This is a genomic window from Pseudomonas sp. SL4(2022) (assembly GCF_026625725.1).
Classification (GTDB): Bacteria; Pseudomonadota; Gammaproteobacteria; order Pseudomonadales; family Pseudomonadaceae; genus Aquipseudomonas.
Genome location: NZ_CP113060.1, coordinates 3,343,565 through 3,572,326, shown reverse-complemented (window position 1 = coordinate 3,572,326; position 228,762 = coordinate 3,343,565). Strand labels below are relative to the sequence as shown.

Here is a 228,762-nt window from a genome sequence, read left to right as displayed (position 1 = left end):
AGGGTTCTCAAAAATGGCCAGATCAATACGTTGCTGGGCAAAGTCACGAAAACGACGCTTGACCGAAGTGGGCACCATGACGAAACGGAACTGCGTTTGTGTCTGGTTAAGTGCAGTCAGCAACTCACTGAGCAAGCCAGGCACATCAGATTGCTCGGTTTTGTAGACATATGGCGGGAAAAACACTGCTGCAACACGCACTTCCTGCACAGCCATCGCCAATTGACTGGCCAGCATTAGCATCAACCCCATGCTGACCCGCCTTGCTGCTTGCCTCAAATATGCCATGGGGTAAAAACTTCCAGAATTCCTAAGCTTGCAGCCTAACCCAGGCAAACCTGACCTAACAGAGCAGTTTCAGTCATTAACAGACACTTCGCTAGCCTGCACATGATGCCTACGCAGCACATCCCCCAGCCGTTGATTACGCCTGAGTTGCTCCAACAGCACAGCAAAATTCTGGGGGGATATTGCCGAGTGAAGAGCAAACAAGGCCTGGTGGCGATAGATCTGATCAACGCGCTGAGACACCAGCAAGGCTTGGCCTTGCTCTACATTGCGTTGTTGAAAACTACGCAGGTAAGAGCGGGTAACCACCGCTATATCGGCACGCCCACGCAGCAGCATGGCCAGATTACTGTCATGGGAATAGGTCAGCACCGCATTGAACTGATCGGTTAGAAACTGTCTATCCGCACTGAAACCAGCAAAGCCATAGTGATAGCCACTGTACAGGGCCATGCGTTTACCCTTGAAGTCATCAAAGTAATGTTCGTCACGACCTGATTGTCGACGCGCGACATACACCTCGGCATCTTCAATTTTCAAATCCAGCGATCGATGGGCACCGCCCTGCCACCCCCACTCCGGTGACTCGAACAACATCAGATCAAATCGACCACTGTGCAGGTCCTGATAACGGCGCATGCTGGAAGTGGCAACCAGCCTGAACCGGTAAGCGTCCTGTGCCTCGTTAAACGCCAGCAACAGATCTGGCAGAACGCCGGTCGGCTGTGCGCTTTCAGGCTTAACGACATAAGGCGGAAAGTGATAGGCACCCACTCGCACATCCTGCCGGCCATAAACCAAGCCAGTGGCGAGCAACAGCGTCAGGAGCAGAGCCTTTGCACTAAGGGACAAGCGGCAGACCTCAATTGGAAGCCAATCAGCGCTGTTCGTCCTTGAGCCACAAACATTCAGCACTTTGACGTCAAAAATACCATCAAAGTGCCATCCTAGCTGATAAGCCTACGACGCGCGTCTAAAGCTGCCGCCGGGAGGCAAAAAAGGCTCTCAAACCTCTTTAATCACCAATGACAAGGCCTCTTCGGCCAGCTGGTCAAGGGTCATCGGCCCTTCCGGGCGGAACCAGGTGGTGGTCCAGCTCAGCGCACCGGTCAGCAAGCGACGCAGAATAAACGGATCGGCCTTAAAGTAACCGGCCGCCTTCGCCTCGTTAAGCACCTGCAACCAGAGCTGCTCGTAGCTATCACGTAAATCGAGAATAAACGCTTGACCGGGCTCTGACAGCGAACGCCATTCATACACCAACACGGCCATGGCCTCACCGGTACCACCCATGATCGATTGCAGCTCGCAGCGAATCAGCGCCAGTACGCGGCCGCGCAAATCCGTTGCTTCGGCCAGCGAAGCCTGCATTAGCGCAGTGTTGTAGCGAATGGTCTCCTCCATCACCGAACGCAGGATTTCGTCCTTGCTCTTGAAGTGATGAAAGATGCTGCCGGACTGAATGCCTACGGCACTGGCCAGGTCACGCACCGTGGTGCGCTCGTAGCCCTTGCTGCGGAAAAGATGCGCTGCCGTTTGCAGCAACTTGCCGCGCGCGCTGTCTGGGTCGGTAATCTGCCCACTGGCCACCAGCTCCCGCATCACCGCCTGCGCTTGTTGATCATCCACGCTAAATGCTCTCCAACTTTTATTGCCTTGCGCTCAACGCCCTGCGCGTTGCTGCCCAAGTGCTTGTCGTTATTAGTGAAATTTATGCTGCGCCAGCCACCCAAGCAAGCGCTTGGCCACACTTTCGGTTAGAAAGATTCGCCGCGGGGCTTTTCAACCAAGCGCTTGCTTGGTAGCCTTCAGATCACCTTATTCATGTGTTGCGGACCTCTTCCAATGACTAAAACCGTACGCATCGGCTGCGCTTCCGCCTTCTGGGGCGATACCAGCACTGCCGCCGCCCAGCTGGTAAAGGGCACCGAACTGGATTACCTGGTATTCGACTACCTCGCCGAAGTGACCATGTCGATCATGGCGGGCGCGCGGATGAAGAAGCCGGATGAAGGCTACGCCCGCGATTTCGTTGAAGTGTTGACGCCGCTGCTGGGCGAGATCGCCGCGAAGAACATCCGCGTGATCAGCAACGCCGGCGGGGTTAACCCGAGCGCCTGCGCTGCGGCCCTCGCCGCTGCCTGTGAGCAAGCCGGGGTCAATCTGAAGATCGCCGTGCTGCACGGCGACAACCTGCAGCCCAAGCTCGGTGAGCTGGCCAAGGCTGGTACCGTGGAAATGTTTAGCGGCGCGCCGTTGCCGCCCTTCTGCGTGTCGGTCAACGCCTACCTCGGTGCACCGGGCATCGTTGAAGCACTCAAGCTGGGGGCGGATATCGTCATCACCGGCCGCGTGGTGGACAGCGCTGTGGTCAGCGCCGCACTGGTGCATGAATTCGGCTGGGGTTGGAGCGACTATGACCATCTGGCTCAGGCCGCCTTGGCCGGGCATATCATCGAATGCGGTGCACAGTGCACCGGCGGCAACTTCACCGACTGGGACAGCGTGCCGGACTATGAACACATCGGCTTCCCGGTGGTGGAAGTGGCCGCCGATGGTGGCTTTGTGGTGACCAAGCCGAAAGGCTCTGGCGGCCTGGTCACGCCTTTTACCGTAGGCGAGCAGATGCTCTATGAAATCGGCGATCCACGGGCCTATTACCTGCCCGATGTGCTCTGCGATTTCACCCAGGTGCAACTGACCCAAGTCGGCGACAACAGGGTTGAGCTGAAAGGCGCGCGCGGCCTGCCGCCAACTGATCAATACAAGGTCAGCGCCACCTACCCGGACGGTTTCCGCTGCACCGCCAGCTGCCTGATGGCCGGCCTTGATGCCGTGAAGAAAGCCCAGCGCGTCAGCCAGGCGATCATCCGCAAGACCGAGGAAATGTTCGCCGAGCGCGGCTGGGGGCCTTACAAGGAAGTCAGCATCGAACTGCTCGGTTCCGAAGCCACCTACGGCCCGCGTGGCCTGCGCACCGACACCCGCGAGATCGTGATCAAGATCGCCGTGCGCCATGCGAAGAAAGAAGCCCTGGTGTTGTTCTCCCGTGAGATCGCCCAGGCCGCCACCGGCATGGCACCGGGGCTGACCGGCATCGTCGGTGGTCGCCCTACGGTTTACCCGGTAATCCGCCTGTTCAGCTTTCTCGCAGACAAAGGCGCCTGCGCCATGGAAGTTGAACTGAACGGCGAACGCACACCGGTCGCACTGCCGCAGATCACGGTGCTGGACAGCGCGCAGATTGCTGCCGATATCGCCGCCCCGCTGCCGAGCGGTCAGGCTGATGTCAGCGTGCCGCTGATCAAGCTGGCCGTAGCGCGCTCTGGCGACAAGGGCAATCACAGCAATATCGGTGTAATGGCCAGAAAGCCCGAGTACTTGGCGTGGATCGCCGCTGCGCTGAGCGAGGGTGCCGTGGCCGAATGGATGCAGCACACGCTGGATGAGCAAACCGGCAAGGTCAGCCGCTGGTATCTGCCCGGCAGCCACAGCCTGAATTTTTTACTGGAGAACGCCCTGGGCGGCGGCGGCGTCGCCTCGTTGCGCATCGACCCGCAAGGCAAGGCCTTTGCCCAGCAGCTGCTGGAATTCCCGATACCAGTGCCCAAGGCGCTGGCCGTTAGCCTCGAACAAGGACAATAACAATGAGCTACGACTCAGTGTTTAAACCCGGCCTGTTCAGCGGCCAGACCATCATGGTCACCGGCGGCGGCAGCGGCATCGGCCGTTGCACCGCCCATGAACTGGCACGCCTGGGTGCCCACGTGGTGCTGGTCGGACGCAAGCTGGAAAAGCTTGAAGCCACCTGCGGCGAGATTATTGAGGACGGCGGCCAAGCCAGTTTGCAGGTGTGCGATATCCGCGACGAAGACGCGGTCAAGGCCATGGTCAAAAGCGTGATCGCCGAGCGCGGGCAGATCCATCACCTGGTCAACAATGCCGGCGGCCAATTCCCCGCGCCGCTGATCGGTATCAACCAGAAAGGCTTCGAAACCGTGGTGCGCACCAACCTGGTCGGCGGCTTTCTCATCGCCAAGGAGGTTTTCCTGCAGAGCATGAGCAAACACGGCGGCTCAATCGTCAACATGCTCGCGGACATGTGGGGCGGCATGCCCGGCATGGGCCACTCGGGTGCCGCACGCGCCGGCATGGAGAACTTCACCAAGACCGCGGCCTACGAATGGGGCCACGCCGGCGTGCGGGTCAACGCCGTGGCACCGGGCTGGATCGCCTCCAGCGGCATGGACACCTACCCCGAATCGATGAAGAACATGATCCGCTCGCTCAAGGATCACGTACCGCTGCAGCGCATTGGCAGCGAATCGGAAGTGGCCGCGGCCATCGTTTTCCTGCTCACGCCAGGCGCCAATTTCATCAGCGGTAACACCATCCGCATCGACGGCGCCGCCAGCCAGGGCACCCGCGCCTGGACCTTGGGCAAGGCGAAAAACAGCGAGACCTATAACGGCTTCCACCGGGCGTATATGCCTGACGTGTTCAAGGGCGAGGAGTAACGCCATGCCGGTTATCCAATCTGAAATCGATTTGCACGGCGAGGACTTCGCCAAGAACCGCGACGCCATGCTGGCCGCCGTCGACAGCTTTCGCCAGATCGAACAGAACTGCCTGAACAAGGCCTTTGAAGCCAAAGCAAAATTCGAAAAGCGCGGCCAATTGCTGCCGCGTGAACGCCTGAATCTGCTGCTCGACCCCGGCGCGCCGTTTCTCGAACTCTCGTCGCTGGCCGGCTACAAGCTGCACGATGACAAGGACGGCACCCAGGCTGGCGGCGGGATCATTTCCGGTATTGGCTATATCGCCGGGGTACGCTGCCTGGTCACTGCCAGCAACAGTGCGATCAAGGGTGGCACCATCTCCCCCACCGGACTGAAGAAAACCCTGCGTCTGCAGCAGATCGCCTTCGAGAACAAACTGCCGGTGGTGGCGCTGACCGAAAGCGGCGGCGCCAACCTCAACTACGCCGCCGATATCTTTGTCGAAGGCGCACGCGGCTTTGCCAACCAGGCGCGCATGTCGGCCATGGGTTTGCCGCAAATCACCGTGGTGCACGGTTCCAGCACCGCAGGCGGGGCGTATCAGCCGGGGCTGTCGGACTATGTGGTGGTGGTGCGTGGCAAGGCCAAGATGTTCCTCGCCGGCCCGCCCCTGCTGAAAGCCGCCACCGGCGAAATCGCCACCGATGAGCAACTGGGTGGTGCCGAGATGCACGCCCAGGTCGCCGGCACCGCCGAATACCTGGCCGAAAATGACGCCGACGGCGTGCGCATCGCCCGCGACATTCTCGCTATGTTGCCGTGGAATGCCCAACTGCCGGCGCGTCCAGCCAAGGCCTACAGCGAGCCGCTGTATCCGGTCGAAGAACTGCTCGGCCTGGTACCGGCAGACGCCAAGAAACCCTACGACGTGCGCGAAATCATCGCCCGCATCGCGGATGGTTCGGCGTTTCTCGACTTCAAGAACGAGTTCGACAACCAGACGGTCTGCGGCCACTTGCAGATCGAAGGCCAGCCCTGCGGCTTTATCGGCAACAACGGCCCGATCACCCCGCAAGGCGCGGCCAAGGCGGCACAATTTATCCAGCTGTGCGAGCAGAGCAATACGCCGATCCTGTTCTTCCACAACACCACCGGCTTTATGGTCGGCACCGAGTCGGAACAACTCGGCGTGATCAAGCACGGCTCGAAGATGATTCAGGCCGTGGCCAACGCCACCGTGCCGAAACTCACCATCGTCGTCGGCGGCTCCTACGGGGCCGGCAACTACGCCATGTGCGGCCGTGGCCTGGACCCGCGCTTTATCTTCGCCTGGCCCAACAGCAAAACTGCTGTCATGGGCGGTACCCAGGCCGGCAAGGTGCTGCGCATCGTCACCGAAGAAAAGCACCTGAAGGACGGCAAAGAAGCCGACCCGAAAATGCTCGACATGCTGGAAACCGTCACCGCACAGAAACTCGACAGCCAATCCACCGCGCTCTACGGCACCGCCAGCCTGTGGGACGACGGCCTGATCGACCCGCGCGATACGCGCAAGCTGCTCGGCTACCTGCTGGATATCTGTGCCGAAGCCGCTGTTCGTCCGCTTAAAACCACCACTTTCGGCGTAGCCCGCCTGTAACCCTTCGGAGAACAAGAAATGATCTTTACCCAAGAACACGAAGAGCTGCGCCGCACGGTCCGTAACTTTGTCGACAAGGAAATCAACCCGCATGTCGAACAATGGGAAAAGGACGGTCGTTTCCCGATCCACGATATCTTCAAGAAGGCCGGCGACCTCGGTCTGCTGGGCATCTCCAAGCCGGAGAAATTCGGCGGCATGGGTCTGGACTACAGCTACTCGATCGTCGCGGCCGAAGAATTCGGCACCATCATCTGCGGCGGTATCCCGATGTCCATCGGCGTGCAGACCGACATGTGTACCCCTGCCCTGGCGCGCTTCGGCTCCGATGAGCTGCGTGAAGAATTCTTAAAGCCGGCAATCACTGGCGAGATGGTCGGCTGTATCGGCGTATCCGAAGTCGGCGCCGGTTCGGATGTGGCCGGGCTGAAAACCACCGCCAAGAAAGACGGCAGCGACTATGTGATCAACGGCAGCAAGATGTGGATCACCAACTCGCCGTCTGCTGACTTTATCTGCCTGCTGGCCAATACCTCGGACGATAAGCCGCACGTCAACAAGTCGTTGATCATGGTGCCGATGAACACCCCTGGCATCACCGTCAGCCCGCACCTGGACAAACTCGGCATGCGCAGTTCGGAGACCGCCCAGGTGTTCTTCGACAACGTGCGCGTGCCGCAGCGCTACCGCATCGGCCACGAAGGCGCGGGCTTTATGATGCAGATGCTGCAGTTCCAGGAAGAGCGGCTGTTCGGCGCGGCCAATATGATCAAGGGCCTGGAGCACTGCATCAACGCCACCATCGACTACTGCAAAGAGCGCAAAACCTTCGGCAATGCGCTGATCGACAACCAGGTCATCCACTTCCGCATGGCCGAGTTGCAGACCGAAGTCGAGTGCCTGCGTGCCCTGGTCTACCAGGCCACCGAACAGTACGTGCGCGGCCGTGACGTCACCAACCTGGCCTCGATGGCCAAACTCAAGGCCGGCCGCCTGGGCCGTGAAGTCACCGACAGCTGCCTGCAGTACTGGGGCGGCATGGGCTACATGTGGGAAAACCCGGTGGCCCGCGCCTACCGCGACGTGCGCCTGGTGAGCATCGGCGGCGGTGCGGACGAAATCATGCTGGGCATTATCTGCAAGCTGATGGGCATTCTGCCGGGTAAGAAAAAATAGCCGGGAGCTATTTTTAACGTCGCACAGCGACGGCCCGAAGGGTGGCCGCCAAGGATGGCAGGCCATAAAAAATAGCCGGGAACTATTTTTAACGTCGCACAGCGACGGCCCGAAGGGTGGCCGCCAGGGATGGCAGGCCATAAAGAAGGGCTAAGAGCGGAAAAACCGTAGGGTGTACGTCGCTTTTTAGGTTCACCGTCATGGTGGATCAATACAGCGTGATCCACCCTACGGACACCCCTTGCGTATACATCAAGGAGCCTGCCATGGCCGACCTACCGAACTGTGAAACTTTGCTGCTGAGCCGCGACGCCGGCGTGCTGCACGTCACCCTCAACCGCCCGGACAGCCGCAACGCCATGAGCCTGGCCATGGTCGGTGAACTGCGCGCGGTACTGGAAAGTGTGCGCCACGACGCCAGCGTGCGCGCCATTGTGCTACGCGGTGCCGGTGGGCATTTCTGCGCCGGTGGCGATATCAAGGATATGGCTGGCGCCCGAGCGGCGGGTGGCGACGCATACCGCAGCCTGAACCGCGCCTTCGGCAGCTTGCTGGAAGAAGCGCAGAACACGCCACAGGTGCTGATTGCCGTGCTGGAAGGCGCAGTACTGGGCGGCGGCTTCGGCCTGGCCTGCGTGTCGGATATCGCCATCTGCCAGCAGGACGCCAAGTTCGGCCTGCCGGAAACCACCCTCGGGATTCTCCCGGCACAGATTGCACCCTTTGTGGTGCGGCGCGTCGGCCTGACCCAGACCCGCCGCCTGGCCCTAACCGCCGCCCGCTTCAATGGCAGCGAAGCCGAACGCCTGGGCCTGGTGCATTTCAGCGAAGCTGATAGCGAAGCCGTCGACGCCCGTTTGCACCAGGTACTCAGCCAAGTACGCCAATGCGCGCCGCAAGCCAATGCCCAGACCAAGGCCCTGCTGCTGGCCGCAGAAAACGAAGCACTCGGACCACTGCTGGACCGCGCCGCCGAGCAGTTTGCTGCAGCGGTAACCGGCGGCGAAGGCATCGAGGGCACCATGGCCTTTATGCAGAAACGCGCGCCGAAGTGGGCTGCTGAATAAGCCCCCTACAACATGACCTGATCGCCAGGCTTACGACCCCAGCAGGAGCACACAGATGCCCGCCTTTAACAAAATTCTGATCGCCAACCGCGGGGAAATCGCCTGCCGGGTGATGCGCACCGCCCAGGACCTCGGCTATCGCACCGTGGCCGTCTATTCGGAAGCCGACGCCGGCGCACGCCATGTGCAGGAAGCCGATGAAGCCGTGTGCATCGGCCCGGCCCAGGTCAACCAGTCCTATCTCGTCATCGACAACATTATCAAGGCAGCGCAGAAAACCGGGGCTGATGCGATCCACCCCGGCTACGGTTTTCTCTCGGAAAACGCCGACTTCGCCCGTGCCTGTGAGGCCGCAGGTATCGTATTTATCGGCCCGACCGTGGAAGCCATCCACCTGATGGGCAGCAAGCGCCTGTCGAAGATCGCCATGCTCGAAGCCGGCGTGCCGTGCATTCCAGGCTACGAAGGCGCAGCCCAGGATGACGACACCCTGAGCCGCGAAGCCGGTCGCATCGGCTACCCACTGATGATCAAGGCCAGTGCCGGTGGCGGTGGCCGTGGCATGCGTCTGGTACACGAATCCAGCGAGCTGCTGGCGCAGATTCGCACCGCCCGCTCGGAGGCACAGAACGCCTTCGGCTCCGGCGAACTGATTCTCGAACGTGCGGTAATTCAGCCACGCCATGTGGAAATCCAGGTATTTGGCGATGCGCACGGCAGCATCGTTTATCTCGGTGAGCGCGACTGCTCGGTGCAGCGCCGCCACCAGAAGGTGGTCGAGGAAGCGCCCTGCCCGGTGATGACGCCCGAGCTGCGCCAAGCCATGGGCGAGGCAGCGGTGAAAGCGGCCGCGTCGGTGAATTACGTCGGAGCCGGCACCGTGGAGTTTCTCCTCGATCAGAGCGGCGAGTTCTTCTTTCTGGAAATGAACACCCGTCTACAGGTGGAGCATCCGGTCACCGAACTGATCACCGGCCAGGATCTGGTCGCCTGGCAGATTCGCGTGGCCGAAGGCCAGCCGCTGCCGCTTAAACAGGATGAGATCCGCCTCACCGGCCACGCCATGGAAGTGCGCCTGTACGCCGAAGACGCCACGCAGAATTTCCTGCCGCAAACCGGCACTGCACTGCGTTGGGAGCCGGCGCTGCGCGACGGCATTCGCATCGACCACGGCCTGGTCGAAGGCCAAGCCATCACGCCGTTCTATGACCCGATGCTGGCCAAGGTGATTGCCTACGGTGCCACCCGCGAAGAAGCCCGGCGCAAGTTGGTGCGTGCGGTTGAGGATTGCGTGCTGCTGGGCGTCAACGGCAACCAGCGTTTTCTCGCCAACCTACTCAGCCACCCCGAGTTTGCCGCCGGCAATGCCACCACCGCGTTTATCGCCGAGCATTTCGCCAGCGACCCGAGCCTGAGCCCACAACCACCAAAGGTGGCCGAGTTAGCCACCGCCGCTGCCCTGCTGTTCCAGCAGTCGGCCAATGCCCGCGCCCACCAACCGGGCCTCTCCGGCTGGCGCAATGCCGGCAGCGCGCCCTGGCGCTTTCTGCTCAAGCAGGGCGAGCAGACCTTCAGCGTGGAGCTGCACGTGCAGGCCGCCGGTCCACAGCCCAGCCTGCTGGCGAGCATTGCCGAGCAGCAGGTCAGCCTCAAACTGCTGGCCAGCGACGGCCGCTGGGTCACTCTGGAGCTGGATGGCATTCGCCAGCGCCTGGCCTACCACCTGGCCGGAGAACAGCTCTGGCTGTACGGCCATAACGGCAACCTGCAGCTCACCGATATCACCCACCTGCCCGTCAGCAGCGCCGCAGGTGCCGGCTCGGGCAGCGTGAAAGCACCGATGGACGGGGCAATTGTCGAAGTGCTGGTCGAAGAAGGCACCACGGTCAGCAAAGGCCAACTGCTGGTGGTGCTGGAAGCGATGAAGATGGAACACCCGCTCAAGGCCAGTATCGACGGCGTGGTACGCCGCATTGGCGTGAGCCGCGGCGATCAGGTGAAGAACCGTCAGTTGCTGGTGGAAATCGAAGCCAGCGAAAGCTGATCGCATCCCGTGGGAGGGGCTTTAGCCACGACTAATTAGTTACTTGTCGCGGCTAAAGCGGATCGCCGCCCGGCACCTCCCACAAAAACCATAAAAAGCGAGAGAACACATATGTCACTGCAAGGCAAAACCCTATTTATCACCGGCGCCAGCCGTGGCATCGGCCGTGAAATCGCCCTGCGCGCCGCGCGTGAGGGCGCCAATATCGTGATTGCAGCCAAAAGCGCCGAGCCCCACGCCAAACTGCCAGGCACCATTCACTCGGTAGCCGCCGAAGTCGAAGCTGCCGGCGGCAAAGCCCTGGCCCTGCAATTGGATGTGCGCGACGAGGACGCGGTAAAGGCGGCCATGGCCAATGCCTTCGAGCACTTCGGCAGCATCGATGCTGTCATCAACAATGCCGGCGCAATCAAGCTGATGGGCGTTGAGCACCTACCGCCCAAACGCTTCGACCTGATGTTCCAGATCAACACCCGCGCGGTGATGGTCTGCAGCCAGGCGGCGTTGCCCTACCTTAAGCAGAGCAAGGGCCATATTCTCAGCCTGTCGCCTCCGCTTAACCTCGACCCCAAGTGGTTCGCCACCTACGGCCCCTATACCAGCACCAAATACGGCATGAGCATGCTGACCTTAGGTATGCATGAGGAATTCAAAAAGTACGGCATCAGCGTCAACTCGCTCTGGCCCAAAACGGTGATCGCCACCGCCGCCATCGAATTCGAAGCCGGCGGCCCGGCCGTGATGAAGGCCGCACGCCTGCCGGCGATCATGGCCGATGCCGCCCATGCCATCCTGTCCAGCAGCGAACGCAGCATCAGCGGGCGCCTGCTGATCGACGAAGAAATTCTCCGAGAGCAGGGCCAGCAAGACTTCGAGCAGTACCGCTTTGATCCGGCCGGCAAACTGATGAACGATCTGTTTGTCGACTGAGGCCTGCTGAATACACACCGGCCTCAAGGTCGGTGTGTGTTTCGCCTCGTACAGGGTTGAGCGTGTGGATAGCGAATACAACTGGAGATTCGGACGCGGCTCAACCCAATGTGTTGGCGTTGCACAAAGGGCTGTTCGCTTGAAGCCCGACTACCGCCCCATCGGCGAGCAGCACCTAGCCTAGCCTCTCCAAGGTTGCCTGAACGGGCAACGTACAGCTCGAATCATACCCGCAGGCCGCCAAACGCAGGCTAAGGCGGAAGCAGATGACCTCACCCCCGCCAAAACTAGTCAGCGTCGCATCGCCACCGTGAAGCTGAGCGATGCGTCGCACCATATACAACCCCAAGCCTGCCCCCGTCGTGCTCTGCGCATGGCGTCCACGGTAATACTTGTGGAAAAACCGACCACGCTCATCCTCGGCGATAAGCGCGCCAGGATGGCTCACACTAATAAGGATTACCCCGCCCTCTTCACGTACCACCAGCCTTACCGGTACGCCCTGGGGCGCATAGCGGTCGGCATTCGCCAGCAGGTTGCGCACCGCCACGTGTAACAGGCCCACATCACACCAGTAAGTCTCGGCGCTCAAACGCTGATCGAACAGAATACGCTCGGCTGGGAAATCGGCCCGTAGACCATTCAGCAGTGCCGCCAGGTCGCACGCTGCGAAGCGGGATATCGGCTGCGGCTCAGCCATACGGTCGTGGGTCAGGTAATCGTCTACCAGCGCCAGCAGGCGCGCGGCAGCATCGCGAATGTTCTGGCAACGGCGCAGGTTCTTTTCTGCAGGTGCATCCAGCTTGCGCCCCAGCTGCTGCGCAGAAGTGGCAATGATCGCCAGTGGCGTACGGAACTCATGGGAAACCATGGCGACGAAGTCGCTCTGCTCTTCACGCACTTGCTGTTCGCGCCTCAGCGTAGCGCGCAGTTCCTGTTCCAGTTGCTCGCGGCGCAGCAACTCCTGATTGAGTTCAAAGGTGCGCAAGGCAACCTGTGACTCCAAATGCGCATTCTGCTGCTGAATCAGCGCAGTGTTCTGCGCCTGAGCCAAGTGCTTGTCCCGCTTGAGACGGTTGTAATGACTGATGATGCGCAGGCTCATTGCACCCATGTGCAACAGCGTGCCAAGTGCCACCGCATGATCTGTCCATAAATTCGCCGGTACCACGCCGAAATTGCGCAAGAAGGCCACCAGGACGCCTGCATAAAAAACGCCGAAAGCCAGCAGGTAAAAGCGCGCCGGTCGATGACCGCGCCACAGCAGCCAGGTAGCGACTGTCACCATGAGAGGAATGCTTGCCAGCGAAACGCTCAGCACCACGGGCACCGCCTGGCGGAAAAAACCGAGCAGAACGGCTATGGCGGCCAAGCCGCCCAGCAGCCAGGATAAAGCGACCAACCCGTTAGCTAATCTGTTGTAAACCTGAGCCAAGGCTAATTGGCGACAGGCAAAAACAGTTCCGATCGGCAGACTCAGTGCCATTGCTACGCCCAGCAAGGGATCGCTCAGCTGAACCGGAATGCCAAGCAATTGCTGGGGCAAGCCTATCGTCAACCCCTCAATCCATACGCAACAGCCCACGTAGGCCAGATACCAGCCGCTCTCTGGCGCTTGAGTCATGCGCCAGAAAATCACATGAAAACCAAACAGCATGAGGTAAATGCCGAAATACAGCCCATAGGCAATGTACTCGCGCCGCCCGGCTTGGCCGAACTCCGTCGCCTCCATGAAGTCCAGGCTGACTGACAAGGCATTCTTGGTCTGCAAACGTAACAGCACCACCTCGTTCTGCTGACCTTGCAGGCGCAGGGGAAATACCGCCGAGCGATAGTCGATGGGCCATAGCTCACGCGCCAGGTTCTCGCCTGAACGCCTTTCCTGCCATGTGCCATCAGCACCGCGCTGATACAAACGCACATCGTCGAGCAAGGCATTGCTCAGGCGCAGCATCCAGCGCTGCTCACCTGCATCGGTTGGCCTAACCTCCAGGCGTAACCAGACATAGCCGCTGGTGTAGCCGGCACTGAGGCTCGATGGCAGTGCCTGCCAGCCTTCGGCTTGCAAAGCCTGCTGCGCGCTCAACACGGCGTGGGGGTCATCCAGACGCTGCAGATAACCGCTGACCGGAATTGCACCGCCCCCCGTCTGCAATTGTAACGCCGCGGCCTGAACAAAACCCGGCAGCCCAAGCAGCCAGAAGAGGAGGAAATGCTGAATTGTTTTCATGGCGGGCGATGCTACCATGCGCCCGCTCAAGCGTTGTCAAGCCACCGACGCCCTGCCCCGAGATGCCTTGCGATGACCGGCCTGATCCTCCTCGAAGACGACCCCATACTGCGCCAGGAACTCTGCGAGTTTCTCGATGATTGCGGTTACACCACCACGGCAGCGGCCGATCTTGAAGCGTTTCAGCGTCTGTTTCAGCCCCAGCAGCACAAGCTGGCCGTGCTCGACCTAGGGCTGCCGGATGGTGACGGTCTGCACTTAATCCAGCGCCTGCGCCAGTCTGGCCACCGCTCGGGCATTCTCGTATTCACCGCCCGTGGTGGTGGTGCTGCCGCACGCATTCAAGGGTTGGACATCGGTGCCGACCACTACCTGAACAAAGGCTGCGACCTCGATGAACTGGCCGCCACCCTGGCTTCATTGCAACGACGCCTGGCGTTTGATGCCGAAGAGCAGTCCTGGACCTTGCAGCTTGGCCCGCGACGCCTTACCCCGCCCAATGCGCCACCGGTGCCACTCTCCCAGCAAGACCTGCGCGTGCTGCACTGTTTGATGGCGCAGGCCGGGGAATGCGTCAGCCGCCAGCAGATCGTCACGGCCCTGGGTGAGGACTTTCTTGCCTATGACCAACGTCGCCTCGACACGCAGATACGCCGCCTACGGCGCAATGTGGAACAGGCCAGCGGCCTGCCGCTGCCCGTCAAGACCCTGCGCAACCAAGGTTATTGCTTCTACGCCCAAGCCTGCCTGCTCGACTGAAAGCGGCCTATTTGCTCAGATTTGCTCAGTTTCGCCCTGTGCACTCACTGATAGCATCGCGCCATCTCAAACCGGTGCCCGCAACCTGACAATGCTGTGGGCACGCCTCTGACTGTCGATGGAATCACCATGAGCCGCACACTGTCTCCGCTCTTTCAATTCAAGAAATGTGCCCTGGCCACAGGCCTGCTCAGCGCCTTGCTGCACGCGTCCATGAGTCATGCCACGCCCAGCGTTTACACCTTCAGCGTCAACGGGGCTACGGCTACCACCGGTACGATGCAGCTCAACACAGGTTCTCTGGGTTCTGGAGTACTTGCCAATCCCAGCGTCCTGACGAGCGGCGCCAATCCCTTCAACTATGCGGTGGCTTATTTCGTTCCGACCCTCAGCAATGCCTCCTTTATTTTCGGTCAGAGCCAGGCACCGACTGACTCGGTGATGATTGTGTACAGTGGTTTCTTCAACCCAAACACACCGGGTGCAGGTGCGTTGGCGGGTAACGACGATACCACTCTGGGGGGCCATGAAAGCATTCTCGGTGCGGGTGCCAACGTCAGTTGCGGAGGCAGCCCTGACCTCTGCCCGCAAGTGGGTCTTAGCGTCACCGGTGGGCAGATTTACAGCATCGTCATTTCCACCTTTGGCACGGGCGATACTCTGGGCACCCCGCTGAACCTGGTCTTCTACACCAATGGTGACGGTCAGTTCTACGCGGCACCGCCAGCACCACCGGCAACAGTCGGCGGGGTACTTAACTCTGCCACCTTGCAGGGTAACAACCCCGCTTTGGCTGGCGCCCGCGTGATTGATGCGACGCCGCAATTACTCGCCCTGTTCAGTGGCCTAAACACCAGTCAGCTGCGCTCCGACGCCGCCAGCCAGACCTTGCCGCTGCTAACCGGTGCCAGTACCAACGCCATCAGCAACAGCCTTGCCGCTATCAATGATGTGATTCAGGCCCGCCAGGGCAGCACCAGCGGCCTGTCTTCAGGCGATTCGCTGCTCAGCGAACAGCAGTTATGGATCAAGAGCTTCGGTTCTTGGGCCGACCAAAATCAGCGCAATGGCGTGGCCGGCTTCGACGCCGACAGCAAAGGTTTGGCGCTGGGTCTCGATACTGCTGTCTCGGACAATGCCCGCCTCGGGTTGGCCTTCGCCTATGCCACAACCGACATCAATAGCGACTCCACCATTGCCCCGCAAAGCGCCGAGATCGACACCTACCAGTTGATCGGCTACGGCAGCTACGCCCTGACGCCTGCCACCGAATTGAACTTCCAACTCGATGTTGGCCAGAACCGCACCGAGGGGCAACGCAGCATCGGCTTTGCCGGCACCACAGCCAAATCCGACTACGACGGCTACAGCGCCCATGCCGGCGTTGGCATTGCTCACGACCTGCGTCTGACCGAGCAGCTGACCTTCACCCCCTCGGCCCGCGTCGATTACACCTGGATCGGCGATGACTCCTATGCAGAAAAGGGCGCCGGACTGCTCAATCTGGATGTCAACAGCCGTGATACTGAAGCACTGCTTATGAGCCTCGACGGCAAGCTCGATTACGCCCTGAACAGCAGTACTGTGCTAAGCGCTAACCTGGGTGGCGGCTATGACGCCATCAACGAGAGCAACTCCATCACGTCTGCCTATGCTGGCGCAGCGACTGCCACTTTCAGCACTGAGGGGCTTGAACTCGAGCCTTGGCTGGCCCGTGCCGGTCTTGGCCTGAGCCACACCCTGCCCGGTGGCACCGAGGTCAGCCTGCGTTATGACGCCGAAGTTCGCAGCGACTTTACTAACCAGGGTGCATCGCTCAAGGCACGCTGGGCGTTCTAGGTCCGGTAACGTTCAAGGCCACTACATAATATGCCGTGGCCTTGATTTCCAAGGGCGTGAGCGAGCATGACTCAACTATCCTGCCGAAACCGGCACGACCTTAAGCCCATCTGGTTACCGGGATTAGCCTCCATAGTACGGTTTACAGAGGCCAGCCCCTCTACACGCCCGGGACTTCGCCTTGCATGGTGCCTGGTGCTTCTGCTCACGGCCTGTAACACACTCCCCAGCCCAGAGGCGCGCCGCCAGAATGCCAATGCGCTGGCCAGCAGCCATCACTGGCAGGCCTCAGAATTGCAGGCTGGCGCCTTCCGCTTGCAGGCCTATACACCGCAGCGTCAAAGTGAAGAACTAACTCTATATCTGGAAGGTGACGGCCTGGCCTGGATCAACCGTCACCAACCCTCCGTCGATCCGACTCCGCTCGACCCAATAGCTTTGCGCCTGGCACTGGCCCACCCTGACGGCAACGCGGCCTACCTGGGTCGGCCATGCCAGTATCTGGGAGCCGCTCATTTACCCTGTCATCCAGATTACTGGACCGGAGCCCGCTTCGCCGAAGAGGTGGTACACAGCATCAATCTGGCCACCGAGCAACTCAAAGCCAGGGCCGGTGCACGACGCTTGGTGCTGGTCGGCTACTCGGGTGGCGGTGCCGTAGCTTTATTGTTGGCGGCACGCCGGGATGATGTCGTACGTGTAGTCACCGTCGCGGGCAATCTTGATCACGCGGCCTGGACAGCTCATCACCGGCTCACCCCCTTGCTGGAGTCACTCAATCCTGCACAGATGCGTCAACGATTAGCCGTGGTAGAACAGATACATCTGCTAGGCGAGCACGATCAGATCATGCCACCCGAACTGGGCAAGGCCTTTGTTGCAGCTTCGTCTACCGCACATAAGTCCCGGATATGGGTACTCCCGCAGTATGACCATCACTGTTGCTGGGCCCAGAATTGGCAAGACCTCTGGCAACGGCTGGCAAACCCGCCCAAGTAAATGCCCCCACACACCCCGAGCACATTTGCGCAACAAGACTAAGGCAGCCTGTGCTGACGGAAGTCCTACTGTCCTATCACCTCAGTCTGCGCTTGCTCATAACGCTGCATATAGCGTTCAGCCGCTGAGCGGGAAAATGCGAATACAGCCGCATGTGTTCCTGGGGCAAAGGCAGCATAAGGATGCTGCCCTGCATACCCAGGTGCTGCACCTGATAGCGTACAGCCAGGCCATCGGGATGATAGAACGCCTCCAGACGCCCGGCCTGAAGCATTTTCAGGCTCTGGCTCAATACATTGCTGCTCAGGGTTTGCACCTATAGGCGCAGGTCTCGCAACATGGGTGAGCGGTAACCATTCTGCCAGGCACCTAAACGCAAGGGCAGCCGTTGTTCGACCGAGTCCACTTGTTGCAGGGGGCTCGCGGGCTACCAGCAACAGCGGCTGAACCACCACAAAGGGCTGCGCCGGTTAGACCAGCGTAGTTCCACGCTCCGGGGTCTTAGCCAGGATCCGTGCCATATCCAGCTGATGACGTTGCAGCATCTGCAACAGACGTGACACGGATAACGCTGATAACTCACCACACTGAGTTGCATGCGCTCGGCAATTTTCGCGAAGTAGGCTATAGCCGCCCCTTCAGTATCGGCCTGCCCTGGCAACCGCGTATGGGGAGGCCGATCGAAGTAGCCAACGCGCCGGTTGTCGGCACTCGCCAACAGGACCAGGGCAACGAAGATAAGTGCAAACGAGGCAGCTGAAATACGGCGAGTTGTTCTCTGCACAGACCTTTGGGTAAACCTGTTGAACTGAATGCAGAGGGGAGGGGCTAGCCGCAGCCCGCCTTCAGTGGCCTGCAAACCAGCCCCCCCGACCTGGCGTGTCAGCTCAGCCGCCAGGGTGGATTCAGACGGTTGGCTCCGGCATGGTAGAGGCACAGCGGATTGCCGTCGGGGTCCTGTAAATAGGCTTCGCGCCACAGCCAGGGCTGATCAGTCGGTGGCATGCTGAACACGATGCCCAGAGCCTGCAGGCGGGCGACGGTCTGGTCCAGTTCAGCGCATTCGAAGTAAATCAGCGTCTGGCTAGCAGGCACCTGTTCGACCCGACTCAGGGAAAAACTGGACTGACCATCCGGGCAGCAGAACCGCGCATAGTCCGGCAGGCTTTCGACGATCAGTTGCAACCCCAGCTGCTGGTAAAAGCGGATCGCGCGCGGCACGTCGCTGACCGCGACAGTGACTTGATTCAGGTTCATCGCCGGTTCCATAAAAATCAGTGTTCGCTGTAATGCCACAACCCAAAGGGCCCGACAACCCGTCACAGTGGTATTTGCCGATCTGCCCTGTATCGCTTGCGCCAGAGTCATGGCAGGGATGCGCCCTGACAACTAGAGTTGCGCTTCGCCCCCGCATAACAACCATAAGCGCGAGAGCCATGAGCCAGACCGACCTGATTTCCCCACTGCGTTTTCTGACCCGCCTGCCCCAGCATCTGCCGCGTGTACCGCGCCTGTTGCGCGGCCTGTATTACGCCGGTATCCGCAACCGCGAGAAGAACCTCTCGCTGGCCTGGGCATTGGAGCGCGCGGCGCAGGAGCACCCGGAGCGCCCGGCGCTGCTCGATGAATCGCGCAGCCTCAGTTATGCGCAATTTAACGCTTGGGCCAACCGCCTGGCCTGGGCCTTCAAGGCTGAAGGTGTGCGCCATGGCAGCGTGGTGGCGGTGATGCTGGAAAATCGCCTGGAGTTGCTGGCCATTCTCGCGGCGTTGAGCAAGCTCGGCGCAGTCGGGGCGCTGGTGAATACCACACAGCGCGGCAAGGTGCTGGCGCACAGCCTGAATCTGGTCAAGCCGGGTTTTATGCTGATCGGCGAAGAACTGCTGGCCGCCTTCAACGAGGTTGCCGAGCAACTCAATAACCCGCAGACACCGCGTTACTGGGTGGCCGATCAGGACTGCCTGCAGGACGCCGGCCAGGCACCCGAGGGCTGGACCAATTTGATGCAACTGGCGCGCAGCCAGGCCAGCGATAACCTGCCCGACAGCGCCAAGGTGCAGATGAAGGACCCTTGTTTCCTGATCTACACCTCAGGCACCACCGGTCTGCCCAAGGCCTCGATCATGAGCCACGGCAAGTGGATCAAGGCCTATGGCGGCTTCGGCCACTCCGGGCTGACCCTGAACAACCTGGACGTGCTCTACCTGACGCTGCCCTGCTACCACAACAACGCTGTCACCGTCTGCTGGAGCGCCGCACTGGCCGGTGGTGCTGCCATCGCCCTGCGCCGCAAGTTCTCCGCCAGCGCCTTCTGGCCGGATGTGCAGCGTTATCAGGCCACCTGCTTCGGCTATATCGGCGAGCTGTGCCGTTACCTGCTTAACCAGCCAGCGACTCCGGCCGAGAAGAACAACAGCCTGCGCTGCATGATCGGCAACGGCCTGCGGCCCTCGATCTGGGCCGAGTTCAAGGCACGCTTCGGGGTCGAGCAGATCACCGAGTTCTACGCCTCCAGCGAAGGCAATATCGGTTTTACCAACGTGTTCAACTTCGATAACACCGTGGGTTTCTCCCCCGCCACCTACGCCATCGTGCGCTACAACTTGGAGAACGACCAAGCGGTGCGTGGCAAGAAAGGCTTTCTGGAAAAGACCAAGAAAGGTGAAGCGGGCCTGCTGATCAGCGAGATCAGCGCCAAATGGCCGTTCGACGGCTACACCGACCCAGCCAAGAGCGAGGCGGCGATCCTGCGCAACGTATTCAAAAAGGGCGATGCCTGGTTCAACACCGGCGACCTGATGCGCGATATTGGCTGCAAGCACGCGCAGTTTGTTGATCGCCTGGGCGATACCTTCCGCTGGAAAGGCGAAAACGTCTCAACTACCGAAGTGGAGAACGTCCTGGGCGCCTTCCCCGGCGTGGAAGATGCGGTGGTGTATGGCGTAGAAATCCCCGGCACCAATGGCCGTTGTGGCATGGCCGCACTACGCCTGAGCGAAGGCCAGCAACTGGACAGCGCCGCCCTCGCCGCGCACCTGGATGCCGAATTGCCGGTGTACGCCGCGCCGCTGTTTATCCGCCTACTCGGCGAGGTGGAAACCACCGGCACCTTCAAATACAAGAAGGCCGACCTCAAGCAGGCCGCCTACGATCCGAACCGGGTGCAAGAACCGTTGTGGGTGCGTCTGCCCGGCGAATCCTGCTTTACGCGGCTGGATCACAGCCTGTTCAATGCCATCAGTAAGCAGGCCTACCGCTTCTGATGGGCTGTGGCCGGCGAGTGTTGGCAGTCGCCGGCTACTGCTTGAACTCGAACTGCAACTGCGCCCCTTCAACCGACTGCCAATAGTCGTCACCGCGCTCGTTGGTGATCAGCTTACCATTGAGCTGAAAGGGACTTTCCGGCTCAGTTTTCTCGACAAACAACGGCGGTAACAACGGCGTCGACAGGTCGTTGAGTGGTTCCAGCGGCTGCAGTGGATCGAATACATCAGGGCGCAGACTCAACTCCAGTGGGGCTCTTTTCTCCGGCACCGGCTCAGCGGGCTTGGCTTTGACGGGAGCGGCAACTGGCTTGGCAGGTGCCGAGTTTTTCACCGGTTTGGGCGCCTCAAACGGTTCAACCTGGGGCGCTGGGCTGACGGGGGCCGGCGGCGTCTGGGTACTCATGGGGGAATCGGGCTGCACGTGCACAGCCGGTGTTTTGGGAAGAACAGGCGGATTGGCAGGCTGCTCACAGGCTGCCAGTGACAGCAGGGTCAGTAGCAGCGCGCAGCGTTGAATAATGGTCATGGCAGATACGAAGGCAGCGTCATAAGCCGCTATGCTCGCCCCTGCCCAGGCCTCTGGCAACCCTGCAATCTGTACAGCAGGTAACCGCACGCGGCAAAAGCCCGCGGCAGCAGCGCATGCACTGGCACCGGGCGATCTGTGACACGGCTCAGTCGGGCGCCTGCAAATGCTGCAATTGCGCGTCGATATCCACTTCGGGGTGCTCACGCATCAGTTGCAGCAACAAGGCATCGGCCTCATCCGTCCAGCCATCACGGCGCAATTTCAACAGCCGCTGTAACTCGCTGCGCAACTGCTGCTCAGCTTGACTGCCAGTAGCGCCAGCCGCTTGCTCGGACGCTGACACCGCTGGCGCACGGGCAGCTTGTGGCTGTAATGCATCAACCGCAGACTCCTCACGCAACAGCTGATCAGGCGCAGCGACCGAAAGTTTTTCCTTCGCCTCGGCGCTATCGCTGCTGTAACCCTGGCTCACCGGAGCGGGTTGCGCCGCACGCGAGCGTTCGGCCTCATCCGCCACCCCAGCAGATTCTGCCAACGGCGCGGACATCGGCGCAGCTTGCGGCGCCGTCCACGCGGCAGCCGGCGACATCGGTGCGCCACTGGGCACGGCATCGAAGGCATCTGGAGCCTGCTCGAAGGTACGCCAGGTCAGGCTTACGCCAATCCCCAGGCAAGCAACCCCGGCCAACGCCACCGACCAGCGTTGCCGACCCCCTGCGCCGAACAGCCAGTTGTGCAAGCGCGCACTCAGGCCAGGTTTGACCTCAGCAGCGGGCACGCTCCGCGCTGCGGCACTGGCCGCCGCGAGAATCTGTGCATCCAGCTGCGCACTGGGCTCGCCGACGCTGTGCTGGCGGAAATGCTCAAGCATCTGCCGTTCCTGCTCATCGAGCCTATGTTGATCGTGGTTCATACGGACAACTCCTCGGCGGCCGAGTCAGCCAGCAGCCGACGTAACTTCTGCAGGGCATAGCGCAAACGGCTTTTCACTGTTTCAGCAGGGGTCTGGGTCAGCTCGGCAATCTCGGCCAACGCCATGTCGCCATGGGCGCGCAACAGAAACACTTCACGCTGCTCTGCCGGTAAATCCGCCAGGGCGGCCTCTAAACGCTGCTGATCGCGGCTCAGGCTGAGCTGTTGCTCAGGCCCCGGCTGCGGGTCGTGCGGGGCATGCTGCTGTTCATCGTACTCAGCATGCCCCGCCTGGTGCCGACCATGCTTGCGCCAGGTGTCGATCAAGCGGTTGCGGCCGATCTGGTACAGCCAGGTCTTGAACAGCACGCTATCGCGCTGTTCGCTCTGGCTGCGGATCAAGCTCATCCAGGTGTCCTGAAACACCTCCTCGGCCAGGGCGTGATCGCCACACAGGCCGAGCAGAAAGCGAAACAGGCCGAGCCGATGACGCTGGTACAACTCGGCGAAAGCCGCCGCATCACCGCGGCGGTAACGCCGCAACAAGGCGGCGTCGTCATCCGTGAGGGGTCGATTCACTGCTCTACTCGTGCGCTGGTTGAACGGTTTGTCGCAGTTTGCAGACTCTGCGCCAGTTGCACCAGCTGTACGAACTCGCCACGCAGGCCGAAGCGGTCATCGCCCTTGGCGGCACGCGCCAGCTCGGCACTGTCGGCCAGGCTGAAACGCCCGATATAGGTATCGCCCTTGAGTTGCTGGGCGAAGGCAGCCACCGCTGCAGCAAAGCGCAGGTCTTCACTGACCTGGCTGATAGCACGCGTATGACTGGCCTGAATCGGTTGCTCCAGCAGCTTGCTGATGTCCTGTCCTGGCGCCTTGTAGCGAATGCGCAGCCAGGCCAGTTCGCCCGCCGGGCTGCCGGCCTTGGCCGCTTGCTGATAGCGCAGCGGCTCCAGCCAACCCTTGCCGCCCACTGGCACCACTTCATACAACGCAGTCACGGTATGGCCTGCGCCGATTTCGCCGGCATCGACCTTGTCGTTGCTGAAATCCTCACGTTTCAGCGCACGGTTTTCATAACCCAACAGCCGGTATTCGCTGACCTCGGCTGGGTTGAACTCGACCTGAATCTTCACATCGCGGGCCACCGTCGCCAGGGTCGAGCTGAGCTGATCGACCAGCACCTTGCGTGCCTCGCGCAGATTGTCGATATAGGCATAGTTGCCGTCGCCGGCATCGGCCAGCTGCTCCATCAGCTGTTCGTTGTAGTTATCAGTGCCAAAGCCCAGCGTGGTCAGCGATACGCCTGTTTTGCGTTTGTCCGCAGCCAATTGCTTGAGCGTTTCAAAATCGCTGATGCCGACGTTAAAGTCGCCATCGGTGGCCAACAGGATGCGGTTGATGCCGCCGTCGATAAAGCCCTGCTGCGCCTGCTGATAGGCCAGCTGAATGCCCGACTCGCCCGCCGTAGAACCGCCCGCCGCAAGCTGGTCGATAGCCGCGCGGATCGTGGCTTTCTCACTGCCGGATGTTGGCTGCAGCACCACGCTGGATGAGCCGGCATACACCACCAGCGATACGGTGTCCTGCGCACGAAGCTGCTCGACCAGCAGCTTCAACGTGCTTTGCACCATGGGCAGGCCATCGCGGCGATCCATCGAGCCGGAGACATCCACCAGAAACACCAGATTGGCTGGCGGCAATTCCTCTACCCGCAGATCCGAGGCCTTGATGGCGATACGCAGCAGGCGGCTCTCGGGGTTCCACGGCGTGACTGCCAGCTCAGTGTGCACGCCAAACGGCGCATCGCCCTTGGGCAGCGGATAGGCGTAGGGGAAGTAATTGACCAGTTCCTCCAGACGCACCGCATCCTGCGGCGGCAACTGCCCAGCATTGAGGAAACGCCGCACATTGGCATAGCTGCCGGTATCCACATCGATGCTAAAGGTCGACACGGGGGCCTCGACCACGGCATGCACCGGGTTGCTCACCAGCTTCTGATACTGCTCGCGGTTCTCATCACGGTAGCCCGGCGGCAAGGCATCGGCCTGCACAGACATCGGCATCGGCGCATAAGCCACGCTGGGCATCACCGCCCTGCCCGCCACCTGGCTTTTACGTTTCAATTCAGCGGGTGCCGCGGCCAGCTGCTCATGCAACTCGGCGCGTTCACGGTTGTGGGCCTCATCGCTGAGCTGCGGGCCGCCAACCTCGGTGGCCGGCGCGTCGGGGTTAGCGGCGCTGCAGGCACCAAGGCTGATCAATACGCCTGCGGCAAAACCGGCAAGCAGAGGACGGGTAAGCAATACGGGGTAAGCAGACATGGGGGCATCTCCTGGGCGAGCGGAACAGACCATTCGCTCAGGTAGACGCAGCCCTGCGGTGAGGCGGGTTAAACCCCGAATTAAAAACTTGCAGCGCCCTCCTGACACAGCTGCCCGGCCAGCATGCCCAAGGTCATCAAGGCACGCTCGGCTTCGCGATTCCACGGAATACCGCAGTTCAGGCGGATACAGTGGTTGAACTGCTCGGTATTACTGAAGATCAACCCCGGCGCAATGCTGATGCCCTGCTGCAGGGCGCGCACGTGCAGGTCCTTGGTGTTGACCCGCGCCGGTAGGCTAACCCACAGAATAAAGCCACCCTTGGGCCGGCTCATCTGCGTGCCTTCAGGAAAGTACTGCTGCACCGCCAGTTGGAAGGCACTGAGATTCTTGCGGTATTCCTGGCGGATAAAACGCAGGTGGCGGTCGTAACCGCCATTCTCCAAATAGGCCGCCACCGCCATCTGCGTGACGCTGCAGGCCGAATGGGTGCTGAACGTTTGCAGGCGCTGAATTTCATCCTGGTACTTGCCGGCGATGATCCAGCCGATACGCACCCCTGGCGACAGGGTCTTGGAAAAGCTCGAACAGTAGATCACCCGCCCTTCACGATCATGAGATTTGAGCGCCTTGGTCGGGCCCTGCTCGAACATCAGTTCACCGTAGATATCGTCTTCAATGATCTGGATATCGTAATCACCGGCCAGGCGCAGCAGCTGGCGCTGACGCTCTTCGGGAATGGTGCCGCCCAGCGGGTTGCTCAGCCGCGCAGTCAACACAAGCGCCTTGATCGGCCACTGGTTGGCCGCCAATTGCAGGGCTTCCAGGCTGATACCGGTGGTTGGGTCGCTGGGAATCTCGATAACTTTCAGACCGAGCAGATCAGCCAGTTGCAGCAGGCCGTAATAGGTCGGCGACTCGGCGGCGATCAGATCGCCCGGCTTGGTCAGCACGCGCAGGCTCATCTGCAGGGCATCCACACAACCATGGGTGATCACCACCTCGGTCGGGTCGACCACCACGCCGGCATCACGCATGCGAATCGCCACCTGACGCCGCAGCGGCTCAAAGCCCGGGCTGAACATATAGCTGAAGGCCCGCGCACTGTGAAAACGGGTGACCTTGGCCAACTGCTGGTGCAATGCCCGCACCGGCAGGTAATCCACATGCGGCACTGCCGCACCAAGGGGGAAAACGCCTTCGCGGCGCGACTCGGTGAGTACCTGATTGATGATGCTGCTGCGCGTCACCAGACCCGGGCGTTCTACGCGGGCGATATCCGGAGTGGGCGCGGTCAGGGCCGGGGTCTGGTGCACGTAAAAGCCGGACTGCGGGCGAGCACGAATCAGGCCCTGGTCTTCCAGGTTGGCATACGCCTGCAGCACGGTAGCGTGGCTGACACTCAACTGCGCGCTCATCTTGCGCACCGAAGGCACCCGCTCACCAGGCTGGTAAACGCCGCGGCGGATGTCTTCCGCCAGTTGCTGAGCAATGCGCTGATAAAGCAACAGATTGGTCATGACCATGTTCCTGCTTGACTGAACCGTAACAGTAAACCGGACACATACAATTGCACCGGTACAGCTCACTGAATTGTGGGCGATACAGTACAAAGCTGCCAGGACTGTAACGGTACAAGCCTACACAGCCCTGCTAGCTACTGAGCATATAAAGAAGGTGATGAAGATGATCGACGGCGTAGCGGGCTAGAACGCAAGCCGCTCTGCAGCAGTCGCTGGCCATAGCAATAAGGGAGCCCAACATGGGCGCCTTGGCAAAGGCGCGCTAGGCGTTACCACTAAGTTTGAGGCGTGCTGCCTGGGTAAAGTCCAGCATGCGCTTGAGCGGCTTGATCGCCTTGGGAATCAGCGCCGGATCGACGAATATCTCGTTGCGGCCCTCGCGTAAGCATTCCAGGGTGCGCTGCAGAGTGTTCATTGCCATCCACGGGCAGTGTGCACAACTACGGCAAGCGGCACCGTTGCCAGCGGTAGGCGCGGCGACGAACTCCTTGCCCGGACACAGCTGCTGCATTTTGTAGAAAATCCCGGCGTCGGTGGCAACGATAAAGGTCTTGTTCGGCAAACGCTGCGCAGCAGCAATCAGTTGGCTGGTGGAGCCGACAGCATCGGCCAGATCGATCACTGCGGTCGGTGATTCTGGGTGAACCAGCACGGCGGCATCCGGATACAGGGCTTTCATGTCCGCCAGTTGCTTGGCCTTGAATTCTTCATGAACAATGCAGGCGCCATCCCACAGCAGCATGTCCGCGCCGGTCTTGTTCTGGATATAGCGCCCCAGGTGCTGATCCGGCGCCCAGATGATGCTTTCACCGTTGTCCATCAGATGCTCGACGATCTCCACGGCACAACTGGACGTCACCACCCAGTCAGCACGCGCTTTAACCGCCGCCGAGGTGTTGGCATACACCACCACGGTACGTTGCGGGTGCTGATCGCAGAACGCCGAAAACTCCTCGACCGGACAGCCCAGATCCAGCGAGCAAGTCGCCTCCAGGGTAGGCATCAATACGCGCTTTTCCGGATTGAGGATTTTCGCGGTTTCACCCATAAATTTGACACCCGCCACCAGCACCGTCTGCGCCGGGTGCTGATTACCGAAGCGTGCCATTTCCAGCGAGTCGGATACGCAGCCGCCGGTCTCTTCCGCCAGCGCCTGCAATACCGGATCGCAGTAATAGTGAGCCACCAACACAGCGTTCTGCTTTTTCAGCTCAGCGGCAATCTCGGCACGGTAAAACGCCTCCTGATCTGGCGTCAGCGGCGTGGGCTGCTTGGCGTCAAGGTGGGCTTGCACCAGCAGGCGTTCGGAAATCTGGGTCATGTCATCAGGCTCTGAATATGCTCTCAGTGCAGCGAGTATACCCGCCTGGATGGTGCCGCAGCAGGCAGCGTGCAACCCCGTACGGCGGTAAAGTTACAGACAAAAAAAAGCCTGAAAATTCCATTGATCAGAACTTTCAGGCTTCTCATACCTTCAATGAAGGTCAATATGGTGGGTCGTGTAGGATTCGAACCTACGACCAATTGGTTAAAAGCCAACTGCTCTACCAACTGAGCTAACGACCCGACGCGGTGCGCATGATACTGATTTAATTCATAAATTCAACAGTGTGCGGAAAAAATTTAGCAGTAGCGGGTCGGATCAGCTAAACCGGCCGCACTGAAGCCCGCAGCACGCAGGCGGCAGCTGTCACATTTGCCGCATGCACGGCCCTGCTGGTCAGCCTGATAGCAGGACACGGTCAATGCATAGTCAACACCCTGCTGCACACCTGCCTGCACGATCTCGGCCTTGCTCATGTTCTGTAGCGGCGCCTGGATGCGAAAGCCCTGCCCCTCGACACCGGCCTTGGTCGCCAGATTGGCCATGCGCTCGAATGCCCCGATGAACTCCGGACGGCAATCCGGATAACCTGAGTAATCCACCGCATTAACGCCGATAAAAATGTCACGCGCACCCAACACTTCGGCCCAACCCAGCGCGAGGGAAAGGAACACCGTGTTGCGCGCTGGCACATAAGTTACCGGGATGCCCTCGGTCGGGCTTTCCGGCACGTCGATGCTGACGTCGGTAAGTGCCGAGCCACCCATGCCGTTGAGGTTCAGACCAATCACCTTGTGCTCGACCACGCCCAGTTGCCGAGCCACCAATTCGGCCGCCTGCAACTCGGAACGATGGCGCTGGCCGTAATCAAAACTCATGGTGTAACAGCTGTAGCCATCGGCTTTGGCTAACGCCACCACGGTGGCCGAGTCCAGGCCGCCTGACAGCAGGATTACCGCTTTCTTATCGCTCATATCAATGTCCCGGCTCATCATTCCAGAGAATCTTGTGCAGCTGCATCTGCAGACGCACAGGCAGGTTGTCGGCAATGATCCACTCGGCGAGCGAGCGTGCATCCAACTCATGATGACTGGGCGACATCAGCACTTCGCTCACCCGCTCAGCCAGGCGGTACTGAATCAGCTTGCTTACCGCCCAGTCATAGTCCTCACGGGAACAGATGACGAACTTAACCTGATCATTGGGTGTCAGCAGATCGATATTTTCATAGCGATTGCGCGCGACTTCCGCCGAGCCTGGCGTTTTCAGGTCAAGGACCTTGCTTACCCGCGGGTCTACCGCCGATACATCCAACGCGCCACTGGTCTCCAGTGACACCTCATAGCCGGCATCACACAAACGCTTGAGCAAAGGAATGCAGCTGGGTTGCGCCAAAGGCTCACCACCAGTCACACAGATATAACGCGGCTTGTAGCCGGCAACCTGCTGGACAATGGCATCCAGCGACATGATTTCGCCGCCACTGAAGGCATAGGCGGTGTCGCAGTATTGGCAACGCAGAGGGCAGCCGGTCAGGCGAACGAATACCGTCGGCAAGCCGGCGGTGCGCGTCTCGCCCTGCAGCGAGTAGAAAATCTCGGTAATGCGCAGGGTATCTTGCATATCAGCCACGGGCGTGACAGCTAAACAGGCCGTCCGCCTCCGTTGCGGGAAAAGGGCCGCGGATTGTATACGAAAAAACCGCCAAAAGCAGTTTTTAACGGCGCAAACGACGGCCCGGTGGGGACCGCCAGAGATGACTAGCCCTAAAACGGAGGAGTTTTTAAACGCTACGCCACAAGGCGAACACATAGGGATGACAGAACGCGTAAGGCGCGCCAGACATTTCCCGGACAAACAAACGACAGATACAAAAAACCCGCGTCAGGCGCGGGCTTCTAGACGGCTTAGCGCCTTACGGCAAGCGCTGCAGATCACGCTGCGCCAGTTGCGCAGCAGAACTGCCCGGATACTGAGCAATAACCTGCTGCAGAATGCCTTTGGCTTTATCGCTATTACCCAGACGCTGCTCGACATCCGCAAGCTTGAACAGCGAATCCGGCACCTTGGCGTGGCTTGGGTAGGTCTGGCTGACACGCGCAAAGGCCTGGCCGGCGCCCTGTAGATCGCCCTTGGCCAGATTCACTTCGCCCAGCCAATACTGTGCGTTGCCGGCATACTGGCTGTTAGGGTATTTGCGCAGAAAAGCTGTGAATGCCTGACTGGCCTTGTCAAAGTCCTTGGCCTTGATGAGGTCAAAGGCCGCTTCGTAAAACAGCTTCTCCTTTGCCGGATCGGCTGGTTCACCGCTTGCCGTTGCAGGCGCTGGCACTTGACCGGCTACTGGCGGAGTCGGCGTACCGTTGGCGTTGATCGCGCCAGCGGTTGAAGAATTCGGGTTGATTACAGCACCTGCTGCACCACCACTCAGACGCTTATCAAGATCCTGATAACGCTCCAGGCTTTCTTGTTTCAGACGCTGAATCTCGTTCTGTTGCTCTTCCAGCGTACCGCGCAATTGCGCGATCTCATCCTGCATCTGCTGCAGCTGGTTGAACAACATGCCCTGCGCCGAGACAGGGGCAGCAGCCCCTGTCACGACAGAGGTGCCGGACGTACCGTAACCAACAGGCGGGTAACTGCTGCCGTAACCGGCATTGTTATCCACCACGGGAACCTCAGCCACAGCCGCAAGGGGCAGGCTGAGCGCCAAAACGGTTAAAGCACGACGGCACGTACGCATATCGAATTACTTACGCAGTTCGACGCGACGGTTTTGAGCCCAGGAGGACTCGTCGTTGCCGGTAGCAATAGCGCGCTCTTCACCGTAGGAAACCAGTTCCAGTTGAGCCGGGGAAACGCCCTGCAGTACCAGGTAGCGCTGAACAGCTTTGGCGCGACGCTCGCCCAGAGCCATGTTGTATTCGCGGGTACCGCGCTCGTCAGCGTGGCCTTCCAGAACTACGCGAGCGCCATTGCCTTGCAGGTCTTTGGCGTGCACGTCCAGAGCGCGCATGGCTTCTGGTTTCAGGTCGGAGCTGTCGTATTCGAAGTAGAAGGTGGTGATAGCACGCAGAGCAGCTTCTTCGCTCAGGCTGCCATCGACGGCACCGTTGTTTGCACCGTAACCGGCGTTAGGATCAGTAGCGCCTTCGCCAGCAGCATCGCCGCCCTTCGAGGAGCAACCAACTGCAACGGCCAGAGCCAGGCTCAGAGCAGCAAACTTACCAAATTTCAGCATTTCCATCATGTAACTCCTAATGAACCCCAATGTGTTAAGCAGTATTTCAAGTAACAACGGTGTAGCGCCGCATCAGTTCAGGTAAGGGGACCAAGAAGGCTCTCGAACTTCGCCTTGAGCGGTAGGAAGAGGGAGCCTGACGCGACCATTGGTGGACGCTAATACCAAGACTCCCCGTCCCTGCTGGCGGGTGGCGTAGATTACCATGGTGCCGTTAGGCGCGACAGTAGGCGACTCATCCAGACTGGTATCTGAAAGTATCCGCAGATTGCCGCGCTGCAGGTCTTGCGCCGCCACTTTGAACACGGTGTAACCATCCTGGCGGTGAATCATGACCAGGGTCTTCTCATCAGCAGAGAGTTTCGGGTTGGCGTTGTAGTTACCGATAAAGGTCACACGCTCAGCCGAACCACCATTGATGTTGGTTTTATAGATTTGCGGCTTACCGGAACGATCCGAGGTGAAGTACAGGGTCTGACCGTCCTTACCCCAGAAGGGTTCGGTATCGATCGACGGCTGGTTGGTCACACGGCGCAGCTGACGCGTGCCCATGTCCATCACATAGATTTCCGGGTTGCCATCACGCGACAGCACAAAAGCCAGGCGATTGCCGTCCGGCGACCAGGCCGGTGCACCATTCAACCCTTCAAAATTACTGATTTGCTCGCGCCGACCTGTATCAATGTGCTGCACAAAAATACGCGGACGCTTCTGCTCGAACGATACGTAAGCAATACGACGGCCATCCGGAGCGAACGATGGCGAGAGGATCGGCTCGCGCGACTGCAGCAGGGTCACTGCACGGGCGCCGTCATAATCGGAACGCTGCAGGGTGTAACGGGTGTTGTTGACCGCAAAACGCTCGGCAGTCACGTACAGCATACGGGTAGAGAACGCCCCCTTCACACCGGTGAGCTTCTCGAAGGACTGATCGGCGATATGGTGCGCCATGTCACGCAACTGATCGACCCCCCCCCACGCTACCGGTCATGACCTGCTGCTGAGTGGTGACATTGAACAAGGCGAACTGAATCTGCAGACGACCGGCGTTCGGCACAATACTACCAACCAGCACGTACTGCGCACCCAAAGCCTGCCAATCGCGGTAGATCACTTCAGTCGCCTGAGTCGGCAGGCTGATCATATTCTGCCGAGGGATAGGCGCAAACTCTCCAGAGTTACGCAGGTCATTACCGATAATCTCGGCCATATCCTCAGGCAGCACGCTACCGCCCTGCCAGCCAAAGGGCACTACGGCAATGGGGGTAGCACTGTTGGTACCTGTGTCGATAAGCAGCGGATCAGCGGCCTGAACGGTACCGACCAACAGGGTCAGACCGAGCAGAACAAGACGCATCAGGGTATTCACAGACCTAAATCCTCCGGTTTGAAGACAGCGCGACGCTGCCGGTAAAGGCGATCAAAAGTGGCGCGATCCAGCTGTTGCATTTCGGCAATACGGCCGACGTTACGCACCGCTTGCACGGCCGAGTTATCAAATGGCGAGTCGCCACTGGAGCGCGTCACGCTGGCATTGGTAATGGTGCCATCGGGCAGCATTTCGATCAGTACTTCTACGCTCATTCCATTACGCGCCGATGGCGGTCGCCGCCACTGCTGGCTCACCAGCATAACAATCAGATCATCCAGGCTGCCGGCGACTTCATCGCCGACCGTATCAGCGATTGCCTGCTGACGACCAACATCATCGGACAGCAACTCAGCCAGTGCAGCAGCCTTCTTATCTTCTACCGCTTTACGCTGGGCCGCTTCTGCCGCCTTTTTCTTGGCGTCATCCGCTTTTTTCTGCTTCGCAGCGTCTGCGGCGGCTTTCTTTTTCGCCTCTTCTGCCGCTTTTTTCTTGGCGTCTTCGGCAGCTTTTTTCTTAGCCGCCTCGTCTGCCGCTTTTTTCTTGGCTACATCCGCAAGCTTCTTCTGCTCGGCGGCCTTTTTGTCGGCTTCGGCCTTTTCCGCGGCTTCTGCTTTCTGAGCCTCTTGCGCTTTCTTTTGTTCCGCAGCCTTGGCCGCTACTTTTTCCTGCTCGGCTTTTTTTTGTTCAAGCTGCTCGGTTTCATACACCGGTGCAGTTGTTTTAGGCTTTTCACCAGCGATTTTTTGATTGGTCTGGGTAGTGGCCTGGCTCTGCGACTGCAATTTGTACAGGGTCGCCTGCACCACCGGTTTGGCCGGCGGCAGATCCGGGGCAAAGGCGAAGCTGACGAACAACATGGCAAACATGATGGCATGCAGGCCTACAGCCCAGACAACCGGCCAGAACAGACTTTCCGAGGGCGAACGCTCGCGCTGGTCGTGCATCAGGGGGCCTCGGTAATCAGCCCGACGTTACCCACGTCAGCTTGCTGCAAGCCACCCATAGCCGCCATGATGGTGCCGTAATCGACGGTTTTGTCACCGCGTACGAACACCTGCACCTGCTTACCGGTTGCCCTGCTCTGGTTGATGATCGCCGTCACCGCGCGGGTCATTTCTTCCAGCGTCAGCGCCTTATCCTGCACCGTATCGACATCAACCTCGGTGCCCATATTCCAGTAATAGGTCTTGTCGGCCTTGATCGAAATGGTCAACACCTGAGCGTTATTGTCCTGCGGCAGGGCTTCACTGCTGACTTTCGGCAGATCGACCTTGACCCCTTGGTTGAGCATGGGCGCGGTCACCATAAAGATCACCAGCAGTACCAACATCACATCGATGTAAGGCACCACGTTCATCTCGGCGACGGGCTTGCGTCTGTTGCGAATTCTGGCCATGGCTTAAAACCTTTCGTAAAGAGTGCCTAAGGCTTAGTCGTCGCTGGTGTGGACTTTGCGGTGCAGAATCGCCTGGAACTCGTCGGCGAAGGTGTAGTAACGGCCAATCAGCATTTCGCCGCGAGCAGCAAAGCGGTTGTAGGCGATTACCGCAGGAATGGCGGCGAACAGACCAATGGCAGTGGCGATCAGGGCCTCTGCAATACCCGGTGCCACAGTGGCCAGGGTTGCTTGCTGCACCTGAGCCAGGCCACGGAAGGAGTTCATGATGCCCCACACGGTACCAAACAGACCAATATAAGGACTCGTGGAGCCCACAGTGGCAAGGAACGGCAGGCTCTGCTCAAGCTTCTCTTCTTCACGGGAAATCGCCACACGCATGGCACGCGCCACCGCGTCCATCACTGCATCCGGATCGACACCGGCCTGCTGCCGCAGACGCGAAAATTCTTTAAAACCGGCACGAAAAATCTGTTCCAGACCAGAATCCGGGTCCGGATTGCTGCCCGCCTGGCGGTACAGCTTGGACAGGTCGATACCCGACCAGAAGCGCTCTTCGAAGTTGTCCAGAGCGCGCTTGGCCGCACGCAACAGCGCAGTGCGTTGAAAGATCATGACCCACGACATGACCGATGCTGCCACCAGGGTCAGCATTACCAGTTGCACCACCAGGCTGGCGTTGCTGATCAGACTCCACATCGACATGTGGTCAACGGCGTTGGCTTCCACGCTTACTCTCCTGCTCTAGATGTACCCGCGCCGCCCTGCCCGGCAAAGGCCGCATGCAGAGTTTGGGGAATGGCCCGGGGTTTCAAATTGTCGGCGCGCACACAGGCCACCATAAACTGCCCTTCACACAGCAACACATCATCCGCTGCCCGCCTGACCTGTTGACGAAAACGCAGGCTGGCGCGGTTCAACTCGATTACTTCAGCGCTTACCAGCAACTCATCATCAAGCCTGGCCGGAGCGTAATAACGCGCCTCGGCCGAATGCACAACGAACAACAGGCCCTCCTCGGCCAGCGTTGACTGGAGAAAACCCAGATCACGCAGACACTCGGTGCGAGCCCGTTCCATAAATTTGAGGTAATTGACGTAGTAGACGATGCCGCCCGCATCGGTGTCTTCGAAATAAACCCGACAACGAAGGGTGAACGGCTTAACTCCGTTTTGCGCGCGCATACTCTAGTGCCAGCTCCTGATCTTGCCAATCGCCTTGGCCAAGTATTTTTTCTCAATCATCGTCACGGGCAAACAGATCGGCAGTAGGCAACTCGCCCATGCGTTTGGGTATATTGAGACCGAAATGCAGGTAGGCATGCCGTGTTACCACCCGCCCACGCGGGGTGCGCATGATATAGCCTTGCTGGATCAAATAGGGCTCAAGAACGTCCTCAATGGTGTGACGCTCTTCACTGATGGCGGCAGCCAGGTTGTCGACCCCCACCGGGCCACCGTCGAACTTCTCGATCATGGTCAGCAGTAGACGTCGATCCTGGTGATCGAAGCCACGCTCGTCGACGTCGAGCAGGTTCAGCGCGAGATCGGCGATGGGACGTGTGATATCCCCCTGCCCGCGCACTTCGGCAAAATCGCGCACACGCCGCAGCAGACGGTTGGCAATACGTGGCGTACCGCGCGCCCGACGGGCAATCTCGAAGGCACCATGGGACTCGATGGACAGGCCGAGAATCCCCGCCGAACGCATGACGATGGTCGCCAGGTCTTCGGTGTTATAGAACTCCAGGCGCTGCACAATGCCGAAGCGATCACGCAGCGGATTGGTCAGCATGCCGGCGCGCGTGGTGGCACCGACTAGGGTAAAAGGCGGCAGATCGAGCTTGATCGAGCGCGCGGCCGGGCCTTCGCCGATCATGATGTCGAGCTGAAAGTCCTCCATGGCCGGGTACAGCACTTCCTCGACAATCGGTGACAGGCGATGAATCTCATCGATAAACAACACATCACCCGGCTCAAGATTGGTCAGCAGCGCCGCCAGATCGCCCGGCCGCTCCAGCACCGGTCCCGAGGTGCTCTTGATCGAAACATTCATTTCCTGCGCAATGATATTGGCCAAGGTGGTCTTGCCCAGACCGGGCGGCCCGAAGATCAGGGTGTGATCGAGCGCTTCGCTGCGCCCACGAGCGGCCTGGATAAACAGCTCCATCTGCTCGCGCACACTCGGCTGACCGATGTATTCGGCCAGTTTCAGCGGGCGAATGGCACGATCCACCTGCTCATCACGGTCGCGGGTGGTCGCGGTAATCAGACGATCGGCTTCTAGCACTAGACCATTCCCTTCAGGGCTCGACGAATCATATCTTCACTGCTCAAACCGTCTTCCTTAATCGCTGAGACGGCGCGACTGGCTTCCTGGGGTTTGTAGCCGAGCGAAATAAGTGCACTGACCGCATCATTCTCCGCGCTTGAGACTGCACTCCCCCCACGAGGTTCAACCACCAGGGTCGACATGCCCGGTAGAGTTTCCCAGGCTTTGAAGCGGTCTTTCAGCTCAACCAGCAGGCGCTCGGCGGTTTTCTTGCCAACGCCTGGGATCTTCACCAGCACCGACGTGTCCTGCGCCTGCACACAACGCACTAACTCATCGACCTCAAGGCCAGACATCAGGGCCAGCGCCAGTTTCGGGCCAACCCCATTAAGGCGGATCAACTCGCGAAACAGCTCGCGCTCACGCTTTTCAAAAAAGCCATACAACAGATGCGCATCCTCGCGCACCACCAGATGGGTGTGCAGGGTCAACGGCTCACCGACGGTGGGCAGACGGTACAGGGTGGTCATGGGCACTTCCAGCTCATAACCCAAACCATTTATGTCAAGAATCACATAGGGCGGCTGCTTTTCCGCCAGGGTGCCACGCAAACGTCCGATCACCGCTGCTTTCCTTAAAAGTTACGTTACAACCGGAGGCGACCCGCGCGCCGCTTGGCCCCAGCCAGGCCATGGGGAATCAGACTCTGCCGGTGGTGCGCATGACAAAGTGCAATCGCCAGGGCGTCGGAGGCATCAATCTGTGGTTTTTGCACCAGTTTGAGCAGGTGCATGACCATCATCTGCACCTGCTCCTTATCCGCCCCGCCCGTGCCGGCAATCGCTTGCTTGACCTGGGTCGCGGTGTACTCGGCGATATCCAACCCCGCCTCCATTCCCGCGACGATGGCCACACCGCGCGCCTGACCGAGCTTGAGCGCGGAATCCGGGTTGCGCGCCATAAACACCTGCTCGATGCCCATGGTCACCGGCCCGTAGGTTTCGATCACCTCGCGCACCCCGCGAAACACCACCTGCAACCGCTCTGGCATCGAACCGTTGCCCGTGCGAATGCAGCCAGAGGCCACATATTCGCAGTTACGCCCGGTATCACGCACCACACCGTAACCGGTGATACGTGAACCGGGGTCGATGCCAAGAATCAAGGTCATGCCTTACGCCCACTCAAGGCACCAGCCACTTAGCCAGCACACTGTCTATTTATCCAGCTCGCGAGTATAGAGCCGGCCTGAGCCTGCGTCACCCAGGCGCAGCCTATAAAAGTGACCGCACATCATTCATATAAGGTCACGGCGGCATACCGCATAGCCGTCATGGGCAGCCTCCATAAAAAAGCCGGAGCGCTCAGGCCAACGACCTGAATACCTCCGGCTCGGATACCCGCACACAATCAGCCAAGCTGCTCCATGAGCTCATCAGGAATCTCGGCGTTGTGATAGACCTCCTGCACATCATCAAGGTCTTCGAGCATGTCGATCAGTTTGATGAATTTCTGCGCCGTTTCCAGGTCGGTAATCGGCGCGCTGATCGACGGGATCATGGCGATTTCCGCCTCTGCAGCCTTGAAACCAGCCGCACTGAGCGCCTCGTTGACCCCATGAAAATCGGCAAAGCTGGTGGACACCAGTGCCGAGCCATCTTCAGCCATCTCAACGTCGTCCGCACCGGCTTCCAGCGCGGCCTCCATGAGTGCATCTTCGCTTACGCCAGCGGCAAAACTGATCTGCCCCTTACGGTCAAACATATAAGCCACAGAGCCATCCGTACCGAGATTGCCACCGCATTTCGTGAAGGCATGACGCACTTCGGCGGCGGTGCGGTTACGGTTGTCGGTCATGGCCTCGACGATAATCGCCACACCACCCGGCGCGTAGCCTTCGTAGCTCAGCTCAGCAACATTGTCGGCTTCGTTATTGCCTGCGCCACGCGCGATGGCACGGTCAATCACATCGCGCGACATGTTGTTGGTCAGCGCTTTATCCACGGCCAACCGTAAACGTGGGTTATCCGCCGGGATCGGGCCACCATGCTTGGAGGCGACCGTCAGCTCACGGATCAGTTTGGTGAAGATCTTGCCGCGTTTGGCGTCCTGACGCCCTTTGCGGTGCTTGATGTTGGCCCACTTGGAATGACCAGCCATAACGCACTCCGGTTTTTCACATTCGGTATCGCGGCGTGAGAACTCGAGCCTCTCCAACCGCCATTAAAGAAGAAGCCTGGTAAACCAGGCTTCTTGTGACGCTTTATTCCGCTTTCGGCTGCTCGCGCAGGCGAATATGCAGTTCACGCAGCGACTTGTTGTCCACCTCACCCGGTGCCTGAGTCATGACGCAGGCCGCGCTCTGGGTTTTCGGGAAGGCAATCACCTCACGGATCGACTGCGCACCGGTCATCAGCATCACCAGACGATCCAGGCCGAAAGCCAAGCCACCATGGGGCGGCGCACCGAACTTCAGAGCGTCAAGGAGGAAGCCGAACTTCTCTTGCTGCTCGTCTTCGCTGATGCCCAGCACACGGAATACGGTCTGCTGCATGGCCTTGTCGTGGATACGGATCGAACCGCCACCCAACTCCGTACCGTTGAGGACCATGTCGTAAGCGCGTGACAGGGCTGCCGAGGGGTTGGCTTCCAATTCAGCCGGCGTGCACTTCGGCGCGGTGAACGGGTGGTGCATTGCGGTCAGGCTGCCGTCATCGTTCTCTTCGAACATCGGGAAGTCGACGACCCACAGCGGCGCCCACTCGCAGGTCAGCAGGTTGAGGTCATGGCCCAGCTTGATGCGCAGAGCACCCAGTGCCTCGCTGACGATCTTGGCTTTATCAGCACCGAAGAACACGATGTCGCCATCGACAGCGCCGACGCGATCGAGGATCACATTAATGTTGTCCAGCGGAATGTTTTTGACGATCGGTGACTGCAGGCCGTCCACACCATTGGCGCGCTCATTGACCTTGATGTAGGCCAGGCCTTTGGCACCGTAGATGCCGACAAATTTGGTGTATTCGTCGATCTTGCTGCGCGGCATGCTCGCCCCGCCCGGAACACGCAGCGCGGTCACGCGGCATTTCGGATCGTTGGCCGGGCCGGCGAAGACCTTGAAATCGACGTCTTTGAGCTGGTCAGCCACATCCACCAGCTCCAGCGGGTTACGCAGGTCTGGCTTGTCTGAGCCGAAACGACGCATGGCTTCGGCCAGGGTCATGTGCGGCAGCTCACCAAACTCGACGTTCAGCACTTCTTTGAAGAGCTGGCGAATCATCTTCTCGGTGATGGCCATGATGTCGGCTTCATCGAGGAAACTGGTTTCGATGTCAATCTGGGTGAATTCCGGCTGGCGGTCAGCACGCAGATCTTCGTCACGGAAGCACTTGGCGATCTGGTAGTAGCGGTCGAAGCCCGCCACCATCAGCAGTTGCTTGAACAGCTGTGGCGATTGCGGCAACGCAAAGAAGCTGCCCGCGTGGGTGCGGCTCGGCACCAGGTAATCACGCGCGCCCTCAGGGGTGGCACGGGTGAGGATCGGCGTTTCCACGTCGAGGAAGCCGTTGTCATCCAAATAACGGCGGATGCTGCTGGTGATGCTCGAACGTAATTTCAGCTTGGCCGCCATTTCCGGACGACGCAGGTCGATAAAGCGGTAGCGCAGGCGGGTCTCTTCGCCGACGTCGGTGTATTCGTTGAGTGGGAACGGCGGGGTTTCCGCCTCGTTCAGCACTTGCAGCTCGTAACCCAGCACTTCGATGGCGCCGGAGGCCATGTTGGCGTTGCCGGCACCGGCTGGGCGCAGGCGCACCTTGCCGGTGATTTTGACAACGTACTCACTGCGTACTTTGTCGGCGGCAGCAAAAGTTTCGGCACGATCCGGGTCGAAAACCACTTGGGCCAGACCTTCACGGTCACGAATGTCGAGGAAAATCACCCCGCCATGGTCACGACGGCGATGTACCCAACCGCAAAGGGTGACTTCCTGGCCGTCCAGGCTCTCGTTCAGTTGGCCGCAATAATGGCTGCGCATCATGGTGGTAGTCGCTTCTCTTGAGTCTTGAATTCGTTGGGCCGCAGTGACTGCGACGCTCGTTGGCCGGACAACCGGCTGGCGCAGGCGCCATTTTCCGCAATTGCGCTGCCTTTCAGGGGCGGTAACGACCAGCGGCGCATGCACAACCGCCCGCCAAACCCCACAAAACGCGGCAAAGCGCGGGATTATATATGGTTAGACCGCCACTTGCAGCCGCCGGCCCACGCGCTTTTGCCAGCCCTTCTATACTCAGGCATGCAGCGCCCTGACCACAGAGATAGGGAGAGGCTTATGGCCACGCCGAATTTGGCTGAAATACCCAGCGACTTATTGGCCGATTTTCGCCTGGAGTCCAGCGAACAGTTCCAGCGCTGCGAGCAGTTGCTGATCGAACTGGAACGCACGCCCGATGACAGCGAACGCCTACGTGAGCTGTTTCGCCTGGTACACACCCTCAAGGGCAACCTCGGCTATATCGGCCTGGACGCATTGATGAAGGTGCCGCAGGCCATGGAAGATGTACTCGCGCGCCTGCGCGAAGCTCAACTCGATTTCGACAGCCTGCTCGGCGATATCCTGCTGCTGACCCTCGACCACCTCAAAGAGCAGATCCGCCACGCCCTTGGCGGCCCCAAACCGCAACTAAGCACCGCGCAAAGCCAGGCACTCAGCCAGGCACTCAGCGCCCTGGCACTCGCCCCCAAAACGCAGCAAATTGGTATTCGCAGCGCTCTGTTGCAGCAACTTGACCCCAGCTCACGGCCGCCCGCACGTATCGTCACGAGCGAAACGGAAGCCACCGAACTGCTCAGACGCTACGGCATCGAGCCAGACGCCGACCTGCTGTTCTTTGTCGACCTGATGCAAGCCAGCGAACGCCGCTCGCATTTCTGGCAAGGACGCGGCCTGCGCCAACTGGACCTGGGCCTGGCGATCAACCAACACGGCGGCAGCCCCGAGCAACCCGCACAGCTGGCCGCCGCCATCTGCCTGCATGATCTCGGCATGGCCTTTCTGCCGCTGGACATGCTGCACAAAGATGCGCATTTCAACCGTGAAGAACGCCGACAGATGCAGTCACACCCGCGCCTGGCCTATGACCTGCTCAAACGCATGCCGCGCTGGGACGCAGCGGCAGAAATCACTCTGCAGCACCAGGAGCATGCCGACGGCAGCGGCTACCCCAAAGGACTCAAGGAAATTGAAACCAGCCCCGGCGCCCTGATCATCAACATCGTCGACACCTTTGACGCCCGTACCCATGAACGCGCGCATCAAACCTTGAACAAACGCCCACTGCTACGCGCCATTCTGGAAATCAACAACCTCGCCGGGCGACAGTTCAGCGCTCATTGGGTTGAGCTCTTTAACCAGACGCTGCAGCAATACCCAGAGTTGGCGCACCGCTGATCCCTAGAACAATTGAACCCATGCCAAGCAATAGCCTCTAAGCATCACTTTCATTGATATAAACCACGATAAAGATCGGTAAAACCCATGGTAGTCTCTACCTATTAGCGGGCAGCCAAGCCCCAAGCCACCTGAGAGGAGAAATGGTATGGAAATCAATATCGGAATTGCCGAGCAAGACCGCGCTGCCATCGCCGAAGGCCTTTCGCGCCTGCTTGCCGACACCTACACCCTGTACTTGAAAACCCACAATTTTCACTGGAACGTCACCGGCCCGATGTTCAACACCCTGCACCTGATGTTTGAAGGCCAGTACACCGAACTGTCGCTGGCTGTCGACCAGATTGCCGAACGCATCCGCGCCCTGGGCTTCCCGGCACCCGGCACCTACGCCGCCTACGCCCGCCTGTCATCGATTAAAGAGGAAGAAGGCGTGCCTGCCGCCCAGGACATGATCAAACAGTTGGTGCAAGGCCAGGAAGCAGTCGTCCGTACCGCGCGTGGTATTTTCCCGCTACTGGACAAAGTCAGCGACGAACCGACCGCAGACCTTCTGACCCAGCGCATGCAAGTCCATGAAAAAACCGCCTGGATGCTACGCAGCCTGCTCGCAGCTTAGGTAAATCATGGAAAAGGCCCGTTTCTACGGGCCTTTTCCTATGCGCCAGGCAGCTGCTGTTCTATGCTTTGGCCAATTGCAACTTGATCTGTGACATGCATGAACAACCCGAAAAAAGCCCCCAGCATTCTTGAGCTGTACCCCGAGGAAACCCGCGATGCTGCGGCACTCCTGAAAAAGGCGGTACCGCTGATGATGCGCCATGACATTCCACCGACCCCCGTGCATTACGCCCTCTGGTACACCTATAGCAAAGGGCTGGAGCCTGAACTCAATCGCCGCCTAGACAAGACCGTCGCCGACTTTGACTGCTTCCCCCCTGAAACAGCAGCCAAACTCTTTCGTGACTACATCATTCACGGCGAACTCGAAGAAGCACGCGCAGGCCAGCAACAGGTCATCGAACTGGTCGATGACATCGAAGGAAACGTATCGCGCAGCATCATTGGCAGTCGCAACTATCAGCTCAGCCTGGAGCACGGCCTCGCCGCCCTGCAGGAACCCATAATTGATGACCTGCCCAACGTACTGACCGAACTGCAGCAAAGCACCCAACTGATGCAGGACCAGCAGGATAAATTCCTCTATCGCCTGAATGCCGCCCAGCAGGAAATCAAAAGCCTGCGCAGCCAACTTGAGCGCGCGCATATTGCAGCCACCCTGGATAGCCTGACCCAGGTATTCAATCGCAATGCATTCAGCCGACTACTGGAACAAACACTGAGCAGCGAACACGATGGCGTAGCCCTCGTCATGCTGGACATCGATCACTTCAAGCAATTCAACGATCAGTACGGCCACCCGCTGGGTGACCGCGTCCTACAACATGTTGGTCAACTGCTGCGCGACTTACTCCCCGCACGTGCGATTGCCGCACGATACGGCGGCGAAGAATTTTGCATCATCCTGCGCGACTGCTGCGATAACGCAACGGCTCATGCCTTTGCAGAACAGCTTCGTTTAAAGATCCAGTCATTGCGCATCAAAGTGCGTCGTACCGACGAGGTTCTTGACAGCATTACCGCCTCATTTGGATATGCACTCGCAATTCCGGGAGACACCCTGGAAACACTGCTGACCAGAGCTGACGATGCGCTCTACCAAGCCAAACGCGAGGGTCGCAACCGAGTCAGCCCTTCGACCGACCAAACAGCGCTAAGGGCTTGATTGAGAACCCCTCTTCTTTACTGTTAAATACGCCCGCGTGACTGGGTTCTGTCCATACCCAAGCGCACGAGCTGGCATCTAGCGTCCTTCTGCAGGCAACATACCGACGCAACCCGCTCTTTTCTGATGGTTATTGAAATTAAGTGAGCTCACTGAACATGTTGAAAATTGTCCACCTTCTGACGGGCGCCTTAGCCCTGCTGCTGTCCTTCGCGCCATCCTTCACTTCCGCTGCCGCATCGTTAGTGCAACACCCTGAAGCCCTCAGTCTTGCGCTGTTCGGCTTCCTTAACCTGCTGCTCGCACCACAACTTCCAATCTGGCATGCAGGACTACGCCACCCCGCACAAAACCTGGTCTCAGCCCTTCTGGTACTGGGCACACTATTGCAAGCACTGATCCTGCTCGCCCCGCTACCCGTAATCGCCGAACACCCGTCAAGCGCCTTTAGCCTCACTATCATCGCAGTTGCAGTCGCAATCCACCTCGCGACCAATCTGCGCCTTAAATCGCGCAGCAGCACAGCCCAGCACGACCTCGGAGACCGCGAGACCGGCACTGTAAAGTGGTTTAACACCTCTAAAGGCTTCGGCTTTATCTCCCGCGACTCGGGTGACGATATCTTCGTGCACTTTCGCGCCATTCGCGGTGAAGGTCACCGTGTACTGGTCGAAGGCCAACGCGTTGAGTTCGCCGTCATGCAACGCGACAAAGGCTTGCAAGCCGAAGACGTCATCGCCGCACTGCCTGCACGACGTTAATCGCATAAACGCAAAAGGCCCGCACACTGCGGGCCTTTTGCGTTTTACAGCTAATCAATAATGGGGCGGCGGCGCCTCATCCTCAGCCATTCCGAACTGCGAACTCACTTCATCCTGACGCTTGATCAACGCAGCCACCTGCAGCTGCAAGCGCTCCAGAAGCCGCTGTTGCGCCACCAGCGCATCATTGAGCGCCTGAATAGTGTCGTCCTGAAAGGCCAAACGGCTTTGCAAGTCGTTAATGCGTTCGTCTATGTCCACCAGTCAGCTCTCAGCAAAAGAAAAATTCCCGGTCAAAACCAGGCGTAAACGGGCTTTCAATACGGCCAATTGCTCAGGCGTGTATGGCTGCGCTGGATGCTTACCCCAAACAGGCGCTGGCCACGCGACATCCTCGCGACGCCGAACGATGACATGCATATGCAGCTGACTCACCACATTGCCCAAGGTCGCGACATTCATTTTGTCCGCTGCAAAACAATCCTTGAGTACTTCGGCAAGACCATTGGTTTCCTGCCATAGCTGCAACTGGTCAGCACCATCCAGCTGGAAAAGCTCACTGACATCTTCACGACGTGGCACTAGGATAAACCAGGGGTACTGCGCATCATTCATCAGCAGCAGGCTGCATAACGGGTAATCCCCGACCCAGACTGTATCTTGCTGCAAACGTGAATCCAGAACGAACATAACCATCCACCTATTAGAAAACCCACTGACTCAGTATTGAACGCATTCGAACCCAGCACACAGCAATACTTGGTCAGCCACCTTACTGCCGCCCAGGCAGTAAGTATGGGCCGAGCAGGATACGCCGAAGCTGAAAACGTGGCACCCGCGAACCAGGCCCACCTCAGCGCACCAATAGACAGCACACCCCAATACCACCCCAAACAAGTGCACCAAAACTGTTCCCTTCGGTAATCCTCACAGAACAGCCTCCTGCCGCCCCACAAGCGCAAGACAGCAAGCAATTGAAAACAGAACAGAATCAGCCCAGAAAAACACCTATCAGCCCCATAAAAAACAGATGGAACCGCTGAAAAACCTGACGTAAACCGACGCAACCCCCGAAAATCTTGATGTGAAAGATCGAATCGAAGATAAAAATTCAGATTTTAGGGTTTTGTGCACGACTATTGCTAAACAAACTGTGACGAATCGACCTGCACCGTTTGGCAGCCCATGCGACCAACATTCAGGCGCAAAAATCCGTCAGCTTTGACTGTGATCACGCCCAGTGCATCTACAAAAATGCGACATGACTCATAAGCTTTTGCGACACAGCCGTGAAGAAATCGTAATGAATAGATTGCAACTATCGCCAACATTGGCAGCGTGCTATAAGTTACCGCCGACACAAAAAGAAAGAGTCGTCCTTATAACAACCAGCCGGACGGCGCAACTTTTCTAAACCAAAGGAGCAATCACGATGCAAGTGATGAAGTGGAGCGTAATCGCCCTCGCAGTAGCAGCGGGCACCACCCAAATGGCAGTGGCTTCCAGCCAGTCCGAATCCAAGGGCTTTGTTGAAGACAGCAGCTTCGACATCTTCAACCGTGCGCTGTACATGAACCGTGATTTCAAGCACGGCGCTAGCTATGAAAGCACTGCAAACGATGCTAAGGGCGATCGCAAAGGCTATCGTGAAGATTTCGGCTTAGGCGTACGCCTAATGTTCGAATCTGGCTTCACTCAAGGCACCGTTGGCGTTGGTGTTGATGCTCACTCCCTGAGCAGCATCAAACTGGACACTGGTGACGGCCGTCAAGGCAATGGTCTTTTCGCTGAAAACGATCTTGGCGAAGCTGAAGACACTCAAAGCGAAGTTGGTGGCGCAGTTAAATTCCGCGTGTCCGACAGCGTACTCAAGTACGGCAACATGATGGTCGACACCCCAGTTTTCTCGACCGATGACAGCCGTATTCTTCCAGAAGTAGCGACTGGCACTTTGCTGACCAGCGACGAAATTTCTGGCTTGACACTTACTGCTGGCCGCTTCACTGCTCTTAGCAGCCAAACCGGCACTGGTCGTGATGGAATTAATGGCCGTAACGACGACGGCGTTAAAAATCCAGGCTTAACCTCCGCGAACATCATCGGCGCTAACTACTCATTCACCGATAACTTCAGCGGTGCAGTATTCTTCTCTGATGTCGAAGAACACTTCAAAAAGCGCTACCTGAACTTGAATTACGGCCAAGATTTGGGCAACGAGCAATCCTTCGGCCTGGACTTCAATTACTACCGTACAACCGATGATGGCCAGAATCGCTCTGGTGTCATCGATAACAGTATCTGGAGTATCGCCCCCTCCTACGCTATCGGTGGCCACAAGTTCACCGTTGCTTACCAGAAATCCAACGGCGACACTGGCTATGTATACGGTATTGATGGCGGCGGCGCTGTTTACCTGAATAACTCAGTACAGATCGGCGATTACGAGCTTAAAGACGAAAAATCTTGGCAAGCTCGCTATGACCTCAACATGGCCACCTTCGGCGTCCCAGGCCTGAGCTTCATGACCCGCTACATCACCAGCACTGACATCGACGGTGTACGTGACGCCGGTGCCGGCGACGGTAAACGTCACGAGCTCAACTTGGAGAGCAAGTACGTCATCCAAGAAGGCGCAGCAAAAGACCTGTCCTTCCGCGTTCGCCATGCTACATACCGCGCCAACTTTGGTCGCGATCTGAACGATACCCGCTTGATCATCGAGTACCCGCTGAGCGTTCTGTAATCCAGACTGCTTAGTTGGTTAAGAAAAGCCCGGCTTGTGCCGGGCTTTTTCTTGCCTGCCAAAACTACAACGGCAAGGCATAAGTCCCCGTGACATGGGCTACCAATTCGTCCTCATTACCCAGTGAGTACACCGACACCTCACAAACAGCCTGCCGGCGACTGAGTCTTAAAATTTGTGCATGCGCCAACAGATCAACCGGTTTGGGCTTAACCAGAAAGTTGATGTTTAAATTTGACGTCACGGCCATTTCCACTCGCCCAAGACGACCCAACACCACCGCATACATCGCGGCATCAGCCAGCGCCATAATGGTTGGGCCGGACAAAGTGCCACCAGGCCTTACCAACTTGCTGTGAAACGGTACGCGCGCCATTGCCCCCGCAGCGTCCAGCTGATCGATACACAGGTTGATATCCTCTGCCATCGGCAATCCTGCGCGAATGAGTGCCTGCACCTGCCCTGCCGTTAAACTCGACACCTTTTATCTCCTTTGGCCTTGCGCCATCAGCATCCTGTACGCATCTGTACAGGCACCGTACAATGCGGGCCATTCAAAATCTCTTGCAACCGACAGAACAGCCAAATATGCGTACCAGCCAGTTCCTGCTCTCGACTCTGAAAGAAACCCCCTCCGATGCCGTGGTGATCAGCCATCAACTGATGCTGCGTGCCGGTATGATTCGCAAGCTCGCGTCTGGCCTCTACACCTGGCTGCCGATGGGCCTGCGCGTGCTGCGCAAGGTTGAAAAAGTGGTGCGCGAAGAAATGGACGCTGCGGGCGCACTCGAAGTGTTGATGCCAGGCATTCAACCGGCCGAGTTGTGGCAAGAGTCCGGCCGCTGGGAGCAGTACGGCCCTGAATTGCTGCGTATGAAAGACCGCCACGGCCGCGACTTTTGCGCCGGGCCAACCCATGAAGAAGTGATCACCGATCTGGCCCGCAATGAGCTGAACAGCTACAAGCAGTTGCCGATCAATCTGTACCAAATTCAAACCAAGTTCCGTGACGAAATCCGCCCGCGCTTCGGCTTGATGCGTGGCCGCGAGTTCATCATGAAAGACGCCTACTCCTTTCATGCTGATCAGGCGTCGCTGCAAATCACCTACGACCGTATGCACCAGGCCTACTGCAATGTCTTTACCCGCCTGGGCCTGAATTTCCGCCCGGTACAGGCCGATACAGGTTCCATCGGCGGCACTGGCTCGCATGAATTCCATGTACTGGCCGAGTCCGGTGAAGACGACATCGCCTTCAGCAACACGTCCGACTACGCCGCCAACATCGAGAAGGCCGAAGCGGTTCCGCGCGAGAACAGTCGCGGCGCGGCAACTGAAACCATGCGCATGGTTGAAACACCGGACACCAAGACCATTGACGCACTGGTACAAGGCTTTGGCCTGGCCATCGAGAAAACCATCAAGACCCTGATCGTCCACGGCGCGAAAGAAGGCACCCTGGTCGCCTTGATTGTCCGCGGTGATCACGAACTCAATGAAATCAAGGCCGCCAATCTGGAACAGGTAGCCAGCCCGCTGGTGTTTGCCAACGAAGCTGAGATACGTGCAGCTGTCGGTGCCGGCCCGGGCTCGCTCGGCCCGGTAAATCTACCGATCACTTGCATCATTGATCGCTCGGTTGCCCTGATGAGCGACTTCGCCTCTGGCGCCAATATCGACGACAAGCACTACTTCGGCGTCAACTGGGAGCGTGACCTGCCCCTGCCGGAAGTTGCCGATTTACGCAATGTGGTGGCCGGCGACCCGAGCCCGGACGGCAAAGGCAACCTGGAAATCAAGCGCGGCATCGAAGTCGGGCACATCTTCCAACTCGGCACCAAATACAGCCAAGCGCTGAACTGCCAGGTATTAGGCGAAAACGGTAAGCCGGTGATCCTGACCATGGGCTGCTACGGCATCGGTGTTTCTCGCGTGGTGGCAGCCGCCATCGAACAGAACAACGACGACCGCGGCATCCTCTGGAATGATGCCCTAGCGCCTTTCCAGATCGCCCTAGTGCCACTGCGTTACGAAACCGACGCGGTGCGTGAAGCCACCGACAAGCTGTATGCCGAACTCACGGCGGCGGGCTTCGAAGTACTGCTGGACGACCGTGACAAAAAGACCAGCCCTGGCATCAAATTCGCGGATATGGAACTGATCGGCATCCCGCATCGCATCGTCGTCAGCGACCGTGGACTGGCAGAAGGCAACCTGGAATACAAGAGCCGCCAGGAAACCGAAGCACAGGCCGTGCCTGTGGCCGATATCCTGAGCTTTATTCAGGCCCGCATCAGCCACTGATCTCAGCCCTTTTAGCAAGAGTCGTCATGTTCAAGCGAAGCACCCTCAGCCTCATCGCCACCCTGCTGGGTGGCTCCCTGCTACTCAGCGGTTGCGCCAACCAGTTGCCGCAACGCAGCGAGCATGAGGAACGCGTCGAGCGTAAGTTGCTCGATCACAGCCTGCAGATTGATGTCGGTGAGCCACGTGTCCTGGAGTTGCCACAACGCCGCGTACGCGTGCATGAGCAGAAAACATTTGAAGTTACTGCCTTTGATGTGACACGCCGTTACGATCGCTACACGCCCTACCAGCCCTGGCGTGAACTGTATGAAGTACCACTCGGGGCACTGGCGATTGTCGGCGGCATTGGCGCCAACGTGCTTAACGTGGTGCTGCTGGGCAGCCTGCCGGATACCGTCACCAAGGACTGGATCAGTTACGGCTTTGCTGGCATCAACCCGGCAATGAATGTCGAATCCAATGGCCGCTCGCAGCAGAACCTCGCCAGCCTCGAAGAACGCCGCCAGGATGCACGCATGGAATACTCCAGCCTGCCCTGGGCGGAACGCCCCGTGCAGGTCAAGGCGGGCGAGCAGACGCATGAGCTGCTCACTGACCGCAACGGCATCCTGCGCCTGAATCTGCTCGACAGCCCATTTGCCGAACAGGATGTCGCACGCATCAGCACGCTACTACTGACCGTCGAAGATGACCAGGGCTCAGCCCGCGCCGACGCCTCCCTGCTGGTCAGCCGCACCTTGCGCGGTAAGCTGCAGGAAGCCCATGAGCTGATCTACGCCGACCTTGAAGGTGACGACGTGGCCCAGTGGGTACACCGGGTCAAACGCCTGTCGGAACTTGGCCTGGAGGAAGAAGCCAGCGAGCTGGAACAGAGCCTGATCGAGCTGACGCGCAACGATCCAGAGCTACAGAAGATCTTCCTGCTAGCTCTGACCAGAGATGCCGGACGCCTGGTCGCCGATCCCGGCCACGACTGACCACTCATGCGGCAACGCTTGATCTGTGCCCTCCTAGGCCTACTGTGGTGGGGGATGAGCCAGGCAGACGTGCGCCAGGCACCTGAACCGGAACTGCGCCGCTTATTGCAGCAGGCAGTGGTGCAGGCCGACAGTTTTCAGGATCGCTTCGATGCCGAAGTCTGGCTGTTGGATATGTCGACGCGCATGCGTCGCTATGTTCCAGATGCAGAGGACCGCTTGAGCCTGCTACGGCTCGTACATCGCGAAGCCAGCAAGGCTGGTTTGCGTCCTGATTTGGTGATTGCCCTGATCCATGCCGAGAGCCATTTCGATCGCTTCGCCATTTCTTCAGTCGGCGCTCAGGGCATGATGCAGGTGATGCCGTTCTGGAAAGCCGAGCTGGGACGGCCGCATGACAACCTCACAGACAATGCCACAAACCTGCGCTACGGCTGCACCATCCTCAGTTTCTATCTGCGCAAGGAAAACGGCGATCTGCATCGCGCGCTGGCACGCTATAACGGCAGTCTCGGCAAACATGCCTATCCGGCCAAGGTGGTCGGTTTCTGGCATGACTTCTGGTACGTCAAACCCTGAGTGGACTAACGCCGCACAATAAACCCGGCAATCCCCTGGACGGCCTGCTCATGCAGTTCCAGACCTGTGACCCGCGCGGCTTGCGGCCCGCTCTGCAGCCAACTGGCCAATTCGCTCACAGCGGCGTCATCACCCTCAAACAGCACTTCAACCCGACCATCCTCCAGGTTGCGCACCCAGCCACTTAGCTCAAGGCGTTCGGCCTGCTCCGCTGTCGTTTGCCGAAAACGCACACCCTGAACATCCCCACTGACATAGCCATGCATGCAAACATGCGCCATCACCTACTCCTCAGCCTTGAGCGCGGCCAGACGTGTTAGCAAACCGGCGGCCGTCTGCTCGCCCAGCAAACGCTCGCGCATCCGCCCTTGGGGATCGACGAGATACGTCACGGGCAGCACCTCTGCACGTGGCAACTGATAACGTTCGGCCGGGTCCCGTGCCAGTACCGTGAAGGTAATGCCCATGTCCTGGGCCGCCCGGCTCAGCTTCTCACCCTGCAGCCCATCGAAATTCACACCGAGCACCTGCACGGATTGCGCCTTGAGCTGCATTTCCAGGGCATTGAGCTCAGGAATCTCGGTACGGCATGGCGCACACCATTGCGCCCAGTAATTAATCACTAACCACTGGCCTTCCAGGCGCTCAACCGCTACCTTTCGTCCATATTGATCGACGCCTATGTCTTCAGCACACCCGGCCAGAATCAGACCCATGCCTACGCCAGCCACAGCACGAATGATCGCCTGGAAACGCATTCCCATGCATTCGCCCCCTGATTCCATAAGGTTGATATGACATTAGATGCCTTGCGCCTGGAAGTGCCAGACATCCTCGAGACCGACGTCGCGCCCCTGGCGGATCTTAACGAGCAACTGGCGCAGGCCCGCCTGCAACCTGCCGAGCAAGCTCTACAACAGGTACTCGGCTTGCTTTTCAGGCTGAACCGCAGCGCCATGACCTTACTCGAAAGGCAACGCGCACTGCAAAGCTTCAGCGATCAATACCGCCATTACAGCAAAGCCTATCAAGGCGAAACACCACCAAGCACATTGTTTGTGCACCTGTGCAGCGAACTGGCTGCAGGTTTCAAGCGCTTGCTGTTGCAAATTCTTCAAGGCCGCCAACCATCACGCCCGCACCTGGCCTGGTGTTTGTATATGGCCCAGCACTTTCTTGCGCAGAGCCTGCTGCGCCACTACCAGCTCTATCAGGAGCCACCACCCAGCCTGTGGCGCGACAGCCACTTGCTGTATTGGATCGGCGAGCACCAGGACTGCCTTGATGAGCCAGTTGCCGCAGCATTTCTGCCGCAACCAGCCTGCACCCTGCGCGGTATCTACCAGCAGATGCTACTCCTGGCATTAAGTAACCCGTTTCACCTGGCCGAAGGTGAGTGCGCCCTGCTGTTTGGCGCCCTCTCCCCTCTATCGGGCTTGGCTCGCCTGTTGCCTTGGGATGAAGAGGAAGATGTCGAGGGTCCGACGATCGACCTGACGGAGTCTCAACCCTGCTTGAGTTACGCCCAGGTTGCCGAAGGCAGCCCGGCCTATTTGCGCCGTTTCGAACTGGGCGCTCTGCTGGTCGCCCTGCATGAGCCCGCGCCGCTGCAAAGCCAGGCTGAGCGCCAGGTACTGGAGCGCGTGCAGCAGCACTGGTTGGGACGCCAACAACGCCGCCATACCCGTGCCGATCACAGCTCAGCATGTGAACTGGTCATAGGCCTGGCCAGCATTCACGCGCAACTGTTAGAGCAAAGACCAATCCGTACTGCTGCGCAGATGCTTGATGGCAGCCCTGGCGGCGCACGCTTGCTGTGCAATGCCGACCAGGCTGCTCAGCTCTCGGTTGGACAACTGATCCTGCTGCTCACCAGCAGTGAAACCCCGACGCTGGCCCTGGTCCGCTGGCGCCACCTGAACAGTGAAGGCCTGCACCTCGGCCTACGTTATTTGAAAGGCCTACCACGCCCCGTGTGGTTGCGCCGTGCGCCCAGCGCACAAACCCACCCAGGGGTTTTGCAGAGCACACCAGAACCAGGAAATGGCTGGCATCACGGGTTGTGGCTGCCCAATGGACAATTCGTCGAAGGAGAAAATGTTTGGCTGCAACTGGCCAGCGCGCACAATCAGGCTATTTTGCCGCTGCCCGCTGCCAATCTGATGACCGCGTCGGTAACCCGCTACCCGATGCAACTGGCCTAGTTACAGTTGTCGTCACGCTAAAACTGCGAGAAAAATCACGCCCAACATCGGCCAAGCGCACAGTTTCATCGGACAGGGCCCACTTATAATTAATCGCACTTACGCTTGATACGACCTGTTATTACCCTGGAACGCAACCATGAGCCAAGCACTGGATAAGTTAGTCGGCCAAGTACCTGCTGGCATCATCAACCTCGCCCGCTTACAGGTCACCCCCTACGAAGGGCGCGTCGCCGAGTTCAACGTAGCCGCCTGGTTGCACTTGCCCGGACTGGCCAACCTGCCAGTATCACTGCTGATCAGCTACCGTGACGGCGCTAACTCGCGCGAAGTAATGGTCGACCACGGCATGCTCAATCAACACAGCAAGATCCTGCTTTCCGGTGTAGCGCGCCTGCCGGTCAAACAGAAAATTGAAGACATGCAGGTACGCGTGCGCTCGGCCGTATCGGCAAGCAGCCTGATCGTCGAAGAGTTATTTGTGCAGGCGGTGGAGCTGGCGCAAACGGATAGCCGCCAAGCACTTGCCTGAGCAACCGCGAAACACCACAGAACCCCGCGCACTGTCGCGGGGTTTTGCATTAGCCTGAGACCACACCACTGGGCGAAGTGGTTATTTGCACCTCAGGTAGCACTAAAGCTGATGAGTCATCGACAGGCGTATCTATATTGACCAAGGACTGTGGCCAGCTGCTGAAACGCAACCCGGTAATACGGTTGAGGCGTTCGAGAGCCTCTTGGGGATCACGTTGATACAGATGAATCACTTTGCCTTTGCTGGCTGTCATAACGTCTTCACACTCCGCCAATCCCTGCCCTGCTGGCAACCTGATTGCTATCTGCCATTGCGATAGCCAGAAGCGTGCCAGCGTCCCTTTAAGCTTATTTGGCGACCTTCATGGTCACCGCTGTGATCATGCGTGGGCAGCACCACGCCGAAAACTGACGTTTTACGTCACTCGACAACGCCTGTCTGGGGCTGCAGCCACTGCGCAAGGTCTTCCGCGAACAGCTGCGCCTGCTCTTCCTGCAAACGCTCCAGACTACTGCGCAGTGCCGGATACCAGGGTTCTTCAAGCTGCGCGGGCAAGAGCTCCACCCGAGGCAGCGGCCACGGGCTGCGGGTCAGCAGTTGCTGCACAGGGTAATGGCTGAGGTCGCGGCTCAGCACCCAAGCACCGGGGCCGGTCGAGGCAACCAGTTTCTGCTGCTCAAGGAATGCCAAAATCTCTTCCCACTCGTGCTCGGCCAATTGCCAGCCTTGGCGCTGCACATCACGTAAACGCACCTTCAGGCCTGATTGCTGACGCTCATAAAACACCCGAAGCACGCCGAAGACAGTCAGCAAGGGGGGCATGGCGCGCCGGCGCCATTGCTGGGAAATTCCCAAGTTGCACACCAACTCCGCGCCAAACAAGACGATCAACCAAGACAGATAGATCCACAGCAGGAAAAGCGGCACCGTGGCAAAAGCGCCATAAATCAGCTGATAGCCCGGAAACAGGCGCACATACAGGCCAAACAGCATCTTCGCCACTTCAAACAGGACGGCCGCAAACAAGCCACCCAATAACGCATGCCGCAGCGGTACCTGAGCATTCGGCACCGTGGCATAAAGCAGGGTGAAGGCCGCCGCGCTGAACAGCAGTGGCATGAATTTCAGCAGTGCCTGCATGCCGAGCAAGGCATCCGGCCCGGAGATCAGCGACAGCGACGTGATATATGTACTGATGGCAAAACCACCGCCCAGCAGCAACGGCCCCAGGCTGAGAATCGCCCAATACAGCAGAAAACTGGAAACGCCACGCCTTGGCTGGCGTACACGCCAGATGATGTTGAACGTTTTTTCAATGGTGACCAGCATCCAGAACGCCGTAGCCGCCAGCACCACTACGCCCACCCAGGTCAGCTGCCGCGCCTGGGTGGTGAAATCACGCAGGTATTGCTGCAGGGTTTCACCAGCTGAGGGCACGAAATTGCGGAAAATGAAGCTCTGGATTTGCTCGCCGGTATCCTGAAATGCCGGGATGGCCGACAACATGGAGAACGTCACAGTCATCATTGGCACCACCGCAAACAGAGTGGTGTAGGTCAGCGCCGCCGCATTGTTGGTACCTTGATCAGCGATAAACCGCTGCAACAGGAAACGCCAGAACTCCAACACATTATTTACGCGCTGCCGCATGCACTCTCCTTAGCCACTCGTACTCAGCAAACCTTTGTAGACGCAGGCGTAAATGCCGTTAGCGGGTAGAATAGCCGCCATCGATGGCTACAGGCGACTCGAACATGACCGATCTGACGCTCTACCATAACCCACGCTGCTCGAAATCGCGCAGCGCCTTGCAACTGCTCGAAGAACGCGGACTCAACCCAGCCATTGTGCGCTACCTGGAAAACCCGCTGAGCACCGCCGAACTGCACGAACTGCTGCGTAAGCTGGGCATGCACGCCCGCCAACTGCTGCGCACCGGGGAAGACGAGTACAAGGCACTCGGCCTGGACGACCCACAATTGACGGATGAGCAGTTGATCGCCGCCATGGTCAGCCAGCCCAAACTGATCGAGCGACCCATCCTGGTTGCAGGCGACAAAGCCGTAGTCGGTCGCCCGCCGGAAAACATTCTGGAGATCCTGCCGTGAGCGCACCCTACATTCTGGTGCTGTATTACAGCCGCCATGGCGCTACAGCCGAAATGGCCCGGCACATTGCCCGCGGCGTCGAAATGGCTGGCCTGGAAGCGCGGCTGCGCACGGTGCCGGCTATTTCCGCCGAATGTGAAGCCACTGCCGCCGAGATACCGTTGGAGGGCGCGCTGTACGCCAGCCTGGATGACCTGAAACACTGCGCCGGCCTGGCGCTCGGCAGCCCGACTCGTTTCGGCAACATGGCCGCACCACTGAAGTACTTCCTCGATGGCACCAGCGGCCTGTGGCTGACCGGCGGCCTGGTCGGCAAACCGGCGGGGGTATTCACGTCCACGGCCAGCCTGCATGGCGGCCAGGAAAGCACCCTGCTGTCGATGCTATTACCGCTGTTGCACCACGGCATGCTGATCACTGGCCTGCCCTACAGCGAAGCCGCACTGCTGGAAACCCGCGGTGGCGGTACACCCTACGGTGCCAGTCACCATGCCGGCGCCGACGGTAAACGCGCCCTGGATGAACATGAAACAGCCCTGTGCCGCGCGCTCGGCCAGCGCCTGGCACATACGGCGATCAAACTGGAGAGTGCCCGTGGCTAGAACCGCCAAACCGTTACCCAGCCTGGAATGGCTGCAACCGCGCCTGAACATCAGCCGCGCCGCCAGTCTGTTGAGCTTCTTCAGCCTCGCCGCCCTGCTGCTGGTGTGGAACCTGCACTACGCCAACATCCCCGGCAAACTGCTTTGGGTCATCCTTGGCCTGCAATTGACACCGCTGCTACTGCTCGCACCGGGCCTGCTGTTGGGCAACGCGCGCGCGCATGCCTGGGCCTGCTTCGTGGTTAACCTGTACTTTATCCAGGGCGTGCTCGCCGCTTTCGACCCGAGCAAAGCGCTGTATGGCTGGCTGCTCACCCTGCTCAGCTTCAGCCTATTCTGTACGGCGCTGATGTTCACCCGCTGGCGCTTTCAGTACGAACGCAAGCTGGCCGGGGAATAACTGTAAATACGCGCTCAACGAACCCGAGCCTCAACACAGCGTAAGCACAGTGATGTTGAGGCTTGGGTTACCAGCCCAGAGTTTCTTTCAGGAAGGGAATGGTCAGTTTGCGTTGGGCCTGCAACGAGGCCTGATCCAGGCGCTCAAGCAATTCGAACAGCGCACTCATGCTGCGCTCACCGCGAGTCAAGATAAAGCGCCCAACCTCATCACTGAGGTGCAGGCCACGCCGCGAGGCGCGCAGCTGCAATGCACGCAGCTTGTCCTCGTCAGAAAGCGACTGCAGCTGAAACACCAGCGCAAGGGTCAGACGCGATTGCAGATCCGCCAACTTGATTGGCAGCTCGCGCGGCGAAGTACCCGCCGCCAACAGCAGACGTCGACCGCTGTCACGCAGGCGATTGAACAGGTGGAAGAGCGCTTCTTCCCACTCACTGTTGCCAGCCACGGCATCCAGATCATCCAGACAGACCAGCTCACACTGCTCAAGGTTATCCAGCAGCGCCGGGCCATACTCGACCACCTCGGCCAACGGCAGATACACCGCCGGCTCGCCACGCTGCTCAAACCGCAGACACGCCGCCTGCAGCAAATGACTGCGGCCAACGCCCTCACCGCCCCACAGGTAGATCAGGCTCTCGGTCCAGCCGGCATCCGCTTCACACAAACGCTCGACATAACCCAACGCCGCAGCGTTGGCTCCGGGGTAATAGTTGGCAAAAGTGGCGTCATCACGCAGACGCACACCTAAAGGCAGTTGTATGGGTGTCATGCTGGGTTGGGCGGCTCGTCGGAACCGCTGGCTGGCTCACCGTAAAGATCGGAAAGTTTATAGCCTTCTTCGCGCTAAGTCATTGATGGATAAAGCTAGTCTTTACTGACGTTCCCAGCCCCCTGCCCGTCCGGCTCTGGGCTATATCGACCAACGCTGGTAAGTGATTTCGGCACATAACTGTGAAACAGCATGGAAAACCCGTTTCAGAACCCTCCCGCCCGATGGAAAGCTGGTCGGGGATCTCGCAGGTGCTTACTCACGCCGCATCAACATTCAGCACCGTCTGGTCTACATGGCGCTGCAAGATGAACAGGTGGTGAAGGTTCCGCGGCTCTGGTCGCACTTCGAATAAACCAGCCTTTTCGACACTTCATCGACACCACCGAACCCCAGAAAGCAAAAAGCCCCGACAACTCATGAGTTATCAGGGCTTTAGCTGTATCAATCTGGCGGTGAAGGTGGGATTCGAACCCACGATACGATTTCTCGTATACACACTTTCCAGGCGTGCTCCTTCAACCGCTCGGACACTTCACCGGGTCTCAACAATCATTGCTGTCTGTCGAGGCGCGCTAATCTAGCCGAACAGCCCGCCAAAGGCAAAATATTTTTTCAAAAGATTCATGTGCTTATACCAGATGCTGGTCCTCGGGCGAGGTCGTGGCAGGAGCCGTGTCAAGGCGCTGCTGGCCGAACAGGATAAAGCCTAGGGAAATGAACAGACTAAAGACGAACAGCCCTAGCACGCCATCCGGACTTTGGCTGTGTGGGTTACTGGCCAGCCAGAGCAACCCGAGCAATAACAGTAAAGCCAATGCAGCGCGCCAGAATGTGCTCAGGTGGATTAAGCCACGCATACCGCCCCTCCAAATGAAGCGGTGACGGTAATCGCGCACCAATCGCTCTGACCAATTGCCGATATTGATCGCCCTCATAGCCGAATCGCCCAACATCACTGACCAGTCAGTCAGCCATCGTGCTTTACCTGATCGATGCGGATGAGTAACGTCTGCTGCACTTCAGCACAAGGAATTCGACCATGAGCGACCTGATCAGCTATCAACTCGACGATGGCATTGCCACCCTGACTCTGAACAATGGCAAAGTAAATGCCATCTCCCCGGATGTGATCACGTCCTTCAATGCCGCCCTGGATCGTGCCGAACAGGACAGAGCGATCGTGATCATCACCGGCCAGCCAGGCATCCTGTCCGGCGGTTATGACCTCAAGGTAATGACCTCCGGCCCGCAGAACGCCATCAACCTGGTTGCCGCTGGCTCGACCCTGGCGCGCCGCATGCTCGCCCACCCCTTCCCGATCATCGTAGCCTGCACAGGCCATGCGGTCGCCAAGGGTGCCTTTATTCTGCTTTCGTCCGACTACCGCATTGGCGTTGATGGCCCATTCACCATTGGCCTGAATGAAGTACAGATCGGCATGACCATGCATCATGCAGGTATTGAGCTGGCGCGTGATCGCCTACGCAAATCGGCCTTCCACCGCTCAGTGATCAACGGCGAGATGTTCGACCCGCAAAGCGCCGTGGATGCAGGCTTCCTCGACAAGGTGGTGCCGGCCGAACAGCTACACGCCACAGCCCTGGCGGTTGCCCAGCAGATGAAGAAGATCAACATGACCGCGCACAAAAACACCAAGCTGAAAGTGCGTAAGGCGTTGCTCGAAGCCCTCGATCAGGCAGTCGAACTGGACAAGCAACACTCGCTGTAAAACACGAACAACACTGAAAAAGCCCGGCCTTACGCCGGGCTTTTGCATTTAATAGCCAATCGGCGGGCAATATTTCCAGCCTGTATTACTTTTAGAGGGTAGGCCACGGAATAAGGCGCCCACCGATCTATTCGATATTGCCGCGGGAGCGTGCCATGAAGATTGTCCACAAGGTTGGCTTGGCGGCAGCCATTGTCCTATTTCTAACCACTAGTCTGTTGTCATTAGCGCAAGTCAGCCAAGTCCGTAGCACCCTGCACAATCAGGTAGCCGCAAGCATCGCTGAATCCAGCAACGCACTGGCGCGACAAATAGAGAACTGGCTCAACGCCAAACTCAAGCTGATGGATTTGATGGCGCAAAGCCTCGACAGCAATTACAGCACCGAAGAAACCCAGCGCATCGTCAACACACCCATGCTGAAAAATGAGTTCATCCTGGTCTTTGGCGCATTGCAAAGCGATGGAAAACCCATCAAGAACAGTGACGATTGGAAACCCGCCCCGGAATGGGACGGTCGTCAGCGTCCCTGGTACGCAACCGGTAAAGACGCTTCACAAGCAGTGCTGACTGAGCCCTATGTAGACTCCACCACTGGAGAAATCCTGATTTCAGCGGTTACCCGCATAACCAATGGCGGCGAGTTTCTAGGCGTAATGGGGGGGGACATTCGCCTGAAAACTGTTGCCGATGCGGTCAACACGCTGGATTTCAACGGCGCGGGCTACGCTTTTCTGCTGACCCGCAACGGCAACATCATTTCTCACCCCAACACCGACCTCAACGGCAAGAGCTATAGCGAGCTGTTCGCCGGTCAGAGCCCTACACTAAACAAGGACTTGCAAAATATCAGCGGTGGCGACAAAGACCTGCTGGTGTCCTTTACCCCATTGCCCAACCTCAAGGGTATGGACTGGTATATCGGTGTGGTGCTGGATAAGAGCATTGTGATGGCCGAAGCCAACGCCCTGAGCTGGCGGGCGGTGATCGGCACCGTACTGGGGGTGATCATCAGCCTGATCGTGCTTGGCGTGTTGATGAACAGCCTGCTCAAACCCCTCGACCACCTGCATAACTCTCTGCATGAGGTGAACAGCGGTGAAGGCGACCTGACCCGTCGTCTACCGGCCACCGGCAACGATGAAATCGCCCTGGTATCCAAGGAATTCAACAGCTTCCTGCAAAGCCTGCAGAACCTGATCAGCGAGGTGATGGGCAGCTCCAGGCAAGTACGGGAAAGCACCACCCTGACCTCCAGCGAAGCCAACCAGGCCGCCAACCGTCTGCAGCAGCAACTGCAGGAGCTTGATCAACTGGCTACCGCCATGCAGGAGATGGCCTCGACTGCGGAAGAAGTGGCGCGCAACGCCCAGGCTGCAGCGCAGGCCGCCTTGGCTGCCAACGAAGAGACCGAAAACGGCGTGCGGGTGGTCTCGCGCTCCACAGAAGCAATCAAGCACCTGGCTGAGGAAATGGACGAAACCAGCCATGCAATCAACGAGCTGGCCAAGCTCAGCCACAACATCGAGTCGATTCTCTCTGTGATCACCAGCATTGCCGACCAGACCAACCTACTCGCCCTCAACGCCGCCATCGAGGCCGCCCGTGCCGGGGAGTCTGGCCGCGGCTTTGCCGTGGTCGCCGATGAAGTGCGCTCACTGGCCTCGCGCACCCAGCAATCGACTCAGGAAATCCGTCAGATGATCGACCAGCTGCAATCCGGGGTGAAACAGGCCGAGTCACGCATGCAGCAAAGCCGTGATACTGCCAGCAAAACAGCCGAGGATGCCGGAGCGGCCAACGATATGTTAGGGCGCATCCGCGATGCGATCACCCGGATCAACGACATGAACCTGCAGATTGCCACAGCCGCCGAGCAGCAGAGCGCCACCACCGAGGAGATAAACCGCAACACCACCAACATTCGCGACATCAGCCATGAGGTCGCCGCAGGGTCCGAAGAACAGGTGCGCCAATGCGCCGTGATGGTTGATCAGGTGGGCCAGCAGGATCACTTGCTTGGTCGCTTCAAGGTCTGACCGGCTTTACATCGGGCCGCGCACCACTGCGCAGCCCGCGCCAACCGATAAGGAGACTGGGCATGCGCATACGCCTAAGGTGGCGACAGTGTGACGCCAGTTACCCGCCCTGCCGCTACGCCGAAACGGTGAAGCCAAAGCCGTATACAGCGACATCCTGCGTGCAGGCTTTGCGCAGATGCCGGATTATCGCGTCAGCATTCACCCGGTTGGCCTGTGCACCGGGAAAAAGGCACAGCGTTGGCCTTGCTCCCGCCTATTACCGCTCCGTGAACACCCATATGGATCGAGTACTCACGGCCGCTCCTGAAACCAGGCGTGGTAGCCTCCAGGCGCAGTGAACTGGCCCTTCAGCGATCCTTCGAAGATTTCCCGGCGGTCTATGCGGTGCTGCGTATTGACCTCAACAGAGGCTTCAACATCATCACCGCCCCGGTTACAAACGCATGCTTGCAACAGAGCTACGCCAACGATAACCGTACCAACCTGCAGCAACTCAAACGTCAGCGCATGGACGTATACATCCATGATCGCCTATCGATCCTCTGGGAGCCGCAACAGATGCGAGAGCAAGGCCTGCTGGCCAACGCTGGGCGGGTCATCTCGGTTATACCCGAATCAATTAACAAGCCCTACAAGCAGGACTTTATGCTGCGCCTGGGTCCGGCCCTACGAAGTCTTGAAGCAGATGGCAGCATTGATCGCCTTGCTGCTCGCTACAGCACCATCAACCTGTTGCCGGCCAGAGGCCTGGGCTACACCAGCGGTAACAACCTCTGATCAGCATCAATTGCTGAAAGCAGTGCACGCCCGTACACTGCGCGCCTTTTTCTTACGACGGGCGTACCAAATGCTATTTATTCTGCGCATGCTGGCGATGGGCGTGCACTTTATCCTCGCCGGTACCCTGGGCCTGCTGCTCGGCATTTGCCGCCCATTCAATCCGGACAACAGCCGCCTGTGCGCGCGCCTCTACAGCATACCGGCACAATGGCTGCTGCGTTGGAAACTCAAGACCGACGCACAACCACTGCTCAACCACCAACGCTCATGTGTGATTGTGGCCAACCACCAATCCAACTATGACCTCTATGTACTCGGCCGGGTGGTTCCCGAGCGCACTGTCAGCATCGGCAAGAAAAGCCTGAAATGGGTGCCCTTCTTCGGTCAGCTCTACTGGCTGGCCGGCAACGTGCTGCTCGACCGCGGTAACGCGATTCGCGCCAAGCAGGCCATGCTCACCACCACCGACACCCTGAAGCACAAAGACACCTCGATCTGGGTGTTCCCTGAAGGCACGCGCAACCTGGGCAAAGGCCTGTTGCCATTCAAGAAAGGCGCCTTCCAGATGGCCATTGCTGCCGGCGTGCCGATCATCCCGGTGTGTGTCAGCACCTACATCAACCATATCCAGCTCAATCGCTGGAACAGCGGCGAAATCATGATCCGCTCGCTGCCGGCCATCCCCACCGCCGGCCTGAGCCAGGATGATCTGCCACAGTTGGTCGAAACCTGCCGCACGCAGATGCAGCAGTGCATCGAGGCGATGGACCAGCAGTTGACACAGCGCGCCTGATTATTGCCCGGTGCAAACAAGCCCAGCCCCGCGCTGGGCTTTTTATTAGCATGCACACCGACCACGGCGAAGCCGCTAAGCTGCGTGCTGAAACCAGCCAATAAGGGACGCATCATGGGTCGAGTTGTTGCCGCAGCTGTTTACAGCAAGGGGCTGAAAGTCAGCAATATCAGCCTTGATGAGGGTAGGCAGTGGGCGAAAAAACCGGGCCACTTTGTCTGGATCGGCCTGCACGATCCCGGCAGCGATGAGCTAAGCAACCTGCAACGGCAGTTCGACCTGCATGAGCTGGCCCTGGAAGACGCCTTACAGCGGCACACCCGGCCCAAACTGGAGACTTTTGGCGATGCACTGTTTCTGGTGCTCTACTCGCCCGTTCGCGCCAACGGCGAGCTGACCTTTGTCGAAACCCAGTTGTTTGCTGGCAGCGGCTACATCATCAGCGCCCGCTACGGTGACTCGGCGCCCTATTCGCAGGTTCGCCAGCGCTGCGAGGCACGCCCACTGCTGCTTGAGCACGGAGAAGATTTCGTGCTCTACGCCCTGCTCAGTTTCGTCATCGAGAACTACCGGCCGCTGATGGACAACTACCACAGCGAACTTGAGGAGGTGGAACAGCATGTGCTGAAACACCCACTCAGTCAGGCCGACGTCGAACGCATCCAGGGGCTGCGCCGCGATCTTCTGCGCCTGCGCCGCTATATCGGGCCGCTGGCGGAAATCTGCCAGGAGCTACAGCGCCTGGAGTTCCCATTTATCGACAAAAACATGCGCCCCTACTTCCGCGACGTGGCGATTCACGTCAACCGCCTGCTGGAAGACCTCACCGCCCTGCGCGAAATGGCCGACCACGCCATCGAGATCGGCCTGCTGCTGGAGTCGTCCCGGCAAAGCGTCACTCAGCGCAAGTTCGCCGCTTGGGCGGCAATCCTCGCCTTCCCCACGGCAGTGGCCGGAATCTACGGGATGAACTTCCAAAACATGCCCGAACTGACCTGGCAATACGGCTATTTCGCCGTGCTCGGCGTCATCACCACCGGCTGCCTCAGCCTGTATGCCAGCTTCAAGCATTACGGCTGGCTATAAAAAATCGCCTGGAACTATTTTAACGGCGCAGAACGGCAGTCCAGGGGGGCGGCCATGGATAGCACGCCATAAAAAAGCCCGGTCATTGACCGGGCTTTTTATCTGCCAACATTTATTCGACTAGACCTGCACGACCGTGAGCGACAAAACGCATCATCCACTCGGCGACCGTATGGCCCTGGTGGTCATGCTGCAGGCTGTCAACACCGCGGGTATACGCCGGCTCGCCAATATGCTGCTGACGCAGGTCAAGCAACGCGCGCGAGTAGTCATGCACAAACTCGGGGTGCCCCTGGAAGCACAACACCTGATCACCAATGCAGTAAGACGCAATCGGGCAGAACTCGCTGCTGGCCAGCAAGGTAGCGTTCTCCGGCAATTGGGTGACCTGGTCCTGGTGGCTGATCAGCAGCGTAAGGTCTTCCAGATCTGGGCTCATCCAGGCCGGTCTGTTCTCCATACGGTACTGATGGATACCCACACCCCAGCCTTGCACGGCACGCTCGGCTTTGCCGCCCAGCAACAGCGCCAATAGCTGATGACCGAAACACACCCCCAATAGCTTGTCGCCACGGGCATAACGCTCCAGCAGGTAGGTTTTCAACGTCTGGATCCAGGCGTCGCTACCAAAGGAATCTGCCTTGCTGCCCGTCACCAGATACGCATCGTAGCGCTCGCTGTCCGGCGGGTAGTGCCCCTCCATCACGTTGTACACCTTGAACTCGGCAGCAATCGGCTGACGGGCGAACAATTGCTCGAACATACGACCATAACTGTCGTATTGATCGACCAACTCAGGGCGAAGAACATCGGTTTCCAGGATGCAGATCTGCAGCGGCATATGGGCGGTTACCTAGGGCGCAGGAGGGTTGTTTTTCCAGCGCGCAAGCGTGCCTGCTGCCAGCCTGCATGGCAATAGTTCTGGGACTAACCCGACCAATTACCCGCTGCTTCTGCGGCCGCTGTAACAACCCGGTGTACGGACCATCAGCGCCCTCGATAGTCACCATAAGCACCATTCACTTCTGTCGATAATGGCACAGGCCGATGATCTGGCCATCGGGCACTGCGCCCCCCCACAGAAGAGGACACCCCCATGACCAGTTTCTCCGCCATCGCCAGCCTGCTGGCCGCCTCAGCCTTCAACAGCACCCAAAGCGCCAGCAGCATTCGTCAGGCGCAACAGGCATTGAACGCACAAAAACGCGCCGCCCAATAACAGCGCCATTCGCTTCCGGAGAATCGCCATGAGCATCGCCCAAACACTGAGCAACCAGAACGTCTATGGCGTGACCTACGCCATAGTCGACAGCAGTGGCATCCACTTCGAGTCCGAGCTGGCCATTCAGTTGGGCGACGGTGGCCTGACCACCCTGCGCATGCCTACCCAGCTGAGCGAACGCCAGGCCATCCAGCAACTGGTTTGCGGCCGTCAGGTGTGCTGAAAATCACTCAGACGCGCTATTGCGCTGGCATCGGGCAGCTGAGGTCGCCCTCTTCACAGACGGCCAGCTGTTCCAGCTCCTTGACCCGCGCGGCGGTCTTTTGCGTCAGGCAACCATTAAGCACCATCGGATAGGCGGAGCCGCCCTCCACCGACGCTGACTCGAACGCGCAAGCCAGATCGCGGAATTTGATCCAGGCCAGTTGCACGTCCTTGAGTTGCTGCTTCTGCCCATCATCCAGACGCTTGCGATAATCGCCGTAGAGCTGATTCAGGCGTTTGTCCTGTGCAGCGTAGTCCGCCGCCGCGCACTGGTTAAGGGTGAGTTGATCCATGGCATTGGCGCAGTCATCGGCCCAGGCTGGTGACGCCAACACCCCGACCAGTACACATGCAAAACCTTTCAGACACTGCACATAGGCTCCTTGAGCGGTTAAACCGCTCCGTTATGACTCAGGTTATGGAACGGCCAGCAACTTCTGGTTGGCCATGGCGCAGTAGGACTGCTGGCGCTTAGCCACCGGCAGCGCCTGAAGCGCAGTACCGCATTGCGCCAGGCTGGCGCTTTGACGCAAGCGCATGCGCGCTGTCGCCTCGATTTCGACCAGATAGGCATAGTCATACCTCGCCTTGTCGTACCAGCCGTCAATGGATTGCTCACTGGTCACGCAACGGTACTGCATCTGCACCGTGTAGCCTTTCATGCGGTGGCTCATGAAAATGTGGTGATAACGCGACCAGTCGCGCTCGCGAATCCCCTGCAAACGCGCTTCTTCACAGCCCTCAAGCTGAGTGATCTGCGGTTCATGGAGAAAGACTACTTGCGCCAGATTAGAGCCGCCTAGGTTAGCCAGGGCGACCAGGTAGACCCTATCCTCGACTGCCTGGGCCTGGCCCATAAACCCAAGCAGAAGTACGACGATCCAGACCTGTTTCATGCAAAACTCCTGAGTAAAACAACAGCCTAAACAAGCCAATCTGAACTGGCCATGCGCAGATACAAAAAAGCCAGCTCATTGAGCTGGCTTTGATGTGACCTGATGTCAGCTTAGAACTGCTGGTTCTTCGCTGCTTTTTCCAGCAACAGTGCCGGTGGCAGGAAGCGCTCGCCATACTGCTCAGCCAGGTACTGAGCGCGGGCTACAAAGTCCTTCACCCCGTACTGGTTAATAAACTGCAACGCCCCACCGGTCCAGGCGGCAAAGCCGATGCCGAAAATCGAACCGATGTTGGCATCGGCCACCGACTTGAGCACATCCTCCTCCACACAACGCACGGTTTCGATGGCCTGGATAAACAGGATGCGATCACGTACGTCCTCCTGTGAAATCTGCGCCTCGGCTTTTTCAAAGCGCGCTTTCAGCTCCGGCCACAGGTGCTTCTTGCCACCCGCCGGAGCGCCGGCCGCCGGGTAATCGTAGAAGCCCGCACCCGCCGCTTTGCCCGGCCGTTTGTATTCGTTGAGCATCATGTCGATCACGGCAAATGCCGGGTGCTCAGGGATGGATTTACCCTCAGTTGCCAGATCCTTGAGGGTCTGCTGGCGGATATGGTTCATCAGGCTCATCGACACTTCGTCGCTGATCGCCAGCGGGCCCACCGGCATGCCGGCCTTGCGCGCTTCGTTCTCGATCATCGCTGCGCTCACGCCCTCACCGAGCATGGCCAGGCCCTCGTTGGTGAAGGTGCCGAACACGCGCGAAGTGAAGAAGCCGCGGCTGTCGTTGACCACGATCGGGGTCTTCTTGATCTGCATGACGTAATCGAAACCACGCGCCAGAGTCTCGTCACTGGTGTGCTCGCCCTTGATGATTTCCACCAACGGCATCTTGTCCACCGGGCTGAAGAAGTGCAGGCCAATAAACTTGTCCTGCTTCTGTACAGCGGTGGCCAGACCGGTGATCGGCAAGGTCGAGGTGTTGGAAGCGATCACCGCATCCGCCAGTGCCGCACGCTCGGCTGCCGCGGTGACGTTGGCCTTGAGGTCACGGTCCTCGAACACGGCTTCGATAATCAGGTCGCAGCCTTCAAAATCAGCGTCACTGACGGTGGGTTTAATCCGTGCCAGGATGCCATCGCGCTTCTCGGCGCTCATCTGGCCACGGCCGACTTTCTTCTCCAGCAGTTTGGCCGAGTAGCTCTTGCCCTTCTCAGCGGCCTCGATGGAAATGTCCTTGAGCACCACGTCGATACCAGCGAGGGCCGACACGTAAGCAATGCCCGCGCCCATCATGCCGGCACCGAGTACGCCGACCTTCTTGGTCACGTAGGGCTCGAAGCCCTGTGGGCGGGAGCCGCCGGCATTGATTTCATTGAGTTGGAACCAGAAGGTGCCAATCATGTTCTTCGCCACTTGCCCGGTGGTCAGCTCGGTGAAGTAGCGTGCTTCGATGATCTGCGCGGTATCGAAATCGACCTGGGCACCCTCGACGGCAGCGCACATGATCTTCTCCGGCGCCGGGAAGCAGCCCTTGGTCTTGTCACGCAGCACACTCGGCGCAATAGCCAGCATTTGCGCCACATTCGGGCTGGACGGCGTGCCACCGGGAATTTTGTAGCCTTTCACGTCCCACGGCTGCACAGCCGTCGGGTTGGCGGCGATAAAGGCGCGCGCCTTGGCCAGCAGGTCGTCGCTATCACTGGCCAGCTCATGGATCAGACCCGCCTTGAGCGCCGCATCAGGGCGTACCTTCTTGCCTTCGGCCAGGTACGGCAGGGCTTTTTCCAAACCGAGGATGCGCACCATGCGCACCACACCGCCGCCGCCCGGCAGCAGGCCGAGGGTCACTTCCGGCAAACCGAGCTGGATGCTGGAGTTGTTCAGGGCGATACGGTGGTGGCAGGCCAGAGCAATTTCCCAGCCGCCACCCAAAGCCGCGCCATTAATGGCGGCGACCACCGGTTTGCCGAGGCATTCCAGGCGGCGCAACTGGCCTTTGATATTGAGGATCATCTGGTAGAAAGCCGGCGCGTCGGCCTTGGTGACTTTGATCAGTTCATTCAGGTCACCGCCCGCGAAGAAGGTTTTCTTCGCGGAGGTGAGGATAACCCCGGCGATGGAATCCTTCTCGGCTTCCAGGCGGTCGACGGTCTTGCCCATGGCTTCGCGGTAGACCGCGTTCATGGTGTTGGCGCTCTGGCCGGGCATGTCCATGGTCAGAACGACGATATTGTCCTGGCCTTTTTCGTAACGGATGGCGTCAGTCATTTCTATTCACTTCCCAAATGTCGGTGGGAGCCTCGTAGGGTGGAAAACCCACACAGGTTTCCACTCACCGGCTGCGCGGTGGATGAGCTTCGCGTCATCCACCATACAAAACGTCAAACTCGCTCAATAATGGTGGCGATGCCCATGCCACCACCTACGCACAGGGTGGCCAGGCCATAGCGCAACTGGCGCTTCTCCAGCTCATCAATCAGGGTGCCGAGGATGGCGCAGCCGGTTGCACCCAGCGGGTGGCCCATAGCGATGGAGCCGCCATTGACGTTGACCTTGTCCTCGCTGACGCCCATGTCCTTCATAAACTTCATCACCACCGAAGCGAATGCCTCGTTGACCTCGAACAGGTCGATGTCATTGACGTTCAGCCCGGCTTTGGCCAATGCCTTGCGCGTAGCCGGTGCCGGGCCGGTGAGCATGATGGTCGGGTCGGTGCTGGTGACCGCCGTGGCGACGATGCGCGCGCGCGGCTTCAGGCCCAGTTCTTTGCCTTTGACCTCGGAACCAATCAGCATCAGAGCCGAACCATCGACAATGCCCGAGCTGTTGCCCGGGGTGTGCACGTGGCTGATTTGTTCAACATGGCTGTAAACGCGCAGCGCGGTGCTATCGAAGCCCATCTGCCCCATCATCTCGAAGCTCGGCTTGAGCTTGCCCAGGCCTTCGAGGGTGGATTCACCACGGATAAATTCGTCGTGATCGAGCAGGACGATGCCGTTCTGGTCGGCCACCGGAATCAGCGATTTGCTGAACGAGCCGTCTTTGCTGGCGCGGGCAGCTTTTTGCTGGGAACGCAGGGCAAAGCTGTCGACGTCGGTGCGGCTAAAACCTTCAAGGGTGGCGATCAGATCGGCACCGATACCTTGCGGAGTGAAATGGGTGTGCATGTTGGTCGCTGGGTCCATCACCCAGGCACCGCCGTCGGAGCCCATGGGAATGCGCGACATCGATTCGACGCCACCGACCACCACCAGGTCCTCGAAACCGGAACGCACCTTCATCGCGCCGATGTTCACCGCTTCCAGACCCGAAGCGCAGAAACGGTTGAGTTGCACACCCGACACGCTGACATCCCAATCGGCGACCATGGCGGCCGTTTTGGCAATGTCCGCGCCCTGATCACCCACCGGCGTCACGCAGCCGAGCACGATGTCATCGACTTGGCTGGTGTCCAGATTATTGCGCGCCTGCAAAGCCTTGAGTAGGCCGGCGATCAGGTCGACCGGTTTGACGCTGTACAGCGCGCCGTCCTTCTTGCCCTTGCCGCGGGGCGTGCGCACGGCATCGAAAATATATGCTTCGGTCATGGCGTCCTCAGACCTCCAGTGGAGGGTGGCTGATGGCGCAGGTAGGCCCGCGCCTGTTTTTGTTGAGTGGGCCTACCATACGCCGCACCGGAACAGGCTCAATGACCGAAGTGCTCAGGCCTATTGACCGCTCAGCTCAGATAAACGGTCAAACGCTGGGTGAATGCGTATAAGCCCGTCTAGCTCAAGGGCTGTTTATCGCTGACCGGTCGCGCTTCATAACCACCGGCAACTAGCCTGCCTTTCTTAGTAATCAAGGCGTCTATTGTCGCTACTGAGCCAGCCCTACAGTTGAATCAGGCCACTGGCGCTTACTCCGCTGGTTGACCACTTTAGGCGTCGTCGCCGGGTTTTGCCGGGACGGCTTGAATGAACAACATGAGACGGGGCGCCGCATCCGCGTAGTACGCAGGAGCGCGACGACCTCGCCGCAAAAAACAACAAGGCCAATCGCCATGTTCAATCCCGTGAAGATGCGCCAGGCAGGCATGATCGTTTTTGCCACCACCCTGATCCTGATCCTTCCCAACCTGACCCGACTGGTCAGCTAACCCTGAATCCTGCTGCGGCTCCATTCCCCACAAATGGTTCGCGTCCAGCCCCTGAAACCCTGCTCTGCCGGCCACCGTAGCGCGCGCCGGCAGCGGCAGCGCGTTTGCCAGCAGCGCGCACGCAAGGGCCTATGCTAGGGTGATTTGCAATCACTTCAAGGAGCCCACCATGCGCCCCCTACTTGCCACCGTCGGTCTGCTGCTTAGCCTGCCACTGCTGGCCGGCGAAGCCGAACTCAGCGCCGCCGTTGTCGCCCTGCAATCACCGGAAAGCGTGCTGATCGATGTGCGTACCGCTGAAGAGTTCGCTGCAGGCGCATTGCCTGGCGCAGAGCAAATCGACCATGAGCAGATCGCCAGCCGCATCAGCGCTCTTGCCCCGGACAAGGACACCCCAATCGTGCTGTATTGCCGCAGCGGTCGCCGCTCCAGCATTGCCGAGCAAAGCCTGCGCGCCATGGGTTATAGCAACCTGATCAACGCTGGCGGCTATGACGAACTGAAACTCGCCCTGGAAGCACAGGATTGAAGACGCGTGCACTCTGTATGGCCCTGCTCGGCTACTTAACCCTCTCTGACCTGACTGCAGCCGAGCTGACCCTGGAGCTGGGCAACGGCAGCCAGCGTCTGAGCAGCGCCCAGTTGCTCACCCACCCAAAGGCGCAAAACATCGAGATCCGCGACGACGTCAGCTACAAACGCAGCATGCACTACCGCGCCGTACCCTTGGCCGCGCTGCTGAACGGCTTACGGCCCAGTGATCACCTGCAGCTGGTGGCCAGCGACGGCTTTGCTGCCGAACTGTCTGCCGCTCCTGCGCTCAGCCAAACCGGCAGCCAGGCCTGGCTGGCCATCGAAGACCCGGCGCACCCCTGGCCTGCACTGGGTAACGGCAAACCCAGCGCCGGACCTTTCTACCTGGTTTGGCAAAACCCAGCCGCCAGCCAGATCGGTCCCGAACAATGGCCGTTTCAACTCGCCAGCATCCGCAAACTCGCCCCGGTGACGCAACGCTTCCCACAACTGCTGCCGGCGGCAGACGCCAGTCCGGCGGTGCAAGACGGTTTTGCCCAGTACCAGAAAAATTGCATGGCCTGTCATCGCCTGAATGGCGCCGGAGACTCACAATTCGGCCCGGATCTGAATATTCCGCACAACCCAACGGAGTATTTCAGCGGCGACTTTCTCACCCGCTATATCCGCAACCCCCAGAGCCTGCGCCGCTGGCCACAAGGCCAGATGCCGGGCTTCACGACCGAGTTGCTGAGCGACGAACAGCTCGGGGCATTGCTCGCGTACCTACGGCATATGGCTCAAAACAAAGTTCAACCTTAGGTTAAATCAGACGTAAACAAGTCCAATTGCTCATGCCTGCCACGCCAATCGTGCAAACGCACGCCAACCCCCAGAAGACGCACAGGTTTGTTACCGCGGGCAAACGCTGCGCTTAGCAAGCGCGTGTAACTGGGCAAGTCTCGGCTGGCTCCAGCCTGCTCCAGCGTGGTTTGGCTAAAGTCGTGGAACTTGATCTTGACGAAGGGCTTGTCAGGACGATAGCTCTCATCCAGCCGCAGCATACGAGTCGCCAACTGTTCCAGCAGTGCGGGAAGTTGCTGCAGGCACGCCGTCAGATCTGGCAGATCCTTATCGAAGGTGTTCTCCACACTGACCGACTGGCGCCGACTGTCGTTATGTACCACGCGCTCATCAATACCACGCGCCAACCCCCACAGCCGCTCGCCAAAGCTGCCGAACTCCTTGACCAACGCCAGCTTGTTCCACTCGCGCAGGTCGCTGCAGGTACGAATGCCCAACCGTCCAAGCTTGTCAGCCGTGACCTTGCCCACACCATGCAATTTAGTCACGGGCAGGCCGGCCACAAAATCCTCAACCTGATCTGGAGTAATCACAAACAGGCCGTTAGGTTTTCTCCAGTCGCTGGCGATCTTGGCGAGAAACTTGTTAGGCGCCACGCCCGCTGAAACGGTGATATGCAGCTCCTGCGAAACCCGCCGGCGAATATCCTGAGCGATGCGCGTGGCGCTACCCGCAAAATGCGGACTGTCGCTGACATCAAGATAAGCCTCATCCAGCGACAGGGGCTCGATCAGCTCGGTGTAATCGCGAAAGATCGCCTGAATTTCTCGCGACACCGCCTTATAGGCATCCATCCGCGGCTTGACGATTACCAGGTCAGGACACAACTTCAGTGCCTGCCCAGAGGGCATCGCCGAGCGCACACCATAACTACGCGCCTCATAGTTACAGGTTGCAATCACCCCACGCCGTTCAGCCGAGCCGCCTACCGCCAGCGGTTTAGCGGCCAGGCTCGGGTCATCGCGCATCTCGATTGCCGCGTAAAAACAATCGCAATCGACGTGGATAATCTTGCGGCTGTTCATCGCCCAATCAGCTGCCGCTTACTGTTCAGCCGCACTGACTGGCGCCGCAGGTTTTGCCTGCGGCGCGCTTTCATCCGGCTTACTGATGTAGGACTGAATGATCAGGATGACAATCAACATAAAAGCCGCAAGGGGTACCAGCTTGGTCTTGGGCGCCACAGCCGTCCCGCAACCGGGACAAGTCTTGTCACCGGTTGTCACCTGGGCACCACAGCTGTTGCATTCACTACTCATGGTGTCGCTCCTCTTCAATGGCCACGGACTCTAGCCCAACCTCTAGGTTGTGGGCTACGCCGATAAACGCGCCAGGCTAACAAGCAGGTTCGCTCTAAACCCCAGCGGGGGCTACCAGGCTAAGCGACTGAATAAAAAAGACTTCCATGAAATTTTAGGTTGACACAAAACTTTTTGCCGCTAGAATTGCCGCCGCGGGATGGAGCAGTCTGGTAGCTCGTCGGGCTCATAACCCGAAGGTCGTTGGTTCAAATCCAGCTCCCGCAACCAGATACTCAAAAAGGCCACTCATTCGAGTGGCCTTTTTGTTTCCGCAGCACAGCTATTTAAGTTATTGATTAAACGCCACTAATCAATTGACAAAAGACCATTGATGTATAGAATGGCCGGCGCGGGATGGAGCAGTCTGGTAGCTCGTCGGGCTCATAACCCGAAGGTCGTCGGTTCAAATCCGGCTCCCGCAACCAGATACTCAAAAAGGCCACTCAATCGAGTGGCCTTTTTTGTTTCCACCAAATAAACAAGCTAAGCATTTGATTAAAAACACTATTTTGTTGACAGCACGCGATTTCCATATAGAATGGCCGGCGCGGGATGGAGCAGTCTGGTAGCTCGTCGGGCTCATAACCCGAAGGTCGTTGGTTCAAATCCAGCTCCCGCAACCAGATACTCAAAAAGGCCACTCAATCGAGTGGCCTTTTTGTTTGTGCGTGATTTAAGTGATCAGGCGCAACAAGGCTTTCGGCCAGCCTGTCTAAACTGGAGCCGATCCTCACTTACCGCCCCGGAGCCCACACCACCATGTCTTGGAAAAATACCGAATCACGTTACGGCAGCCTGTCCATCGCCTTGCATTGGCTGATGCTGATTCTGATTGCCGGCGTCTACGCCTGCATCGAACTCAAAGGCAATTTCCCCAAAGGCAGCGATACTCGCGAACTGCTCAAGCAGTGGCACTTCATGCTCGGCCTCGCTGTCTTCGCCCTGGTCTGGCTGCGCCTGCTGGCCCGTACAATCGCCCCAACACCGACAATCCAACCCGCACTGCCCAGCTGGCAAGCCATCCCGGCAAAACTGATGCACCTGGCACTCTACGGCCTGATGATCGGCGCACCGCTGGCCGGCTGGTTGATCCTCAGCGCAGCCGGCAAACCCATCCCATTCTTTGGCCTGGAGTTGCCACCCCTGGTCGGCAAAAACCCGGACCTGACTGGCACGATAAAGGAATGGCATGAACTGGCCGGCAGCGCCGGATACTGGCTGATCGGCCTGCACGCCGCCGCTGGGTTGCTCCACCATTTTGTCGTGCGCGACAACACCTTGACGCGCATCCTGCCTAGCAAGCAGTCCTGACTCAGCCCCGCAACCGACTCCATCAAGGCGACGCTCAGCGCTGGTCAATTGCCAGCGCCGCCGCTAGAATTGCGCACTTTTTGATCAGAGGCGCCCCCAGCGCCCAGCATCCATCCGTACACGCCCGAGGTTAACGCCATGTCCACCCCCGCCACGCCGAAAGTCGGCTTTGTATCACTTGGCTGCCCCAAGGCCCTGGTGGACTCCGAGCGCATCCTCACCCAGTTGCGCATGGAAGGCTACGAGGTCGTGCCGACCTACCAAGATGCCGACGTTGTAGTGGTCAACACCTGCGGCTTTATTGACAGTGCCAAAGCTGAGTCCCTGGAAGTGATCGGCGAAGCGATCAAGGAAAACGGCAAGGTGATTGTCACCGGCTGTATGGGCGTCGAAGAAGGCAGCATCCGCGACGTACACCCCAGCGTGCTCTCGGTGACCGGCCCGCAGCAGTATGAGCAAGTGGTCAACGCCGTGCATGAAGTCGTACCACCGCGCCAGGATCACAACCCGCTGATCGACCTGGTGCCACCCCAGGGCATCAAACTCACCCCGCGCCACTACGCCTACCTGAAGATTTCCGAAGGCTGCAACCACAGCTGCAGCTTCTGCATCATCCCGTCGATGCGCGGCAAGCTGGTCAGCCGCCCGGTTGGCGAAGTGCTCAGCGAAGCCGAGCGCCTGGTCAAAGCCGGCGTCAAAGAACTGCTGGTGATTTCTCAGGACACCAGCGCCTACGGCGTGGACATGAAGTACAAGACCGACTTCTGGAACGGCCAGCCGGTGAAAACCCGCATGACCGAACTGTGTGAGGCGCTCTCCAGCATGGACGTGTGGGTGCGCCTGCACTATGTTTACCCCTACCCGCACGTCGACGAGCTGATCCCACTGATGGCCGCCGGCAAGATCCTGCCGTACCTGGACATCCCCTTCCAGCACGCCAGCCCGAAAGTGCTCAAGGCCATGAAGCGCCCGGCCTTTGAAGACAAAACCCTGGCGCGTATCAAAGCCTGGCGCGAAATCTGCCCGGAACTGACCATTCGCTCGACCTTTATTGTCGGCTTCCCCGGCGAAACCGAAGAAGACTTCCAATACCTGCTCGACTGGCTGAGCGAAGCCCAACTCGACCGCGTAGGCTGCTTCCAGTACTCGCCGGTAGAGGGCGCGCCGGCCAACCTGCTCGACAACCCGGTACCCGATGACGTCAAACAGGATCGCTGGGACCGTTTCATGGCCCACCAGCAAGCCATCAGCACCGCCCGCCTGCAACTCAAGGTCGGCAAGGAAATGGACGTGCTGATTGATGAAGTCGACGACCAAGGTGCAGTCGCCCGCTGCTATGCCGACGCCCCGGAAATCGACGGCAGCGTGTTTATCGCCAGCACCAATCTCACGCCGGGCGAAAAAGTCCGCGTGCGCATCGTCGATGCCGACGAATACGACATGTGGGCCGAGCGGGTCTAATCCAACCGATATTGGCCCACCTCACAAAAACGCCCCGCATTGCGGGGCGTTTTCATTCAACGGCTACACACGGAAACGGCTCACCATCATCTGCAATTGGTTACCCAAACGCGCCAACTCAACACTGGCACGAGCGGTCTCATCACTGGCACACGCCGTCTGCTCAGACACATCCCGCACGCTGATAATGCTGCGACTGATCTCTTCAGCCACCGCACTTTGCTGCTCAGCCGCCGCCGCAATCTGCTGATTCATCGACTGAATATTCGACACTGTACGGGTAATGCTTTCCAGCGAATCACCCGCGCGACGAGTCAACTCAACACTGCTGTCCGTCAGGGTACGGCTGCTCAACATGATGCTGGCCACCTGTTGCGTACCATTCTGCAGCCCAGCAACCAAGCCCTCGATCTCCTCAGTGGACTTCTGTGTGCGTTGCGCCAAACCACGCACCTCATCTGCGACCACCGCAAAACCTCGACCCGCTTCACCCGCTCGCGCCGCCTCAATAGCCGCGTTGAGTGCCAGCAGGTTCGTCTGCTCCGCCACAGCCTTGATGACATCCATGACACTGCCAATCTTCTGACTTTCTTGCTGCAGGGCACTCATGGCACCCGTAGAGCGCCCGACCTCATCAGCCAGACGCTCAATCTGAGCAATGGCCTGCGCCACCACCTTGTCGCCATTGCGCGCTTCAATATCAGCGTCAGTGGCCGCGCGAGACGCCTGCTCGGCATTGCGCGCAACCTCCTGCACCGTGGCGGACATTTCGTGCATGGCAGTGGCCACTTGATCAGTTTCACTTTTCTGGTTGTTGGCCCCCGCACTGGTCTGCGCGGTTACGGCGGACAGTTCTTCGGCAGCACTGCTGATCTGGCTGACCCCATCGCGAATCCCGCCAATCAACTCACGCAAGGTGCTGCCCATGCGCTGCACACCCTGCTGCAACACACCCAGCTCATCCTGACGCACCACAACAGAACCCGGCGTCAGATCGCCACTGGCAATGCGCTCGACATCCGACAAGGTTGCACGCAGCGGACGAATGATTTGCCGTGTGATCAACCAAGCCGCCAGCAGACCAAGTAACAAGGCCAACGCAGTAGCCGCCAACTGCAGGTAGCGCGCCGCCGCACTCTCGACGGCCAGGCGATCAAGCTGAAAGCTGTATAGCTCATCGCTGATTTTGACAATTTCAGCGCCCTGCACGGTCATTTCCTGACGCGTACGCGCAATGGCCTGCGTGGCATTACGCAGCGCCAACACCGCGTCCCGGTATTGCGCCAGCGTACGCTCAATCTGCAATACAGCGGCCTGCTGCGACCCGGCAAATGCCCGATCCAGATCCGCCAGCCCAGCCATGATCGCCTCAACCCCCTGAATCATTGCCGACTCATTACCGGGATTCGCATTATCACTGTAAAGACTGACCAGATGCTGAACCTGCAGCAGCTCCGCACGGCTATCAGTGATCGCCTGATACTGAACAAAACGCTGCGGATCAAACTCTGGTAACTGCACCACCCCGGCCATGATCTGGCGAATCTGTTCAACAGCCTCATCTGCCGTACGCGCCAACATGGCATTGGCAGCACTGACGTCTTTGTAGGCCGCTTTCATGGCATTCAGGGAAACTTGATAATCATCGTTAATGGCACCCTGCTGCTTGAGTAATGCCAAATTGACCGGGTTCTTGAACGACGCCTGCAATGCCTCCTGCTTGGCGATATAAGTACTCAGGGTCGACTGCAAACGCTCGGCCGTAGGCAAATCACCGTTGGCAATCATGTACTGCAAACGGGCAATGCGCAGGTTAGTGAGACTGCTGTTCAGGTAAGTGATGTCGCTCATCCAATTGGCGCGCTGAATCACGCTGCCCAAACCACTCCAGCCCGTCCAGGCCATCAGCACCGTCATCGCCAGCACAACACCAAAACCTATCAGCAACTTGCGGGTTACGCTGATATTGGCAAACCAGGTATTCATAAACGGCATATCTCCAACGTACGTATCAAAAGCCAAATCAGCAGCTGGAGTTATTGTTGTTGCAGCGCGTCTGGACAGAACCACCGAGGGCTCGGCGGAAAGATAGAAAGGAATCAAGCGCCAGGCTTAACCCGGACTGACAGCATGACGCCCAGCCAAGGCCGGGCGTCACATAAATAGCGCCAAAATTTTAACGCAGCCAATGCACGGAATAAACCTAACCCCCACACACTCGGCTCAACTCAGACCCTATCCAGCGGACTCAACACCGCAAGCCCACCACGATTGAGCACATGGGTATAGATCATGGTCGTTTTCACATCGGAGTGGCCCAGCAACTCCTGCACTGTGCGAATATCCTGGCCAGATTCCAACAAATGCGTAGCAAAGGAATGCCGTAACGTATGCGGCGTTGCCAGCTTCACAATACCGCTGCGCCTCAATGCAAACTTGAACGCGCGTTGCACGCGCTTCTCGTCCAAATGATGCCGACGCGATTTGCCACTGCGCGGATCAACCGAAAGTCCCGGGGCCGGAAATACATACTGCCACCCCCACTCCCACGGACCATTCGGATACTTACGCTCCAAAGCAAAAGGCAGATAAACATCACCACGCCCCATTTTCAGCTCAGCGTTATGACGCGCCCTGACCAACGCCAGGTGCTGCTTGAGCGGCTCAACCAGGCGACGCGGCAACACCGTCACCCGATCCTTCATACCCTTGCCATCGCGGACCAAAATTTCACCGCGCGGAAAGTCGACATCTTTTACTCGCAAACGCATTACTTCCATCAAGCGCATACCGGAACCATAAAGCAGATGCGCAGCCAACCCAACCTCGCCCTCTAAATTGCCCAATATTTGCTGCACCTCGGAAACACTCAACACAACCGGTAAACGGCTTGGCTTCTTTGCCCGCACCACATCACCTAACCAGGGTAAATCCAGTTTAAGGACCTGTTTGTAAAGAAACAGCAACGCCGCAAGCGCCTGATTTTGCGTTGAGGCCGAGACATTCTTCCGTAGTGCCAAATCTGATAGAAATGCCTCCACCTCTACCGCACCCATTTCTTGCGGATGCCGATAACTGTTAAAGCGAATAAAGCGCTTTACCCATTCGCAATAGACGTGTTCCGTACGAATCGAGTAGTGTTTCAGACGAGTCTGCTCACGAACCTGATCAAGCAAGCGTGGCTTTCCATCCATGGTGGATAACTCCCCTTTCAGCCAATTCCTAGCAGCAACCCTCAGCCTAGACGGCACCACCGGACCGGACAAGAATGTTATCCACCAAATCCCAAAACACGTCACGACACCAATTGGTGTCTATTTATAGTTAGGTTTCAAACTCTATGCCTCTAGCAATTCGCGTCCTTTGCATTGCTCTTTCGATACTGCTTGTTATGCATGCATGCCTAGCTCCGATCGTTGAGGAAAGCTTCCTATTTCTTCTTCCCATGGCAATCGACGCATCGCTAATCTGGCTCATCTGGGCTTTCTCTCGGCGTCGTTCAGGTACTTTGTCTTGGCTGTCCACATATTGTGTTGTAGCGGTACTTATCAGCATTCTCTTCAGCCCATTTTCGAGCGAGTACGGTCAATGGACATGGGTTATTCAAACCCAATTCGTTTCCGAGGCATTGGTGTGTTTAGCTCTCTTCTTCGCGCTACGCACGCAGTCCGCCAAGTCTTGGTTTCATGGCTAAACAGAAACCTAACAACTGGTTCAAACCGCTCGCTCCGCTCACTGGGACGGGCTAAAGCCCGCCCCTTAACCAAACGTTAGACGTTCATGTTTCCAAAGCTTGTTTTTTGTAATGCGTACACCCGTAAAGACGCACGTTTACTTTCGAGGTTTTCACGGTTTGAAATGTGCATTTACTGAACTGACGCCCGTTATATTTTGGGCATTGTTTAACACTGCGTTCAGGTCGTTACATTGCAAACATTGGATTTATCGCGTTTCATCCGTTGCGTCATTTTTGTTCGCAAGGCCGCACGATTGCTTTCGGGTCTTTCTCGGGTTTAGTCTTGCGGTTGCTGTGCTTACGCCGGTTGCCATCGGGGCACGTTGAAATTGCGGGTTTTCAGCTACATCGAAACATCAAATTTATTGCGTTTCGCCAGGTTCATCGCGCAACGCGTTACAAGCAAGAATGCGGTGCTTCAAATTATGTGTACATCCGAGCGTCTAACAATTGGTTCAAATCGCTCGCTATGCTCGCTGGGACGGGCTAAAGCCCGCCCCTTAACCAAACGTTAGGCACCAAACATGGAGAGTTCAACGTGACTAAAAAATTATCGGAATTTAAGGCAGTCTCATTACCTGAGGCGAGCTTCAACGACGTAAACCTGCAACTCGCTAAATTCAATGACGTCAACCTTTCTGGCTCAACGTTCACCGACGTTTCGTTAACCGGGGCCAAACTCAATAATGTCGATTTAAGCAACGTTACAATCACAGACGCAAATTTAAATGGCATGGCAATTAACGGTATTCTCGTCACTGAGTTACTTCGCGTCTATGGCGCCTAACAAGGCGCTCAAATCGCTCACTTCGTTCGCTGGGACGGCGTTCCGCCGCCCCTTAGCTTAATCGTTAGGCAGCATATGGAAGACAGTGCAGACCTGAGAGTTAAATGCTCGGAAGCTATTCAGCTTTTACAGTTAGGGCACATTGAGCTGCTGGCTAACCAATATGGCTACGCCTTAGCCTTTGGAAGGCCGGCGCACCAAGCGATCCACGCGGATCTCAGAGCATGCTTACATGAGCTTGGGGCACATGGGTTTACACCTCTGTCCACGCAGCCTGAAATTGAAATTTCTTTCCTCACCGAAAACTCTTCAGGCATAGAGGCTGTCATTGAATGCCTTGTAGAAACAGACTCTGGCGCAAAACTCCTAGTAGAATTTATATCTACCGAGAAAGGTATAAGTCTTGAGCACATCAGTACTGCTGCCTAACAAATGGTTCAAGCCGTTCGCTTCGCTCACTCGGGACCGGCTAAAGCCGGCCCCTTAACCAAACGTTATGTAAAAAGCGATGCGCTCATACGAAGATACAAAAGATGCTATAAATTCACTTTTTGATAACTGCCAATCGGAGAGGGGATTTTCACTTGGGCAATCTCTTTGCTTTATAGAAGAAGAATATTTTCCTTGGAACACAGATGACACGACTTGGCAGCTATGCTTTTATGTTCTTCTTCTTAAGGCAGCCCTCGAAAGAGGCATTAATAAGTTAAGTTGGGATTTGGACTATATTAGCCATAAAGCACGCGAACTCCTAAACAATGAGCTTTTCCTTGATAAGGCTAGGGCAAAACTAAAAAAGTACGAATCTGAGTGCTTAGCTTCTGATATTTATTTGATTAAAATAAATTTCTTTAAATACCAGGTGAATTTTACATAACAACTGGTTCAAACCGTTCGCTGCGCTCACTGGGACGGGCTAAAGCCCGCCCCTTAACCAAACGTTAGGCTCAGAGCATGATCACCAAAGCCCTTACCAACTGGCTCACAAAAGCATTCAATGGAGAAGAAGAGTTTCCGAAGTTAGAGAAACCGTTTTTCTCCAAAGCAGGTGGTCACGGCATTATATTTTTTAACGATGAAACTACACCAATGGACTTTGTTACCGGTGTATTTAGAAAATATTTGAAATTGAACCAATCACAGGCCTTCAGCCTCATGGCTGAAATCCATGAAAATGGTGAAGCCACATGGTTTGGAACAGATCTCGATATAGCGGAGAGCATTTGTGCGTTAATTACATCAGCCGCAGAAGACCAAGGCTTCCCTTTTAAGTGCACTGTAGTAGCACCAGAAAAATTGGACAAAGCCTAACAAATGGTTCAAACCGTTCGCTGCGCTCACTGGGACGGGCTAAAGCCCGCCCCTTAACCAAATGTTAGCCAATCGCTTTCAGCTTGTTTGGTTTTTAATCGCGTACATCCGCAATATCGCTCCACTGCTTTACGCTTCACACAGTTTCAAAATTTGTGTTTACTGAACCATCGCCGCCACCATCGGGGCACGTCTAAATTGCGGTTCGCCAGCAACATCGAAACATAGGATTTATCGCCTTTCGCCAGGTTTATCGCGTAACGCGTTACAAGCAGGAATGTGGTGCTTCAAATTATGCGTACATCCGAGCGTCTAACAATTGGTTCAAATCGCTCGCTGCGCTCACTGGGACGGGCTAAAGCCCGCCCCTTAACCAAACGTTAGCCAATCGCTTTCAGCTTGTTTGGTTTCTAATCGCGTACATCAGCAATATCGCTCCAATGCTTTAGGCTTCACACAGTTTCAATTTTTGTGTTTACTGAACCATCGCCGCCACCATCGGGGCACGTCTAAATTGCGGTTCGCCAGCAACATCGAAACATTGTATTTATCGCGTTTCGCCAGGGATTTCGCGCAACGCGTTACAAGCAGGAATGTGGTGCTTCAAATTATGCGTACATCCGAGCGTCTAACAATTGGTTCAAATCGCTCGCTGCGCTCGCTGGGACGGGCTAAAGCCCGCCCCTTAACCAAACGTTAGGCAAACATGTCGGACATCGAGATAAAGGAAGAAGGCACAACAGGAACAATCATCCTGTACGCTCTACTGCTCCCGCCAATGCTCCTTTTCACATTCCTCGCCTACGCTAGCGGCAACACAGCTGCGCTTCTGGCAACAACACTGTTAACGGCAGCAATTCCGTTTGAAATAAACCGCCACGCCAAACTTAGAAAGCTGGCCAAAGCTCCGCTTATTAGATTTACTGATAAAGAAATATACATCAGGAAAAAACGCAATTCAGAAGCGCGTAATATCGAATACAGTGCCATTTCCGCATTTACAAGAACCCGGAACCGCCACACCACAAAAACAAGCTTCACATTAAAGTTAAACTCTGGTGAATTATTCGAACTCTCAGACTCTTATAGGGATCATGAGGCCAAAGTGATAGCCGAAAATCTTCTCAAGAAATTGCCTCATCTCAGCCCAAAGCATGGGTGGGAAAGCAAAGAATACAGTGAGTACGCCTAACAATGCGCTCAAATCGCTCACTTCGTTCGCTGGGACCGGCTAAAGCCGGCCCCTTAGCTTAATCGTTAGGATGCCACGTTGAATCGCATCATATTATCCATGGAGCTAATTCTTCTTTGCGGGCCAGCGATAGCTCTCCTTGCATTAGGAATAATGTTCTTACCCACTTCTTTGATTGCCTTGATTTTTTCACCATCAAGTAGTGGTGTTCTGCCAATAGCTGCACTTATCACAATTTGCGGAACATGGGGCGCAATTTCATTCGCCAGTTTAGCGCGCTATGCATACAGTAAAGAAAGAAGCTGGCCTGGACGACCAATACAATGGTTTGGAATCATACTGGGTCTTGCTGCTTGCAGTGCCGGTTTACTAACTAGCACGGAGCACTATATGATTTTCACTGTTTTCGCCGGCCCAATAATTGCCACAGCACATCTTCTATACTTATCAAAGCTCGGCAATAAGGCCTCCTAACAACTGATTCAAACCGTTCGCTTCGCTCACTGGGACGGGCTAAAGCCCGCCCCTTAACCAAACGTTAGAGCCCAGAAGATGATCCCGGAAAATATCCACGTGCTTGCGAACAAAAATCGACTGGGTGACATAGAACGCAGCAATGTAGAGACAGCGAAAAAAGCTCTGCAAAGACTAGGTATTGGTGTAGAGAGCCAACTCCACGAATTTTGTGTTGCTTATTGCTTAAGCTCTTTGCTGAGCCCTTTCGCTGAAGAACAACTTGTAGATATCTGTGAGCCAACAGAAGAAGTAGCTGTCAGCACTAATTTTGCACATGAGTTCTGGGGGCTTCCGAATGAATATATATGCTTCACCAGTTGCCAAGGAGAAGGTGGCTTTCTCTATTCTGTGCGCACCCATGCCGTATACGATTTTTCTTTGTCCGAACGTACCCAATTCTTGGTGGCACCAGAGCCAAAATGGCCAAATTTCTATAAGTTCATCGAATGGTATCTTTCGCCAGAGCTAGTGCAATGAGCTCTAACAACTGGTTCAAGTCGTTCGCTTCGCTCACTCGGGACCGGCTAAAGCCGGCCCCTTAACCAAACGTTAGGCACGCATGAAAAAGTTCGGTACTCGACCATGAGTGATGCAAGACTAAAATCGCGAATAAAGCGAATATTTAAAGATGAGATGGAATCAAAAGGTTTTGTGTTGAAGAAACCTAGAATTCCAGAGAGATTTTTGAAGGGGCTAAGGCAAGGCATTGAATTTCAGCCTGGAACTGGACACTTATCCGGCAAATACACTTTAAATGTATTTTGGAGTTTCACACATGCCTTAGATGAGGGCATGTCAATGCATGGTACATCTCGTATCGGAGCGCTCACTGGCGGCGGGGATACTTGGTTTTCGCGGCAAGATGAAAACCTGGAATCCGACTTCAGTGCAGTTAGTGAAATAATTAAAAAAGTAGTTTTACCCTACCTAGACAAATATAACTCAATAGAGAGCATCCTGGCAGGTGTCAAAAGTGGTGAGCTAGATACTTCTCGTGCGCTTGGCGTTGATGCAGGGTGGCGTGAATTCAATCTAGGGTACTGCTTCGCTTCTCTTGGAAATAAGAAGGAGGCAGTGAAGCACTACAGTGCAGTTATAGAAATGCACTCTACCCATACAGTTGAATGGGTGCAAAACCGAAAGCAGGCTGCTGTTAGTGAAATTTCGCGTCTATGTCCCTAACAATTGGTTCAAACCGTTCGCTTCGCTCACTTGGACGGGCTAAAGCCCGCCCCTTAACCAAACGTTAGGCTTACGCTGTAAACCTTGGAGAAAATTCGTGCATCAGGAAGTGCGAAGCAACTACGCAAATCTAATCTTGCTACTTATACTGGGCGCAGTGATGCTCCCTGATACATTAAAATATATAGTTGGCGCTCCATTCGCCTTGTTGCTGTCACTTGCTCGTCCAGGTGTTTTTTTATGGTACCTACTTGCAGGTTATGGCCTATATAGCGCATGGAGCATCGCAATCAGAATGAAAGAATACATAGATTAAGAAGTACCTACCCACATATATGTCGGAGTCATAGCAGGCTTCTTGGCTTTTTTAATTGCGGGACTATCACAGGGCGGGAGGTTTGTATTAGGTGCAGCGCCTCTTATCGCTGCCTGTATATCTATAGCAATTATAAAAATTAGAACAAAATAACATGAATTATGAACGCACCAAACGACAGAGCCTAACAACTGGTTCAAACCGTTCGCTTCGCTCACTGGGACGGGCTAAAGCCCGCCCCTTAACCAAACGTTAGACAATCGCTTTCAGCTTGTTTGGTTTTTAATCGCGTACATCAGCAATATCGCTCCACTGCTTTAGGCTTCACACAGTTTCAAAATTTGTGTTTACTGAACCATCGCCGCCACCATCGGGGCACGTTGAAATCGCAGTTTTTTCAGTTGCATCGAAACATTGGATTTATCGTGTTTCGTCAGGTTTATCGCGTAACGCGTTACAAGCAAGAATGCGGTGCTTCAAATTATGCGTACATCCGAGCGTCTAACAATTGGTTCAAATCGCTCGCTGTGCTCGCTGGGACGGGCTAAAGCCCGCCCCTTAACCAAACGTTAGGCTAATCTTAATGTTCTTCGCAAGCCTTGCAGCCATAGTTACGCCTTCGCTCATCATTGCTCTAACTGCTGTAGCGCTTGGCGGGTCGCCCTCAGATGGTTTAATTCCAACATTGATCTTATATGGTCTAATTATTTCTACTGCTCACTTTATCGTAATGGGGCTACCTACTCTAACCCTGCTAAATAAATTCAACCTTCTCAAATTAAAGCATGTGATATTGGCCGGGTTCTTAATAGCAATCATCCCAACCGGCATCTATAGATGGCCTCTCCCAGATGGCCAGTTCATCGGGACAATAGAAACACAAATATATGGATTCAACGTAGTCAAAAATATAAATGGTGTGCCAACCCTGTGGGGGTGGTTAATATACCTAAAAGAGACATTTACTCCCGGAGTACTATTTGGCATTCCAGCAGCATTTGCTTTCTGGTATTTTTATGAAGGTAATACGGCGCGAGAGCCTAACTAGTGGTTCAAATCGTTCGCTGCGCTCACTGGGACGGGCTAAAGCCCGCCCCTTAACCAAACGTTAGGGTACTCAAATGGCTGCCTACTTCGTACACAATGGCTTCTGTGGCTGGTTGTATGGAACACCCAGTGATCCGCAGCTTATAAGCTTCGAAGACGCGGCAAAGATCATGCAGCAAGCAAAGCTCAGCTCCGAGCAGGTAAAACAAAAAATCCCACCTGCTCAATACGCGACAGAAGCTGATTATCTTTATTATTTAACCGGAAAAAACAGATTCTTATGCTTTGGCAACATTCACGAATGTGCAGACATCAACAGCACGAAAGTCAATTCAGCACTACATGTTGAGTGGGGGGGCACCCTAACAACTGGTTCAAATCGCTCGCTTCGCTCACTGGGACGGGCTAAAGCCCGCCCCTTAACCAAACGTTATGTATCACTAATTAATTTCGAGGCTGGCCGTGAGCGAAGATAGAACAACAAAAGCCGAAGTCATCGCACGTTCTCTCGAGAAAGTCTCGGACAGCAAAGGGCTTGAAGCAATTGGTCACGGCCTAGGCTGGGGAATTGCTGCAATGGCAATAGCGGCAGTTTTCTTAGCGCTAGCACTCTCACCTGCAGCATTGAAGTGGGATGGACACTTACACCCCCAAACAAAATGCTACGAGGTAAAGGAGATCGCAGGCGAACTGGTAAAATTCAACACCTGTACCGGTGAGGCAGAGAAAATATCTATAAAAGCCGAAGCTAGTGCAAAGTGAACATAACAATGCGCTCAAATCGCTCGCTGGGACCGGCGAAGCCGGCCCCTTAGCTTAATCGTTAGCTAACCGCATTCTGCTTAATGGTTTTTTGCACCGCGTACATCCGCAATATCGCTCCACTGCTTTAGGCTTCACACAGTTTCAATTTTTGTGTTTACTGAACCATCGCCTCCACCATCGGGGCACGTATAAACTGCGGTTCGCCAGCAACATCGAAACATTGGATTTATCGCGTTTCGTCAGGCATTTCGCGTAACGCGTTACAAGCAGGAATGCGGTGCTTCAAATTCTGCGTACATCCGAGCGTCTAACAATTGGTTCAAATCGCTCGCTGTGCTCGCTGGGACGGGCTAAAGCCCGCCCCTTAACCAAACGTTAGGCAACTCGAATATGCACGTAGCTATTCACGCAAATATCGTTGATCAATCTACAGCCAAGTTGGCCGATACCCTGCGCCCGATATTCAGAACACTCGCTGACAAGCTGGAGGGAAACTACGGCGGTTCTATGGAGCATCTTTGGATTGATTTGGAACTGATTGAACATCACTCAAAGCCTGACGGTAGTCCTCGCCATCCATTTAGGCTGCAAAAGCGAGTGTCTGGTCGTGGGAGGTTTGGCCTGCCCGCAATAGAGGATCAAATGAACGTTGGGCACTACAGCGTTCGACCCGATTTTCACCATCTTCACTCTCTGCCCATACCCGAGGCCGCTGCGTACGTGATAAAACTAATCCACGAGTCCACGGAGATGCTCCTCTCAAAGCAAAAGCGACTCAACGGCTTCGACGCGCAACTATTCCGCAGCAAGCTCTCCGAAAGCTGCCTTCAACTTGGGTTCAGTGTCCAATGAGCAGCCAAGTTTTCTCTCACCAGCCTAACTAGTGGTTCAAGCCGTTCGCTTCGCTCACTCGGGACGGGCTAAAGCCCGCCCCTTAACCAAACGTTAAATGACAATGGCCTGCTCCGTGCCAAAACGCATAGAAGAATTAACAGTTGCTGATCTAGAAAGTAATCGTTGGTGTGTATACCACAACGACGAAGAAGGCTATGACAGCTTTGAATTTGCCATACCTGACACTCATCTTAACTTTTCAGAGCACGCCATCGAAATCGAGTTGGCACACTTTACCTTTCCTGATGGCAAAATCTTGAAAGGCAGCTTTGATGGCTCAGAGTCTTTTTCAGTTTGCCACAATGACAATTGGTATTCCTTCTGGTTCGGCATTTCAAAACCAAATGAGAATACCATTGCCGAATTCAAAGAATTTCTAACTGTTAATCGCCTTGCATTACCTGCGCATGCAACAGCAACATGGAGTGGCACCTCAAGAACATTCAATGGCTTACAATATCTTGATGACACAGGGGCCATCCGTGAAATTGTCATTTAACAATTGGTTCAAGCCGTTCGCTCCGCTCACTCGGGACCGGCTAAAGCCGGCCCCTTAACCAAACGTTAGGCCACAAGGAAGAACCTTTGAAAGCTCTTGACCTTTTAAGATGCACCATAATCAGCCTTTTGCTCTCTCTAGTTGCTCCAGGCTTAACAATGCAGTCTTCGGCGCCAGAGGAAGGCGAAGTCGTTATGGACCTTTCCGCAATTTCAGAAGAGCAGTTAGAAAACTCCACTACAGAAGAGCTTGAAAAATTAATATCAAGCGCTCCCCAAAAAGAGATAGAGGATTCATGGGAAGGCTCTCTATACGCATTTAGCCACCCTCAAGTCTTGTATTTTTATCTTGAAGCAACTGCCTATATATTCCCTTTTATCTTTCTAGCCTCGGTAGCCTCTTCATTTTTAAGCATCCGAAGCAGGTCGCGCGCGGAGCCAGCCTAACAATTGGTTCAAGTCGCTCGCTCCGCTCGCTTGGGACCGCGTTCCGCGGCCCCTTAACCAAACGTTAGAGTGCAAGTAAATGTCGCGCCAAGGAATGAATGCCGCATTGCAACATGCTCAGGAATTGCCTGCCTTCCAGAGCATTAACCAAGCACAAGAAAGCTTGTTCAAGCTCAAAGATGCAACTCTATCCGCATTTATTGCGGAGCTGGGCACCGCCCTCAATCTAGACTTCACCCCAGAAAGCTTAAAAGCACTGGAAAAGTGGTTTATTGAGTCTGGCTCTCCAGAGATTGGGGCCGGTAGCTATTCAATTCCTCATGCTATTGGCTTCTACTACGGAGAGATCCTCTGCAGGTCCGCTGGCTTCACTTGGGTAGTAGAGGAGTTCCCTTTTCAAAAGGGGCGTTATTCTGTCGGCATCGCGCGCCCCTTGCTTAAGATCATGCTTACTCGCGGCCTTCAACCAAAAACAGAGGGCAACAAGCGCATGCAGAGCCTTTATCGTGAGTGCAAGAGCTATGCACTCTAACAAGTCGCTCAAGTGGGACGTCTTTGGCTTCGCCAAATTCGCCCCTTAGCTCCAACGTTAGGCCTTTGCGAAAAGGAGATTCGCCAACATGAAAGTACTCACGCTACCAGGCATTGGAAATTCGGGGCCAGAACACTGGCAAAGTCGCTGGGAACAACTTAATAATAATTATATTCGCGTCAATCAATTAAGCTGGGACAATCCAAACTGCTCAGAATGGGTCGAATCTCTTGAAGAAAGCGTTAGATCTGCTGGCCCAAGCACTATTCTGGTAGCTCATAGTTTGGCATGTCTGCTCGTCGCGCACTGGGCGGTAAAAACAAATCTACAAATCAAAGCTGCTTTACTAGTCGCTGTACCAAATCCCAAAAATCCAATATTTCCAACTCAAGCAGCAGGGTTCGAGCCATTGCCAATCCAGCGCTTGCCTTTCAAATCTATTATTGTCGCAAGCACCAATGATCCCTACGGTGGTATCTCGTACGCTGAAGAGTGCGCTTCGATATGGGGTAGTGATCTTGTTAACATCGGTGAGGCCGGTCATATCAATAGCTCTAGCGGTTTGGGTGCCTGGCCCGAGGGTCATAAACTCCTACAAAAACTTCAAACGGCCTAACAATGCGCTCAAATCGCTCACTTCGTTCGCTGGGACGGGCTAAAGCCCGCCCCTTAGCTTAAACGTTATGCAAAAATAATATGACTCGATACTTCTTTGCAATTTTCATTACCCTTGTAACGCTAATTTTAAATGCTGCGGTGTTATCCGAGAGCCTTAGTGGTGTCACGCTTATAATTTCACTTCTAGCGATTAACGCATTCTCATTATCTCTAATTTTATTTTGGCTAGGGGGTTATTCAAGAACTCCCAGTAAGGCTAAGTATCTTGTTCTTGGCCATGCAGCATTGTTCTTATCAGTTGGTGTAGGATTTATTACACTTGGATATCATGCAATTGAAGCGCAAAGTTGCCTGTTCCTTATGAATGATGGCGATTCAAAAAATCTCATCCACAAGGCTGGCCTTTGGGCCACAGAAAACAGTTACTGCCCATGGTTAGGGGTTAGCCTCATGGCATTTGGGTTATTCTTGTCTTGGCCAAGCTTAAAGCTATTTATTGGAATCCAAGCAAAAGGCGCATAACAATTGGTTCAAATCGCTCGCTTCGCTCACTGGGACGGGCTAAAGCCTGCCCCTTAACCAAACGTTAGCCAATCGCTTTCAGCTTGTTTGGTTTTTAATCGCGTACATCCGCAATATCGCTCCACTGCTTTAGGCTTCACACAATTTCGAAAATTGTGTTTACTGAACCATCGCCGCCACCATCGGGGCACGTCTAAATTGCGGTTCGCCAGCAACATCGAAACATTGGATTTATCGCGTTTCGCCAGGTATTTCGCGCAACGCGTTACAAGCAGGAATGTGGTGCTTCAAATTATGCGTACATCCGAGCGTCTAACAATTGGTTCAAATCGCTCGCTGTGCTCGCTGGGACGGGCTAAAGCCCGCCCCTTAACCAAACGTTAGAGGTCAAAAGGAGTTTACCTTGGAAGCAACAAAAAAAGACAAGTACATTTCCGCAGCAACCCCAATTATAATTTTCGCCTCCGGCGCTATCGCCCCATGGGCAATGTTAATAACCCCAATAGCTCTTTATTTCATTTATAGGAAAATCGCTGCCAGCCAAGCACAATTGACGGCATTAAAAATATTCGACCTTTCTATTTCCTTGCTAGCCCTAGCATTCACTCTTGGCTTGTTAAATTCGGCTTTATTAATTGTCGCTCACGATGGCGAATTCACTATTCCACTTGTATCAAGCGGACTATCAAAATACATAATTGCAATTAGCCTGCTCGGTTACTACTTGGTTTACCTAATAATTTTCATCATATATTCATTCCGCCAAATAGTCGCTTCACCTTTTCTTTCATTCAAAATCTTTGAATCCCTTAGAGGAAAGCGTGCAATTGCCCTCTAACAACTGGTTCAAACCGTTCGCTACGCTCACTGGGACGGGCTAAAGCCCGCCCCTTAACCAAACGTTAGCCAATCGCTTTCAGCTTGTTTGGTTTCTAATCGCGTACATCAGCAATATCGCTCCAATGCTTTAGGCTTCACACAGTTTCAATTTTTGTGTTTACTGAACCATCGCCGCCACCATCGGGGCACGTCTAAATTGCGGTTCGCCAGCAACATCGAAACATTGTATTTATCGCGTTTCGCCAGGGATTTCGCGCAACGCGTTACAAGCAGGAATGTGGTGCTTCAAATTATGCGTACATCCGAGCGTCTAACAATTGGTTCAAATCGCTCGCTGCGCTCGCTGGGACGGGCTAAAGCCCGCCCCTTAACCAAACGTTAGCTAACCGCATTCTGCTTAATGGTTTTTACACCGCGTACATCCGCAATATCGCTCTACTGCTTTAGGCTTCACACAGTTTCAATTTTTGTGTTTACTGAACCATCGCCTCCGCCATCGGGGCACGTTGAAATTGCAGTTCGCCAGCAACATCGAAACATTGGATTTATCGCGTTTCGCCAAGTATTTCGCGCAACGCGTTACAAGCAGGAATGTGGTGCTTCAAATTATGCGTACATCCGAGCGTCTAACAATTGGTTCAAATCGCTCGCTACGCTCGCTGGGACGGGCTAAAGCCCGCCCCTTAACCAAACGTTAGCCCTCATATGAATATCACAGTGCCAACTTTTGAATTTGTACCACTTCATAGCTTTGGTCCTGCAGTTCTCGGCGCATCACGCGCAGAAATTCGAACTGCATTTTTGCGCGAGGGATTCCCTTTAGAGGACTCTCTCGGATCATCGGATTATTTCTGCGATGCATCTATCCAGGTTGAGTACAATCCAAGCGAGCAAGCCAACTTCATTGGTGTTTCTTCCAGCCCACGCTTTGCAGCCCATATATACGGACTCGACGTCTTCGACATAGATGCTTCTGAACTATTCGCCATAATTACAAGACACGACAACTCAGGCGCGCATATGTTTGATGAATATGAGTATTTATTCCCCAATCAGCTGGTATCCCTTTGGGACGCTGATCAGCAATATGATCGCAAGGGAAATGAACGTCGAGTCATCTGGGCCCAGGTTGGTATTCGTGGTACCCAACATTGCTGACATCTGCGGCAAGGGCTAACAACTGGTTCAAATCGCTCGCTTCGCTCACTGGGACGGGCTAAAGCCCGCCCCTTAACCAAACGTTAGGTATTACACGATGACCTATTGGAATCCTCTTGTTCCTGAATTGACCGTTTCGAACGTGGATGTTTCTCTGGGTTTTTACCTTGCCGCGGGCTTCCAAAGCCGATTCAGACGCTCATCCCCTGAGTTTGTTTACATTGAACTGGGTCATGCTCAACTAATGCTTGAGGAAGACCATCCGGACAACTGGAAAACTGCCGATCTAAATCCGCCCTATGGCCGTGGAGTAAACTTTCAAGTTGAAGTAGAAAGCATTAGTACAATTTTGGAAAATTTTATAAATAGTGGAATTTCACTATTTCGAGAGCCTACAGAGTCTTGGTATGAAACATCTCCTAGCACCGAAGAAGGACAGATAGAATTTTTATCTCAAGATCCAGATGGGTATCTCATGCGTTTCGTAGAAATCCTTGGAAAAAGGTGCAAGTAATACCTAACTAGTGGTTCAAGTCGCTCGCTTCGCTCACTGGGACGGGCTAAAGCCCGCCCCTTAACCAAACGTTAGGAAACACAAGGACGTCATGCGCTACCCTACTAATGAAAAACAGGCAGCTTTATTTTGCGTATTTATAAGCATTCTAGTTGCAGCTACAATTTCTCCATCAGGCTCATATTTTTTTGAAAATTTTATTTATTTCTGGCTACCCCAAGCTGGGGTATTCTTAATTCCTGCAATAATATACTCACGTCCAGCTGTTATCTCCGGTGCAGCATTAGTTTTAGCTTTGTATCTTGCAGCATTCAACTCATGGAATGTTTCTAATGGCCCAGAATCTCTGACATGGCTTGGCTATTTGTTTTCCTTGCCTGGAGCCGCTATTGGGGCCGGAGCAGGTGCGCTATATTTAAAAAGCAAGACTAATAACAAGCCAATTTACGTTGGCGCGGCCATTGCCGTGAGTACATTTATCGGCCTTGCCATTAATCAAACATTTGTATGCAGCACAGTAATGCACTGTGGCTTCTAATAGCGTTTCCTAACAAGTGGTTCAAATCGTTCGCTTCGCTCACTGGGACGGGCTAAAGCCCGCCCCTTAACCAAACGTTAGGTATCACCCCATGCTTATCTTGCGCCGGGTCATCCTTTCAATACTGCTCGTGTCTTTTCTATTGGCTGCCGCATTCCCTGGAATTGTTTATATCATCGGCATATACAGAGTTGACGGCCGCCCAGTCCCTGCAAATCCTGAGAACTACAGTCAGGAGGTCATTGATAAAGTATGGAGCCAATGCAGCGAGAAGCTGCCTGTCACTGTTAAACCTACCAACCCGTGGGCTGTAGCGAGTAAGTTTCTCTTTGGCAATCCAATGCGTACGACACCAGGAGAACGCGCCGCATGGAGAATTGCGAGCACCTATAATGCTGCTCATCGTATGGGCAACAATACTTGGTGGCACACGTCTGGCGCGGCACTAACCATCTGGGTTACTCGCCAGTGGTCTGCTCAACAAATTGCGGCAACTCTGGTGAGGGACAACTTGTGCAAGTGAAACCTAACTAGTGGTTCAAGCCGTTCGCTTCGCTCACTGGGACGGGCTAAAGCCCGCCCCTTAACCAAACGTTAGGTTCATTCATGGCTAGAAGTGCGCGTCTTCAGAAAAAGCTTTTATCTAATGCACTAATAACTGTTGCAGAAGACACAGTCACGGACAGCGAAAATCTGAATAAACTTTGGAACTTAAAACAAGGCGAGAGTATCCTTTTGAACTCTCACATTCTTAAGTCACAACCGCTCGTAAAGTATGGGCTTGAGTACCACGTAGTCCGCGGACCTATTCCAGAACACTGGCTACATCGTGTGTTCGACGCGAAAGAATTAGAAGTTTTCTTCATAGCAAAAAATCATGAAACCATCTGTCATTCATGGCTAATATTCGATGACGAATAAACCTAACAAGTGGTTCAAATCGTTCGCTTCGCTCACTGGGACGGGCTAAAGCCCGCCCCTTAACCAAACGTTAGCCAATCGCTTTCAGCTTGTTTGGTTTCTAATCGCGTACATCAGCAATATCGCTCCAATGCTTTAGGCTTCACACAGTTTCAATTTTTGTGTTTACTGAACCATCGCCGCCACCATCGGGGCACGTCTAAATTGCGGTTCGCCAGCAACATCGAAACATTGGATTTATCGCGCTTCGCAGGTTTATCGCGTAATGCGTTACAAGCAGGAATGTGGTGCTTCAATTTATGCGTACATCCGAGCGTCTAACAATTGGTTCAAATCGCTCGCTGTGCTCGCTGGGACGGGCTAAAGCCCGCCCCTTAACCAAACGTTAGAGCTAAAAGCATGGAAGCAATCCTAAACCTATACAATTCGGTCAGATCACATTTCCCTGAAATCACAGCTAAAGCTGATCGTGAGCACGTCCGGCTTTGGGACGAATTAGACCCTGAACTTGCATATTCTTGGTTTCAGAGCCTTGCTAATGCACTCAATACAGAGATGTGCAAAGGCATAAATCCCAATAGTCATGCAGCGCTTTTCATATTCATCAGCAATAACCTTGAGAACTGCACAAAAGAAATCCATACCTGCATTGATGTTTCATTCACTGAGAACTTGTTCTGGCAGGTTCCAGGTGAGAAGGCAGCGCCCTACTGGCACGCCTTACCTGATCCACTCAAAGAGCTATATTTAGGTTTCCATCGCCGTGCACCGCTCTAACAATTGGTTCAAGGCCACTCGCTTCGCTCGCTCGGGACCGGCTAAAGCCGGCCCCTTAACCAAACGTTAGGGCCAATAATGGGTAGCGCAATAATATTCATTGTCTTTGTGGCAATTGCACTACTAATACCGTTTCTGTTAGTAGTTATTGTAATTAAGCTTACGCAAACAAAAAGACCGACGGGCTACTACAGAAATTACATACTCCTGGCCAGTGGCGCACTAATCGTCGCTGTAGCCATACAGCACCTATTTAGCCAAATTATTTCAGGCGAAATATATTTCAAACCAAGAGGAGCAAGCACTGCATTTATAGCGTCAATAGAAAATGAACCTGTGCAGTTTGCATTTTTATCTGCACTGTACATTGCATTCTGTGGCTTACTAACTATTGCGCTATTCAAAGCGCATCGCGCACTACAAAAGCATCTCGCAAAAGGCCCTAACTAGTGCTTCAAGTCGTTCGCTTCGCTCACTGGGACGGGCTAAAGCCCGCCCCTTAACCAAACGTTAGCCAATCGCTTTCAGCTTGTTTGGTTTCTAATCGCGTACATCAGCAATATCGCTCCACTGCTTTAGGCTTCACACAGTTTCAAAATTTGTGTTTACTGAACCATCGCCGCCACCATCGGGGCACGTCTAAATTGCGGTTCGCCAGCAACATCGAAACATTGGATTTATCGCGTTTCGCCAGGGATTTCGCGCAACGCGTTACAAGCAGGAATGTGGTGCTTCAAATTATGCGTACATCCGAGCGTCTAACAATTGGTTCAAATCGCTCGCTGCGCTCGCTGGGACGGGCTAAAGCCCGCCCCTTAACCAAACGTTAGACACAACAAGGAAGTTATGCGTAAGTCCATCAATATCGCAATCGTAGTCGTAATCTCGATAGCCCATTACTCAATCATGGGTTACTTGGGTTATGACCCTGCGCCTGAGTATGAAAATTTAATGGCTTGGTCTTTTGCCCTCATGGTTGCGTTGTGGTGCCTCGATGACGCAAAGAAATACAATTTCCATCGTCCTTATGAGTTCGGCGCTTTTATTTTCTTCCTCTGGCCCATTGTATTGCCTGCGTATCTCATCCATACGCGAGGCTGGCGAGGTGCGCTATTATTTTTGGCCTTCCTATTTATAGCGCTGTTGCCTTACATTTCCGGCTGGGTTTCCTATTACGCAAGCCCTGCTTACAGCGAGTATGGTGTCTAACAATAGGTTCAAATCGTTCGCTTCGCTCACTGGGACGGGCTAAAGCCCGCCCCTTAACCAAACGTTAGAAGCCGTCGCATGGAATCCGAGAATCCCATGATCGCTCGCCCCAAATTCGTTGGTTACAGCCTGCTATCTTTAGTCATGCCATTAGATATTTGGGCTTTATCAGGCGTCATATCGAGAAGCATTGAAAACTCTTTATTCATTGCACTTCTCTGCATTCCTGCCAGCTATTTTGTAGTCAAGTGCCTTTCAACAGAAAAGCAGGATATCTCCGAACTCATCAGTCTTCGCGAAGCACGTATCATTTATTCCACCTGTATCATCGGTGCCTTAGCTGCATGGTTCTGGTCCGGTTTTCTATTTGCCCTTCCAGGATTTCTAGCTGCACTATTCTTATCAATACGCGAACATAAAATCAGGAAAATTGTGCGAGGCGTCAGCTTCTAACTACTGGTTCAAGTCGCTCGCTTCGCTCACTCGGGACCGGCTAAAGCCGGCCCCTTAACCAAACGTTAGGTAATACATATGAAGTGTCCAATATGTACCGGACCTCTCCAAGAAATTGAAGTAGCACCATGCTATGACTGCGGCCATGAAACTAATGAACTGGAAGATCTCAAAAAAGAAGAGCATGAATACTATTTATTTGAGTTATGGGCTACCGAAATAGCGCTTTGTGATTTTTGCGATTCAGACTTCGGCTCTTACTTTCCTAGGTACTTTGGGCTACCTGACAATGCTTCAACAGACTATCCATTAAAGCTCATAAAAAAGATTGAGGCTCATGAAACCGTTCGTGACTTGTACTGCGAAAAATGTAAGCATCGACTAGCCTTTTTGAAATTCTTAGAAAGTGCACGCAGCCATAATAAAACCTAACAATTGGTTCAAATCGCTCGCTGTGCTCGCTGGGACGGGCTAAAGCCCGCCCCTTAACCAAACGTTAGGCATTCTTCGAATGATTTCTTCAGCTCACATTTGCTACGAATCCAGTGAAGCTCACGTAGAACTACAATCAATTGCTGAGCAGGTTGAAAGCAATACGAATTGGAAGACTATTTCCACCGAATGGAGTGGCTTCGGTGTAGTTGTACCGCAGCTAATGGTTCTAACACCCATCCCTTTTATAATTCAAATCGAAAACGATCCAGAGTGGGTGCCAGAAGAAAATAGAGAATTCGCTGAGTGGGCAGGTCTAAGCGAAAATGACGAGTTATATCGTAAGCTGTCGCGTTGTGATGCAAGGCTTGCCATTCAATCAACAGCCCCAGACCAAATCACTCTTACAGGCCAGGAGATGATCGTCTTTGCCTTTGGCGATACCGTTGACCCCAAGAACAATGAGATATCAGAAGTATTAAAAATAATCGGCAAAAAAATATCGGGCGTTCTGAATGACTGTGTTAATGATGAGCTTTTACAGTACTAAGTTATCATGCCTAACAAGACGCTCAAATCGCTCACTTCGTTCGCTGGGACGGGCTAAAGCCCGCCCCTTAGCTTAATCGTTAGAAGCGGCTATAAATTTGGCGGTATTAATATGCAAGGAAGCATCAAAATCATGTCAAAGTCTCACAATCGCAGTATCCAGTCATATACTTTCATTTTGCAAAACGAACTGAATCCCCTCCTCTTCGGCTCGCAAAATGACTGACATCCGTTCTCTTTTGGGTCGGCACTCGCGTCCCTTCATCGGCGCACAACGCTTTGCTTGCAAGATTTTGCTTTATCGGCAAACGTCAGCACGTTCGTTGCCCACTATTTTGGTTCGACTTAAGGTAAAGTTTTCGTCGCTTACAAAATCAATGTCCGACTTGCCACCGCGTCTAACTACAAGTTCAAGTCGTTCGCTTCGCTCACTAGGACGGGCTAAAGCCCGCCTCTTAACTTAACGTTAGACAATTCACTTTGAAAGTTTGTTTTTTGCACCGCGTCAAACCGCTGCCCCGCTCCACTGCTTTAGGCTTCACACAACTTCAAAATTTGTGTTTACTGAACCATCGCCGCCACAATCGGGGCACATTGAAATTGCGGTTCGCCAGCAACATCGAAACATTGGATTTATCGCGTTTCGCCAGTAATTTCGCGTAGCGCGTTACAAGCAGGAATGCGGTGCTTCAAATTATGCGTACATCCGAGCGTCTAACAATTGGTTCAAATCGCTCGCTGCGCTCGCTGGGACGGGCTAAAGCCCGCCCCTTAACCAAACGTTAGCGCCATAATGAAATCAAAACTCAATACTGCCGCAATATTGCCCACACTGATTTTCTGCACATTTTCAGTCGCTGCTGATGTGCAGAGCCTTGAAAATCCCGAGCTGAAGTCATTTGAATTTCTTGGTTGTAGCGGCGACTGGACTGAAGAAAATCATGAGCCTGAAATTTGGAAGATGGGATCGAACAACGGACTAACATTTCTAGTCCGTCACCCATCCACATGCGGAGCAGATGCAGGCGAAAAGCCCGCGTTCACAATTGAGTCTGGCACTTTGAATTTAACTTATGAACCATACTCGACAATTGGCATGTACGCATCTTGCGAATGTGAGTTCTGGGCAAAGTTCACATTTGCACAAGACCTACCTACGGTTAAATCAGCCACTTTCAATAAAGAAAAGTCTCGTCTTAAAGGTGAGTGGCCAGAGCGCTAACAACTGGTTCAAATCGTTCGCTTCGCTCACTGGGACGGGCTAAAGCCCGCCCCTTAACCAAACGTTAGGTTCATTCATGGCTAGAAGTGTGCGTCTTCAGAAAAAGCTTTTATCTAATGCACTAATAACTGTTGCAGAAGACACAGTCACGGACAGCGAAACTCTGAATAAACTTTGGAACTTAAAACAAGGCGAGAGTATCCTTTTGAACTCTCACATTCTTAAGTCACAACCGCTCGTAAAGTATGGGCTTGAGTACCACGTAGTCCGCGGACCTATTCCAGAACACTGGCTACATCGTGTGTTCGACGCGAAAGAATTAGAAGTTTTCTTCATAGCAAAAAATCATGAAACCATCTGTCATTCATGGCTAATATTCGATGACGAATAAACCTAACAAGTGGTTCAAATCGTTCGCTTCGCTCACTGGGACGGGCTAAAGCCCGCCCCTTAACCAAACGTTAGAAGCGGCTATAAATTTGGCGGTATTAATATGCAAGGAAGCATCAAAATTATGTCAAAGTCTCACAATCGCAGTATCCAGTCATATACTTTCATTTTGCAAAACGAGTTGAATCTCCTCCTCTTCGGCTCGCAAAATGACTGACATCCGTTCTCTTTTTGGTCGGCACTCGCGTCCCTTCATCGGCGCACAACACTTTGCTTGCAAGATTTTGCTTTATCGGCAAACGTCAGCACGTTCGTTGCCCACCATTTTGGTTCGACTTAAGGTAAAGTTTTCGTCGCTTACCATATCAATGTCCGACTTGCCACCGCGTCTAACTACAAGTTCAAGTCGTTCGCTTCGCTCACTAGGACGGGCTAAAGCCCGCCCCTTAACTTAACGTTATGCGTGAGGTGCAACCATGAAAGATAAAGTTCTCTATCTAGCCGTAGCTATGTTCTTTACTCATGAACTAGATGCAATGCGTAATAATGAGTGGCTTGTTCTACCTCTCACAAGTTGGCTCCCTAGTGAGCATGGTGAAATTGTATTTATTTGGGCTCACATCCCAATTTTTGCTTTGCTGGTCGCGGCTCTATCGAGTTCAAACATGAGTATCCGCCAAAATACTCAACTCGGATTTTCAATATTTATTGTTATTCATGGTTTTCTTCACGCAGCATTTATGCAGCATGCAAAATATGAGTTTGAGTCATTAACGTCTAATATACTTATCTTTGGCGGATCAATTTTAGGCGCGCTATACATTGCACTAAACCAGCGTGGCTCAATAAGTAAAATACCTGATCAACCATAAATTAAAAACATAAAAGTAAATCACAAACTTATCGCGCAAAGCATAACAACTGGTTCAAATCGTTCGCTGCGCTCACTGGGACGGGCTAAAGCCCGCCCCTTAACCAAACGTTAGGTATTACACGATGACCTATTGGAATCCTCTTGTTCCTGAATTGACCGTTTCGAACGTGGATGTTTCTCTGGGTTTTTACCTTGCCGCGGGCTTCCAAATCCGATTCAGACGCTCATCCCCTGAGTTTGTTTACATTGAACTGGGTCATGCTCAACTAATGCTTGAGGAAGACCATCCGGACAACTGGAAAACTGCCGATCTAAATCCGCCCTATGGCCGTGGAGTAAACTTTCAAGTTGAAGTAGAAAGCATTAGTACAATTTTGGAAAATTTTATAAATAGTGGAATTTCACTATTTCGAGAGCCTACAGAGTCTTGGTATGAAACATCTCCTAGCACCGAAGAAGGACAGATAGAATTTTTAGCTCAAGATCCAGATGGGTATCTCATGCGTTTCGTAGAAATCCTTGGAAAAAGGTGCAAGTAATACCTAACTAGTGGTTCAAGTCGCTCGCTTCGCTCACTGGGACGGGCTAAAGCCCGCCCCTTAACCAAACGTTAGAGGAAATCATGTTTCGAATTTTTACTATTGCCCTTCTGCTCTGTTCATTTTCTGTAAATGCGGAAAATTTGTGCACAAAAGATTTTGAGGAATACCTTGTAAAATTTCAAGAAAATGCACAATTCCAGAAAGAGCATATGCAGTTTCCACTTAATTACTCATACATAAATACTGAGACCGAACCAGAACCAGCAACTATTAATTTAATAGTATCAAGCCTCGAAGAGGCTAACACTAAGCAGATCCGCTCTTTTCCAAGTAAAAAAGAAATAAAGTCAGTGCCTTTAATTAGGCAAATAACCTCCTCAGATCACGCATCATATACTGTAAAGTTTACAAAGCCAGATACGGACTACATCTTTGAATTTAATTTTATACAGAAGAATACTTGCTGGTATCTTACAGATGTTAATAATTTCTCATTATGAAATTTAAAACTCCCAACAAGAGGCAATCGCGCGATTAACCTCTAACAACTGGTTCAAATCGTTCGCTTTGCTCACTGGGACGGGCTAAAGCCCACCCCTTAACCAAACGTTAGGTGAATAGACAGTTAGAGACCTCAAATGATATTTCTTGATCGTAACAAAAAAGTATTAATACCAATTAATTCAGGCGTGTTTGAGCTGTCACAGTTCAAGTCTCAAAAGAAATTAAATAATGAAAATGTTGGCTATTTGATCCTTTACCCATCAGGCGAGGTAAAGCGCATTTCGAAAATATCAGTTCTTGGTTCTCATGGTGATACTGTTTGGCAAAAAATATTTAGCATACTTAACACCACAAATCGTATTGAAATTCATCTTGATAAACAAGATATAGATATTGGTACGTTAAAGTCGGAAATCATTGAATACTTAAGAAATGATTATTGTAGTGCCGACCCTTTTTTACCACAATCAAGAGGTTTAGATGCCGCAATTAATGGAATCATCGCAGCAGTTACTTTCCAGGATCTCTACCACTCACTAGAAGTTCCAGCAGAAGAAGACTGCCTAGATGTACTATGAGGCCTCACCTAACAACAGGTTCAAACCGTTCACTTCGCTCACTGGGACGGGCTAAAGCACGCCCTTAACCAAACGTTAGGCACAATCAATAATAAATTAGGCTTGCCAAGAATATCGGAAAGAATTCGAGGTGTGACTCTGCCAAAAGATGGCGTGATATACGCATGTGATTATGATGAAGTGTTTAAAATAGTATTCGGCAATTTATCCGAGCCCTAAATTTTAGATAATGACCCTTATGAATTTCTAGAAAAACCACCGCACTCACTAGGGATTTCCAATTATCCACCGCCCCTAGAATCAAACGGAAATTCTATCTCATACAAGTTTTATTCTGCTGCTGATTTCGTTGTGGTAAGTTACGAAATACTTGGCACAACAGGTGAGTTAGAGTTTCGAACATATTCAGGTGATTGGTTTGCGGCATCTTTCCCCAAGTGCGACAAGTACTTAATGCTGGCTGAGCCATACAGTTTCGAGCTATATGTAATAGAGGGATCAAATGCCTAACAACTGGTATATGGACTCTCCTCCGCAAGTAGTGAGCAAAGCTTTTCTTTTGCACTTGTCGTCAGCGCGATTGCATTCGTATATCCGGCCTGTTTTGGGCTGTTCTGCCCTGGCCATTCTGTAGTTCGCGCAGCGGGGGCCAAGCGTTCAATCGATCACGCGGATCAGCAACGTGCGCACGTAGGTGTTGCCCTGCCGGCTGATATGCACCAGTTTGCGGCGCTCGCCGCTGCGGTGTTCTCTCGGGCTCATGCCCAGCCAGGCGCTGAGCTGGCGGCCATTGGTAAAGCGTTCCGGGCGGCCTACTGCGGTTTTCAGCGCACTCGCTGTCAGCAGGCCGACGCCGCTGACTTCGTCGAGTCTGCGTACGATCTCGTCGTAGGCATGCCAGCTGCGCTTCGCACTCGTGCATCGACTGCTCGTACAGGTTGATCGACCTGCAGCGCCCCACGCAAGACACAGACTTCCGGGCGCTCCAGGAACTCACCAGCTGCCCGCAAGAAAGCGGCTGTGCTGGCCGGCGCTTCGGTGCCCATCTCACGGAAGATCCCGCGCAGCTGGTTGATCTACTGAGTACGGGACTTCTTCCACATCTCGCGCAGGTTATGCAGCTGCTGCGCATGCTACGTCATACCTTTGCCAGCCACTTCATTATGAACGACGGACATTTCCTGACCTTAAAGGAGGTGCTGGGGCATTCGTCGCTGACCATTACCATGCGCTATGCCCACTTGTCCCCTTCCCATCTGCGTGGTGCGCTGCGTCTCAACCCGCTGGATGGTTTCGACACTTCTTCGACACACGAAAAACAGCGCGAAATAAACTTCTTATAAATCAATCGTTTTCAGGCGTAGCGCCATAAGTGTCCGATTGTTTATAGAAATCATGTAGATGACGCACTAACACCATGATCACCGCCGCCACGGGCAGAGCCAGAAGGATGCCGGTAAAGCCGAACAGTTGACCGCCCGCCATGATGGCGAAGATCACGGCGACCGGATGTAGGCCGATGCGGTCGCCCACCAGCATCGGCGTCAACAGCATGCCCTCGAGCATTTGCCCGACGATAAAGACTGCAGCAATGCCCATCAGCGGGTAGAAATCCAGACCGAACTGGAACAGTCCCGCCGTCAGCGCGGCACCGATGCCGACCACCACACCCAGGTAAGGCACGATGCTGGCCAAACCGGCCAGCACGCCAATCAGCAGCCCGAGTTCCAGGCCAATCACCATCAGACCGGTGGCATACAGCACACCCAGCGCCAACATCACCAGCAACTGACCACGCAGGAAAGCCCCGAGCACTTCGTGACACTCGCCGAACAGCTGCACAACCAGGCCTTCACGGCCGCGCGGCAGCAGGCTGCGCAGTTTGGCGACCATCAGATCCCAATCGCGCATCAGGTAGAAGCTCACCACCGGAATCAGCACCAGGTTAGCCAGCCAGGCCAGTAGCGCCATACCCGAGGCCGTGGCCGTGGACAGCAGCGTGCTCACGATATCGGTGGTTTTACCCAGTTGCCCGGAGAAAGCCGCCTTCAATTGATCAAAGCGCCAGAAACCATCACTCAGCCCCAGCTTGAGCTGAACCCACGGCAATGCCTGGTGTTGCGCCCAATCGAGCATCTGCGGTGCCAGTTCATACAAACGCACCAGCTGTTTGCCCAACATGGGCACCAATACCAACAGCAGAATGGCCATGATCAGGGTGATCAGGGCAAAAACCACCACCACCCCCCAGGTCCGCGACAGCTTCCAGCGCTCCAGACGGTCGACCAGCGGGTCGCCCATATAGGCCAGCAGCACGCCGATCAGAAACGGCGAGAGAATCGGCGCCAGCAGGTACACCAGGCCGCACAGCAGCAGTGCCGCGACTATCCATATCCAACGGTGCGAATCGATCATGCCCAGCGCTCCATATGCCAACGTTTTATCCAGAAATACTCAAACCGCGAGGCCCGTTACATAAGAAAACCGCAGCTCGATAGCTGCGGTTTTCAAATCAGGGACCGGGGTAATTGCCGCAGTCTACCAGCGAAACCTCAGCACATTCTCAGGCGCTACCACTGCGGAAACGGGCTCAGCCGCAGTAGCCGGCGGCGTAACCGACTGGCTGGCGTCAACCACTGGTGCTTCTGCCGGCACTTCCTGCAGGCGCGCCAACCCCAGTTGCGCACGCAACTGCTCTGCATTGGCATTGACCACAAAGGTCAGCGTATCGCCCTGAACCTTACGCAGTTGCGCCGCGAAGGGTTCGAGAATGCGCTGCAATTCGGCGTAACGCGCCAGGTCAACGCCCTGCACTTCCACATTAAGAGCACTGGCGGCGCCGATTGCGACAATAAAGCGGGGGGCCAGACGCTGGTTAACGTCCAACAGAATAGCATCGGCCAACACGGCTTGATCGGCACCCTGCACAGTGCCCTGCTCACGCTCATCACCCAGCCACAAGCGCCACTCGGCCTGCCATTGACCGCTTGCTTCGCGCGCCACAACTGCCAGCAAGGCATCGGCGGCGTAGCGTTCGGAGGCTTCACGCAAGGCAGCCGGATCATTGGCCATGAGGTTCTCTGGCACCGCCACCAGTTGCTCGGCCAGGTCGGCCAACGGCAAGCGCAGTGGCAGACCGCGGTGATGCGCGGCCTGGTTGAGAGGTGCGGCAGCAGCTTGGCCATCGCCGAGCAGACGGCTGCCGTCGCTGGCATCACTCAGCCACCACAGCAAAATGCTCGGGCGATTGGCGCCCCACAACGCCAGGCCCGCCTGACGCAGGCTGCGATCGGTGCTCAGTGGGTCAAAGTCGACCAGCAGCTGCTCGCCCTCATAGCCATATTGGCTGATGATCTGTTGCGGGTCCTTGCGCAGCGCCGCCAGTGCCGGGTTCTGCGCCGCATCGGCCTTGCCGGTCAGGCGCAGCACCAGGGTATCCAGCGCGCGGCTCAGAGCCGCAGCGCGCTCTTCCGGTTGCTGGCTGCTGACCGCTTCGCGGACTTGGTACAGATCACTCACCGGCGCAGCAAACGCCGGCAGGCCAGACAGCGACAAACAGACTAGAAGCAGGCGAGCGGTCAAACGCATGGATGAATTCTCGACGGACGGAAAGTGGCGCGCAGGCCAGGTTTAACAACAGTTATGGCCAACCCACACCACATAAAGCAGGAGTCGCTGGCTCAAGAGTGCGAGTTTAGGTGCTGTTAAGGCGCATTCCAAAGCCCTTTTCAGTCGCAGGTAGCCAAGAACAACCCCATTTCGAGCTTAAACAGCCGCCCCTACACCGGCAACCTTCGCGGGTGGCCGCTGCCGGGCAAGCCTGATAAAATCGCGCGCCTTCGCAGACCGCCGCCATAAGCGGTGGTGCCAATCCGAATTTCCCCCTAAAGGCCTGGATCTATGAGCAAGCAACCCTCCATCAGCTACAAGGACGCAGGTGTAGATATCGACGCGGGCGAAGCCCTGGTCGAACGCATCAAAGGCGTGGCCAAGCGCACCGCGCGTCCGGAAGTCATGGGTGGGCTGGGCGGCTTCGGCGCGCTGTGCGAGATCCCGGCTGGCTACACACAACCGGTGCTGGTCTCCGGCACCGATGGCGTGGGCACCAAGCTGCGCCTGGCGCTGAACCTGAACAAGCATGACAGCATTGGCCAGGACCTGGTTGCCATGTGTGTCAACGACCTGGTCGTCTGTGGTGCCGAGCCGCTGTTCTTCCTCGATTACTACGCCACCGGCAAGCTCAATGTCGACGTCGCCGCCACCGTGGTCACCGGCATCGGCGCCGGCTGCGAACTGGCAGGCTGCTCCCTGGTTGGCGGTGAAACCGCTGAGATGCCCGGCATGTACGAAGGCGAAGACTACGACCTGGCCGGTTTCTGCGTCGGTGTAGTAGAAAAAGCCGAAATCATTGACGGCTCAAAAGTCGCCACTGGTGACGCGCTGATCGCCCTGCCGTCCTCCGGCCCGCACTCCAACGGCTACTCGCTGATCCGCAAGATCATCGAAGTCTCCGGGGCGGATATCGAAACCACCCAGGTCGATGGCAAGCCGCTGACCGACCTGCTGATGGCACCGACGCGCATCTACGTCAAACCGCTGCTCAAGCTGATCAAAGAAACGGGTGCAGTTAAAGCCATGGCCCACATCACCGGTGGCGGTTTGCTCGACAACATCCCGCGCGTGCTGCCCAAAGGCGCCCAGGCCGTGGTCGACGTGGCCAGCTGGACGCGCCCGGCGGTATTCGACTGGCTGCAGGAAAAAGGCAATGTGGATGAGCACGAGATGCACCGCGTGCTCAACTGCGGCGTCGGCATGGTGATCTGCGTGGCGCAGGATCAAGTCGACGTCACCCTGCAGACCCTGACTGCCGCTGGCGAGCAACCATGGGTGATCGGCCAAATCGGCACAGCTGCCGAAGGGGCCGCCCAGGTCGTGCTGAACAACCTGAAACAGCACTAATGTCGGCACAGTGCAATGTGGTGGTGCTGATCTCCGGCTCCGGCAGTAACCTGCAGGCGCTGATCGACAGCATCGCCCATGACGGCAATCCGGCACGCATCGCCGCGGTGATTTCCAACCGCGCCGATGCCTATGGCCTGGAGCGCGCCACACAGGCTGGCATCGCCACCGCCGTGCTCGATCACAAGCAATTCGACGGCCGCGAAGCCTTCGATGCCGCGCTGGTCGAGGCCATTGATGCGTTTGATCCGCAGTTGGTGGTGCTGGCGGGGTTTATGCGCATTCTCACCCCCGCCTTCGTCAGCCACTACACCGGCCGTCTGCTGAATATCCACCCCTCCTTGCTGCCGAAACACAAAGGCCTGCACACCCACCAGCGGGCGCTGGAAGCGGGTGACAGCGAACACGGCTGCAGCGTGCACTTCGTCAGCGAGGAACTCGATGGTGGACCACTGGTCGTACAGGCAGTGGTACCGGTACAGTCGGATGACTCGCCCACCAGCCTGGCGCAACGTGTACACGAGCAGGAACATGTGATTTACCCGCTGGCCGTGCGCTGGTTTGCCGAAGGCCGTTTGCAGCTGGCCGCGCAGGGGGCGATGTTGGATGAGCAACTGTTACCGAGCACTGGACAGCTAATTCGAACGTAATCAAGGAGACACCATGGGTCGCGCCTTATTGTTCGCACTGACACTTTTGAGCCTGCCGGCACTGGCCGTCGAGCTGAAACCCTTCTCCGCCAGCTACACCGCCGACTGGAAGCAACTGCCCGTCAGCGGCAGCGCCGAACGCAGCCTTGAAGCCCTGGATAACGGCGTATGGAAGCTGAACTTCGAAGCCTCCATGCTGGTCGCCAGCCTGACCGAACAAAGCACCTTGCGCGTGGACAAAGAAGTCTTCCTGCCGCAGACCTACCTGTATGAGCGCAACGGCCTGGGCAAGGGCAAGAAGATCGAGCACGACTTCGACTGGAGTGCCAAACAGGTCATTGGCAGTGATCGCGACACCCCGGTGCGCCTGCCGCTGAATCGTGGCCTGCTGGACAAGTCAACCTACCAACTGGCCCTGCAATACGACGTGGCCGCCGGCACCAAGACCATGAGCTATCAAGTGGTCGATGGTGATGAAGTGGAAACCTACGATTTCCGCGTGCTCGGCGAGGAAACCGTGCGCACCAAGGCCGGTCTTATCGACGCAATCAAAGTCGAACGCGTGCGCGACCCGACGCAAAGCAGCCGCAAGACCATCCTCTGGTTTGCCAAGGACTGGGACTTCCTGCTGGTGCGCTTGCATCAGGTCGAGAAAGACGGCAAGGAATACCAGATCATGCTCAAGGACGGCACCGTCGACGGTAAAGCCGTTGTAGGCCGCCAGGACTGAGTTAACACCAATAAAAAGCCGAGCTACGTGCTCGGCTTTTTATTGGGCTGATGTCCGTAGGTTCGGCTCGGCGCCATTACCACATCAGATCGTCCGGCACCTGATAGGCCGCATAGGGATCATCGGCATCCGGCGCTTCAGTCGGGATATTGAGCAGCACCACACGCTGGGCGTCGCGCTCCTGAATCTTCAACGCCGCTTCACGCGGAATCACTTCATAGCCGCCGCCGTGGCGGACGATGGCAAGCGAGCCACTGCTGAGCTTATTGCGCATCAGGGTGTTGACCGACAGACGCTTGACCTTCTTGTCGTCAACGAAGTTGTAGTAATCCTCGGTGGTCAGCTTGGGCAAGCGCGAGACTTCAATCAGCTGCTTGATCTGCGCGGCACGGGCCTTCTGCTCGATCTTTTCCTGCTGCTGACGGTTCAGCTCCTGATCACGCGCGGCCTTTTCAGCCATGGCCTGCTGGGCGGCAAGCTTTTGCGATTCGTCCTTCTCGGCCTGACCTTTATGCACCAGGCGCTGCTGTTTCTGCTGCTGCTTGCCGGCCTGCTTGGCCTGCTTTTCGTTGACCAGCCCGGCTTTGAGCAGCTGATCGCGTAGTGAGAGAGCCATAACCTACCTTTCCAACCTTCAATATTAACTGGGCGTACCCAGCGCAATCGTGACGCATTATTCGCACAGAGGATGACGCTTCACCATCCTGCGTGTGCCTGCCGACGGTGGATGAGAATAACGTCATCCACCCTAAGGGCTCAGCAACTCGGGGTCTGCTTTTCCAGTTTTTTGGCTTCACCCCAGAGCGCGTCCAACTCATCCAGGGCGCAATCTTCCATGCTGCGCCCCGCTTCGCGCAATGCCTGCTCGATAAAACGAAAACGTCGCTCGAACTTGGCGTTAGCCGCACGCAGAGCGGTTTCTGGATCAACCTTGAGATGCCGTGCCAGGTTGCTGACCACAAATAGCAGGTCGCCGATTTCTTCGCCAATCGCCTCGGGGTCGTTTTCACTCATGGCCTCGAGCACTTCATCCAACTCTTCGCGCACTTTGTCCACCACAGGCAAAGCCTCGGGCCAGTCGAAACCAACCTGCGCGGCACGCTTCTGCAACTTGATCGCCCGGCTCAGCGACGGCAACGCCGTAGGCACATCATCAAGCAGCGAGAGTTGCTCAGGGGCCACAGCCTTCTCGGCACGCTCTCCGGTCTTGATCTCTTCCCAGCGTTGTTTGACCGCGGCCTCTTCCAGCTTGGCCACGTCCACTGCGCCATACAGATCGCCATCGGGGAACACATGGGGATGACGGCGAATCAGCTTGGTGGTGATGGCATCGACCACCTGGGCAAACTCGAAGCGCCCGTCTTCACGCCCCAGCTGGCTGTAATACACCACCTGAAACAGCAGGTCGCCCAGCTCACCCGGCAGATGATCGAAGTCGCCGCGCTCGATGGCATCAGCCACCTCGTACGCCTCTTCAATGGTGTGCGGCACGATGGTCGCGTAGCTCTGTTTGAGGTCCCACGGGCAACCGTGCTGCGGGTCGCGCAGCCGGGCCATCAGGTACAGCAGGTCGTCGAGTTGGTACATGGCAAATCCCGTTAGGTCGTAATCGCCTCAGGAAACCCGATGGCGACGGGCTTCGATGATATTCGGCAACTGCGAAATACGCCCCAACAAGCGCCCAAGCGCATCCAGCCCAGGAATTTCCACGGTGATCGACATGGACGCGGTGTTGTCGTCCTTGTTCGAACGGGTGTTCACCGCCAGCACATTGAGTTTTTCGTTGAGCAGCACCTGGGTCACGTCACGCAGCAGGCCGGAACGGTCGTAGGCCTTGATGACTATTTCCACCGGGTAGGTCTGCACCGGCACCGGGCCCCAGTTGACCTGGATAATCCGCTCTGGCTCACGCCCGGCCAGTTGCAGCACCGAGGCGCAGTCCTGGCGGTGAATACTCACGCCACGACCCTGAGTGATATAGCCGACGATCGGGTCGCCCGGCAGCGGTTGGCAGCAGCCGGCCATCTGCGTCAGCAGGTTGCCGACGCCCTGAATCTGGATATCGCCACGCTTGCCCGGCTTGAAGCCCAGCGCCTTGCGCGGGATCAGCTCCAGCTGTTCGTTGACCCGATCCGGCTCGACCAGTTGCTGCGCCAGGTTGACCAGTTGCACCAGGCGCAAATCACCCGCGCCGAGCGAGGCAAACAGGTCCTCGCTGGTTTTCAGGTTGGCCTTCTCGGCCAGCTTGTCGAAGTCCACATGCGGCAAGCCCAAACGCAGCAGTTCGCGCTCAAGCTGCTGCTTGCCAGCGGCAACGTTCTGGTCGCGGTCCTGCAGCTTGAACCAGTGGACGATCTTCGCCCGCGCTCGACTGGTGGTGACGTAACCGAGGTTGGAGTTGAGCCAGTCGCGGCTTGGCGTGCCGTGCTTGCTGGTGATGATTTCCACCTGCTCGCCGGTCTGCAGGCTGTAGTTGAGCGGCACGATGCGCCCGTTGATCTTGGCGCCACGGCAGTTGTGGCCAATCTCGGTGTGCACACGGTAGGCGAAATCCAGCGGCGTTGCGCCCTTGGGCAGGTCGATGGCGTGACCGTCCGGAGTGAAGACATAGACCCGGTCGGGCTCGATATCCACCCGCAGCTGTTCGGCCAGGCCGCCGATATCGCCCAGCTCCTCATGCCATTCGAGCACCTGGCGCAGCCAGGAAATCTTCTCTTCGTAATGGTTGGAGCTGGCTTTAACGTCGGTGCCCTTGTAGCGCCAGTGTGCGCACACACCCAGCTCGGCCTCTTCGTGCATCGATTGGGTGCGGATTTGCACCTCCAGCACCTTGCCTTCCGGGCCCAGCACAGCGGTGTGCAGCGAGCGGTAGCCGTTTTCCTTGGGGTTGGCGATGTAGTCGTCGAACTCCTTGGGAATATGCCGCCACAGGGTGTGGACGATACCGAGGGCGGTGTAGCAATCACGCACCTGTGGCACCAGCACGCGCACCGCGCGCACATCGTAGATCTGGCTGAACTGCAGCCCCTTGCGCTGCATTTTGCGCCAGATCGAATAGATGTGTTTGGCCCGGCCACTGATGTCGGCCTTGATCCCGGTGGCCTCTAATTCCTCGCGCAGCTGACCCATCACTTCATTGATGTAATGCTCGCGGTCCAGTCGGCGTTCATGCAGCAGCTTGGCGATCTGCTTGTACTGCTCCGGCTCCAGGTAGCGGAACGACAGATCCTCCAGCTCCCACTTGATGTGGCCGATGCCCAAACGGTGAGCCAGCGGCGCATAGATATCGAACACTTCGCGGGCCACACGCTGGCGCTTTTCGTCATCGGCCTCTTTTACCGCCCGAATCGCGCAGGTGCGTTCGGCCAGTTTGATCAGCGCCACGCGCACGTCATCAACCATTGCCACAAGCATCTTGCGCAGGTTTTCCACCTGCGCCTGAGAGCCGAGCACCAGGGAATCACGCGGGTTCAAGGAGGCGCTGATCGCGGCCATGCGCAGCACGCCTTCCACCAGTTTGGCCACCACCGGGCCGAAACGCTGATGCACCCGCGCCAACGGCACCTTGCCTTCGCGCACGCAGCGGTAGATTACGGCTGCGACCAGGGAGTCCTGATCGAGCTTGAGGTCGGCGAGAATTTCGGCGATTTCCAGACCGGAGCGGAAACTCGAGGCGCCCTCGGTCCACAGATTCTTGGCGGCATTGGCCTGCTGTTCGGCCTCGCGGGCGAACTCGCAGGCCTCGCGCAGTGCGTCACGATCCAACGCCGGATCAACACTCAGCACATGCTCGAGCCAGGCTTCAAGGTTGATGCTGCCGTCGTCATTGATCGGCTGATGCGCTCTGACCTGAACCATCTTGTTTACCTTCCCTACGGTGCGCGCCAAGCACACCGAACAGTCGCCGCCTTCTCTGAGCCGGTCGGTTTAACCACTTAAGGCGAAATCCCTGCACGCCCCTGCAGCACCGGGATACGGCGCTTCTATCTACTGCCTGACAAACAGCGCCATCGCTTCGACGTGCGCGGTTTGCGGAAACATATCGAGGATACCGGCACGTTCCAGCCGATAGCCTTGCGCCAGCAACTCGGCGCTGTCACGGGCCAGGGTCGTTGGGTTGCACGACACATACAGCACCCGTTTGACGCCCAACGCCGTCATTTGCTTGACCGCCTGCAACGCGCCATCCCGCGGCGGGTCCAACAGCACCGCGGCAAAACCGCCCTGCGCCCAGCTCGCTTCGACCAGCGGCTTGGACAGGTCGGCCTGGAAAAAGTGCGCATTGCCCAAACCATTTGTCCTGGCGTTCAGCGCGGCACGCTCCACCATGGCCTGCACGCCCTCCACGGCAATCAATTCACGCACCCGCTGGGCCAGCGGCAAGGCGAAGTTGCCCAGGCCGCAGAATAGATCCAGCACCCGCTCATCGGCCTGCGGCGCCAGCCAATCCAGCGCCTGCGCGACCATGGCGTCATTCACCGGCTGGTTGACCTGCACAAAATCACCAGGTCGATACGCCAAGTCGAGAGCAAACGCATCCAGGCGATAACTCAGTTGCTGCGCAGGATCAAACGGCTGCGGCTCCGCCGTGCCATGCAACCAGAGCTGCGCAGCCTGCTCAGTGCAGAACGCCTGCAACCGGGCCAGATCTGTCTCGCTCAATGCGGCGGTATGCCTTATCAGCACAGCACTGGAGCTGCCGCTGAACAACTCAACATGACCAATGGCCTGAGGTTTATCCAACTCACGCAGCACCTGGGGTAATGCACGCAGGATCGGCTGCAAGGGTTGTACCAGCACCGGGCAATCGCTGATGGCAATAATGTCCTGGCTCGCCGCTGCACGAAAACCCACATCCAGGCGCTTGGCCTTGTTGTCCCAGCGCACGGCAATCCGTGCGCGGCGGCGATAGCCCAGCTCAGGGCCGACCAGTGGCGCCGCCCACTCTTGCGGTTCAAGATTGGCCAAGCGGCTGAGCTGCTCGGCGAGCATGCGCTGTTTCAGGGCAAGCTGATCGGCATGGGGCATATGTTGCAAGCTGCAACCGCCACAGACTTTGGCATGTGTGCAGGCCTCGTCACGCCGCTCAGCGCTGGCGGTGAGAATGCGCTCGACCCGCGCCTCGACCACCTTGCCATGGGCACTCAGCACCCGCGCTTCGATCTGCTCGCCAGCCAGTGCGCCGCTGATAAACCAGGTACGCCCTTCGCTGAAAGCGATGCCACGGCCATCGTTGGCCAAACGCTCAATAGCCAGTTTCTGCTTCTTGCCCACTGGCACCTGGGGCGCCCGGGAACCACCGCTGGGTTGAAAGCGCAGACCGCCGTCTTTCTTGGCCATCAGTTGCTCGGGGCGTCGTAAACGCCACTGGACAGGTAACGGTCGCCCCGGTCGCAGATGATCGCCACCATCACCGCGTTCTCCACTTCCTGGGACAGACGCAGCATCGCCGCCACCGAACCGCCGGAAGACACCCCGCAGAAGATGCCTTCCTCACGCGCCAGACGACGCATCACGTCTTCAGCTTCCTGCTGGCTCATGTCGATGATGCGGTCCACCCGCTCGGCCTGATAGATCTTCGGCAGGTACTCCTGCGGCCAACGCCGGATACCGGGAATGGCCGAGCCTTCCATGGGCTGCAAACCGACAATCTGCACCTCGGGCTTCTGCTCTTTCAGGAAGCGCGACACGCCCATGATGGTCCCGGTGGTGCCCATGGAGCTGATGAAATGGGTGATCTGCCCGCCCGTCTGCTGCCAGATTTCCGGGGCGGTGCTGGTGTAGTGGGCAATGGGGTTATCGCCGTTGGCAAACTGATCGAGCACCTTGCCCTTGCCATCCGCCTGCATCTGCAAGGCCAGGTCGCGCGCCTCTTCCATGCCGCCCACCAGAATCAGCTGCGCACCGTAGGCGGTCATTGCCGCCTTACGCTCCGCAGTGGAGTTGTCGGGCATGATCAGCACCATGCGATACCCCTTGATCGCCGCCGCCATGGCCAAGGCAATACCGGTATTGCCGCTGGTGGCTTCGATCAACACATCACCGGGCTGGATGTCACCGCGCTGCTCGGCGCGGGTGATCATCGACAACGCCGGCCGGTCCTTTACCGAACCGGCCGGATTGTTGCCTTCCAGCTTCAATAGCAGGGTGTTGCTGGTGTTACCCGGTAAGCGCTGCAGGCGCACCAACGGGGTGTTGCCGACGCAATCGGCGATGGTTGGGTAATGCAGGCTCATGGCGAACGAAATGATCCAGAAGCAAAGAAGAGCGCCATGATAACGGCAAACTGCGCTCGGCCATATCAGCGAACACCACTACAACGCAGCAAAATTAACCCGCCAGGGCATACAGCAACAGCCAGCACGGCAGCCCCAGCACCGGTGCGTACACCGCCAGGCGCGGTGCATAAGGCAACAGCAGCGCCAGGGCAAAGCCGCTCAGCGACAGCATGCCGAACCAGCCCACCGGGCCCATCGCCCAGCCCCAGGCTTGCGCGCAACCCCACAGGCTGGCCACCAGCAGCAACCAGCCACTGCCACGCAGAATGCGACGTTGCAGCCGCGTCGGCGCCTTGCCCCAGACCTGCTTGTAGTGCCGCTCCAGGCCCTGACACAGCGCCAGCATGCTGCTGTAGGCCAGCAACAAACTGCCCAAGAATGCCGTCATCATCTCAATTCACCTGCGCCTGTGCATGCCGCACCCGCCGCTCGCTGTGTTGCACCTGCGGCTGACGCAAACGCCAGACACTCCAGGCCAGCAGCAGGCCCAGTGCTATCACCGTCACCTCCAGCCACAGGCGCATGCTGTCACCCCAGGCCTGGCCGTCACTGACTGCACTGAGCAGCGGTAAGCCCAGGCACAGCAACGCCGCCAGGCTCAGCTGCTCGCGCCAGGCCTGCAGGCGCGGGCGCAGCCAGGCGTGCAGCAGGCTCAGCAGCCACAGCGCAAAGAAGCCACGCGCTTCCCAAACGGCACGCTGAGCCAGCTCCTGTGGCAACAGGCGGTTGAGCCACAGCAGGCCGATACAGGCGACGGCCAGACCGCTGATCACCGCCACATTGAGGCTTTCCACCAGGCGATAGAGCTGTTGCCCCAGGGGGCTTTCACTGGCGTATTTACGCCGCCGCTTGACGGTAAACAGCACCAGCCCGGTGGCGATCATGGCGCTGCTGAGCACGCCGCAGACAAAGTACAACCAGCGCATCGGGTAGCCGCCGAACTGCGCAAAGTGCAGGCCAAACATCACCCGTTGCGCCAGCACACTGGGGCGCAGCTCAGGCGGTCCGGCCAGCAGCTCACCGGTGACACCGTCAAACACCATGTTGTGGCCTTTGGTCAGGGCAATGCGGTTACCCAGCACCCGGCGCATTTCGATATGCGCATCACTGCGGCCGGGGTGCTCGATCACCACACCGCTCAGCGGTCCCATGCGTGCTTCGGCCTGAGCCAATAGCGGGGCCAGCGCCGTCAGCGGCGCCGGGTGAGTCAACGCCTGACGCGGCGCCTCCATGACCTCGATGTGCTCGCGATAGAACGCCGCAAAATCACCTTTGTAAAGGCTGTCCAGCGCCGCCGGCATGTAGATCAGGGCAAAGATCGACAGGCCTGTGTAGGTGATCATCAGGTGAAACGGCAACAGCAAAACCGCCCCGGCGTTGTGCGCATCCAACCAGGAGCGCTGCCCCTTGTTGGGCCGAAAGGTGAAGAACTCCTTGAAGAATTTCTTGTGAATGATGATGCCGCTAACCAGCGCCACCAGCATGGCCATGGCGGCCAGGCCGACAATCCAGATGCCCGGATTGCGCGACAGACTCAGGGTGTAATGGAAATGAAAGAAGAAGCTGCCACCGGCACTCTCGCGCACCGCCAGCGGCTCGCCCGTTTGCGGGTCCAGGTAGGTGTTGATACCCGAACGCCGATCGCCAGCCGTCACCTGCAAGGCAGGCATGCGCTCGCTGGGCAGGCTGATGTTCCAGGCGCTGGCATCGGCATGCTGGCGTTGCAGATAAGCCACGGCGTGCTCAACAGCCTGAGCATTGCTGACCGACGTCTGTTGGATCTCCGGCTGCATCCAGTGATCAATCTCCTGATCGAACACCGCCAGGCTGCCGGTGAGAAAAATGGCGAACAACAGCCAGCCGAACAGCAGGCCACCCCAGGTGTGCAGCCAGGCCATGGATTGAGTCAGGGTCTGTTTCATGCCAGGCGCTCCAGTAGGTGTGGCCAGAAGCCAATCAGCGCCAGCGGCGCAGCGGCCGGCACCACCGCCCAGGCGCGCCAGACGCTGCGCGCGGCAAACGCCCAGAGAATCGCCAGGGTGTAGACGGTGAATGACAGCAAGCTGGCAATCAGCAGCGCATCCACCCGGTCCAGCGGCAACAGCTGCGCCAGGGCGGCGGTCAATGCGTAGGTGAACACATAGCCGCCCAGCAGCCCGGCCAACACCCGTGAACAGATCGGCCACGCCTGGATTGTTTCTCCGGCCTTACTCATCGCTTCCCTCCTGCGCCAAGCCGGCCGCCATCCGCAGTGCCGGCCGCAGGGACGCGGCCAACATCGGCCCATGGCCCAAGCCGGCAAATTCCTGATACTGCACCTGCAGCCCCGGCCAGCGCGTCAGGCGCTCGGCCATCTGCCGCGCGGCATCGGCCGGAACCGCGGCCATGGCCTTGCGCCGCTGCTCCAGCTGCGCCGGGTCGACACCGGGTCGAGCGTTACCGGGCAAACCTTCGTCACTGCCGCGTAGGATCAACAGCTGGGCAGTGGCCCCGGCAAAGCCGCGTTCGGTCTCCAGCACCAGCCCGGACTGCCACCACAGCGACGGGCTGGCGGCGATGTAGCGGCTAAAGCTGGCCGGCTGGGTGAACAGGGTGTTGAGCACGAACAGCCCGCCGAACGAATGCCCCCAGAGGGACTGTTGCGCCGGATCAACCGGTTGCAGCGCGGCTACCTGCGGCTTGATGCGCTGCTCCAGCAACGCCAGAAAGGCCGCAGACCCGCCACCCTGCACCCCATTGAAGGCCTGCATGGGCTGACCATCGCGACGTGCCGGGGTGTAATCGAGGGTGCGTGCCGGCACATTGAAGGGCTGCTCTCCGGCATGCCCGATAAACACCAGCAGCGGCGGCGTCCCAGCCTTCAGCTCGTCCAGCCACTGCGCGTCCAGCGCTGCCAGCGCGGCATGGCCATCAAGCAGATAAAGCACTGGGAAACCGCTGGCCGGCGCTGCACGCGCCGGTACCAGCAGCTGCACCTGATAGCTGCGCTGGGCATCTGCCGACTGCACCTGAAACGGCTCAAGCCGTTGGTAACCGGGATAATCCGCAGCGTTCACCATGCTCAGCCAGAACAGACAGGACAACCACAACCAGCAGCGCTTCATGGCACGACCCCCAGCACTTGCCAGCGGGGTAAGGTGTATTGCTCGAAGTGCTGTAGACGCTCGGCCGCCTGTTCCACGGCAACACCATGAAGTCGTAGCAGGGCCTGAATGGTTTCACTCAGTAAGACGCCACGTAACGGCGGGTGCTCCAGCACCACGCGAGCGGCCGCCATTTCCAGTTTGTCTGCCGGCACACTCGCGCCCAAGCTGGGCGCAGCCAGGTGCGCGTAACCGACGCCCTGCAACGCGCCCTCAGCCAGCAGGCGGTTGAGTGCCTGACAGCGGGTGACATCCACTGGCGCGTGCAGCAATGGATGGGCATAACCCGTCCACATCAACAGCTGCAAGGCACCGCTGAGTTGACCGACCTGCGCCGCCAGGGCAGGCCGCCTCGCCAGTTCGGCAAAGCTCTGCGGCCCCTCGCCAAGGGCCTGCAGCAGCGGCTGATACAACTCGGCAGCGCCCTGCAGTGGACCGATGCGCGTGGCGAACTCAATCGCACCCGGTGCTGGCGCTGCGGGCAACAATGCCCAACAGCTGTCCAGCAAGGCGTGCCGATGCGCTGTGGCAGACAGGGCCTGATCGCCGCGTTGGTACAGGTCACTGCGCTGGGCCTGGTTACGTGCCAGGTCCTTGGCGGTTTCCCGCAGCAGCGGGTCAGTCAGACGCTGAATCGCGGCCAGGCAGTTACCGGGCAACGACACTGCATCGATGTTTTCCAGTGGAATGGCGCTGCCGATCAGTTGACAGCCAAGGCTGGCAAACTCCGCCATGACGTCGCCCACCGGCAACGGCTGCCAGTGCTCACACAACAGCTCATGGGCCAGATAGTCCAGCCCCTGCTCGGCACTGCGCGCCAGCAGCCGGGCCATCTCAGGCTGCTCAATAAAATAGCCGGCGCCGCCTTGTTGCAAGGCCTGCAATGCCTCCAGCGCCGCCTGCACACGCTGCGGCGGTGAACCTTCGCTGTGTTGTGCGTGCTGCCAGATAAAACGCTGAGCCGCTGCCAACGGCGCCATGCCGGGCTGACACATATAACCCAGGCACAGCAGCCCATTGGCGTTGAGGCGCTGCTCGACAAAGCCACGGATAGCCTCACGCTGCGCGGGTGCCACCCAGCTGTACACCCCATGGGCCACGATAAAGTCGTAACCCTCACCCGGTTGCGCGAGCAGCTCGGTGAAATCGGCCTGCACAAACTCGATATTGCTCAACTGCGCAGCGGCGGCCAGTCGACGGCCATGGGCGATATGTTGGGGGTTTAAATCCACCGCCACGAACTGCCCCTCGGGATTGCTGGCGGCCAGCAACAGGCTGTTCAGGCCCTGCCCACAACCCAGTTCGCAATAGCGAAACCCCGACAACAGGCTGCTTGCGCGTTGCCCGAGGGCCGTCTGCAGCGCCACCAACCAGCTGGGTGCCAACTGCGGCTGCACATGATGGGGATAGGGCAACTCGGCCAGATACCCCTGATTCCACACTTGCATTAAGCGTTTTCCTGCACTGAAAAGGCTCCGCCAGGACAGGCCTGGCGGAGCCGAAACCCGCCGTAGCGACGGGTAAGGAGCACGATGACTTAGAAGGATGCGGTGACCGAGGCGAAGTAGGCACGCCCGGCTTCGTTGTAGGTGTTGGCCCCGGCTTCGGTGGCGTTGCCTTCGCGGTAGAGGCGTTTGTCGAACAGGTTGTTGATCCCCATGCGCACGCTGTACTGCTCATTGAAGGCATAGCCGGCGCTGACGCCCATCAGGCCGTAAGGATCGATGTCCTTCTGTGCCTGGCTGTCGATCGCCACGTTGCGCCGAGCGTTGTAGCTGGGGGACTCCTGGGTACCGTAGTAGGTGCCACTGACCTGCAGCGACAGCTTCTCGGTGGCAGCCCAGTCCAGACTGGTGTTGAGGGTGTACTCGGGGATGATGCTCAGCGGCTCGCCGCTGTCCTTGTCCTTGGACTCGATCATGTAGGTGAAGTTGGTGTTCCATTCCAGCGTCGGGCTGAGGGTGACGAACAGGTTGCCTTCAACCCCCTCGACCACCGCCTTGCCGGCGTTTTCCCAGTTCTGTACACGACGACCGTTCGCCAGGCGGAAGTCCGCCGTGTTGCTGGAAACGATCTTGTTCTTGTAGTCGTTGCGAAAGTAAGTCGCGCTGGTACGCCAGGTGCCCTTGTCCAAGGCCAGACCGATTTCCTTGTTGATACTGGTTTCCGGCTTCAGGTCCGGATTACCGATCAGGTAGCAGCCGCCAGCGTTGGCTTCTGCCGCGTTGCAGCCAAAACCCATGCTATAGAGCAGGTAGTTGGGGTTGGACTGATACAGGTTGGGGGTCTTGTAGGCCCGGGCGATACCGCCTTTGAGGGTCAGCTCATCGGTCAGTTCATGGGAGGCATTGAGGCTCGGGCTCCAGTTGCCGCCAAACTCCTCATGATCGTCATAGCGCAGCCCCGGGGTAACGATGGTGCGCTCACCCGCCTCGATATTGTCTTCGGCAAACAGGGCAAAGCTGTGCGCGGTGGTCTTGGTTTGGCTGCGGTCAAAACCGGGAATCGCTGGCACACCGCCGACACCCGGGTCCCAGGTCTGCGCGCGCATGGAGCCTGGGTCATTCAGGCTTTCATAAAGATATTCGCCGCCCAGGGTCAGCACTTGCGGCGCGCCCACCTCCAGCGGCAGGTTGACTTCGGCATTGGCGCGGGTGTTACGCAGGCGCGACATGAACACCCCGGCCCCTTCCGCCGGCGCGCCCTCACCGCCACCGGCCAGGCCCTCATTGAGGCGCTCGTTGCGGGTGTAGTCGTAGGCCAGCGAGGCGGTGGAGCTGCCCCAGTCGTAACTGCCGTTATGGGTCAGCGCGTAGCTGCTGCGCTGGATGATATTGGTTTCCTTGCCATACAGCTGGTTCACGAATGCGCCACCGCCATTGAGCATGGTGTCGCCGGCATAGATGTTGCCTTGACGGCTGTAGGTGGCTTCCAGGTCCAGGCTGTGATCGGGGTTCAACTGCCAGCTGAGCAGGCCACTGATGTCCTTGTTGCGCACGCCTTCACGACCTGCAACCAACGTATCGGCCCCCACCTGATGCTCACCGTTGATGTCGGCATCATCGGCATTGGTCTTGTTGGCACCGCCATAGAGGCGGAAGGCCAGGCTGTCGTTCAGCGCACCGCTGAGGTTGAAGTTGGCACGCTGGCCGGCCCCTTCGGCATCGTCTTCCGGCTGGATCGCGTACAGGGTGACCGAGCCACGCAACTCCTCGGTCGGCCGCTTGGTGATGATATTCACCACCCCACCCATGGCCCCAGAGCCATAGCGGGCGGCGGCCGGGCCGCGGAGGATTTCGATGCGCTCGACCTCTTCAGCCGGCACCCAGTTGGTTTCGCCACGGGTGTCACGGTCACCGGTCCAACCGTAACGCACGGCGTTGCGCGAGCTGGAAGGACGGCCATCGATAAGAATCAGGGTGTTTTCCGGGCCCATGCCGCGCAGGTCGATCTGGCGGTTGTTGCCCCGGCTGCCACTGGTGCTGTTACCCGTCAGATTGACCCCGGGCTCGCGGCGGATCACATCGGAGAGATCATTGGCCGGCGGACGCTTCTTGATGTCCTCGGCGGTGATGATCGATACGCCCGGCGCCTGCTTGAGTTCCTGCTTAGCGGTGACCACGGCGTCCTTGAGCGTGATCGCATCGGCGGGCTCGGCGGTTGCGCTCAGGGCATCCACCTCAGCATCGACCGCATCAGCGGCAAACAGCGTGCAGGGGGAAAGACCGGCCGCAACAATGGCCAATGACAGATGACTGAGCTTGAATCGCGACTGCATGAACACCCTCTCCTGTGGCGATTAGTCCGCATCCAGGCGCAGGCGCTGACAGCAAAGCACTGCGCCAACCCACCCCGTACGCGGGAACGGCGCAGATGATACTTATTCTTATTTGGCAGTAAAGTTCATTTACAATCTATACACTTTTCAACCGAAAACTCAGGCGCAGTCCAGCCCCGCTATTCTCGGCCCACAGTTCTCCGCCCTGCATCTGCATGGCACTACGGGCAATCGCCAACCCCAGGCCAAAGCCATCACCGCCTGGCCGATCCGCAGACAATCGAATAAACGGCAAGAACATCTGTTCAAGCTGCGTGGCCGCAACGCCGCCACCCTGATCCTCCAGCCAGAACAGCCAATCGCCCTGTTCCAAGCGCCCACCCAGGCTGATCATTGCGCCAGAGGGGGAATGCCGAATGGCATTGCGCAAGCCGTTTTCCAGCGCCTGCGCCAAACCATTGAGGTGTCCGAGCACGCAGCAGTCGTCAGGCAACAGGCAGCGCACCTGCGCCTGCGGCCAGCCGCTTTCAAAGCAGGCATCTTCGACCAACACGGCCCATAGTGATGGCAGGCTGATCGGCTCTAACTCAGGCTGCGGACGCTCCGTCCCCAGCCAGATCAACTCCAGGGTGTCATCCACCAGGCACTGCATGCCGTTGACCTCTCGCTCCAGGCGCTGGCGCATTTGCTCGGCATCCAGGCCACTCTCACAGGCCACCCGCAAGCGGCTCAAGGGCGTGCGCAGCTCATGGGACAGATCGCGCAGCAACTGACGCTGCAGGCTGAGCATGCCCTGCAGGCGCTCGGCCATATGGTCGAAGGCGCGGCCCAGCTCGCCCAGTTCATCCCGGCGCGAACTGATCTGACTGGCCATGCGCACACTCAGTTGCTCATCACGCAGGGCGTTGGCCTGCTCACGCAGGTGCTGCAACGGGGTAATCAGCAGGCGATACAACAAGGCACAGAGCAAAAGCGCCAGCCCACAAGGCAACAGGCCGTGCACCAACAACTGGGCATGCCAGGTAAAACCCTGCGGCAGAAAACGCTCCGGCAACTCGATCACCAGTTGGCCATCCTGTGGCTGCTGCAGAAACGGCAAGGCAATGACCGGCAGGCCACTGGCGCGCTTGCTCATCGGCCAATCGATACGGCGCATGGCCGTCAAACGCTCGCTTTCTTCAAGGCTCAAGGCCTGTGTACCCAGCGCACGCAAATCACGGCCAATCACTTTCAACCAGACAGATTCGCGCTGCTGCATCTGCGTCTGCCAACGCTCGACGCCTTTGGCACCGGCACTGCGCCAGACCTGCTCTGCCTCAGTGGCATAGCCAAGCAGTTGCTGCTTCGCCGCTTCACTGAGCAGATAGCCGCGAAACTCGATACGCCCGCCCCATGACCAGCTGAGCCAGATGATCAGCAAACAAAACGCCATGACCAGCAGCGCCAGTCGCCAGAACAATGAGTGACGTCCTGGCATGGCTCAAACGCCCTCACGGGTGAACAGATAGCCTTTGCCCCAGATCGTTTCCAGACGCGCAGCGGTGTACCCCAGCGCCAGCAGTTTGCGGCGCACATGGCTGATGTGCATGTCCAGGCTACGGTCGTGGCGCGAGAAAGCTCGGCGCAGCACCTGCTGATAAAGAAAGGCTTTGCTCAACAACTCTTCGGGGTGGCGGACAAACAGCTCCAGCAGGCGAAACTCGGTATGGGTCAGCTCAGCCCAGCGCCCTTGCAGCGAGATATCCATACGGACCTCATCAAACTGCAAATGGGGATCCACCCCAGCAGGCAGCCATTCACGCCGCTCATAAGCCACGCGCCGCAGCACAGCCGCAACCCGGACACTCAACTCATCCATGCTGAAAGGCTTGGGCAAGTAGTCATCCGCGCCCTGACTGAAACCGGCAATCCGATCCTGCTCGCCACCCAAGGCGGAAATCAGAATCACCGGCACGCTGCGGCATTGGCGCAACCGCTGTAGTGCCTGCAAACCGTTCAGCCCCGGAAGCAGAATGTCCAGAAGAACCAGATCAAAATGCTCATCCGCCGCCAGCCGCAACCCTTCACCGCCATCGCGGCTATGGCAGACGCTGTAACCGCAGTCTTCCAGGCGGCGCTGCATGTGGCTGGCCAGCAAAGGATCGTCTTCAACCAGAAGAATGCGTGCGATGGAAATTTCACAGCTCAACACGAGACCGACACCATAGCAAATGAGAATTATTCTACATGCTACTCCCCCCACACTCACCTACAGATTCTCACTCGCCGAATCGCTACACTGCCGACATCACACCCCAGGAGGCGTCGCGTGTTAAAGGATCTAGGCATCAAAGGCCGTGTGCTCATGCTCACCCTGCTGCCCACCAGCCTGCTGGCATTAGTGCTGGGCGGGTATTTTACCTGGGTGCAGCTCTCGGGCCTGCAAGGGCAACTGCTGCAGCGCGGCCAGATGATCAGCGAACAGCTCGCGCCCCTGGCTGCCCCGGCCTTGCTGGCGGGCGATGCCCCCCTGCTGCAACGCATCGCCACCCAGGCTCTAGAGCAACCTGACGTACGCGCAGTGAGTTTTCTCAGCGCCGAGCGCGGCCCCGTGGCCCATGCCGGACCACGTATGCTCACCCCATTGCCCATGACCGCAGAATTACAGCCAGTACAGAGCAGCAGCCAGGACGCCACACGCTTTCTCATGCCCGTGTATCAGCAACACCTGAGTCTGACTGGCAGTACATTCAACGAACCCGGCACCCAGTTACTCGGCTGGGTCGAACTGGAGTTGTCGCATCACAGCACCCTGCTCAGCGGCTACCGCAGCCTGCTGGCCAGCCTGCTGCTGATTGCCACCGGACTAATGGTCACCGCCCTGCTCGCCGTGCGTATGAGCCGCACCATCAACGACCCGCTGCGGCAGATCAAACAGAGCGTCGCCCAACTTAAAGACGGCCACCTGGAAACCCGCCTGCCGCCACTCGGCAGTCATGAACTGGACGAACTGGCCTCGGGCATCAACCGCATGGCCGAGTCGCTGCAGAACGCCCAGGAAGAACTGCAACACAGCGTCGATCAGGCCACCGAAGACGTACGGCAGAACCTGGAAACCATCGAAATCCAGAACATCGAGCTCGATCTGGCGCGTAAAGAAGCCCTGGAGGCCAGCCGGATCAAATCCGAGTTCCTCGCCAACATGAGCCACGAGATCCGCACGCCGCTCAACGGCATCCTCGGCTTCACCAACCTGCTGCAGAAAAGTGAACTGACGCCGCGCCAGCAGGATTACCTGGGCACCATCGAAAAATCCGCCGACAGCCTGCTGGCGATCATCAACGAGATTCTCGATTTCTCGAAGATCGAAGCCGGCAAACTGGTACTGGAAAACATCCCGTTCAACCTGCGCGATCTGTTGCAGGACACCCTGACCATCCTCGCCCCCGCCGCTCACGCCAAGCAGCTGGAGCTGCTCAGCCTGGTCTACCGCGACACGCCGCTGTCACTGATTGGCGACCCGTTGCGGCTCAAGCAGGTGCTGACCAACCTGGTAAGCAACGCGATCAAGTTCACCCGCGCTGGCACCATCGTGATTCGCGCCATGCTTGAAGACGAAAGCGCCGACCGCGCACAGCTGCGCATCAGCGTGCAGGACACTGGCATCGGCCTCTCCGATGACGACCTGCGCGAGCTGTTCCAGGCTTTCAGCCAGGCCGATAACTCGCTCAGCCGCCAGGCCGGCGGCACCGGCCTGGGCCTGGTGATTTCCAAGCGCCTGATCGAACAGATGGGTGGCGAAATCGGCGTCGACAGCACGCCCGAGGAAGGCTCGGAATTCTGGATCACCCTGAGCCTGCCCAAGGCCCGCGACGATGCCGAAGACCTGCCGCGGCCACCGCTGCTGGGCCGCCACGCGGCCGCCCTGGAACACCACGACCTGGCGCGTCAGGCTCTGCAACATCAACTGGAAGACTGCGGCCTGCAAGTCAGCGGCTTCGATAACCTCGACAGCCTGCTCAACGCCGTGGCCGAAGCACGACATAGCGCCCAGCCAATCGAACTGGCGGTACTCGGCGTAAGCACCCAGACCTTGCCGCCGGAGCGCCTCGATCAACGCATCTGGGAGCTCGAACGCCTGGCCTGCAAAACCCTGCTGCTGTGCCCCACCACCGAACAATCGCTGTACCACAGCCTGTTGCCGGATGCGTACAGTCAGCTGCAGGCCAAGCCGGCCTGCACGCGCAAGCTGCAGCGTGGCTTGGCCGAGCTGGTCAGTCCACGGCAGAACCGCACAGAAAACATGCAAAGCGCCCCTAGCCGCCCGCCACTCATTCTCTGCGTCGACGACAACCCGGCCAACCTGCTGCTGGTGCAAACCCTGCTGGACGACATGGGCGCACAGGTGAGCATCGCCAACAGCGGCTATGAGGCCGTGGAAAAAGCCGCCGAGCAGACCTTCGACCTGATCTTTATGGACGTGCAGATGCCCGGCATGGACGGCCGCCAGGCCACCGAAGCCATTCGCCAACTGGAGAACGAACGCGGCAAGGGCCCGGTACCGATTGTTGCGCTAACGGCCCACGCGCTCGCCAACGAGAAACGCGCCTTGCTGCAAAGCGGTCTGGACGATTACCTGACCAAGCCAATCAGCGAGCGTCAACTGGCCCAGGTGGTACTCAAATGGACCGGCCTGGCCCTGCGCAACCAAAGCGATGAACACACAGGCATCAGCGCCACGCCTAACACCCTCAGCGTGCTGGATGCCGACGAAGGTTTGCGCCTGGCTGCCGGCAAGGCGGATCTGGCCGCCGACATGCTGAGCATGCTGCTCGCCGGCCTGCCGGGCGACCGTCAAGCCATCCGTCAGGCGCGTGACAGCGGCGAGCGCAACAGCCTGATCGAGCGCGTACACCGCCTGCACGGCGCGACCCGTTACTGCGGCGTGCCGCAGCTGCGCGCTGCCTGCCAGCGTAGCGAAACCCTGCTAAAACAGAACGCGCCCGCCGCCCAGCACGCCCTGGATGAGCTGGATGCCGCCATTGAACGATTGGCGCGGCACGCCCAGGTCAGCGCCTGATTCAGGCGCTGCGAAACCAGACGTCAAGGAGCCCCATGCGCATCCTCCTGTTCAGCAGCAAGCCTTACGACCAACAGAGCTTTAGTGCAGCGGGTTTCCCGTGCGACTGGCAGCTGAGTTTTCAGGAAGCACGCCTGCGCCAGGACAGCGCCGGCCTGGCCGCCGGTTACGAAGTGGTTTGCGCCTTTATCAATGACGACCTCAGCGCCGCCGTACTGCAGCAACTGGCCGCTGGCGGTACACGGCTGATTGCTTTGCGCTCGGCCGGCTACAACCATGTCGACCTGCACGCCGCGCGCGCGCTCGGGCTCACTGTGGTACGAGTAGCGGCTTATTCACCACACGCCATCGCCGAACATGCCCTGGCGCTGATCATGACCCTTAACCGGCGTACTCACCGCGCCTTCAACCGCACCCGCGAGGGCGACTTCTCCCTGCACGGGCTGATTGGCTTCGATCTGCACGGCAAACAGGTCGGCATTATCGGTGCCGGACAGATCGGACTGACCTTTGCGCGGATCATGGCCGGCTTCGGCTGCCAGTTGCTGATCCATGATCCAACGCCTATCGCCGAGCTACCTGCCGGCGCGCAGCAGGTCGGGCTGGATCAGCTGCTGGAAGGCAGCGACATCATCAGCCTGCACTGCCCGCTCACCCCCGCTACCCACCACCTGATCAACGCCGCGCGATTGCAGCAGATGCAGCGCGGCGCGATGCTGATCAATACCGGGCGCGGTGCCCTGATCGATACCCCGGCGCTGATCGGCGCGCTGAAAAGCGGGCAACTGGGCTATCTGGGCCTGGATGTCTATGAGGAGGAAGCCGAGCTGTTCTTCGAGGATCGCTCCGAACAGCCCCTGCAGGATGATGTGCTGGCGCGCCTGCTGAGCTTCCCCAATGTGCTGATTACTGCGCACCAGGGTTTTCTCACCCACGAAGCATTGGCCGCGATCGCCAGCACCACCCGCGACAATATCGCCGCCTGGCTGGCCAATACACCAATCAATCTGGTGCACGCCACTGCGTGATAGCATTTGCGTCCATTTGGAGGACCCATGGCTGAACACGATTTTCGCTACAACCTGCTCAACCCCGAGCACACCCTGATCGAATGCCGCGCGCTGGCACCGGGCCGTTATCAAGTGACCGGCAATGGCGGCTCAATCCAGAGCGGTGACACCCTGCTGGTCACTCTCAAGGGTAGCCGTGAGCTGTCCATGCGCCTGCTGGCCGACAAGGTTCGTCACCTGATCAACCCGCGTGGCCAGTGGGTCGCCGTGGCCACCGGCCCGGCCTTCAAGGAACTGGCGATCTTCAATTGGCAGGCCAACTGCGACAGCTGCAATACGCAGCTGGACTTCGAGTTCGCCGTCGACGCCGCTCTTGGCAAAAAGGCCCAGGCACCAGCCGCCGAAGCGCGAATCAAGGAACTGGGCTGGCAATCGAAAAACGCCAAGCACCTGTGCCCGAAATGCATCAACAAGGAGGCTATATGAAACGCGTACTGACTATCAGCCTGCTGGCTGCCGGTCTCGTGGGCTGCGCCACATCCGCACCGCAGCTGGAAACCGAGCACAGCTACCAGGTGGAATGGATCGGCGAACGTCCACTGATCGACCGCAGTCATCTGACTATCACCCTTGGTGACGACGGCCGCGCCTATGGCAACGCCGGCTGCAACCACTGGTTTGCCGGCTACACCCTGGAGGGCGACAAGCTCAGCTTCAGCGCCGCCGGCAGCACCCGCAAGCTGTGCGCACCGGCGCTGATGGAGCAGGAAGCGCGCTTTCTCGACAGCCTGAGCAAGGTAGAGCGCTGGGACTTCTCCGCCACCGAGCAACTGCAGCTGTGGCCCGCCGAAGGCAAGCCATTACGCCTATGGCCGCAAAGCAAATAAGAGCCCGTCTTGGATCTGCTGCGCGCTGGCCAAACGGCCTTGCAACGCAGTAACAGCTAAAGACTTTTACCTACGTAGCGCCGTGTTTGGTTCCAGCTCGCAAGCGCTGAAACAGACTCTAAGCGCACAAACTTTACGCAAAGAAAAAGGGAGCCCTAAGGCTCCCTTTGTATTGCGGCTGAAACTCAGTGAATGATCTGGCTGAGGAACAGCTTGGTGCGCTCGTTCTGCGGATTGGTGAAGAAGGCGTTGGGCTCGTTCTGCTCCACGATCTCACCCTTGTCCATAAAGATCACCCGGTTCGCCACCGTCCGGGCGAAGCCCATTTCGTGGGTTACGCAGAGCATGGTCATACCGTCTTCGGCCAGGCCGATCATGGTATCCAGCACTTCCTTGACCATTTCCGGATCGAGGGCCGAGGTCGGCTCGTCAAACAGCATGATTTTGGGTTTCATGCACAGCGCACGGGCAATCGCCACACGCTGCTGCTGACCGCCAGAGAGTTGCCCTGGGTACTTATGGGCCTGCTCCGGAATGCGCACTCGCTCAAGAAAGTGCATGGCAATCTCTTCTGCCTGACGCTTAGGCATCTTGCGCACCCACATGGGCGCCAGGGTGCAGTTCTGCAGCACAGTCAGGTGTGGGAACAGGTTGAAGTGTTGGAACACCATGCCAACCTCGCGGCGCACCGCTTCAATGTGCTTGAGGTCTTGGGTCAGCTCAGTGCCATCGACCACGATGCGCCCCTGCTGATGTTCTTCCAGACGATTGATGCAACGGATGGTGGTCGATTTGCCCGAGCCTGATGGCCCGCACAACACGATCCGCTCACCCGGCTGCACGCTCAGGTTGATGTCCTTGAGCACATGGAACTGCCCGTACCACTTGTTCACGCCCTGCAGCAAGATCATCGGCTCGGCGCTGGGTTGCTTGTTGGCTTCACTCATAACTCACTCCTAACGCTTGTGGCCGGTGTCCAGCTTGCGCTCCAGATGCTGGGAGTAGCGGGACATACCAAAACAGAAAATCCAGAAAATCAGCGCGGCAAAAACATAGCCTTCAGTGGCCATGCCCAGCCAAGCCGGATCGGTGGTGGCTTGCTTGATGCTGTTAAGCAGGTCGAACAGGCCGATGATGATCACCAGGCTGGTGTCCTTGAACAGCGCAATAAAGGTGTTGACGATGCCAGGGATCACCAGTTTCAGGGCTTGCGGCAGAATCACCAGGCCCATCATCCGCCAGTAGCCCAGGCCCATGGCCGCAGCGGCTTCATACTGGCCCTTGGGAATGGCCTGCAGGCCACCGCGTACCACTTCGGCGATATAGGCTGACTGGAACAGGATCACCCCGATCAGCGCACGCATCAGCTTGTCAAAGGACAGGCCCTCCGGCAGGAACAGCGGCAGCATCACCGAGGACATGAACAGCACGGTGATCAACGGCACGCCACGCCAGAACTCGATGAAGGTCACGCAGATCACGCGGATTGCCGGCATGTCCGAACGCCGCCCCAGCGCCAGCAGAATGCCCAGCGGCAAAGCCCCGGCAATACCCACAGCAGCGATCACCAGGGTCAGCATCAGGCCGCCCCACTGGCTGGTCGACACGGTCGACATACCGAAGAAACCACCGTGCAGCAACCAGAAGGCCAACAGCGGATAAACCACCAGGAAGCCCAGGCCGTACAGCGCCTTACGTGGCATAAGCGGCACGAACAGCGGTGCAGCACCGATGATCGCCAGCCACAGCGTGGTGTCTACTCGCCAGCGCAGCTCGCTGGGGTAGAAACCGTACATGAACTGGCCAAAGCGTTGCTGCACAAAGACCCAACAGGCCCCACCGCTGGTGCAATCGGCACGGGTAGTGCCCGTCCAGTCAGCGTTGATAAACGCCCACTGAATCAGCGGCGGCAGCATCAGCCAGACCAGATAGACCGCGAACAACGTCAGCAGCGTGTTGAACCAGCTGGAGAACAGGTTGGCACGCAGCCAGCCGACCACCCCGACGCTGAGCGCGGGTGGCGGGAGATCAGGTTTGAATGTATGAGTTTGCATGGCTGCCCCTTACCGCTCGATCAGCGCAATGCGCTTGTTGTACCAGTTCATCAGCATGGAAATGCTGATACTGATCGCCAGGTACACACTCATGGTGATAGCAATCACCTCAATGGCCTGACCGGTCTGATTGAGCACCGTGCCGGCAAACAGCGACACCATGTCCGGATAACCGATACCGGCCGCCAGCGAAGAGTTTTTTGCCAGATTGAGGTATTGGCTGGTCAGCGGCGGAATGATGACCCGCAGCGCCTGCGGAATGATCACCAGACGCAGCGTCTTGCCGGCAGGCAGGCCCAGAGAGCGCGCCGCCTCGGTCTGCCCGTGACTGACGGCCATGATCCCGGAGCGTACGTTCTCGGCGATAAAGGCGGCAGTGTAAATGGTCAACGCCAGGGTCAATGCCATCAGCTCAGGGATGAGCACCCAGCCGCCTTTGAAGTTGAAACCGGTCAATTCCGGCACACTCCATTGCAGCGGGTTGCCGCCCAGCAAAATCGCCAGACCTGGCAGGCCGATCAGCAGCGGAATCGCCCCCAGCGATACCGGGAACAACTGGCCGGTGGCCTCGAAGCGCGCCTTCGACCAGCGCGACAACAGCACCACGCCGATGATCGCCACGATCACCGCGCCAGCAAACAGCGCAAAGCTGTCGGTCGGGCTAGGGGCCGGCATATACAGGCCACGGCTGTTGAGGAAGAACGTTTCACCCACGCCCAGGCTCTGCCGTGGTCCCGGCAAGGCGAGCATCACCGCGAAGTACCAGAAGAAGATTTGCAGCAGTGGCGGGATATTACGGAAGGTTTCGATGTACACGGTGGCCAGCTTGCTGACCAGCCAATTGGGCGACAGACGCGCCACTCCGAGCAGAAACCCCAACAGCGTCGCCAGGACAATACCAATCACCGACACCAGCAGGGTGTTGAGCAAACCCACCACGAAAACACGCCCGTAAGAGTTGCTTTCGTTGTAGTCGATCAGGTGCTGGGCAATGCCGAAACCGGCGCTGTTGTTGAGAAAGGAAAAGCCGGACGTGATGCCGCGTTTTTCCAGGTTGGTCTGGGTGTTGTCAAACAGGAACCAGCCGAGCGCCACAACGGCGATAACGGCAAGAATTTGAAATAGCCAGGCACGCGCCTTGGGGTCGGTCCAAACCGATCCACCTGGGCGCGGGACATTTGCAGTGGTTTGCATAGGAGCCCTCTTGGAACCCTCATGCCCGCATTAGCGGGCATGAGGTTCACATCAATCAGAACAATGCCAGCCACTCAGGACGAGTGGCTGGCAGCGGACGGTCAGCGCACCGGCGGTGCGTACTGCAGACCACCCTTGTTCCACAGGGCGTTGAGGCCACGTTCGATCTTCAGCTCGCTGCCGGTACCGACGTTGCGCTCGAAGCTTTCGCCGTAGTTACCCACTTGCTTGACGATCTTTACGGCCCAGTCTTTCGGCAGTTTCAGATCTTTGCCGAATTCACCTTCAGCGCCGAGCAGACGTGCTACGTCGGGGTTCTTGGTGGATTTGGCTTGTTCTTCAACATTGGCTGAAGTCACACCCAGCTCTTCAGCGTTAATCATGGCGTAGAGCGACCAGCGCACGATGTCGAACCACTCTTCGTCACCCTGGCGTACGACCGGGCCCAGCGGCTCTTTCGAGATCACTTCCGGCAGTACCACGTAGGAATCCGGATCAGCCAGCTTGATACGCTGTGCATACAGCTGCGACTGGTCGGACGTCAGCACGTCGCAACGGCCTGCTTCAACCGACTTGGCGCTCTCATCAGAGGTATCGTAGGTGATCGGGGTGTACTTCAGGCCGTTGGCGCGGAAGTAGTCGGAGAGGTTCAGCTCGGTGGTGGTACCTGCCTGGATGCAGACAGTTGCGCCATCGAGTTCTTTAGCACTGGAAACGCCGAGCTTCTTGTTAACCAGGAAACCTTGACCGTCGTAGTAGTTGACGCCGGCAAAGTTCAGGCCCAGGCCCGAATCACGCGAGCTGGTCCAGGTGGTATTACGCGAGAGGATGTCGACTTCACCGGATTGCAGCGCAGTGAAGCGCTCCTTGGCGGTCAGCGGGCTGTATTTGACCTTGGTCGCGTCACCGAATACTGCAGCAGCAACGGCACGGCATACATCAACGTCGAGCCCCAGGTAGTTACCCTTCTCATCGGCATAGGAGAAGCCAGGCAGACCATCGCTGATACCGCACTGAACAAAACCTTTCTTCTGGATTGCGTCCAGCGTAGCGCCTGCTTGAGCAAAACTGCTGACACCGAGAACAGCGGCGGTGGTCAGTACTGCCAGTGTGGATTTCACCATCTTCATTAAAACCTCCAGTTGCTTTTGTTGTGTTTGGAGTCTCGGCCCTAGCACCGTACCCTTATGGGGCGCGTTGACTGTGTCGGCAGCAACACAATCAGCCGGGATTCAGACCTTGGTCGAGTCTAGTTGCCGATTGCTCCAGCGGCCATAAACTCGTACCCGCCCATTATTTGAATGGGCCAGAGACAGATAGCAAGTGACTTGTCGCACAGCATGCAGCACCTGGCGAACCGGTTGAAAAGCCTGGTACAAGGCGTTTCAGTCTGCTGCGCGTCCGATCAGGTGGCAGTGTTACCACCGGCGGACAACGTCATCAGCCCCTGAGGTGCATAGCAAGGCCCGTACCAGCACCACGCCAGGAGCACCATACGGAGAGGTCAAGAGCAAATCTTGCACCCTGGCGACAACTTCTTTCTAGAATCACCACCCCTAAAATGTAGTCACGCACCAAATCGGCGCAAGCGCACCACAACGGAGCTTCAGATGAGCGAACCCTTGATTCTTCAACCCACACTTGCAGCTGATTCGTGCGTCATTTGGTTGCACGGCCTAGGGGCAGACCGTTACGACTTTATGCCGGTTGCCGAGGCTCTGCAGAAGCGTTTGCACAGTACCCGCTTCGTTCTGCCGCAAGCGCCGACCCAGGCGGTGACCATCAACGGCGGTTATGCCATGCCCAGTTGGTACGACATTCTGGCCATGAGCCCGGCCCGAGCGATCAACCGTGAACAGCTGGAAGCCTCGGCGCAACAAGTGATCGCACTGATCGAAGCGCAGCGCGACAGCGGTATTGACCCAGCGCGTATCGTCCTCGCGGGCTTCTCCCAGGGTGGCGCGGTGGTGCTGCACACCGCCTTCCTGCGCTGGCAATTTGACCTCGGTGGGGTCATGGCCCTATCGACCTATGCGCCGACCTTCAGTGACGAAATCCGCCTGGCAGATACAAAAAAACAACTGCCAGTCCTGTGTTTGCATGGCACATTCGATGACATCGTGTTGCCGGCCATGGGCCGCGCAGCCCATGACTACCTGAGTGCCTCTGGCGTCAGCGTGCAATGGCGTGATTACCCGATGGGCCACGAAGTGGTAAATGAGGAAATCCGCGACATCGCCGACTGGCTGGAGCAACAGCTCACCAGCTGACTGCCTGCGAGTGAAAATATGCCTGTCACCCCTGAAATCAAGACCCAGCACGATATCCAACTGATCGAGCAAACTCCGCTGGCAGAGCGCGACCTGCCTACCAGTACCTATGAGCTGATCCGTCGCAGTGCAGCGCAACTGGGTGACGCGCCGGCGTTGTCCTTCATCCTGCAGGGCAACGTGGACGAGCCGGCATATCGCCTGAGCTACCGCCAACTGCTGGGCAAGATCACCCAGACCGCCAACGCCTTTTACCGCCTGGGCCTGCGTCCAGGTAAGGCGGTGTCGTTCCTGCTGCCCAACCTGCCGCACACCCACTTCACCATCTGGGGTGGCGAAGCCGCCGGGATCGTCAACGCAATCAACCCACTGCTCGACCCAGAACATATCGCCGAGCTTATTCAGGCATCCGACTCCGAACTGCTGGTCACCCTCGCGCCCTTCCCCGGCACCGACCTGTGGGCCAAGGTCGAAGGCCTGCGCGATCAGCTGCCAAACCTCAAGGCGATTATCTGCGTCGACATGGCCAATCTGCTGCCAGAACCGCAGCGCAGTGGCCTCAAGGCCCAGCGCGGAGCCTTGCCTGCCGGCGTACTGGATTTCGATGTGCTGATCGCCAGCTGCCCGGATGATCACCTGGAAAGCGGCCGCGTCATCGCACCCGACGACATTGCCAGCTACTTCCACACCGGCGGCACCACCGGCACGCCGAAACTCGCGCCGCACAGCCATGGCAACGAAGTGGCGATGGCCTACAGCATGAACCTGGTCACCCGCTTCGAGCCCGGCGATGTCACCCTCTGCGGCCTGCCCCTGTTCCACGTCAACGGCGTGATCGTGACCGGCCTCACCGCTTTTATCGGCGGCGCCGAAATCCTCCTGGCCACCCCGCAGGGTTACCGCAACACAGCACTGATCAGCAACTTCTGGAAAATCATCGAGCGCTACAAGGTCAGCTTCTTCAGCGGCGTGCCGACCATCTACGCCGGCCTGCTGCAGGTGCCGAGCGAAGGCCATGACCTCAGCTCGCTGAAATACGCCCTGTGCGGCGCGGCACCGATGCCAGTGGAGCTGATCCGCCAGTTCGAAAGTAAAACCGGACTGACCCTGATCGAAGGCTACGGCCTCACGGAAGGCACCTGCGGCAGCTGCGCCAACCCACCCGCTGGCGAACGCCGCCCTGGCTCCATCGGCCTGCCAATGCCCTATTGTGAGGTGAGCATTAAGGTGCTCGACGAACAGGGCAACTACTTAAGGGATGCGGCAAACAATGAAATCGGCAACCTGTGCATCCGCGGTGCCACGGTATTCAAGGGCTACCTGCAGGCCAGCAAGAATGCCGGCATCTGGGTCGATGGCGACTGGTTCAACACCGGCGACCTCGGCCGCGTGGATGCCGACGGCTATATCTGGCTGACCGGGCGCAGTAAGGACCTGATCATCCGTGGTGGCCACAATATCGACCCACAGATGATCGAGGACGCGCTGCACAAGCACCCCGCCGTGGCACTCGCCGCTGCGGTCGGCAAACCCGATGAGAAAGCCGGCGAGCTGCCAGTGGTATACGTGCAACTCAAGCCCGGCATACAGGTCAGCGAAGCCGAACTGCTGACCCATGCGGCCGAGCACATTCCCGAGCGCGCAGCGATACCCAAGGATGCCTGGGTCATCGACGCAATCCCGCTGACCGCCGTGGGTAAAACCTTCAAACCGGCGCTGCGCTTTGATGCTATTACGCGCGTCTATCAAGCTGCACTGACAGAGCTGGATGCACACCTGCGCGTGGAGGTGCTGAGCGACGACAAGCGCGGCCAGGTCGCCCACATCTACCTGCCCACAGATCAGGCTGCGCTGGCCGAAGCCGTTACCCAACGCCTGGCTGGCTTTGCCGTCGCCATCGAACTGCACCACACCCACTAGCAGCGAATGGCGCAAGGAACGCGCCAGTTTTGTGAACAACCATTCATTTTGTAGACCATTGGTCGCGCCACCCACTGTAAGGATTGTCAGCCCTCAAACAGCGGAATATGGTCAGAGCTGGTGTTCGCCCTTCTTGTAGGGAGCATTAGCGATGCCCATCGGTTCGACAATTCGGCCACAGCTGCACGCGCAATGAAAAATGCCAAGTGGCAGGCTGACCTGCAGCAACTTCGTCATATGCGACTGTTCAATAATGTCGCCGCCAGCAGCATCAACCAGCTGCTTAAGGCATTTCGCGCCTGCGATCTGGATGCCGGTGAAATCCTCCTCTCACCGTTTAACCGCAATCAGTACCTCTATGTTCTGCTCAAAGGGCAACTCAAGGTCTACCTTGGCTCCCTCGACAGCCAAGCTGTCAGCACCCTGAAAGTCGGCGACTGTGCTGGCGAAATCAGCTTCATCGACAATGAACATCCATCCGCCTATGTCGTTGCCACTGAATCCTCCTGTGTGCTCCGCCTGCACCGTGAATCCTTGTTCAACCTATTCCGGCAATCGCCTGAGCTGATGCAAAACTTGCTTGAACTGCTCTGCGACCGCGTACGCAAGGGCAACCGGCTCATCCTCGACAGCGAACAGACCGCCAACATCGATGCCCTGACCGGCGCCTATAACCGGCGCTGGCTGGAGCATATCTTCGAACGCGAAAGTACCCGCAGCGCTTTCAATGAAAAACCGTTGTGCATGCTGATGCTCGACGTCGACCACTTCAAAGCCTACAACGATCAACACGGCCATCTTGCTGGCGACTACGCACTGTGCCTGGTGGCTCATACATTACGCAGCCAGCTGCGCCCCAAAGACAGCCTGACCCGTTATGGCGGTGAAGAATTTGTCATTCTGCTCCCGGAAATTGCCATCGACGAAGCCCGCACAATCGGTGAGCGTCTGTGCCAAGGGCTGCGCCATGTCAACTCCTTCCACTCCCCCATTGGCGTCCTGCCTGGTGTAACCATGTCAATCGGACTGGCCCAGATGCAGCCCAAAGACAGCCTGCAAGGCCTGATCGCCCGCGCCGATTGCGCCTTGTATCGAGCCAAGCAACAAGGGCGCAATTGCCTGTGCTATTAGCTGGTACGCGCTCCACCCAACAGCACGCGCCGCCGAATCACGGCTTGCGACGACACAGAACCACCCCCTAAAGTGCTGCGCATAACAACAACGCCCGGATCACCTTCTATGCGCAAAATGCTGATCACCTTACTGATAATCCTGTTGATCGCTGCAGGCAGCGTGTTCGCCCTCCCCTCCTTGCTTGACCGCAAGATGAACAGCGTCGAATCCCCCGCGCCCTATCCCGCCAGCGAGTCGGCCAACCAGTTGCATCAACAGCTGTTTATCGCCGACCTGCATGACGACGTGCTGCTGTGGGAGCGCGACGTGCTCAAGCGCTACGATTTTGGCCACTCCGACCTGCCACGCATGCTCGAAGGCCGCGTCGGCCTGCAGGTGTTCTCCACCGTGACCAAAACGCCGCGTGGCATCAACTACGAACGTAACAGCGGCGACACCGACAACATCACGATGTTGGCGATGGCCCAGCGCTGGCCCAAAGAAACCTGGAGCAGTCTGCTACAGCGTGCGCTCTATCAGGCGCACAAGCTCAATGACGCCAGCATCAACAGTAACGGCCGCCTGGTACTGATCAAAACCCAAAGCGACCTCACCAGCTTTGTCAGCGCCTGGCAGAAAGACCCGCAGCGTGTCGCGGCAGTTCTCGCCACCGAAGGCCTGCAACCGATCGAAGGCAAACTGGAAAACGTCGACGCGCTCTATGAGGCAGGCTTTCGCATCACGGGCCTGACCCACTTCTTCGATAACGAAATCGGTGGCTCAGCACACGGCCTTGAGAAAGGCGGCCTGACTCCGCTAGGTAGACGCGTGATCAAGCGCCTGGAAGAAAAAGCCATGCTGATCGATCTGGCTCACGCCTCGCGCCCGCTGATCGATGATGTACTGGCCATCAGCACACGCCCGGTTCTGGTTTCCCACACCGGTGTCGAAGGTACCTGCAAAGGCCCGCGCAACCTCAGCGACAAGCATCTGAGAGCCATCGCGGCCACTGGCGGCGTCATCGGGATCGGTTACTGGGATGCTGCGGTATGCGCCACCTCGGTCGAGGCCATCGTCAACGCCATTCGCTATACCGCCAGCTTGATCGGTGTGGAGCACGTAGCGCTGGGTTCAGACTTCAACGGCACCATTCATGCACCATTTGATGTTACCGGCCTGCCGCAACTAACCGAAGGCCTGCTCAAGGCTGGGTTCAGTCGGGCGGACATTACAGCCATCATGGGAGGTAATGTGCAGCGCCTGCTGTTGAGTAACCTGCCTACAAACTGAAACCCCGCCACCGAGCGCAATCCGGCATGGCACTTCGCCGCGCCGGCTTCTTGCTTTACACTGGCGTCCGTTCACTCCTTAACCAATTGATGAGATGACCGTGCTCAAAGCACTCAAGAAAATATTCGGCAAAGCCGAGGGCGAGCAGCCCAGCCTAGCAAGCCCGCACGAAACGCCCAGCGCACCGCGCGCCAAGCAGGATGCACACGCGGACAACGACAGTCGCAACAGCAAACCGCATGCAACAGAAACGACTGAAACACCGTCGCCGCGCCAGGGAAAACCGGCAAAATCGCGTCGCGAACGCCCAGCCAAGCCTGTCGATACCTGGAAGCTGGAAGACTTTGCCGTCGAGCCGGCTGAAGGCAAGACCCGCTTCCACGACTTCAAGCTCTCCCCCGAGCTGATGCACGCGATCCATGATCTCGGCTTCCCCTATTGCACACCGATCCAGGCTCAGGTGCTGGGTTACACCCTCAGCGGTCGCGATGCGATTGGCCGAGCCCAGACCGGTACAGGCAAAACGGCAGCCTTCCTGATCTCGATCATCACCCAACTGCAACAGACGTCGGCACCGAAAGAACGCTATATGGGCGAACCCCGCGCCCTGATCATTGCGCCCACCCGCGAGCTGGTGGTGCAGATCGCCAAAGACGCCGCCGCCCTGACAAAATACACCGGTCTCAATGTGATGAGCTTCGTCGGCGGCATGGACTTCGACAAACAGCTCAAGCTGCTGGAATCGCGTTTCTGCGACATCCTGGTAGCCACGCCCGGCCGACTGCTGGACTTCAACCAGCGCGGCGAAGTGCACCTGGACATGGTCGAGGTGATGGTGCTCGACGAAGCCGACCGCATGCTCGACATGGGCTTTATCCCGCAGGTCCGCCAGATCATCCGCCAGACCCCGATGAAGGGCGAACGCCAGACGCTGCTGTTCTCCGCCACCTTCACCGACGATGTGATGAACCTGGCCAAGCAGTGGACCACCGACCCGGCCATCGTTGAGATCGAACCAGAAAACGTTGCCAGCGACACCGTCGAGCAGCATGTCTACGCCGTAGCCGGCAGCGACAAGTACAAGCTGCTGTACAACCTGATCACCCAGAACGACTGGATTCGCGTGATGGTCTTCGCCAACCGCAAGGATGAAGTGCGGCGCATTGAAGAACGCCTGACCCGCGACGGCATCAGCGCCGTACAAATGTCCGGCGATGTGCCGCAACACAAGCGTATCCGCGCCCTGGAAGGCTTCCGTGAAGGCAAGATCCGCGTGATGGTTGCCACCGATGTGGCCGGCCGTGGCATCCACGTCGACGCCATCAGCCACGTAATCAACTTCACCCTGCCGGAAACCCCGGACGATTATGTGCACCGCATTGGCCGCACGGGGCGCGCTGGCACCAACGGCACCTCGATCAGCTTTGCCGGGGAAGACGACGCCTACGCCTTGCCTGCCATCGAAGCCCTACTGGGCCGCAAGATCGCCTGCGAAATGCCACCAGACGAGCTACTCAAGCCCGTACCACGCAAACCGTGACCATAGCCCCCCAAGCGAAGCCATCAGGCTTCGCTTTTTTATGCTCACGTTTTTTTGATCAGGCACAGCCATGAACACGCCTGCGCAGTCGCAGGCAAGAAGAACGGCTTCGATAAAGGTAGAGAACGGCAAACTGATCTGGCTGAAGCCAGCAAGAGAGGGCAAAACATGCAGCTTTTAAATTAACCGCCCGTAGTACTGCTGAGCCAAAAATCTGCAGCACTACGGAACGGTCTGGCGTACTAATTATTCGCCGTCGACGCAGGCTTAGGCCGGAGCTTTGGCGCGCGACTTGTACTCACCGGTACGAGTGTCGATTTCAATCCAGTCACCGATTTCACAGAAATCAGCCACTTTCACTTCGGTGCCGTTGCTCAGCTTGGCCGGCTTCATCACTTTGCCGCTGGTGTCGCCACGAGCGGAAGTTTCAGTGTAAGTCAGCTGGCGCACGATAGTGGTCGGCAGATCAACGGAAATCACTTTACCTTCGAAGAACACCGCTTCGCAGACGTCAGTCATGCCTTCTTCAATAAAGGGCAGAACGCTTTCCAGATCTTCAGCACGCAGTTCATAGGAGTTGTACTCCGGATCCATGAACACGTAGTCCTCACCGCTGATGTAGGACAGGTTCACTTCCTTGCGCTCAAGGATAACCGGTTCCATCTTGTCGTCAGCTTTGTAGACGGTTTCAGTCTTGGAACCGTTGATCAGGTTCTTCAGCTTCATCTTTACGATGGCGCTGTTACGGCCGGACTTGGTGAATTCGGCCTTTTGAATCAGCCATGGGTGCCCATCGATCAGCGCCACGCTGTTAGGCTTCATTTCTTGTGCGGTTTTCATACGAATATCCGGATTTGGATGGAGTGACAGAATTCTTGGCCGCATATCATAGCCAATTTAGATAAAACTGCACCAGCGCCGTAGCAAGATCAGCCTGAGAGCCCCGTTCTAGGCACCACTTTTCAGCATGCGCCTGCTGCTCTGGCCAGCTCTGCAGCAACTGATTCCAGCTTTGCGCCATCGCACCGCCGCCATTCCAGGCATGCCACAGCCCGGTCAAGGCCACCTGCGCATCCGCCGAAAGGCCCTCTTTATAAAGAGCCAGAAATGCATCGAGCTTCTCCAGATGCACATCATCTGCCTGCTGATAAATATGCCAAAGCAGCGGCCGGCCCGCCCACTGCGCACGCACAAAGGAGTCTTCGCCGCGCACCGCATTAAAATCGCAGCACCACAACAAACGGTCGTATTGATCCTGCTGCATAAATGGCAGCACCTGGACATGCAACTGACCGCGCTGAATGCGATCGCCAACATTTAATGCAGAACCGCCCAGCCATGCTTGTAAACTACCGAGGATGCGCCCCTCAGGCACCAACAACTGAGTTGGCTGCCCTCCCCTCGCCAACACCTCAAGCCAACCGTCCAGCGCGTTATTTTCATAAGCAAACAGAGAAATAAGTCGGGCTCCCGCCACAAACTCAACCCCCAAGCTGCGTAAAAATATCCGACGCGCAGCCTCATCGGCCTGAAAAGCTCGCCGCTGCGCCAACAGCTCGCGCTCACGTAGCAAACCGCCACTGCCGGCCGTAAATCCTGGGAAAAAGAAAAACTTCGACAACCCATTCGACTGCAACGAGGGCAAACCATGGCAACCCTCAACCCAAGCCTCGGCACTGAGGTACTCAAGATTGAGCCACAAAACCTTGCGCCCACGCCCGGCCATTGCTTCGATGTAAGATGCGGGCAACTCACAAGCGAATGCTTCAATCACCACATCGGCCGGCTCAACCACCTGCCAATCAGCGTTCCATAGCCGTATCTCAACACCATGTCGTGCCTGACATAACGCCTGCACATCGGCCTGCGGACACAAGCAGGCAAAAGCCTCGAGGTCATCGACCCATAAACGTACAGCAGCCCCATGCTCAGCCACCAACTGCCGCGCCAGTCGCCAGGTAATGCCAACATCACCGTAGTTGTCGACCACACGGCAGAAAATGTCCCAGGTTGCACGCATGCTCCACTCCAGAAAACACACCATAGAAGTAGCCAAGCCGACCGCTGAATGCAGAAACGAAAAAGCCCGACACAGGGTCGGGCTTTTCGTTAATCAATCTGGCGGTGAAGGTGGGGTGGGATTCGAACCCGTTTCGACACCCCTCCGTAGCTGACCTTTGTTGGATAAAACCAGCAAGCCAGCACAGCTAAACACCACCATTCTGTCCAATGCCGGCCTTCTCTGGCTAGTGATTTCGACACTTATCGACACGCTGGCTAGACAGCCACAACACCGACCAGTAGCCTCTATCACCATTAAAGTATGAGTCCAGCTTGTCTTCAGCACCATGCCGCTTTTCATTTTTGCTGTGTCGTATTTTCTTTTGGGAAATGCAAGGAATTCAAAAGCTTATCGCATGACAAGGAATGTTATCCACCACACCCCATAAACGTTATGACACCAATTGGTGTCTATTTATAGTTAGAGAACACTATGGAAGTCCTCGCTCGCACACTGATCATTGCCTGCAAATACATCAATGATCGAAGCAACTCGGACAACGATGAAGACGTCGCATTGCTAGAAACAATTGCTTCCGAACTTGGCGCAGCATCGGAGGCAGAAAAGCAGTGTTTAATCCAAACTGCAAAAGCATTAGGCGACGAAGCATGGCCCGAAGAGTTAGGTATTCTCTAACAATGCGCTCAAATCGCTCACTTCGTTCGCTGGGACGGGCTAAAGCCCGCCCCTTAGCTTAATCGTTAGACGTCATATGAATACTCAAGAATGGGTAAAATTTCTCGACCTCTGTAATGAGATTCTTGGTGAAGGTAGCCACTCGTTATATCTTTCAGAAAACTGGTGCTCTTGGACAACTTTTGACCGGATACTCAGCGACGCAGGTTATTGGAAATGCGGGCTGCCGCGAAAAGGGGAGTACGGAGACACAGGTGTTTTTGACGGCGGTACATGGGGGCAACCTTTTGAATATTCATCAATTGCTCACCTCATAATTCCAAGTAAATTTGAATTTGCAGACATGTACAAAGGTCAATTTGTATACAAAGAGACAGAGCAAAAAATAATTGATCTTTCACTGAAGCTCCAAGAAGAAAGAATCAGTCATTTCATTTCGAATTGGGCATTAGAATTACGGTTAATACCGGCGAACGTCTAACAATTGGTTCAAACCGTTCGCTGCGCTCACTGGGACAGGCTAAAGCCTGCCCCTTAGCTTAATCGTTAGGTGCCATGAAATACATCGATGTAGCCTGGAATCACGAGTTTGAATCTGAACCAATACGTTTGGTATCGGAGCTTGATGCTCAGCGGTTTGAGACACGTAAGATGGAGTTTTTCCGTAATGGTGAGGTCGGTTACGCCTCAATCATTGGAGCAACTCCTGGCACTGATTTAGGCTTAATGGCCGTACCGGACCTGAAAGAGATAAATTTAGATCCAGAATTTCAGGGTATAGAAATTAGTAGCCACGAATTTGAGTTGCTTTGGGCTAAACATGTGGCCGGCACCTAACTACTGGTTCAAGCCGTTCGCTTCGCTCACTCGGGACCGGCTAAAGCCGGCCCCTTAACCAAACGTTATGCACTAAACCCATGACTTATCTCGGATACCTAAACAAAGAGCAACTCCTCAATTTGGTGGACGAGGCTTTTCCTTTCGTGGGCAAACCATCCGACTCCGAACTCATGTACTTTGATGACTCTGACTGGCGCTGCAAATTTATAAAAGCACACATGCAGGCTTACACAGGACCTTCGCTACCCAAGGACGGAGTCATATATTTACATAGTGAGCTTTCAAATCTTTCTGCAAAAGGCATGCAATGGTTTCTGCCTTCACTTGTCCGTGCAATCATCAGGTGCACGGATAAATATGACACCCTCACAGAATGCTTAATAAACGATCTTGAGTCCGATGAAAGTCGCGTGCAAAATATCGACGTACGATACGGCACACTCAGCAAAGCTCAAATTCAATGTCTAGAATCAACACTAGAATATATCTCAGAGCAGCATGGCCACTATATTTCATTAGCACTACTAACGCTTGAGCGTCTGCATGCATAACAATTGGTTCAAGCCGTTCACTTCGCTCACTCGGGACCGGCTAAAGCCGGCCCCTTAACCAAACGTTAGAGATTAAAAATGAATTCTATCGCGGTTATTTTTCTAGGATCAGCGCTCAACTCTGTAATTCTAAAGTTTTTTGCATATATATTAAAAATCGAAGATCGTAGCTTTACAAAATGCTTCATAGCTTCAATTATCACTATCTGCCTGTATTTAGGCTTATTTTTCTCTGGCATTGTTACAAGCATAATATTTTTAAATACTGTTTATTTTCTACTGATGCTGGCGTGCGCGATATTTATCCTGCGAGCCACCTTTCCTAAGGCTGTTGCTATCAGCCTTATGCTTATCTCACTAACATTACTAAGTCAGTGGTGGTAGTGTCTTTGCCGGGTCTCATGAGAGAGATAAACAGCATGCCACTGTTAGCTCTATTTTTAGCGAGGGTCTACGCTCTAAGGGCCAATTGCGTAATTAACCTCTAACAATTGGTTCAAGTCGTTCGCTTCGCTCACTCGGGACCGGCTAAAGCCGGCCCCTTAACCAAACGTTAGGCCTTCAATGCATCCATCACGTTCAAATGACATATTTCTAGCAGCACTTATTTCGCTAGCAGTTATATTTATTACATCAATAAAAGGAGATGCGCTGTATTTAGGCATTTGGTACTACTTCACTGTTCCGGCTGTCATTTTGAGTTTGTGTGCAGTCATTCGACCTGCACCGCTCTTTCTTACAGGTGCTTCGCTAGGAATTGCCATAACACTACTTTGCGTAATGTCGGTCAACTGGAGCTCATCACACCCTGAAGGGCTGCTAGGTCTGGGTCATGTCTCCTCACTTCCAGGCGCTATTATTGGTGTCCTATTAGCCGCAGTAACAGCAAAGAGAAAAAACATCACATTACCTTATACTTCCTTATCAATGGGGTTAGGCGGCTTACTTATTGGCTACTTAATGAATCAAACCGTTGTTTGCAATACTGTTATGTGGTGTGGGCCGCTCTCAATGCCTATCAAATGAAAAGCCTAACAACTGGTTCAAATCGCTCGCTTCGCTCACTGGGACGGGCTAAAGCCCGCCCCTTAACCAAACGTTAGGCATACAACAGGATCACTGAATGCGTAATATATTCATCGTTCTCTTAGTCATGTTACTTGCAGGTTGCGACGTCGCAAGCAGCATGAAGGATGGCCTTAAATATTCAGAATTGTCTGCAAAAGACCTAGAGAAGAACATAGGAATTAAACCTTTTGTTGGGTTCAATTGGCATAACGGCACTCTAACAACAGTAAGTGTTACCTTTCCAAGCATACCTAGCTCAAAACAATTAGAAGAAATCTCAGAGCTTGTTGAAAAATCAGTTAAATACAACTTCAAGCAAGTGCCAGAACAAATTGTAATTTCATTCACTATCATGCCTCGCACTCAATGAGAGCCTAACAAATGGTTCAAATCGTTCGCTTCGCTCACTGGGACGGGCTAAAGCCCGCCCCTTAACCAAACGTTAGCCAATCGCTTTCAGCTTGTTTGGTTTTTAATCGCGTACATCAGCAATATCGCTCCAATGCTTTAGGCTTCACACAATTTCAAATTTTGTGTTTACTGAACCATCGCGCCACCATCGGGGCACGACTAAATTGCGGTTCGCCAGCAACATCGAAACATTGGATTTATCGCGTTTCGCCAGGTATTTCGCGCAACGCGTTACAAGCAGGAATGTGGTGCTTCAAATTATGCGTACATCCGAGCGTCTAACAATTGGTTCAAATCGCTCGCTGCGCTCGCTGGGACGGGCTAAAGCCCGCCCCTTAACCAAAACGTTAGGTGAATATGGAAATTCGCATTCCGCCCGAGTATCTAGAATTTATTGCCCTGCACGGTGCCATAGAGTCCTTTACAGAAGGCAAACCTGGCTACGTTGAGCTCTGGCTTCCAGAGGATATTGCTAGAAATAGCGAGGACATACAGATTAAAGAGCTTGCCCCCGGCTATCTTGCTTTTGCAGGTAACGGAGGCGGAGAAATACTGGCTTTCAACTCACAGGGAGAGGTATTCATGCTGCCGCTCATAGGCATGGAAGCTCGTTACGCACAAAAAATTGCAAATACCTGGAATGAGCTTGCAGGCTGCATCGAGCTACCCACCTAACTAGTGGTTCAAGTCGTTCGCTTCGCTCACTTGGGACCGGCTAAAGCCGGCCCCTTAACCAAACGTTAGCCAATCGCTTTCAGCTTGTTTGGTTTTTAATCGCGTACATCAGCAATATCGCTCCACTGCTTTAGGCTTCACACAGTTTCAAAATTTGTGTTTACTGAACCATCGCCGCCGCCATCGGGGCACGTTGAAATTGCGGTTCGCCAGTAATATCGAAACATTAGATTTATCGCGTTTCGCCAGGTTTATCGCGTAACGCGTTACAAGCAGGAATGCGGTGCTTCAAATTCTGCGTACATCCGAGCGTCTAACAATTGGTTCAAATCGCTCGCTGCGCTCGCTGGGACGGGCTAAAGCCCGCCCCTTAACCAAACGTTAGGCCAATGACAAAAACTCAGATAATCAGCGCCACTGCGTCGTGCCTGCTCTACTCAATCGGTTTGGTCGCACTGGCCATATTCGCATGGGCGTCAATGGAGTATCTTGCAACGCAAGATGACAGCCTAAAGGGTGAGTTAAACCTAATAGCTTGGGTCGCTTCATGTTGGTCATTAACCACTATCGCAGCGGCATTCTCTCTAACCTACGTGTTCAGAGAAAAAACCAAGAAAATACACAAGACATGTTTGGCATTTCCGCTAGCACTTGCGTCAGCAGCTTTAATGCTTACTATCATCTTTCCAGGATTATCTAAATAAGATGTCAGTACGCTGCTGCATCAAGCCTGCTAACGGCCTAACAATAGGTTCAAACCGTTCGCTTCGCTCACTGGGACGGGCTAAAGCCCGCCCCTTAACCAAACGTTAGAAGCGGCTATAAATTTGGCGGTATTAATATGCAAGGAAGCATCAAAATTATGTCAAAGTCTCACAATCGCAGTATCCAGTTATATACTTTAATTTTGCTAAACGAACTGAATCCCCTCCTCTTCGGCTCGCAAAATGACTGACATCCGTTCTCTTTTTGGTCGGTACTCGCGTCCCTTCATCGGCGCACAACGCTTTGCTTGCAAGATTTTGCTTTATCGGCAAACGTCAGCACGTTCGTTGCCCACCATTTTGGTTCGACTTAAGGTAAAGTTTTCGTCGCTTACCAAATCGATGTCCGACTTGCCACCGCGTCTAACTACAAGTTCAAGTCGTTCGCTACGCTCACTAGGACGGGCTAAAGCCCGCCTCTTAACTTAACGTTAGCCAATCGCTTTCAGCTTGTTTGGTTTCTAATCGCGTACATCAGCAATATCGCTCCAATGCTTTAGGCTTCACACAGTTTCAATTTTTGTGTTTACTGAACCATCGCCGCCACCATCGGGGCACGTCTAAATTGCGGTTCGCCAGCAACATCGAAACATTGGATTTATCGCGTTTCGCAGGTTTATCGCGTAATGCGTTACAAGCAGGAATGTGGTGCTTCAATTTATGCGTACATCCGAGCGTCTAACAATTGGTTCAAATCGCTCGCTGTGCTCGCTGGGACGGGCTAAAGCCCGCCCCTTAACCAAACGTTAGGTGAATATGGAAATTCGCATTCCGCCCGAGTATCTAGAATTTATTGCCCTGCACGGTGCCATAGAGTCCTTTACAGAAGGCAAACCTGGCTACGTTGAGCTCTGGCTTCCAGAGGATATTGCTAGAAATAGCGAGGACATACAGATTAAAGAGCTTGCCCCCGGCTATCTTGCTTTTGCAGGTAACGGAGGCGGAGAAATACTGGCTTTCAACTCACAGGGAGAGGTATTCATGCTGCCGCTCATAGGCATGGAAGCTCGTTACGCACAAAAAATTGCAAATACCTGGAATGAGCTTGCAGGCTGCATCGAGCTACCCACCTAACTAGTGGTTCAAGTCGTTCGCTTCGCTCACTTGGGACCGGCTAAAGCCGGCCCCTTAACCAAACGTTATAAGGCTAAGGAGAGTCTGCGGTGTACCTAAAAATAGTTAACACTGTTGCCGTAAGCATTATTGCTGCCGCCATTATTTTTTATGCTGGTGTCTTTTCAAATTCATTCAGTCAAAACATGTGCTATTCCGATATATTGTCAAAGCTCGGCTCTGATGCGGAAATTGTTGCGAACACTGAAAACCGCGACACCTTTAAAAATTGGGCAAAATTTATAAATAACATGCCTAACCACGGCTACGAATCCGATTGCAAAGAAATACTAAAATACCTCAACACCAAAACATTGCATGCGAAATAGCCGTATAACAATGCGCTCAAATCGCTCACTTCGTTCGCTGGGACGGGCTAAAGCCCCCCTTAGCTTAATCGTTAGACGTTCATGTTTCCAAAGCTTGTTTTTGTAATGCGTACACCCGTAACAACGCACGTATGTTTTCAAGGTTTTCACGGTTTGAAATGTGTATTGGCTGAACGTATGCCCGTTATATTTGTGGCATCGTTCAACACTGCGTTCAGGTCGTAACATTGCAAACATTGGATTTATCGCGTTTCATCCGTTGCGCAATTTTTGTTCGTAAGGCCACACGATTGCTTTCGGGGCTTTCTCGGGTTTAGTCTTGCGGTTGCTGTGCTTACGCCGTTTGCCATCGAGGCACGTTGAAATCGTGGTTTTTCAGTTGCATTGCAAACATTAAATTTATTGCGTTTCGTCAAATTCATCGCGTAACGCGTTATAAGCAGGAAAGCGGTGCTTTAAATTATGCGTACATCCGAGCGTCTAACAAATGGTTCAAATCGCTCGCTGCGCTCGCTGGGACGGGCTAAAGCCCGCCCCTTAACCAAACGTTAGGGCAAACCATGCCGTGCGACTGCGCCAATTTATCTAGCTGCGTTAGCTATGGAGAGTCAGAAAAAGATTTTTGTAGTAGCTTTCACCTTATTTCGGAGCGCCCATGGTTGCGTCTATATCAATGCAGCGAGTGCAAAACATACTGGCAGCTCGATGTAGACGATAGATCTGACTTTGCTATAAAAGTGTCGCAGCCTGAAATTTGGCAATCATTTGATGATCGTCCATATCGAAGAGAGTTCTTCATCCAATTTCATGGTGGCGTCGGCAGCAAAAAATGTACGTGGGCAAGGTGCAATCAGCCCGCATTGAAAAACATGGCCATTTGCGTGGATCACGCTTACCCAGAGTTTTCCTGTACTGATGAGAAGCCCTAACAAATGGTTCAAACCGTTCGCTTCGCTCACTGGGACGGGCTAAAGCCCGCCCCTTAACCAAACGTTATGTGTTTTTACGGGTTTCCCATTGAACACTCAAAATTACTACATGCCACTTATCGTTGGGCTAACACCACCAGAAGTGCGACATCACTATGACGCACTTAGAAAGCAACCATGTCATGATTTAGTTTTAAAACCATTAATCAAGTCATGCGAAAACGCTTATGTATATGGCTTAAAAAAAGACAACCCACTATATATAAAAAACAAAAAAATACTAATTAGCGACCAAGGGAAATTTAAATTTAATCTAGAAATGGAATGCATAGCAGCGCATGAAGAACTATGGAATTCATGCGCATGGAAGCGCGGATCCATTGTCTTTATACTAAAAAATGATAACTTTAATTACATTAATCTTTTCCCACACTGCCATGCTCCGGGATTATCCACTACGCCAAATTCTGGAAATACACCCTCAGCAATAAAAAAATGCAAGGAAGCTGCCTTATCAAATATGACCGCACTGTTGCTACCAGCTTCGAATGGTATTGAGTGGATGCAAATATATTCCACAGAAACAAAAACCAATGAATACTACGATGCAGCAAAGTCGCTTTGTCAAAACACAAATTACTAAATCACGATTAAATAGTGAACAAAACACATAACAACTGGTTCAAACCGTTCGCTTCGCTCACTGGGACGGGCTAAAGCCCGCCCCTTAACCAAACGTTATGTGCCTATGAAACTCATAAAAGCTCTAATCGCACTCACCTTGCTAGCAGTCATTTCGTCCTGCTCAATACCTGTAACCGTTCGCCTCTACAACAATTCAGGCCAAGACGTAAAAATTGAAATTGACCAAACAGCCATCAATCTAGCAAAAGGTCAAACCGAAGAGATTCACGATACTGAGTACTACGCCATTGCAATAACTATAGGCTCGGCACTATACAAATATGAACACCCAACTTACGGACACATACAGGTTGAGTGGTTTGGCTGGGGGCCATTCTCACGCAGAGTAATTTATTTGCAGCTTGAGCCTGACGCTAAAATATGGGTAACCAACTCATTACTACCCTCCCCAACCAAAGCATTCCCTAAGCAGCCGGAGGGGTTTCCACTTGAGCCCCGCACATAACAATTGGTTCAAGTCGTTCGCTTCGCTCACTGCGGGACCGGCTAAAGCCGGCCCCTTAACCAAACGTTAGCCAATCGCTTTCAGCTTGTTTGGTTTTAATCGCGTACATCAGCAATATCGCTCCAATGCTTTAGGCTTCACACAGTTTCAAAATTTATGTTTACTGAACCATCGCCGCCACCATCGGGGCACGTCTAAATTGCGGTTCGCCAGCAACATCGAAACATTGGATTTATCGCGTTTCGCCAGGTTTATCGCGTAACGCGTTACAAGCAGGAATGCGGTGCTTCAAATTCTGCGTACATCCGAGCGTCTAACAATTGGTTCAAATCGCTCGCTGTGCTCGCTGGGACGGGCTAAAGCCCGCCCCTTAACCAAACGTTAGGCCCTAGAGGGAACTATGAAGTATCAAATTATTGCTCTTCTGGCATTACTAGCCACAGCTAATACCTCAGCAGCTGAAACCATAACCGTTGACCCGAATGAAGTTAGCCTTAACGAGCATGTTTACAGCAGTTTACCTCCTGAGCTACTACCAAGAATAAAGGCTACTACAGATGTATTTGAACCAGTTGATGGCATTAGCTACGAGCAAGCAGTGGATCTGTACAAGAGAGATCTAAATCCAGAGAGTAATCTTGTTATCTGGGAAGAGATGGCTAGAGTTTACACCGCATTCTGCGCGGCACGCTGCACAAGCCCAGAAGAAAGAATGGATGTTTATCGCACCTTGCTGCTCCGCTCAATGTACTCTCCAGAAGAAACAATAAATAATTTGCAGCTCAACGTACTAAGCAAAGCTGAAGCATTATCAATAGTCAGTCAGTACAAACTTAAAGCTGAACCTATTCCCGTCATTGTCAAGCAGTAAGCCTAACAATTGGTTCAAATCGCTCGCTTCGCTCACTGGGACCGGCTAAAGCCGGCCCCTTAACCAAACGTTATGTTACAGGAGCAACTATGTTTTTCGCCGCACTAAAACCGAGCTTCGCGAAGCTTGGGGCCACTGTATTAATAATTTTAACAACCATGATATATGGTGTTTTAAACACCGCACTCACGAAAGAAACCTCGAAGCAGATGAATGAGGCTTTTCTTGGCGAGCCACTAGCCACAAAGATAAAACAAATCAGTGAGGCTTTCCCCTGCGAACGTGACCAAAAAATTGCAGATATCAGCATTGAACTTGCAGAGAAGAATTCCGGCGAAATGCTGTCAGTCCGAAACAAATGGCTTGCAGCAAACTTTCTTATTCTTCTCGCATGCGCTTATCTTTCCGCATGCATAATTTTGTCAAAAAAGACATCGCGCCATGCAACATAACAAGTCGCTGAAATCGCTCATTTCATTCGCTGGGACCGCGTTCCGCGGCCCCTTAGCTTAATCGTTATGCACCTTTCTGAGTATCTGAGTCGCCAATGGAAGACATAGTCAGTGAAATAGGGAAAGGCTTCTTGAGAGCCATCGGTTTTTTCCTCGTCGAAGTACTTTTCAACTTCGTCTTTTATTACATCGGATGGCCAATATGCAAAATATTGTCTCTTGGCATCTATCCCAAAAAAGTTACGCATGACTATCTACACACCGATACGCGGCAAGGGCTTTTGTGTAGCTTCGTAGGTTTCACCTTCGTCGTACTTGTTGGCTTATATTTAACCGGTCAATTCAATATAAATGGCGGCGCATAACAATGCGCTCAAATCGCTCACTCCGTTCGCTGGGACGGGCTAAAGCCCGCCCCTTAGCTTAATCGTTAGGCAATATCGCAAGGAGGCATTGTATGGATCCGCTACTTTCAGCACTCATCGGCGCTCTAATCGGAGCCGGAGCTTCCGTTCTTACCGTTTGGATTCAAGCAACCTCTCAAGCAAAACGAGAGCGCATTCGTTTAGTTACCGAAATTGCCATGGCTGACTATAAACACAATATCGAACTAGCACGCGCTAGTGGGAAGTATGGCCAAATACCGCCTGCAACCTTGTACTTTCACTACCATCTAGAACTAGCAAAGTTAATGGAGCGAGGAACCATAACTCCAAACGGCCTCGAAAAGCTCACGAAAGAAAATCAAAAAATCCATCAAGTCATTCAAAAGCTTCATAGTGAACGACAAGCGAATAACGTATAACTGCCTAACAAGTGGTTCAAATCGCTCGCTGTGCTCGCTGGGACGGGCTAAAGCCCGCCCCTTAACCAAACGTTAGCCAATCGCTTTCAGCTTGTTTGGTTTCTAATCGCGTACATCAGCAATATCGCTCCAATGCTTTAGTCTTCACACAGTTTCAATTTTTGTGTTTACTGAACCATCGCCGCCACCATCGGGGCACGTCTAAATTGCGGTTCGCCAGCAACATCGAAACATTGGATTTATCGCGTTTCGCCAGGTATTTCGCGCAACGCGTTACAAGCAGGAATGTGGTGCTTCAAATTATGCGTACATCCGAGCGTCTAACAATTGGTTCAAATCGCTCGCTGCGCTCGCTGGGACGGGCTAAAGCCCGCCCCTTAACCAAACGTTAGACGTCCATCTTTCCAAAGCTTGTTTTTAGTAATGCGTACACCCATAACAACGCACGTTTGCTTTCGAGGTTTTCACAGTTTGAAATGTGTATTGGCTGAACGGACGCCCATTATATTTGTGGCATTTTTCAACACTGCGTTCAGATCGTCACATTGCAAACATTGGATTTATCGCGTTTCGTTCGTTGCGTAATTGTTGTTCGTAAGGCCGCGCGATTGCTTTCGGGGCTTTCTCGGGTTTAGTCTTGCGGTTGCTGTGCGTACGCAGGCTGCTATCGAGGCACGTTGAAATTGCGGGCTGCCAGTTGCATTGCAAACATTAAATTTATTGCGTTTCGCCAGGTTCATCGCGCAAAGCGCTACAAGCAGGAAAGCGGTGCTTTAAATTATGCGTACATCCGAGCGTCTAACAAATGGTTCAAATCGCTCGCTACGCTCGCTGGGACGGGCTAAAGCCCGCCCCTTAACCAAACGTTAGCCAATCGCTTTCAGCTTGTTTGGTTTTGCACCGCGCACATCAGCAACATCGCTCCACTGCTTTCGGGTTTACAACGGTTCGAAATTTGCATTTACTGAACGTCCGCCGCCACTATCGGGGCACAGGTAAAACCCCAGCCGTTCAGTTACATTGCAAACATTAAATTTAATGCGTTTCGCCAGGTTAATCGCGTAACGCGTGACAAGCATGAAAGCGGTGCTTCAAATTATGTGTACATCCGAGCGTCTAACAATTGGTTCAAATCGCTCGCTGTGCTCGCTGGGACGGGCTAAAGCCCGCCCCTTAACCAAACGTTAGGCAAAACAATGACTCCATGCGTTGCCTTAAAGAAAATATGGAACGACGATGACCTCATCGAATTAACGGTGACGGTTTGTAACGGAAAATCTATATTTTCTAACAATATTTATGCTGACCCAGATGCATTGACTCAACTAATTAAAGATTTGAGTATTTTTCGAAATCATATTCATGGCGGCTTGTATGATATAAAACTTGGTGAGTTTGGCGCGGAGTACGCCAATGTTGGATTCCAAGCCCGGCTACACTTCCACAACCAAGGAAAATTACTTATATCCACGTATCAGCAATCGGAGTTTGAGGAATTTCCAAAAACACAGGTGGCTAGTGAAGCAAAAATGTATCTCAGCACAGAGCCGGTACTTCTAGATAACTTTATTACTGATCTCAAAATACTAAATTCCGGATCATCCGACGAAGCAATTTTGGTTTGTGCCTAACAAATGGTTCAAACCGTTCGCTTCGCTCACTGGGACGGGCTAAAGCCCGCCCCTTAACCAAACGTTAGGCAAAAAAGAAAGAGCCGTACCACGAATCGGAAATTTACTGTGAATTTAGAGCTTAAAAAATATGCACTAGTATTAACCTTGCTGCTTTCCAGCATCGCATCGGCCGGAAACCTTCATGAGAAAAAAAATATCCATGAAGATTTAATTGCAGCACAGGAATTAGTGGCGCTAGGGTGCATGGGAAAACTGAAAGTCACACCAAACCCCTCTGGAGCTTACGACGCCGCAACGACGGCAAAAATCCAAGAGTGCGCCGACAACGAAGGTTCGGACATCGCCACAAAGGTTTTGAGCGCTCATAAAGCTGGTGAGATAGAAAAAGAAAGAATGAGAACTTACTTTCTTCATTACTCAGTAATGTTTGCAAAAATGAACAATCCGAATGTAAAAAAAATGCCGTCCGAAGAGCTAATAAAGTCTGCAAGAGAACAAGGAAGAAAACACTACCCCTACGTGAGCAGCCCAGATTAAATATTGGGTAGCCTAACAAATGGTTCAAATCGCTCGCTGTGCTCGCTGGGACGGGCTAAAGCCCGCCCCTTAACCAAACGTTAGCCAATCGCTTTCAGCTTGTTTGGTTTTTAATCGCGTACATCAGCAATATCGCTCCACTGCTTTAGGCTTCACACAGTTTCAATTTTTGTGTTTACTGAACCATCGCCGCCACCATCGGGGCACGTTGAAATTGCGGTTCGCCAGTAATATCGAAACATTAGATTTATCGCGTTTCGCCAGGCATTTCGCGTAACGCGTTACAAGCAGGAATGTGGTGCTTCAAATTATGCGTACATCCGAGCGTCTAACAATTGGTTCAAATCGCTCGCTGCGCTCGCTGGGACGGGCTAAAGCCCGCCCCTTAACCAAACGTTAGGGAAAACATGTCGAACCGCATCGCAGGCATACTTTTCGCAGGCTCGCTGATACTGCTAACAACAGGATGCTCCCCATATCCAGCAAAAATCAGCGACTTTAAGAAGGTCGTGCACTCATGGAAAATTGAAGGGCGAACTGCAGCAGATGCCATTAAAGTCTTTGAAGATAAGGGTTTCTCAGCTAGCCAGCACAAAGCAGAGAAATACTTTGATGATCAACGCGACTATGTATACGCAACACAATCAAAACTCATATTCATTGTCTGTGCGCGTGAATGGCGGGCAATCGCCAAGCTAGAAAACGGGAAAGTAGCAGAAATTGAATCTCACATTTTCTTTAATTGCATATGAATCCCCTAACAACCGGTTCAAATCGTTCGCTTCGCTCACTGGGACGGGCTAAAGCCCGCCCCTTAACCAAACGTTAGCCAATCGCTTTCAGCTTGTTTGGTTTTTAAGCGCGTACATCAGCAATATCGCTCCAATGCTTTAGGCTTCACACAGTTTCAAAAATTGTGTTTACTGAACCATCGCCGCCACCATCGGGGCACGTTGAAATTGCAGTTCGCCAGCAACATCGAAACATTGGATTTATCGCGTTTCGCCAGGTTTATCGCGTAACGCGTTACAAGCAAGAATGCGGTGCTTCAAATTATGTGTACATCCGAGCGTCTAACAATTGGTTCAAATTGCTCGCTGTGCTCGCTGGGACGGGCTAAAGCCCGCCCCTTAACCAAACTTTAGACAACAAGTAATAATGCCAAACAAGCACGTTAGGATTTAAAATTGAGAAATTATATTTTCGTGCTTACGATATTTCTTTCTGCGCCAATTCATGCAAACCCAAGATGTGACAATGACGCTTATACTTTTTTAAACTATTACGCCACAGAACTACCTAAAAAGTTAATATCCGCAACACCAGATCAACTCACGCAATTAGTCGCAACTGAAATAGAAAACGCAGAAGAAAATAGTAGAGTTTTCGATAACGCATGTATAAGTCCGCAAATAGTCAAAGGTAATGACACGCCCGACGAATACAGAGAAACACACAAGTTACTTCTCAACGCAAAGTCTTACTTATCAGTATTTCAAACTTACAAAAATAGAAATGAAGTCAAGAGATACAATGATGATTACTGCGCATTTGTCTCAAGAGGCGTTACAAAATTCCCTAAATGCATGGTTAGAAATGAGGCCGACTGTAAGAGCTTGTGCAAAAATATGTCAGATAATAATTAGCAATTACGTCCTGCCTCAAGCAGGCCAACCGCTTGCCTAACAAGTGGTTCAAATCGTTCGCTTCGCTCACTGGGACGGGCTAAAGCCCGCCCCTTAACCAAACGTTAGGTGTCTTACAGATGAGCAATACATCCGAAAACGATATCTACAATAGAATTGCACTTATCTTAAAAGAAATTACGCCCAGCAATTCAACCCGAACGGTCTGCACAGCAGAATTATCTGTAAATAATGATCACGCCAAAATATCTTATGACTATATCGACAACTCCGGAGTAAAAGACTGGTTCATCCCTGCAACTGCCAGCGTAGACTCGGAATTACTCGATCTTTTTGTTGAGCTAAGAAAAATTTTTATCCATAACAACTACTGCACAGCCGAAAATCCCTGGTCAAGCTGCACAGTGGAGTTCAATTTTGGAAGTAACAATATTGAATTATCAGTCAAGTATTAAATCACGATCGCACCTAACAATGCGCTCAAATCGTTCGCTTCGCTCACTGGGACCGGCTAAAGCCGGCCCCTTAGCTTAATCGTTAGAGGTTTGCGTGAAAATTCGCATCGCCATAATCACGCTCAGCCTACTGCTGGTAGGAACTAATATCTTTTGGCTGTGCACCACGATTGACTCCGCAGTAACTCGCACATATATGAATCAAGAGCTCTATGAGCTGAACGGTTCAAAAACTCAAGCAGTGGGCATGCTAAAAATTTCGCTCATGGGAAAAACAAAGGACGAGGTTCAATCTATGGCAGCGAAATTCACGGATCTTGAGCCCTACGAAAAAGAGGGTTGCTTGTGGGTCGGCTGGTATGGGTTTAAATTTTCAGAGTCGGGGCTTTTTATCGACATAGAAACAGGTAAAGCGCACACCGACAGGCCAGTTTGCGATGTCAACCTCTAACTACTGGTTCAAGTCGTTCGCTTCGCTCACTTGGGACTGGCTAAAGCCAGCCCCTTAACCAAACGTTAGGCGAACAACTCTATGACCGACCTGAACGGAATTAGCGATGTCTCTGTAGTCAAAGATGAAGAGCATGAGTTGCCAGTCCCTTTGATTTGGAGACCTGTGTTTCGTAGGATCGTTAGCGCTTTCACCAAGCAAGATTATCAGGTTGATCTTGGAGTTCTAGGTGTTTTGCCTATCACGTCAGAGACAGCCAATCAGATAGAAGAATATATCCAAGACTATGGCGAGACACTTATCGAGTTACCGGAAGACACATGGGAGACTTCTGTGTGCATTTGGATGGGCACACGATGGGATGTACTCATAGACCTATGGACTGAAGGAGAGGGGCGCAGCGACATGATTCTGAGTGCCAAGGTGTCAGAATCAAGTTCTGGTTTCGTTTTTGAGGTCTATATGGTTTATGTTCCATAACGCACAGAGACAGAAATGCTCTTAACGGTAAAGCGCATTCACGATGCAAACATCGCCTAACCCGGCAGTCGAGAGGGACGGCCACAAGCTGCGCTTGTGGTTCCCTACGCTTCGCTCCGGCCGCCCCTCACTTCTACGTTAGGCATCACATGAAGCTCATCATTTCATCCATAGCTATAACGTTAATTTTAACTGGGTGCATTCCTTTTCCTCGGTATATCACAACCCAACCAGACATAACTATTCAAGTAAATGACCAGACTGGCATGCCTATACCTGACGCAAATATATTAATAATCAGCGCATTTAATCCTCACAGAGTCTTACACAAGAAAAGCACCCTCATCACTGACTCGCATGGAATAGCAAAGCTAAGCAGAGAAGCTGAGTGGGAAATTATGTATCCATTCATGCTTCACGGAGTACGCTACTTTTATTGGTCGTGGTGCATCAGTAAAAACGGGTACATTAGTTCATCAAATGAAACCCGGGAAATTTCCCTAAGCACGACTACCACTCTCAAAAAAGGGGAGTCAACTAAATGCAGCAACGATCAAGGCTATATCCTGATAGGTAACCAGCCTAACTAGTGGTTCAAGTCGTTCGCTTCGCTCACTCGGGACGGGCTAAAGCCCGCCCCTTAACCAAACGTTAGACTGTTGATTTAAATCGTCGTCACGGAGGACCACCACATTGAATCCGCTCATACTTCCTATGGCAGCTCATATAGCTCTCACCTCTTTCCTTTACGTGCTATTAACTATCGCACGCGCACCTAAGGTGTGGGGCATAGGCAAAAAAGCAGATGGAAGCAATCCTTGGGTAGTAGTAGAACCTCGAATTAGCGCAAATCTTTCAAACCAGTTCGAGTGGCCCGTATTTTTCTATGCTGCGTGCATTCTACTAATTCAAAACCAATCAGCTTTAGCTGCTGCAGTCTGGCTAGCGTGGATATTCATTTTGGGGCGTGTGGTTCATAGCTGCGTACAAATACTCACCACAAACGTACGGTTGCGCGGCTTAGTTTTCACAATCAACTTTCTAGCCACTCTTGGATTATGGGTTGTTGTAATTTCCACTTTAGAACCGAGTGCAACAGCCTAACAAATGGTTCAAGCCGTTCGCTCCGCTCACTCGGGACCGGCTAAAGCCGGCCCCTTAACCAAACGTTAGCCAATCGCTTTCAGCTTGTTTGGTTTCTAATCGCGTACATCAGCAATATCGCTCCAATGCTTTAGGCTTCACACAGTTTCAATTTTTGTGTTTACTGAACCATCGCCGCCACCATCGGGGCACGTCTAAATTGCGGTTCGCCAGCAACATCGAAACATTGGATTTATCGCGTTTCGCAGGTTTATCGCGTAATGCGTTACAAGCAGGAATGTGGTGCTTCAATTTATGCGTACATCCGAGCGTCTAACAATTGGTTCAAATCGCTCGCTGTGCTCGCTGGGACGGGCTAAAGCCCGCCCCTTAACCAAACGTTAGGCACCAAACATGGAGAGTTCAACGTGACTAAAAAATTATCGGAATTTAAGGCAGTCTCATTACCTGAGGCGAGCTTCAACGACGTAAACCTGCAACTCGCTAAATTCAATGACGTCAACCTTTCTGGCTCAACGTTCACCGACGTTTCGTTAACCGGGGCCAAACTCAATAATGTCGATTTAAGCAACGTTACAATCACAGACGCAAATTTAAATGGCATGGCAATTAACGGTATTCTCGTCACTGAGTTACTTCGCGTCTATGGCGCCTAACAAGGCGCTCAAATCGCTCACTTCGTTCGCTGGGACGGCGTTCCGCCGCCCCTTAGCTTAATCGTTAGCCAATCGCTTTCAGCTTGTTTGGTTTTTAATCGCGTACATCAGCAATATCGCTCCAATGCTTTAGGCTTCACACAGTTTAAAATTTTGTGTTTACTGAACCATCGCCGCCACCATCGGGGCACGTTGAGATTGCGGTTTGCCAGCAATATCGAAACATTGGATTTATCGCGTTTCGCCAGGTATTTCGCGTAACGCGTTACAAGCAGGAATACGGTGCTTCAAATTATGCGTACATCCGAGCGTCTAACAATTGGTTCAAATCGCTCGCTGTGCTCGCTGGGACGGGCTAAAGCCCGCCCCTTAACCAAACGTTAGAGGCCTTATGCGAGTTATCGTGTTCACCCTAGCAGCTTGTTTAACTTTCAATGCTTGGGCTTGGGAAACGCCTGAACAAGCGGTGGCAGAATATTTAAAATATGACGCGGCTGGCTATCGGCTTGGTGGTAGTGACTGGAAAAACTATGTAAAAACCTACTTAGATGTCAGTGAGTTCTATGATGAATCTGGGTATGACATGATGACAGTTATAACTTCATACGCGTTCTCTGATCCCATTTGTCGCCCTACAGTATGTGTTTCAACGGTAACTTATGAGCTTTTAAATACAAGCAATATTCAAGGTCAGCAAATTGAAAAACACCCTAGCGGCGGTTTTCTGAAAAAAACATTTACCGTTACAAAGACCGGCAGTGAATGGAGGCTGAAATCAGGAATGGGGAATCCATTTGTTCTCAGCGATGTCTACAGCACGCTAATTATTGAGCGACACGGCCTCTAATAATGCGCTCAAATCGCTCACTTCGTTCGCTGGGACCGACTAAAGCCGGCCCCTTAGCTTAATCGTTAAGGGGCGCACGAAAATCGTAGTGAATTCCTCTCCGTATTATCGCGACTGCTGAACCCGATAAAGGAATGAGGAAGAGCAATGAACAAAGAAAGAAATCGAGCTTGGAGGCGTTTTAAAACAAAAATGAAATCTAAAACAAGCGGTCAATCTCAAGACTCCAAAGAAAAGCATGAGAAGAACTGGAAACTGATGTACATACGGTCGGAGAAACTCATTCGAGCAAAGCAACTAGGAATAGACTATCCGATAAAGACATCGCGTCAGATTCTGGACAACGAGCAGCCTTTGGAAGACAAATAGAACCATGAAAAATGTGCTGTTTATCTGTAGTCGCAATCAGTGGCGAAGCCCCACAGCTGAAACAGTCTGGCGTAAACACCCAGATATCAGTGTTCGGTCTGCGGGTACAAGCCCAAATGCTCGAAAAACAGTAGGCCCAGCGGACATCCGCTGGGCTGATGTCATTATTGTCATGGAGCAGAAGCATAAGAACAGGTTAGTTGCGGAATTTACTCGTCTTCTAGATCACAAGCCTATTCATGTGCTGGAAATCCCAGACGAGTACAAATACATGGATCCCGAGCTCGTAGAGATTTTGGAGGATTCTGTGGGTGGTTGCCTTGGCCTTTAAGTGCTTAGCTCCTCTTAACAACTGGTTCAAACCGTTCGCTTCGCTCGCTGGGACGGGCTAAAGCCCGCCCCTTAACCAAACGTTATGTAGCATAATCAATGAATCTACTTAAGCCATCAAAGCAAAAAATAACTACAGCAATAATTTTCATCACTCTCAGTTTTGCTTTCTTTTGCGCTGACGGGCTAATGAAAATGGCTTATCAAAAGTATATGGATCACGTTTTCTTTTCCGGTGATCTTTCATCCGAATATGAAGCTATTCGCAGCAACCTAACCAGCAGAGAAGAACTAGATACAAAACTTCTCACCCTGCTCAAAAAAGTACCTCCAGAGGCTTACGCAAAAGTAGAGGTAGCGGCAAAAATCAGACTCTGGTCAAGTGTTGGCTTAGCTATGATTTTAGCCTATATAGGCGGTTGCCTAGCTCACAGAAAAAGCCAACAGCGCAATGCAACATAACAATGCGTATATGGAATCTCCCCTCAAGTAGTGAGCAAAGCTTTTCTTTTGCACTTGTCGTCAGCGCGGTTGCATTCGTATATGCGGCCTGTTTTGGGCTGTTCCGCCCTGGCCATTCTGTAGTTCGCGCAGCGGGGGCCAAGCGTTCAATCGATCATGCGGATCATGATTGTTATCGGCCTTATTCCGCTGCAGGACTCGCCTGTTCCGACAGTGCTGCTCACCGCAACCACAAGAAAACCATCACTCCCTTCTGATTACCCCCGGCGTCAGACGGGCTTTGTGCTCTGCCAAGTGCCATTGAAACGCCGCTCATGGCACCACACCGCCCAGCAGATCCTGACCAATTTGTTGGCCAGCGCCACAGTCGCTTTGTTGTGGCCAATACGGGCTGCCGTTTCGACTGCCCAGCGTTGTAACTCGGTCAGTTTCTCCGGCGGGCGTGCCTGGCAGCGCTGCGCCGCCAGCAAGGCCGCTCGGGAACCATGGATCAACAGGGTGCGTACATAGACGTTGCCCTGTCGGCTGATATGACTGAGCTTGCGGCGGTCGCCGCTGCTGAACTCACGCGGTGTCATGCCCAGCCAGGCGCTCAGCTGGCGGCCACTGGCAAAGCGCTCCGGCTTGCCGACAGCCGCTGTCAGGGCGCCGGCCATCAGCAGGCCAATACCGCTGACTTCATCCAGCTTGCGCACGATTTCATCGTCAGCGTGCCAACGTTTGAGCTGCTGCTCGCACTCGACCATGCATGGTTCTTACAGGTTGATTTCCGCCAGATCGATATGCAGTTGATGCCGCAAGGGGGCCAATTCTGGGCGGTCAACCAACGCGTGGGCGGCACGGATAGAAACCGCTGTCGATGCTGGGGCTTCGATACCCGCCTCGCGCAGGATGCCGCGCAACAAGTTGATACGCTGGGTGCGGCTTTTCTTCCAGGTCTCGCGCAGCCCGTGCAGTTGCTGCAGCAGTTGATGCTCGTGGGGGTTCACCGGGACGGGATAGATATCCTTGCAGCGCGCCGCTTCCAGTATTGCGTCGCAGTCGTACGGTCGGTCTTGTTGCGCCGGCGATAGGGCCGCACATAGCGCGCACGGATCAACTTCACCCGATGCCCCAAGGACTGCGCTACGCGCCCCCAGTAGTGGGCTGTACCACAGGCCTCCATCACCCACTCGACCGGTTCGGCCTGCTCCTGTATCTATCGCCTATAATGCCTCTCGGTTCAGCCGCTTGCGCTGCACCACCTGGCCGGAACGGACACTCTGGCAACGTGGTAAATGGACTTGGCCAGATCAACTGCAATTCGCTTCATCGCGCCTCGCCCTTTGTTCAGTCACCACGGCTCTGGGTATAGAACTGTGGTGCGGGGAGAGTCCATTACAGCACTCACTGGGACGGGCTAAGCCCACTCCTTAATCAAGCGTTATGTGGGGCCAGAATGAGAAAATTATGTTATTTGCTGTCTGCGCTAATTATTAGCGTTGTTCTATTTTTAATTCTTAGCATGATAAATAAACTTTTTTCTTTGGAGGCGGTATATTTTAGCCTGTGGGGAATTTCCCCTTGGCTTTATGTTTTATTTCTTGCATTTGTAAATAAAAACGTCACCTTTTTAAAAACCATTACTCTGTTAGAGCTAGTGGCTGGCGGGATAGGTATAGCTTGCATGGTTGACATATCATATTATCACCCAGACGCACAAGGCGGCCTCGCCTTCATATTTATACCTCTCTATCAAATATTGTTTTTGGTTATTGCCACTCCACTTGTTATATTTTTTACAAAAAAACAGATAGCTGAATAACCAGACTCATCAACCGTTTATTTATAAAAATTAGTTAAGCTTCTTCTAAAAACACATAACAAGTCGCTCCAGTATCGCGACTTCGTGACTGGACAGCTTTTAGTTCTCAGCTTTATGTTTTTGCTGCGCAAATGCATCCCATAAACCACAATTTAAAAACCACCGCTGAATTCGGCCCTATGTACAATCAAGGATCAATCATGGAATTTCAAACAATACCCATTTTGCGGATTTTCGATGAAGGTAAAGCGAAAGAGTTCTACCTCGACTTTTTGGGTATGAACCTCGATTGGGAACATCGCTTTGAGGAAAATTTTCCGATATACATGCAGGTGTCAAAAGGAAATCTTGTTTTCCATCTCAGCGAGCACTCAGGTGATTGCACGCCAGGCAGTAAGGTTTTTGTCAACGTAAGTGACATTGAAACTCTTTATCATGAGGTAACCTCCCGGCCGTATAAGTACAATAAGCCAGAAATTGAGCAGGCCCCATGGGGTGATCGTTGTTTTACCGTTACGGACCCGTTTTCAAATAAAGTGCTATTTAATGAGCCCGCAAGCACGTAACAACTGGTTCGAACTGTTCGCTGTGCTCACTGAACGTGCCCCCTTAGCCAAACGTTAGAAGCGGCTATAAAATCAGCGGACTTAAGATGTAAGGAAGCATAAAAATATGTGCAGGACACAAAATCGCAACATCCAAGTCAGCCCTTTGCTTTTACAAATTATCTGAGTTCATTTGGTTTCGGCTCGTTATATGACTGACATCCGTTCTCTTCTGGGTCGATACTCGCAATTCTTCATCGGCCACAGCGCTTTGCCTGCATGTTAATACCAGGCCGGCAACCTATTAAAGTTTGCCAGCAACTATTTCGGTGCAACCCAGCATTCAGTTTTCGTTATTATTTAAACCATGAACGGCTAATTACTGACTGGTTATACCACTGATTTTTCTCAACCATAATCCGCTCAATTGCTCCTCCATTCCCCTTGTGATCATTCAGGTGCCTAGGTAACGTGAGCGCACTTTTCAGGAGTGTCACGATGCGTTTCAGCCGTCCGTTCTGCCTTGCCTTGCTGCCACTACTCGCCAGTTGCCAGGTGTTTACCGACAAACCCACTGAAACCGCGCCCACACAGAGCCGTCTGCAGGGTGAGCTGAGCCTGAACGCCGGACAACTGCGCTTTCGCCCCTGCCAGGAGCAGCGCCAGTTTGTGGTTGAGGATGCCGGAGCAAGTGGATTGAGCCGCGATGCGGTCGGCCTTCTGGCTAACGGCCCTAGCAGCTTGTATGTCGATATGCGTGGGCAGTTGCAGGCCAGCTCCCAGAAAGATGTCGACGGCAAATTTCTCCCCAGCCAGGTGTATCGCTTGCAGGCCGAAGGGCATGGCTGTAAGGACATCAACTTTGCCCGCACCCTGCTGCGTGCCAGCGGCCATGAACCGGACTGGAGCATTGCGGTGAGTAACCAGGGACTGGTCCTGCACCGCCCGGGACAAGAGCCTCAGGCGCTGCCCTATCTGGAAGAACAACTGCCGGAAGGCCGGCTGAACCTGAGCAGCGAGGCCAATGGCCAGCGCCTTGAACTCTGGGTAGCCAAACAACGCTGTGTCGACAGCATGAGTGGCGCCATCCAGCACCTGAGTGCCGAGTTGCGCCTCAACGGTCAAATCCTGCGCGGCTGCGGCTACCTGGGCGGCGCACGTAACGACTAACCACACCACATCAATGCGCAGTGAGCTGAGATAGATCAGTTACCTGACAGGCAATTGACCTAAGCTGAGAGGGAAGTCAGCCAAAGGAAGATCACTATGCTGCGCATTGCCATCAATGGATATGGACGTATCGGTCGTTGCCTGGTGCGCGCGTTGTTCGAGCGCAAACTGCAGCAGCAGATCCACCTCACCGCCATCAATGACCTGGGTGAGCAAAGCACCCTCGCCCACCTCACCCGCTTCGACTCCACGTTCGGCCGCTTTCCTGGGCAGATCAGCCTGGACGGCGACACCTTGCGGGTAGACGGTCATCCGATCCAGCTGCTGCGCGAGCGCGAAGTGACACACTTACCCTGGCGTGAGCAAGCAGTGGATCTGGTGCTCGAATGCACTGGCAAGTTGAAGAAGCGCGAACAGGTCGAACAGCACATCAGCGCCGGTAGCCCACGTGTGCTGCTTTCACACCCGCTGGACAGCGCTGACCTGACTGTGGTCTACGGCGTTAATCACCAACTGCTGGGGGATCAGCAGATCGTGTCCAACGCCTCCTGCACCACCAACTGCCTGGCGCCGATGGCCAAGGTGCTGCACGAGGCCGTGGGCATTCGTCAGGGGCTGGTGAACACCATCCATTCCTACACCAATGACCAGAACCTGCTGGACAAGACCCACAGCGACCTCTATCGCGCCCGCGCCGCCGCCCTGTCGATGATCCCCACCAGCACCGGCGCGGCCAAGGCCATCGGCCTGGTCATGCCGGAGCTGGCTGGCCGCCTGGATGGCCTGTCGATACGCGTACCGACCCCCAACGTCTCGCTGGTCGACCTGACGTTTACCAGCGAACGCCCGACCAGCCGTGAAGCGATCAACGTCGCGCTACAAGCCGGTGCCTTGCAGTTACCGCCTGGAGTCATGGAGTGCAACGAGCTGGCACTGGTGTCCAGCGACTTCAATGGTTACCCGGTGTCCTGCGTGGTCGACCTCAGCCACACCCGCGTACAGGGCGATCTGGTCAAGGTCTTGGCCTGGTATGACAACGAATGGGCCTTCGCCAACCGCATGCTCGATGTGATGCTGGCCTGGGTTAAACCTGAAGCACGCTAACCCTCAGCATGCCAAGCCGCTGCCCGAGATCGGTGGCGGCCTTTAACCACCGATCAGGCGTATAATCGCCGCCTTTTAAAAGCTGCCGGGTTGCCTCCGGCCCTGAAAGTGGATCGTCCCTCATGCTTCGTATCACCGAACTCAAGCTGCCCCTCGATCATCCCGACGAGGCCCTGCGCCCGGCCATCGTCCAGCGCCTGGGGATTGCCGACAGCGAGCTGCTCGACTTCACCTTGTTCAAGCGCAGCTACGATGCGCGCAAGAAATCCACTGAAATGCACTTTATCTACACCCTCGACTGCGAGCTGCGCGATGAAGCGGCGCTGCTGGCCACGTTCAGCGATGACCGGCATATCAGCGTCACCCCGGATACCGCTTACAAGCCAGTTGGCATGGCGCCCGAGAACCTCGCAGAGCGTCCACTGGTAGTCGGTTTCGGCCCGTGCGGGATTTTCGCCGCGCTGATTCTCGCCCAGGCCGGACTCAAGCCCATCGTGCTGGAACGCGGCACCGAAGTGCGCCAGCGCACCAAAGACACCTGGGGCCTGTGGCGCAAGAACGTGCTTAACCCCGAGTCCAACGTGCAATTCGGCGAAGGCGGTGCCGGCACCTTCTCCGACGGCAAGCTGTACAGCCAGATCAAAGACCCCAAACATTACGGGCGCAAGGTGCTGCAGGAGTTCGTCAAAGCCGGCGCACCAGAGGAAATTCTCTACGTCAGCAAGCCACATATCGGCACCTTCCGCCTCACCGGCGTGGTCGCCACCATGCGCGAAGAAATCAAGGCGCTGGGCGGCGAAGTGCGCTTCCAGCAACGCGTCAGTGATGTACTGATTGAAGACGGTCAGCTCAAGGGCGTGGTGCTCGACAGTGGCGAGCAGATCCTCAGCCGCCAGGTGATCCTGGCCCTGGGCCACAGCTCGCGTGACACCTTCCGCATGCTGCACAAGCGCGAGGTCTTTATGGAAGCCAAACCGTTCTCGGTGGGCTTCCGTATCGAGCACCCGCAAGGCCTGATCGACCGCGCCCGCCTGGGCAAATACGCCGGCCACCCGAAATTGGGCGCAGCCGATTACAAATTGGTGCACCACGCCAAAAACGGCCGCTCGGTGTACAGCTTCTGCATGTGCCCTGGCGGCACCGTAGTCGCGGCCACCTCGGAGCCGAATCGCGTGGTGACCAACGGCATGAGCCAGTACTCGCGCAATGAGCGCAATGCCAACGCCGGCATCGTCGTTGGCATCACTCCAGAGCAGGATTACCCAGGCGGCCCACTGGCCGGTGTTGAATTGCAGGAGCGTTTGGAGTCGCAGGCCTATCTGCTCGGCGGCAGCAGCTACGAAGCACCGGGACAGCTGGTTGGCGACTTTATTGCCGGCAAGCCCTCTACCGAACTGGGCAGCGTAGAGCCTTCGTACAAACCCGGAATCAAGCTCGGTGACCTGGCTCTGGCGCTGCCGGACTTTGCCATCGAGGCAATCCGCGAAGCGCTACCGGCCTTCGGCAAGCAGATCAAAGGCTTTGACCTGCATGACGCGGTGCTGACTGGCATCGAAACCCGCACCTCCTCGCCGCTGCGCATCACCCGTGGCGCGGATATGCAGAGCCTTAACGTGCGCGGTTTGTATCCGGCTGGCGAAGGCGCGGGTTACGCCGGCGGCATTCTCTCCGCCGGGGTGGATGGCATTCGCGTGGCCGAGGCGGTGATTCGCGACATGCTGGGGATTGCAGAAGCTTGACCCACGGCTGATGCCAAACTTGATCGCCGCTGAAGCGCCGCTCACAAAACGGCGCAGTCCGTAGCCCAGATTGCATCCGGGTTACGGCGGTTCAGTCACTCCAGCTTTGTAGGAGGGGCTTTAGCCGCGAATGGGCTGGCAACTGCTCGCCGCTAAAGCACCTCCCACAGAGCGGCGCACCTTTTTGCGTTAGAGCCCTGCGCTGGGCAGATCGATGGGCAATGGGGTGCCACGCTCGGTGCAGTCGGCCACGGCTTCGATTAGCTCAGTCAGCTCGAAACCTTGAGCGCTGAGCCAGGTTGGTTGTAGTAGGTGTCGGCATAGCGTTCGCCGCCGTCGCAGAGAATCGCCACCACCGAACCGGACTCCCCCGCCGCGACCATGCGTTGCGCCACCAGCAGTGCGCCAATCAGGTTGGTGCCGCTGGAGCCGCCCACTTTGCGCCCCAAACGCTGCGCCAGGTAGTGCATGGCAGCCAATGACAGGGCATCGGGCACCTTGCACATGGCATCAATCACAGACGGCAGAAACGACGCTTCGACCCGTGGACGACCGATGCCTTCAATGCGCGAGCCATGGTTCAAACACAGGCTGGCATCACCCGTGCGGTAATAATCGAAGAACACCGAGCGCTCGGCATCGGCGCACAGCACTTGGGTGCTGTGGCAGCGATAGCGCACATAGCGTCCCAGGGTCGCCAACGTACCGCCGGTGCCAGGGCTGGAAACCAGCCAGCTCGGCTCGGGAAAGCGCTCGCTGCGCAGCTGCTGGAAGATCGACTCGGCGATGTTGTTGTTGGCCCGCCAGTCGGTGGCACGCTCGGCGTAAGTGAATTGGTCCATAAAATGCCCACCCGTTTCACGGGCCAGGCGCTCGGACTCGGCGTAAATCAGCGTCGGGTCGTCCACCAGATGGCTCTGGCCACCGTAGAAGGCGATCTGCGCGATCTTCTCCTTTGAGGTGCTGGCCGGCATCACCGCGATAAACCGCAGCCCCAGCAAGCGGGCGAAATAGGCCTCGGAAATCGCCGTGGAACCGCTGGACGCCTCGATCACCGGAGCACCGGGCTTGAGCCAGCCGTTACACAACGCATAAAGAAACAGCGAGCGCGCCAGGCGGTGTTTGAGGCTGCCGGTGGGGTGGCTGGATTCGTCCTTGAAATACAGCTCAACGCCCGGCAAACCCGGCAACGCCAAGGGAATCAGGTGGGTGTCGGCGCTGCGCTGAAAATCCGCCGCAATGATGCGAATGGCTTCGCGCGCCCAGCTTCTTGAATCGCTCATACCTTACCCCCTAATCCAGAACACCGGCTGGTAACACACGTGCCCCACGCCATTGACTCAACAACACGCCAGCAAATACCAAGACTGCAGCCAGCACCTGCATGCCATTCAGGCTTTCGCCCAATAACAGTATGGCGAACAGCAGGGTGAATACCGGGATCAGGTTGGTAAAGCCCGAGGCCTGGCTGGCCGGCAAGCGGCTGACGCCAAAGTTGTACAACCCGTAAGCGCCCACCGTGACCAGAATCCCCAGGTACGCCACCGCGCCCAGGCCCATCGGGCTGATGTTTGTGGGCAGTGGCTCAGTGACGAGCGCCAGTGGCAGAAAAAACAGAGTGCCGACAAAGGCCACCATGGCGGTCAGCCGAAAGGGCGAGTAGCGCGATGACAGATGCTTGAGCAGCAGGGTGTAACCCATGGCGCAAAGCATCGCGAGCAGCTCGTAGAAGTTGCCAAGAATCGGGTTACTGGCATGCTCGTCGGCGCTACCGGCCAGGCTCAGCCACACCGCACCCACCACCGCGAGCAGAAAACCCGCCAGCATCGTGCGGCTGATCCGTTCGCGCAGGAAGACAAAGGCCCCCACCGCCACCAACAGCGGCAGCAAGGCCGTGACCATACCCGCTTGCGCTGCACTGGTGTGCTGCAGCGCCAGGGCTTCAAAGAGGAAATACAGACAGGGTTCACAGGCGGCCAGGCCGAGCAGGTACTTCCAATCACCGGTGCGGTAGTGCATCTGCCCGCGCCAGCGCCAGGCCAGCAGAAACACCAGGCTGCCCAAAGCCATACGGCCGAAGATCACCCACAGCGGCGGCAATTCGGCAAAGGCCAGTTTCAGCGCAATAAAGGAACTGCCCCACAGCGCCATGGCCACGATCAGGCAACCGATAGCTACGCCTTGCCCTTGCCTTTGCATACCAACCGCCGCTGCGCTTAAAACGCCAGTCTAACCAGGCAGCATCTGGGGCAACAGACACAGTGGCAGAGTAAAGCTGTACCTCAACAAGTAGCAGAACCTGTTTACGAGCTCGCGAGCCAGGAACATGCAAGGCAAAAAAGGTGAGGAAGCGGAGTGTACTTTTGTACATGAGCATTCCAAGTCTGTTTTTAACGCAGCAGGGCCGACGCGCAGCAGATCGTAAAAAGGTTCTCAGGACTCCCAGGGTTTGCCGCGGGTACGCTCGTAGAGCTTGACCTTCTTCTGCATCGCTGCCTTGGACAGCATATGCGCGCTGACCGGCGCAGTGATAAACAGAAACAGGGTAATCAGCAGCTCGTGCAGGCTCAGGCCCGGTACCTGGCTGCTGAAGAAAATCATCGAGGCGATAATCACCCCGCCCACGCCCAGAGTGGTGGCCTTGGTTGGGCCGTGCAGGCGGGTGAAAAAATCTGGCAGGCGATACAGGCCAATAGCCCCGATCAGGGTGAACAGACTGCCCACAACCAGAAACAGCGAAACCAGTACTTCGATCCATAAAGGCATGGTGATTCCTTCAATCAATGATGTCGCCGTGCAGCAAATGCTTGCCCACTGCCACAGTGCTGACAAAGCCCATAACGGCAATCAACAGCGCCGTTTCGAAGAACACATCCGAGTTCAGCCAGATGCCGAACAGCACAATCAGGGCCAGGCCGCTGATGTACAGGGTGTCCAGCGCCAGCACGCGGTCCGGCATGCTCGGCCCCTGAATCAGGCGCAGCACGTTAAGCAGCGCCGCGCTGCCGAGGAGGAAAAAACACAGGGGAATTACGTAGGCAAGCATTCGAATATCTCCAGCAGCGGCGCTTCGTAACGGCTCTTCACTTCGTCGATCAGGGCCTGCTCGTCCGGCACATCGAGGCCATGCAGCAACAGGGTCTTGTGATCGGCGCTAAGGCCAGCGGACACCGTGCCCGGAGTCAGTGTGACGACGCTGGCCAGCACGGCGAGAACGAAGTTGTTGTCGATCGCCATGGGCACCTCGACGAACGCCGGGCTCAGCTGATTGCGCGGCCCCAACACCAGCTTGGCGACATGCAGGTTGGCCACGACGATGTCGTAGAACACCTTGAGCATAAACAGGCACAGCTTTAGCGGCTTGCGCACGCGGGGCACGTCGAGGAGGAAATGCCGGGTCAGCAGAGTTATTCCCCAGCCCAGGAAAGCCCCCAGTAGCAACTGGCCCAGGCTGAAACTGTTGACCAGCAGCAGCCAGATCAACGTCAGCAGCAGGGTCAGGCCCGGATGGGGCAGCCAGCGCTTCATGCTTCACCTCCACGAATAATCGCCAGGTAGGGTTGCAGGTCCAGCAACTGATTGGCGGTTGCCTGCAGGTACGCGGTAATCGGCTGCGCCGCGCCCACCAGCAGCAAACTGCCGAGCAGCAGACCGCAGGCCGCCAACAGGCGCCGCGGATCAGCCTTCTCGGCGCTTGCCGCTGGCTGTTGCTGGCCTGCCCAAAACAGCGCACTGCCCGCCCGGCTCAGGGCAATCAGCAGACCCAAGCCGCCGACCAGCAGCAGCGGCCAGAGCAGCAGGGCATGGCCGTCCAGCGGCACCGCACGCAGCAGCATCACCTTGCCGAGAAAACCGGAGAACGGCGGCAAGCCCGCCACTGAAATAGCCGCGGCAAAGAACAGACTGCCCAGCAGCAGAGGCTGGCGCAGCGCGCGCTGTTGCAACAGCTCACCGCCCGCCTCGCCGCGCTGACGCACGATCAGGTCCGCCAGGAGGAACAGGCCACCGGCCACCAGCGTGCTGTGCAGCAGGTAATACAGCGCCGCGCTCAAGCCTTCAGCGCTGCCCAGAGCAATACCCGCGAGCAAGGTGCCGACCGACACCACCACCAGGTACGCCAGCAACACCTGCAGCTGCCGCGCCGCCAGCGCGCCCAGCACCCCAGCGACAATGGTCAGGGCCGCCAGCCACCAGAGCAGCTCATGCGCCAGGTTGGCCAAGGCACCGGCCGCGCTGCCAAAAATCAGGGTGAACACCCGCAGGATCGCGTACAGGCCGACCTTGGTCATAATCGCAAACAGCGCGGCAACTGGCGCACTGGCGGCGGCATAGGCACGCGGCAACCAGAAATACAGCGGCAGGATGGCCGCCTTGAGCGCGAAGACCACCAACAGCAGATAACCGGCGGCGGCCAGCAACGGGGCCTGCTCAGGGTCGGCAGCGGCGACCTTGGCGGCCAGGTCGGCCATGTTCAGGGTGCCGGTCAGGCCATAGAGCATGCCCACGCCGATCAGGAAGAACGAGGAACCGAGCAGGTTCAGCACCACGTAATGCATGCCCGCCTTGACCCGCGCCGCACCGTTGCCATGCACCAGCAAGGCATAGGAGGAGATCAGCAGAATCTCGAAGAACACGAACAGGTTGAACAGATCGCCGGTGAGAAACGCGCCGTTGATACCGAGCAGCTGAAACTGGAACAGGGCGTGGAAGTTGGGGCCACGCTCATCATCACCACGACTGGCGTAGAGCAACGCAAAGCCGCCCAGCAGCGCCGTCAACAGCAGTAACAGCGCACTCAGGCGATCCAGCAGCAGGATGATGCCGAACGGCGGCTGCCAATTACCCAGCGCGTACACCCGCAACTGACCATCGCCCGCCAGCAGCAACAGCCAGACCGCGACAGGCACCAGCGCCCAGGTGGCCAGCAGTGACAGCAAACGCTTGCCCGGCTTACCCATGCGGTGGGCAATCAGCAGCACGGCCCCGATAAACATCGGCAACAGAATCGGCAGGATCAACAGATGATTCATCGGCGCGGCTCCTCGCCGTCAACATGATCGGTTTTCAGTTCGCCCAGCCCACGCAGCGACAACACCACGACAAACGCAGTCATGGCAAAACCGATCACGATCGCGGTAAGCACCAATGCCTGCGGCACAGGGTCGGCATACTGGCTGCTGCCTGAGCCGATCACGGCTGCGCCGCCGGTCACCAGGCGGCCCATGGCCAACAGAAACAGGTTCACCGCATAGGACAGCAGCGTCAGCCCCAGCACCACCGGATAGACGCGCGCGCGCAACAACAGGTAGGTACCGCTGGCGGCCAAAACGCCGAGGGTGATTGCAAATAGCGCCTCCATCAGAGCACCTCCTGGCTGGATTCGTCCTGACTGACGTGGCCGAGATTGGAAAGGATCAACAAGGTCGCCCCGACCACGGTCAGGTACACCCCCAAGTCAAACAGCATGGCGCTGGCCAATTCGATTTCGCCAATCAGCGGGATATGGAAATGTCCGAAGGTGGTGGTCAGGAACGGATAGCCGAACAACCAGCTGCCCAGCCCGGTCAACCCGGCCAACAGCACGCCGCTACCGGCCACCACGTGATAACTCAGCGGCTGGCGGGTTTGCGTCCAGGTCACGCCGTGGGAGATGTATTGCAGAATCAGCGCCACGGCGGTGATCAGCCCGGCGATAAAGCCGCCGCCCGGCAAGTTGTGGCCGCGCAGGAAGATAAACGCCGAGATCAGCAGCGCCAGCGGCAACAGAACCCGCGAGAGCTTGTCGAGGATCATCGGGTGGCTGTCGGTGGACCACAGGCGGCCATGCACATCGCGCTCAGGATGCGGCAGGTGCAGCCCATGCAGCAGCGCATAGATGCCGACGGCAGCAATTGCCAGCACGCCGATTTCGCCCAGGGTATCGAAGCCGCGGAAGTCGACCAGGATGACGTTGACCACGTTAGTACCGCCGCCACCCGGCACGCTGTTCTCCAGGAAGAACGCAGCAATGCTCTGGTACGGCCGCGTCATCACCGCATAGGCAAGCAACGCGATCAGCACGCCCACCCCGCCGGCCAGACCAACATCACGCAGTATGCGCAGACGGCTGGACTCGACAGGGGTGCGATCCGGCATGAAATACAGCGCCAACATCAGCAGGATCAGGGTCACCACCTCGACGGATATCTGGGTCAGGGCCAGATCCGGCGCGGAAAATCGCGCAAAGCCCAGGGCGACCATCAGCCCGGCCGCGCCGAGAATCATCAAGGCAATCAGCCGCTGGCGATGAAACACCACAGTGAGCAGCGCTGTGAGGCACAAAATGGCCATCCCTAGCGCTGTCACAGCGTCAATCGGCGTCAGGGCCAGCGGCCCCTGCACCTGCTGCAGCGGGCTCAAAGCCAGCACCGTCAACACCAGGGCACTTCCCAGCATCCAGGCCAGGTAGCGCTGCTGCGAGCCGTTTTCCAAGCGCCGGGTCATACTGCGCGCAAACCCTTGCAGCGCCCGCATCGCCCGCTCGAATAACTGCAAGGCATCGAGACTCGGCAAGCGGTCGTACCAGCGAAACAGCGGCTGGCGGCAGGTGTAGACCGCAATCCCGCCCAGCAGGGCAATAAAGCTCATCAACAACGGCAGGTTAAAGCCATGCCAGATGGCCAGGCTGTAGCTCGGCAGGTCGCCACCCAAGGCGGCCGAAGCGCTGACCGCGAGCAACGGAGCCACGGTATAAGCCGGCACAATGCCGACCAGCAGGCAGAGAAACACCAGAATCTCCACCGGCACCTTCATATAGCGCGGCGGCTCGTGAGGCGGAAACTTTGGCAGGTCGATCGGCTTGCCGTTAAAAAATACGTCATGGATAAAGCGCAGCGAATAGGCCACGGAGAACATCCCGGCCAAGGTCGCGAGTGCAGGAATTACCCAGTTGAAGCTGCCAAACAGGCCCTGATTGAGGGTTTCACTGAAAAACATCTCCTTGCTCAGGAAGCCATTGAGCAGCGGCACCCCAGCCATGGCCGAGGCCGCCACCATCGCCAGTAACGCGGTGTGTGGCATGTACTGCCACATGCCATTGACGCGGCGCATGTCGCGGCTGCCCGTCTCGTGATCGATGATCCCCGCGGCCATAAACAGCGAAGCCTTGAAGGTGGCGTGGTTGATGATGTGAAACACCGCCGCCACGGTCGACAGGCTGGTATCCAGGCCGAACAACAAGGTGATCAGACCCAGGTGACTGATCGTCGAATAGGCCAGCAAGCCCTTCAGGTCATGCTGGAACAAGGCCATGCCGGCGCCGAATAACAACGTCAGCAAGCCGGTCATGCTGACCAGGTAGAACCACCAGTCGGAGTCGGCCAGCGCCGGGTACAGCCGCGCCAGCAGGAACACCCCGGCCTTGACCATGGTCGCCGAGTGCAGATAGGCCGATACCGGCGTCGGCGCGGCCATCGCATGCGGTAGCCAGAAATGGAAAGGAAACTGCGCCGACTTGGTGAACACACCCAGCAGCACCAGGATCAGCGCCAGCGGATACAGGGCATGGCCACGAATCAGCTCGCCAGCGGCCAGCACCTCACTCAGCTCAAAACTGCCGGCTATGTGACCCAGCAACAGCACACCGGCCAACAGCGCCAGACCACCACCGCCGGTCACGCTCAGCGCCATACGCGCACCGCGCCGGGCATCCGAACGCGCCCCCCAGAAACCGATCAGCAGGAACGAGGACAGGCTGGTCAGTTCCCAGAACATCAACATCAACAACAGGTTTTCCGAGAGCACCACGCCGAGCATCGCGCCCATAAACAGCAGCAGGAAGGCAAAGAAACGCCCCATCGGCTCCTTGTCGGCCAGGTAGTAACGCGCGTAGAGAATCACCAGCAGGCCGATACCGAGAATCAGCAGGGCAAACAGAAAACCCAGACCATCCAGACGCAGGCTGAGGTTCAGGCCCAGCTCCGGCAGCCAGTCGAGCCGTGCCACCAGGGGCTCGCCCGTAAATACCGCCGCCTGCTGGGAGAGCAGCAGAATCAGCGCAATCAGGGGCGCGACTGCAGTCGCCACGGCACAGGCAGAACGCCCGAGACGCTCAGCCAGCAAAGGCAGAAGGATGCCGAGAAACGGCAAGGCGATGATCAGCGCAAGCGTCATAGAAAAACCCCTTAGTACGAACCAGGTGCACGCACCCGGCTTGCTGACTGCCAAACCTGCTTAGAGGCTGCCCATCACAGGACCTACCTGCAGCGCAGCCGGCACAGAAGTATTGCCCAATAGCGGATGCGCAGCGATGCAACGCGGTAGCGATTATCCATAACTATCGCCTAACCGTCATGGATAGAATTATTACTAAAAATCCGCACGGACTTCGCAGGAACCCGGCAAGCCACTAGACAGGCTCAATAACAGCCATAAAAAAACCGGATCAGCCTCGCGACTGATCCGGTTTTCGGGCGACTTAGTGCGTTACGCGGCTGGTACCGTTCACAGTGAGGATGCGCACACGGTCCCCAACACGAAATACCTGATTCTCCTCAACAGCCTGAACGTATGCGCGCATGCTGCCATCATCTTCACGGATCGTGATTTCCACACCCTGAGTTCGGGTCAGCCCCTCTTCGGTCATGGCACCCAGCAAACCACCGGCTACTGCACCCACGACCGCTGCCACCGCACTGCCGCGACCGCCACCTACGCCACTGCCGGCAACGCCCCCAATCACGGCACCTGCACCAGCACCGATGGGGGTTTTGGTGCCTTCAATTTTCACCGGTCGCAATGCCTCGATAGTACCCATACGCACAGTCTGCACAGCACGCGCCTCATCTCGCGAGTATGTGTCTCCGGTCAGGCTGGAGGCACAACCAGCGAGCGTGGCCATAGTGGCAAATGAGGCAACCAGCAGCAGGTGTTTACGCATGATCAGTTCTCCAATTGGGCAGGTTCTCATTAGAACGCCAGCGGGGCGCATATGTCACTTGTTGTGTGTCCTGCGACTATAGCTACACAGCGCTACAGAGCGATGCCGTGACATTGCGCCACGTACAGTGCAGTGATTGACTTGGCTATGCTACGGCCTGAATGAGGAGCGGTATGGATTACTTTATTGTCGTCATTACCAGTGCTGCCGGGCTGTACTTCCACTGGTGGCTGTACGTCCGGATAAAACGCTGGATCGACCGTGATCTGGCTTTGTCGCTGGCAGGCGATTCGCCCGCCAAACGCGAGTACATGCTTGCCTGCCTGAGCGAGGCACAGGCCGCTGGGGTCAAGCGCAATGCCTTGCCTGCCTGGCTGGAGCAAGTCGCCAGGCAATACACCGGCGACTGAAGCGCAATCAGGGCGCCAGGCGCTCACGTAGCCAGTTCGCGCCCTGCAGACGGAAATTGAGGCGGTCATGCAAGCGACTGGAACGGCCTTGCCAAAACTCGACGCGTTCCGGCAGCAGGCGATAGCCCCCCCAGTGCGGCGGACAATGCGGCGCGCGATCGAGAAAACGCTGTTCAGTCTGCGCCAGCAGCCCTTGCAGTTCAGCACGGTCAGCAATGACCTGACTCTGCGGTGATGCCCAGGCACCTAGACGACTCCCCAAGGGTCGCACCTGGAAGTAGGCATCGCATTCTGCCGCGGTCACCCTCTCTACTTGCCCTTCAATACGAACCTGACGCTCCAGGCTGGGCCAGAAGAAAGTCATGGCCGCAAAGGGATTGGCCGCCAGGTGCTGCCCCTTGGCGCTGTCGTAGTTACTGAAGAAGGTAAAACCACGCGCATCCAGACCTTTGAGTAACAGCACTCGACAATGCGGACGCCCTTGGGCATCGACAGTCGCCAGGGTCATGGCATTGGGTTCAACCGGCAATTGCTCGGTTTTAACCGCATCGGCAAACCATTGCTCGAACAGCGCAAAGGGCTCCAGCGGGGCCTGCGCTTCGCTCAAGCCGTCACGGGTGTAATCACGGCGCATGTCAGCCAGGGTTTGAGTCATCGGCAAATCCTCTGATGAAGGTTTGCCTAGCTTAACTGCGAGCGCTCTGTTTGGCTTGATCTACAGCAACACGCCACTGCGCCAGTGTCTACTGCTGGGTCGCCGGTTTATCAGCTTTAGCCACTGCTTTGGCGGTCTTGTCAGTGGCCGGCTTGGCTGCCGCCACGGTAGTGGCCTGAGCCGGCTGGCTGTACTTGGCAATCAGGGCATTCAGCGTGTCTTTGGATGTCAGCAAAATCTCCACCCGACGATTGAGTGAACGCCCTTGCTGGCTGTCATTGGCCGCACGCGGCATGTCGGAGCCCAAGCCTTTGACCATCAAGCGGTTTTGCTTGAGACCACTGAGACGAAAGATCGAAGTAAAAGCACGGGCACGCTGATGACTCAGTTCACGATTGGCTTTTACTTCACCGCTGCTATCGGCGTGGCCAAGAATCAGCACACCAATGGTTTCATCACTTTCCAGCAACTTGGCCATGCGGCTCAACGGCCCCAGGGTTGTCGGCAGCATCATATGCGGCCGGTCCGGATTGAACGAACCCTGTACGGGCGCGGTAACCACCAGCAGATTCTCCCGGCGTTCAAACTCGAAATGAGTCCCTTTGATGGCTTCACGCACCTTCGGTTCATACACGTCCAGCCACGCCTGAGTCACTGCCGGGGGCGGCATCGGCACTGCCTTCTTCGGTTCAGGCTTGTCGGCTTTATCAAAGGCACTGCAGCCGGTAATTAGCACAGACAAGGCAATAGCGAGAATTTTGTTGGCAGGCATCGGAAATCCACATCGTGATGGGCAAAAAAACGGGGTACGGCCTGATCCATTCAGGCCATACCAGGTTGCGCGCAGTTTAGCCGAGCCCGCTACAAACAATCAGCCAGAAGACGCGCAAGTTTCTGCGCGCGGGGGTCCATCAAGACGAACGGTCCCAGGTTGTTGGTGACAAAACCAAAGGCCACATCCCGCTCAGGGTCGGCAAAGCCAATGGAGCCGCCAGCTCCGGGGTGACCAAAGGCGCGCGGGCCCATGCCATAGGTGGCGTTGGCAACCTCGGGCTGATCCAGCATGCAGCCCAGACCGAAGCGGGTGCGGGTCAGCAGGGTCTTGTCTTCACCTACCGCGTGTTCACGGGTCAGCTCGGCCAGCAACTCGCTTTCAAGCAACTGGCCATCCAGCAGACCGCTGTAGAAACCGGCCAGACTACGGGCATTGCCATGGCCATTCGCCGCCGGCTGCTGCATGCGCCGCCACTCAGGCTTATTGGTACTGGTCATGATCGATGGCGGGTTGGTAAAGGCCCGCGTGCTCATGGCCGCGGGTTCGCTCATCATGGTTTTGAGCAGACGCTGAGCGGCGGCGTCGCCAAAGTTGCCCTTGCCACGGGAGATAATCGCCACCCGGTCGAACTCTTCATCCGCCAGGCCGACATGGAAATCCAGCCCCAGTGGTTTGACCGTGCGCGCGACGATGGACTCGCCAGGCCCGCGCCCTTCGACCCGGCGCAACACCTCACCCACCAGCCAGCCATAGGTGATCGGCGCATAACCATGGCCCTCACCCAATGGCCACCAAGGCTGTTCGGCGGCCAGAGCCGTGGTCATCGCCTGCCAGTCGTACAAGGCTTCGGCCGGCAACATCTCGCGCAAAGCAGGCAGCCCGGCCTGATGGCTGAGCAAGTGACGCAGGGTGATCTTGTCCTTGCCGGCTGCGGCAAACTCGGGCCAGTAGCGTGCGACGGGCGCATCCAGTTCCAGCTTGCCCTCGCCCACCAGTTGCAGCGCAGTCACAGCTGTAAAGGTCTTGGTACAGGAAAACAGATTGAGGATGGTGTCACTATGCCAGGCCTGCTGACCCTCCTTGTCGGCAACCCCGGCCCACAGATCCACTACGGTTTCGCCGCCGATTTGCACGCAGAGCGCCATGCCGCGCTCCTGCGGCTCCTCGAACAACGCCGCAAAGGCGTCTCTCAGCACCTCGAACTTGAGGTCGAAATAACCCTGTATCTGCACCACTCTGCCCCTTCTCTTACTCGGCCAAATGCTTGGCAGATTGTTTCAGCTCTGACGCCTGCGGTGAACCCAGCACAAGGCTGATAATCCTACTATCAGCCCGGCGAATAGCCCTTTACGGCGCGGCAGAGTCTGGCGCGGCTACAGGCTTGAGCAGCGTTTTCGGCACATCCAGGTTGGCTTTGCGTACGGCTTTGACAAAACCGTCCCAAGGCCGATCGGTGATGGCGACCAGTCCCAAATGACCATTTTCACCGTCCAGCAGACGCCCGGTGACCGGCTGATCGAGGTACTGGAACCAGTGCAAGCCGACGATCTGCGGCTCTTCCAGGGCCTTGGCCAGGAAGTGCGCATAGGCCGTGCCGCGCTCTTCTTCCTTGTAAACCTCGGCAACGCCGCCCCAGAACGGCCCACGGTCACGCGAGCCGAAGTGGAACTCGGTGACCATCAACGGCTTGTCCAGCTGGCGAAGTGCTGCAAAGTCATAGCCGTGCTGCGGTTCGCGGGTATAGAAGTTGAAGCTCAACACATCACAGAAGCGCGCGCAGGCATTCACCGCCTCAGGGATGCTGCTGGCAAAGCGACCGCCCAGTAGCAGGTGGTTGGGCGCATGCCAGTCAAGCGAGTCAGCGATGGTCTTGAAGTAGGTTTCAGCGTACAGACGCAGGAATGCCTGCATGTCCTGCTCGATGGCCGGGAACTCAGCACTCGGCAACGGTGCCTGGAACCCTGGGTCTTCCATTAGCTCCCAGGCTTCCAGCTCGATCCCCCAGGCATGGGACAGGCCATTTTGGTTACGGTACTTGTCGCGCAGCTGCTTGAGGAAAGCCCGCTTGGCCGGAATATCGGTGGTCAGTCGCAGCGTGGCATACGCCAGCGCGTAACGGCCATGGGGATCATCCGCCGGGCCGGCCCAAGCCAGCTCGTTGTCCGCGAAATAGCCCAGCAACCAGGGATTATCCCGATGATCGCGCGAGGCAATTGCCACGGCTCGCTCGGTGGCCATGGCAAAACGCGGATCGAATGGATCCGGCATGGCACCCCACCAATCAACACCCGTGCTGATGGTGGCGTAATCACCATGAATCGACAGCGGAATGCTAAAAGGCATCCGTTTGTCGTCTGCCAGGGCCGGCTCACTCCAGTTGCCCAACGTGTTGAACCCCCAGGCCAGCAGGCGATCCTGACTGCGCGAGCCCCAGGCAGCCGGCTCGAATTGACCATAACTGCGCTGCACATTGGCCTTGTAGAAGTCAAACCAACGGCCCGAGGCGTAGGCCCGACCTTTATTCGCACCAGTATCACTGCGGCTGTCAGAGCTGCCGAAATAAATGGCCAAGGCATCACCCGCTGGAGGCAACTCACTGAACATGCCTTCACGGCCCTCAATATAAGTTGCACTCTGCTGCGCGGTGACCGCATTGACGCCCAGCGAATAGAACGGATGACCCTCTGGGGTTATCAAGTACCAGCGGCCATCACGTTTTTCGGTACGAAAAAAACCGCTGGCTTCAAATGGTTGCCCGCCCAGCCAACCGGCAAATTTGTCCTTGGCGGGCCGCTCGGCCAGCCAATCTTGCAGTTGTTTTTGCTCTTGAGCGATGGCGTCTTGCAGTTGCGGATCGCTTTTCACCTTTTCGGGCCAATCGGCACGGGTGAACTGACCATAGCGGTCAACAATACCGGCATAGGCCGCCTGCGAAAGCGGCTCGCTGCTCACGGCGAACTGGCTGATCAGGATTTGCTGCTTCGCTTTCGGTTGCGGGATGGACACTGTGACAGCGCTGACCTGGCTCAGGTCCAGCGCACCGCTGACCGTATCGGCAAGCAGCCATCGCTGACCTGTGTGCGTCCATGGCATCGGCACCCCAGCGCGCATGCCTTGATCACGTGGCGTTGTGGCCTTGAGCGGAATCAGCAAGGTTTGCACCGGCCCTGCTGGTAGGGCAATGCGGGTCTGCAAACGCTGCCCATCCAGACTGTCGATCTGTACATCGAGGGTGAGCGCCCAATCCATGGCGTTCTGCACACGCAGACTGATTACGGTTTGTTGCGACCAATCCCAACTGCCGCTTTGCGGCGATAGACGCAAGCTCGGTTGCTGCGCCGGATGGAAAGCAACACGTCGTAGCACTTCACCCTGTGCAGTCGGCTCACCGATGCGGTTGGGCAGATCAGCATCCTTGGTGGTGACCTGTACCGCATCCAGAGGCCGGACAAAGTTGAATAACTCTTGCCGCTCCGTAGCCAGGACTGTGCTGCCATAACCCAATAAGACTGTTAACAGTACGCCCGCCTGCAGCCTGCACTTAACCTTCACGAACCTCACTCCTCGACTTACAGCTTGATCACGGCCACGACGGGTAGAGCGCCCGCCGCAGCAATCTGGCTTGGTTGTACCGCACGGCTATTGTGGTGTGGCGTTAAGACGTTATCCAGCACGACAGGTTCATCTCTCAGCTGATTTCCCGGCGAAAGGGCGGCAAGGCATTGAGAATCGACTTACCGTAGCGCTGAGTCACCACTCGCCGGTCTAACAGCGTAATGATGCCGCGATCCGCTTCGGTACGCAGCAAGCGCCCGCAGGCCTGCACCAGGCGCAGGGAGGCATCCGGCACGGCAATTTCCATGAACGGATTGCCGCCACGGGCTTCGATCCATTCGGCCAGCGCGGCCTCGACCGGATCATCCGGTACGGCAAAGGGGATTTTGGCAATCACCACGTGTTCGCAGTAGGCCCCTGGCAGATCGACCCCCTCGGCAAAGCTGGCCAGGCCGAACAACACACTTTCTTCGCCGGAGTCCACCCGCGCCTTGTGCTTGTTCAGGGTCTCCTGCTTGGACAGGTTGCCCTGAATAAAAACGCGCTTGCGCCAGTCGCGCTCCAGCCCATCGAACACGTCCTGCATCTGCTTGCGCGAGGAGAACAGCACCAGCGTGCCGCGCGAGCCTTCCACCAGACCCGGCAGTTCGCGAATGATCGCCGCCGTATGGGCCACCGCATCGCGTGGATCGGCGTTCAGGTTGGGCACCCGCAGCACACCGGCATCGGCGTGGTGGAACGGGCTTGGTACCACAGCCGTAACCGCAGCCTTGGGTAACCCGGCGCGCATACGATAACGGTCAAAGGTACCCAACGCAGTCAAGGTCGCGGAGGTCACCAACGCGCCGTAGGCGACGTTCCACAAGTTACGCCGCAGGGTTTCCGCGGCGAGGATCGGGCTGGCGTTGACTTCGATATCGAACAGCGCGCCGCTTTCCGCCAGCGTCAGCCAACGCGCCATCGGCGGGCTTTCCTCGGGGTCTTCGGTGGTAAAGGCCAGCCACAGCTCCCAGTTACCCTGAGCACGCGCCAGCAAACTGCCGAACAGCGGGTACCACTCCTCGGCCTGGTGGCTGGCGATACCGACCGTAGCCTCGCCATCCATGGCTTCTTTAAGCTGCTCGGTCACCCCGGTGAACAGGTCGGTGAGTTTAGAAAAGCCCTTTTTCAACTCGGCGCCCAGCTCGATCAGGTGAGGCGGTACCAGGCCGCCAACAAAGCGATGGCGTGGCCGCTCGCGGCCTTCCATATCTTCACCCGGTTTGAACTCGGCCACCTGCTCGCAGGCAGCGAACATGAACTGCTGCTGGGTTTTGATCTCACGTGCCAGTTCCGGCACCTGCTCGATCAGACGACCCAGATCACCGGGCAGGGGGTGCTGTGCCAACAGTTTGGTAAGGTTCTTGGCGGTCTGCTCCAGCCAGTCAGCCGTCGAGCGCAGCCGAGTGAAATGGGCGAAATGACCGATGGCTTTGTCCGGCAGATGATGACCTTCGTCGAACACATAGAGGGTGTCGCGCGGGTCCGGCAGTACCGCACCACCACCCAACGCCAGGTCAGCCAGCACCATATCGTGGTTGGTGACGATCACATCGACCTTGCCCATGCCCTCGCGTGCTTTGTAGAAAGCGCACTGCTGAAAGTTCGGGCAATGCCGGTTGGTGCATTGGCTGTGATCGGTGGTCAGCTGCGACCAACGTGCATCTTCCAGCTCTTCCGGCCAGCTGTCGCGGTCGCCGTCCCATTTATTACCGGCGAGTTTTTCGATCATCGCGGTGAACAGCTTCTGACTCTGCTCATCGACATCGATCTTGAAGCCTTCTTCCTCGAACAACTGCGCGGTGGCACTCTGCGCCTGACCTTCCTGCAACAGAATATCCAGCTTGGACAAGCACAGATAACGACCTCGGCCCTTGGCCAGGGCAAAGCTGAAATTCAGCCCACTGTTGCGCATCAGGTCTGGCAGGTCCTTGTGCACAATCTGCTCCTGCAGGGCAACAGTGGCCGTGGCGATCACCAGGCGCTTACCTGCTGCCTTGGCAGTGGGAATAGCCGCCAGACTGTAAGCCACGGTCTTGCCCGTACCGGTACCGGCTTCGACCGCCACCACCGCCGGTTCGCCAAGGCGGCGGCCTTCATCGTCCGTGGTGATCGCGCCCAGCACCTTGGCAATTTCGGCAATCATCAGGCGCTGGCCATAGCGCGGCTTGAGCGACTTGGCTTCGAGAAAACGCGAATAGGCGCCCTGGATCTGGGTCTTGAGTTCAGTACTGAGCATGGAGTCTTGACGAGAAAGGCTGGATAAATTTTCAGTGTTTGCAATCGGCGGCTATCATAGCGCGCTAATTGATCCAGCGCTCTGATAGGAGTACCCGCATGACCCCCTATGCCTTTGTCTACAGCCTGCATCTGCTTGCCGCCCTGGTCTGGGTGGGCGGGATGTTCTTCGCCTGGATGATCCTGCGTCCGGCCGCAGTCGCCGCACTGGAGGCGCCAGCCCGTCTGAAACTCTGGCTGGAGGTGTTTCCGCGGTTCTTCTATTGGGTCTGGGCAGCGGTGCTGGTATTACCGGTCACGGGCGTTGGCATGTTGCATCTGCGCTTTAGCGGCTTCGATACCGCGCCGCGCTATGTACACATCATGATGGGGCTGTATATCGCCATGCTGGCGTTATTCCTGCGCATCCAGGCCTTACAACTGCCGGAGCTGCGCCGCGTCGTGGAAGCGCAAGACTGGCCAAATGGCGGCGCCGTGCTGGGTCGCATTCGGCGACTGGTGGGGGTCAACCTGCTGCTCGGTCTGCTCGTGGTCAGCATCGCTGCTGCCCGCCCGACCTTCTGAACTGCAGCAACCGCTGCCCTGACGGCAGCGGTTGCTGATCAAGCCTGCCTAGAAACGCACCACATTCAGCGTACCAGCTGCCCCCACGTCACCAGCGCGCCCAGCCTGCCCCGGTTTGCCATCGCGGGCACCTGCAGTGCTGTAGAGCCAGCAACCTTGGCTAGCGCCGCCTTGGCCGCCTGCACCGGCGGTACCCGGCAGGCCACCTGCGCCCCCCTCGACTCGCACCTGTAACGACTCAACCGGGAAATCCTGCGGTACCTCCAGGCGTACCTGCGCCCCCGCCGCGCCAGGCTGGCCATCACCACCGTCCAAGCCATCATGACCACGGCTAGCCTCGCCCCAAGTGCAGCCACCGGGCTTACCGTCTGCACCGGCCAGACCGGCATATCCGGGAGCACCATTGCCGCCACGCGCATCAACCAACAGGCTTTCGACGGTGACGACCTGCAGTCGCAGGCTCAGATTGCGCCCAGGTAGCGCCGGCTGCTCGTTGCTGCCCTGAGCGCCACGCGCGCTGATCTGCGCACCGCTGGCAATCTCTGCCGTAGCGGCTTCCAGGCGCAACTCACGCCCGCTGGGCGCCACCGACAGGCGCGCGTCACGCCCCAGACGTAACTGCGCCACACGCAGCTCAGTCACCCCAGCCGGTATCAGCAGAGTGCCGTGATCGGCAATGTCCAGACGATCCAGCAACAGCACGCTGGTATTGCTGGGCAGACGCATGAAGGAATTGGGTTCAACTTCGATAACTGCTTCAGCCATGACCAACGGGCTGACCAGCGCAGCAAGCACAAGCCAGTTACGCATTTTCCGCCTCCAGCTGCAGTTTTTCCTGAGGGTGCTCCACGGCGGGCTGCGGCACAGCCGGCTCGGCTGGCAGCCCCAGCAACTGGAAAATCCCGAACAGCATGACCTGCACCCGCTCCTGGGCAGGCTTTGCACTGGCCGCAATGCGCTTATCAAAAAGCCACAGCTCAAGCCCATGCACGAACAGAATAAATGCACCAGCCCCATGCAGCAGCAAAGCAAACGGTTGTACGAAAGGTTGCAGCAGATTTGCCAGTACGACACCCCAGAACAATGCCGTAAGCACTTTTCCCAGCAGTAAAAAGGTCTTCATACCCGCCCCAAGCAGTTTTTATTTTGCTGCACCTTAACTGCTTTGGGAGAGTGCTGCTAGAAGGCCAGTAAAAACCATGAGGAGCAAACACCACACAGCTTTTACTGGTCGATGAAAGCCTTGCCACTGGCAGGCCGTTGAGAAGCGCGAACGCGCTGGTCATAACATCATCAACGACTTGCCAATGCCGCAGCAACTTTAAGGTTGCGCCTCGACCTCAGCCTCAACGCGGCGATTGATAGCTCGCCCGGACTCACTGTCATTGTCAGCAACCGGCCGCGACTCACCATAACCAACGGAAGACACCCTGCTACTGTCAATACCGTGCTGATTGACCAGCACATCGCGCACAGCATTGGCACGACGCTCGGACAATGCCTGGTTATAGGCATCACTGCCCACAGCATCGGTATGGCCTTCAACGGTCGTGGTGGTTTGCGGGTATTGCTTCATGAAGTCAGCCAGGCTCTTGATATCGGCCTGACTGTCTTGTTTGACATCGGATTTGTTGAAGTCGAATTTAACATCCAGCTCCACACGAACAGAGTCGACAACCTCTATGGGGTCTGCGGCAGGCTCAGCCGGCGCGCCTGCATACTCCTTGAGAGGGCAGCCGTTGTGGTGCACAAACGTATTGGGAGGGGTATCAGGGCAACGGTCACGACGGTCAAACACACCATCATCATCTTCATCACCGTCCTGGGCATAACATACCAGCGTACCAATGACCGCTCCGGCCACGGCTCCACCTGCTGCCCATGTTGAACTTTCGATTGCGCCCAGACCTGCACCGGTCAGACCGCCAATTGCACTGCACAGGGGCCAGTTCCCTTGGTTGAGCGGCGCATCTCCCGTACTGGAAGTTGTGACGCAACCGGAAAGAACACTGCTGACCAAGAGAACGGGGGCTACCCCCAGAATGGATCTAACTCTCATGGTAGGAATCTCCTGTAATACCGACTATTGCCGGTACTACAGGAGTAAAGACTCACCCTTTGAGCTGTACAAGCCTGACCCTCGCGGGGCCGGCCTGTTTTCTTCATAAAGCCTGGATTCAGGCAATCAAGGACGTGCTTCTACTTCCGCTTCTACGCGACGGTTGACGGCGCGGCCATCAGCAGAGGCGTTGTCCGCAACCGGACGAGTTTCACCATAACCCACAGCGTTTACGCGATCAGCGCCTACGCCATACTGATTGACCAGCACGTCACGCACGGCACTGGCACGACGTTCGGAGAGTTTTTGGTTATAGGCATCACTGCCCACGGAGTCAGTGTGACCTTCAACCACCGTGGTAGTTTGCGGGTACTGGGTGAGGAAGTCGGCCAGGTTCTTGATGTCACCATAGCTCTCAGGCTTAACCTGGGCTTTATCGAAGTCGAACTTGACATCCAGTTCCACTCGAACAGCTTCAGCAGGCTCGGCCACAACAACCTCTTCGACTACCGCCTCCTCTACCACCACAACTTGCTCTTCGCTGGCACCATGCACCCAGCAATAGGCTGCCGCCATACCCGCACCGACTACGGCACCGCCGCCTGCCCAGCTGGAGCTTTCAATCGCACCCAAAGCAGCACCGCCAACACCGCCAACCGCTGCGCAGGTTGGCCAATCCGTTTTCTGCAACCCGGCACAACCGGTCAAAAAGCTACTTGCGACAATCAGGGGTAATGCTTTTCTGGTGATGCTCATTTATCCATCTCCTATTGGTAAATCGGTAAAAACCGATACTGAGGGAGTAAAGACGCCCGTAACAAAATATGCCAGAGAATGTACAAAGACATTGTTAGCGCGATCCGCACTAGGCCACATCACACATGCACGATAGTCTTTGCGTATCTGAGCGAGGACATCTCATGCCTGCACCCCTGTCACCCCTTACGCCCCAGCAAGCACTTGCGGCCCTGCTGGCCCGCTATACACCGCAACGCCTGTTGATTATTGGCAGCCGCGAACTCCCGGCGATTGACGCCTTTCTCACCGCCCACCCGAACTGCCAGATCGCCCACGCCCCGGCTGCGGCACTGCCGGCGCAACTGGCGGCTCAACGCTTTGACCTGGCCCTGGTGGTCGATTGCCTTGAACATATTGAGAAACGTATTGCTCTGCAGCTGCTGGGCGGGGTTCGCAACCTGAACGCTAGTCGCATCGCCGTACTGGTCGATCTGGACGCCTGCGAGTGGCAGGAAACCGACTTTTTCGCCCTGGCCTTGCAGGCCAGCGAGCGTTTCCAACGGGATGGGCAAACCCTCAACCTGTTTACCTACGACCTGCTCGATTACAAGCAGGTGCCGGACTGGCTGAATGCGAAGTTCTGGGCCAACCCGGAAAACTTCGGCAAGTACTGGTGGTAGCCCATGAGCAGTCCACCTTGCCCATGCGGCAGTGAGCAGTCACTGGCGCAATGCTGCGGCCCTTATCATACCGGCACGCCCGCACCCAGTGCCGAGGCCTTGATGCGTTCGCGCTACAGCGCCTATGCCTTGGGGCTGATCGACTACCTGGTGTGCAGCACATTACCTGCACAGCAGAATGGCCTTGACCGACAGGCCATCCATAGCTGGAGCCAGGACAGTACCTGGCTGCGACTTGAGCTAGAAAAAGCAGAAGATGTCGCGGGTGATCCCGCGCACGCCTACGTCACCTTCACCGCCCACTGGCGAGACAGCAGCGGCGAGCATAGCCACCGCGAACGCTCGGCCTTTGTTACTCATGCTGGCAACTGGTACTTCATCGACCCGACAGTCGAACTTAAGACCGGCCGCAATGACGCCTGCCCCTGCGCCAGCGGACTGAAATTCAAGAAGTGTTGCTCGGCCTACTTCTAGTGCAATGGCAGCAGAACACTGTGCGGTAGCGCCCTGCAGCCTGCTAACTAGTCTTGCAGTTTCAGGTGTGAGATATCCGGTGGCGGCCCTGCTGGGGCTTTTTAAGCTCACCCATGTCGCTACCCGCGGGGGCCAGGCTGAACTGCGACAAATCCAGGGACAGTACGGGTGCCGCCGGCTTGCTGTCCTGCAGGTCATCACCCAGCGGGGCAATACCGAAATCCGGGGCATCTACCTCGGCAAATGCGGCCATGTACTCATCACGCGGGGCCACCTGCAGGCGCCCTGCCGGGCTACTGACCGCCTGTGGCTGTGCTGCCACGACGGGTGCAGGAGCAGGAGCAGGAAAAACAGCTGGCGGCGGTGCCAGTTCAATCTCTTCAATTACCTTGTCCATGTCGGCTACTTCGACCACCGCCCCGGCACGCTCCAGAGTCGAGCGATATTTCTCGGCTCCGGCCTCGTCCAGATTGCTTTTGATCACGATACGCCGACCGGAAAACAGCAGGGCGAGCCGCTGCTCATCTGCTTGGAACAGCTTGGCCACATTGGCTTTTACCAACTCCAACTGAGCCCCCGGAACCAACTGCGCACTGAAGGCCACTTCGTAGCGAGCCATGGTCATACTCCTGTACTAATCGTTGCTCAGTATGGCGCAGGTTTTTTTACCGTCACAACAGGTTGCAGCCAAGCACTTGCTTGTTACACTGATGCGTCATTCGGAGTATGCAATGTTTTATCAGGCGCAAACGATAAGAACTCTCAGCCTACTGATATTTTTTGGCTTCCTGTTAGGCCTTAGCGGTTGCTCCTCTCCTGGCGATCTCAAGTCGCCCGAAGTACGCCTCGTTAAAGTCGACGTCGTAAAAGCCAAACTGCTGGAGCAGCATTTCACGCTGCGCTTTCGCATCGACAATCCCAATAATTTCAGCCTGCCAGTGCGTGGCATGGACTATGTCGTGCACCTTAACCAGGTGAAGCTGGCAGAAGGAGAATCTGACATCTCCTTCAACGTACCCGCACATGGCCATCATAGTTTCTCTATTCCTGTACGAACCAACCTTTGGCGCCATCTGCGCCAGATTGTCAAAGCCTTGGATCAACCCGACCAGCCCATCCCCTATCGCCTGCAAGGCGCTGTAAAAACCGGCTGGATGTTTGGACAAAGCGTGCACATGTCGCGCAATGGCGAGATAATTCCCGGCGATTACATCCCGGAGTAGAACGCATGACACAGCAAGAACACGTCCATGGTCCTGATTGCAATCACGGCCATGATCACAACCATGATCACGACCACGTGCACGGACCGCACTGCAATCATGGCCACCAAGAGCCTGTGCGCAATGCCTTGAAGGACGTCGGCCGCAATGATCCCTGCCCATGTGGCAGCCAAAAGAAATTCAAAAAATGCCACGGCGCCTGAACGGCCGATGAGTAATCCTGGCCTACTCTTACTGTTAGCTGGTGGTGCGTTGGTCCTCGTACTGAGCGGATACGCCCTGCACCTGTGGCTGAGAGTCTGGCACCAGGAGAAAGCCCGTAACGCCGCGTTCAGCGCTCAACGTACCCGCATTGCGGATGACTTGCAGATCCTTGCCAGCAGCCTGCTTGATGGCCAGTTACCCTTAATCGAAGGGGCTATTCGCATCAAGGTGCTGCTGGACAACTGCGATACTGCCTTGAGCCGCAACCCTCGCTGCGCCGTTTTTCATGACCTGTTTGCTGCTACCGCAGAAGTGCCCACACATGCGGCCTGGAAGGCTCTTGATAAAAACATACGACGCCAGCATGAACAGCGCTTCAGTGAACTGGAGTTGCAGCATAAGGCCGCTGCTCGCGCCACCGCTCGCTGGTTACTCGATGAGGCATTGCCACCCTTGCGGCAAAGCGCCTGACTTACCGCAATAGCGGCTTGTCAGGCACATAGCCGCTGGCTAACGTAATGCCTCCGCCTTGTCTACGCGCATGTCGATAAGCGCAAACATCCCGTTGAGCCTTTCTACCCGCAAGGAGCCTGCAGCATGCTAGCGCGCGCGTTACGCCCCGTGAGCCTTTTAAGCCTCTCCGCCATACTTACGGCCATGGTCGCACTCAGTGGCTGCCAATCATTGCTGAACAGCCGGTACGGTGACAGCGTGCACCCGGACCAGGGCATCATGCGGGTCAAGGGCCTGGCGCAAAGCGTGGTGATTCGCCGCAATTCGTTGGGCATGCCGCTGATTGAAACCACCACCTTCCACGACGCGCTGTTCGCCCTGGGCTATGTACACGCCAGCGACCGCCTCAGCCAGATGATTGGCTTGCGCTTGATGGCAGAAGGCAGACTGGCTGAAATGGCCGGCCCAGGCGTGCTGGAAATGGACCGCTTCATGCGCGCGGTCAACCTGAAGAAAAGCGCTGAGGTCCTCTATAGCAATGCCTCGCCGCGCATCAAGAAATTCTTCGAAGTCTATGCCCGTGGGGTCAACGCTTACCTGTTCCGCTACCGCGACAAACTACCGATGGACCTGGCCGAGTCCGGTTATCGTCCGGACTACTGGAAAGCCGAAGACTCAGTGCTGGTGTTCTGCCTGCTGAACTTCGGCCTGGCGGTCAACCTGCAAGAAGAAATCGCCTCGCTGGTGCTTGCGCAAAAAGTCGGTAGTGAGCAACTAGCATGGCTGCTGCCAACCTACCCCGACGAGCCATTGCCGTTTGACGAGGCCGACAAACTCAAAGGCCTCGATCTCAAGGGTCAACTGGCCGGCCTGAACGCCATTAGCTCAGCCGTCAGTCAATTCGCCGACACCCACATGCTCGGCGTAGCGGCCTCCAACAACTGGGCATTCGCCCCGCAGCGTACCCGCAGTGGCAAAAGCCTGTTGGCCAACGATACCCACCTGCCGCTGTCGATGCCATCGGTGTGGAATTTCGTGCAGATCCGCTCGCCGAAATACCAAGCCGCAGGCGTATCGATTGCCGGCGTACCGGCCGTGGTTGCTGGTTTTAACGGAAAACTGGGCTGGGGCATGACCATGGTCATGGGCGACAACCAGGATCTGTTCCTTGAGCAGGTCAAGCAGCAAGGCGGCCGCCTGCACTACCTGGCCGACGGCAAATGGCTGCCCGCGCAGGAACGCCAGGAAACCTTCTTTATCAAAGGTCAGCGACCGATCCGCGAAACCATTTTCGAAACCCGCCACGGCCCCCTGCTGAACTCGGTACTGGGCGAGCGCAAACACATGCTGCAGCCCATGCAGCTGACCAGTCGCTACGGCTTGGCCTTGAAAACCACCCAGTTCGAAGCCGATAAGACTCTCGATGCCTTCTTCGACCTATCGCGGGCGCAATCGGTTGAACAGGCCTTCGAGGCCACCCGCGAAGTCCGCGCCATGCCGTTGAACATTGTCTTCGCCGATGCGCAGCATATCGGCTGGCAAGTTACCGGGCGCTTCCCCAACCGCCGTGCCGGCCTGGGCCTCATGCCCTCGCCGGGTTGGGACAGCCAGTATGCCTGGGACGGTTTCGCGGACCCGATGCTGCATCCGTACGATCAGGACCCGCCGCAAGGCTGGCTGGGCACCGCCAACCACCGCACAGTCCCACGCGGTTACGGCATGCAGCTGTCCAATTCCTGGTTCTATCCTGAGCGCGCCGAACGCATTGCCGAACTTGCCGCCACTGGCCGACATGACACGCAAAGCATGATTGCCATGCAGTACGACCAGACGTCACCTTTCGTGGCCAAGCTGCAGAACATGTTCAGCGCCCCCGGCATGACCGAAGGCCTGCAGGCCGCCATTGAGGCCCTACCAGCGGCCGAACGCAGCAAAGCCCGCGAGGCCTACGGTCGCCTGATGAAATTCGACGGAAAGATGGCAGCCAGCTCGGCAGATGCTGCCTTGTATAGCACCTTCCTCTACCAAAGCGCGCGGGACACCTTCCTCGATGAACTGGGCCCAGAAAGTAGTCCGGCCTGGAAGGCCCTGGTCGATACCGCCAACAACTCCTATTCAGCCCAGGCGGACCATCTGCTGGGCCGCGAGGACAGCCCATTCTGGAACGACACCCGAACTGCGCAACGCGAAGACAAACCCGCCATCCTCGCGCGCAGCCTGGCCGGTGCCATAACCCTGCTGGAAAGCAAACTGGGCAGTGAACGCAGTGCCTGGCAGTGGGGCAAGCTACACACCTACAACTGGACCACCGAAACTACCCAGCTGGCGCAGTACATGAGCGCCAGCCAACGCACCAGCATCAACGCCATCAAGGGCTATCTCGACCGTGGTCCCTACCCAGCCGGCGGTGATCACGGCACGCTGAACGTTGCAGCCTACAAATGGGGGGAAAATTTCGATACCTGGCTGATCCCAGCCATGCGCATCGTGGTCGACTTCGGCCGCGAAGAGCCGCTGATCGGCCTCAATAGCTCCGGGCAATCCAGTAACCCAGCCAGTAAGCATTACGCTGACGGTATCGACGCTTGGCTGAAAGGCAGCTACATGAGCTTCCCATTCCAGTCACAAAACCTCGACAAGGTCTACGGCAGCAAGCGCCTGCTGCTGATGCCGGACAATTGAGCTGAGCAACTGCCAAATGACCATTCGTCGGCAACCGCTGAACCAATTCAGCGGTTGCTGCTCAGATAAAGCGGACTTACTCCACACATCATCGTTTTAGGGCGCCTCTGGCGCCCTTTCTTTTGCCCGCAATTTAGCTCAGCAAACTGCGATCAAAGGTAAAAACTCCAGATGCCTGAGGTTCATGTGCGATGAGCGATTGAGGCCGGCCCATCTTCGGGTAGTTCTTCTCGCCGGTATCACTGATCCAGCCCTGCTGCTTCATTTTTTCCAGGCGACCACGCAGGGTGGTGTGCTGTACTGCCTGCCCCAGGCAGGCCTGAAACGCCAGCAACGCCTCGGTCACGGTAAAGCGCGGGGGCAGCAAATAGAGCGGCAGCGAGGTGTACACCGACTTGCTGGCCAGCCGCTCCAGCGCTTGCGCCACCAAATGCACATGGTCGAATGGCAGCGCGAAGCGCTCGTCGAGCACCTGCGCCAGGCTGACAAAACACAGGTCCTCGCCCAGCAACGCGGTATCGGCGGGCAACAGGGCCAGGTAGAAGGTGCTCAACGACCAGCCACGCGGGTCACGCACCGCGTTGCCCACTGTCGCCACCTGCTCCAGGTGCTGCGGCTGCACCCGCGCCTTTTCCTGCAATGCACGCGTCGCAGCGACATCCAGACTGAGGTCGGCGCAGCGACCGTTGACCAGCACACCGGGCAACGCCCACTGCCCGGCGAACGGTGCCTGGGCACGACGAATCAGTAACAGTTCCAACTCGCCCGCCCCGCTCAGACGCAGCGCAACGATATCCACGCTGGCCAGCACTTCTGCAGATCCCATCATCCCTCCAATTCCTTCGACTTATTTCATCTTGACCAATAACCCGACGAAATTCACGTATTTCGCAGAAAAGCGCTTGACCACATATTACATCAGATGGAATATGTGGTCATGCAAACGCGCAACAAGGAGCGCTACCCATGAAAATCGCCAGCTTCGACGTCGATGCACAGAAAGGCTTTACCCCGCTGTGTCCAGATGAGCTGCCGGTGGCCGGTGGCGAACAGATCGCCCCCGCCCTGAATGAGCTGGCCAGCCGCGCTCACCTGCGCCTGGGCAGCAAGGACGCGCACAGCCCGCAAGCCGCCTGGATCGCACCGAGCCATGCCGAGATGCTCAAGCCGCTGCCGCTGGTCAACGCCGATCTCAGCTGGGTCAGCCACTGCGTACCGGGCACGCCTGGATTCGAGCTGCTGGATGAACTGCCACTGCCGCTGGACTACGACTACTTCGTGTGGAAAGGCGTCGAGCCGGACCTGCATCCCTACGGCGCCTGTTACCACGACCTGGCCGAGAAGCGCAGCACGGGCGCCATCGAGTTTCTCCTGCACAATGGCGTGCAGCGCGTACTGGTGGGCGGTCTGGCCCTCGACTACTGCGTGAAGACCACCGCCCTGCAACTGCGCCGTGCCGGTTTCGAGGTCGGCGTCTATCTGCCGGCCTGCCGCGCCATTGCCGAAGCAACCGCGCAAAACGCCTGCAGCGAGATGTGCGCAGCAGGCATCGAGCTGTACGCCAGCCTGAACGAGCTGGACGCGGCCCTCAACACGGATAAGAGGATCTGATCATGGGTGAAAGCGTATTTGCCGAGCGGATCGTGCAGAACCTGCTGGATACCGACTTCTACAAACTGACCATGATGCAGGCGGTGCTGCACAACTACCCCAACGCCGAGGTGGAATGGGAGTTCCGCTGCCGCAACGCCGAGGACCTGACGCCCTACCTGGCCGAGATCCGCTATCAGATCGAGCGCCTGAGCGAGCTGAGCATGAGTGCTGACCAGCTGGCCTTCCTCGAACGCATTCCGTTCATCAAGCCAGACTTCACCCGTTTTCTCAGCCTGTTTCGCTTCAACCTGCGCTACGTGCACACCAGCATCGAAGACGGCCAGCTATGCATCCGCCTGCGCGGACCCTGGCTGCATGTGATCCTCTACGAAATCCCACTGCTGGCCATCGTCAGCGAGGTGCGTAATCGCTATCGCTACCGCGAAGTGCTGCTGGAGCAAGCCAGCGAGCGTCTTTACCAGAAGCTCGACTGGCTCAAGGGCGAGGCTTCGGCCGCCGAGCTGGAAGGTTTCCAGATCGCCGATTTTGGCACCCGCCGGCGTTTTTCCTACCGGGTACAGGAACAGATGGTGCACATTCTCAAGCACGACTTCCCTGGACGTTTCGTCGGCACCAGCAACGTGCACCTGGCCCGCGAGTTCGACCTCAAGCCAATCGGCACCATGGCCCACGAATGGCTGATGGCGCACCAGCAGCTAGGCCCGCGGCTGATCGACAGCCAAAGCGCCGCGCTCGACTGCTGGGTACGCGAATACCGCGGCCTGCTTGGCATCGCCCTGACCGATTGCATCACTATGGATGCCTTCCTGGCCGACTTCGACCTGTACTTCGCCAAACTGTTCGACGGCCTGCGTCACGACTCCGGTGATCCACTGCGCTGGGCAGAAAAGGCCATCGCCCACTACGAAAAACTGGGTATCGACCCTAAGAGCAAGACGCTGGTGTTTTCCGATGGACTCACTCTAGATAAATCGCTACAGCTCTACCGTGCACTTTACGGACGGATCAACGTAAGCTTTGGCATCGGCACCAAGCTGACCTGCGACATTCCCGGGGTCGAACCAATGAACATCGTGATCAAGATGACCGCCTGCAATGGCCAGCCAGTCGCCAAGATTTCCGATGCGCCGGGTAAGACCCAATGCCGCGACGACAACTTTGTCAGCTATCTAAAACATGTTTTTCGCGTCAGCGACGCCCAGTGAGGACTTTGAAATGAGCAATCGCCAAGCCGAAATCGCCGCCGCCCTCGATGTAGTCGCGTCTTTCGCCGATACCGCTGCGCTGGTGGCGCAGATCGACAAGCGCAAGACCTTTATCAAACAGTGCCTGCAGAACGCCGGCCTCAAGGTGTTGGTACTGGGTATCAGCGGCGGCGTCGACTCACTGACTGCCGGGCGCCTGGCTCAGTTGTGCGTAGAAGAATTGCGGACGGAAACCGGTGATCAGGCCTATCGTTTTATCGCCGTGCGCCTGCCCCATGGCACACAGCATGATGAGCAGGACGCTCAGGATTCGCTGAAATTCATACGCGCCGATGAAGAGGACACAGTGAATATCGCAGACAGCGTAGTGGGCCTCAGCGAGCAGGTGACTCACCTGAAGAAGCTCAGCGATGCCCGCCGCGACTTCGTCACCGGCAATATCAAGGCACGTATCCGCATGGTGGCCCAGTTCGCCATCGCCAACGCCAACAACGGCCTGGTGATCGGCACTGACCACGCGGCCGAGGCGGTCATGGGCTTTTTCACCAAGTTTGGCGACGGTGCCTGCGACCTCGCCCCGCTATCTGGCCTGGTCAAAGGCCAGGTGCGCGCCATCGCCCAACACCTGGGCGCACCGGCAAACTTGGTGTTTAAAGTGCCTACGGCCGATCTGGAGGAACTGCGCCCCGGCAAGCCGGACGAAGAAGCTCACGGCGTCAGCTACGCGGAAATCGATGCCTTCCTGCACGGCCAGCCCGTGCGCGAGGAAGCCTACGCCATCATCGTGCGCACCTATGACGCCACTCGCCATAAGCGCGAACTACCGCTGGTTCCCTGAGTTTCTGAAACCCATGAAAAAGCCGGGCATTGCCCGGCCTTTTTCGTTACCGCGACCGATCAAGCCCTGGGCAGGGTCACACCCAGCTGGCCCTGGTACTTACCACCACGATCCTTGTAAGACACTTCGCATGCTTCATCGGACTGCAGGAACAGCATCTGCGCTACACCCTCGTTGGCATAGATCTTCGCCGGCAAGGTGGTGGTATTGGAGAACTCCAGAGTCACGTGGCCTTCCCACTCCGGCTCCAGCGGCGTGACGTTGACGATGATGCCGCAACGGGCGTACGTGCTCTTGCCCAGGCAAATGGTCAGCACGTCGCGCGGGATGCGGAAGAACTCCACGGTGCGAGCCAGGGCGAAGGAGTTCGGTGGAATGATGCACACATCACTTTTCACATCGACAAAGCTCTTCTCATCGAAGTTCTTCGGGTCAACAGTCGCCGAGTTGATGTTGGTGAACACCTTGAATTCATCGGCGCAGCGCACGTCATAGCCATAACTGGAAACCCCGTAGGAGATCAGCCGCTCAGCCCCCTCGTTGCGCACCTGGCGCTCAACGAAAGGCTCGATCATGCCGTGCTCTTGAGCCATGCGGCGAATCCACTTATCCGATTTGATGCTCATGGCGGTTGTCCTGCTATAGGCGAGATGATGAAAAAGTGAGCGCATCTTACCGGGGCTGACGGCAGGGTTCAAAGGCTGTTGCGCCTGCCCGCGTGCGCAGCGGAAAAACCACCTATTGATCGGTAAATAACAGAAAGATGCACAGAGCATTCGCGCTTAGCGCTAAAAGCGGGTATGGTGAGCTCACTGTGCTGCATGTGTCACCGCGAATCGCTACCTGATGCCTAGATTTCGATCAAACATCGTCCGACTCCTAGTACTCGTTGCACTCAGTCCCGGCCTGGGCTTTTCCAGGGCTGTTATTACTTTTGTTAGGAGACATTCACATGTCCAATCGTCAAACTGGCACCGTTAAGTGGTTCAACGATGAGAAAGGCTACGGCTTCATCACCCCACAATCCGGTGACGATCTGTTCGTACACTTCAAAGCTATCCAGAGCGATGGCTTCAAGAGCCTGAAAGAAGGCCAACAAGTGACTTTCGTGGCCACCCGTGGTCAGAAAGGCATGCAAGCTGAGGAAGTTCAGGTTGTATAACCTGCACTAACCTAGCTTGATAAAAGCCCCGCCTAGTGCGGGGCTTTTTTATGGACGCTGGTTTATCTGCGCAAGGGATAGGGCGCACTGGCGTGCGCCACAACAGAATCAGTCTTCGCTGATCACGATGGTCGGCATGGCCTGCTGCACACCACCTTGAGCAATCCGCGCACCGACGTTGCGCGCCGTTTCCTGATAGATCATCGCAATCTGGCTTTCTGGGTCAGCCACCGTGGTCGGCTTACCGCCATCGGACTGCATGCGAATGGCCATCGACAGCGGCAGCGACGCCAGCAGATCGACACCAAACTGCGCCGCCAGCTTCTCGCCGCCACCCTCGCCGAACAGATGCTCGGCATGCCCGCAGTTTGAGCAGATATGCACGGCCATGTTTTCCACCACACCAAGCACCGGAATATTCACCTTACGGAACATCTCCACGCCCTTCTTGGCATCGAGCAGTGCCAGATCCTGTGGCGTAGTGACGATCACAGCGCCAGCCACCGGTACTTTCTGCGCCAGGGTCAGCTGGATATCACCGGTACCTGGCGGCATATCGACCACCAGGTAATCCAGATCATCCCAGGCGGTCTGGGTGATCAACTGTAGCAACGCGCCAGACACCATCGGCCCGCGCCACACCACCGGAGTGTTCTCGTCGGTGAGAAAAGCCATCGACATGACCTCCACACCATGGGCCTTGAGCGGCACAAACCACTTCTGATCCTTCACCTGCGGCCGCGTGCCTTCAGGGATACCGAACATGATGCCCTGACTTGGCCCATAGATATCCGCATCGAGAATGCCGACCTTGGCGCCTTCACGGGCCAACGCCAGCGCCAGATTGGCTGCGGTGGTGGATTTACCCACCCCTCCCTTGCCAGAGGCCACAGCGATCACGTTCTTCACATTAGCCAGCGCAGGCACCTGATCCTGCGCCTTGTGCGCTTCGATCACACAGTCGATCTGCACCTGAGCCCGCTCAACGCCATCCAGGTTTTCCAGGGCCATCTGCAGCATCTGCGCCCAGCCACTCTTGAACAACCCCGCGGCATACCCAAGCACCAGACGCACCTTGACCTGAGCACCCTGAATATCCACCTCGCGCAGGCAACCGGCGCTGACCGGGTCCTGATTCAGGTGCGGATCGGTGTAGTGGGACAAGGCGGCTTCGACCGCTGCACGGGTAACAACACTCATGGAAGGCTCCGAAAGACTGAGTAAAGCAGGCGGGCATATTACCCCAGGCCAACCCCATAGGTACGCATCGGCAGGCATTGCCCGCGCAAGGATGAAAAAAATCCGCCGCCCCTATATAGTTGCCGGCTCCTCTGAGTTACCAATGCAGCCGATCCCATGAGCCAAGCCCGCAAGATTCTCGTCACCAGCGCCCTGCCCTACGCCAACGGTTCGATCCACCTTGGCCATATGCTCGAGTACATCCAGACCGACATGTGGGTGCGTTTCCAGAAGCTGCGCGGCAACCAGGCTATCTACGTCTGCGCCGATGACGCCCATGGCTCGGCGATCATGTTGCGCGCCGAGAAGGAAGGTATTACCCCGGAACAATTGATCGCCAACGTGCAGGCCGAACACACCGCCGACTTTGCCGATTTCGGGGTCAATTTCGACAATTACCACTCCACCCACTCGGACGAAAATCGCGAACTGTCGGCGGCCATCTACCTGAAGCTGCGTGATGCTGGGCATATCGCCACCCGCTCGGTGACCCAGTACTTCGATCCCGAAAAGGGCATGTTCCTCGCTGATCGTTTTATCAAAGGCACCTGCCCCAAGTGCGCGGCGGAAGATCAGTACGGCGACAACTGCGAGAAATGCGGCGCCACCTACGAGCCGACCGAGCTGAAGAACCCACGCTCGGCCATCTCCGGTGCCGTACCGGTACTGCGCGATTCCAAGCACTTCTTCTTCAAGCTGCCGGACTTCGAGACCATGCTGAAAAGCTGGACCCGCGGCGGCGCTCTGCAGGATGCAGTAGCCAACAAGATCGCCGAATGGCTCGATTCCGGCCTGCAGGAGTGGGACATCAGCCGTGATGCGCCCTACTTCGGCTTTGAAATCCCCGACGAGCCGGGCAAGTACTTCTACGTCTGGCTGGATGCGCCGATCGGCTACATGGCCAGCTTCAAGAACCTCTGCGCACGTACGCCGGAGTTGGACTTCGATGCGTTCTGGGGTAAGGATTCGACTGCCGAGCTGTACCACTTCATCGGCAAGGACATCGTCAATTTCCACGCCCTGTTCTGGCCGGCCATGCTCGAAGGTGCCGGGTACCGCAAACCGACCGGGGTCAACGTACACGGCTACCTGACCGTCAACGGCCAGAAGATGTCCAAGTCACGCGGCACCTTTATCAAGGCGCGCACCTACCTGGATCATCTGAACCCCGAGTACCTGCGCTACTACTACGCCGCCAAGCTGGGCCGTGGCGTGGATGATCTGGACCTGAACCTGGAAGACTTTGTGCAGAAGGTCAACTCGGATCTGGTCGGCAAGGTGGTCAACATCGCCAGCCGCTGCGCCGGGTTTATCCACAAAGGCAACAATGGCCTGCTGGTGGCCGGTAATGCCGCACCGGAACTCACCGACGCCTTCCAGGCCGCCGCACCGAGCATCGCTGAAGCCTACGAGGCCCGCGACTTTGCCCGCGCCATGCGCGAGATCATGGCCCTGGCCGATCGCGCCAACGCCTGGATCGCCGACAAAGCGCCCTGGTCCCTGGCCAAACAGGACGGCAAGCAGGATGAGGTGCAGGCCATCTGCGCCCTGGGCGTTAACCTGTTCCGCCAGTTGGTGATCTTCCTGAAACCAGTGCTGCCGCAGCTGGCCAGCGACGCCGAGACCTTCCTCAATGTCGCTCCGTTGACCTGGGACGATCACCAGACGCTGCTGGCCGACCACCAACTGAACCCGTTCAGCGCTCTGCTGACCCGTATCGAACCCGCGAAAATCGACGCCATGATCGAAGCCTCCAAAGAAGACCTGGCCGCCAGTGAAGCCGCTCCAGCAGCCGCTGGTAACGGCGAGCTGACGAAAGACCCACTGGCCGCCGAAATCGCCTTCGATGCGTTCGCCGCAGTCGATCTGCGCATTGCACTGATCGAGAAGTGCGAATTCGTTGAAGGCGCCGACAAGCTGCTGCGTCTAACCCTGGATATCGGTGACGCCAAGCGCAACGTGTTCAGCGGCATCAAGAGCGCCTACCCAGACCCAAGCAAGCTGGAAGGCCGCCTGACCCTGTACGTGGCCAACCTGGCCGCGCGCAAGATGAAGTTCGGCATCAGCGAAGGCATGGTTCTGGCGGCCGGCCCTGGCGGCGAAGAAATCTACCTGCTCAGCCCGGACAGCGGTGCCAAGCCAGGACAGCGGGTCAAGTAAGCCCCACCAAAGCAAGGATGCTGAAAATGGAAAAAAGGACGGCAACCCGGCTGCTGAGCTGGCTGTGGCGGTGCATCACCGGTAACTGCGCACGAGACATTCGATGAAGAAGTCCGAACTTGTCACCACCTTCGTGCTCTCCGGCGGAGTTCTGCTGGCAGCTCTCCATCACGGCGATGTCTACCGCGATCAGTACCGGACCAAGGCCGAATGCGAAGCCGACTGGGGCAGCTACGCAGGCTACTGCCAGGAAGGCTCTTCGGCTAGCTACAGCGGACGCTACTACTATGGCCCCAGCTACGAGCACAGTGCCCGCCCTGTAACCAGGCAGCCTTACAACGTTGCGAGCCGGGAGACGATCAAACGCAGCGGTTTCGGCTTCAGCGGCGCACGCTATTCGGCGGGCGGTTGATGCGACGGGTCGACTTCGTTCCACGCCCGCACTGGCGCAAGCAATGCGAAGAACTAGGTTTCACCTTCCACAGCATCGACGGTACCTACTGGGACGAGTCGGCCGCCTACGAGCTGAGCCTGGCCCAGGTCGAGATGTTGGAGGATGCCGCCGAAGAGCTGCATCGTCTCTACTTGGAGGCCACGCGGTGGGTGATCGAGCAACGCCACTTCGCCCCCTTCACTCTGCCACCTGGCGCGCAGCAACTGATCATCGACTCCTGGCAGCGTCATGAGCCGGCGCTCTATGGTCGCTTCGACTTTTCCTGGAACGGCCAGGGCGCACCTAAATTGCTCGAGTACAACGCCGACACGCCCACCGGCCTGCTAGAGGCCAGCGTGGTGCAGTGGTACTGGCTGCGCGACATGCGGCCTGAGGCCGACCAGTTCAACTCGCTGCACGAGAAACTGATTGAGCGCTGGCGTCAGATCGGCCGCGGCCGCGTGCATTTCACCGCCATCGAGGGCCATGAGGAAGACACCGGCAACGTCCTCTATATGCTAGATGTTGCCCACCAGGCTGGGCTGTCGACCCAGTATGTACCGATCGAAGCGATCGGCTATGACCAGCAGCGTCGTGGCTTCGTCGACCAGCACGAACAGCCCATCGAACATTGCTTCAAACTCTACCCTTGGGAGTGGCTACTGCAGGACGCGTTCGGCGCTCATGTCGGCGCAAGCGGTATCCGCTTCCAGGAGCCGGCGTGGAAACTCTTGCTGTCAAGCAAGGCCATGCTGCCGATCCTCTGGCAGCGCAATCCCGGCCACCCCAACCTACTGCCAGCCAGCTTCACTGCCGACCTGCCCGAACCCTATGTACGCAAACCGCTGTATGCAAGGGAGGGGCAGAACATCCAGATAGTCGGTGCCGGGCTGACGCTGGAGAGCGACGGGCCACACGCCGCCGACGCCTGCATCTACCAGGCTTACGCGCCGCTGCCGCGCTACGGCGACAGCTACACCGTGCTGGGCTGCTGGATGGTCGGCGAGCAGCCTGCAGGCCTCGGCATCCGCGAGGACGCCACCCCCATCACCCGCGACAGCAGTCGCTTCCTCCCCCATTACTTCATCGAGTGATCGTCATGGCCATACTGCAGAACCTGGGTAACTTCCTCCTTTATTTCGCCGTCGCGTTGGCGCTGTTCGGCCTGTTTGCCATCATCTATCTACGCTTGACGCCCTACGCCGAACTCAAACTGATCCGCCAGGGCAACCTGGCCGCCGCCGTGGCGCTGCTAGGTGCAATGCTCGGCTTCGCCCTGCCGCTGGCCAGTTGCATCGCCCATAGCGTCAGCCTGCAGGACATGGTTATCTGGGGCGTAATCGCCTTGCTGGTGCAGGCACTGGTGTACCTGGCCGCAGCGCGTCTGCTACCGGAATTGAAACACGGCATCGCTAATGGCCAACTGGCACACGGTGTATTCCTCGGCGGCCTAGCCCTGGTCGTCGGTCTGCTCAACGCAGCCTGCATGGTGTATTGATTCAAACGAGCAGCACTGCACCACCGAACACCATAGTGGCCCACTGCACTAGGCTTAGATAACCCGCCGAGCAACTTGTCCGGCATGGGCGCCTTCACGATAATAAGCGCCCCCAATTTCCCCGGCCCCGGCCAGCGCACACGGTGTTATCGATGACCGAACTCGCCTTGATCATGGTCAGCGCCATCCTGGTTAACAACTTCGTGTTGGTCCAGTTCCTTGGCTTGTGCCCCTTCATGGGCGTTTCGAAGAAAATCGAAACCGCCATCGGCCTGTCGTTGGCCACCACCTTCGTCCTGACCCTGGCCGCCATGTGCAGCTACCTGGTGCAGCAGTACGTGTTGAAGCCGCTGGATATCGAATACCTGCGCACCATCAGCTTTATTCTGGTGATTGCAGTAGTCGTGCAGTTCACCGAAATGGTGGTGAACAAGACCAGTCCGCTGCTGTACCGCGTGCTCGGCATCTTCCTGCCGCTGATCACCACTAACTGCATCGTCCTGGGCGTGGCGCTGCTGAATGCCAACAAGGCTGAATTCACCTTTATCACCGCCACCGCCAACGGTTTTGCCGCCGGCCTCGGCTTTTCCCTGGTGTTGGTGCTGTTTGCGGCCATGCGTGAACGCATTGCCATTGCCGACGTGCCCAAATCCTTCCAAGGCGCAGCGATTGGCATGATCACCGCAGGGCTGATGTCCCTGGCGTTTATGGGCTTTACCGGGCTGATCAAGCTATGAGTCTGGTGCTGATTGCGGTGCTCGCCCTGCTCGCCCTGTGCTTGGTGGCCGGGGCCATTCTCGGTTTTGCCGCGGTGCGCTTCAAAGTCGAAGGCAACCCGATTGCCGAGCAAATCAACGCCCTGCTACCGCAAACCCAATGCGGTCAGTGCGGCTATCCGGGCTGCAAGCCTTACGCCGAGGCGATTGCCGACGGCGACAAAATCAACAAATGCCCCCCCGGCGGCGAAGCGACCATTCAAGCGCTGGCGGATCTGCTCGACGTAGAGGCCGAACCGCTGGACGCCGTCGAAGGTGAAAAGCCGCAGATGGTCGCCTACATTCGCGAGGCCGAGTGCATCGGCTGCACCAAGTGCATCCAGGCTTGCCCGGTGGACGCCATCGTTGGCGCAGCCAAACAGATGCACACCGTGATCGTCAGCGAATGCACCGGCTGCGATTTGTGCGTAGAGCCCTGCCCGGTGGACTGCATCGACATGGTCGAGGTCGGCAGCAACCTGCAGAGCTGGAAATGGGAGAAACCCCTGCCGGCTGGGCAGTTGATTGCCACTGATCGGGAGCACGCGGCATGAGTGCGCAGGAACGTATCTGGGATATCCCCGGCGGCATTCATCCGGCCGAGCGCAAGGAGCTGTCCAACCGCACGCCGATCCAGCCGGCACCGCTGCCCAAGCGCCTGACGTTGCCGCTCAACCAGCATATCGGCGCGCCCGCAGAACCTATAGTCGCCGTGGGTGAGCGCGTGCTGAAAGGCCAGCTGATCGCCGCCGCCACCGGCTTTGTCAGTGTACCAGTGCACGCGCCAACCTCCGGCACCGTGAGCTTTATCGGCCCGCAGCCTTACCCGCATGTATCCGGGATGCTCGCGCCGGCCATCGTCATTGAAACGGACGGCCTTGAGCAGTGGTGCCCGCTTGAGCCCTGTCCTGACTATCGCCACCTTGATCATGGCAAATTGATTGAGCGGATCCGCCAGGCTGGCATCAACGGCCTGGGCGGAGCGGGCTTTCCGACTGCGGTGAAACTCAACGCGCGGCCGACGCAAAAAATCCACACCCTGATCATCAACGGCACCGAGTGCGAGCCGTACATCACTGCCGACGACCTGTTGATGCGCGAGCGCGCCGCGGAGCTGATCAGCGGCATCGACATTCTGGTGCACCTGATCCAGCCGGATCAGGTGCTGATCGGCATCGAGGACAACAAACCTGAAGCCATCGCCGCGGTGCGCCTTGCACTGAGCGAGCGCAGTTATGAACTCAAGGTTTTCCCCACCAAGTACCCGTCCGGCGGCGAGAAGCAGCTGATCCAGATTCTCACCGGCGTGGAAGTCCCCAGCGGTGGCCTGCCGGCAGACATCGGCATGCTCTGCCAGAACGTCGGCACATGCGTGGCCATTCACGACGCCATCATCCATGGCAAACCGCTGATTTCACGCATCACCACGCTCACCGGGGAAGCCCTGGCCAAACCGATGAACGTTGAGGTGCTGCTCGGCACCCCGGTGGGTGAACTGCTGGCATTTGCCGGCCTCGACCGCAGCAAGCTGAACCGGCTGATCATGGGCGGCCCGATGATGGGCTTCACCCTGCCTGACTTTGCCGTGCCGGTGATCAAAACCACCAACTGCCTGCTGGCCTCCACCACCGCCGAGCTACCACCGCCGCCACCGGCCCTGCCCTGCATCCGCTGTGGCGAATGCGCCGAAGCTTGCCCAGCCAGCCTGCTGCCGCAGCAACTGCACTTCTTCGCCATGGGCCAAGAACACGAGCAACTCAAGGCGCACAACCTGTTCGACTGCATCGAATGCGGCGCCTGCGCCTATGTCTGCCCGTCGAGCATTCCGTTGGTGCAGTACTACCGCGCCGCCAAGGCGGAAATTCGCGACTTGGAACAAAAGCAGCTCAAGGCCGAACACTCCAAGCAGCGCTTCGAGCAACGCCAGGAGCGCCTGCGCCGCGCTGAAGAACAGAAAGAAGCCGAACGCCTAGCCCGCACCGCCAAAGCGGCGCAAGCCAAAGCCGCTCAGGCTCAAGCAGCAGCCGGCCCAGAGAGCAGCGAAAGCGTAGCCGCCAAACCAGCCGGGTTAAGTGATGAACTGAAGAAACTCAAAATCGAAGCCAGCATGGCGCAAGTCGCGCTGAAAAAAGCTGAGAAACAACTGGCGGCTCACGCCACTGCGGAGCTGCAGGCCCAGGTCGACGCATTGCGCCTCGCCGCCGCGGCAGCACAACAAGCACTCGACACCGCCACAGCGGCTAATCCGCCTGCGCCAGCGGCGACTGCCGATGACGGCGCACTGAAAAAGGCCAAAATCGACGCCGCCATGCTCCGCGCACAGGTACGCAAGCTGGAAAAACTCGACGCCCCGAGCGCCGAACAGCAAAGTGAACTCACGCAACTGCGCAGCCAACTCGACGCCGCTGAAAAACTGCTGGCCAGCTTCGACAGTGCACCAGCTCCGACTGCGGCTAAAGCACCCGCCGATGATGGTGCGCTGAAAAAAGCCAAGATCGAACTGGCGATGAAGCGTGCTGAGCTGAAGAAAGCTGAGAAAGCCGGCAGCGATGAGGCGACTCTGAATGGCCTGCGCGAGGCCTTAGCGGCGGCCGAGCAATCGCTGCATCAAGCAGAAGAAGCCTCCGGCAAGCCCGTGCCAGAGCTGGTGCGCACCGACAAGCAGCCGATCGATGAAATCACCCGCGCCTTGAAAACGGAGGTGGCCTTTGCCCGCGCCGATCTGCGCAAGCTGGAACGTGATGAACATGCCGCAACCGATGCGCTGGAGCAGGCCCGTGTACGTCTAGCCGATGCCGAACAGAAACTGAGCGAACACCAGACGTAGCCCGGATGCACTCCGGGACAGCGCCCCCGGTTCGCGGCAACACATGGCGCCAAGAATTCCCCCGGATTGCACCCGGGCTACAGAACTGCGCGTGGCGCGATAACGCCATGCACAGCAAGACAATCGACCGGAGCGCCAATGGCCCTGCCACGTATCACATCGCCCCACGCCAAGGGCAGCAACCGTACCCAGCAAGTGATGCTGCAGGTGCTGCTGGCCACCGTGCCGGGCATCCTGGCCCTGACTTGGCTATTCGGCGCGGGCACGCTGATCAACCTGCTGTGGGCCAGTGCCTGCGCGCTGGCTTTTGAAGCGGCCATCCTGGCGCTGCGCAAACGCCCCGTGCTGTTCTTCCTTAAAGACTACAGCGCTCTCGTCACCGCCGTGTTGCTGGCCTTGGCGCTGCCGCCCTACTCGCCCTGGTGGCTAACCCTGGTGGCGACCGGCTTTGCCGTGGTGTTCGGCAAACAGCTCTACGGCGGTCTGGGGCAGAACCCGTTCAACCCGGCCATGCTCGGCTACGTGGTGGTGCTGATCTCCTTTCCGATGGAAATGACCAGTTGGCCAGCGCCGCATAGCGTTGGCCTGCTCGAAGGCCTGCAGCAGATTTTCGGCATCGCTAATCTGCCCGATGGCTGGGCACAGGCAACCGCACTGGACGCCCTCAAGTTGAATAAAAGCCTGACCATGGAAGAGCTCTGGGCGCAAAATCCAGCGTTCGGCTACCTGGGGGGCGCCGCCACGGAGGCGGTCAACCTGGCCTTCCTCGCCGGCGGTTTGTACCTGCTGCACAAACGCCTGTTCACCTGGCATGCGCCGGTGGGCATGCTCGCGGGCCTGGCGGTGATGAGCCTGTTGTTCTGGAACGGTTCGGGCTCGGACTCCAATGGTTCGCCGCTGTTTCACCTGCTCACCGGCGCGACCATGCTCGGTGCATTCTTTATCGTCACGGACCCGGTCAGCGGCGCCACCAGCAACCTCGGTCGGTTGATATTCGGCGTTGGCGTCGGCGTGCTGGTGTATGTGATTCGCGCCTGGGGCGGCTACCCGGACGGCATCGCGTTCGCCGTGCTGCTGATGAACCTGGCCGCGCCGACCATCGACTACTACACACGGCCGCGCACCTACGGTCATCGCAAGCCGACACGCGGCTTCAAGTTGGGAGAGTGACCGTGGCCCTGCCTGAAATCAGCCGTTCCATGCTGAAAAATGCCTTGGTACTGGGGGCTTTCGCCATTCTGACCGTGGGCATCGTCGCCACGACGCAACTGGGTACGGCCAAACGCATTGAGGCCGCTCAGCGTGAAGCCAAGGTCCAGGCCCTGGCGCAGATTCTGCCCGCCGGCAGCTATGACAACCACCTGCTGGACAACGTCCGCAACGTTCATGACCCATTGCTGGGCAACAAAGGCCCTACTCCGGCCTACCTGGCCACCCGCAATGGCGAACCCAGTGCGGTGATCCTGCAGGCCACAGCACCGGACGGTTACAGCGGTAGCATCAGCCTGTTGATCGGCATCCTGGCCGATGGCCGCCTGGCCGGCGTGCGGGTGATCAGCCACAAGGAGACACCGGGCCTGGGCGACAAGATCGAGTTGGCCAAGAACAACTGGATCAACAGTTTCGTGGGCACCTCGCTGCAGAGCCCGGATGACTCCGGCTGGGCGGTTAAGAAGGACGGCGGCCAGTTCGATCAATTCGCCGGGGCCACCATCACCCCGCGCGCCGTGGTCAAAGCGGTGCACAAGGCGCTGCAGTATTTCGATGCGCACCGGGTAGAACTGCTCACGTTCCAGGAGACTGACAATGACTAGTTACCGCGAAATCGTCGTCAATAGCCTGTGGAAGAATAATCCTGGCCTGGTCCAGCTGCTTGGCTTGTGCCCCCTACTGGGCGTCAGCAACTCGGTGGTCAACGCCCTGGGCATGGGTCTGGCCACCGCCCTGGTGCTGGCCTGTTCGAATGCCGCCGTGTCGCTGATCCGCAATGCGGTAACCGATGCCGTGCGCTTGCCCGTATTTGTCATGATCATCGCTGCGCTGACCACCTGCACCGAGTTGCTGATGCAGGCCTTCACCTACGAGCTGTACCAGATCCTCGGCATCTTCATTCCGCTGATCACCACCAACTGCATCATCCTCGGCCGCGCCGAAGCATTTGCCGCCAAGAACAAGGTCAGCCATGCCGCCTTTGATGGGCTGATGATGGGCATTGGTTTCGGCCTGGTGATGGTGGTGATCGGGGCTGTGCGTGAACTGCTCGGCACCGGCGCACTGTTTGCCAATATGCAGCTGCTGTTCGGCCCAATCGCCGCAAATTGGCAACTGACACTGTTCAGTGACTACAAAGGCTTCCTCTTGGCGATCCTGCCGCCGGGGGCGTTTCTGGTGCTGGGCCTGCTGGTGGCAGGCAAAAACCGCATCGATGAACACCTCGCGGCCAAAGCCAAGGCGCAGGAACCGGAAGCCCCCGTGCAAAGCCGTCGCGTACGCGTCACTGGAGTGATCGAGTGAACGCAGCCAAGCGCTATGAAATCTTCCGCCGCCTGCACGAAGACAACCCCGAACCCAAGACCGAACTGGCCTACAGCACGCCGTTTGAACTGCTGGTCGCGGTGACGCTGTCTGCCCAGGCCACCGACGTCAGCGTGAACAAGGCCACCGCCAAGCTGTTCCCGGTGGCCAATACGCCCGAGGCGATTTACGCACTCGGCGTCGAGGGGCTGAGCGAATACATCAAGACCATCGGCTTGTATAACAGCAAGGCGAAGAACGTCATCGAGGCCTGCCGCATCCTGATCGAGAAACATGGCAGCCAGGTGCCGGACAACCGCGAAGACCTCGAAGCCCTGCCCGGCGTCGGCCGCAAGACCGCCAACGTGGTACTCAACACGGCGTTTCGCCAGCTGGCGATGGCGGTGGACACGCACATCTTCCGTGTCAGCAACCGCACCGGCATCGCCCCCGGCAAGAACGTGCTGGAGGTGGAAAAGAAGCTGATGAAGTTTGTGCCCAAGGAATTTCTGCTCGACTCGCACCACTGGCTGATCCTGCATGGCCGCTATGTGTGCCAGGCGCGCAAGCCACGTTGCGGCAGCTGCCGTATCGAAGATCTATGCGAATACAAACAGAAAACCTCCGACGATTGAGCCGCTATTCATCTGCTCAATAAGCTGATTGAAAAAATCTTTTTTACCCGACCAGGTTTTGCCGTTATAAGGTGCGCAAATGGCCCTTGTAGCCTGGAGTGAAACACATGAGCACTGATAAAGAAGATCTTGAGCTCGACGAAGATTTTGTTGCCGAAGAAGCGGATGAAACAGAAGCGCCGGTAGAAGTAGCCAAAACCAACCTGACCAAGCGCCGCATCATCGACAACTTCCTCGAAGAGCGACGCTTGCACAAGCAATTGGCCGAATACGACTTCGACCTCTAAACCCGCCAGCAACGAAAAGCCCCGCATCTGCGGGGCTTTTTTATGACGCGACACGGGGCTGACCTTTAGCCATCAGCGGCTATCAGTCCGCGCGCGAAGGCGACAACAGCTCGATTTTGTAGCCATCCGGGTCTTCAACAAACGCCAGAATGCTGGTGCCGTGCTTCATGGGGCCCGGCTCACGGGTGATCTTGCCGCCGCGGGTGCGAATGTCTTCGCAAGCCTTGTACACATCGGCCACTTCCAAAGCGATATGGCCATAGCCGGTGCCCAACTCGTAACTGTCCACGCCCCAGTTATGGGTCAGTTCGATCACGCTGTTGTGCGCCTCGTCACCGTAACCGACGAATGCCAGAGTGAACTGCCCTTCGGGATAGTCCTTACGACGTAGCAGGGTCATGCCCAGCACTTCGGTGTAGAACGCGATGGATTTATCCATATCGCCCACGCGCAGCATGGTGTGCAGCAGTCTCATCTGTTCTCTCCTCATCACTGGCCCGACGACACGGACCTATAAATGCAAACCCCGGCTTATGGCCGGGGCTTGGTAGGCTCAGGCGCTGAGTCTATCAGAGCATCTTGCGCCCTTTACCCGCCGCGATGCGCATGCGCAGTGCATTGAGTTTGATAAAGCCGCCAGCGTCGGCCTGGTTGTAAGCGCCGCCGTCTTCTTCGAAGGTGGCGATATTGGCGTCAAACAGCGAATCGTCGGACTTACGGCCGGTGATGATCACGTTGCCTTTGTACAGCTTCATGCGCACCACGCCGTTCACGTTGGCCTGCGAGGCGTCGATCATCTGTTGCAGCATCAGACGCTCAGGGCTCCACCAGAAACCGTTATAGATCAGGCTGGCGTACTTCGGCATCAGCTCGTCTTTCAGGTGAGCCACTTCGCGATCCAGGGTGATCGACTCAATGGCACGGTGGCCCTTGAGCATGATGGTGCCGCCGGGGGTCTCGTAGCAGCCACGGGACTTCATCCCGACAAAACGGTTCTCGACGATATCCAGACGACCGATACCGTTCTCACCACCAATGCGGTTCAGCTCAGCCAATACGGTCGCCGGGCTCATTTCCTTGCCGTCGATGGCAACGATATCGCCCTTGCGGTAAGTCAGCTCGATGTAGGTCGGGGTGTCCGGTGCGGCTTCTGGCGATTTAGTCCAGCGCCACATGTCTTCTTCGTGCTCGGTCCAGGTGTCTTCCAGCACGCCGCCTTCATAGGAGATGTGCAACAGGTTGGCATCCATGGAGTACGGCGACTTCTTCTTGCCGTGACGCTCGATTGGGATGGCGTGCTTCTCGGCGTAGTCCATCAGCTTCTCACGCGAGAGCAGGTCCCACTCGCGCCACGGGGCGATGACTTTCACGCCGGGCTTGAGCGCGTAGGCGCCCAGTTCGAAACGAACCTGGTCGTTGCCTTTGCCGGTGGCACCGTGGGAGATGGCGTCTGCACCAGTCTCGTTGGCGATTTCGATCAGGCGCTTGGCGATCAGTGGACGGGCAATGGACGTGCCCAGCAGGTACTCACCTTCGTAAACGGTGTTGGCACGGAACATCGGGTAAACGAAGTCACGCACAAATTCTTCGCGCAGGTCGTCGATGTAGATTTCCTTGACGCCCATGGCCTGAGCCTTGGCACGTGCCGGCTCGACTTCCTCACCCTGGCCGAGATCTGCGGTGAAGGTCACCACTTCGCAGTTATAGGTATCTTGCAGCCACTTGAGGATCACGGAAGTGTCCAGGCCACCGGAATATGCCAGGACTACCTTGTTTACGTCGGCCATGCCATCAACTCCACGGGGTTGTGCGGGAAAACCGACGATTCTACTGCCCATGCCGTCTGATTTATAGAGGCGCGACAGCTTGTGATGACCAAGCGACGGTTAATTGTTGGACAACGGATGAACAGCATGCATCAGGAGGTGGCTGCAGGCTCCGCAGCAGTGGGTGCAGGCGTTGCTTCGGGCGGCACTGCCGCCTCAGGCACACGATCAAGCAGAATGGTCACCCGGCGGTTCTTCGCCCGGTTGGCTTCGTTGGTATTGGGTGCAAGGGGATAACGCTCGCCATGGAAACGCATGGTGATCTGCTCAGCCGGAATACCATTAGCCTTGAGGTACTCCATCACCGCCAGTGCCCGGCGCCGTGACATATCGCGGTTCGTCAGGCGATTGCCGCTGTTGTCCGCATGGCCGTCAAGCTGAATTCGATTAACACTGGGATCAGCCTTGAGGTAGCTCAAAATGATATCAAGCTTGGCTTGTGCGAGCGGTTCCAGGACGATGCCCCCCCCCGGAAAACCCACCAAGCTCTTGCGTACCTGATCAAAATTCACCGGCAGCAACTTTGCGGTGCACGCGAGGTACTCGTCATACGCCTTATCGAATTTGGCCGGTAGTAGACGCACTTCAATACTGTCACCGCCCATGGCTGTACGGTGTCGTACCACAGGGCTGCGCCCCTCAAGCAATCCAGTCAATAACCGCACACCCTGCTCTTGAGAACTGTTGAACAGCACTTCGGCCGACAGCACATTGACCGAGCCGAGATTGATGTCCCCTCGCCCTGGCTGCCACGGTGCAGCAGCAGCCAACAGCGTCGCGTTGCCTTTGCTCATCCAGCGCTCGCGGGCCTTGAGACTGAATATCACCTGCTCCCCAGCTCGCCGCACAAACACCCCGGAGCCGAAATCGGTGATAGGTTGCGACAGGCGGCACTCGAACTGATCACCTTCAACCTGCCACTCGATCTTCTCCAGACGAGTCTGGAAGCTGATAGCAAGGGCCGACTGGCTTGCCAGCAGGCAAAGCACTGCGAGTGGGTAGGGTCGCACGACAGACTCCAGGGAATACGGCTTACCTTCTGTCTATCGGTGCCGCGCCAGAAAACTTGAGCACGCAGCCACGCTCAGGTGCCGCCATCCCAGGAAGCGGCCAGGCGGTAGCCATCGACATCCATCCGAGTTTGTCCAACACGCCTGCTTTCAACGTGCTGCCACGGGGCTTTTCCGGTAGCATTCTCGCCACGTTTTGCCCGCCTGGAAGCTTCCATGACTGACCGCCTTACCCTGCTGCGTCCCGACGACTGGCACATCCACCTGCGCGACGGTGGCGTTCTGCCCCACACCGTCGCCGATGTAGCCCGCACCTTCGGACGCGCCATCATCATGCCCAACCTGGTGCCGCCGGTACGCAACGCAAGCGAAGCGGATGCCTATCGCCAGCGCATTCTCAGCGCCCGCCCTGCGGGCAGCCGTTTCGAGCCGCTGATGGTGCTGTACCTCACCGACCTGACCCAGCCTGAAGACATTCGCACAGCCAAAGCCTCGGACTTTGTGCATGCGGCCAAGCTCTACCCGGCCGGCGCGACCACCAACTCCGATTCTGGCGTGACCAGCATCGACAAGATTTTCCCGGTGCTCGAAGCCATGGCTGAAGTCGGCCTACCACTGCTGGTACACGGCGAAGTGACGCGCAGCGAGATCGATGTATTCGACCGCGAGAAGATCTTTATCGGCGAACACCTGAGCCGTGTGGTCGAGCGCTTCCCGACCCTGAAAGTGGTGTTCGAGCACATCACCACGCGCGATGCGGTGGAGTTCGTACAAGGCGCCTCGGCCAACGTAGGTGCCACCATCACCGCCCATCACCTGCTGTACAACCGCAACCACATGCTGGTTGGCGGCATCCGCCCACACTTCTATTGCCTGCCGATCCTCAAGCGCAACACCCACCAGGATGCCCTGCTGGATGCGGCCACCAGTGGCAACGCCAAGTTCTTCCTCGGCACCGACTCGGCGCCGCACGCCAAGCACGCCAAAGAAGCAGCCTGCGGCTGCGCCGGTTGCTACACCGCCTATGCGGCCATCGAGCTGTATGCCGAGGCCTTCGAGCAGCGCAACGCGCTGGATAAGCTGGAAGCCTTCGCCAGCCTGAACGGCCCGGATTTCTATGGCCTGCCGCGCAACAGCGACAGCATCACCCTGGTGCGTGAAGACTGGACTGCACCTGCCAGCCTGCCACTGGGCGAGCAAACCGTTATCCCGCTGCGCGCCGGTGAAACCCTGCGCTGGCGTCTGCTGGAGCGCCAAGCGTGAGTGAAGACCTGTACGACGACGAGCTCGAGAGCAGCCCGCACTCCGGCCCACGCCACCCGATGGCGACACGCTTTCGTGGCTACTTGCCGGTAGTCGTGGACGTGGAAACCGGTGGTTTCAACTGCGCCACCGATGCCCTGCTGGAGATTGCCGCTACCACCATCGGCATGGATGAAGGCGGTTTTCTTTATCCGGAACACACCCACTTCTTTCGTATCGAGCCGTTCGCAGGCGCGAATATCGAACAAGCGGCACTGGACTTCACCGGTATCAAGCTCGATCACCCGTTGCGCATGGCGGTGAGTGAAGAGCATGCCCTTGGCGAGATCTTCAAAGGGCTGCGCAAGTCGTTGAAGGCCAACAGCTGCAAACGGGCGATTCTGGTCGGGCACAACAGCAGCTTCGACCTGGGTTTTCTCAATGCGGCCGTGACGCGCTGCGGCATCAAACGCAACCCGTTCCACCCGTTCTCCAGCTTCGATACCGCCACCCTGGCTGGCCTGGCTTACGGCCAGACCGTACTGGCCAAGGCCTGCCAGGCCGCTGGCATCGATTTCGATGGCAAGGAAGCACACTCGGCCCGTTACGACACTGAGAAAACCGCCGAACTGTTCTGCGGCATCGTCAACCGCTGGAAAGAGATGGGCGGCTGGATGGATTTCGACGACTGACAACCATAGTCGCCGCATATCCATCGCGCATAAAAAAGCCCCGCAATCGCGGGGCTTTTTAATACTGCAGGCAGCGCAGGACAAGCCTGCGCTGCCTTTATCAAGCGCTCTGTGCCAGGTCCATCAACTCGCGGTTAGCCACAGCGTACATGGCGTAATCGGTGTTGGTGGCCGCACGTAGCTCGCCGAGCATGACCTTCCAGCGATCAACCAGACGGCGGTGTTGGTCCAGCCACACGCCGACCCGCTCTTCGATATCCGCCGGGCCTTCGGCCATTTGCAGTACCGAGACGGTGATGGCGCGTTGCTGCCAGTCCAGGTCATCGCGGAAGGCTTCACGGGCCAGGGCTTGCCAGTTGTTTTCCACCGGCAGGCTGGTGATCTGCTGCAGATACCAGGACAGCTCCAGCGCTCCACCGGTGGCGAAGTAGGCGGTGGCCACCTCTCCAGCATCCTTGCCTGTTACATCCGCCGCCTCAATGATCGGCAACAGGGTGTACAAGTGGCTGGTGCCGGCGACCACACGCGCCAGTTCTTCCGGCACACCGGCTTCGACATACCCCTGGAAGCGGGCCAGCCACTGTTCACGGGCCGGACCTTCAAGCAGTTCGTCGAGTCGACCAACCAATGCTTCGATGCGCGGCGCGAAATGCGCCACATCGCGGGCCGCATCCAGCTCGTTGCGACGGCTGCGCAGGAACCAGCGGGTCGCACGGCGCCCCAGGCGCATCAGCTCGTCCATCAACTGCAGTTGCAGCTCGGCAGGCACCTGGTAGTCCAGCGCCTCGATCTGCTGCCACCAGTGCGGCAGACGGAACAGATCACGCACGATCACATAGGCGCCGGCGACATTCGCTGCGCTCATGCCGGTGGATTCCTTCAGGCGCTGCACAAAGGTGATACCCATGTGGTTGACCAGATCGTTGGCAATCTGTGTGCTGACAATTTCGCGCTTGAGACGATGACGACGCATCGGCTCACCAAACTTCTTCGCCAGCAACGGCGGGAAGGCGGTTTCCATCTCACGGGCCAGGTACTCGTCATCCGGTACCAGGGATTTCAACAGGGCTTCCTTGAGGTCGATCTTGCTATAAGAGATCAGCACCGACAGCTCCGGCCGGGTCAAGCCCAAGCCATTGGCGGCGCGCTCGTTGAGTTCATCGTCGGTGGGCAGGAACTCCAGCGCGCGGTCCAGTTTGCCCGCCGCTTCCAGATCCGTCATCAAGCGCTTGTACTCGCCAACCCGCTCACGCGCACGGCGCTCGGCCAGCGACAACGCCTGGGTCTGCTTGTAGTTGTTGCCCAACACCAGGCCGCCGACTGCATCGGTCATTTCCACCAGCAGCTTGTTGCGTTGCTTGCCGGTCATATCACCCGCACCGACGATTTCGCCGAGCAGGATCTTGATGTTTACCTCGTGGTCGGAGCAGTCCACCCCCCCCGCGTTGTCGATAAAGTCGGTGTTGCTCTTGCCGCCATTGAGGCCGTACTCGACGCGACCCAGTTGGGTCATACCCAGGTTGCCGCCCTCACCCACCACCTTGGCACGCAGTTCGCGACCATCCACACGTAGCAGGTCGTTGGCCTTGTCGCCGACATCGGCGTGGCTTTCCTTGCTGGATTTCACGTAGGTGCCGATGCCGCCGTTCCACAGCAGGTCCACCGGCGCCTTGAGCAGCGCGTTGAGCAGCTCGGTCGGGGCCAGCTTGTCGGCGCTGATATCAAAGCGTTCTTTCATCTGCGGACTGATGGCGATGCTCTTGGCGCTGCGCAGGAAGATCCCACCGCCCGCGGAGATCAGCTTGGCGTCGTAATCGGCCCAGCTGGAGCGCGGCAGATCAAACAGCCGTTTGCGCTCGATAAAACTCTTCGCCGCATCCGGGTTGGGGTCGATAAAGATATGCATATGGTTGAAGGCAGCGACCAACTGCAGGCTTTCCGAGAGCAGCAAACCGTTGCCGAACACGTCACCGGCCATATCACCGATACCGATCACCGTAACGTTGTCCTTCTGCACGTCGATACCGCGCTCACGGAAGTGACGCTGCACCGAGACCCAGCCACCCTTGGCGGTGATGCCCATGCCTTTGTGGTCGTAACCGGCTGAACCGCCCGAAGCGAAAGCATCGTCCAGCCAGAAGCCATAGTCCTGGGCAATGCCGTTGGCGATGTCGGAGAAGGTCGCTGTACCTTTGTCGGCCGCCACCACCAGGTAGGGATCGTCGCCATCGTGACGCACCACATTCTGCGGCGGCACCACGGCACCGTCTTTGAGGTTGTCGGTGATGTCCAGCAGGCCGCTGATAAAAATGCGGTAGCAGGCAATGCCTTCAGCCAGCACGTCATCACGCGAGCCCCCCAGCGGCAGGCGCCGTGGGATAAAACCGCCCTTGGCACCCATCGGCACGATGACCGCGTTCTTCACCTGCTGTGCCTTGACCAGGCCCAGCACCTCGGTGCGGAAGTCTTCCTCACGATCCGACCAACGCAGGCCGCCACGGGCGACGTCACCAAAGCGCAGGTGCACGCCTTCAACACGCGGCGAGTAGACGAAGATTTCGAACTTTGGCGTGGGCCGCGGAATATCCGGAATCGCCCGCGGGTTGAGCTTGAAGCTGAAGTAGGACTTGTTCTGTCCAGACGCGTCGGTCTGGTAGAAGTTAGTGCGCAGGGTGGCTTTGATCAGGTCCAGATAACGACGCAGGATGCGGTCTTCGTTGAGCACCGCAACGTTGTCCAGCGCGGCGAGAATCGCCTGCTCAAGCTTCTGCTGCTTGTCTTCCAGATCATCGGCGGTGAGCTTGCGCGCCAGGTAGAAACGCGTTTTGAACAGGCGCACCAGTTCCTTGGCAATATCGGCGTGATTGGCCAGGGTGCTGGCGATGTAACTGAGGTCAAAGCCCAGGCGAATCTGCTTGAGGTAGCGGGCATAGGCGCGCAGCAGCGCCACATCACGCCAGGGCATGGCGGCCATCAGCACCAGACGGTTGAAGCCGTCGTTCTCCGCCGCGCCGCCGACGATGTTGACGAAAGCGTCCTGCAAGGTGTCATTGAGTTGTTGGATATCAACATCCAACCCCTCGGCATAGGTAAAAGCAAAATCATGAATCCAGAATTCCCGCCCATCCGAATGCCGCAACTTATAGGGGAATTCACCGAGTACGCGCAGGCCAAGGTTTTCCAGAATCGGCAACACATCTGACAGTGGCAACGGTGTATCGGCGTGATACAGCTTGCAATGCAACTGCTGATCACTCTGGCTCAGCGGTTGGTAGAAGCTCATCACCAACTGCCGCTGACTGTCCAGGCTGAGCAGGTGCTGCATGTCTACCACGGCCGAGTGCGGAGCAAAACGCTCGCGGTAACCGGCAGGGAAACCACCCGGGAATTCGCTGAGCACTTCGGTGCCCTGAGCTTCGCCGAGGCTCTCGACGATCAGGCTGGTGTAATCGTCCTTCCACGAACGGCACGCCTGGATGACTTCTTTCTCCAGGCGCAGCGGGTCAATCTGCACACGCTTGGCCGGATCGACTTTGAGGATGAACTGCACCCGCGCCAGCACTGACTCGGAGAAGAAGGTCCAGAATTCGCAATCGGTGGCCTGCAGGCGCTCCATCAGCACCTGCTGGATCTTCATGCGGGTTTCGGTGGAGTACACATCGCGTGGCACATAGGCCAGGCAGTAGCAGAAGCGGCCGTACGGATCGCGGCGCAGGAACACGCGAATCTTGTTGCGCTCCTGAATCTGCACAATGGCGATAGTGGTGCTGAACAGCTCATCCACCGGGGTCTGGAACAGGTCGTCACGCGGCAGCACTTCCAATACCTGAGCCAGCTCTTTGCCCAGGTGCGCGCTGCTGTCGAAACCGGAGCGCTGCTTGATCACCGCCACCTTGCGGCGGATAAACGGAATATTCCACACGCTCTCGGCATACACCGCCGAGGTGTACAGGCCCATGAAGCGGCATTCCTTGACCACCTTGCCCTTGGCGTCCAGCTCGCGGATCGATACCAGGTCCGGATACGCCGGACGGTGCACCCGGCTCGGTACAGCGGCCTTGGCAAAGGACAGCAGCTGCGGCTCACGCAGGTAGGCCACCGCTTCCGGCTCGATATGCAGCTCATCGGCCTTGAGCCCTGCACGCAAACGCTTGGACAGGCCGAGCAAGGATTTCTCGTCGTAGACCAGGCTGCCACCGCTGGAACTGTCTGCAACGGTGAACTCTTCATAGCCAAGGAAAGTGAAGTGGTCGTCGAGCAACCAGCTCATGAATACTTTGATTTCTTCCAGCTCAGCGCCTTCGACCTTGAGCTTGGCCTTGTCCAGCCAAGCCAGCAGTTCCTTGGCCTTGGCTTTCATGGGCTGGAAGTCAGCCACGCTCAAGCGCACATCGCTGAACACGTCCTGCAGAGCTTTTTCCAGGGTCTTCAGCTCGCCGGCATTGGCGCAGCGGTCGATTTCCAGGAACATCAGCGCTTCATGCTGCACATCCTTGCCCTGAGCCCCCTTGGGCAGAATTTCCAGCAGCTCACCGGCTTTGTTGCGGCGCACGCTGAATACGCTGTTTTGCAGGGTATGAATGCTGTAACCGTGGCGGTTCAGCTCCATACGCACCGAGTCGACCAGGAAGGGAATGTCGCTGTGCAGAATTTCCACGGCCGTGTGGGTGGACTGCCAGCCGTGCTTTTCATAATCCGGGTTGAACACCCGCACTTCGGGCTTGGCCGGGACAAAACGCTCCAGCAGGCGCCAGGACGACAATGTGCAGCCGACCAGATCAGAGAGGCGCCGCTGGGTCAGCTCTTCAAGCGCGATAATGCCGAAAAATTGCTCGGCGAACAGGGCTACTTGTGGCAGAACCTGTTCGCTGACGTGCTGCGCCAGGGCCGTTTGCAGATGGTGCTGAAAATCGGCTTTGCTGGCCGCCGTAAAGAACGCCATGGTGTGCTCCATTTGGCTTGTTGTTCGACTGGTGACGTGATCGGGGCAGTCGCAAGAAGGACCTTCGCCACAACCTTGTTGTTCAACGTTAGTCTAGGAGGCAGCGATTGCATTAAAGTGGCTGCCACTTAACTCTGGCGAGGTTCGAGACTCGCTGGTCACATTTGCCGGATGAGCTTAACGATGGAACACCGTGAAGCGCTTGTCGCGCTGCGACATTTTCTTTCAAGCCAGATCCTCGGCCAGGAAAAACTCATCGAAAGGCTGCTGATTGCCTTGCTTGCCGATGGCCACATGCTGGTCGAAGGCGCACCGGGTCTGGCCAAGACCAAGGCGATCAAGGAGCTGGCCGAAGGTATCGAAGCCGAGTTTCACCGCATTCAGTTCACCCCCGACCTGCTCCCGGCAGATATCACCGGCACCGAAATCTATCGTCCGGAAACGGGTAGCTTCGTGTTCCAGCAGGGGCCGATATTCCACAACCTGGTGCTAGCCGATGAAATCAACCGCGCGCCGGCCAAGGTGCAATCGGCGCTGCTTGAAGCCATGGCTGAGCGCCAGGTCAGTGTCGGCCGTAGCACTTATGAGCTGTCGCCGCTGTTTCTGGTAATGGCCACGCAGAACCCGATCGAGCAGGAAGGCACCTACCCGCTGCCCGAAGCTCAGCTTGATCGTTTTCTGATGCATGTGAAAATCGGTTTTCCTGATGCCGGTGTCGAACGCAAGATCCTCGCGCAGGCCCGTGGCGAAGCGCTGAATGGCGAAACCAAGCCCGAGCAACTGGTCAGCCAGCAGGCAATCTTCGCCGCACGCCAGGAGATTCTCGGCCTGTACATGGCCGACGCAGTGGAGGAATACCTGGTGCAACTGGTAATGGCCTCGCGCACCCCGGCCAAGTTCGACCCTGAGCTGGCCGAGTGGATAGCCTACGGCGCCAGTCCACGCGGCTCGATTGCCCTGGACCGCTGTGCACGGGCACACGCCTGGCTGGCCGGACGCGACTTCGTCAGCCCGGAAGATATCCAGGCCGTGCTGTTCGACGTGCTGCGCCACCGGATCATCTTGTCGTTTGAAGCCGAAGCCGCCGGCATCGATCAGGACCGCGTCATACAGCGTATTCTCGATGTTGTGGCGGTCGCCTGAGCACCATGCACGACCAACCCACGCAGCCCGGCATTCGCGTCAGCCTCGGTGAACTGATCGAGATGCGCCACCGTGTGCGTGAGGTGCAGCTGTTTTCCACCCCGGCGCGGCGCAGCCCGCTGATTGGCCTGCACCACTCCAAACTGCGCGGACGCGGCGTGGACTTCGATCAGGTGCGTGTCTATCAGGCCGGCGATGATGTGCGCACCATCGATTGGCGGGTGACCGCGCGCACCCAGGAGCCACACACCAAGTTGTTCCATGAAGAACGCGAGCGGCCGATCTACATCATGGTCGAGCAGAGCAAGCAGCTATTTTTTGGCTCCGGGCTGATGTTCAAGTCGGTGCTCGCGGCCCATGCTGCCAGCCTGATCGGCTGGGCCGCCCTGGGCCATAACGACCGCATCGGCGGCCTGGTATTTGGCGATCTGGAACACCACGAAATCAAACCACGGCGCAGCAAGCAGAGCCTGCTGCAACTGCTCAGCCGCCTGACCAAAGCCAATCAGGCCCTGAGCAGCGACAGCCAGGGCGGCCGCGACAGCTTTGGCCTGGCCTTGCGTCGCGCCCGCGAGGTACTGCGCCCCGGCAGCCTGGTGGTGATCCTGTGTGATGAACGCACCTTGAGCGACAGCAGCGAACAACAGTTGCTGCTGCTGGCGCGGCACACTGACCTGCTGTTGCTACCCCTGTCAGACCCGCTCGACCATGCCCTGCCGAATGCCGGCCTGCTGCGTTTTACCGAACACGGCGCGCAGCTGGAGCTGGATACCCAGGACGCCGAACTGCGCCAGGCCTACCGTAGCCTGGCCGATGCCCGCCAGGCACGCTGGCAGCGCCTGGCGCAAAAGCTTGGCGTGCCGCTGCTGGCGCTGAATACCCAGAGCGAGATGATCGAGCAGCTGCGCGAGCACCTGAATGCCCAACGGCCGAGGAAGGCCCTGTGAACCCGCTGGACCAACTCGAACCGCTGATCACCCCTGCGCCGATCAGCTGGTGGCCACCGGCGCCGGGCTGGTGGCTGCTCGCGGTTCTAGTGCCGCTGCTGTTATGGGCCGCCTTCAAACTGCTTAAACGCCTGCCACGCAAAGCTGCCGAGCGGTCGAGCGAAGCGCCGCTTGACCCGTTGCGCCAGGCTGCGTTGAACGAACTCGAACGCCTCAGCAAACCCTATGACGGCATCGACGCCGGCCCCTGGCTGCAGCAACTCAATGCCATCCTCAAACGTCTGTGCCGCGAGCGCTACCCACAAAGCAACAGCCACACCCTGAGCAGCCGCGCCTGGCTGGCCTTTCTCGACAGCCGTTGCCCTGCCGCCGGCCTGACCCGCTGGATGATCCTGGTGGAGGGCGCCTATCGCCCGCGCTGCAGCCTGGATGACAAGGCTATCACCGGCCTCAACCAGGCGGTGTCAATCTGGATTCGCAAACATGTTTGAGTTTGCCTGGCCCTGGGTCTTCCTGATCGCCCCCCTGCCCTGGCTGCTGCGCCGCTGGCTGCCGCCTGCGGACAGCGGCGAAGCGGCGCTGAAAATCAGCTTTCTGGCAGAACTCGAAGGCTTGAGCGGTCGCCGCGCCCGCGTGCGACTGCCAGCCTTGCAACAACAGGCGCCGTTTGCGCTGATCTGGCTGTTACTGCTGCTCGCCAGTGCGCGTCCGCAATGGCTGGGTGAGCCGCTGCCGTTGCCCGCCAGCGGCCGCGACCTGCTGCTGGCGGTGGATGTATCCGGCTCCATGGATTACGCCGATATGCTCTGGGAAGAGCAGGAAGTCAGCCGCCTGACCTTGGTCAAGCACCTGCTCGGCGACTTTATCGACGGCCGCCAGGGTGACCGGGTCGGCCTGATCCTGTTCGGCAGCCGCGCCTACCTGCAGTCGCCACTGACCTTCGACCGACAGACCGTGCACACCTGGCTGGATGAGGCGCAAAAAAACATCGCCGGACCACAGACCGCCATCGGTGACGCCATTGGTCTGGCAGTCAAACGCCTGCGTGAACGCCCGGCGCAGAGCCGCGTGCTGGTACTGGTCACCGATGGTGCCAACAATGGTGGCGAAATCGATCCCTTGACCGCCGCCCGCCTGGCCGCTGAGGAAGGCATCACCATTTACCCGATCGGCATCGGTGCCGATCCTGAGCAAGGTGGCGTGCTCGGCATGCTTGGCTTTAATCCCGGCATCGATCTGGACGAACCGAGCCTGCGGGCGATTGCCGAGGCCACAGGCGGCGAATACTTCCGCGCCCGCGACAGCGAAGAGCTGCAAGCCATCGAAACCACCCTCGACCGTCTCGAACCGGTGGCGCAGAAGCCGACCCTGGCACGGCCCACCTTGCCGCTCTATCCCTGGCCGCTGGGTCTAGCCTTACTGTTCAGCCTGCTGCTGGTCGGTAAGACACTCTGGCCGAGCCTGCCGCTACGCTGGCGCACTCAGCTGACACGGCTGCGGAGGACACAGTCATGAGCGAACTGATCAGCCTCTGGCCGCACTGGCAGCGCCCCTTCTGGCTGCTGCTGATGCCGCTGCTGGGCTTTCTGCTCTGGCAGCTCTGGCACCGGGAAAAGCGCAGCGGCCGCTGGCAAGCCCTGCTGCCGACCGCCTTCCAGGCCGCACTGCTGACGACCACCGGTGGGCGCAACAGTCGTCTGCCCTGGTTGGCCCTCGGCCTGGCGTGGCTGCTGGCACTGTTGGCGCTACTTGGCCCCAGCTGGCAACGCATCGAGCAGCAGAACCCCAAGCCAGCCGACCCGCTGGTGGTAATGCTCGAACTGACACCCGAGATACTCGCCAGCGATGCCTCGCCCAATCGCCTGGCCCAGGCCAAGCGCAAACTGCTCGATTTGCTGGAGGCACGCCAGGATGCGCAAACCGCCATCGTCGTGTATGCCGGCAGCGCGCATACCCTGGTGCCGCTGTCCGACGACCTGGCCACCAGCCGCAATCTGCTCGATGTGCTGAGTCCAGAGATCATGCCGGAGCCTGGCAAGCGTGCCGACCTGGCGGTGGCCAAAGCCCTGCAACTGCTCGAACAGGGCGCCCAGGGCAATGGCCGCCTGCTGCTGCTGACCAGTAGCCTCGATGAAACCCAGCGCCAGGCGATCAGCCAGGCCCTCGGCCGCCGCGGCGAGCGCCTGCACATTCTCGGCATTGGCAGCACCCAGGGCGCACCGATCATTCGGGAGGACGGCTCGTTTCTCAAGGATGCCCAGGGCACCATCCTGCTACCGCGCCTGGACAGCAACGGCCTCAAGCGTTTTGCCAGTGAGCTGGGCGGCCTGTATCAGGCTGTGACGCTGGATGAACGCGATCTGCGCAACCTGGGCCTACTGGATGCCCCACAACAGCTGCGCCGCGACGGCGAGCTGACCCAGCTGCAAGCCTGGGCTGACCAGAGCCACTGGTTGCTCTTGCCGCTGTTGTTACTGGCCGCCTGCGCCGCACGCCGCGGCTGGCTGCTGTGCATGCCGCTGTTGCTGCTGAGCCTGCCGCAGAACAGCTACGCCTTCAGCTTCGACGACCTCTGGCTACGTGCCGATCAGCAAGGCCAGCGCCTGCTGGAGGCGCAGCAACCGGCGGCTGCCGCGCAGCGTTTCAATGATCCGCGCTGGCAAGGCCAGGCGCTCTACCAGGCCGGGGATTACGCCGCAGCCGCCGAACGCTTTGCCAATGGCGAAAGCGCCAGCGACCACTACAACCGTGGCAACGCCCTGGCGCGCAGCAATGAACTGGAAGCCGCCCTAGACGCCTACACCCAGGCGCTGGAACTGCAACCCGACTTGGCTCAGGCGCAAAAGAACAAAGCCCTGGTCGAAGAACTGCTGCGCCAGAACCAGCAGCAACAGCAACAGCAGAATCAAAGCGACAACGCACAAGAACCCGACGAGCAGCAGCATCAGCCCAGCAGCCAGCCGCAGGCAGGCCAGTCCGATCCAGACGCCCAGCAGCAGGCCGAACAATCGCCGGGCAAGCCGTCAGAGCCAAAGGATAAGGGCGAAAAACCCGCACAACCCGGCACCGACGAAGACACGGAGACACCGCCGTCGCAACCAGAAGACGACAACACCAGTGAAGAACAGATCGCCAGTGCCGAACCGAGCCTCGACGGCGAGCGGCGTCAGGCATTGGAACAATGGCTGCGGCAGATCCCCGATGATCCGGGCGAGCTGCTGCGGCGTAAATTCAGGCTGGAACAACAACAGCGCCAGGAACAACTGCAATGAGCCGACTGCTCTGTACCCTTCTGCTTGGCCTGCTGGCCCTGAATGTCAGCGCGCAAAGCCTCACCGCCAGTGTCGACCGCACCCGCCTGAATGCCGGCGAAAGCGTTGAGCTGACCCTGGAATCGGATGACGCCACGCTGTTCGGCAAACCTGATCTGCAGCCGCTCAATGAACTGTTTGACGTGCTCGGCACGCGCCAGGTCAATCGCCTGACCAGCGGCAGCAATGGCGCCCAGGCCAGCACGCGCTGGATCGTCACCCTGCAACCCAAACACAGCGGTTACGTGGTGATACCGCCGCTGAGCCTTGGCCAGCTGCAAAGCGCCCCCATCACGCTGCATGTACAACAAGCCACCAATGCCGATGACAGCCGCCTGGCGCCGGTATTTATCGACGCCAGCCTGGATCAGGAAAGCGTCTACGTGCAGGCGCAAACCGTGCTGACACTGCGCATCTACCATTCCGTCTCGCTTTACGACGACAGCAGCTTGACCCAACTGAACATGCCCCTGGCACGCGTTGAAGCCCTTGGTGAACCACGCACCTATGAGAAAGACATCAACGGTGTGCGCCATGGCGTGATCGAGCTGCGTTACGCGATCTTCCCCCAGGAAAGTGGCGACCTGCTGATCCCCTCGCAGGCCTTTACCGCCACTGCGGTTGATCGCTCCGCCAGCAATGCCTACAACCCGTTCGGCCCGCGCCCGGGCAAGGTGGTGCGAGTCCGCTCGCCGGAAATCCCGCTGATGGTAAAAGCCAAGCCGGCCAGCTACCCGGCCGACGCGCCCTGGCTGCCAGCACGCGCACTTAGTCTGAGTGAAGTCTGGAGCCCACAGCCGGAAACTGCACGCGTCGGCGATTCGCTGACGCGCAGCCTGCTGCTCAAGGTCGAAGGCCTGGCCAGCGCGCAATTACCGCCCTTGCCAGCCACCCAGGTTGCCGGCCTGCGCCGCTACCCCGATCAACCCCAATTAACCAACCAGGCCAGCGAAAACGGCCTGGTGGCCAGCCGTGAAGAGCGTGAAGCACTGGTGACCAACCGTGAAGGCGAAATCACCCTGCCGGTAATCGAAGTGCTGTGGTGGAACACCACGACCGATCAACTCGAACGCAGCAGCCTGCCCGCACGCAAGCTGCAAGTGGCTGCCAACCCGAATCTGGAAACCCTGCCGATTGAGGCAGCGCGCTCCACAGTCAACGAGGTGGACAACGTACACCTCTGGCCTTGGCAATTCAGCACTGCGCTACTGAGCCTTACCACCCTGCTCGGTTTTACCCTGTGGTGGCGCGCGCGACGTCAGCCCCCGGTTTTACCTAGCCAGCAAACTGGCCCCAGCCAACGCAACCTGCTGGATGACCTCAAACGCAGCTGTATGGCCAACGACTCGCAAGCTACTCGGCACGCACTCGACGCCTGGGCCCGCCAGCAGCCGGAAACCCTCGCGGATATGGCCGCGCGCTTTACTCCGCTGTCCGACGCCCTCGATGGCCTGAATGGCGCGCTGTACAGCGAGAGTGGCCAGCACTGGCAGGGCCGTAATCTGTGGCTGGCGATTCGCAGCCTGCCTGCCATAGAAGACCTCGAAAGCAGCACCAACCCGGATACCAGTGCCCTGCCGCCACTGTATCCACGCTAAAAACAGCACCCAATCCTAAAGGTACTTAGGGCGCTCGTGCGACGCGGCTGTGCAGCCTACATACAGCCCATGCGGCCTATCGACTCCAGGCAATAGCGGACGGCTCCTTGGCCAGGCCGCCGCCAGCAGGCGACGCGGCAGAGCCAATCACATCCGCACACCTACTTAATCAGCAGCGCTGTTCTCCCTCAAGCCCAGGCAACAGCCCATGGCGAAAACAGAAAGCCCTCGGGAATCGCTTCACCGAGGGCTTCTGTTGAGTCATGGCCCAAGTGCCTAGGGCACCCGGAGCATCGCCTGCGCTTAGTGCGCCAGCAGCGAACCGCCCGTCTTGCCAACCAGTTTCTCTGGTTTGATCAGGAAACGTGCCAGTGCCGGCAGTAGCAGCAAAGCACCGAACATGTTGACGATAAACATGAAGGTCAGCATCAGGCCCATGTCGGCCTGGAACTTGATAGCCGAGAAGATCCAGGTCGCTACGCCAATCGCCAGGCACAGACCGGTGAACAGTACCGCCTTACCGGTGGACTTGAGCGTCTGATAGTAGGCCTCTTGCAACGGCAGACCAGCGCGCAGGAAGCTTTCCAGGCGGCTGTAGATGTAGATGCCGTAATCCACACCGATACCGACACCGAGCGCGATAACCGGCAACGTGGCAACCTTCATGCCGATGCCCAGGAACGCCATCAGCGCGTTACCCAGAATCGAGGTCAGGATCAGCGGCAACACAATGCAGATGGTTGCCGGTACAGAGCGGAAAGTGATCATGCACATCACCGCCACCCAGATATACACCAGCACCAGAATGGTCAGCTCAGAGGTGGAAATCACTTCGTTGGTAGCCGCCTCGATACCTGCGTTACCAGCGGCCAGGCGGAACTCCAGATCATCCTGGTTATTCACCTTGGCGAACTCCTGCACCGCACCCACCGCACGCTTGAGCGTCTCGGCCTTGTGGTCCTCGAGGAACACCAGCACCGGCGCGACCGAGCAATCTGCGTTGTACAGGCCGTCAGCACGGGCAATCGAGTTGTTCAACACGTCCTGGTTGCGCGACAGGGTTTCCCACTTCAGGTTGCCTTCGTTCATCCCCTTGATCATCTGGCGCGACACCGTGACCATGGAAACCGCTGACTGCACGCCTTTGGTGTTTTCCATCTTCCACATCAGCTCATCCATGGCCGACAGCGTCTTGAAGGCCGAACAGCCTTCAGGTGCCGCCTTGACCATGACAACCAGTACATCCGAACTGGTCGAATAGTTCTTGATGATGAAGTCATTGTCCTGGTTGTAGCGCGAGTCCGGACGCAGTTCAGGCGCACCCTGATCCAAGTCACCGACCTGCAGGTTGGCCTTCTGGTAGAAGAAGCAGCTGACGCCACCCACCAGCGCCAACACAACCATGAACGGCGCAACATTGGGGTGAGCAACGTTGGACAGCAGACGCCACATTGGCTTCTCGGCCGATTCATCTTTCCTGCTGCGTTCGATGGCCTTTTTGCTGATGCCCAGGTAGGAAATTGCCACCGGCAGCAGAATCAGGTTGGTGAAAACGATAACCGCCACACCGATCGACGCACCGATAGCCAACTCGTGGATCACACCAATGTCGATGATCAACAGGGTGATAAAGCCCACGGCGTCAGCCAGAATTGCGATCATCCCCGGCAGGAACAGCTGCCGGAAAGTACGCCGTGCTGCCATCAGGGAGTTTTCAGCACCGCTGGATTGCAGGGCAATACCGTTGATCTTCTGCACGCCATGGGAAATACCAATGGCGAAAATCAGGAACGGCACCAGCATCGAGTAAGGGTCGAGGCCGAAGCCAACCAGGTTCATCAGCCCCAGCTGCCAGCCCACAGCCACCAGTGTGGTAACCAACACGCCGACGGTACTGCGGATACACCAGCTGAACCAGTACAGCAGGACAAAGGTGATCAGCAGCGCGATGGCAAAGAAGCCCACGACCATCACCAGACCATCAATCAGATCCCCCACCTTCTTGGCAAAGCCGATGATATGGATCTGCACATTGGGGTTCTGCGCCTGGTACTTCTCGCGAATCTTCTCTTCCAGCTGGTGGGAGAATTTCTGGTAGTCCAGCTTGATCAGCTTGCCTTGGTCGTTCGGGTCCGGGTAGGACTCCAGCAGCGGCACATCGACGATGCTGGACTTGAAGTTGTTCGCCACCAGACGGCCAACCTGACCGGACTTGAGTACGTTGCTGCGCAACT

Annotated in this window: 222 protein-coding genes, 5 tRNA genes and 12 pseudogenes (2 of these 239 only partly in view); 143 read left to right on the top strand and 96 right to left on the bottom strand. The window is 57.0% G+C overall.

Annotation, left to right across the window (positions count from 1 at the left end):
- The 3 genes from OU997_RS16970 to OU997_RS16960 form a co-directional block, all read right to left on the bottom strand.
- Positions 1–243, bottom strand: partial view of a substrate-binding periplasmic protein gene (locus OU997_RS16970; RefSeq protein ID WP_420713281.1) — the 5' end (the start) only. It extends 534 nt beyond the left edge of the window; the window shows 243 of its 777 coding nt (coding positions 1–243); its start codon is at positions 241–243; the stop codon falls past the left edge of the window.
- Between the two features lie 114 nt (positions 244–357).
- Positions 358–1,140, bottom strand: a complete 783-nt coding sequence (locus tag OU997_RS16965; RefSeq protein WP_108486546.1) for a substrate-binding periplasmic protein — start codon at positions 1,138–1,140, stop codon at positions 358–360.
- Positions 1,141–1,293: 153 nt separating this feature from the next.
- Positions 1,294–1,917 carry a TetR/AcrR family transcriptional regulator gene (locus OU997_RS16960; protein ID WP_218276619.1) on the bottom strand — a complete coding sequence of 208 codons (624 nt, stop codon included), beginning with the start codon at positions 1,915–1,917 and terminating at the stop codon, positions 1,294–1,296.
- Between the two features lie 216 nt (positions 1,918–2,133).
- Between OU997_RS16960 and OU997_RS16955 the strand changes: the two genes are divergently transcribed.
- The 7 genes from OU997_RS16955 (at position 2,134) to OU997_RS16925 (ending at position 11,643) form a co-directional block, all read left to right on the top strand.
- Positions 2,134–3,933, top strand: a complete 1,800-nt coding sequence (locus tag OU997_RS16955) for an acyclic terpene utilization AtuA family protein (protein WP_267807691.1) — start codon at positions 2,134–2,136, stop codon at positions 3,931–3,933.
- A 2-nt stretch (positions 3,934–3,935) separates the two neighbouring features.
- Positions 3,936–4,805, top strand: a complete 870-nt coding sequence (locus OU997_RS16950; protein ID WP_108486548.1) for an SDR family oxidoreductase — start codon at positions 3,936–3,938, stop codon at positions 4,803–4,805.
- A 4-nt stretch (positions 4,806–4,809) separates the two neighbouring features.
- On the top strand, positions 4,810–6,426 hold the full coding sequence (gene atuC, locus OU997_RS16945; protein WP_267807688.1) for a geranyl-CoA carboxylase subunit beta: 1,617 nt from the start codon (positions 4,810–4,812) through the stop codon (positions 6,424–6,426).
- Positions 6,427–6,444: 18 nt separating this feature from the next.
- Complete coding sequence (atuD, locus tag OU997_RS16940; RefSeq protein ID WP_267807686.1) at positions 6,445–7,602, top strand: citronellyl-CoA dehydrogenase; 1,158 nt, start codon at positions 6,445–6,447, stop codon at positions 7,600–7,602.
- Positions 7,603–7,868: 266 nt separating this feature from the next.
- The gene (locus OU997_RS16935; RefSeq protein ID WP_267807684.1) at positions 7,869–8,669 is read left to right on the top strand and encodes an enoyl-CoA hydratase/isomerase family protein; all 801 of its coding nucleotides are present in this window, start codon (positions 7,869–7,871) and stop codon (positions 8,667–8,669) included.
- A gap of 55 nt (positions 8,670–8,724) precedes the next feature.
- A complete protein-coding gene (locus OU997_RS16930; RefSeq protein ID WP_267807683.1) occupies positions 8,725–10,713 on the top strand; it encodes an acetyl/propionyl/methylcrotonyl-CoA carboxylase subunit alpha in 1,989 nt (662 codons plus the stop codon).
- 111 nt (positions 10,714–10,824) lie between these two features.
- On the top strand, positions 10,825–11,643 hold the full coding sequence (locus OU997_RS16925; protein WP_108486553.1) for an SDR family oxidoreductase: 819 nt from the start codon (positions 10,825–10,827) through the stop codon (positions 11,641–11,643).
- 175 nt (positions 11,644–11,818) lie between these two features.
- Here OU997_RS16925 and OU997_RS16920 read toward each other — a convergent pair whose 3' ends face one another.
- Complete coding sequence (locus OU997_RS16920) at positions 11,819–13,873, bottom strand: sensor histidine kinase (RefSeq protein ID WP_267807681.1); 2,055 nt, start codon at positions 13,871–13,873, stop codon at positions 11,819–11,821.
- 72 nt (positions 13,874–13,945) lie between these two features.
- On the opposite strand from OU997_RS16920, the gene OU997_RS16915 reads away from it, so the two are divergent.
- From OU997_RS16915 to OU997_RS16905, 3 genes are all read left to right on the top strand, one after another.
- A complete protein-coding gene (locus tag OU997_RS16915; RefSeq protein WP_108486555.1) occupies positions 13,946–14,632 on the top strand; it encodes a response regulator transcription factor in 687 nt (228 codons plus the stop codon).
- A gap of 129 nt (positions 14,633–14,761) precedes the next feature.
- On the top strand, positions 14,762–16,471 hold the full coding sequence (locus OU997_RS16910) for an autotransporter outer membrane beta-barrel domain-containing protein (protein ID WP_267807679.1): 1,710 nt from the start codon (positions 14,762–14,764) through the stop codon (positions 16,469–16,471).
- A 195-nt stretch (positions 16,472–16,666) separates the two neighbouring features.
- Positions 16,667–17,470: an alpha/beta hydrolase gene (locus OU997_RS16905; protein WP_267807678.1), complete on the top strand. Its 804-nt coding sequence runs from the start codon at positions 16,667–16,669 to the stop codon at positions 17,468–17,470.
- Between the two features lie 882 nt (positions 17,471–18,352).
- On the opposite strand, the gene OU997_RS16900 is transcribed toward OU997_RS16905, so the two are convergent.
- Entirely contained in the window at positions 18,353–18,727 is a 375-nt protein-coding gene (locus OU997_RS16900) for a VOC family protein (RefSeq protein ID WP_267807677.1), read from the bottom strand.
- Between the two features lie 179 nt (positions 18,728–18,906).
- Here OU997_RS16900 and OU997_RS16895 point away from each other — a divergent pair, with 179 nt between their 5' ends.
- Positions 18,907–20,733: a long-chain-acyl-CoA synthetase gene (locus tag OU997_RS16895; protein WP_267807675.1), complete on the top strand. Its 1,827-nt coding sequence runs from the start codon at positions 18,907–18,909 to the stop codon at positions 20,731–20,733.
- A gap of 34 nt (positions 20,734–20,767) precedes the next feature.
- On the opposite strand, the gene OU997_RS16890 is transcribed toward OU997_RS16895, so the two are convergent.
- From OU997_RS16890 to aspS, 21 genes and pseudogenes are all read right to left on the bottom strand, one after another.
- Entirely contained in the window at positions 20,768–21,262 is a 495-nt protein-coding gene (locus OU997_RS16890) for a hypothetical protein (RefSeq protein ID WP_267807673.1), read from the bottom strand.
- A 148-nt stretch (positions 21,263–21,410) separates the two neighbouring features.
- Entirely contained in the window at positions 21,411–22,178 is a 768-nt protein-coding gene (locus OU997_RS16885; RefSeq protein WP_108486560.1) for a hypothetical protein, read from the bottom strand.
- On the bottom strand, positions 22,175–22,756 hold the full coding sequence (locus OU997_RS16880; protein ID WP_108486561.1) for an RNA polymerase sigma factor: 582 nt from the start codon (positions 22,754–22,756) through the stop codon (positions 22,175–22,177). The genes OU997_RS16885 and OU997_RS16880 overlap by 4 nt, the downstream gene beginning before the upstream one ends.
- Positions 22,753–24,501, bottom strand: a complete 1,749-nt coding sequence (locus tag OU997_RS16875) for a vWA domain-containing protein (RefSeq protein WP_267807670.1) — start codon at positions 24,499–24,501, stop codon at positions 22,753–22,755. Before OU997_RS16875 ends, OU997_RS16880 begins: the two co-directional genes overlap by 4 nt.
- 80 nt (positions 24,502–24,581) lie before the next feature.
- Positions 24,582–26,021 carry a PLP-dependent aminotransferase family protein gene (locus OU997_RS16870; RefSeq protein ID WP_108486563.1) on the bottom strand — a complete coding sequence of 480 codons (1,440 nt, stop codon included), beginning with the start codon at positions 26,019–26,021 and terminating at the stop codon, positions 24,582–24,584.
- Positions 26,022–26,286: 265 nt separating this feature from the next.
- Complete coding sequence (nadA, locus tag OU997_RS16865) at positions 26,287–27,345, bottom strand: quinolinate synthase NadA (protein ID WP_108486564.1); 1,059 nt, start codon at positions 27,343–27,345, stop codon at positions 26,287–26,289.
- 169 nt (positions 27,346–27,514) lie between these two features.
- Positions 27,515–27,590, bottom strand: a tRNA-Lys gene (locus OU997_RS16860).
- A gap of 57 nt (positions 27,591–27,647) precedes the next feature.
- Positions 27,648–28,322, bottom strand: a complete 675-nt coding sequence (gene queC, locus OU997_RS16855) for a 7-cyano-7-deazaguanine synthase QueC (protein WP_267807668.1) — start codon at positions 28,320–28,322, stop codon at positions 27,648–27,650.
- A 1-nt stretch (position 28,323) separates the two neighbouring features.
- On the bottom strand, positions 28,324–28,971 hold the full coding sequence (queE, locus tag OU997_RS16850; RefSeq protein WP_267807666.1) for a 7-carboxy-7-deazaguanine synthase QueE: 648 nt from the start codon (positions 28,969–28,971) through the stop codon (positions 28,324–28,326).
- A gap of 292 nt (positions 28,972–29,263) precedes the next feature.
- Positions 29,264–30,091, bottom strand: a complete 828-nt coding sequence (ybgF, locus tag OU997_RS16845; protein ID WP_108486566.1) for a tol-pal system protein YbgF — start codon at positions 30,089–30,091, stop codon at positions 29,264–29,266.
- A 6-nt stretch (positions 30,092–30,097) separates the two neighbouring features.
- Positions 30,098–30,595, bottom strand: coding sequence for a peptidoglycan-associated lipoprotein Pal (pal, locus tag OU997_RS16840; RefSeq protein WP_108486567.1), 498 nt, complete (start codon positions 30,593–30,595; stop codon positions 30,098–30,100).
- A 66-nt stretch (positions 30,596–30,661) separates the two neighbouring features.
- A pseudogene (gene tolB / locus OU997_RS16835) lies at positions 30,662–31,958 on the bottom strand (Tol-Pal system beta propeller repeat protein TolB).
- A complete protein-coding gene (gene tolA / locus OU997_RS16830) occupies positions 31,955–32,905 on the bottom strand; it encodes a cell envelope integrity protein TolA (RefSeq protein ID WP_108489819.1) in 951 nt (316 codons plus the stop codon). The pseudogene tolB and the gene tolA overlap by 4 nt, the downstream one beginning before the upstream one ends.
- Entirely contained in the window at positions 32,905–33,357 is a 453-nt protein-coding gene (gene tolR, locus OU997_RS16825; RefSeq protein WP_108489820.1) for a protein TolR, read from the bottom strand. The genes tolA and tolR overlap by 1 nt, the downstream gene beginning before the upstream one ends.
- A gap of 33 nt (positions 33,358–33,390) precedes the next feature.
- Positions 33,391–34,086, bottom strand: a complete 696-nt coding sequence (gene tolQ, locus OU997_RS16820) for a protein TolQ (protein ID WP_090252616.1) — start codon at positions 34,084–34,086, stop codon at positions 33,391–33,393.
- Positions 34,087–34,088: 2 nt separating this feature from the next.
- Positions 34,089–34,541, bottom strand: coding sequence for a tol-pal system-associated acyl-CoA thioesterase (gene ybgC / locus OU997_RS16815; protein WP_267807664.1), 453 nt, complete (start codon positions 34,539–34,541; stop codon positions 34,089–34,091).
- Positions 34,542–34,593: 52 nt separating this feature from the next.
- The gene (gene ruvB / locus OU997_RS16810) at positions 34,594–35,646 is read right to left on the bottom strand and encodes a Holliday junction branch migration DNA helicase RuvB (protein WP_108489822.1); all 1,053 of its coding nucleotides are present in this window, start codon (positions 35,644–35,646) and stop codon (positions 34,594–34,596) included.
- A complete protein-coding gene (ruvA, locus tag OU997_RS16805) occupies positions 35,646–36,251 on the bottom strand; it encodes a Holliday junction branch migration protein RuvA (protein ID WP_267807662.1) in 606 nt (201 codons plus the stop codon). Before ruvA ends, ruvB begins: the two co-directional genes overlap by 1 nt.
- A 23-nt stretch (positions 36,252–36,274) precedes the next feature.
- Complete coding sequence (gene ruvC, locus OU997_RS16800; protein WP_108489824.1) at positions 36,275–36,799, bottom strand: crossover junction endodeoxyribonuclease RuvC; 525 nt, start codon at positions 36,797–36,799, stop codon at positions 36,275–36,277.
- A 239-nt stretch (positions 36,800–37,038) separates the two neighbouring features.
- Positions 37,039–37,788, bottom strand: coding sequence for a YebC/PmpR family DNA-binding transcriptional regulator (locus OU997_RS16795; RefSeq protein WP_108489825.1), 750 nt, complete (start codon positions 37,786–37,788; stop codon positions 37,039–37,041).
- A 103-nt stretch (positions 37,789–37,891) separates the two neighbouring features.
- Positions 37,892–39,667, bottom strand: a complete 1,776-nt coding sequence (gene aspS, locus OU997_RS16790; protein WP_267807660.1) for an aspartate--tRNA ligase — start codon at positions 39,665–39,667, stop codon at positions 37,892–37,894.
- Positions 39,668–39,958: 291 nt separating this feature from the next.
- Here aspS and OU997_RS16785 point away from each other — a divergent pair, with 291 nt between their 5' ends.
- The 5 genes and pseudogenes from OU997_RS16785 to OU997_RS16770 all read left to right on the top strand — a co-directional run bounded on the left by OU997_RS16785 (position 39,959) and on the right by OU997_RS16770 (position 43,624).
- Positions 39,959–41,077, top strand: a complete 1,119-nt coding sequence (locus OU997_RS16785; RefSeq protein WP_108489827.1) for an HD domain-containing phosphohydrolase — start codon at positions 39,959–39,961, stop codon at positions 41,075–41,077.
- Positions 41,078–41,225: 148 nt separating this feature from the next.
- A complete protein-coding gene (locus OU997_RS16780) occupies positions 41,226–41,696 on the top strand; it encodes a Dps family protein (protein WP_108489828.1) in 471 nt (156 codons plus the stop codon).
- 99 nt (positions 41,697–41,795) lie between these two features.
- Positions 41,796–42,863: a GGDEF domain-containing protein gene (locus tag OU997_RS16775; RefSeq protein ID WP_108489829.1), complete on the top strand. Its 1,068-nt coding sequence runs from the start codon at positions 41,796–41,798 to the stop codon at positions 42,861–42,863.
- A gap of 158 nt (positions 42,864–43,021) precedes the next feature.
- A pseudogene (locus OU997_RS20890) lies at positions 43,022–43,342 on the top strand (cold shock domain-containing protein membrane protein); the annotation flags it as partial.
- Between the two features lie 18 nt (positions 43,343–43,360).
- Complete coding sequence (locus OU997_RS16770) at positions 43,361–43,624, top strand: cold-shock protein (protein ID WP_256583005.1); 264 nt, start codon at positions 43,361–43,363, stop codon at positions 43,622–43,624.
- A 54-nt stretch (positions 43,625–43,678) separates the two neighbouring features.
- Here OU997_RS16770 and OU997_RS16765 read toward each other — a convergent pair whose 3' ends face one another.
- Entirely contained in the window at positions 43,679–43,885 is a 207-nt protein-coding gene (locus OU997_RS16765) for a SlyX family protein (protein ID WP_090252583.1), read from the bottom strand.
- A 3-nt stretch (positions 43,886–43,888) separates the two neighbouring features.
- On the bottom strand, positions 43,889–44,314 hold the full coding sequence (locus tag OU997_RS16760) for an HIT family protein (RefSeq protein WP_267807658.1): 426 nt from the start codon (positions 44,312–44,314) through the stop codon (positions 43,889–43,891).
- Between the two features lie 742 nt (positions 44,315–45,056).
- Here OU997_RS16760 and OU997_RS16755 point away from each other — a divergent pair.
- Positions 45,057–46,367: an OprD family porin gene (locus tag OU997_RS16755; protein ID WP_267807657.1), complete on the top strand. Its 1,311-nt coding sequence runs from the start codon at positions 45,057–45,059 to the stop codon at positions 46,365–46,367.
- Between the two features lie 64 nt (positions 46,368–46,431).
- Here the strand turns inward: OU997_RS16755 and OU997_RS16750 are convergent, their stop codons facing one another.
- A complete protein-coding gene (locus tag OU997_RS16750; RefSeq protein WP_267809927.1) occupies positions 46,432–46,794 on the bottom strand; it encodes a PaaI family thioesterase in 363 nt (120 codons plus the stop codon).
- 161 nt (positions 46,795–46,955) lie between these two features.
- Between OU997_RS16750 and OU997_RS16745 the strand changes: the two genes are divergently transcribed.
- Genes OU997_RS16745 through OU997_RS16735 form a run of 3 tightly spaced genes read left to right on the top strand, consistent with a single transcriptional unit; the run spans position 46,956 to position 50,230 of the window.
- On the top strand, positions 46,956–48,671 hold the full coding sequence (locus OU997_RS16745) for a proline--tRNA ligase (protein WP_267807656.1): 1,716 nt from the start codon (positions 46,956–46,958) through the stop codon (positions 48,669–48,671).
- A gap of 26 nt (positions 48,672–48,697) precedes the next feature.
- Positions 48,698–49,651 (top strand): hypothetical protein, encoded by a 954-nt coding sequence (locus tag OU997_RS16740; protein WP_267807654.1) that lies wholly within the window; start codon positions 48,698–48,700, stop codon positions 49,649–49,651.
- 54 nt (positions 49,652–49,705) lie between these two features.
- On the top strand, positions 49,706–50,230 hold the full coding sequence (locus OU997_RS16735) for a lytic transglycosylase domain-containing protein (RefSeq protein WP_256583000.1): 525 nt from the start codon (positions 49,706–49,708) through the stop codon (positions 50,228–50,230).
- 5 nt (positions 50,231–50,235) lie between these two features.
- Here the strand turns inward: OU997_RS16735 and OU997_RS16730 are convergent, their stop codons facing one another.
- Together OU997_RS16730 and OU997_RS16725 are read right to left on the bottom strand one after the other, a co-directional pair.
- A complete protein-coding gene (locus tag OU997_RS16730; protein WP_108489838.1) occupies positions 50,236–50,511 on the bottom strand; it encodes an acylphosphatase in 276 nt (91 codons plus the stop codon).
- 3 nt (positions 50,512–50,514) lie between these two features.
- Positions 50,515–50,994: a TlpA disulfide reductase family protein gene (locus OU997_RS16725; RefSeq protein ID WP_108489839.1), complete on the bottom strand. Its 480-nt coding sequence runs from the start codon at positions 50,992–50,994 to the stop codon at positions 50,515–50,517.
- A 30-nt stretch (positions 50,995–51,024) separates the two neighbouring features.
- On the opposite strand from OU997_RS16725, the gene OU997_RS16720 reads away from it, so the two are divergent.
- Together OU997_RS16720 and OU997_RS16715 are read left to right on the top strand one after the other, a co-directional pair.
- On the top strand, positions 51,025–52,434 hold the full coding sequence (locus tag OU997_RS16720; RefSeq protein ID WP_108489840.1) for a PilZ domain-containing protein: 1,410 nt from the start codon (positions 51,025–51,027) through the stop codon (positions 52,432–52,434).
- A gap of 139 nt (positions 52,435–52,573) precedes the next feature.
- Positions 52,574–52,966, top strand: coding sequence for a hypothetical protein (locus tag OU997_RS16715; protein WP_108489841.1), 393 nt, complete (start codon positions 52,574–52,576; stop codon positions 52,964–52,966).
- Positions 52,967–53,105: 139 nt separating this feature from the next.
- Here the strand turns inward: OU997_RS16715 and OU997_RS16710 are convergent.
- Positions 53,106–53,222: pseudogene (locus tag OU997_RS16710) on the bottom strand (hypothetical protein); the annotation flags it as partial.
- A 167-nt stretch (positions 53,223–53,389) separates the two neighbouring features.
- Entirely contained in the window at positions 53,390–54,619 is a 1,230-nt protein-coding gene (locus OU997_RS16705; RefSeq protein ID WP_267807651.1) for a virulence factor BrkB family protein, read from the bottom strand.
- A gap of 104 nt (positions 54,620–54,723) precedes the next feature.
- Between OU997_RS16705 and arsC the strand changes: the two genes are divergently transcribed.
- Genes arsC through OU997_RS16690 form a run of 3 tightly spaced genes read left to right on the top strand, consistent with a single transcriptional unit; the run spans position 54,724 to position 56,079 of the window.
- On the top strand, positions 54,724–55,077 hold the full coding sequence (gene arsC / locus OU997_RS16700; RefSeq protein WP_267807650.1) for an arsenate reductase (glutaredoxin): 354 nt from the start codon (positions 54,724–54,726) through the stop codon (positions 55,075–55,077).
- Positions 55,074–55,679, top strand: coding sequence for an NAD(P)H:quinone oxidoreductase (gene wrbA, locus OU997_RS16695; protein WP_108489845.1), 606 nt, complete (start codon positions 55,074–55,076; stop codon positions 55,677–55,679). Before arsC ends, wrbA begins: the two co-directional genes overlap by 4 nt.
- Positions 55,672–56,079, top strand: coding sequence for a DUF2069 domain-containing protein (locus OU997_RS16690; protein WP_108489846.1), 408 nt, complete (start codon positions 55,672–55,674; stop codon positions 56,077–56,079). Before wrbA ends, OU997_RS16690 begins: the two co-directional genes overlap by 8 nt.
- 67 nt (positions 56,080–56,146) lie before the next feature.
- Here the strand turns inward: OU997_RS16690 and hda are convergent, their stop codons facing one another.
- Entirely contained in the window at positions 56,147–56,851 is a 705-nt protein-coding gene (hda, locus tag OU997_RS16685; protein ID WP_108489847.1) for a DnaA regulatory inactivator Hda, read from the bottom strand.
- A gap of 205 nt (positions 56,852–57,056) precedes the next feature.
- Here hda and OU997_RS16680 point away from each other — a divergent pair.
- Positions 57,057–57,206 (top strand): annotated as a pseudogene (locus tag OU997_RS16680) (type II toxin-antitoxin system YoeB family toxin); the annotation flags it as partial.
- Positions 57,207–57,301: 95 nt separating this feature from the next.
- Here the strand turns inward: OU997_RS16680 and OU997_RS16675 are convergent.
- Both OU997_RS16675 and OU997_RS16670 read right to left on the bottom strand, forming a co-directional pair.
- Positions 57,302–57,391: transfer RNA gene (locus OU997_RS16675), tRNA-Ser, on the bottom strand.
- 92 nt (positions 57,392–57,483) lie between these two features.
- Positions 57,484–57,711 (bottom strand): hypothetical protein, encoded by a 228-nt coding sequence (locus tag OU997_RS16670; RefSeq protein ID WP_108538063.1) that lies wholly within the window; start codon positions 57,709–57,711, stop codon positions 57,484–57,486.
- A 182-nt stretch (positions 57,712–57,893) separates the two neighbouring features.
- On the opposite strand from OU997_RS16670, the gene OU997_RS16665 reads away from it, so the two are divergent.
- From OU997_RS16665 to OU997_RS16645, 6 genes and pseudogenes are all read left to right on the top strand, one after another.
- Entirely contained in the window at positions 57,894–58,583 is a 690-nt protein-coding gene (locus OU997_RS16665; protein ID WP_108489850.1) for a crotonase/enoyl-CoA hydratase family protein, read from the top strand.
- Positions 58,584–58,738: 155 nt separating this feature from the next.
- A pseudogene (locus tag OU997_RS21080) lies at positions 58,739–59,764 on the top strand (cache domain-containing protein); the annotation flags it as partial.
- Between the two features lie 30 nt (positions 59,765–59,794).
- On the top strand, positions 59,795–60,622 hold the full coding sequence (locus tag OU997_RS21075) for a methyl-accepting chemotaxis protein (protein ID WP_371920656.1): 828 nt from the start codon (positions 59,795–59,797) through the stop codon (positions 60,620–60,622).
- A 318-nt stretch (positions 60,623–60,940) separates the two neighbouring features.
- On the top strand, positions 60,941–61,402 hold the full coding sequence (locus OU997_RS16655; RefSeq protein WP_267807647.1) for a hypothetical protein: 462 nt from the start codon (positions 60,941–60,943) through the stop codon (positions 61,400–61,402).
- A gap of 70 nt (positions 61,403–61,472) precedes the next feature.
- On the top strand, positions 61,473–62,198 hold the full coding sequence (locus tag OU997_RS16650) for a 1-acylglycerol-3-phosphate O-acyltransferase (RefSeq protein WP_108489853.1): 726 nt from the start codon (positions 61,473–61,475) through the stop codon (positions 62,196–62,198).
- A 114-nt stretch (positions 62,199–62,312) separates the two neighbouring features.
- Positions 62,313–63,284 (top strand): magnesium and cobalt transport protein CorA, encoded by a 972-nt coding sequence (locus OU997_RS16645; protein WP_108489854.1) that lies wholly within the window; start codon positions 62,313–62,315, stop codon positions 63,282–63,284.
- A gap of 112 nt (positions 63,285–63,396) precedes the next feature.
- Here the strand turns inward: OU997_RS16645 and OU997_RS16640 are convergent, their stop codons facing one another.
- Positions 63,397–64,125, bottom strand: coding sequence for an amidotransferase (locus OU997_RS16640; RefSeq protein WP_108489855.1), 729 nt, complete (start codon positions 64,123–64,125; stop codon positions 63,397–63,399).
- Between the two features lie 255 nt (positions 64,126–64,380).
- Here OU997_RS16640 and OU997_RS16635 point away from each other — a divergent pair, with 255 nt between their 5' ends.
- Entirely contained in the window at positions 64,381–64,503 is a 123-nt protein-coding gene (locus OU997_RS16635) for a hypothetical protein (protein ID WP_256583001.1), read from the top strand.
- A gap of 28 nt (positions 64,504–64,531) precedes the next feature.
- Entirely contained in the window at positions 64,532–64,729 is a 198-nt protein-coding gene (gene ptrC / locus OU997_RS16630; RefSeq protein ID WP_108489856.1) for a type III secretion system co-regulatory protein PtrC, read from the top strand.
- Between the two features lie 16 nt (positions 64,730–64,745).
- On the opposite strand, the gene OU997_RS16625 is transcribed toward ptrC, so the two are convergent.
- From OU997_RS16625 to OU997_RS16610, 4 genes are all read right to left on the bottom strand, one after another.
- On the bottom strand, positions 64,746–65,144 hold the full coding sequence (locus tag OU997_RS16625; RefSeq protein WP_256583002.1) for a lysozyme inhibitor LprI family protein: 399 nt from the start codon (positions 65,142–65,144) through the stop codon (positions 64,746–64,748).
- Between the two features lie 42 nt (positions 65,145–65,186).
- Complete coding sequence (locus OU997_RS16620; RefSeq protein ID WP_267807643.1) at positions 65,187–65,666, bottom strand: hypothetical protein; 480 nt, start codon at positions 65,664–65,666, stop codon at positions 65,187–65,189.
- A gap of 110 nt (positions 65,667–65,776) precedes the next feature.
- On the bottom strand, positions 65,777–67,936 hold the full coding sequence (locus tag OU997_RS16615; protein ID WP_267807641.1) for a 3-hydroxyacyl-CoA dehydrogenase NAD-binding domain-containing protein: 2,160 nt from the start codon (positions 67,934–67,936) through the stop codon (positions 65,777–65,779).
- A gap of 113 nt (positions 67,937–68,049) precedes the next feature.
- Positions 68,050–69,255 carry an acetyl-CoA C-acetyltransferase gene (locus OU997_RS16610; protein ID WP_267807639.1) on the bottom strand — a complete coding sequence of 402 codons (1,206 nt, stop codon included), beginning with the start codon at positions 69,253–69,255 and terminating at the stop codon, positions 68,050–68,052.
- A 720-nt stretch (positions 69,256–69,975) separates the two neighbouring features.
- Between OU997_RS16610 and OU997_RS16605 the strand changes: the two genes are divergently transcribed.
- On the top strand, positions 69,976–70,335 hold the full coding sequence (locus OU997_RS16605) for a rhodanese-like domain-containing protein (protein WP_267807638.1): 360 nt from the start codon (positions 69,976–69,978) through the stop codon (positions 70,333–70,335).
- 17 nt (positions 70,336–70,352) lie between these two features.
- On the top strand, positions 70,353–71,141 hold the full coding sequence (locus OU997_RS16600) for a c-type cytochrome (protein WP_267809926.1): 789 nt from the start codon (positions 70,353–70,355) through the stop codon (positions 71,139–71,141).
- Here the strand turns inward: OU997_RS16600 and dinB are convergent.
- Both dinB and OU997_RS16590 read right to left on the bottom strand, forming a co-directional pair.
- Positions 71,138–72,208 (bottom strand): DNA polymerase IV, encoded by a 1,071-nt coding sequence (dinB, locus tag OU997_RS16595; RefSeq protein ID WP_108489861.1) that lies wholly within the window; start codon positions 72,206–72,208, stop codon positions 71,138–71,140. The genes OU997_RS16600 and dinB overlap by 4 nt on opposite strands.
- 18 nt (positions 72,209–72,226) lie before the next feature.
- On the bottom strand, positions 72,227–72,442 hold the full coding sequence (locus OU997_RS16590; RefSeq protein ID WP_267807637.1) for a zinc-ribbon domain-containing protein: 216 nt from the start codon (positions 72,440–72,442) through the stop codon (positions 72,227–72,229).
- Positions 72,443–72,635: 193 nt separating this feature from the next.
- Here OU997_RS16590 and OU997_RS16585 point away from each other — a divergent pair.
- The 5 genes from OU997_RS16585 (at position 72,636) to rimO (ending at position 75,256) form a co-directional block, all read left to right on the top strand.
- Positions 72,636–72,712: transfer RNA gene (locus tag OU997_RS16585), tRNA-Met, on the top strand.
- Between the two features lie 120 nt (positions 72,713–72,832).
- Positions 72,833–72,909: transfer RNA gene (locus tag OU997_RS16580), tRNA-Met, on the top strand.
- Between the two features lie 121 nt (positions 72,910–73,030).
- Positions 73,031–73,107 (top strand) — tRNA-Met (locus tag OU997_RS16575).
- Between the two features lie 136 nt (positions 73,108–73,243).
- A complete protein-coding gene (locus OU997_RS16570) occupies positions 73,244–73,795 on the top strand; it encodes a cytochrome b (RefSeq protein ID WP_267807635.1) in 552 nt (183 codons plus the stop codon).
- Positions 73,796–73,933: 138 nt separating this feature from the next.
- Positions 73,934–75,256 (top strand): 30S ribosomal protein S12 methylthiotransferase RimO, encoded by a 1,323-nt coding sequence (rimO, locus tag OU997_RS16565; protein WP_267807633.1) that lies wholly within the window; start codon positions 73,934–73,936, stop codon positions 75,254–75,256.
- 63 nt (positions 75,257–75,319) lie between these two features.
- Here the strand turns inward: rimO and OU997_RS21070 are convergent, their stop codons facing one another.
- The 3 genes and pseudogenes from OU997_RS21070 to OU997_RS16555 form a co-directional block, all read right to left on the bottom strand.
- On the bottom strand, positions 75,320–76,183 hold the full coding sequence (locus tag OU997_RS21070) for a methyl-accepting chemotaxis protein (protein ID WP_371920657.1): 864 nt from the start codon (positions 76,181–76,183) through the stop codon (positions 75,320–75,322).
- Positions 76,175–77,107, bottom strand: a pseudogene (locus OU997_RS21065) (methyl-accepting chemotaxis protein); the annotation flags it as partial. The pseudogene OU997_RS21065 and the gene OU997_RS21070, both read right to left, overlap by 9 nt.
- A 377-nt stretch (positions 77,108–77,484) precedes the next feature.
- Positions 77,485–78,450, bottom strand: a complete 966-nt coding sequence (locus OU997_RS16555) for an integron integrase (RefSeq protein ID WP_267807629.1) — start codon at positions 78,448–78,450, stop codon at positions 77,485–77,487.
- A gap of 1,080 nt (positions 78,451–79,530) precedes the next feature.
- Between OU997_RS16555 and OU997_RS16550 the strand changes: the two genes are divergently transcribed.
- The 28 genes from OU997_RS16550 to OU997_RS16415 all read left to right on the top strand — a co-directional run bounded on the left by OU997_RS16550 (position 79,531) and on the right by OU997_RS16415 (position 101,120).
- Positions 79,531–79,779, top strand: coding sequence for a pentapeptide repeat-containing protein (locus tag OU997_RS16550; protein WP_267807521.1), 249 nt, complete (start codon positions 79,531–79,533; stop codon positions 79,777–79,779).
- A 75-nt stretch (positions 79,780–79,854) separates the two neighbouring features.
- Positions 79,855–80,208, top strand: coding sequence for a hypothetical protein (locus tag OU997_RS16545; RefSeq protein WP_267807627.1), 354 nt, complete (start codon positions 79,855–79,857; stop codon positions 80,206–80,208).
- A gap of 79 nt (positions 80,209–80,287) precedes the next feature.
- Positions 80,288–80,656 carry a hypothetical protein gene (locus tag OU997_RS16540; RefSeq protein WP_267807625.1) on the top strand — a complete coding sequence of 123 codons (369 nt, stop codon included), beginning with the start codon at positions 80,288–80,290 and terminating at the stop codon, positions 80,654–80,656.
- A gap of 77 nt (positions 80,657–80,733) precedes the next feature.
- Positions 80,734–81,090, top strand: a complete 357-nt coding sequence (locus tag OU997_RS16535) for an ATP-dependent Clp protease adaptor ClpS (RefSeq protein WP_267807623.1) — start codon at positions 80,734–80,736, stop codon at positions 81,088–81,090.
- A gap of 706 nt (positions 81,091–81,796) precedes the next feature.
- Positions 81,797–82,282 (top strand): hypothetical protein, encoded by a 486-nt coding sequence (locus OU997_RS16530; protein ID WP_267807621.1) that lies wholly within the window; start codon positions 81,797–81,799, stop codon positions 82,280–82,282.
- 552 nt (positions 82,283–82,834) lie between these two features.
- A complete protein-coding gene (locus OU997_RS16525) occupies positions 82,835–83,275 on the top strand; it encodes a hypothetical protein (RefSeq protein WP_267807620.1) in 441 nt (146 codons plus the stop codon).
- A gap of 105 nt (positions 83,276–83,380) precedes the next feature.
- Complete coding sequence (locus tag OU997_RS16520) at positions 83,381–83,980, top strand: tetratricopeptide repeat protein (protein ID WP_267807618.1); 600 nt, start codon at positions 83,381–83,383, stop codon at positions 83,978–83,980.
- Between the two features lie 899 nt (positions 83,981–84,879).
- Entirely contained in the window at positions 84,880–85,344 is a 465-nt protein-coding gene (locus tag OU997_RS16515; RefSeq protein ID WP_267807616.1) for a hypothetical protein, read from the top strand.
- A gap of 73 nt (positions 85,345–85,417) precedes the next feature.
- Positions 85,418–85,819, top strand: coding sequence for a hypothetical protein (locus OU997_RS16510; RefSeq protein WP_267807614.1), 402 nt, complete (start codon positions 85,418–85,420; stop codon positions 85,817–85,819).
- Entirely contained in the window at positions 85,806–86,105 is a 300-nt protein-coding gene (locus OU997_RS16505) for a hypothetical protein (RefSeq protein WP_267807613.1), read from the top strand. Before OU997_RS16510 ends, OU997_RS16505 begins: the two co-directional genes overlap by 14 nt.
- A 952-nt stretch (positions 86,106–87,057) precedes the next feature.
- Positions 87,058–87,501 (top strand): hypothetical protein, encoded by a 444-nt coding sequence (locus OU997_RS16500; RefSeq protein WP_267807611.1) that lies wholly within the window; start codon positions 87,058–87,060, stop codon positions 87,499–87,501.
- 86 nt (positions 87,502–87,587) lie between these two features.
- A complete protein-coding gene (locus OU997_RS16495; RefSeq protein WP_267807609.1) occupies positions 87,588–87,947 on the top strand; it encodes a hypothetical protein in 360 nt (119 codons plus the stop codon).
- Between the two features lie 79 nt (positions 87,948–88,026).
- On the top strand, positions 88,027–88,479 hold the full coding sequence (locus tag OU997_RS16490; RefSeq protein ID WP_267807607.1) for a hypothetical protein: 453 nt from the start codon (positions 88,027–88,029) through the stop codon (positions 88,477–88,479).
- Positions 88,480–88,567: 88 nt separating this feature from the next.
- On the top strand, positions 88,568–89,095 hold the full coding sequence (locus OU997_RS16485) for an RBBP9/YdeN family alpha/beta hydrolase (protein ID WP_267807606.1): 528 nt from the start codon (positions 88,568–88,570) through the stop codon (positions 89,093–89,095).
- 80 nt (positions 89,096–89,175) lie between these two features.
- On the top strand, positions 89,176–89,619 hold the full coding sequence (locus OU997_RS16480; protein ID WP_267807604.1) for a hypothetical protein: 444 nt from the start codon (positions 89,176–89,178) through the stop codon (positions 89,617–89,619).
- A 403-nt stretch (positions 89,620–90,022) separates the two neighbouring features.
- Positions 90,023–90,457: a hypothetical protein gene (locus OU997_RS16475; protein WP_267807603.1), complete on the top strand. Its 435-nt coding sequence runs from the start codon at positions 90,023–90,025 to the stop codon at positions 90,455–90,457.
- Positions 90,458–91,164: 707 nt separating this feature from the next.
- On the top strand, positions 91,165–91,617 hold the full coding sequence (locus tag OU997_RS16470; RefSeq protein WP_267807601.1) for a hypothetical protein: 453 nt from the start codon (positions 91,165–91,167) through the stop codon (positions 91,615–91,617).
- Between the two features lie 97 nt (positions 91,618–91,714).
- Positions 91,715–92,131, top strand: a complete 417-nt coding sequence (locus tag OU997_RS16465; RefSeq protein ID WP_267807599.1) for a bleomycin resistance protein — start codon at positions 91,715–91,717, stop codon at positions 92,129–92,131.
- Positions 92,132–92,222: 91 nt separating this feature from the next.
- The gene (locus OU997_RS16460; protein ID WP_267807598.1) at positions 92,223–92,669 is read left to right on the top strand and encodes a hypothetical protein; all 447 of its coding nucleotides are present in this window, start codon (positions 92,223–92,225) and stop codon (positions 92,667–92,669) included.
- 91 nt (positions 92,670–92,760) lie between these two features.
- Entirely contained in the window at positions 92,761–93,192 is a 432-nt protein-coding gene (locus tag OU997_RS16455) for a hypothetical protein (protein WP_267807596.1), read from the top strand.
- Positions 93,193–93,989: 797 nt separating this feature from the next.
- A complete protein-coding gene (locus tag OU997_RS16450) occupies positions 93,990–94,367 on the top strand; it encodes a DUF7674 family protein (RefSeq protein ID WP_267807595.1) in 378 nt (125 codons plus the stop codon).
- A gap of 846 nt (positions 94,368–95,213) precedes the next feature.
- A complete protein-coding gene (locus OU997_RS16445) occupies positions 95,214–95,576 on the top strand; it encodes a hypothetical protein (protein WP_267807594.1) in 363 nt (120 codons plus the stop codon).
- Between the two features lie 96 nt (positions 95,577–95,672).
- Positions 95,673–96,029, top strand: a complete 357-nt coding sequence (locus OU997_RS16440) for a hypothetical protein (protein ID WP_267807592.1) — start codon at positions 95,673–95,675, stop codon at positions 96,027–96,029.
- A gap of 511 nt (positions 96,030–96,540) precedes the next feature.
- The gene (locus OU997_RS16435) at positions 96,541–97,011 is read left to right on the top strand and encodes a hypothetical protein (protein ID WP_267807590.1); all 471 of its coding nucleotides are present in this window, start codon (positions 96,541–96,543) and stop codon (positions 97,009–97,011) included.
- Between the two features lie 792 nt (positions 97,012–97,803).
- On the top strand, positions 97,804–98,232 hold the full coding sequence (locus OU997_RS16430) for a hypothetical protein (RefSeq protein ID WP_267807588.1): 429 nt from the start codon (positions 97,804–97,806) through the stop codon (positions 98,230–98,232).
- A gap of 866 nt (positions 98,233–99,098) precedes the next feature.
- Positions 99,099–99,494, top strand: coding sequence for a DUF6713 family protein (locus OU997_RS16425; protein ID WP_267807586.1), 396 nt, complete (start codon positions 99,099–99,101; stop codon positions 99,492–99,494).
- A gap of 124 nt (positions 99,495–99,618) precedes the next feature.
- A complete protein-coding gene (locus OU997_RS16420; RefSeq protein WP_267807584.1) occupies positions 99,619–100,035 on the top strand; it encodes a bleomycin resistance protein in 417 nt (138 codons plus the stop codon).
- A 641-nt stretch (positions 100,036–100,676) separates the two neighbouring features.
- Positions 100,677–101,120 carry a hypothetical protein gene (locus tag OU997_RS16415; protein WP_267807582.1) on the top strand — a complete coding sequence of 148 codons (444 nt, stop codon included), beginning with the start codon at positions 100,677–100,679 and terminating at the stop codon, positions 101,118–101,120.
- Between the two features lie 672 nt (positions 101,121–101,792).
- Here the strand turns inward: OU997_RS16415 and OU997_RS16410 are convergent.
- Positions 101,793–102,247, bottom strand: a pseudogene (locus OU997_RS16410) (transposase); the annotation flags it as partial.
- Between OU997_RS16410 and OU997_RS16405 the strand changes: the two are divergent.
- Positions 102,239–102,463: pseudogene (locus tag OU997_RS16405) on the top strand (tyrosine-type recombinase/integrase); the annotation flags it as partial. The pseudogenes OU997_RS16410 and OU997_RS16405 overlap by 9 nt on opposite strands.
- A 1-nt stretch (position 102,464) precedes the next feature.
- Here OU997_RS16405 and OU997_RS16400 read toward each other — a convergent pair.
- Together OU997_RS16400 and OU997_RS16395 are read right to left on the bottom strand one after the other, a co-directional pair.
- Positions 102,465–103,535 carry an AI-2E family transporter gene (locus OU997_RS16400; protein ID WP_108488015.1) on the bottom strand — a complete coding sequence of 357 codons (1,071 nt, stop codon included), beginning with the start codon at positions 103,533–103,535 and terminating at the stop codon, positions 102,465–102,467.
- 123 nt (positions 103,536–103,658) lie between these two features.
- Entirely contained in the window at positions 103,659–104,708 is a 1,050-nt protein-coding gene (locus tag OU997_RS16395; protein ID WP_267807580.1) for a DUF2066 domain-containing protein, read from the bottom strand.
- A 312-nt stretch (positions 104,709–105,020) separates the two neighbouring features.
- On the opposite strand from OU997_RS16395, the gene purM reads away from it, so the two are divergent.
- Genes purM through OU997_RS16380 form a run of 3 tightly spaced genes read left to right on the top strand, consistent with a single transcriptional unit; the run spans position 105,021 to position 107,459 of the window.
- The gene (gene purM / locus OU997_RS16390; protein WP_108488017.1) at positions 105,021–106,079 is read left to right on the top strand and encodes a phosphoribosylformylglycinamidine cyclo-ligase; all 1,059 of its coding nucleotides are present in this window, start codon (positions 105,021–105,023) and stop codon (positions 106,077–106,079) included.
- A complete protein-coding gene (gene purN, locus OU997_RS16385; protein WP_267807578.1) occupies positions 106,079–106,729 on the top strand; it encodes a phosphoribosylglycinamide formyltransferase in 651 nt (216 codons plus the stop codon). The genes purM and purN overlap by 1 nt, the downstream gene beginning before the upstream one ends.
- Before the next feature lie 13 nt (positions 106,730–106,742).
- Entirely contained in the window at positions 106,743–107,459 is a 717-nt protein-coding gene (locus OU997_RS16380; protein ID WP_267807577.1) for a DUF3108 domain-containing protein, read from the top strand.
- Between the two features lie 76 nt (positions 107,460–107,535).
- On the opposite strand, the gene OU997_RS16375 is transcribed toward OU997_RS16380, so the two are convergent.
- The 13 genes from OU997_RS16375 to OU997_RS16315 all read right to left on the bottom strand — a co-directional run bounded on the left by OU997_RS16375 (position 107,536) and on the right by OU997_RS16315 (position 122,849).
- Complete coding sequence (locus OU997_RS16375; protein WP_267807575.1) at positions 107,536–108,075, bottom strand: DUF2058 domain-containing protein; 540 nt, start codon at positions 108,073–108,075, stop codon at positions 107,536–107,538.
- A gap of 140 nt (positions 108,076–108,215) precedes the next feature.
- Positions 108,216–109,046, bottom strand: a complete 831-nt coding sequence (gene mazG, locus OU997_RS16370; protein ID WP_267807573.1) for a nucleoside triphosphate pyrophosphohydrolase — start codon at positions 109,044–109,046, stop codon at positions 108,216–108,218.
- Between the two features lie 27 nt (positions 109,047–109,073).
- Positions 109,074–111,317 carry a GTP diphosphokinase gene (gene relA, locus OU997_RS16365; protein WP_108488022.1) on the bottom strand — a complete coding sequence of 748 codons (2,244 nt, stop codon included), beginning with the start codon at positions 111,315–111,317 and terminating at the stop codon, positions 109,074–109,076.
- A gap of 129 nt (positions 111,318–111,446) precedes the next feature.
- Positions 111,447–112,799: a 23S rRNA (uracil(1939)-C(5))-methyltransferase RlmD gene (gene rlmD / locus OU997_RS16360; RefSeq protein WP_267807572.1), complete on the bottom strand. Its 1,353-nt coding sequence runs from the start codon at positions 112,797–112,799 to the stop codon at positions 111,447–111,449.
- Complete coding sequence (cysM, locus tag OU997_RS16355; protein WP_108488024.1) at positions 112,799–113,695, bottom strand: cysteine synthase CysM; 897 nt, start codon at positions 113,693–113,695, stop codon at positions 112,799–112,801. The genes rlmD and cysM overlap by 1 nt, the downstream gene beginning before the upstream one ends.
- A gap of 94 nt (positions 113,696–113,789) precedes the next feature.
- Positions 113,790–114,128, bottom strand: a complete 339-nt coding sequence (locus OU997_RS16350) for a DUF3325 domain-containing protein (protein WP_108488025.1) — start codon at positions 114,126–114,128, stop codon at positions 113,790–113,792.
- Position 114,129: 1 nt separating this feature from the next.
- Positions 114,130–115,659 (bottom strand): PepSY-associated TM helix domain-containing protein, encoded by a 1,530-nt coding sequence (locus OU997_RS16345; RefSeq protein ID WP_267807570.1) that lies wholly within the window; start codon positions 115,657–115,659, stop codon positions 114,130–114,132.
- The gene (locus tag OU997_RS16340; RefSeq protein WP_267807568.1) at positions 115,656–115,952 is read right to left on the bottom strand and encodes an iron transporter; all 297 of its coding nucleotides are present in this window, start codon (positions 115,950–115,952) and stop codon (positions 115,656–115,658) included. Before OU997_RS16340 ends, OU997_RS16345 begins: the two co-directional genes overlap by 4 nt.
- Positions 115,945–116,841 (bottom strand): alpha/beta hydrolase, encoded by an 897-nt coding sequence (locus OU997_RS16335; protein WP_267807566.1) that lies wholly within the window; start codon positions 116,839–116,841, stop codon positions 115,945–115,947. Before OU997_RS16335 ends, OU997_RS16340 begins: the two co-directional genes overlap by 8 nt.
- Entirely contained in the window at positions 116,838–118,328 is a 1,491-nt protein-coding gene (locus OU997_RS16330; protein ID WP_267807565.1) for a class I SAM-dependent methyltransferase, read from the bottom strand. Before OU997_RS16330 ends, OU997_RS16335 begins: the two co-directional genes overlap by 4 nt.
- Positions 118,329–118,417: 89 nt before the next feature.
- Positions 118,418–120,658 carry a TonB-dependent siderophore receptor gene (locus OU997_RS16325; RefSeq protein WP_267807563.1) on the bottom strand — a complete coding sequence of 747 codons (2,241 nt, stop codon included), beginning with the start codon at positions 120,656–120,658 and terminating at the stop codon, positions 118,418–118,420.
- 136 nt (positions 120,659–120,794) lie between these two features.
- Positions 120,795–122,135, bottom strand: coding sequence for a sensor histidine kinase (locus OU997_RS16320; protein WP_267807561.1), 1,341 nt, complete (start codon positions 122,133–122,135; stop codon positions 120,795–120,797).
- A 3-nt stretch (positions 122,136–122,138) separates the two neighbouring features.
- Positions 122,139–122,849, bottom strand: coding sequence for a response regulator transcription factor (locus tag OU997_RS16315; protein ID WP_267807560.1), 711 nt, complete (start codon positions 122,847–122,849; stop codon positions 122,139–122,141).
- A 117-nt stretch (positions 122,850–122,966) separates the two neighbouring features.
- On the opposite strand from OU997_RS16315, the gene OU997_RS16310 reads away from it, so the two are divergent.
- The 4 genes from OU997_RS16310 to OU997_RS16295 are packed head-to-tail and all read left to right on the top strand — an operon-like array spanning position 122,967 to position 127,614.
- Positions 122,967–125,717 carry an ATP-binding protein gene (locus OU997_RS16310; protein WP_108488032.1) on the top strand — a complete coding sequence of 917 codons (2,751 nt, stop codon included), beginning with the start codon at positions 122,967–122,969 and terminating at the stop codon, positions 125,715–125,717.
- A 35-nt stretch (positions 125,718–125,752) separates the two neighbouring features.
- The gene (locus OU997_RS16305) at positions 125,753–126,745 is read left to right on the top strand and encodes a 2-hydroxyacid dehydrogenase (protein ID WP_267807558.1); all 993 of its coding nucleotides are present in this window, start codon (positions 125,753–125,755) and stop codon (positions 126,743–126,745) included.
- 27 nt (positions 126,746–126,772) lie between these two features.
- Complete coding sequence (locus tag OU997_RS16300; RefSeq protein WP_108488034.1) at positions 126,773–127,213, top strand: hypothetical protein; 441 nt, start codon at positions 126,773–126,775, stop codon at positions 127,211–127,213.
- A complete protein-coding gene (locus tag OU997_RS16295) occupies positions 127,210–127,614 on the top strand; it encodes an META domain-containing protein (protein WP_108488035.1) in 405 nt (134 codons plus the stop codon). Before OU997_RS16300 ends, OU997_RS16295 begins: the two co-directional genes overlap by 4 nt.
- Before the next feature lie 185 nt (positions 127,615–127,799).
- On the opposite strand, the gene OU997_RS16290 is transcribed toward OU997_RS16295, so the two are convergent.
- The 4 genes from OU997_RS16290 to OU997_RS16275 form a co-directional block, all read right to left on the bottom strand.
- Positions 127,800–128,561, bottom strand: coding sequence for an amino acid ABC transporter ATP-binding protein (locus OU997_RS16290; protein WP_108488036.1), 762 nt, complete (start codon positions 128,559–128,561; stop codon positions 127,800–127,802).
- A gap of 9 nt (positions 128,562–128,570) precedes the next feature.
- Positions 128,571–129,668, bottom strand: a complete 1,098-nt coding sequence (locus OU997_RS16285; RefSeq protein WP_108488037.1) for an amino acid ABC transporter permease — start codon at positions 129,666–129,668, stop codon at positions 128,571–128,573.
- Between the two features lie 9 nt (positions 129,669–129,677).
- Positions 129,678–130,862, bottom strand: a complete 1,185-nt coding sequence (locus OU997_RS16280) for an amino acid ABC transporter permease (RefSeq protein WP_108488038.1) — start codon at positions 130,860–130,862, stop codon at positions 129,678–129,680.
- A gap of 101 nt (positions 130,863–130,963) precedes the next feature.
- Positions 130,964–131,992 (bottom strand): amino acid ABC transporter substrate-binding protein, encoded by a 1,029-nt coding sequence (locus tag OU997_RS16275; protein ID WP_108488039.1) that lies wholly within the window; start codon positions 131,990–131,992, stop codon positions 130,964–130,966.
- A gap of 480 nt (positions 131,993–132,472) precedes the next feature.
- Between OU997_RS16275 and OU997_RS16270 the strand changes: the two genes are divergently transcribed.
- The 5 genes from OU997_RS16270 (at position 132,473) to rhlB (ending at position 138,995) form a co-directional block, all read left to right on the top strand.
- Positions 132,473–133,132 carry an alpha/beta hydrolase gene (locus tag OU997_RS16270; RefSeq protein ID WP_108488040.1) on the top strand — a complete coding sequence of 220 codons (660 nt, stop codon included), beginning with the start codon at positions 132,473–132,475 and terminating at the stop codon, positions 133,130–133,132.
- Between the two features lie 18 nt (positions 133,133–133,150).
- A complete protein-coding gene (locus tag OU997_RS16265; protein WP_267807554.1) occupies positions 133,151–135,052 on the top strand; it encodes an acyl-CoA synthetase in 1,902 nt (633 codons plus the stop codon).
- Between the two features lie 192 nt (positions 135,053–135,244).
- Positions 135,245–136,183 (top strand): GGDEF domain-containing protein, encoded by a 939-nt coding sequence (locus OU997_RS16260; protein ID WP_108488042.1) that lies wholly within the window; start codon positions 135,245–135,247, stop codon positions 136,181–136,183.
- A 108-nt stretch (positions 136,184–136,291) separates the two neighbouring features.
- The gene (locus OU997_RS16255; RefSeq protein ID WP_267807553.1) at positions 136,292–137,455 is read left to right on the top strand and encodes a dipeptidase; all 1,164 of its coding nucleotides are present in this window, start codon (positions 136,292–136,294) and stop codon (positions 137,453–137,455) included.
- A 100-nt stretch (positions 137,456–137,555) separates the two neighbouring features.
- Complete coding sequence (gene rhlB, locus OU997_RS16250) at positions 137,556–138,995, top strand: ATP-dependent RNA helicase RhlB (RefSeq protein ID WP_108488088.1); 1,440 nt, start codon at positions 137,556–137,558, stop codon at positions 138,993–138,995.
- 267 nt (positions 138,996–139,262) lie between these two features.
- On the opposite strand, the gene efp is transcribed toward rhlB, so the two are convergent.
- Both efp and earP read right to left on the bottom strand, forming a co-directional pair.
- A complete protein-coding gene (gene efp / locus OU997_RS16245; protein ID WP_267807551.1) occupies positions 139,263–139,835 on the bottom strand; it encodes an elongation factor P in 573 nt (190 codons plus the stop codon).
- Between the two features lie 46 nt (positions 139,836–139,881).
- Positions 139,882–141,015 carry an elongation factor P maturation arginine rhamnosyltransferase EarP gene (gene earP / locus OU997_RS16240; protein ID WP_267807549.1) on the bottom strand — a complete coding sequence of 378 codons (1,134 nt, stop codon included), beginning with the start codon at positions 141,013–141,015 and terminating at the stop codon, positions 139,882–139,884.
- 474 nt (positions 141,016–141,489) lie between these two features.
- On the opposite strand from earP, the gene OU997_RS16235 reads away from it, so the two are divergent.
- The 25 genes from OU997_RS16235 to OU997_RS16115 all read left to right on the top strand — a co-directional run bounded on the left by OU997_RS16235 (position 141,490) and on the right by OU997_RS16115 (position 160,622).
- Positions 141,490–141,693, top strand: a complete 204-nt coding sequence (locus tag OU997_RS16235) for a hypothetical protein (protein ID WP_267807547.1) — start codon at positions 141,490–141,492, stop codon at positions 141,691–141,693.
- Positions 141,694–141,769: 76 nt separating this feature from the next.
- Positions 141,770–142,174 (top strand): hypothetical protein, encoded by a 405-nt coding sequence (locus tag OU997_RS16230; protein ID WP_267807545.1) that lies wholly within the window; start codon positions 141,770–141,772, stop codon positions 142,172–142,174.
- 74 nt (positions 142,175–142,248) lie between these two features.
- On the top strand, positions 142,249–142,530 hold the full coding sequence (locus OU997_RS16225; RefSeq protein WP_267807544.1) for a DUF6881 domain-containing protein: 282 nt from the start codon (positions 142,249–142,251) through the stop codon (positions 142,528–142,530).
- Between the two features lie 80 nt (positions 142,531–142,610).
- Positions 142,611–143,084, top strand: a complete 474-nt coding sequence (locus OU997_RS16220; RefSeq protein WP_267807543.1) for a hypothetical protein — start codon at positions 142,611–142,613, stop codon at positions 143,082–143,084.
- Between the two features lie 564 nt (positions 143,085–143,648).
- Positions 143,649–144,110: a hypothetical protein gene (locus OU997_RS16215; protein ID WP_267807542.1), complete on the top strand. Its 462-nt coding sequence runs from the start codon at positions 143,649–143,651 to the stop codon at positions 144,108–144,110.
- 97 nt (positions 144,111–144,207) lie between these two features.
- Complete coding sequence (locus OU997_RS16210) at positions 144,208–144,522, top strand: hypothetical protein (RefSeq protein WP_267807541.1); 315 nt, start codon at positions 144,208–144,210, stop codon at positions 144,520–144,522.
- A gap of 398 nt (positions 144,523–144,920) precedes the next feature.
- Complete coding sequence (locus tag OU997_RS16205) at positions 144,921–145,238, top strand: SMI1/KNR4 family protein (protein ID WP_267807540.1); 318 nt, start codon at positions 144,921–144,923, stop codon at positions 145,236–145,238.
- Between the two features lie 1,520 nt (positions 145,239–146,758).
- Positions 146,759–147,076, top strand: a complete 318-nt coding sequence (locus OU997_RS16200; protein WP_267807540.1) for an SMI1/KNR4 family protein — start codon at positions 146,759–146,761, stop codon at positions 147,074–147,076.
- Between the two features lie 89 nt (positions 147,077–147,165).
- Positions 147,166–147,444 (top strand): hypothetical protein, encoded by a 279-nt coding sequence (locus OU997_RS16195; protein ID WP_267807539.1) that lies wholly within the window; start codon positions 147,166–147,168, stop codon positions 147,442–147,444.
- A 1,038-nt stretch (positions 147,445–148,482) separates the two neighbouring features.
- A complete protein-coding gene (locus tag OU997_RS16190; protein ID WP_267807537.1) occupies positions 148,483–149,016 on the top strand; it encodes a hypothetical protein in 534 nt (177 codons plus the stop codon).
- Positions 149,017–149,121: 105 nt separating this feature from the next.
- Entirely contained in the window at positions 149,122–149,523 is a 402-nt protein-coding gene (locus tag OU997_RS16185; protein WP_267807536.1) for a hypothetical protein, read from the top strand.
- A 400-nt stretch (positions 149,524–149,923) separates the two neighbouring features.
- On the top strand, positions 149,924–150,394 hold the full coding sequence (locus OU997_RS16180) for a hypothetical protein (RefSeq protein WP_267807534.1): 471 nt from the start codon (positions 149,924–149,926) through the stop codon (positions 150,392–150,394).
- 89 nt (positions 150,395–150,483) lie between these two features.
- On the top strand, positions 150,484–150,846 hold the full coding sequence (locus OU997_RS16175) for a hypothetical protein (protein WP_267807533.1): 363 nt from the start codon (positions 150,484–150,486) through the stop codon (positions 150,844–150,846).
- Positions 150,847–151,303: 457 nt separating this feature from the next.
- A complete protein-coding gene (locus tag OU997_RS16170) occupies positions 151,304–151,651 on the top strand; it encodes a hypothetical protein (RefSeq protein WP_267807531.1) in 348 nt (115 codons plus the stop codon).
- A 1,196-nt stretch (positions 151,652–152,847) separates the two neighbouring features.
- Complete coding sequence (locus tag OU997_RS16165) at positions 152,848–153,282, top strand: hypothetical protein (RefSeq protein WP_267807529.1); 435 nt, start codon at positions 152,848–152,850, stop codon at positions 153,280–153,282.
- A 108-nt stretch (positions 153,283–153,390) separates the two neighbouring features.
- Positions 153,391–153,822, top strand: coding sequence for a hypothetical protein (locus tag OU997_RS16160; RefSeq protein WP_267807528.1), 432 nt, complete (start codon positions 153,391–153,393; stop codon positions 153,820–153,822).
- A gap of 407 nt (positions 153,823–154,229) precedes the next feature.
- Complete coding sequence (locus OU997_RS16155; protein ID WP_267807526.1) at positions 154,230–154,574, top strand: hypothetical protein; 345 nt, start codon at positions 154,230–154,232, stop codon at positions 154,572–154,574.
- A gap of 1,013 nt (positions 154,575–155,587) precedes the next feature.
- The gene (locus OU997_RS16150) at positions 155,588–155,923 is read left to right on the top strand and encodes a hypothetical protein (RefSeq protein ID WP_267807525.1); all 336 of its coding nucleotides are present in this window, start codon (positions 155,588–155,590) and stop codon (positions 155,921–155,923) included.
- A 94-nt stretch (positions 155,924–156,017) separates the two neighbouring features.
- Positions 156,018–156,374, top strand: a complete 357-nt coding sequence (locus OU997_RS16145) for a hypothetical protein (protein WP_267807524.1) — start codon at positions 156,018–156,020, stop codon at positions 156,372–156,374.
- An 81-nt stretch (positions 156,375–156,455) separates the two neighbouring features.
- Positions 156,456–156,854, top strand: coding sequence for a DUF7668 domain-containing protein (locus OU997_RS16140; RefSeq protein ID WP_267807522.1), 399 nt, complete (start codon positions 156,456–156,458; stop codon positions 156,852–156,854).
- Between the two features lie 714 nt (positions 156,855–157,568).
- A complete protein-coding gene (locus OU997_RS21060; RefSeq protein WP_420713280.1) occupies positions 157,569–157,958 on the top strand; it encodes an MAPEG family protein in 390 nt (129 codons plus the stop codon).
- 407 nt (positions 157,959–158,365) lie between these two features.
- Positions 158,366–158,614: a pentapeptide repeat-containing protein gene (locus OU997_RS16135; protein ID WP_267807521.1), complete on the top strand. Its 249-nt coding sequence runs from the start codon at positions 158,366–158,368 to the stop codon at positions 158,612–158,614.
- Positions 158,615–159,005: 391 nt separating this feature from the next.
- Entirely contained in the window at positions 159,006–159,461 is a 456-nt protein-coding gene (locus OU997_RS16130; protein ID WP_267807520.1) for a hypothetical protein, read from the top strand.
- Between the two features lie 147 nt (positions 159,462–159,608).
- Entirely contained in the window at positions 159,609–159,830 is a 222-nt protein-coding gene (locus OU997_RS16125) for a hypothetical protein (RefSeq protein WP_267807518.1), read from the top strand.
- 429 nt (positions 159,831–160,259) lie between these two features.
- Positions 160,260–160,622, top strand: a complete 363-nt coding sequence (locus OU997_RS16115) for a hypothetical protein (protein ID WP_146180705.1) — start codon at positions 160,260–160,262, stop codon at positions 160,620–160,622.
- Between the two features lie 269 nt (positions 160,623–160,891).
- On the opposite strand, the pseudogene OU997_RS16110 reads toward OU997_RS16115, so the two are convergent.
- Positions 160,892–161,934: pseudogene (locus OU997_RS16110) on the bottom strand (IS110 family transposase).
- A gap of 692 nt (positions 161,935–162,626) precedes the next feature.
- On the opposite strand from OU997_RS16110, the gene OU997_RS16105 reads away from it, so the two are divergent.
- The 4 genes from OU997_RS16105 to OU997_RS16090 all read left to right on the top strand — a co-directional run bounded on the left by OU997_RS16105 (position 162,627) and on the right by OU997_RS16090 (position 166,984).
- Positions 162,627–162,992, top strand: coding sequence for a glyoxalase superfamily protein (locus OU997_RS16105; RefSeq protein ID WP_267807515.1), 366 nt, complete (start codon positions 162,627–162,629; stop codon positions 162,990–162,992).
- 477 nt (positions 162,993–163,469) lie between these two features.
- Positions 163,470–164,141, top strand: coding sequence for a COG3650 family protein (locus OU997_RS16100; RefSeq protein ID WP_267807514.1), 672 nt, complete (start codon positions 163,470–163,472; stop codon positions 164,139–164,141).
- Between the two features lie 96 nt (positions 164,142–164,237).
- Complete coding sequence (gap, locus tag OU997_RS16095; RefSeq protein ID WP_108488049.1) at positions 164,238–165,245, top strand: type I glyceraldehyde-3-phosphate dehydrogenase; 1,008 nt, start codon at positions 164,238–164,240, stop codon at positions 165,243–165,245.
- A 122-nt stretch (positions 165,246–165,367) separates the two neighbouring features.
- Positions 165,368–166,984: an NAD(P)/FAD-dependent oxidoreductase gene (locus OU997_RS16090; RefSeq protein WP_267807513.1), complete on the top strand. Its 1,617-nt coding sequence runs from the start codon at positions 165,368–165,370 to the stop codon at positions 166,982–166,984.
- Between the two features lie 189 nt (positions 166,985–167,173).
- Here the strand turns inward: OU997_RS16090 and OU997_RS16085 are convergent.
- The 9 genes and pseudogenes from OU997_RS16085 to OU997_RS16045 all read right to left on the bottom strand — a co-directional run bounded on the left by OU997_RS16085 (position 167,174) and on the right by OU997_RS16045 (position 175,901).
- Positions 167,174–168,267, bottom strand: a pseudogene (locus OU997_RS16085) (PLP-dependent cysteine synthase family protein).
- Positions 168,268–168,277: 10 nt separating this feature from the next.
- Positions 168,278–169,183 carry a DMT family transporter gene (locus OU997_RS16080; protein WP_267807511.1) on the bottom strand — a complete coding sequence of 302 codons (906 nt, stop codon included), beginning with the start codon at positions 169,181–169,183 and terminating at the stop codon, positions 168,278–168,280.
- 234 nt (positions 169,184–169,417) lie between these two features.
- Positions 169,418–169,750 carry a Na+/H+ antiporter subunit G gene (locus tag OU997_RS16075; protein WP_267807509.1) on the bottom strand — a complete coding sequence of 111 codons (333 nt, stop codon included), beginning with the start codon at positions 169,748–169,750 and terminating at the stop codon, positions 169,418–169,420.
- A gap of 10 nt (positions 169,751–169,760) precedes the next feature.
- The gene (locus OU997_RS16070) at positions 169,761–170,030 is read right to left on the bottom strand and encodes a K+/H+ antiporter subunit F (protein WP_108488054.1); all 270 of its coding nucleotides are present in this window, start codon (positions 170,028–170,030) and stop codon (positions 169,761–169,763) included.
- The gene (locus OU997_RS16065; protein WP_108488055.1) at positions 170,015–170,512 is read right to left on the bottom strand and encodes a Na+/H+ antiporter subunit E; all 498 of its coding nucleotides are present in this window, start codon (positions 170,510–170,512) and stop codon (positions 170,015–170,017) included. The genes OU997_RS16070 and OU997_RS16065 overlap by 16 nt, the downstream gene beginning before the upstream one ends.
- Positions 170,509–172,014: a monovalent cation/H+ antiporter subunit D gene (locus OU997_RS16060; RefSeq protein WP_108488056.1), complete on the bottom strand. Its 1,506-nt coding sequence runs from the start codon at positions 172,012–172,014 to the stop codon at positions 170,509–170,511. Before OU997_RS16060 ends, OU997_RS16065 begins: the two co-directional genes overlap by 4 nt.
- Complete coding sequence (locus tag OU997_RS16055; protein ID WP_108488057.1) at positions 172,011–172,343, bottom strand: Na+/H+ antiporter subunit C; 333 nt, start codon at positions 172,341–172,343, stop codon at positions 172,011–172,013. The genes OU997_RS16060 and OU997_RS16055 overlap by 4 nt, the downstream gene beginning before the upstream one ends.
- A complete protein-coding gene (locus OU997_RS16050; RefSeq protein ID WP_267807506.1) occupies positions 172,343–175,135 on the bottom strand; it encodes a monovalent cation/H+ antiporter subunit A in 2,793 nt (930 codons plus the stop codon). The genes OU997_RS16055 and OU997_RS16050 overlap by 1 nt, the downstream gene beginning before the upstream one ends.
- A 304-nt stretch (positions 175,136–175,439) precedes the next feature.
- Positions 175,440–175,901: a glycine zipper domain-containing protein gene (locus OU997_RS16045; RefSeq protein ID WP_108488059.1), complete on the bottom strand. Its 462-nt coding sequence runs from the start codon at positions 175,899–175,901 to the stop codon at positions 175,440–175,442.
- A 173-nt stretch (positions 175,902–176,074) separates the two neighbouring features.
- Here OU997_RS16045 and OU997_RS16040 point away from each other — a divergent pair, with 173 nt between their 5' ends.
- Entirely contained in the window at positions 176,075–176,311 is a 237-nt protein-coding gene (locus OU997_RS16040) for a hypothetical protein (RefSeq protein WP_108488060.1), read from the top strand.
- 7 nt (positions 176,312–176,318) lie between these two features.
- Here the strand turns inward: OU997_RS16040 and pdxH are convergent, their stop codons facing one another.
- From pdxH to dinG, 5 genes are all read right to left on the bottom strand, one after another.
- Complete coding sequence (gene pdxH, locus OU997_RS16035) at positions 176,319–176,966, bottom strand: pyridoxamine 5'-phosphate oxidase (protein WP_267807505.1); 648 nt, start codon at positions 176,964–176,966, stop codon at positions 176,319–176,321.
- Between the two features lie 88 nt (positions 176,967–177,054).
- The gene (locus OU997_RS16030; protein ID WP_108488062.1) at positions 177,055–177,738 is read right to left on the bottom strand and encodes an OmpA family protein; all 684 of its coding nucleotides are present in this window, start codon (positions 177,736–177,738) and stop codon (positions 177,055–177,057) included.
- Positions 177,739–177,827: 89 nt separating this feature from the next.
- Positions 177,828–178,973: a serine hydrolase domain-containing protein gene (locus tag OU997_RS16025; RefSeq protein ID WP_108488089.1), complete on the bottom strand. Its 1,146-nt coding sequence runs from the start codon at positions 178,971–178,973 to the stop codon at positions 177,828–177,830.
- 115 nt (positions 178,974–179,088) lie between these two features.
- Positions 179,089–181,293, bottom strand: a complete 2,205-nt coding sequence (locus OU997_RS16020; RefSeq protein WP_420713205.1) for a beta-agarase — start codon at positions 181,291–181,293, stop codon at positions 179,089–179,091.
- 136 nt (positions 181,294–181,429) lie between these two features.
- Positions 181,430–183,574 carry an ATP-dependent DNA helicase DinG gene (gene dinG / locus OU997_RS16015; RefSeq protein WP_267807503.1) on the bottom strand — a complete coding sequence of 715 codons (2,145 nt, stop codon included), beginning with the start codon at positions 183,572–183,574 and terminating at the stop codon, positions 181,430–181,432.
- A gap of 98 nt (positions 183,575–183,672) precedes the next feature.
- Here dinG and OU997_RS16010 point away from each other — a divergent pair, with 98 nt between their 5' ends.
- Positions 183,673–184,137: a CopD family protein gene (locus tag OU997_RS16010; RefSeq protein WP_267807501.1), complete on the top strand. Its 465-nt coding sequence runs from the start codon at positions 183,673–183,675 to the stop codon at positions 184,135–184,137.
- A 48-nt stretch (positions 184,138–184,185) separates the two neighbouring features.
- Here OU997_RS16010 and OU997_RS16005 read toward each other — a convergent pair whose 3' ends face one another.
- The 4 genes and pseudogenes from OU997_RS16005 to OU997_RS15990 all read right to left on the bottom strand — a co-directional run.
- A complete protein-coding gene (locus OU997_RS16005; RefSeq protein ID WP_108488065.1) occupies positions 184,186–184,947 on the bottom strand; it encodes a hypothetical protein in 762 nt (253 codons plus the stop codon).
- Entirely contained in the window at positions 184,940–185,260 is a 321-nt protein-coding gene (locus OU997_RS16000; protein ID WP_108488066.1) for a DUF1145 domain-containing protein, read from the bottom strand. Before OU997_RS16000 ends, OU997_RS16005 begins: the two co-directional genes overlap by 8 nt.
- A 198-nt stretch (positions 185,261–185,458) precedes the next feature.
- The gene (locus OU997_RS15995; RefSeq protein ID WP_108488067.1) at positions 185,459–186,196 is read right to left on the bottom strand and encodes an OmpA family protein; all 738 of its coding nucleotides are present in this window, start codon (positions 186,194–186,196) and stop codon (positions 185,459–185,461) included.
- A gap of 126 nt (positions 186,197–186,322) precedes the next feature.
- Positions 186,323–186,676: pseudogene (locus OU997_RS15990) on the bottom strand (OmpA family protein); the annotation flags it as partial.
- 440 nt (positions 186,677–187,116) lie between these two features.
- On the opposite strand from OU997_RS15990, the gene OU997_RS15985 reads away from it, so the two are divergent.
- Both OU997_RS15985 and OU997_RS15980 read left to right on the top strand, forming a co-directional pair.
- Positions 187,117–187,614, top strand: a complete 498-nt coding sequence (locus tag OU997_RS15985; protein ID WP_108488069.1) for a DUF6231 family protein — start codon at positions 187,117–187,119, stop codon at positions 187,612–187,614.
- Between the two features lie 3 nt (positions 187,615–187,617).
- Positions 187,618–188,088, top strand: coding sequence for a YchJ family protein (locus OU997_RS15980; RefSeq protein WP_267807498.1), 471 nt, complete (start codon positions 187,618–187,620; stop codon positions 188,086–188,088).
- A gap of 47 nt (positions 188,089–188,135) precedes the next feature.
- Here the strand turns inward: OU997_RS15980 and OU997_RS15975 are convergent.
- A pseudogene (locus OU997_RS15975) lies at positions 188,136–188,707 on the bottom strand (hypothetical protein).
- 112 nt (positions 188,708–188,819) lie between these two features.
- On the opposite strand from OU997_RS15975, the gene OU997_RS15970 reads away from it, so the two are divergent.
- From OU997_RS15970 to OU997_RS15955, 4 genes are all read left to right on the top strand, one after another.
- Positions 188,820–189,311 (top strand): LEA type 2 family protein, encoded by a 492-nt coding sequence (locus tag OU997_RS15970; protein WP_108488072.1) that lies wholly within the window; start codon positions 188,820–188,822, stop codon positions 189,309–189,311.
- Positions 189,312–189,316: 5 nt separating this feature from the next.
- Entirely contained in the window at positions 189,317–189,514 is a 198-nt protein-coding gene (locus tag OU997_RS15965) for an SEC-C metal-binding domain-containing protein (protein ID WP_267807495.1), read from the top strand.
- 7 nt (positions 189,515–189,521) lie between these two features.
- Positions 189,522–189,986 carry a DUF2489 domain-containing protein gene (locus tag OU997_RS15960; RefSeq protein WP_108488074.1) on the top strand — a complete coding sequence of 155 codons (465 nt, stop codon included), beginning with the start codon at positions 189,522–189,524 and terminating at the stop codon, positions 189,984–189,986.
- 186 nt (positions 189,987–190,172) lie between these two features.
- Positions 190,173–192,650, top strand: a complete 2,478-nt coding sequence (locus OU997_RS15955) for a penicillin acylase family protein (protein ID WP_420713279.1) — start codon at positions 190,173–190,175, stop codon at positions 192,648–192,650.
- Positions 192,651–192,783: 133 nt separating this feature from the next.
- On the opposite strand, the gene OU997_RS15950 is transcribed toward OU997_RS15955, so the two are convergent.
- Positions 192,784–193,476, bottom strand: a complete 693-nt coding sequence (locus OU997_RS15950; RefSeq protein ID WP_267809924.1) for an NUDIX domain-containing protein — start codon at positions 193,474–193,476, stop codon at positions 192,784–192,786.
- A gap of 140 nt (positions 193,477–193,616) precedes the next feature.
- On the opposite strand from OU997_RS15950, the gene OU997_RS15945 reads away from it, so the two are divergent.
- From OU997_RS15945 to nadE, 3 genes are read left to right on the top strand one after another with little or no spacing between them, the layout of a single operon-like run.
- Positions 193,617–194,261 carry an isochorismatase family protein gene (locus tag OU997_RS15945; RefSeq protein WP_108488076.1) on the top strand — a complete coding sequence of 215 codons (645 nt, stop codon included), beginning with the start codon at positions 193,617–193,619 and terminating at the stop codon, positions 194,259–194,261.
- Positions 194,262–194,263: 2 nt separating this feature from the next.
- Complete coding sequence (gene pncB / locus OU997_RS15940) at positions 194,264–195,469, top strand: nicotinate phosphoribosyltransferase (RefSeq protein ID WP_267807491.1); 1,206 nt, start codon at positions 194,264–194,266, stop codon at positions 195,467–195,469.
- 10 nt (positions 195,470–195,479) lie between these two features.
- Positions 195,480–196,307, top strand: coding sequence for an ammonia-dependent NAD(+) synthetase (gene nadE, locus OU997_RS15935; RefSeq protein WP_267807489.1), 828 nt, complete (start codon positions 195,480–195,482; stop codon positions 196,305–196,307).
- A gap of 59 nt (positions 196,308–196,366) precedes the next feature.
- Here nadE and dcd read toward each other — a convergent pair whose 3' ends face one another.
- The gene (gene dcd, locus OU997_RS15930; RefSeq protein WP_108488079.1) at positions 196,367–196,933 is read right to left on the bottom strand and encodes a dCTP deaminase; all 567 of its coding nucleotides are present in this window, start codon (positions 196,931–196,933) and stop codon (positions 196,367–196,369) included.
- A 326-nt stretch (positions 196,934–197,259) separates the two neighbouring features.
- Between dcd and OU997_RS15925 the strand changes: the two genes are divergently transcribed.
- Entirely contained in the window at positions 197,260–197,469 is a 210-nt protein-coding gene (locus tag OU997_RS15925; protein WP_004423761.1) for a cold-shock protein, read from the top strand.
- A gap of 108 nt (positions 197,470–197,577) precedes the next feature.
- Here OU997_RS15925 and apbC read toward each other — a convergent pair whose 3' ends face one another.
- Positions 197,578–198,669, bottom strand: coding sequence for an iron-sulfur cluster carrier protein ApbC (gene apbC / locus OU997_RS15920; RefSeq protein WP_267807469.1), 1,092 nt, complete (start codon positions 198,667–198,669; stop codon positions 197,578–197,580).
- Between the two features lie 156 nt (positions 198,670–198,825).
- Here apbC and metG point away from each other — a divergent pair, with 156 nt between their 5' ends.
- The 12 genes from metG to OU997_RS15860 all read left to right on the top strand — a co-directional run bounded on the left by metG (position 198,826) and on the right by OU997_RS15860 (position 209,817).
- Positions 198,826–200,868, top strand: coding sequence for a methionine--tRNA ligase (metG, locus tag OU997_RS15915; protein ID WP_267807467.1), 2,043 nt, complete (start codon positions 198,826–198,828; stop codon positions 200,866–200,868).
- A gap of 103 nt (positions 200,869–200,971) precedes the next feature.
- Positions 200,972–201,280 carry a hypothetical protein gene (locus tag OU997_RS15910; protein WP_108488082.1) on the top strand — a complete coding sequence of 103 codons (309 nt, stop codon included), beginning with the start codon at positions 200,972–200,974 and terminating at the stop codon, positions 201,278–201,280.
- Entirely contained in the window at positions 201,280–202,395 is a 1,116-nt protein-coding gene (locus tag OU997_RS15905) for a glutathionylspermidine synthase family protein (protein WP_267807465.1), read from the top strand. The genes OU997_RS15910 and OU997_RS15905 overlap by 1 nt, the downstream gene beginning before the upstream one ends.
- A gap of 5 nt (positions 202,396–202,400) precedes the next feature.
- Positions 202,401–202,799, top strand: coding sequence for a DUF350 domain-containing protein (locus OU997_RS15900; protein ID WP_108488084.1), 399 nt, complete (start codon positions 202,401–202,403; stop codon positions 202,797–202,799).
- A gap of 152 nt (positions 202,800–202,951) precedes the next feature.
- Entirely contained in the window at positions 202,952–203,536 is a 585-nt protein-coding gene (gene rsxA, locus OU997_RS15895) for an electron transport complex subunit RsxA (protein ID WP_090252381.1), read from the top strand.
- Positions 203,533–204,108 (top strand): electron transport complex subunit RsxB, encoded by a 576-nt coding sequence (gene rsxB, locus OU997_RS15890; RefSeq protein ID WP_267807463.1) that lies wholly within the window; start codon positions 203,533–203,535, stop codon positions 204,106–204,108. Before rsxA ends, rsxB begins: the two co-directional genes overlap by 4 nt.
- Positions 204,105–206,381, top strand: a complete 2,277-nt coding sequence (rsxC, locus tag OU997_RS15885) for an electron transport complex subunit RsxC (RefSeq protein WP_267807461.1) — start codon at positions 204,105–204,107, stop codon at positions 206,379–206,381. The genes rsxB and rsxC overlap by 4 nt, the downstream gene beginning before the upstream one ends.
- Positions 206,382–206,519: 138 nt before the next feature.
- Positions 206,520–207,551 carry an RnfABCDGE type electron transport complex subunit D gene (locus OU997_RS15880; RefSeq protein WP_267807460.1) on the top strand — a complete coding sequence of 344 codons (1,032 nt, stop codon included), beginning with the start codon at positions 206,520–206,522 and terminating at the stop codon, positions 207,549–207,551.
- 29 nt (positions 207,552–207,580) lie between these two features.
- On the top strand, positions 207,581–208,195 hold the full coding sequence (rsxG, locus tag OU997_RS15875) for an electron transport complex subunit RsxG (RefSeq protein ID WP_177480020.1): 615 nt from the start codon (positions 207,581–207,583) through the stop codon (positions 208,193–208,195).
- Positions 208,188–208,895 (top strand): electron transport complex subunit E, encoded by a 708-nt coding sequence (locus OU997_RS15870; RefSeq protein ID WP_371920674.1) that lies wholly within the window; start codon positions 208,188–208,190, stop codon positions 208,893–208,895. The genes rsxG and OU997_RS15870 overlap by 8 nt, the downstream gene beginning before the upstream one ends.
- A complete protein-coding gene (nth, locus tag OU997_RS15865) occupies positions 208,892–209,530 on the top strand; it encodes an endonuclease III (RefSeq protein ID WP_108486091.1) in 639 nt (212 codons plus the stop codon). The genes OU997_RS15870 and nth overlap by 4 nt, the downstream gene beginning before the upstream one ends.
- Positions 209,531–209,637: 107 nt before the next feature.
- Positions 209,638–209,817 carry a PA3496 family putative envelope integrity protein gene (locus tag OU997_RS15860; RefSeq protein ID WP_108486092.1) on the top strand — a complete coding sequence of 60 codons (180 nt, stop codon included), beginning with the start codon at positions 209,638–209,640 and terminating at the stop codon, positions 209,815–209,817.
- Between the two features lie 82 nt (positions 209,818–209,899).
- Here OU997_RS15860 and gloA read toward each other — a convergent pair whose 3' ends face one another.
- The 3 genes from gloA to OU997_RS15845 form a co-directional block, all read right to left on the bottom strand.
- Entirely contained in the window at positions 209,900–210,292 is a 393-nt protein-coding gene (gene gloA, locus OU997_RS15855; RefSeq protein WP_108486093.1) for a lactoylglutathione lyase, read from the bottom strand.
- Between the two features lie 94 nt (positions 210,293–210,386).
- The gene (locus OU997_RS15850) at positions 210,387–211,604 is read right to left on the bottom strand and encodes an argininosuccinate synthase (protein ID WP_108486094.1); all 1,218 of its coding nucleotides are present in this window, start codon (positions 211,602–211,604) and stop codon (positions 210,387–210,389) included.
- Between the two features lie 131 nt (positions 211,605–211,735).
- Positions 211,736–212,653 (bottom strand): flagellar protein MotY, encoded by a 918-nt coding sequence (locus OU997_RS15845; protein ID WP_267807456.1) that lies wholly within the window; start codon positions 212,651–212,653, stop codon positions 211,736–211,738.
- Between the two features lie 216 nt (positions 212,654–212,869).
- Here OU997_RS15845 and pyrC point away from each other — a divergent pair, with 216 nt between their 5' ends.
- Together pyrC and rnt are read left to right on the top strand one after the other, a co-directional pair.
- Positions 212,870–213,916, top strand: a complete 1,047-nt coding sequence (pyrC, locus tag OU997_RS15840) for a dihydroorotase (protein ID WP_267807454.1) — start codon at positions 212,870–212,872, stop codon at positions 213,914–213,916.
- Complete coding sequence (gene rnt, locus OU997_RS15835; RefSeq protein ID WP_267807453.1) at positions 213,913–214,587, top strand: ribonuclease T; 675 nt, start codon at positions 213,913–213,915, stop codon at positions 214,585–214,587. Before pyrC ends, rnt begins: the two co-directional genes overlap by 4 nt.
- 100 nt (positions 214,588–214,687) lie before the next feature.
- Here rnt and OU997_RS15830 read toward each other — a convergent pair whose 3' ends face one another.
- On the bottom strand, positions 214,688–219,529 hold the full coding sequence (locus OU997_RS15830) for an NAD-glutamate dehydrogenase (protein WP_108486098.1): 4,842 nt from the start codon (positions 219,527–219,529) through the stop codon (positions 214,688–214,690).
- Between the two features lie 183 nt (positions 219,530–219,712).
- Between OU997_RS15830 and OU997_RS15825 the strand changes: the two genes are divergently transcribed.
- Genes OU997_RS15825 through OU997_RS15800 form a run of 6 tightly spaced genes read left to right on the top strand, consistent with a single transcriptional unit; the run spans position 219,713 to position 226,528 of the window.
- Positions 219,713–220,672, top strand: coding sequence for an AAA family ATPase (locus OU997_RS15825; protein WP_108486099.1), 960 nt, complete (start codon positions 219,713–219,715; stop codon positions 220,670–220,672).
- A gap of 5 nt (positions 220,673–220,677) precedes the next feature.
- Positions 220,678–221,619, top strand: a complete 942-nt coding sequence (locus OU997_RS15820) for a DUF58 domain-containing protein (protein WP_267807451.1) — start codon at positions 220,678–220,680, stop codon at positions 221,617–221,619.
- A complete protein-coding gene (locus OU997_RS15815) occupies positions 221,616–222,110 on the top strand; it encodes a DUF4381 domain-containing protein (RefSeq protein ID WP_108486101.1) in 495 nt (164 codons plus the stop codon). The genes OU997_RS15820 and OU997_RS15815 overlap by 4 nt, the downstream gene beginning before the upstream one ends.
- Positions 222,103–223,134, top strand: a complete 1,032-nt coding sequence (locus OU997_RS15810) for a vWA domain-containing protein (protein ID WP_108486102.1) — start codon at positions 222,103–222,105, stop codon at positions 223,132–223,134. Before OU997_RS15815 ends, OU997_RS15810 begins: the two co-directional genes overlap by 8 nt.
- A complete protein-coding gene (locus OU997_RS15805; RefSeq protein ID WP_267807449.1) occupies positions 223,131–224,891 on the top strand; it encodes a VWA domain-containing protein in 1,761 nt (586 codons plus the stop codon). Before OU997_RS15810 ends, OU997_RS15805 begins: the two co-directional genes overlap by 4 nt.
- Positions 224,888–226,528 (top strand): BatD family protein, encoded by a 1,641-nt coding sequence (locus OU997_RS15800; protein ID WP_267807447.1) that lies wholly within the window; start codon positions 224,888–224,890, stop codon positions 226,526–226,528. Before OU997_RS15805 ends, OU997_RS15800 begins: the two co-directional genes overlap by 4 nt.
- Positions 226,529–226,831: 303 nt before the next feature.
- On the opposite strand, the gene OU997_RS15795 is transcribed toward OU997_RS15800, so the two are convergent.
- A protein-coding gene (locus tag OU997_RS15795; protein WP_108486104.1) for an efflux RND transporter permease subunit crosses the window boundary here: on the bottom strand, positions 226,832–228,762 show its 3' portion. Its footprint extends 448 nt past the window's final position; only the last 1,931 of its 2,379 coding nucleotides appear in the window; the start codon falls outside the window, past its right edge — the gene reads right to left on this strand; its stop codon occupies positions 226,832–226,834.

Excerpts from the sequence above, each read along its gene's own strand:
- OU997_RS16055 (WP_108488057.1), bottom strand. The coding sequence starts at position 172,343 with ATGGAGGCGCTATTTGCAATCACCCTCGGCGTTTTGGCCGCCAGCGGT.
- OU997_RS16545 (WP_267807627.1), top strand. The coding sequence starts at position 79,855 with ATGGAAGACAGTGCAGACCTGAGAGTTAAATGCTCGGAAGCTATTCAG.
- OU997_RS15970 (WP_108488072.1), top strand. The coding sequence starts at position 188,820 with ATGTTTTATCAGGCGCAAACGATAAGAACTCTCAGCCTACTGATATTT.
- OU997_RS16380 (WP_267807577.1), top strand. The coding sequence starts at position 106,743 with ATGGGTCGCGCCTTATTGTTCGCACTGACACTTTTGAGCCTGCCGGCA.
- OU997_RS16330 (WP_267807565.1), bottom strand. The coding sequence starts at position 118,328 with ATGCAAGTGTGGAATCAGGGGTATCTGGCCGAGTTGCCCTATCCCCAT.
- OU997_RS16285 (WP_108488037.1), bottom strand. The coding sequence starts at position 129,668 with ATGCAAACTCATACATTCAAACCTGATCTCCCGCCACCCGCGCTCAGC.
- OU997_RS16210 (WP_267807541.1), top strand. The coding sequence starts at position 144,208 with ATGCGTAATATATTCATCGTTCTCTTAGTCATGTTACTTGCAGGTTGC.
- OU997_RS16235 (WP_267807547.1), top strand. The coding sequence starts at position 141,490 with ATGGAAGTCCTCGCTCGCACACTGATCATTGCCTGCAAATACATCAAT.
- earP (WP_267807549.1), bottom strand. The coding sequence starts at position 141,015 with ATGCGTGCAACCTGGGACATTTTCTGCCGTGTGGTCGACAACTACGGT.
- OU997_RS15925 (WP_004423761.1), top strand. The coding sequence starts at position 197,260 with ATGTCCAATCGTCAAACTGGCACCGTTAAGTGGTTCAACGATGAGAAA.
- OU997_RS16780 (WP_108489828.1), top strand. The coding sequence starts at position 41,226 with ATGGAAATCAATATCGGAATTGCCGAGCAAGACCGCGCTGCCATCGCC.
- rimO (WP_267807633.1), top strand. The coding sequence starts at position 73,934 with ATGTCCACCCCCGCCACGCCGAAAGTCGGCTTTGTATCACTTGGCTGC.
- hda (WP_108489847.1), bottom strand. The coding sequence starts at position 56,851 with ATGACACCCATACAACTGCCTTTAGGTGTGCGTCTGCGTGATGACGCC.
- OU997_RS16140 (WP_267807522.1), top strand. The coding sequence starts at position 156,456 with ATGACCGACCTGAACGGAATTAGCGATGTCTCTGTAGTCAAAGATGAA.
- efp (WP_267807551.1), bottom strand. The coding sequence starts at position 139,835 with ATGAAAACCGCACAAGAAATGAAGCCTAACAGCGTGGCGCTGATCGAT.
- OU997_RS16615 (WP_267807641.1), bottom strand. The coding sequence starts at position 67,936 with ATGACTGACGCCATCCGTTACGAAAAAGGCCAGGACAATATCGTCGTT.
- arsC (WP_267807650.1), top strand. The coding sequence starts at position 54,724 with ATGACCGATCTGACGCTCTACCATAACCCACGCTGCTCGAAATCGCGC.
- OU997_RS21060 (WP_420713280.1), top strand. The coding sequence starts at position 157,569 with ATGGCAGCTCATATAGCTCTCACCTCTTTCCTTTACGTGCTATTAACT.
- OU997_RS16910 (WP_267807679.1), top strand. The coding sequence starts at position 14,762 with ATGAGCCGCACACTGTCTCCGCTCTTTCAATTCAAGAAATGTGCCCTG.
- OU997_RS16470 (WP_267807601.1), top strand. The coding sequence starts at position 91,165 with ATGAATATCACAGTGCCAACTTTTGAATTTGTACCACTTCATAGCTTT.
- OU997_RS16570 (WP_267807635.1), top strand. The coding sequence starts at position 73,244 with ATGTCTTGGAAAAATACCGAATCACGTTACGGCAGCCTGTCCATCGCC.
- OU997_RS16090 (WP_267807513.1), top strand. The coding sequence starts at position 165,368 with ATGCTTCGTATCACCGAACTCAAGCTGCCCCTCGATCATCCCGACGAG.
- atuD (WP_267807686.1), top strand. The coding sequence starts at position 6,445 with ATGATCTTTACCCAAGAACACGAAGAGCTGCGCCGCACGGTCCGTAAC.
- OU997_RS16870 (WP_108486563.1), bottom strand. The coding sequence starts at position 26,021 with ATGACCAATCTGTTGCTTTATCAGCGCATTGCTCAGCAACTGGCGGAA.
- OU997_RS16525 (WP_267807620.1), top strand. The coding sequence starts at position 82,835 with ATGATCCCGGAAAATATCCACGTGCTTGCGAACAAAAATCGACTGGGT.
- OU997_RS16720 (WP_108489840.1), top strand. The coding sequence starts at position 51,025 with ATGACATTAGATGCCTTGCGCCTGGAAGTGCCAGACATCCTCGAGACC.
- OU997_RS16010 (WP_267807501.1), top strand. The coding sequence starts at position 183,673 with ATGACCCCCTATGCCTTTGTCTACAGCCTGCATCTGCTTGCCGCCCTG.
- OU997_RS16130 (WP_267807520.1), top strand. The coding sequence starts at position 159,006 with ATGCGAGTTATCGTGTTCACCCTAGCAGCTTGTTTAACTTTCAATGCT.
- metG (WP_267807467.1), top strand. The coding sequence starts at position 198,826 with ATGAGCCAAGCCCGCAAGATTCTCGTCACCAGCGCCCTGCCCTACGCC.
- OU997_RS16005 (WP_108488065.1), bottom strand. The coding sequence starts at position 184,947 with ATGCGTAACTGGCTTGTGCTTGCTGCGCTGGTCAGCCCGTTGGTCATG.
- atuC (WP_267807688.1), top strand. The coding sequence starts at position 4,810 with ATGCCGGTTATCCAATCTGAAATCGATTTGCACGGCGAGGACTTCGCC.
- OU997_RS16500 (WP_267807611.1), top strand. The coding sequence starts at position 87,058 with ATGACAATGGCCTGCTCCGTGCCAAAACGCATAGAAGAATTAACAGTT.
- OU997_RS16395 (WP_267807580.1), bottom strand. The coding sequence starts at position 104,708 with ATGCGTTTGACCGCTCGCCTGCTTCTAGTCTGTTTGTCGCTGTCTGGC.
- OU997_RS16590 (WP_267807637.1), bottom strand. The coding sequence starts at position 72,442 with ATGAGTAGTGAATGCAACAGCTGTGGTGCCCAGGTGACAACCGGTGAC.
- OU997_RS16040 (WP_108488060.1), top strand. The coding sequence starts at position 176,075 with ATGGATTACTTTATTGTCGTCATTACCAGTGCTGCCGGGCTGTACTTC.
- OU997_RS16955 (WP_267807691.1), top strand. The coding sequence starts at position 2,134 with ATGACTAAAACCGTACGCATCGGCTGCGCTTCCGCCTTCTGGGGCGAT.
- nadA (WP_108486564.1), bottom strand. The coding sequence starts at position 27,345 with ATGACCCAGATTTCCGAACGCCTGCTGGTGCAAGCCCACCTTGACGCC.
- OU997_RS16185 (WP_267807536.1), top strand. The coding sequence starts at position 149,122 with ATGAAACTCATAAAAGCTCTAATCGCACTCACCTTGCTAGCAGTCATT.
- OU997_RS15830 (WP_108486098.1), bottom strand. The coding sequence starts at position 219,529 with ATGGCGTTCTTTACGGCGGCCAGCAAAGCCGATTTTCAGCACCATCTG.
- OU997_RS16935 (WP_267807684.1), top strand. The coding sequence starts at position 7,869 with ATGGCCGACCTACCGAACTGTGAAACTTTGCTGCTGAGCCGCGACGCC.
- gloA (WP_108486093.1), bottom strand. The coding sequence starts at position 210,292 with ATGAGACTGCTGCACACCATGCTGCGCGTGGGCGATATGGATAAATCC.
- mazG (WP_267807573.1), bottom strand. The coding sequence starts at position 109,046 with ATGTACCAACTCGACGACCTGCTGTACCTGATGGCCCGGCTGCGCGAC.
- OU997_RS15965 (WP_267807495.1), top strand. The coding sequence starts at position 189,317 with ATGACACAGCAAGAACACGTCCATGGTCCTGATTGCAATCACGGCCAT.
- OU997_RS16305 (WP_267807558.1), top strand. The coding sequence starts at position 125,753 with ATGCGCATCCTCCTGTTCAGCAGCAAGCCTTACGACCAACAGAGCTTT.
- OU997_RS16795 (WP_108489825.1), bottom strand. The coding sequence starts at position 37,788 with ATGGCTGGTCATTCCAAGTGGGCCAACATCAAGCACCGCAAAGGGCGT.
- tolR (WP_108489820.1), bottom strand. The coding sequence starts at position 33,357 with ATGGCCAGAATTCGCAACAGACGCAAGCCCGTCGCCGAGATGAACGTG.
- OU997_RS16325 (WP_267807563.1), bottom strand. The coding sequence starts at position 120,658 with ATGCAGTCGCGATTCAAGCTCAGTCATCTGTCATTGGCCATTGTTGCG.
- OU997_RS16605 (WP_267807638.1), top strand. The coding sequence starts at position 69,976 with ATGCGCCCCCTACTTGCCACCGTCGGTCTGCTGCTTAGCCTGCCACTG.
- OU997_RS16445 (WP_267807594.1), top strand. The coding sequence starts at position 95,214 with ATGCGTAAGTCCATCAATATCGCAATCGTAGTCGTAATCTCGATAGCC.
- OU997_RS16930 (WP_267807683.1), top strand. The coding sequence starts at position 8,725 with ATGCCCGCCTTTAACAAAATTCTGATCGCCAACCGCGGGGAAATCGCC.
- OU997_RS16265 (WP_267807554.1), top strand. The coding sequence starts at position 133,151 with ATGCCTGTCACCCCTGAAATCAAGACCCAGCACGATATCCAACTGATC.
- OU997_RS15985 (WP_108488069.1), top strand. The coding sequence starts at position 187,117 with ATGCCTGCACCCCTGTCACCCCTTACGCCCCAGCAAGCACTTGCGGCC.
- OU997_RS15945 (WP_108488076.1), top strand. The coding sequence starts at position 193,617 with ATGAAAATCGCCAGCTTCGACGTCGATGCACAGAAAGGCTTTACCCCG.
- OU997_RS16620 (WP_267807643.1), bottom strand. The coding sequence starts at position 65,666 with ATGAAACAGGTCTGGATCGTCGTACTTCTGCTTGGGTTTATGGGCCAG.
- OU997_RS16450 (WP_267807595.1), top strand. The coding sequence starts at position 93,990 with ATGGAAGCAATCCTAAACCTATACAATTCGGTCAGATCACATTTCCCT.
- cysM (WP_108488024.1), bottom strand. The coding sequence starts at position 113,695 with ATGAGCCTGCATTACCCAACCATCGCCGATTGCGTCGGCAACACCCCG.
- OU997_RS16895 (WP_267807675.1), top strand. The coding sequence starts at position 18,907 with ATGAGCCAGACCGACCTGATTTCCCCACTGCGTTTTCTGACCCGCCTG.
- OU997_RS16950 (WP_108486548.1), top strand. The coding sequence starts at position 3,936 with ATGAGCTACGACTCAGTGTTTAAACCCGGCCTGTTCAGCGGCCAGACC.
- OU997_RS16760 (WP_267807658.1), bottom strand. The coding sequence starts at position 44,314 with ATGTTCGTTCTGGATTCACGTTTGCAGCAAGATACAGTCTGGGTCGGG.
- OU997_RS16270 (WP_108488040.1), top strand. The coding sequence starts at position 132,473 with ATGAGCGAACCCTTGATTCTTCAACCCACACTTGCAGCTGATTCGTGC.
- OU997_RS15880 (WP_267807460.1), top strand. The coding sequence starts at position 206,520 with ATGGCCCTGCCACGTATCACATCGCCCCACGCCAAGGGCAGCAACCGT.
- OU997_RS15820 (WP_267807451.1), top strand. The coding sequence starts at position 220,678 with ATGCACGACCAACCCACGCAGCCCGGCATTCGCGTCAGCCTCGGTGAA.
- purM (WP_108488017.1), top strand. The coding sequence starts at position 105,021 with ATGAGCAAGCAACCCTCCATCAGCTACAAGGACGCAGGTGTAGATATC.
- OU997_RS16200 (WP_267807540.1), top strand. The coding sequence starts at position 146,759 with ATGGAAATTCGCATTCCGCCCGAGTATCTAGAATTTATTGCCCTGCAC.
- OU997_RS16480 (WP_267807604.1), top strand. The coding sequence starts at position 89,176 with ATGACTCGATACTTCTTTGCAATTTTCATTACCCTTGTAACGCTAATT.
- OU997_RS16345 (WP_267807570.1), bottom strand. The coding sequence starts at position 115,659 with ATGAAACAGACCCTGACTCAATCCATGGCCTGGCTGCACACCTGGGGT.
- OU997_RS16885 (WP_108486560.1), bottom strand. The coding sequence starts at position 22,178 with ATGAACCACGATCAACATAGGCTCGATGAGCAGGAACGGCAGATGCTT.
- OU997_RS16060 (WP_108488056.1), bottom strand. The coding sequence starts at position 172,014 with ATGAATCATCTGTTGATCCTGCCGATTCTGTTGCCGATGTTTATCGGG.
- OU997_RS16155 (WP_267807526.1), top strand. The coding sequence starts at position 154,230 with ATGTCGAACCGCATCGCAGGCATACTTTTCGCAGGCTCGCTGATACTG.
- queE (WP_267807666.1), bottom strand. The coding sequence starts at position 28,971 with ATGCAAGATACCCTGCGCATTACCGAGATTTTCTACTCGCTGCAGGGC.
- OU997_RS16115 (WP_146180705.1), top strand. The coding sequence starts at position 160,260 with ATGAATCTACTTAAGCCATCAAAGCAAAAAATAACTACAGCAATAATT.
- OU997_RS15800 (WP_267807447.1), top strand. The coding sequence starts at position 224,888 with ATGAGCCGACTGCTCTGTACCCTTCTGCTTGGCCTGCTGGCCCTGAAT.
- pyrC (WP_267807454.1), top strand. The coding sequence starts at position 212,870 with ATGACTGACCGCCTTACCCTGCTGCGTCCCGACGACTGGCACATCCAC.
- OU997_RS16375 (WP_267807575.1), bottom strand. The coding sequence starts at position 108,075 with ATGGCTCTCTCACTACGCGATCAGCTGCTCAAAGCCGGGCTGGTCAAC.
- OU997_RS16725 (WP_108489839.1), bottom strand. The coding sequence starts at position 50,994 with ATGGGAATGCGTTTCCAGGCGATCATTCGTGCTGTGGCTGGCGTAGGC.
- OU997_RS15860 (WP_108486092.1), top strand. The coding sequence starts at position 209,638 with ATGAGCACTGATAAAGAAGATCTTGAGCTCGACGAAGATTTTGTTGCC.
- purN (WP_267807578.1), top strand. The coding sequence starts at position 106,079 with ATGTCGGCACAGTGCAATGTGGTGGTGCTGATCTCCGGCTCCGGCAGT.
- OU997_RS16600 (WP_267809926.1), top strand. The coding sequence starts at position 70,353 with ATGGCCCTGCTCGGCTACTTAACCCTCTCTGACCTGACTGCAGCCGAG.
- OU997_RS16045 (WP_108488059.1), bottom strand. The coding sequence starts at position 175,901 with ATGCGTAAACACCTGCTGCTGGTTGCCTCATTTGCCACTATGGCCACG.
- OU997_RS16275 (WP_108488039.1), bottom strand. The coding sequence starts at position 131,992 with ATGAAGATGGTGAAATCCACACTGGCAGTACTGACCACCGCCGCTGTT.
- OU997_RS16535 (WP_267807623.1), top strand. The coding sequence starts at position 80,734 with ATGATCACCAAAGCCCTTACCAACTGGCTCACAAAAGCATTCAATGGA.
- OU997_RS16485 (WP_267807606.1), top strand. The coding sequence starts at position 88,568 with ATGAAAGTACTCACGCTACCAGGCATTGGAAATTCGGGGCCAGAACAC.
- OU997_RS16635 (WP_256583001.1), top strand. The coding sequence starts at position 64,381 with ATGACCAGTTTCTCCGCCATCGCCAGCCTGCTGGCCGCCTCAGCCTTC.
- OU997_RS15955 (WP_420713279.1), top strand. The coding sequence starts at position 190,173 with ATGGTCGCACTCAGTGGCTGCCAATCATTGCTGAACAGCCGGTACGGT.
- OU997_RS21070 (WP_371920657.1), bottom strand. The coding sequence starts at position 76,183 with ATGGGCAGCACCTTGCGTGAGTTGATTGGCGGGATTCGCGATGGGGTC.
- OU997_RS16340 (WP_267807568.1), bottom strand. The coding sequence starts at position 115,952 with ATGAGTAAGGCCGGAGAAACAATCCAGGCGTGGCCGATCTGTTCACGG.
- OU997_RS16510 (WP_267807614.1), top strand. The coding sequence starts at position 85,418 with ATGGCTGCCTACTTCGTACACAATGGCTTCTGTGGCTGGTTGTATGGA.
- OU997_RS16650 (WP_108489853.1), top strand. The coding sequence starts at position 61,473 with ATGCTATTTATTCTGCGCATGCTGGCGATGGGCGTGCACTTTATCCTC.
- OU997_RS16730 (WP_108489838.1), bottom strand. The coding sequence starts at position 50,511 with ATGGCGCATGTTTGCATGCATGGCTATGTCAGTGGGGATGTTCAGGGT.
- OU997_RS15810 (WP_108486102.1), top strand. The coding sequence starts at position 222,103 with ATGTTTGAGTTTGCCTGGCCCTGGGTCTTCCTGATCGCCCCCCTGCCC.
- pncB (WP_267807491.1), top strand. The coding sequence starts at position 194,264 with ATGGGTGAAAGCGTATTTGCCGAGCGGATCGTGCAGAACCTGCTGGAT.
- OU997_RS16420 (WP_267807584.1), top strand. The coding sequence starts at position 99,619 with ATGACCTATTGGAATCCTCTTGTTCCTGAATTGACCGTTTCGAACGTG.
- dinG (WP_267807503.1), bottom strand. The coding sequence starts at position 183,574 with ATGCTCAGTACTGAACTCAAGACCCAGATCCAGGGCGCCTATTCGCGT.
- OU997_RS16665 (WP_108489850.1), top strand. The coding sequence starts at position 57,894 with ATGAGCGACCTGATCAGCTATCAACTCGACGATGGCATTGCCACCCTG.
- OU997_RS15950 (WP_267809924.1), bottom strand. The coding sequence starts at position 193,476 with ATGGGATCTGCAGAAGTGCTGGCCAGCGTGGATATCGTTGCGCTGCGT.
- tolA (WP_108489819.1), bottom strand. The coding sequence starts at position 32,905 with ATGCACGACCAGCGCGAGCGTTCGCCCTCGGAAAGTCTGTTCTGGCCG.
- OU997_RS16705 (WP_267807651.1), bottom strand. The coding sequence starts at position 54,619 with ATGCGGCAGCGCGTAAATAATGTGTTGGAGTTCTGGCGTTTCCTGTTG.
- OU997_RS16335 (WP_267807566.1), bottom strand. The coding sequence starts at position 116,841 with ATGAAGCGCTGCTGGTTGTGGTTGTCCTGTCTGTTCTGGCTGAGCATG.
- OU997_RS16030 (WP_108488062.1), bottom strand. The coding sequence starts at position 177,738 with ATGCCTGCCAACAAAATTCTCGCTATTGCCTTGTCTGTGCTAATTACC.
- OU997_RS16150 (WP_267807525.1), top strand. The coding sequence starts at position 155,588 with ATGAGCAATACATCCGAAAACGATATCTACAATAGAATTGCACTTATC.
- OU997_RS16180 (WP_267807534.1), top strand. The coding sequence starts at position 149,924 with ATGAAGTATCAAATTATTGCTCTTCTGGCATTACTAGCCACAGCTAAT.
- OU997_RS21075 (WP_371920656.1), top strand. The coding sequence starts at position 59,795 with ATGGGCAGCTCCAGGCAAGTACGGGAAAGCACCACCCTGACCTCCAGC.
- OU997_RS15980 (WP_267807498.1), top strand. The coding sequence starts at position 187,618 with ATGAGCAGTCCACCTTGCCCATGCGGCAGTGAGCAGTCACTGGCGCAA.
- apbC (WP_267807469.1), bottom strand. The coding sequence starts at position 198,669 with ATGAGTGTTGTTACCCGTGCAGCGGTCGAAGCCGCCTTGTCCCACTAC.
- OU997_RS16225 (WP_267807544.1), top strand. The coding sequence starts at position 142,249 with ATGAAATACATCGATGTAGCCTGGAATCACGAGTTTGAATCTGAACCA.
- OU997_RS16105 (WP_267807515.1), top strand. The coding sequence starts at position 162,627 with ATGGAATTTCAAACAATACCCATTTTGCGGATTTTCGATGAAGGTAAA.
- OU997_RS16890 (WP_267807673.1), bottom strand. The coding sequence starts at position 21,262 with ATGACCATTATTCAACGCTGCGCGCTGCTACTGACCCTGCTGTCACTG.
- OU997_RS16280 (WP_108488038.1), bottom strand. The coding sequence starts at position 130,862 with ATGCAAACCACTGCAAATGTCCCGCGCCCAGGTGGATCGGTTTGGACC.
- OU997_RS16190 (WP_267807537.1), top strand. The coding sequence starts at position 148,483 with ATGCCACTTATCGTTGGGCTAACACCACCAGAAGTGCGACATCACTAT.
- OU997_RS15870 (WP_371920674.1), top strand. The coding sequence starts at position 208,188 with ATGACTAGTTACCGCGAAATCGTCGTCAATAGCCTGTGGAAGAATAAT.
- ybgC (WP_267807664.1), bottom strand. The coding sequence starts at position 34,541 with ATGCGCGCGCAAAACGGAGTTAAGCCGTTCACCCTTCGTTGTCGGGTT.
- OU997_RS16715 (WP_108489841.1), top strand. The coding sequence starts at position 52,574 with ATGAGCCAAGCACTGGATAAGTTAGTCGGCCAAGTACCTGCTGGCATC.
- ruvC (WP_108489824.1), bottom strand. The coding sequence starts at position 36,799 with ATGACCTTGATTCTTGGCATCGACCCCGGTTCACGTATCACCGGTTAC.
- OU997_RS16425 (WP_267807586.1), top strand. The coding sequence starts at position 99,099 with ATGAAAGATAAAGTTCTCTATCTAGCCGTAGCTATGTTCTTTACTCAT.
- OU997_RS15905 (WP_267807465.1), top strand. The coding sequence starts at position 201,280 with ATGCGACGGGTCGACTTCGTTCCACGCCCGCACTGGCGCAAGCAATGC.
- OU997_RS16220 (WP_267807543.1), top strand. The coding sequence starts at position 142,611 with ATGACTTATCTCGGATACCTAAACAAAGAGCAACTCCTCAATTTGGTG.
- OU997_RS16000 (WP_108488066.1), bottom strand. The coding sequence starts at position 185,260 with ATGAAGACCTTTTTACTGCTGGGAAAAGTGCTTACGGCATTGTTCTGG.
- OU997_RS16320 (WP_267807561.1), bottom strand. The coding sequence starts at position 122,135 with ATGCCAGGACGTCACTCATTGTTCTGGCGACTGGCGCTGCTGGTCATG.
- OU997_RS16915 (WP_108486555.1), top strand. The coding sequence starts at position 13,946 with ATGACCGGCCTGATCCTCCTCGAAGACGACCCCATACTGCGCCAGGAA.
- OU997_RS16290 (WP_108488036.1), bottom strand. The coding sequence starts at position 128,561 with ATGAGTGAAGCCAACAAGCAACCCAGCGCCGAGCCGATGATCTTGCTG.
- OU997_RS16125 (WP_267807518.1), top strand. The coding sequence starts at position 159,609 with ATGAACAAAGAAAGAAATCGAGCTTGGAGGCGTTTTAAAACAAAAATG.
- OU997_RS15850 (WP_108486094.1), bottom strand. The coding sequence starts at position 211,604 with ATGGCCGACGTAAACAAGGTAGTCCTGGCATATTCCGGTGGCCTGGAC.
- pdxH (WP_267807505.1), bottom strand. The coding sequence starts at position 176,966 with ATGACTCAAACCCTGGCTGACATGCGCCGTGATTACACCCGTGACGGC.
- OU997_RS16875 (WP_267807670.1), bottom strand. The coding sequence starts at position 24,501 with ATGTCTGCTTACCCCGTATTGCTTACCCGTCCTCTGCTTGCCGGTTTT.
- OU997_RS15825 (WP_108486099.1), top strand. The coding sequence starts at position 219,713 with ATGGAACACCGTGAAGCGCTTGTCGCGCTGCGACATTTTCTTTCAAGC.
- OU997_RS16640 (WP_108489855.1), bottom strand. The coding sequence starts at position 64,125 with ATGCCGCTGCAGATCTGCATCCTGGAAACCGATGTTCTTCGCCCTGAG.
- OU997_RS16515 (WP_267807616.1), top strand. The coding sequence starts at position 84,880 with ATGTTCTTCGCAAGCCTTGCAGCCATAGTTACGCCTTCGCTCATCATT.
- OU997_RS16775 (WP_108489829.1), top strand. The coding sequence starts at position 41,796 with ATGAACAACCCGAAAAAAGCCCCCAGCATTCTTGAGCTGTACCCCGAG.
- OU997_RS16300 (WP_108488034.1), top strand. The coding sequence starts at position 126,773 with ATGGCTGAACACGATTTTCGCTACAACCTGCTCAACCCCGAGCACACC.
- OU997_RS16205 (WP_267807540.1), top strand. The coding sequence starts at position 144,921 with ATGGAAATTCGCATTCCGCCCGAGTATCTAGAATTTATTGCCCTGCAC.
- OU997_RS16050 (WP_267807506.1), bottom strand. The coding sequence starts at position 175,135 with ATGACGCTTGCGCTGATCATCGCCTTGCCGTTTCTCGGCATCCTTCTG.
- rsxA (WP_090252381.1), top strand. The coding sequence starts at position 202,952 with ATGACCGAACTCGCCTTGATCATGGTCAGCGCCATCCTGGTTAACAAC.
- OU997_RS16670 (WP_108538063.1), bottom strand. The coding sequence starts at position 57,711 with ATGCGTGGCTTAATCCACCTGAGCACATTCTGGCGCGCTGCATTGGCT.
- dinB (WP_108489861.1), bottom strand. The coding sequence starts at position 72,208 with ATGAACAGCCGCAAGATTATCCACGTCGATTGCGATTGTTTTTACGCG.
- OU997_RS16755 (WP_267807657.1), top strand. The coding sequence starts at position 45,057 with ATGCAAGTGATGAAGTGGAGCGTAATCGCCCTCGCAGTAGCAGCGGGC.
- OU997_RS16215 (WP_267807542.1), top strand. The coding sequence starts at position 143,649 with ATGCATCCATCACGTTCAAATGACATATTTCTAGCAGCACTTATTTCG.
- rsxG (WP_177480020.1), top strand. The coding sequence starts at position 207,581 with ATGCTGAAAAATGCCTTGGTACTGGGGGCTTTCGCCATTCTGACCGTG.
- OU997_RS16530 (WP_267807621.1), top strand. The coding sequence starts at position 81,797 with ATGTCGGACATCGAGATAAAGGAAGAAGGCACAACAGGAACAATCATC.
- OU997_RS15910 (WP_108488082.1), top strand. The coding sequence starts at position 200,972 with ATGAAGAAGTCCGAACTTGTCACCACCTTCGTGCTCTCCGGCGGAGTT.
- OU997_RS16440 (WP_267807592.1), top strand. The coding sequence starts at position 95,673 with ATGATCGCTCGCCCCAAATTCGTTGGTTACAGCCTGCTATCTTTAGTC.
- OU997_RS16455 (WP_267807596.1), top strand. The coding sequence starts at position 92,761 with ATGCTTATCTTGCGCCGGGTCATCCTTTCAATACTGCTCGTGTCTTTT.
- OU997_RS15960 (WP_108488074.1), top strand. The coding sequence starts at position 189,522 with ATGAGTAATCCTGGCCTACTCTTACTGTTAGCTGGTGGTGCGTTGGTC.
- pal (WP_108486567.1), bottom strand. The coding sequence starts at position 30,595 with ATGGAAATGCTGAAATTTGGTAAGTTTGCTGCTCTGAGCCTGGCTCTG.
- rlmD (WP_267807572.1), bottom strand. The coding sequence starts at position 112,799 with ATGGCCAAGAAAGACGGCGGTCTGCGCTTTCAACCCAGCGGTGGTTCC.
- OU997_RS16230 (WP_267807545.1), top strand. The coding sequence starts at position 141,770 with ATGAATACTCAAGAATGGGTAAAATTTCTCGACCTCTGTAATGAGATT.
- OU997_RS16435 (WP_267807590.1), top strand. The coding sequence starts at position 96,541 with ATGATTTCTTCAGCTCACATTTGCTACGAATCCAGTGAAGCTCACGTA.
- OU997_RS16920 (WP_267807681.1), bottom strand. The coding sequence starts at position 13,873 with ATGAAAACAATTCAGCATTTCCTCCTCTTCTGGCTGCTTGGGCTGCCG.
- OU997_RS16645 (WP_108489854.1), top strand. The coding sequence starts at position 62,313 with ATGGGTCGAGTTGTTGCCGCAGCTGTTTACAGCAAGGGGCTGAAAGTC.
- OU997_RS16175 (WP_267807533.1), top strand. The coding sequence starts at position 150,484 with ATGTTTTTCGCCGCACTAAAACCGAGCTTCGCGAAGCTTGGGGCCACT.
- OU997_RS16460 (WP_267807598.1), top strand. The coding sequence starts at position 92,223 with ATGCGCTACCCTACTAATGAAAAACAGGCAGCTTTATTTTGCGTATTT.
- OU997_RS16255 (WP_267807553.1), top strand. The coding sequence starts at position 136,292 with ATGCGCAAAATGCTGATCACCTTACTGATAATCCTGTTGATCGCTGCA.
- OU997_RS16430 (WP_267807588.1), top strand. The coding sequence starts at position 97,804 with ATGAAATCAAAACTCAATACTGCCGCAATATTGCCCACACTGATTTTC.
- OU997_RS15995 (WP_108488067.1), bottom strand. The coding sequence starts at position 186,196 with ATGAGAGTTAGATCCATTCTGGGGGTAGCCCCCGTTCTCTTGGTCAGC.
- OU997_RS16740 (WP_267807654.1), top strand. The coding sequence starts at position 48,698 with ATGTTCAAGCGAAGCACCCTCAGCCTCATCGCCACCCTGCTGGGTGGC.
- OU997_RS16415 (WP_267807582.1), top strand. The coding sequence starts at position 100,677 with ATGATATTTCTTGATCGTAACAAAAAAGTATTAATACCAATTAATTCA.
- OU997_RS16465 (WP_267807599.1), top strand. The coding sequence starts at position 91,715 with ATGACCTATTGGAATCCTCTTGTTCCTGAATTGACCGTTTCGAACGTG.
- OU997_RS16785 (WP_108489827.1), top strand. The coding sequence starts at position 39,959 with ATGGCCACGCCGAATTTGGCTGAAATACCCAGCGACTTATTGGCCGAT.
- OU997_RS16610 (WP_267807639.1), bottom strand. The coding sequence starts at position 69,255 with ATGACCGAAGCATATATTTTCGATGCCGTGCGCACGCCCCGCGGCAAG.
- dcd (WP_108488079.1), bottom strand. The coding sequence starts at position 196,933 with ATGAGCATCAAATCGGATAAGTGGATTCGCCGCATGGCTCAAGAGCAC.
- OU997_RS16555 (WP_267807629.1), bottom strand. The coding sequence starts at position 78,450 with ATGGATGGAAAGCCACGCTTGCTTGATCAGGTTCGTGAGCAGACTCGT.
- OU997_RS16350 (WP_108488025.1), bottom strand. The coding sequence starts at position 114,128 with ATGATGACGGCATTCTTGGGCAGTTTGTTGCTGGCCTACAGCAGCATG.
- OU997_RS16900 (WP_267807677.1), bottom strand. The coding sequence starts at position 18,727 with ATGAACCTGAATCAAGTCACTGTCGCGGTCAGCGACGTGCCGCGCGCG.
- OU997_RS15805 (WP_267807449.1), top strand. The coding sequence starts at position 223,131 with ATGAGCGAACTGATCAGCCTCTGGCCGCACTGGCAGCGCCCCTTCTGG.
- OU997_RS16925 (WP_108486553.1), top strand. The coding sequence starts at position 10,825 with ATGTCACTGCAAGGCAAAACCCTATTTATCACCGGCGCCAGCCGTGGC.
- rsxC (WP_267807461.1), top strand. The coding sequence starts at position 204,105 with ATGAGTGCGCAGGAACGTATCTGGGATATCCCCGGCGGCATTCATCCG.
- ptrC (WP_108489856.1), top strand. The coding sequence starts at position 64,532 with ATGAGCATCGCCCAAACACTGAGCAACCAGAACGTCTATGGCGTGACC.
- OU997_RS16260 (WP_108488042.1), top strand. The coding sequence starts at position 135,245 with ATGAAAAATGCCAAGTGGCAGGCTGACCTGCAGCAACTTCGTCATATG.
- nadE (WP_267807489.1), top strand. The coding sequence starts at position 195,480 with ATGAGCAATCGCCAAGCCGAAATCGCCGCCGCCCTCGATGTAGTCGCG.
- OU997_RS16080 (WP_267807511.1), bottom strand. The coding sequence starts at position 169,183 with ATGCAAAGGCAAGGGCAAGGCGTAGCTATCGGTTGCCTGATCGTGGCC.
- OU997_RS16070 (WP_108488054.1), bottom strand. The coding sequence starts at position 170,030 with ATGCTTGCCTACGTAATTCCCCTGTGTTTTTTCCTCCTCGGCAGCGCG.
- gap (WP_108488049.1), top strand. The coding sequence starts at position 164,238 with ATGCTGCGCATTGCCATCAATGGATATGGACGTATCGGTCGTTGCCTG.
- OU997_RS16520 (WP_267807618.1), top strand. The coding sequence starts at position 83,381 with ATGAGTGATGCAAGACTAAAATCGCGAATAAAGCGAATATTTAAAGAT.
- OU997_RS16295 (WP_108488035.1), top strand. The coding sequence starts at position 127,210 with ATGAAACGCGTACTGACTATCAGCCTGCTGGCTGCCGGTCTCGTGGGC.
- OU997_RS16400 (WP_108488015.1), bottom strand. The coding sequence starts at position 103,535 with ATGATCGATTCGCACCGTTGGATATGGATAGTCGCGGCACTGCTGCTG.
- OU997_RS16745 (WP_267807656.1), top strand. The coding sequence starts at position 46,956 with ATGCGTACCAGCCAGTTCCTGCTCTCGACTCTGAAAGAAACCCCCTCC.
- OU997_RS16075 (WP_267807509.1), bottom strand. The coding sequence starts at position 169,750 with ATGCCTTTATGGATCGAAGTACTGGTTTCGCTGTTTCTGGTTGTGGGC.
- OU997_RS16735 (WP_256583000.1), top strand. The coding sequence starts at position 49,706 with ATGAGCCAGGCAGACGTGCGCCAGGCACCTGAACCGGAACTGCGCCGC.
- relA (WP_108488022.1), bottom strand. The coding sequence starts at position 111,317 with ATGGTTCAGGTCAGAGCGCATCAGCCGATCAATGACGACGGCAGCATC.
- ybgF (WP_108486566.1), bottom strand. The coding sequence starts at position 30,091 with ATGCGTACGTGCCGTCGTGCTTTAACCGTTTTGGCGCTCAGCCTGCCC.
- OU997_RS16490 (WP_267807607.1), top strand. The coding sequence starts at position 88,027 with ATGTCGCGCCAAGGAATGAATGCCGCATTGCAACATGCTCAGGAATTG.
- OU997_RS16170 (WP_267807531.1), top strand. The coding sequence starts at position 151,304 with ATGGATCCGCTACTTTCAGCACTCATCGGCGCTCTAATCGGAGCCGGA.
- aspS (WP_267807660.1), bottom strand. The coding sequence starts at position 39,667 with ATGATGCGCAGCCATTATTGCGGCCAACTGAACGAGAGCCTGGACGGC.
- OU997_RS16750 (WP_267809927.1), bottom strand. The coding sequence starts at position 46,794 with ATGGCAGAGGATATCAACCTGTGTATCGATCAGCTGGACGCTGCGGGG.
- queC (WP_267807668.1), bottom strand. The coding sequence starts at position 28,322 with ATGAGCGATAAGAAAGCGGTAATCCTGCTGTCAGGCGGCCTGGACTCG.
- OU997_RS15900 (WP_108488084.1), top strand. The coding sequence starts at position 202,401 with ATGGCCATACTGCAGAACCTGGGTAACTTCCTCCTTTATTTCGCCGTC.
- OU997_RS16165 (WP_267807529.1), top strand. The coding sequence starts at position 152,848 with ATGACTCCATGCGTTGCCTTAAAGAAAATATGGAACGACGATGACCTC.
- rsxB (WP_267807463.1), top strand. The coding sequence starts at position 203,533 with ATGAGTCTGGTGCTGATTGCGGTGCTCGCCCTGCTCGCCCTGTGCTTG.
- OU997_RS16540 (WP_267807625.1), top strand. The coding sequence starts at position 80,288 with ATGCGCTCATACGAAGATACAAAAGATGCTATAAATTCACTTTTTGAT.
- OU997_RS16100 (WP_267807514.1), top strand. The coding sequence starts at position 163,470 with ATGCGTTTCAGCCGTCCGTTCTGCCTTGCCTTGCTGCCACTACTCGCC.
- OU997_RS16065 (WP_108488055.1), bottom strand. The coding sequence starts at position 170,512 with ATGAAGCGCTGGCTGCCCCATCCGGGCCTGACCCTGCTGCTGACGTTG.